This is a genomic window from Flavobacterium sp. KS-LB2 (assembly GCF_036895565.1).
Classification (GTDB): domain Bacteria; phylum Bacteroidota; class Bacteroidia; order Flavobacteriales; family Flavobacteriaceae; genus Flavobacterium.
Genome location: NZ_CP145904.1, coordinates 1903156 through 2133841, shown reverse-complemented (window position 1 = coordinate 2133841; position 230686 = coordinate 1903156). Strand labels below are relative to the sequence as shown.

Sequence of the window (230686 nt, the reverse complement as noted above, 5' to 3'; positions counted from 1 at the left end):
GAATCCAAAAATAATAGATGACAAAGAAAAGGTCTTACGATACCTTCAAATGATAAAGGACGAAAATAAACGCATGCACGCACAAGTGGAAAATGTGTTGCGAATTTCAAAATTAGAAAAGAAAGAATTAGATATAACTAAAGAGTCTAATAACATTCATGAGATTATTGATGACGCAATAGATCATGTGAATTTAATATTGGAGGATAGACAAGGAACAATTACCTGTCATTTTAAAGCGATTAGAACCACAGTTTTAATCAATGATGTTCATTTTACTAATGTCATTGTAAATATTTTAGAGAATGCCATAAAATACTCGCCTAATGTTCCGGAAATTGAAGTTTTTACAGAAAACATCAAAGATATGGTCATTATCAAAGTGAAAGATAGTGGTTTAGGGATGAGTAAAATAGCTCAGAAAAGGATTTTTGAAAAATTCTACCGAGAGCATACCGGTGACATTCATAATGTAAAAGGTCACGGTTTAGGTTTAGCTTACGTTAAAAGAATAGTTGAAGACCATAATGGTCAAGTATATGTAGAAAGTGAAAAGGGAAAAGGAAGTACCTTCATAATAAAATTACCATTAATAAATTAGAATATGGAAAATGTAAATAAAAAAATACTTTTAGTTGAAGACGATCTTAATTTTGGAGCAGTTTTAAAAGATTATTTGATGTTAAATGATTTTGACGTCACTTTGGCCAAAAATGGAATGGAAGGTTTCGAAAAATTCAAAAAGGATACTTACGATTTATGTATTCTGGATGTAATGATGCCTTACAAAGATGGATATACCTTGGCAAAAGAAATCAGAGAGAAAAATAATGAAGTGCCAATTATATTTTTGACAGCAAAATCTATGAAAGAAGATGTGTTGAAGGGATATAAAGCAGGTGCTGATGATTACTTGAATAAACCATTTGATTCAGAAGTATTGTTGATGAAAATCAAAGCAATAATTCAAAGAAAATCATCTGATACTAAAACGGAACAAGTGCAATTTGAATTTAATATTGGTAAATTTCATTTGAACTCAAAACTTCGTTTTTTAACATTTAAGAATGAAGAACCAATAAAATTATCTCCAAAAGAGAATGAATTATTGAAAATGTTGATACTTCATGAAAATGATTTAATGCCAAGAGAATTAGCATTGACAAAAATCTGGAGAGATGACAACTATTTTACGTCTAGAAGTATGGATGTGTACATCGCAAAGTTGAGAAAGTATTTGAAACTTGATGAAGATGTGGAAATTTTGAACATCCACGGAGAAGGATTCAGATTAGTTGTTAAGAATAAAGCAGCAGAATAAATTTATATAAGCCTCAAGAAATTGAGGCTTTTTTTAGAGCTATTTCCTGCTCCCGATGCTTCGGGAGGTTACAATCTTTTTCCTCGTTAAAGAAACGAGAAAAAAGGATTTTTACTGCTATTAGGGCTAGGATTTCGTAGAATAAAGAAATTTTATATAATACCAGAAAATTTAGACTAAAGTTTAATTGAGTTGGAGTTATCGCCAATTCAACTGTAAAGCAAAACTTGTTTTATCTTCTTTTGTAATACTAAAAACAGTTTCACTATCCGTAATACTTTCATGAATAATGACGGTATCGTTGAGTGATAATTCCTTTAAGAAATTCATTTCTAAACTGTCAATTTTTTGATTGAGAATTAATTTTGGATCTACTAAATCCAAACACCATTCCAGATATTTGACATTATTGACATGATTTACAATGTCTAAATCTGATAGAAATACCTTTTTTTCAAAAACAATTTCTTTCTCTTGATTGAAGTTAATTTTAGAAAAACCTTCAAGAGTAGCTCTTTTTTCAGGATACAATTCAAAATGTTCAAACGGTAAAGCCAATCCTTCTGGCCTACGTTTTTTAGTGTTGAATACCGCCCAAAAAGTCTCAGAACCCACAATTTTCTCTCCATTGACATGCATTTCAAGTGCTCGCACGGAACGGGAGTTTTCTAAGGAATTGATCCATGTTTTTACGGTTACAGTATCTCCCCATTTTGGTAATCTAGAGATTTCAACACGCATCCGACTCAAAACCCAAGCTTGGTCAAATTCCTGCATATCTGTAAAACTGATTCCACCAACTTCTGAATGTGCAGCAGCAGTTAATTGTAAAATATTGCACAAATCCGTGTACTTTAAATAGCCATTTGGTGCGCATTGTGTAAAATTGATTTCCCAGTCTTTGCTAAGAATAGAGGTGAAGTTATGTGAAATTGGCATATAGATAATTATGAATTATGAATTTTACTTTAGAAACTTATTGATTTACTTTTTTTGAATTGATGTAATTCACAATTGTTTCATACGGAGTTTCAAAATCAAACCATTTGGTGTTTTCATTTCTTTTGAACCAAGTGAGTTGGCGTTTAGAAAATCGTCTTGTGTTTTTCTTTATTTCTTCGATGGCGAAATCTAATGTAATCTCTCGGTCAAAATAATTGAATAACTCTCTGTAACCTACGGTTTGTAATGCATTCAGCTCTTTGTTTGGAAATAACGTTTTTGCCTCCGCTAGAAGTCCTTCATTCATCATAATATCAACGCGCTGATTGATGCGGTTATAAATGATTTTTCTGTCGGCTTCTAGACCTACTAAAATAGCAGTGAAGTCTCTGTTATTTTTTTTCTGGTTTAAAAACGAAGAATATGGTTTTCCAGCTCCTATGCAAACTTCTACAAATCGCATCATGCGTTGTGGATTTTGCAGCGTTTGTGGATTTTCGATAGATAGTGTTTTATAATAATCAGGATCTAAAACTTCGAGTTTTTGTTGCAAATATCCAATGCCTAATTTTTCATAATTAGCCATGACTTCCTCACGTATGGCGCAGTTTATGTCTGGAAATTCATCAAATCCCTTTAAAATTGCGTCTACATACAATCCGGATCCGCCTACTAAAATGGCGTAATCATTAGTCAAAAATAATTCTTCCAGTTTCTTAATCGCTTCTTTCTCGAAATCACCAACTGTATAATTCTCGAATATGGATTTGTTTTGGATGAAATGGTGGTTGGCCGCAGCTAATTCTGAAGAGCTAGGTACTGCCGTTCCGATAGTCATTTCTTTGAAAAATTGGCGACTATCGCAGGAAATAATATCACATTTGAAGTAATTAGCCAAGACAATGCTCAAGGCAGTTTTTCCAATAGCTGTAGGTCCGATGATAGTGATTAAGTATTTCATATTTTTTAGCCCAGATGGAAACGGAAACCCCGCAGTTATTGTAGTTAGTTTTTCTTGGTGTAAAAGAGCGACTGAAAAAAGCTCCTTTTATGCCTTAAAAAAACAACTGGAATAATGAGGAGTTGCAGTGTACAACTGGAATTGCTTCACATTAATAAATTATAGTTCTGCTCCACAATGGAAACAGTATTTGGCATTGTATTCGTGCCCTTCAGTTCCACAAACTGAGCACGGATTAATTCTCTCTTCTCTTGGTTTTTTACGATTGCTATTGGCAAATTCAGCCGAAACGATTCCTGTAGGAACAGCAATTATACCGTAACCCATAATCATTACTACCGAAGCGATGGCTTGTCCCAGCGGTGTTATGGGCGAAATATCCCCGTACCCAACCGTTGTTAATGTAACGATGGTCCAATAAATACTGATAGGAATACTAGTGAAGCCGCCTTCTTTTCCTTCGACAATGTACATGACTGATCCTATTATTATGCTGCTGATGAGCATGAAATAAATGAAAATCAGTATTTTTCCTTTGCTGGCTATTAATGCTTCTTTTAGGTGTGTGGATTGGCTGGAGAATTTAGGGTGTTTCAAAATTTTGAATAGTCGCAACAATCTCAGTGCTCTGACTACGGTTAAAACGCTGGTTCCAACAAAAAACAGCGAGAAATACATGGGTAATGTTGCAATTAAATCGATTATTCCATAAAAACTAAAGATGTATTTCAATGGTTTTTTGATGGAAATTATTCTAAGAATATATTCTAAAGTAAAGAAAATGGTGATAATCCATTCTAATACAATAAGTTCTTGGTGGTATTTTATATCGAAACCTTTGACAGTTTCGAGCATAACAATTACTACACTTACTAGAATCACACCTAAAAGTACAAGATCAAATAACCGACCAGAAGCCGTGTTGGTTCCGTAAATTACTATATTGGTCTTTTGCCTGAAAGCATCAAATTTGGACTTTATTCTTTGCATATTTATGTTAGGATTGACATGCGTTTAGAATTTTATGGTCTTTACCGTTTTGTTTTTTCGGATATGTCCTTGAATAATATTTTTGGTGTCACGGTTATTTTGCATTGGAATAATGATGTTTCTCAGGATTTCAATATTGTTGATTTGATAGTTCAAATCATAGAAAGCATAGCCTTTATAGATTCCGTTTTCTATTAAAACCGCAGATCGTTCACTGATTGTTCTTCCTTTGTCAATCAGTACCATATTCTGATTTTCGAAAGTGTTTTTATCTATAAAATTTTGTACTCTCGTATTGTATTCTTCTGGAGACACTTCGCCAATACAAGCGCCGTCGCATTCTTTTATAGCATATTGAAAACAGTTTGTTTTAGAGACGTATAATCCAGTAAGTTTTTGGCACAAATTATAATGAGAAGTTATTCGAAACAGGGCATTTTTACCTTCTTGTAGGGAAGTAAATGAGGTGATTTCTTTTTTTCGGCCATCTGCTTTTTGCAATTTTAGGTTGAGATAGCCTTTTTCATCTTTCTCGGCATACAAAGCCAATTGAAAAATACTTTTTCGTTGTGCTCTGTTATAGATAGGTTTGTTAATTTTTATTTCTTCACTTTCTTTCAATAAAGCGATTAATTCACTTCCGGTTTCATCATAGGTTACGGTGAAAACTTCGGCTTGGATTTTCTTACATTTAGCAGAAGTTCCCGTAAAATGCTGATTGATGCGTTTTTTTATGTTTCGGCTTTTGCCAATATAAATTAGATTTCCTTTTTCATTGTGAATGTAATAAATACCTGTTTTTGCTGGTAATCCAGCCACAATATCCAGTAATTTTGGAGCAATTCCTTTTTCGATTTCCAGTTTAATAAAATCTTTTACAATTTCTTTCTCTAAATCTTTTTCTAAAAGAATTTTAAATAATTTGACAGTTGCCAAGGCATCACCACTCGCCCTGTGGCGGTCTGCCATTGGTATTCCAAGTGCACGAACGAGCTTTCCTAAGCTATGAGATGGTTGCTCTGGTAATAATTTTTTTGATAATTCTACTGTACAAATGGTTCGGGCTTCAAAATCATACCCTAATCGTCTGAACTCTGTTCGAAGGATTCTATAGTCAAATGAGGCATTATGAGCTACGATAATACAGTCATTTGTCATTTCAATAATGCGTTTCGCCACTTCAAAAAACTTTGGAGCAGATTGCAACATAGCATTATTTATACCTGTAAGTTTCACTACAAAGGGCTGAATTGGAATTTCCGGATTTACCAAACTGATGAATTGATCCACCACTTCATGTCCATCAAATTTATAGATGGCGATTTCAGTAATTCCCTCTTCGTTGAATTGTCCTCCAGTGGTTTCTATGTCTAGTATTGCGTACAAATTTTTTGTTTAATGTTTAGTGTTTCAAGTTAAGAAACATCTGAAATACTTTGCCAGTTCGCTATCGCTCAGGTCAAAAAACGTTTATCAAAAATCGAAAATCAATTTCTTCCCCCAAAGATACTACTTCCAATTCGAACCATTGTGCTTCCGCATTCAATTGCAAGTTGATAATCACCTGACATTCCCATGGAAAGAGTTGCGAATTGTGGATTATGAATTGCAAACGAATCAAAAATTGATTTCAAATGCAGGAATTCTTTCTTAATTTGGTCTTTATTATCGGTAAAAGTTGCCATTCCCATTAATCCTACAATTCTAATATTTTTTAGTTCCTTAAATTCGTTTGACGATAGGAGTGAAGCAAGTTCTTCTTGGTCTAGACCAAATTTAGTTTCTTCCTCTGCAATATATATTTGTAATAAACAATCTATAATTCTATTGTTTTTTTGAGCTTGTTTGTTAATTTCTTGAAGCAATTTCAAACTATCCACACCATGTATCAGGCTCACAAATGGTGCCATAAATTTGACTTTATTCGTTTGAACATGACCTATCATGTGCCATTGAATGTCTTTGGGCATTTGCTCCCATTTTTCGGCCATTTCCTGAATTTTGTTCTCACCAAAAATGCGCTGGCCAGCTTCATACGCCTCCATTAGATCCGAAACAGGTTTTGTTTTTGAAACTGCAACTAATGTTACGTGTTCAGGTAAAGTAGTTTTTATGTGGGTAAGATTATTTTTTATAGACATTTTTTAATCTTTTAATTTTAAATTATAACTAAAACTCATAAATAACTAGTCCACTTCGGAACTTAGGTTCGATATAGGTGCTTTTTGGTGGCATTATCAAATTGGCATCAGCCAAAGCTTTTATTTCTCCAATATTGGATGGAAATAATATAAAACCAATTTCGAATTCTCCTTGATCAATTTTATTTTTTACTTCCAGTACAGATTGTTTTCCTGAAAGGTATTCTATTCGTTCATCATTGCGTAAATCTTCAATAGCTAGAATAGGTAGCAGTACTTTCTTGTATAAAATTTGCGTGTCCAAACTCTCCAAAGCTGTTTTAAAAACTTCATTTTCTTTTCGTAAAATTAAGCTATAAAACTCATGATCAAGGTACATCCCAAATTGATGCTTTTCAGCGGGTTGAAAAGGTTGTTGAAATTTATTCTCTATTATGAAATCTTTTTCTAGCTCTTTTATCAAGTCTTGTTTCGAATAGCCATTTAAATCTTTTACTAATCTGTTAAATTCGTAAATTTTGACATTGTTTTCAGAAATTAAATAACTCAGAATATGGTCTTTGGCTATATTTTCTGTGTCATCATTTTCCTCTGATAATAGTTTTAGAGCTTCAGTTCGATGATGACCATCAGCAATATATAGGTTATCTGTCTTCTCGAATAGGTTTTGTAGCCAATTAATTTCTAATGCATCTTCAATTTTCCAGAGGTAATGAATTTCTTTTTTAGTGGTTGAAAATTCAAAATCAGCTAATTTTTGAGTACAGTTAAAAATCCAGTTTTCAATTGTTTTATTATCTGGATAGGTCATCAAAACCGGCTCCGTGTTGAAAGCAGCATATTTCATGTAGTCTTTGAGTAATCGGACTCTGAAAGCAATAATATCTTCATGTTTTTTGATAATGTTGTTGCAATAGTCTGCTACGCTAGTACCTGCAATAATTCCTGTAAAAGAATGCGTTTTGGTAACAATTTTATGAATATAAATAGCAGGTTTTTTATCTTTTACTAAGATAATTTCATTTTTAAAATCCTGATATTTTTGATGTACTTGTCGGTATCTTTTTTCAAATGAAACGCTTTCTTGATTGGTATAAGCAGGTTTTAGAATATGCAAAAAAGACAATGGATTGAAATCTAATTGCGCTGCTAATTCAGCATTTACATATTCTTCATAGGAACGACAAGTGACCAGACAGACCTTATCTCGAGTAGGACGAACTGCTTTGAAAGGAACTATTTGTGCCATAATTATTTCAAAAGTTAAAAGCAAAAGTCGAGAGCTTAAAGTGATTAACTTTATACTCTCGACTTTTGAATAGTATGACTATATAAATTGTTTAGAAATTTTCTCTGCTTTTTTGCTTTCTGAATAATCGTAGAAACCTTCACCTGATTTCACACCCATTTTTCCGGCACGAACCATATTTACTAATAAAGGACAAGGTGCATATTTTGGATTTTTGAAACCGTCGTACATTACATTTAAAATAGCTAAACATACGTCAAGACCAATAAAATCAGCTAATTGTAAAGGTCCCATTGGGTGTCCCATTCCAAGTTTCATAACAGTGTCAATTTCATAAACACCAGCTACTTTGTTGTATAAAGTTTCGATAGCTTCATTGATCATTGGCATCAAAATTCTATTGGCAACAAAACCAGGATAATCGTTTACTTCAACTGGTGTTTTTCCTAATTTTTCAGAAAGATTCATGATAATTTTCGTCACTTCATCGCTAGTGTTGTATCCACGAATGATTTCTACCAATTTCATAATTGGCACCGGATTCATAAAGTGCATTCCGATAACACGCTCTGGATGCGCCACAACAGCTCCAATTTGAGTAATTGAAATCGAAGAAGTATTAGTTGCCAAAATTGTATTGTGAGAACAAGCTTCGTTTAATTGCTTGAAGATATTCAGTTTTAATTCAACATTTTCAGTTGCGGCTTCAACTACTAAATCAACTCCTACAACACCATCTTTAATATCTGTATAAGTGATAATATTGGTAATCGTTTTAACTTTGTCTTCTTGTGTGATGCTCCCTTTTGTAATCATTCGGTCTAAATTAGCGGCTATTGTTGCCATTCCTTTATCTAAAGATTTCTCTGAAACATCTATTAATTTTACGGTAAAACCACTTTGTGCAAAGGTATGAGCGATTCCGTTCCCCATTGTTCCTGCTCCGATTACGGCTATTGTTTTCATATATTTTAGGTTAAACTTTAAACACATTTTATTTATTTCTTAAAACAATCAATTATTTGATAAGCTACACGAAGTGCTTCAGTTGCTTGTTCCAATGTCACAACTGGAGTTGAATCAGTATTTATTGCAACTGCAAATGATTCTAATTCATCAAGGATTGCGTTATTTTGTTCTACATCTGGGTTTGAGAAATAGATTTGTTTTTTTACACCTTCAGCATTTTGTAAAATCATATCAAAGTCGCCGGGAACTTCTGGAGCATCTTTCATTTTTACCACTTCACATTTCTTTTCTAAGAAATCTACTGAGATGTAAGCGTCTTTTTGGAAAAAACGAGATTTACGCATGTTTTTCATCGAAATTCGGCTTGCCGTTAAATTGGCAACACAACCATTTTCGAATTCTATTCTCGCATTGGCAATATCTGGTGTGTCACTTATTACCGAAACGCCGCTTGCGCTAATATTTTTTACTTTAGATTTTACTACGCTTAAAATGGCGTCAATATCATGAATCATCAAATCCAAGACTACAGGCACATCGGTTCCACGAGGATTAAATTCAGCCAAGCGATGTGCTTCAATAAACATCGGATTCTCAATCATGTTTTTAGTAGCGATAAATGCTGGGTTAAAACGCTCTACATGACCAACTTGCCCTTTTACATTATATTCTTTAGCCAAAGCGATAATTTCTTCGGCTTCTTCAACCGTGTTTGAAATGGGTTTTTCAATAAAAACATGTTTTCCCGATTTTATGGCTACTTTGGCACATTTGTAATGGGAAAGTGTTGGCGTAACAATATCAATTACATCAACTGCATGAATAAGAGTTGCAATTGTGCTAAAATGTTTATAACCAAATTCTTTAGAAACCTTTTCGGCATTCTCTTGATTTGGGTCATAAAAACCAACTAATTCATATTTATCAGATTGTTGTAATAAACGCAAATGTATTTTTCCTAGATGACCAGCACCTAATACTCCAATTTTCAGCATAACGATGTAATTTTTACAAAAATAGCAATAAAATGATTAATCTATTATTGATATGAGACAATTATTCAGCTAATTTAAAATTTAAAATCCAACATTTGAATTCAGAAATTCTTTTCTATTTTTACCAAAATAAAATAGTAAATTTTGAAAGACACAGCCAAGCATCAAGGACTTCGGAATCAATTAGTAAGCGTTTTAGAACAAAAAGGAATTACTGATAAAAGTGTTTTGGAGGCGATAAAAAAGATTCCAAGACATTTATTTTTGAATTCCAGTTTTGAAGATTATGCCTATCAAGATAAAGCATTTCCCATTGGTGCAGGTCAAACGATATCACAACCATACACTGTAGCTTTTCAATCTCAATTATTAGAAGTAAAAAAAGAGCATAAAATTTTAGAAATAGGAACAGGTTCTGGATATCAAACAGCTGTTTTATGTTTGTTAGGAGCCAAAGTATTTAGCGTTGAAAGACAAAAAGAATTGTTTAAGCAAACTTCTATTTTATTTCCAAAACTGAATATTCGTCCCAAACATCTTTCTTTTGGAGATGGATATAAAGGATTGCCAGGTTATGCTCCTTTTGACAGTATTATTGTGACTGCAGGTGCTCCATTTATCCCACAGCCTTTGATGGCACAACTTAAAATAGGAGGAAGGCTAGTTATTCCTTTAGGCGAAGAGGTTCAAATAATGACTTTACTAATTCGAAAAAACGAAACACAATTTGAAAAACATGAGTTTGGAGAATTTAGATTCGTCCCTTTATTAGAAGATAAAAATTAAAATCCCATCCCCAACCCTTTCCAAGGGGAACGGAACTGAAGTAAATTTTTATTGACCAATAATAGTTAAATATCGCTCTAAGCTTTCTTTTTCTATTTGCGCAATGAATAATAAAAAATCTTCTTTATTGTTTTTAGTTTGTGCTGTTTCCAGCGATTGATAATAGCGCATTCTATTGTCATAATCTCCTTTGATATTCGCAATAATGTATCCATGCTGTAACAAAACTAGATTCATTACCAAACGAGAAGTTCTGCCGTTACCATCTATAAATGGATGAATTGTTACTAAACGTTCGTGCATTTCTGCAGCTAAAATTATTGGATGAAGGATTGATTTGTTGGTTTCGTACCAAATAAAAAAATCTTCCATTTCCTTAGCCACTAAAAAAGGTTGTGGAGGCATGTGACTGCTTCCTTGAATCATCACTTGAACTTTTCTATAGCGTCCGGCATCTTCGGGTTGAATTCCTCTCAAAATAAGATTGTGTATAGATAATACTTCGCGTTCATTTATGGCACTATTTCGTTGCATTAAATCTTTAATGTAGGCAATCGCTTCTTGATGATTAATCACTTCAAGATGTTCCCGCATGCTTTTTCCGGAAATCGTTAAACCTTCATTAATTACCAAATCAGTTTCACGTAAAGTCATTGTATTGCCTTCGATACGGTTACTTTCAAAAGTATATTCTAGTTCTAAAGCTTGTGCAATGCGATAGCTGTCAAACTGCCGAAATTCATCTAGTTTTATCTTGAGAAGGTCTATTTCATCTAAAATTTTTTGAAGCGTACTAGATAGTTTTTTCTTAGAAGGTTTACTGTGATATCTAATTTCTTGCTCCGCAACCAATAATGCTTTTAAAGCAAACTCATCTTGACCAATTTCATAAATAATTTTTTCTTTAAGCCAGGCTACCATGATAGTTTCTAAATCTATTTCTAGTAGAGAGGCTAATTTTATAATTTGGTCTCTGGTGGGTTTTCTTGTTCCACTTTCAAACTTACTGATTAAGGCTTGATCAATTCCTAAAAGTTGTGCCACTTCTCTAGTTTTGAGTCCCTTTAGTTCTCTTGCATTTTTGAGTAGCGTTTTCATTTTAAAATGTTTTAATTTGTCTTGACAAATTTAGTCATTTTCTAAATTAAAAAACTATTTTTTTAATTTTCTTTGAATTAAAATGATTTTTTGATTCTGTCTAGATCGCGTTTCGTGTCTTGTTCTTTTAGAGATTCTCGCTTATCGTAGGTTTTTTTACCTTTACAAAGACCTATTTGTAGTTTAGCCATTCCTTTTTCATTGGTAAACAATTTCAAAGGAATTATTGTAAGACCTTTAGCTTGTACGCTTCTCAATAAGCTTTTTAGCTCTCTTTTGTTTAAGAGTAATTTGCGTTCACTTCTAGCTTTATGGTTAAATTGATTACCAAAAGTATATTCTTCAATATAGGTGTTTATTGCAAAAAGTTCATTGTTGCTAAACTCACAAAAACTCTCCGTGATATTGGCTTTTCCTAAACGAATGGATTTGATTTCGGTTCCAGCCAAAACAATTCCAGCAGTGAAAGTTTCGATTATCTCATAGTCAAATCGAGCTCTTTTATTTAAAATATTTATCGTTTTTAGCATAGTACAAATGTAGCAAAAATTAAAGGTTTAGCAATAATTTATGGCAATTTCAGCAGTTGATGTGTGATAGTATTGCCAATTATTGTCACTATATAAAGATTACCAAAAGTAGTATCTTCAATATCTGCATATATCTTTTGGTTGATAATCTGATTTACGAAATTAGGTGTTGTGTTGCTATGCCCCACAATCAAAACTTTTTTCCCAAGTGTTTCTTTTTTAAACGAATCAATGGCTATCGTTTTAGGATTGTAAAGTTCAATACTAATTTTTTTAGCTGTTGAAGTGGGAGTTGCGGTTTGTTTTGTTCTATTGTAATCAGTCGAATAAATTAGATCGAAATCTATTTCGGAGAATATTTCATTCCAAAGTTTCGCTCGTTCAAGACCAATTGCTGATAAATCTGGATTTTGAGAATTATCAACTTTTTCAGCGTGGCGTATGAAATAATAAGTAGTTGTGATTTGTTGACCAAAACTAATTTGTATCACAAATAAAGCGATTAGTACTAGATACTTTTTCATTTTAATAAATTTAAAAATTAGTATTTACGATTTTAATATATTTGCAAAATGGAAAACTCAAAATCGAAAGACCCGCTTCACGGAATTACGCTTCAAAAAATCGTAGAACAATTAGTTGATTATTATGGTTTCGATACTCTTGGAGAATTAGTGAAAATTAAATGTTTTACAGATAATCCAAGTGTGAAATCCAGTTTGACTTTTTTAAGAAAAACAGAATGGGCAAGAAAGCAAGTAGAAGATTTGTACATAAAATCAATCGCTAAATTACCCAAATAGACCTAGTTTAACTTGTAGGAAACCATAATGCCACCTCTGTAAGGAAACCATTCACCACTTTTATTGTATTTAATAGCGCCATCTACTCGCTCGTTCGTGCTTATGAGATACCCTTTGTAAAAACCTTGATGCCAGCCGCCACCTAAGAAACAATCCAACATAAATTTATCATTGATTTTTATTTGATATCCAATAGTTGAACCTAGAAAATACCCCAAACCTTTCTCATAATTATCAGTATTTAAATAATTCCATTTTTGAAAGTTAAAAGAACTCCCACCTATGTGTACTCCGGCATAAAATCCGTTGTGTTTTTCTTTAAAATGATATCGATATTCTGATGTGAACGTGTAAAACTCTCTAGGTTTGCCATTTACAGATTCCCAAAAAGAAGCCAAAACATCAAATTGTAAGGTCGATTTTTCTCCAATACTAGTTTCAATACCTACGTTTGGAATCGTTAATAAAGTAGTAAAAGCATTTGCTTTGATGTAAGTTTGTCCTTGTAATAAGAACGAAAAGAATATAAAAGAAGCAATAAATAATTTTTTCATAAAGAATGGTTTCTACTTTTTTAAATCAATTGTTGACTAAAAACAGGCGCAAATATAGCCATTAATGTTTGATTGTCTTTTATGTTTAAAGTTTATATTGTCAGTTTAAACGTATTTTAGTAATGATCAAGAAAACGGAAATAATGACTATTTGTTCAAAATAGAATAGATTACCGTATCTAAAAACCGACCTTCATAAAACTCATTTTCTCTTAAATGTGCTTCTTTAACAAAACCATTTTTTTCTAAAACTTTTGCAGAACCATAATTATCAGGAGCAATAATTGCTTCAATTGAATGCAAATTCATAACATTGAATCCATATTTTACAGCTTCTTTCACCGCTTCTGAAATAATTCCTTTTCCTTGATATTCCGGAAGTAACATATAGCCAATTTCGGCGCGATAATGTTCTGGTTTTATTCTGTAGTGACCAATGATTCCAATCAGTTTAGGATTGTCTTTCAACGTAATCGCCCAATTAATACCTTCGTCACTATCAATTTTACTATCAATCATTGCGATATGTTCCAAGGCGTCTTCATCAGTTTTTACTAATGGTCTTGGGATATATTTCATCGTTTCTGGATTGGATCGCAATGCGAAAATCTCATTTATATCATTAGAATCTACTCTTCTCAAAAGCAAGCGTTCAGTTTCTAAATTGGGAAATGGACTGAAATTTATAGTTAACATGTTTACATTTTTTAATTAAAGGATTTCGATACTGAATCTTGAATGGAAAGTTGCATTGGATTCTAAAATTTGAATACCTTCTTTTTCGAATAGATTTCCAGAATTTTCATTGGTATCCGAATAACCAAACCAAGGCTCAATACAAAGAAAAGGCGCATTCATTTTGGTCCAAATTCCTAAACTTGGAAAATCCTCAAAATGGACTCTTAAAATAGGATTTTCATCCTCTAAAATAGTCAATGAATTGGATTTTAATGTTTTGAAAATTAAAGCGTCGTTTTTAAACAATTCATAAGTCAGCGGAATTTGTTTATTGTGAACTTCTAATTTTTTTGTTTTATTTGAAATTAAATCATTTTCCAATAGATAATATTCTAAGGATTCTTCTTTTTCGAAAGCAATAGCATAATTTTCGAATTGATTTGGTAAAGCAAAGGCGGGATGCGCTCCAATAGAAAACGGCATCGTAGATTTTCCTTTGTTAATTACTTTATATGCAATGAATAAATTGTTTTTGTCTAATGTATAAATCAGTTGTAATTCAAATTCAAAAGGATATACTTTTAAGGTCTCGTCAGAAGATTGTATGGAGAAAGTAGCACTATTTTCTTTTGCATCGATTAATTCAAACTCCATGTCTCTGGCAAATCCATGTCGAGACAAATGATATTCCATTTCATTATGATGAAAGGAATTGTTTTTTAATGTTCCAACAATTGGAAACAAAATAGGAGAGTGCTTGCCCCAAAATTCTGGATTTCCCTCCCAAATGTATTCTTTATTCAGATTTGTTTTTAAGGAAATTAATTCAGCGCCAAAATGTTTGATTTCAGCAGAAAGATTCTCGTTTTTTATCGTAGTTGTCAAAATTATCTTTTCGGATTAATTTAAAAATAGGTTCATCGCGTAAATATATTTTATAATTTTTAATTCTGATAAAGATCAAGCTTGATTTTATTCAAATTAAATGGAATCAATTCGACAACAATAGTTCAAAATTCTCTTTTTTTTCATTAATTTGTGATATAAACCATAAGAAAATGAAAAATATTCGATTCGGAGTCATCTTACATCTGACTTTATTATTGGGAGTTACATCCGTTTGGGCGCAACAAACCCCAACAAATGCATCTGCTAATGCAGTTTCAAAATACGATTATCACGATGCTTTTGCTCCACATTTTTATTCGAAAAATGGAACAAGTACGCGATCTGCAAGTGGTCAGCCAGGAGCTGAATATTGGCAAAACAGTGCCGATTATAAATTAACAGCCAAACTAGACGAAAAAAACAACGAGATTTCAGGTACAGGAATCATCACCTACACGAACAATAGCCCAGATAAATTGGCTTTTGTTTGGATGAACTTGGATCAGAATTTATTCAAAGCAGATTCCCGTGGAAATGCTGTTGTTCCTTTGACAGGAAGCCGAAATGGGGCTCAAGGCCAAATTTTTGATGGCGGTCATAAAATAAAATCAGTGAAACTAATTACTACTGTAAAAGGAGTTTCTACCGAAAAGGAAGCCAAATATGTAATTACAGATACGAGAATGCAGGTTTTTCTTCCACAGGGATTAAACGCTAAAGGTGGTTCTGTTAAAATCAAAATCGATTTCTCTTTTTTAGCACCATTTGAAGGATCAGACAGAATGGGAGTTTTAGAAACTAAAAACGGTAAGATTTTTACCATTGCGCAGTGGTATCCGCGTATGTGTGTGTACGATGATGTACGTGGTTGGAATACCAATCCGTATTTGGGAGCATCGGAATTTTACTTGGAATATGGTGAATTTGATGTGAGTATTACAGCGCCTTCTAATCACATTGTGGTTGCTTCCGGGGAATTACTGAATCCTACAGCGGTTTATTCTACTGTGGAGCAAAGTAGATTAGCACAAGCAAAACAAAGTGATAAAACTGTTTTTATCCGAACTGCTGCCGAAGTTGAAAATTCAGCTAAAACAGTTGCGGCAACTACTAAAACGTGGAATTATAAAATCAAAAATGCTCGTGATTTCTCTTGGTCATCTTCTGCAGCATTTATTTTAGATGCAGCAAAAATCAATTTACCTAGCGGAAAGAAATCATTGGCAATCTCTGTTTATCCAGTGGAAAGTGCAGGAGACGCAGCTTGGGGACGTTCGACAGAATACACTAAAGCTTCTATTGAAAATTATTCTAAAAGATGGTTAGAATATCCATATCCAGCGGCTACAAATGTTGCCGGTAACGAAGGTGGAATGGAATATCCTGGAATTGTTTTTTGCAGCTGGGAATCGAAAGGAGCTGATTTATGGGGCGTTACAGATCATGAATTTGGCCATATTTGGTTTCCTATGATTGTAGGTTCAAATGAAAGATTATTTGCTTGGATGGATGAAGGTTTTAATACTTTTATAAATTCATTGAGTTCCCTTGATTTTAATAATGGTGAGTATAAGGAACCAAAAGCGGATATGCATCAAAGAGCTGAAGTGTATACAAGTCCGAATCTTGAAACCATAATGAGTTCTCCGGACAACATGAAAGAAGCTAATATTGGTCTTTTAGCGTATTCAAAACCTAGTTCAGGATTAGTGATTTTGCGTGAACAAGTTCTTGGACCAGAACGTTTTGATTTAGCTTTAAAAACCTATATAGAACGTTGGGCTTACAAACATCCACAACCGGACGATTTTTTTAGAACAATTGAAAATGTTGCAGGAGAAGATTTAAGTTGGTTTTGGAGAGGTTGGTTTCAATACAACTGGCGTTTAGACCAAGGAATTAATTCGATAAAATACGTTAAAAACGACCCTAAACAAGGAGTAGTTATTTCTATTGAAAACTTAGAAAAAATGGCTATGCCGGTAAGTTTAGACATAAAAACGAAAAGCGGAAAAACAACACGTGTTACATTACCAGTTGAAGTTTGGCAAAGAAACAAAGCGTGGTCTTTCAAACACAATTCGACAGAAGAAATTGAAAGTATTACATTAGATCCGGATCATGTTTTACCAGATAGTAATACAACTAATAATACTTGGACAGCTGACAAAGGTTTGATTGAAAAAGATGTGATTTTAGATGGTTATTTAGGAACGTTTTCAACTAAAATGGCACCGTTAAAAATTACATTTTCAGAGAAAAATGGCGCGTTAAATGTCCTAATTACTGGCTATCCAAGTTTTTCTGCAGAACCAGTTGGTAAAAATAAATTTGAATCAAAACAAGCAGGACTTACCTTTGAGTTTAATGAAAGTTTAAGTGGCTTTGAAATGTTAGTACCTGAAGGACAAAAAATACCGTTTACCAGAGACAAATAGTATTTAGACATTAAATAAAAAAGACTTGTAGCAATTAATGTTACAAGTCTTTTTTTATGGAATCTATTTTTTTTTCAATCTATTCTGGAATTTGCTGGCTTAGGCAATGTAATGTTCCAAAACCCCAAATAAAATCAGTAGCGCTAATCCCAATGATTTCTCGATCCGGAAAACATTCTGCAAGGATGTTCAACGCTTTTCGGTCATTACTGTCGTTAAAAGTAGGAACCAAAACACAATTGTTCAAAATCAGGAAATTAGCATAACTCGCTGGCAATCGTAAGCCGTCAAATTCCAAACGTTTTGGCATCGGTAAAGCCACAATTACAGGTGATTTTCCATTTTCCAGTTTGGCGTTTTGCAAGCGTTTTAAATTGTCTTGCAATGGTTTGTAGTTGTTATCCGTTGGATCTGTTTCTACAATTGTCACAATCGTATCTTCGTTTACAAATCGGCATAAATCATCGATATGTCCGTGCGTATCATCACCTTCAATTCCGTCACCTAACCAAATCACATTCGTAATTCCAAGGTATTCCTTGAAAACCGCTTCGTAATCGGCTTTGGTGAAATTTGGATTCCGAACCTGAATATCAGGATGCATTAAACATTCTTCTGAAGTCAATAAAGTTCCTCTTCCGTTTGTGTCAATCGCGCCACCTTCTACAATTACCGGTTTTCCTTTGTACATAACTTGAGTTACAGGAATATTCAAAAATTTGCCCACTTTCGCAGGAACAAATTTGTCTAATTGAATGTTTTTATATTTGGCCCAACCATTAAAATTAAAGTTCAAAGCTTCTCTTTCGGTTCCGTTTTTAACGATAATCGGACCCGAATCACGCATCCAACTTCTATTGGTTTTATGAATAATGTAGGAAACATTTGTTAGCTCAACATGAGCTGTTTCCAACATCGTATTGACTTTTTCTTTTTGGTTTTCATCGGCAACGACTAAAAAGACTTGCTCGAAAGTCGCTACCTTTTTAATAAACTCTACAAAAGCCCATTGAACCGCCTCGTATTTTCCTGGCCAGTCTTTTCCGTTGTGTGGAAAACACAGTAAAATCCCTTGTTGCTTTTCCCATTCTGCAGGGAATCTTCTATTATTTGTAGTCATACAGCGTTTCTAATTTTAAAGACTGCAAATATAAACATTCAGTAGGATTTTAAAATAGTTAGCAACCATTCATTTTTGCCAACTCACGAATTTATAGGAATAGTTTTGGTAATGATTATATAATATTGAGTTAATTCTTGTCGGGCTTCAGCTAGTTATTTTTGAAAAAACTTAAAAATACAGTTATGAAAAAATATAGTGTTACACTATTAGCGGCAATTATGATATTGTCAAGTTGCGAAAATGATTCTAATAAGGAGGATTCTCCAGAGTTGGTTGTAAATGAAAATGCTGCCACTTTTAAAGAAATTGGTTCCATAACGATTGGTGGTGCCGGAGCTGCTGAAATTAGTGCTTATGATGAAGTTTCTAAAAAATTATTTACCGTAAACAACAGTAATACGAATAGGATTGATGTTATTGATTTGTCTAATCCTTCCAGTCCGATTTTTCTAACAAGTATTGATTTAACCCCATTTAATGGAGCTTCAAACAGTGTTGCTACTTATAATGGAAAGTTAGCAGTGGCATTAGAAGCAAAACCAAATAAGCAAGATGCAGGAAAAGTGGTTGTTTTTGATACCGCTAATTACAGTGTAATCAAAGAAATTACGGTTGGTGCTTTACCGGATATGATTACATTTTCTCCTGACGGGAATTATATTATGACTGCTAATGAAGGAGAACCAAATGATACGTATTCAATAGATCCGGACGGTTCTGTTTCTATTATTGCGGTCAACAATAATTATGCGGTGACGACTTTAAATTTTGGAAGTTTTAGCAGTCAATTGAGTACATTGAAAACTAAAGGATTCCGAATCGCAAGTCCAACAAATAATTTCGCTTCTGATATTGAACCGGAATATATCACGATTTCTGCAGATTCTAAGACGGCTTGGGTGACTTTACAGGAAAATAACGGAGTGGCTAAAATTGATTTGGCAACAAAAACCATCACCAATATTTTCCCTTTAGGATACAAAGATTACAATCTTGCCGAAAATGCTATTGACATCAGCGATAAAGATGGTGTTGTTTTAGCTAATACTTGGAAAGCGAAAGGAATGTTTCAACCGGATGCTATCACTAATTTTGAAATCAATAAAATCCCTTATATCGTTACTGCAAATGAGGGTGATGCCAGAGAATATTCTGCTTTTGTAGATGTAAAAAGAATCGGTAGTTCTTCGGTTGTTTTGGACCCAATTGTATTTCCTAATGCTGCAGCTTTAAAAGCAGAAACAAGTATGGGACGATTGAATATCAATACCAAAATGGGTGATACGGACGGCGATGGTGATTTTGATGAATTAGTTTCTTTTGGAGCCCGTTCTTTTTCCATTTGGAATGGAAACACAGGAGAAATGGTATTCGACAGTAAAAATGAATTAGATAAAAAAGCACAAGAATTGGGTATTTATGATGATGCCAGAAGTGATGATAAATCTGTAGAGCCAGAATCAGTTGTGGTGACTAAAATGGGCGATAAAACGATTCTTTTTGTTGGATTGGAACGAGTAGATGCCGTTATGGTGTATGATGTTACGAATCCTGCTGCTCCAAAATTTTTGCAGAGTTTTAAAACGGGTGATGCTCCAGAGGGATTGCTTTTTATTCCAGCTTCAAAAAGTCCAACTAAAAGAAGTTTAGTGGTAGTAAGTAGTGAAGGCGATGGTGTCGTTAAAATATTCCAACCGGATTTGAATTAGATTTAGAAGTTTACTTTAAATGAAAATCCCTGCTTAGAATTATTTCTCAGCAGGGATTTTTTAGTATCGAAAGACGATTTAGTCGATTGCTCTTTTTGTAATATCTCCAAAAGCGTCAATTCTTCTGTCTCTAAAAAATGGCCAGTTCTGACGCACATTTTCCTGTAAATCTAAATCTACTTCAGCAATCAGGATTTCTTCTTTGTCATGTGAGGCTTGCGCCAAAATTTCGCCTTGTGGTCCCGCTATAAACGAAGATCCCCAAAACTGAATTCCCGCCGTATCAGGCAAGTATTGTTCTAAACCAATTCTATTTGCTGCAGCAACATATACGCCATTTGCAACCGCGTGACCTTTCATAACACTCATCCAAGCACCATGTTGGTTTTCACCATATTGCTCTTTTTCTTGTGGATGCCATCCAATTGCTGTTGGGTAAAACAACACTTCAGCACCTTGTAAAGCAGTCAAACGAGCCGCTTCAGGATACCATTGATCCCAACAAATTAAGGTTCCCACTTTTCCTTTCTTGGTTGGAATTGTTTTGAAACCTAAATCACCTGGCGTAAAATAGAATTTTTCATAAAAATGAGGATCATCCGGAATGTGCATTTTACGATACAATCCTGCTTCTGAACCGTCCGTGTCAATGATATACGCACTATTGTGATAAATTCCTGCCATTCTTTTTTCGAAGAAAGGAACAATTATCACTACGCCTAATTCTTTTGCCAAAGCGCTAAAAGCAATAAACGAAGTACTGTATAATGGTTCTGCCAAAGCAAAATTATCTACATCTTCGCTCTGACAAAAATAATGACTGCTGTATAATTCCGGCAACGAAATCACTTCGGCACCAAGGTTGGCGGCATCACGAACCCAACTGATACATTTTTTCAAGTTGTTTTCGGCAATATCATTAAGATTCAATTGAATGACCGCTATTTTATATTTTTTGTTTGGCATGACTAAAATTTTAGATTGCAAAAATAGTGAATTTTATAAAGAGTAGAAAATAGGGGCAATGCGTTTTTTAGGTTTTAAATTATCTGTAGGTTCATTGTGTTGAATTTTTAGGAATTAAGCCAGAGAAAAAATTAATATAAAATTGGCATTAACAAAGTCAAGGAGGTTTTATTTTTGTATAGCGTATTATAGCTAATAAAACGGGTTAAGTTGTACTACAATACAAGTAATTTAGTATTCATTAAATTTTTACCATTATGACAGAAGAATTCAAAATCATCGATAAAGAAGACATCGCTCTTCTTAAATTTCCGATAACAGATGTTCTTGACGATGTTGACGAAATAAAAACCAGAATAAGCGAGATTAATAGGGCTTTATCATTAGGAAATTTAGAACATTCAAAAATTAAAATTTTCTTTGAAGATGACGAATCCAAAAAAATAGTAGATACTACCGTTTGGGGCGTTACAGACAAAAATGTGATGTTAAAACAAGGAGTGATGATTCCAATTCATAGAATATATAAGTTATTTTAATGTCCTAATTCCCTGTAAAGGAAAGTCATTTTTTTCCAGGTTATTTTTCCGCTGTTAGGTATAAATTTGCTATTTCTTCTATGAAATTTTCTGGACGAGAACCCACTAAATTTGTCAAAATCACTACTGAAACATTATCTTTTGGATAAATGTATAAAGCATTTCTATTGCCACCTAACGAGGCAATTACAGGGTTTTTGACTCTTGTAGAGGAATAAAAACCAATCGAACTTTGATTCAGAAAACCGTCTTCTTGATATAGTTCTCCATTATCTAATCGTATTGGAGTCGAAAGCGTATTTAGATTTTCAGCATTAATTAATTGATTACTTTGTAATGCGATTATCCATTGTGCCATTTCAGTTGCCGTTGAATAGATTCCGCCGGCTGGATACAAATTTGAAGGCATTGGCTGATACACATTAGTTAGAACATTATTTCTAAAATAAGAATACGGCTTTGCGGAGTGCTTAATTATGTTGTAAAAATCGCCTATCCCGGCTTTGATGGAATTCTTCATTCCCGCTTTTTTATACTGGTTTTCTGTAATGAATTTTTCAAATGACTGTCCACTTATTTTTTCAATAAGCATTCCAAGTAGCAGGTAATTGGCTTGGCTGTCTCTGAATTCTTTACCAGGTTTAAAAATGAGCGGTAATTCTTTTATTTTTTGGAATAAAGTTTCACTATTTTCAGATAACATATTTCCTTGTGAATCCCAAATTTCAGGAAGTCCTGACTGATGAGTTACTATTTGTTTTACCGTAATATTTTGCCAAGTTTTAGGCAGCTTATCCAAATATTTTGAAATAGGTTCGTCAAGATTTAATTTGCCATTTTCGACTAATTGCATAATAGCAACTCCTGTAAATGCTTTAGTAATAGAATTAATACTAAAAACAGTCTGGCTATCCACTGCTATCGAATCTTCGACTGATGCTAAGCCGTAATGACTTGTTTTAACAATAGCATTATCTTTAATTACGGCTAATTGCAAACCAACAATTTTATTTTTTTGCATCAGGTCTTTTATCGCAACATCAATTTTGTCAGCTTGAGAATAAGTAGAATTACTAACAGTAAAATAGGCAAGGAGTAGCATTATTTTTTTCATGTATTATTCTGTTTTTTTTGGTTGGTTTTAAATAGTATGTAGATATTTCTTATTTGTGTTTCTTCATGTTCACTCCTAAGTCAGTAAACTTTGGAGAGCTAACGTTTCCTTGCTAGAGCTCGTGGCGGCTTATGGAAAGCTTTTTTTCCATAACCGCCCGAGCGAAGTTATGAAAAGTAAGCGGGCAATCTACCGAAAAACTAGCTATGAGTTTTAGCAAGTGTTGTGGATTCGTTCTTTAAATTATAAAGTTACTTCCATGTTTTTATAGACAATTCCAAGATGTTTATTTTTAATATACTTAGCAAGCTCAGAGCCTCTGAGTTCTTTAGAGGATGATAAATTCCTAATATACAATTGTTCATCATCTTTACCTTCTTCATTTTTTAGTAAAAAAACCTCGTGGTTACTTGGTTCAATGTTTACAATTAAAATATCACCTTCTGGAAATTTCAAAAATTTCCTATTCATTAATGAGGAAAAACTATCGCCAATATAGTTTCTAACTGTCGTGTCAAAGTACTTACCAAACCCATCTCTATTTTGATCTTTTTTTGAAAATGTTTTAAATTCTTGCTCTAAACCTATAATTTTTTTATTGTCGTCAACTCCGATTAATAAGGTCCCACCTTTGTGGTTTGCAAATGCTACTAAAGTCTTTAAGGAACTATGAATGACAATTTTTCTAGCGAGTTCGCCGTTGATTTTATTTATTTCTAACTTATTTTGTTCAGTTGGTTTTTCAATTTTCTTAAGTATTTCAAGTCTTCTACTTTTTATTTTATCAGGAATTGGTGTAAAAAAAGAAGATTTAAATTCTAATGTTTCACTCTCATCTTCTTTAATTCTTTCAGACCAATAGAGTAAATCTTCTTTTAGCTGTCTTAAATTAACGTCTTCTATTGTTTCTTCTAATGATAATATCCCATTCGATAAATAATCAAAAATCATTCGTAGATTTCTTAAAGAAAAACCTGTATCTTCTTTACTTTCAGAAATTAACAAATTATTTGCTAAAGTTATTTTCGCAATAGTTTTTAGATCTTTGTGAGATACTTCGCTTGCATATTTCTTAATATATTCAAAAAGTAATTCTAATGTAGTTTCACTTTTTTCATTGAAAATGCTAATAATATCCAAGAAGAAAATAAGTTTATCAGAATCTGGAAATGTTTCCAAAGTTTTTTGACTCATTTTATTTTTTATTTCCTTAGCATTGTTTTTAATTTTTGTTATTTCATTCAATGACCCACTATCTAAAGTTAACTTGATGTTTAACAAAATTTCAAAATATGAAGTATAAATATTAATTAAAAAACTTCTGGCATTTTGAGCATTAGTATAAAATTGCTTTGCAATTTGAAAGTTTTGTATTTTTTTATCAAAGTCCGCTTGTAATACAGCATATTGTTCTATACAAAATGCCTTTTCATTTAAAGCAATTTCAAAAAAAGTTACTTGTTCTTTCTCTTGATTTACGTCAAATAATCCTGATAAATTTTTCGACAAAATTCTTTCGACATAATCATTATAATATAGTAAATTACTTTCTTTCAGCTTATAAAAGCTAAATTGTGCTTTTCCATCTTCTGTTTTATCATTAAGTATGACTTTTATTTTTTGCCCAACTTTAAAGTAATTGTATATGTTCCCAGTATTCCATCCAAAATCAAAAATATCATTTGTATGTAATAGACCTTCTCCGGCATTTGTAGATAAAAACAAACCATAACTAACAACGTTTTTTACAATTGCATCATATTCTTTTCCTATTATAAATGGAATGTTATTTTTGTAACTCTCATTCGAGTTTTCATTAAATAATTGTTCAATAATGAAAAAATTGAAAGGTCTACTAATCGTAATACATTTTGCTTCTATTGTATAATCGCATTCATCAAAAGGGTAATTTTTTAATGAATTTTCACAAATTAGATGATATGGTAGAAATCCTTTTAGATTTTTATATTTTACCTCAAAACCAGTTTTGCTTTTTTTAGTTAATTGAACAGAAAAAGAATCATTTTTCTTGTATATATTTTCTAAAATATCCCAAACATCATTGTCAATTTCTAAATCTAATAAATTTGAATTTAACAATGCAAAATTTATGTTTAATTCATTATCATAGAGAAAAGGAATATCAAGGTCTAGAATTTGATAATTTTCGAAATACTTGTAAGCATTGTAGAGTAGACATTCCTTTTTATTAATTTCAGATGTTGATTTTGTATATAACTTTAGTAGTTGTCCAATTAATATATTTGCATTTTCTTTTTTAGAAAGTATTAGAGAAATTAAGATTTCTCCATATGATAAATGAATGTATTTAATTTCGTTTGCGTTAAAAGCTAATTCATTTGGTTTTTGAGAAGATAAACTAAAATATTCTTTTTCTTCTTCACTAATATATCCTTTTTTAACAAAGGAAACGTAATTCAATATTTTGTTTAAATAGTATAAATCGGACTTAGACTCTAAATTTATTATTTTAAGTACTTCAATTAATCTATTTATAAATAAATTTGTTTCAATAACGTCAATGTTAGAAAAACTAATAATAAAATAAAATCTCGGAAGGAGATTTTTTTTGTCTTCAAAAAAGGCATTGTCAGATAGAAAGTAAAAAGGATTTGATATTAGAGTAGATATTACAGAATCCAAAATTTTTGATGACTCTAATTGACTTTTTGCTTTATAAATAGTACTTACTCTTATTTCTTCATCAGGAATAGAAGTTATAATTCCTTTTGTAATTATCCAATCTTCAAAGGCAATGATAAGCTTGTTAATTTCTTTAGATTTTTTATATTCTTGTTTTAAGATACTTTCTTTAAATAGTTTTGGTAATATCTTATTAGTGTATGTTAAGACCCAAAAAGCACTTTGGGAATTATATTGTTCTACTAATTGTATTTCATCTTTGGTTGAACTATCAATATTATTAAAAAGAGGTATAAAATATTTTTTTTCAAAATCTTTTTTATTTACTATTTTTTCAAATGAAGAATAAAATTTGTCTTTTACATTTCCTTGGGATAATCTAATGTGAGTCGTAATGTTTATTACCACGCAACTAATAATTTCTAATTTTGGTTTAATTGAATTTTGACCAGGTAAGATATTAACTTCATGAATGCAACCATCACTTCCTTCTAATTCATAAATATCATATTTTATATTTTTTATTTCTTTTGTTTTCTCTTCAACTACTTTAAAATCATATTCTTGACCAATTTTATATATTGGATGCCTATTTTCCTTATTAATTAACATTGGTAAACCATTTGCTGAAATACGTTCAACTTCACATTTAAGTGTATCAAATTTCCAGAGATCTTTCGTTTGCCATTTAAGTCCTAAAACTGTAATTATATTTTTGTCTACATCTTCAACACTAATTATTGAAATTGTATTACCTTTCTTATTTAAAGAAGCTTCTATACTAATAATTGTAAAATCATAGGTTTGACCACAGACATAATAATGATGATTGAAAATAGGTTTTGATTGATATAAGTATTCTAGAAAATATTTTTGAGAATTTTTATTTAATTTTTTTTCAAAAATATGAGATTCACCTACTTTTATGTTGTACTTTAAAAGTTGTTCTATAGGTATAATGTATTTCTGATTTTCTTCTATTGAGTTTATCAAAAAATATTCATTTTCACCTCTTTTAGTTATTTCAACAATTTCACATTTTAATTCTATCATATAAGAAGATTATTCTATTTAATACATTTAGGTTTTTGCAGAATGATGCACAACTAATATATAGGCGAAAGAAAACTTCGGATATACACCCAAATATGGGTAGATTGGCGAAGGTTTGTTGCGCAGTATTGAATTTCAAATATATTAAAATTTTCTTACAAATTATTAAAAGAGCTTTTTATTTGATAGATGCTTTTTGATACGTGTGTGAATCGGTATTGCACTATTTTTTAGATTTTTAAAGTGCTTTTTTTACTTTTAAGTTTAGGAAATCAAATAGTACTAAATTAGCCCCGATGGAAGTAAGTATCCCACGCTTTTGGGCGTGGATACTGCGGACAGCGGGACAACTCGTGTTGAAAAAACAAAGTCGTCTGCTCCTAAAAAAAGACATAAAAAAAACACCAGCCTTTCGACTGATGTTCTCCTTGTTTTTAAATTATGTATGCGGCTAAAGTGTATTCAAATGTTGCTTACTTTTTGCCAGTGATCTTTTTGAACAGCGTAACAATTCCCAAAACAATTCCACCAAATACAAGTCCTATTAAAAATTCAGTTAGAATGGAAGGTAATTGAGGTAATACGCCATGTAAAAAACCGATGTTGTGTACAAATATGCCACCTGCTACTAACAGTAAGGCGATGGTACCTATAAAGGATAAACTCTTAATGACTTTTGGCAAGGCTTGTACCAGAATATTTCCGATAGTCTTTGAGAAGCTACGCTCTCTGGTGCTCATGCTTATCAGTTTTAAACCTGCTTCATCCATACGTACAATTAGGGCTACAATCCCATAAACACCTACGGTTGCTATTATTGCAATGATGGAAACAACCATAATTTGAGATAAAATAGGTTTGCCAATAACGGTTCCCAATGCAATAATTACGATTTCTACTGATAAAATAAAATCGGTTACGATGGCTGATTTTATTTTTTCTTTTTCAAAGGCTAAAATTTGTTCTTCGGTCATCGGTTCCAACGAAATTTCGTGTTTTGCATGTTCGTGCGGAAAGAAGTATTCGTATATTTTTTCGGCACCTTCGTAGGCTAAATAAAGTCCTCCAAGTACTAAGATTATGATAACTGCTACCGGTAAAAATGCACTCAGCAAAAAAGCGATGGGTAAAATGATTACCTTATTGAGCAGAGAACCTTTTGCAATTGCCCATAATACCGGAAGCTCTCGCGATGAAACAAATCCGGAAGCTTTCTCAGCATTTACGGCTAAATCATCACCTAAAATACCAGCCGTTTTTTTGGCTGCAAATTTACTCATTACTGCAACATCATCCATGATTGCTGCGATATCATCTAATAGTGCGAAAAAACCTGATGCCATTTTGATTGTTTTAGAAACTGCATTGATTTTGGTATTACTTTACCAAAATGTAAGCTGCGCGTTTTGTTTGTTTATTCCTGCGAATCTAAAACTTTTTTTATTTACTCTATTTATAAAAGGGGTGAATTTTTAGTTAATATTCACCTAAAACCTTTCTGCATTAGTCGTACTGTTTTTAGTTACTTTTGAAATAAAAATAATTATGGGGTTCAAACATGTATTTAAAGCTAAATTAGATTGGCTTTTTTCTAAAAAGGAAGCGGCGACGTATACTAAAAGTCATACCATAACGATTGATGGTAAGGCTGTTCTACATGTTTCGGCTGCTAAAGCTTTCAAAGGAGATCCCGCTTTATACAATCCCGAAGACTTGTTGTTGAGCAGTGTGGTTTCCTGTCACATGATGTCTTACTTGTATGTTTGTAAACAAAATGGGATTGACGTTGTGTCTTATACAGACGAAGCAGAGGCAACTCTGGAAGTTTCGGAAGACAGTAGCGGACGTTTTATTGCCATTAATCTCAATCCTAAAGTTTGTATTACTAACAAAGAAAAAATAGAGGAGGCACTTAGCTTGCATAAAAAAGCAAACCAACTCTGTTTTATAGCCAATTCTTGTAATTTTCCAATTCTGCATTTTCCAACTTGTGAAATTGAAGCTATAGATTAAAGTGGTTTCGCATTATATTGATCCTAAAACAGCAATTAAATCAGAGCTGGTTTACTTCTAAAAACAGAATGATATAAAAAAAAACACCAGCCTTTCGACTAGTGTTTTCATAAGTTTAAATGTTCTAGATTCTTAAGAAACTAACTCGGTTTGATTTCTAAAAACCAGTTTTCCATCAAACGCATCGATCAAAACGATGCTGTCTGTAGTTATTTTTCCGGACAGAATTTATTTTAAAATAAGTTTTTTGCTACTAATAGTATTGTCGCTAAATAGCACTTTTACAATATATGTGCCTTTTGCTTGGTTGGAAAGTAAAATTTTAAAATTATTTTTTTGATTTGGATTATCTTGAGTCATTAATACTTTTCCAGTAATGTCAATTAATATAATACTTGCTACATTCTTAATTCCATTTGAAGTAATACTCACTTCATCATTTGTTGGATTTGGATACAGGGTAATTTTATTATTATCGATATCAAAATTATCAATATTTAGCGTGTTAGTTGTAAATTGATATTTACTGGAGTAAAGTTTGTTTCCGTTGTATGTAGCGATTAATCTATAGAAATAGGTTTGATTTGGTAATAGATTAGTTACTGTAGCTGTTATAGTGCTTGTCTCATATCCAAAAGCATAGTTAGGTAAACCGTTAATTGTTGAACCATAGCTGTCTGTGAGACCATATTCAAATTGAATATTTGTAAGATATTTTCCATAGCCATTAATGAGACCCACAAAACTAATAGCAGAAGTCGTCTCTATTGTTGGATTAGAAACCATAATTACATTGCCTGAAGTATTAAAAACGTTTCCTTTACTATAAATAATATCAGTTCCATTTAATGCTTTTATTCTATAATAATAGGTCAAATTTGGGTCTAGATTAGCAATTGTAGCACTTACAGTATTTGAAGTATTTAGAGGTACCTGATTGATAGCAGTCGAGATAGAATTTTCATAATTTATGGTTCCGTATTCAAAAACTATGTTAGTGATGTTTTTATTATAACTAGTTATATAAGCTGATAAAGTAACATTATTACCACTAATAGTAGGATTATATAAATTGATTGTATATTCTGCCCTTGTTTTAAATGATTTTACTGGACTATAAATATTTAGTCCTTTATGTACTGCTTTAATTCTCAAGTAATAAGTAGTTTCTGGAATCAAGTTTGACAAATTACTTGTGATGTTTTGATTTGTATTTCCTGCTATCAAAGTGTTTAGTGGTAAAATACTAAATTCTGAAAAATCAGCTTTTGTTCCGTACTGAAATTCAATATTGGAAATTTCATTTTCATTTGATTTTATATTTCCTGATACTTCTGCGGTATTTGAAGAATAGGTGTAAATATCATTCATGGATACTACAAAATCTGGAAGTGTAGTGAAACTCAAGATCTGACTTGAATAATCGATGTTGTTATAAGTTGCCACCACTTTATAAAAGTAAGTTGTATTTGGACTAAGATTAGTTAAATCACTAGAAATATCTAATGAAGAATCGAAAGTTACTGAATTAGGATTTGTGTTTTTAATGTTAGAGAGAGCATAATTTGTTCCGTATTCAAATCTAATATTTTGAATAAGTCCTTGATTCGAAGCTACATTTCCAGAAAGTGTTGCACCCTTGTTTGATAGATTTAGAACTGGATTAGCAAGAATTGAAACAGGATCAAATGAAATCTCGCTTTTTAAAATTTTACCATTACTACCACCTACGTAAATGTCTTTTTGAACAATATCGATATAATTTGATGGTGAACCATACGAGTTTATTGTTGTTATATTTTCCCATGTGACGCCACCGTTAGTTGTCTTGTATAGTCGTCCATAATCATCAAAAATGTATCCTACATTTTTAGAATAAAATTTTACAAATGTGTAATAAACATAAGGTACTGTCAATTTCTCCCAAGTAATTCCGCCATTTTTAGTTTTATACATTAAGCCATTGTCACCGGCAAAATAACCGTTATTTTCATCTAAAAAATGAAAAGAATTAATACTTTGGTCGACATCAATATTTATATTCCAAGTATTACCTCCATCTATAGTCTTGTACATTCTGCCACCTGTATAACCGATACGATTTGCATAACCTACTTGGTTATTGAGAAATTGTATTTGTCCAAATTCTTGATTCAATACTTGCTGCCATGTAATACCTCCATCAATAGTTTTCATTACTTTTTTTTGATTAAACCCTCCTGATATAAAACCAGTATTTTCATCCAAAAAACAAATAGAATCAATACCTTCGTCAATAATGTAATATCCATTGTTTAATATTGCCCAAGTAATTCCACCATCAACGGTTTTATATACTTGTCCTCCGTAAGTTCCTCCCGTTGTAGCGTAGCCTAAATTTTTATTTATAAATTGATATTTACTTGCGAAAACTGATTGTCCAAGATTCAAGGAACCAATATTTTGCCAATTTTGGCCACCGTCCACTGTTTTAAAGAATTTGTCTCCAACTTCAGCAAATCCCATATTGTTATCAATAAACTGCAGCTGCTTGATATCATTATAAGTAGGTGAGTTCTCAGTCCAAGTTTTACCAGCATCAATAGTTTTAATAATTCGTCCACGAGCACCAGTCGCATAACCTCTGTTTTGGTCTAAAAAATGTATGCCATATATTGTTGTGTTAGCATAACGTCCATTTTGGAAACCAGCCCATACCCATGTATTTCCTCCATCCATGGTTTTAAAAATAACTCCATCAGCACCAGTTGCATATCCCATATTTTCATTTAAAAAAGATATTGCATAAATGGCATCAGAAATTCCATTTACTTTGGACCATGTTTCTCCACCATCAATCGTTTTATACATATCGCTATGTTCTTTTGTGTAAAAACCAATATTTTGATTTATGAAATAAACCATTAATAAATCTGATGGAAATGAATTGGAGCTCTGGGTAACATACCAATTGACACCTCCATCAACAGTTTTTAGCATTGTACCATTATTACATGCTGCGTGACCAATTAGAGGAGTTACAAAAAACGTTTTATTAACTGTGCTATTAGGGATTGTTTTATTTGTCCAAGTTAAACCTCCATCTGAGGACTTAATAATACTATTTGAAGTTGAAATAATAATGTCAGTTTCATTTATAATGTTTACTGTGTTAAAATTATCGCTGAACCCTGTGGAAATTTGTGACCAAGAAGTTCCGCCATCATTGGATTTTAAAACATAACCATTATTACCGACAATAAAACCGATGGTACTATAGAAATTTAAGTCATTCCCACTGTTTATATTTTGTTTTTTTTGCCAAGAAACTCCAGCGTCTAAAGTCTCAAGTATTTCATTAGAATTTATAATATATCCATTGCTACTTGAAACAAAACGAATATCTAAACCATTATTACTGGATGGTTTTGGGTTCAATAATTCCCAATTGGTTTGAGAATGTATAGGTAATGAGAAACAAAAAAAAGCGGAAACGAATACTAGATTTTTGAAAGTTGTAGAAATATTCATAATTATTTTTGGTGTTTTTTTTAACTTCATTAATAAGTTTTAAAATCTTGTTTATTCTTACTACTGATTTTTTTAAAAAATTACTTTTCTAGTTTAATTTAAATTCCGAAAGTAAATAAAAATAGATGAATATTCGTGTTATTTTTTTTAAATTATTTTGTTTATTTCAGTGTTAATTTCAAATTGCTGTTTTTTCTTGTTGACAATTTTTTAAACAGTGAATAGAATATATTTATATATAGCAACAAAAAAACACCAGCCTTTCGACTGATGTTTTCATTATTTTTAAATTATTCCAATTAGGAAACTAACTCGGTTTGATTTCTAAAAACCAGTTTTCCATCAAACGCATCAATCAAAACAATGCTGTCTGTTGTTATTTTTCCGGATAAAATTTCTTTGGATAATTCATTGAGAACGTCTCGTTGAATCACTCTTTTCACGGGTCTAGCTCCAAATTGCGGATCGTATCCTTTCTCAGATAAATAGGCAATAGCTTCTGGAGTGGCGTCCATCGTGATGCCTTGTTGTGCCAGCATTTTGGTTACATTTTTCAGTTGTAACCCTACGATTTGAGCAATGTTTTCATTAGTTAATGGCGTGAACATCACAATTTCGTCAATACGATTGATGAATTCTGGGCGCACCGTTTGTTTCAATAATCCCAATACTTCGACTTTAGCCAATTCGGTTGCAGCTTCCACGCTTCCTTTTAGATTTTCGAATTTATCTTGAATAATCTGGCTTCCCATATTAGAAGTCATGATGATAATCGTATTTTTAAAATCGGCCAAACGTCCTTTGTTATCTGTCAAACGTCCTTCGTCCAAAACTTGTAGCAAGATATTAAACGTATCCGGATGCGCTTTTTCAATCTCATCCAATAAGATTACAGAATATGGTTTTCTGCGAACGGCTTCGGTCAATTGTCCGCCTTCATCATACCCTACATATCCCGGAGGCGCACCCACCAAACGGCTTACGCTGTGGCGTTCTTGGTATTCGCTCATGTCAATACGCGTCATTGCATTTTCATCGTCAAACAGATATTCCGCTAAGGCTTTCGCCAATTCTGTTTTTCCAACTCCTGTTGTTCCAAGGAAAAGAAACGTTCCTACTGGTTTTTTCATGTCCTGCAGTCCGGCACGGCTTCTACGTACGGCATCGCTCACGGCTTGAATCGCTTCTTCCTGTCCTACCACTCTGTGATGCAATTCATCTTCCAGTTTTAATAATTTTTCTCGTTCGCCCTGAAGCATTTTCATCACCGGAATTCCGGTCCATTTGGCCACAACTTCGGCTATATCTTCGCGGGTAACTTCCTCTTTTATCAACGAAGTTCCCGACTGGTTTTCTTGTAATTCTTTGAGTAAAACATCCAGGCGTTCCTGTGCTTCTTTGATTTTACCGTAACGAATTTCGGCTACTTTTCCATAATCGCCTTCACGTTCTGCACGTTCGGCTTCGTATTTGAAGTCTTCAATCTCCGTTTTAACGGCTTGAATATTATCGACTACATCTTTCTCTGATTTCCATTTGGCGTAGATTTCATTGCGGTCTTCTTTGAGGTTGGCCAAATCCATACCCAGAATTTTGAGTTTGCTTTCGTCTTTTTCACGTTTGATGGCTTCAATTTCAATTTCCAACTGCATGATTTTTCGATCCAAAACATCGAGTTCTTCGGGTTTCGAATTGATTTCCATACGCAGTTTTGAAGCGGCTTCATCCATTAAATCAATGGCTTTGTCCGGAAGAAAGCGGTTGGTAATGTAACGTTGCGATAATTCGACAGCCGCAATAATAGCGTCGTCTTTGATTTGGACTTTATGATGCGTTTCGTATTTTTCTTTGATTCCACGCAAAATTGAAATCGCACTTTCGGTATCCGGTTCTTCAACCATTATTTTTTGGAAACGTCTTTCGAGTGCTTTGTCTTTTTCAAAATATTTTTGATATTCGTCTAAAGTTGTAGCACCAATAGCGCGCAATTCTCCACGAGCCAAAGCGGGTTTCAAGATATTCGCTGCATCCATGGCACCTTCGCCACCGCCAGCTCCCACAAGCGTATGGATTTCGTCAATGAATAAGACAATATCACCTTCGGCAGAAGTCACTTCTTTTACCACAGATTTCAAGCGCTCTTCAAATTCCCCTTTGTATTTGGCACCGGCAATCAGCGCTCCCATATCAAGGGAATACACGATTTTATCTTTCAAATTGTCAGGAACGTCTCCATCTACAATTCGGTGCGCTAAACCTTCTGCAATGGCGGTTTTCCCTACGCCAGGTTCACCGACTAACATTGGGTTATTTTTAGTACGACGTGTCAGAATTTGCAGCACTCTGCGAATTTCCTCGTCGCGACCAATAACAGGATCTAGTTTTCCAGATCGAGCCAGTTCGTTGAGGTTTTTGGCATATTTATTTAATGAATTGTATGTTTCCTCCGCAGATGCCGAAGTTACTCGTTCTCCTTTTCGCAATTCTTCTATGGCTGCTTTCAGTCCTTTTCCCGTTACGCCCTGATCTTTTAATATTTGGGCAGCTTTGGTTTTAGAATCAAAAATTGCCAAAATTAAATGCTCTACTGAAACGAATTCGTCATTCATTTTTTTAGCGATAATTTCGGCCTCATTAAGTGTTGTGTTTGCGGTTCTGGAAAGCATGATTTCGCCACCGGAAACTTTCGGGAAACTCTGAATCGTGCTATCCAATATTTGGAGAAATAACGGCACATTTACGTTCAGTTTTTTCAGAATAAAAGGTGCCACATTTTCATCTACTTCAAAAATAGCCTTGAAAATATGTTCATTTTCTATTTGTTGCTGTCCTTGGCTTTGCGCCAATTGTTGCGAAAGCTGAATGGCTTCCTGGGATTTGATTGTAAATTTATTTATGTTCATGATAGTATATTGTTTTGTGGTTATTTGACTAACTTTGCGAATCAATATTCAATTTATATTCCAATACAATAGTACCGACAAATTGACAGAAATTTCATGATTTTTATCATGTTCTTAAGTCAAAATGTCTTAAAACAAGACAATTATGAGTTTTTTTAAAAATATGTTCAACAGTTCAGACGAAAAAGATTCAAACGAAAACAAAATCAACTGGAATGAACTAACCGATTTGGGGCAACTGAATGAAATTATTGCTATTTCGAATGAAAAACCAGTAGCAATTTTCAAGCATAGTACACGATGTAGCGTAAGTAGGATGGCGCTGAAACAGTTTGAAAATGAGTTTAATAGCTCAGATAAAGTTACACCTTATTTTTTAGATTTAATAGCGAATCGTGATATTTCTAATGAAATAGCGAATCGTTTTGGAGTGACGCATCAATCTCCACAATTGATATTAATTAAAGGAGGAAAAGCGATTTACAATGTTTCGCATAGTGATATTGATGCGGAAGAATTAGGGACGAAAGTCTAGTAAATAGTATTTTTTTTTTAAATAATTTACCGCAAATTCGCTAATTTAATGTAGTCATTAGTTAGCGAATTTGTGGTTTTTTTTTTGGAGAAATAGGTGAGATGATTAGTAAGCTCTCATCATTTTTTCTTTAATTTCATCCAAACAAAGGTTGTTTATACTTCCTTCATGTGTATGCTTGGTCTCTTTTGGAGATTGGAAAGTGCCATTTTCTAATTGTTCTGCTACGGCTTTATACGCATCTCTAAAAGGCAATCCGGCAACCACCATTTCATTTAAAGAATCTACCGTAAATAAATAATCGTATTTTTTATCGTCCAAGATGTGCTCTTTTACCTTAATGTCTTTGATTGCAAAAATCGCAATATCCAAACAGGCTTTTAAGTTTTGAATCGCTGGAAACAATCCTTCTTTCAACAATTGTAAATCCCTGTGATAGCCACTTGGAAGGTTGTTGGTGATTAAAGTGATTTCGTATGGCAACGCTTGGATTTTATTGCATTTTCCACGAATCAATTCAAAAACATCGGGATTTTTTTTGTGAGGCATGATGCTCGAACCTGTTGTAAGATGCGAAGGCAAAGTGATGAAATCAAAATTTTGGCTCATATATAAACAAACATCCATCGAGAATTTAGCCAAAGTTGCTGCCACGCTGCTCATAGCAAAAGCTACTGTTTTTTCTGATTTTCCACGGCTCATTTGTGCCGCTACCGAATTGAATTTTAAAGTTTCAAAACCTAATTCTTGTGTCGTGAACGTTCTGTTGATAGGAAATGAACTTCCGTAACCTGCGGCTGAACCTAATGGGTTTTGGTCCACAATTTTCAAAGCGGCATTCAACATTGTAATATCATCAATCAAGGTTTCAGCGTAAGCCGAAAACCACATTCCAAAAGAGGAAGGCATTGCAATTTGTAAATGTGTGTATCCTGGTAACAATACATTTTGGTGCTTTTCTGCTGATTCCATTAGCAAATCAAAAAGGCTTTTTACTTGCTCTTTCAGTTCTTTAACGACATCTTTCAGGTATAAATTAACGTCCACTAAAACTTGGTCGTTACGGGAACGGGCGGTATGAATTTTTTTTCCGGCGTCTCCCAATTTTACTGTAAGTAAATATTCGATTTTGGAATGCACGTCTTCAAAGCTGTCTTCGATTTCGAAATTACCGTTTTCAGCATCTTTTATTATTTCTTCCAAAGCCAAAACCAAAGAAACGGTTTCGGAGTCTGTTAAAAGACCGATTTGACCTAGCATTTTTGCATGTGCAATAGAACCTAATGCATCATATTTTGCCAGAACTAAATCCAGTTCTCTGTCGTTTCCAACGGTGAAATGTTCGATTTGCTTATCGGTTGGTATTCCTTTTTCCCAAAGTTTCATATATGGATTATTAGATTTTTAGACTTTTAGATTTTTAGCCCCGATAGAAGCGACATCCTTTTTCTGGTCTCGTTTTTTTTAACGAGACCAGGAAAAGATATAGCGGATAGCGGGATTAGCTCCTGAAAATAATCAGGATAAATCCAAATTATTTTATTGTTTGAAAAAATCAGTTAGTATTTTGATATACAATTGAATTCCTTCTTCTATTTCGTTTATAAATATAAATTCGTCTGCAGAGTGTGACCGCAGAGTTTCTCCAGGTCCTAATTTCAAGGATTGGCAGCTCAAAACTGATTGATCTGAAAGGGTAGGCGAGCCATACGTGGTTCTTCCCAATGCGATTCCGGCTTTTACCAATCCGTGTGCAACAGGAATTGATGATGCGTTTAAATGCATAGAACGCGGATTGACTTCAGCAGTCAAATGTTTTCTTACGGTATCTAAAATTTCTTGATTGTTATAGCAATCATTCACCCTGATATCGACAACCAAATGACATTCCGCAGGAACTACGTTGTGTTGTTTTCCGGCTGTGACTTGCGTAACTGTCATTTTTACTGGACCTAAAACCTCCGATATTTTTTCGAATTGATAGCTGTTAAACCACTCGATAACGGGAATCGCATTGTAAATAGGATTGTCCGGATTATTATGGGCGGCGTGACTGGCGGTACCTTTTACGATAACATCGAGTACCAATAAGCCTTTTTCGGCTACAGCCAATTGCATTAATGTTGGTTCACCAACAATGGCACATTCTAGTTCTGGTAAATGTTTCAAAACGCTGTTTAACCCGTTTTTTCCGCTGCTTTCCTCTTCGGCTGAAGCGACCATAACGATATTGTAAGGCAGGTTTTCATTCGAATAAAAATGTACAAAAGTGGCTAAAAGCGAAACCAGACAACCTCCCGCATCATTGCTTCCCAGTCCAAATAATTTACCGTCTTTGACGATGGCTTCAAAAGGATCATTGGTATAACCTTGGTTCGGTCTTACGGTATCGTGGTGCGAATTCAGTAAAAGCGTTGGCTTGGTGGCGTCAAAATGTTTGTTGAAAGCCCAAACATTATTATTCTCTCTTTCGAAAGGGATATTATTTTGTGTAAACCAATTTTCGATTAAAAGTGCTGTTTGGTCTTCTTCACTTGAAAAGGAAGGCGTTTCAATCAGCGATTTTAATAGCGCAATGGCTTCTTGTGTAAGGATTTCTATACTCTTCATAGTGTAATTGTAGTGTACAATGCGGTTTTGTCTTGCAACATTCGATGATGACCAATTTTTATTTTTTGAACTCCTTTAGATAAACTATTGAAACAGTTGTCTAATTTAGGAATCATACCAGAATGTATCGCTTTTTCGGCTTTTAATTTGGAATATAATTCTTGATTGATGTTCTCAATTACGGAAGAATCATCTTCGGCATCAAATAAAACGCCAGGTTTTTCGAAACAATAATTCAAAGTAACATCAAAAACTTCCGATAAAGCTATCGCTAATTCGCTGGCAATTGTATCTGCATTTGTGTTTAATAATTGTCCCTTTCCATCGTGTGTGATAGCACAAAATACAGGAACAATACCATTTGAAAGCAACGTTTCCAATAATGGTGTATTCACTTTTTTGACATCTCCTACAAAACCATAATTGATTGTTGGGTGGTTTCTTTTATCCGACTGAATTAAATTCCCATCAGCACCAGAAAACCCCATCGCATTGGTATTTTTAGCTTGCAATTGAGCAACAATACTTTTATTGATTTGACCTGCATAAATCATCACAACTACATCAAGCATAGCAGCATCGGTGATGCGTCTTCCATCAATCATTTGAGGGACTAAACCAATACTTTCGGCCATTTTGGTAGCTGATTTTCCTCCGCCGTGAACGAGTATCTTGTACCCTTCAATCTTAGAAAAATCAGATAAAAACTGTGATAATTCCGTTGGATTATCAATAATGTTTCCACCAATTTTTATTAGCGTTACCGGTTTTTTATTTTCCATTTTTCAATATTTTTTGCAACACTAATTGTGCGGCATAGGTTCTATTGTTGGCTTGTTCGATAACAATTGAATTTTCGCTGTCAATCACTTCATCAGTAACAATTACATTACGTCTTACCGGTAAGCAGTGCATGAATTTAGCATTGTTAGTCAGTTTCATTTTATCGGCAGTTACAGTCCAATTTGGGTCGGAATTCGTAATCTGGCCATATTCCTTGTAATTACTCCAATTTTTTGCATAGATAAAATCGGCATTTTCGAAAGCTTTATCCTGGTCGTATTCAATTTTTGAATCCTTAGTAATTTCAGGATTCAATTCGTAGCCTTCCGGATGCGTAATAACAAAATCTGCATCTTGTAACTGCATCATTTCCACAAAGGAATTTGGAACAGCCTGAGGCAATGCTCTGGGATGTGGCGCCCAAGTCAAAACTACTTTTGGTCTGTGCTTCGTTTTGTGTTCTGCCATAGTTATAGCATCTGCAAGCGATTGTAAAGGGTGTCCTGTAGCGCTTTCCATATTGACAACAGGTACAGTGGCGTATTTCAAGAAACCCATAAGAACGGTTTCCGCATTGTCTTTTTCTTTGTCAATTAATCCTGCGAAAGCCCTGATGGCAATGATATCGCAATATTGAGAAACAACTGCTGCAGCTTCTTTGATATGTTCCGAAGCACCGGAGTTCATGATAGCTCCATCTTCAAATTCAAGTGTCCAACCTTCACTGGTAAAATTCATTACCATGACGTTCATTCCTAAATTCAGAGCTGCTTTTTGTGTACTCAAACGCGTTCTCAAACTCGAATTAAAAAACAACATTCCTAAGGTTTTGTTTTTACCCAGTTTTTTATTTTTAAGTGGTTTTTTCTTGATTTTTAGCGCTTGTTTCACCCATTTATCGAGTGAATCTATGTTTTGTATGGAAATGTAGTTCATTGTCTTATTTGTTTAATCGGTTATTTGTTTAATCGATTAACCGAATTAACGATTAACCGCAGCAACATTTTATAAGATTTTAGTAAAAGGTATTTCGTTTTTTAAAGCGTTCAAAATAAATTTGTCCTCTAATCCATTGACAATCCAGGTTTCGATATTGGCTGCTTTGGCAATTGCCGAGGCTTCTATTTTAGATTGCATTCCGCCGGTTCCGTGCGAGGATTTAGAATCACCAATCTCTTTTTCCAATACTTTTAAATCGGTTACCAAAGAAATGGTTTCGGGAACGGCATCATTAATGGATGCTTTGGTGTAAATCCCGTTTGTATTGGTAGCGATGATCAGAATGTCAACATTTAATAAAACGGCCGTTAAAGCGGCTAATTTATCGTTATCACCAAACCGAATCTCATCCGTAGCCACCGTATCATTTTCATTGATAATCGGAATGTAATTATTTTTGACCAACACATTGATGGTGTTCACGATATTTACTTTGGATTGTTCTTTTTCAAAATCAGAATAAGAAAGCAAACACTGTGAAATCAGTAATCCTAAATCGCTGAAATTTTCATGATAAATCCGCATTAAATGAGGCTGACCAATAGAAGCTAATGCTTGTTTTACAAAAACATCTTTGTCTTGATTTTCCAGTTTTACAAATTGTTTGGCTGCGGCAATCGCGCCTGAACTTACAATAATGAACTCGTAATCGTCTTGTAAAGCGGCTATTTGCATCCCAATATCTTCAATCTTCCCTCTCGAAATGTGATTGGTTTCTTTGGTTAACGTATTACTTCCTAGCTTTAATAAAATTCTTTTTTTACCTGATTTGTCCATTTCCGTAAATATACCACTTATTAGTAACTAAATGTTGCAAACCAATTGGTCCACGTTGGTGTAATTTGTCCGTGCTTATTGCCAATTCGCCACCTAAGCCAAATTGTCCTCCATCAGTGAATCGGGTAGAGGCGTTTTGATAAACGGCTGCAGTATCCACGTTTTCCATGAATTCCTGGGCAATTGCATTGTTTTTTGTGATTATCGAAGCGGAATGTCCGCCACAATATTTATTTATTTTGTCAATTGCTTCTTGATCTGAATTGGTTGTTCCGATAACAATTTTGTAATCTAAAAACTCTTCGTACCAAATTAAATCGGATTCAATCTGAGGAACATTTGTTGCTCTGGAAATGCTTTCATCTCCCAAAACCGTAACGTTTTTTTGTTGTAATTCGGTAATTATTTTCTTTGCAAAAGCTTCCCAATTGTCAAGATTCGTGTCAATTAAAACTTTATCTAAAGCGTTACAAACAGATATGTTTGAGGTCTTTCCGTTAATAATAATGTCAAGTGCTTTTTTTAAATCCGCTTCCTTATTTACATACACAAAATTATTTCCTCGACCACTTATAATCACCGGGCAGTTTGCGTGTTTTTTTACGAAAGCGATTAATTTCTCACCACCACGAGGAACGATTAAATCTACTTTTTGTGTTGGTTTTTCTAAAAAAGCCTGCGTTTCTTCTCGATTGTAATTCAAATATTCTACCCATTCTGTAGCAACATTGTTTTCTTGTAAAGCCTGATGCCACAATTCCACAATTTTTAAATTGGATAGTACCGATTCTTTTCCGCCTTTTAATAAAATTTTATTTCCGGATTTAAAAGCGATTCCACCCGCTTCAACAGTAACATCGGGTCTAGATTCGTAAATAATCATTATGGTTCCAAAAGCCGCTGTTTTATTGATGATTTTCATTCCATTTTCGTGGTCGAAATTAAAACGCTCCACCCCAATAGGATCTTCTTGACTTGCTAATTGTTGCAGGGATAAAATCATCCCGTCAATTTTGGCATCATCAACCAATAAACGTTTTTCCATGGCCAAGTCATCGCCAGAATAATTATTGATATCCCGTTGATTCACTGTTTTAAGGTTGGCTCTTTCTTGTTCGAGAAGTTCGGCCATACGACTTAAAACTGCATTTCGCTTTTCTATTGGTAATAAATGGTGCATTGCTTTTGGTTTGCTATTTTAGAAAAAAATCATTTCAATTCTGCCAATGTTTCTTTTAAAGCAATGATGAAAGTATCAATTGCTTCTTTCTTGATTGTCAATGGTGGAAGTATTCTCAATAAATTTTTATTGTTTGCATTTCCTGTGAAAATATGTTTATCAATAATCATTTTTTTACGAAGCGCACTTACGTCAAAATCAAATTCTACACCTAGCATTAATCCTCTTCCTTTTACTTGGATAACTTGAGGAACTTGTTTGATTGCTTCTAAAAAATAGGCGTAAACGTCATTTACGTTATCCATTAATTTTTGACTTTCAATCACATCCAAAACTGCTATTCCGGCAGCACAAGCCAAATGGTTTCCACCAAAAGTAGTTCCTAATAATCCATAACTAGCAGTAAATTTTGGAGAAATCAAGATTCCGCCAATAGGAAATCCGTTACCCATCCCTTTCGCCAGACAAATAATATCTGCTTTGATGTTATGATGTTGGTGTGCAAAAAACTTTCCGCTTCTTCCGTATCCGGATTGTACTTCGTCCAAAATTAAAACAACGTCATAAGCGGCACACATTTTTTCTAATGCCTGAAAAAATTCAGTTGTACCTTGGTCTAAACCGCCAACTCCTTGAATTCCTTCGATTATAACTGAAGAAACATCTCCTTTTTTTAATTCGTTTTCCACCAAATCGATGTTGTTCAATGGTAAAAAAGTAACAATTTGTTGCGCATTTAATGGCGCTACAATTTTTTTATTATCTGTAACCGCAACAGCGGCCGAAGTTCTTCCGTGAAATGCATTATCAAAAGCAATTACACGTGATTTATTGTTGTGAAAAGAAGCCAGTTTCAACGCATTTTCATTGGCTTCAGCTCCAGAACTGCATAAGAATAAAGTATAGTCTTCCAATCCGGAAAGTTTTCCTAATTTTTCTGCTAATTCTACTTGCAATGGATTTTGAATTGCATTCGAATAAAAACCAATATTATCCAATTGATTTTTTAATTTGGCAACATAATCCGGTTGGGTGTGTCCAATGGAAATTACTCCATGACCACCATATAAATCTAAATATTCCACTCCTTTTTCATCTGTAATAGTACAATCTAGTGCTTTTACGGGAGTGATGTTGTATAATGGGTAAACGTCAAATAAGTTCATTTTCTTCTTTTTGTTTAAAGTTTAAAGTTTCAGGTTTAAAGTTGTAGAAGTAAATAATTGTATCGCTCTCTAACTTTAAACCTTAAACGTTAAACAAATTTTTTCTAAAATCCGCTTGGTTTCAAATGCAATCCTGTGGTTTCATCCAATCCAAACATTAAATTCATGTTTTGAATGGCTTGTCCTGAGGCTCCTTTTGTTAAATTATCAATTACTGAAGTAATCAATAACCGATTTCCTTTTTTCATTAAACTAATAATACATTTATTCGTTTGAACCACTTGTTTCATGTTGATTCCAGTGGTTGTAACGGTTACGAAAGGTTGGCCTTTGTAAAAAGCCTCGTATTTCGCCACTACATCTTCCAAAGTTTCTTCGATTGTTGTGTACAATGTTGCAAAAATTCCTCTTGAAAAATCACCTCTATTAGGTACAAAAATCAATTCGTTTGCATAATCCGCTTGCAATTGGTTGACACTTTGGTTTATTTCGCCCAAATGTTGGTGCTCAAAAGCTTTGTAATGCGACATATTATTTGATCTCCAACTGAAATGCGTCGTCTCCGAAGGTGAAACTCCAGCTCCTGTGCTTCCGGTCGTTGCATTGATATGAACATCAGTTGTAAGCATTTCGTTTTTGGCCAATGGCAATAACGCTAGTTGAATTGCAGTTGCAAAACAACCTGGATTAGCGATAAATTGAGCGTTTTTAATAACCGCTTTATTCAATTCAGGTAAACCGTAAACGAAAGTTTTGCTGTCAAAATCTTTGTCTTTTGTCAATCTGAAATCATTTCCTAAATCGATAATTTTGGTATGACTCGCAAATTGATTTTGTTCTAAAAACGATTTTGATTTTCCATGACCTAAACATAAGAAAACAACATTCACATTCGGATTTACAGTATCGGTAAAATTCATTTCGATATCGCCCATCAAATCATGATGCGCAACATGAAGTGGTTTTCCAGCATTTGTCGTGCTGTAAACAAAATCAAGTGTAGCATTGGGATGGAACATCAATATTCTGATAAGTTCTCCCGCTGTGTAACCTGAACCACCAATTATTCCAATATTAATCATGCGTCAGTTTATTTACAGATGAAAATATGTTTTGGGCATTTCCAAGAATTTTGATAAATCCTTTGGCATCGTCAGATGTCCAAGCGTTGTTCATTTCTCCATATTGTCCAAAACCGGTATTCATTAAATCATTTTCAGATTCAATTCCGTCTAATGTAAAGTGATATGGTTTTAACGAAACGATAACGGTTCCATTTACAGTCGTTTGAGTATCTTCCAGAAAAGCCTCGATGTTTCTCATTACAGGATCTAAAAATTGTCCTTCATGAAACAACATTCCGTACCAGTTTCCTAGTTGTTCTTTCCAGTATTGTTGCCATTTACCCAGCGTATGTTTCTCTAATAAATGGTGTGCTTTGATGATGATTAAAGGTGCAGCGGCTTCAAAACCAACTCTTCCTTTAATTCCGATTATAGTGTCACCAACATGGATATCTCTACCAATTGCATATGCGCTGGCTAATTTTTCTAATGCTACGATGTTTTTTGTTGGTGTGTCTAATGTCCCGTTGATACCTACTAATTGTCCTTTTTCAAATTGTAGTGTCACTTTCTCTTCACCCGTTTTTTGCAATTGAGAGGGGTATGCTTCACTTGGTAAAGTTTGATTTGAGGTCAATGTTTCTTTACCGCCTACGCTTGTTCCCCACAATCCTTTATTAATGGAATATTGTGCTTTTTCCCAAGAATAATGAACTCCATTTTTAGATAAATAATCAACTTCTTCTTGTCTTGATAATTTTAAATCTCTAATAGGAGTGATAATTTCAATTTCGGGAGCAATGGTTTGGAAAATTAAATCAAAACGAATTTGGTCATTTCCTGCACCAGTACTTCCGTGAGCAATGGCGCTGGCACCAACAGATTTTGCGTATTTTATTGCTTCTATAGCTTGAAAAACACGTTCTGCACTTACTGATAATGGATAGGTATTATTTTTTAATACATTTCCATAAATCAAATATTTAATAGCTTTATCGTAATATTTATCAACGATGGTAAGATTTGCATGTTGCGCACTTCCTAATTCGTAGGCTCTTTCTTCAATAGCGGCTAGTTCAACTTCATCAAATCCTCCTGTATTTATAAGAACGGTATGAACTTCATATCCTTTTTCATTTTTTAAATATTTTAGGCAATATGAGGTATCTAATCCTCCGCTATAAGCTAATACAACTTTTTTCATGATATTATTTTTTTAAGAACAAGGCTTCTTTAATTGATTTTAATCTGTTTAACACTCTGATATTAAATGGGTGTTTAGGCGGGTCTTTAGGCTTTTCTTTTGGGTCATAAAGCATTCCGGTACACAAGCACATTTTGTTGTCTTTAATTTTTAGAATTTCATAATTGGTACACGTTTGACATCCTTTCCAAAAACTTGGATCGCTGGTCAATTCTGAAAAAGGGACTGGTTTGTACCCCAAATCGGAGTTGATTTTCATAACCGCTAAGCCAGTTGTGATTCCAAAAACCTTAGCGTCTGGATATTTTTTCAAGGAATAGTCAAATACAAATGATTTGATTTTTTTTGCTAAACCTAGATTTCTATAATCAGGATGTACGATTAATCCCGAATGTGCCACAAATTTCCCGTGTTGCCAACTTTCGATATAGCAAAAACCAGCAAATTTACCATCGACTAATGCGAGGACTGCATCTTTGGTTTCCATTTTTTTCTGGATGTACTCAGGAGTTCTTTTAGCAATTCCCGTACCTCTCAATAGTGCGGACAATTCTATGGTATCGCATATTTCTTGCGAGTACTTATAATGTTCTTCCTGAGTTATAATGATAGAAATATTCATTTCAAAAGCTGAATTTTTGAGTTATAAAATGATTTGTGTGTTTGTTTTTGAAATACATTTTCACCAAATTCAAATATAATATTTAAACTGTTGATTGTTTTGCAATAAATTGAAAAACAATACAATAGGAATAAATAAGTATTAGTTTTTGGATGTATTAATCCAATGGAAAATAGTGATGATTTCAAAACGAAAAAAATGAAAAATGAATAAAGATACGAAACAGCTTTTGGGTACTATAGTGATAGTATCCGTACTTCGGGAGAAGTAGTAGGTCTGTTTGTCCGTGACAAAGAAGTTATATGTAAACTTGTTTTATTCATTGGTGCAAAAGTACACATATTTTTAAAACACAACACTGTTTTTGTTTTTTCTAACAAAATTTTAATGTATTGTTGATTTTTTAAATTTAAAAAAAACTCCTTGATAGCTTTAAATATCAAGGAGTTTTATGAAATGGGATGAATTTTATAGGATTAGTTTCTAAACCTATTTCTGGTAATAATGTCTTTAATTTTTGCTTTTAGATCTTCTCCTGTGTCATAAACCATCTGTTCGTTGCTAGGAAAAGCTACTGCTCTTTTGTCAAAATATGAGTAATAATTATCATCAGAAGCACGTCGATCTCCTTTGTATGTTGCATAAATATTTTCGAAAATAAACTCACTGGCTATTGGAAAAGATTGTAATAACTGATTACTTCTAAAATTGATGTAATCTACTTTAGCGGTAATTTGACACGATTTAAACTGTCTGAATTCATAAATGCGTACTGTTGCATTTCTCATATTATCCACCATCACGACTTTTCCTTTTTCGTCAAGCACTTCTTTTCCGTTGGCATCAATGAGTTTTTTTACACCGTCTTTTATCACACGTTCTTTTACAAACTCTTTTTCTTTTATTTGTTCTGGCGAAATGTAAATATGTCTAAAATTGATTACCATTCCGTAGTCATAATCAATTCCTTTTTGTTTATTACTGTGATAAACGGTCCATTTATCATTTAATCCATAAGTACTGAAGTCTAATAAGTCATTTTGAAGACGAACCGGAATGATCATGTTTGTTTCATTTTTGGTGTACACCGAAACATAATCCGATCCTTTAAATTTAGCTTCATCAATAAGTTGTATGACGTTTTTATAATTTTGAGTTATTTGATTTAAATAGTCCAGATCATCATACGCTTTGCGGTAATTCATTTTGTCTGAAGTTCCCATTAATTTTTTTGCATTTGCATACAAATAGGCTGATAAGGCATTTTTGCTGTCAATGATTTGGTCGTTATAATTATCAAATGGGAAAATTGCATTTCTCCCTTCTTTAAGTAGCTTTAATGGAAGTAATGGTTTTATTTTTTCCTGACGGGAATTCAATTGTATATAGGTGTTGTACATCTTTTCTAATTGAGCGGGATTAGCATCTTTTGCCAACATATTTATGGCATTCAAATCGCGTTCTTTTGCTTTGGCGAAAGCCTCTTCCAGCAAGTAAACATAATCTTGCTTGCTTTTTTTATCTTTATTGCTTCGCAAATTAGATACGGCATTGTCAATCGCTTGGTCGTAATTTCCAGAACTTAATAAATTTTGTGTTTGTTTCACACCACAAGAGGAAATGAGAAGAAACAAGGATAGTAAAAGAGTAATTTTTTTCATAAGCGTTTCTATTATAAATGATTTTTTAGGCTATTGTTGTTAAACAAATTAATTGGCTTTTATTTTAAAATCCAAAAATAATGCCATAAAAAAACCTAACAAAAATAGACTAAATGTTAGGTTTGAAAAGTTTGTTTTTAATTTTTTCATTTTCTCACAAAAGGAGGAAGTAATTTGCTAGAAACTTCTCCGAAACCAATTCTGACATGTCCGTTTTGACAAAATCCTTTCATGATAACAGTATCGTTGTCATTGATGAATTTACGTTCTGTCCCGTCGTTCATTTTTATTGGATTTTTTCCGCCCCAAGTTAATTCTAGCATCGAACCAAAACTATCTTCTGTTGGACCAGAAATTGTTCCTGAACCCATCATGTCTCCTGAATTAACGCGGCAGCCATTCGAGGTATGATGTGCTAATTGCTGGCTCATAGTCCAATACATATATTTAAAATTGGATTTAGAAACAACTGTTGCTTCTGCTTTTTCAGGCTGGATAGCTACTTCTAAATTAATGTCAAAAGAATGTTTCCCTTTTTGTTGTAAGTAGGGAAGTGGAGTAGGTTCTTGTTTTGGTCCTTTGGTTCTAAAAGGTTCCAAAGCATCCATGGTAACAATCCAAGGTGAAATGGACGACGCAAAGTTTTTTGCTAAGAATGGTCCTAGTGGTACATATTCCCATTTTTGAATGTCGCGTGCACTCCAGTCGTTTAACAAAACCATTCCGAAAATATAATCTTCAGCTTCAGTAACAGGAATGTTTTCACCCATTATATTTACATCAGTGGTAATAAAAGCAGTTTCTAGTTCAAAATCAACAGAACGTGAAGGTCCAAAAACGGGAGTTGTTTCTCCATTAGGTAAGGTCTGTCCCATTGGTCTGTGAACTGGGATTCCAGATGGAACTATTGTAGAGCTTCTGCCGTGGTAGCCTACAGGGATGTGAAGCCAGTTTGGCAACAATGCATTTTCAGGGTCACGGAACATCTTTCCTACATTAGTAGCGTGTTCTTTACTGGAATAAAAGTCAGTGTAATCACCAATAAGTACTGGCAATTGCATCTCAACATCTTCCATTCTGAATATTATAATGTCTCTATCTTTTGCATTATCTTGTAGTTTCGGATTTTTCACATCAAAAAGCTCTGAAATTCGGTTTCGAACCAAACGCCATGTTTTTTGGCCATCCGAAATAAAATCATTCAAAGTATCCTGCATGAACATATCGTCCGTAAGTTCAATACCTTCAAAATAATTTAATTGTTGCAAAGCTCCCAAGTCGATTGCAAAATCACCAATCCTTGTTCCTACGGTTACTATATTTTCTTTGGTAAGAAAAACTCCGAAAGGAATATTTTGAATAGGGAAATCACTATTGGCGGGAACTTCTAGCCATGATTTTCTATTGGTATCGTTAGCTGTTATTGGCATATTTTGTTAATTATTTTGTTAAAAAATTACTCATCAAATATATTATAATCTAACTATTAACCAAACGTTTTTTTGTATTTTTGCATCAAATTAACGAAAATCAAAAAAATGCAACGCGACGAACAAATTTTTGACCTTATTCTAGAAGAACAAGAAAGACAAATTCACGGATTAGAACTTATTGCATCGGAAAACTTCGTAAGTGACGAAGTAATGGAAGCAGCTGGTTCTGTTTTAACTAACAAATATGCGGAAGGATATCCTGGCAAAAGATACTACGGAGGTTGTGAAGTAGTTGATGTTGTGGAGCAAATTGCTATTGACAGAGCCAAAGAATTATTTGGAGCTGCTTACGCAAATGTACAGCCACACTCTGGTTCGCAAGCAAATACAGCGGTTTACCACGCGTGTATCAAACCAGGTGATAAAATTTTAGGCTTTGATTTGTCACATGGAGGACACTTAACGCATGGTTCACCAGTTAATTTTTCAGGACGATTATATACGCCTTCATTTTACGGTGTAGACAAGGAAACAGGAAGATTAGATTATGATAAAATTCAAGAAATAGCTACTAGAGAGCAACCAAAATTAATTATCACAGGAGCTTCGGCTTATTCTCGTGATATGGATTTTGAGCGTTTTAGGGTAATTGCGGATAGCGTTGGCGCCATCTTATTGGCTGATATTTCTCACCCAGCTGGGCTTATCGCCAAGGGGTTGATGAATGATCCATTGCCACATTGCCATATTGTAACAACTACAACACACAAAACATTACGTGGACCTCGAGGAGGTTTAATCTTGATGGGTAAAGATTTCGAAAACCCATTTGGTTTAACTACTCCAAAAGGAGAAATCAGAATGATGTCTTCTTTATTGGATTTGGCTGTTTTTCCTGGAAATCAAGGTGGTCCATTAATGCATATTATAGCAGCAAAAGCAGTAGCTTTTGGTGAAGCTTTGAAAGATGAATTTTTTACCTATGCGCTACAATTACAAAAAAATGCTAACGCTATGGCGGATGCTTTTGTAAAAAGAGGATATGAGATTATTTCTGGTGGAACAGACAATCACATGATGTTGATTGATTTAAGAAACAAGAATATTTCTGGAAAAGATGCTGAAAATGCATTAGTAAAAGCAGAAATTACCGTAAATAAAAACATGGTTCCATTTGATGATAAATCACCATTTGTAACTTCAGGAATTCGTGTAGGAACAGCAGCGATTACAACTCGTGGTCTTGTTGAAGAAGATATGGAAACTATTGTTGCCTTAATTGACAGAGTATTAGTAGATCATACTAACGAAGATGTTATCGAGGCAGTAGCCAATGAAGTGAACGAAATGATGAGCGAAAGAGCTATTTTCGTATATTAATTTTTTTAGTTTCAAGTTTAAGGTTTAAGGTTTAAAGTTTTGGAATCAACAGTTATTAAATACTACTAGGTATTTAAATAATGCATTGGTTTCTGAATTTTAATTTTAAACCTTTTTCTTTAAACCTTAAACTTTTTTCAAACTTTAAACAAATTTTGTAATGTCTGTACTAAGATTAAAATTACCAACTGATCCAAGATGGGTTAATATTGTAGAAAAAAACATTGAAGAAATCTTGACAGATCATGCTTGGTGTGAACAAAAAGCAGCTACAAATGCAATCACTATTATAACAAACAATTCAGAACATCAAGATTTAGTGAAGGATTTATTGGCTTTGGCCAAAGAAGAAATTGATCATTTTGAGCAAGTTCACAACATTATAATTAAACGTGGCTTGAAATTGGGACGAGAGCGCAAAGATGAATATGTAAATGAATTGTATTTATACATGAAAAAAAGCAGTGATGGAAGCAGAGTTTCTAGTTTAGTGGAACGGTTATTGTTTTCAGCGATGATAGAAGCTAGAAGTTGTGAACGTTTCAAAGTGCTTTCGGAAAACATTCAAGATGAAGAATTAGCTGTTTTTTATAGAGATTTGATGGAGAGTGAAGCGGGACATTACACCACTTTTATTACTTACGCAAGAAAATACGGCGTAGGAATTGACGTTGAAAAGCGTTGGAGAGAATGGCTTGAATTTGAAGAAAATATTATAAAAAATTACGGTAAAAACGAAACAATTCATGGATGATTTTTATTAGCACATATTTTTCGTTGTGATTTTTAATAAATAGGGTTTCATTTAAGAGACTTAGTAATCAGTTGTTTATATTGGATCCCTTAAAACAAGGCAGTGTTTTGTATTTAAAGTAAATGATTTGTTACCAGATTAATATTTTTTGATTTACATTTATCGTTTAATTTTAACTTTAACACTTGTTTATTGATATGAAACTCAATTTTAATTATGATGGAAATATTGCATGTAAGGCAATATTACAAGAACAATTAGAAAAATTTGATATTAAATATCAACTGTTGGATTTAGGACAAATTGAAATTGGAGATCCTATTTCTGAAGATGTTTTGGAAGAACTTCAAGTTGGTTTGACAAAGTATGGTATTCAGATTATTAATAATCCTAAAGGACAATTAATCCAAAAAATTAAAGACGCTATCGTTGAGATTGTCTATGAAAAAGAGAAATTTCCAAACATTACCATTTCTCAATATTTATCGGACAAACTGAATTTTAGATACGGTTATATTACCAATGTTTTTTCGGAATACACATTTACATCTATTGAGAATTTTATTATTATTCAAAAGATTGAAAGAGCCAAAAAACTTATAATTGAAGAGAAACTTACGTTAACCGAAATTTCTCATGAGTTAAACTATAGTAGTGTTGCGTATTTGTCCACTCAATTTAAAAAAGTGACTGGATTAACGCCTTCAATGTTTAAGAGAATAGTAGGTAAAAAAAGAGAGTTATCTAATAATGATTAATAAAATTATAAAAACACCCCATATTTTATGATTACACACCAAGATTCAATGCATATTCTTTTGGCTGACGATGATGAAGATGATCGCACTTTTTTTAGTGAAGCTATACAAGAGCTAAAAATGAATAATAAGTTGACTCTCTTTAAAGATGGTAATGATCTAATGGATTATTTAGTACAACCTGAGATTAAGTTGCCTCATGTTTTGTTTTTAGATTTAAATATGCCAGGAAAAACAGGAATAGACTGTTTGAAAGAAATCAGATCAAACACTCGTTTTAAAGATGTTTCGATTGCCATATATTCGACCTCTTCATCAGAAAAAGATATTGAAGATACTTTTATTGAAGGTGCAAATATCTACATTAAAAAACCCAATGATTTTTCTAAATTAAAAAAAGTAATCAAGGAAGTTGTAAATATGAATTGGCAATTTCATACCTCAGGATTAAATATTGAAACTTTTTTCTTTAGCATTTAATAAGGAATAAATGAAAATTCTTGGACTATATAAAAACTCACAAGTATTTAAAATAGCTTTAGCTATTGCCATTGTTGTAGTTTGTTATATAGCCTCGATGTTTTATTCCCAAATGAAAAAACTAGATTCAACGGTTGAATTAATTGCGAATTCAAATCAAACACAACTTGAATTAGAAAAACTGTTATCCGTAATCAGTAATTACGATACAAGCCTACGAAGCTACATCATCACAAAAGAAGATGCCTATATAGAAGATCGGTTTTTAAGTAGAGGTAAAATCGAAGAAAGTATTACAAAGCTTAAGCTTTTAACCGCAAATGATAGCATTAGAAACAATGATATAGGTAAGTTAAAAAAACTTATTGATCTTAGATTCAAATTATTCAGGCGAACTTTACTTCTTGCACAAAGTAATAATGCTACACCAGAAGCAATAAATGCAATGTTATTGGAGAGCAGTAAGGTTACCGAAAGTATGAAATCCTTTGTGACTAAAATAATATTTTCTGAAAGCACAAAAACAGAATTTCAAAATAATAATCATCAATTTGAATTACAAGATTCTATCATTACCGCTTTTTTATTAGTAATTCTTTCCCTATTGATATTATTGCTTTCGTTTCAAAAAATGAATGTTGATATTGATGAACTCAAAAAGGCAAATGACCAGTTAAAATTACTGAATGAGTCCTATAATACTGCTGAAATGACAGCAGGTTTTGGACATTGGATGGTCAATGTAGAGACTAGTATGTACACTTTTTCAGATAATCTTTATCGGTTAATGGGTGTTGAACCCAATGCATTTGAACCGAATATAGAAAATACAATTAAATACATTCATCCAGATGATTTAGCGTATGTTACTAAAATACATACTGATTCGTTAGTAAATCATCAATCTACCTCTATGGTCTTTCGATTTTTGACTCCAAGTGGAGATATTAAATATATTATGGGTGTTGGAAGTTTTACTACCAATGGCAGTGGTGAGTTAGTAAAAATAGGGGTGAACTATGACATTACAAGTCAATACAAGAAAACACTTGAATTAGAGGAAAACAATAAAGAACTTAAATATATCAATACAGAACTCGAGGCTTTTAATAATATTGTAAGTCACGATTTGCAGGAACCACTTCGTAAGATTCAAATGTTTATTTCTAGATTAGAAGAAAAAGAATTGAATTTGCTTTCCCAACAAGGAAAAGACTATTTTTCTAAAATTCGGCTAACGGCTAATAGAATGCAGACACTATTAATGGATTTAGTGAATTATTCCAGAACAATAAAAGGTGATAAAGTTTTTGTAGAAACGAATTTGAATAAAGTTATAGAAGAGATACTTCAAGATTTGTCTTCTAATATTGAAGATAAAAACGCCAGTATTGAAATAAGAAATTTGCCCACAATTAAAGCGATACCTTTTCAGGTTAAACAGCTTTTTATCAATTTAATTTCAAATTCTCTCAAATATAGTAAAGAAGATATTGCTCCTAAAATCAGTATTACTTCTAATAAAATAACGGATAAAGAAAAACAGAATTATAAAATTGCCAATAAAAAGGATTATTATAAGATTGTAATTTCAGATAATGGAATTGGTTTCAAACAAGAATATGCAGATAAAGTATTCCTATTGTTCAAGCGCTTAGAAACCAATCCTAAATATTCAGGGACAGGACTTGGTCTAGCTATTTGTAGTAGAATTGTAGAGAACCACAATGGATTTATGAAAGTTAAATCAAAACCAAACGCAGGGGCTAAATTTTATATTTTTATTCCAAAAGTAGAGTTACTTTAATAATTAGAACCAACAAATACCATGTTATTACTAGCTGAAGCCACTATACAAGACTTTAAAATAATTCAAGAGATTGCGTATAAATCCTGGCCCAATACGTATGGTTCTATCTTGTCAAAAGAGCAAATAAATTACATGCTCGATTTGTTTTACTCTGAGCAAACCCTACTTCAAAATTTAAACCAAAAAGGACATCGTTTTATATTGGTGCGTGAAGGTACAGTTTGCCTAGGTTTTGCTTCGTATGAACACAACTATCAAAACGATAAATGCACTCGCCTGCACAAAATCTATTTGCTACCGGAAGCACAAGGAAAAGGGGCAGGGAAATTGTTGATTAATGCCATTGAAAACCTTGCCAAGGAAAATCATTCAGTTGTCGTTTCATTAAATGTGAATAAATTCAATAAAGCCATCACATTTTACAAAAAAATAGGATTTGAAGTCATTTTCGAAGAAGATATTGAATTGGATCATGGCTATAAAATGGAAGACTACAGAATGGAAAAAAAGTTATAACCTACCACAATTTCTTTGTTTTCATACACTTTTAGCGAATAATTTTACTAAAATGAATCTAACTTCAACATGGATTTGTCGTATATTTATATAAAGAATTTGTACCAAACGATAAAGTAAAAAGAGAAGCGAAATGAGTTTTAAATTACAATCCCTATTTTATTTGTTAGTTCTTAATTTGCTTTCATGTTCCAAAAATGAAACAGAAGCAATCAAACCAACAGTTGGAGCAGTTACGGAGAGTGTTTATGCTTCTGGAGTTATAAAAGCAGATGGGCAGTACACGGTTTACGCCACCGTAAATGGTACATTACTGAAAGTAAATGTTACAGCTGGACAATCTATTACTAAAGGGCAACTATTATTTGAATTTGAAAGTGATAAAGCGGAGCTAAATACAGAGAATGCTCGATTAGCGTATCAACTAAGTTTGGAAAGTAGCCGTTACATTCAGGATAAAATTGCCGAAATGGAAATGAAAGCCCAAGCAAGCAGAGACAAATTGACTTTAGATGAATCTATTTACAATCGAAATAAAAACATTAAGAATCAGGGAGGAATTTCCGAAGTTGATTTTGAAAGAGTCGAATTAGCCTATAAAAGTTCTAAAATTAATTATGAATCGGCCAAAAAACAATTGTCACAACTCAAAGTACAATTAAAAAATGACCAAAGCAGAAATAGTGTCAACCTAAAAATCAATCAGAAATTCCAAAATGATTTTAGCATTAAAAGCGCCTTTTCTGGACAACTATTTGATGTGTTAGTTAAAGAAGGAACAGTAGTTACTTCTCAAACTCCTTTGGCAATTATTGGACAGAAAAACTCCTTTTTACTGGAACTTGAAGTAGACGAAAACGACATGGTTCGTGTGAGAACTGGTCAAAAAGTACTCGTGACAATGGATAGCTACAAAGGACAGGTTTTTGATGCAGTCATTGATAAAATTTACCCAATAATGGAGGAGCGCTCCCGTACTTTTAAAATCGAGGCACATTTTATAAAACCACCCCAAAAACTCTACCCAAATCTTACCGCTGAAGCAAATATTATCATTCAGATAAAGAATAATGCCATCACAATTCCGAAAACATATTTAGTAGAAGGCAAGTATGTTTTAGTAAATGAAGATGAAAAACGCGAAGTGAAAACCGGTTTAAGCGATTATCAAAAAGTGGAAATAGTATCGGGATTAACCGCCGAAGAAACGATTTATAAACCAAAATAATGAACTTTAAACTTATTTTAAACATTGCATTGCATTTGCTTCGGGCGCGATTGAAGCAAACGATTGTTGCTGCTATCGGAGTAACTTTTAGTATTGCTATGTTTATTGCTTTGGTTAGTTTTATGAATGGTTTAAATGACTTATTAGATGGTTTAATGCTCAACAGAACACCTCATGTACTGCTGTATAACGAAATTAAACCTTCCGAAAATCAACCCGTATTTTTGTCAGTTGCGCTCAAGAAGAGCAATAATTTTATTCGGTCGATTAAACCTAAAGATCGTGGAAAATCCATTTACAACAGCAAAACTATTTTAGCAGTTTTAAAACAAGATTCGCGCGTGATTGATGTTGCTCCAAAGGTTACTTCGCCAGTTTTTTTTAATTCGGGAACCATCGAAATTTCTGGAATAATTAATGGAATTGATGTTTTATCGGAAGATAAATTATTTAAAATAAGTGATTATATCATAGAAGGAAAAGTAGCTGATTTGCTTCAGAATAACAGTATTATCATTGGGAAAGGTTTGTCAGATAAAATGCTGCTTTCGAAAGGAGATATCATCAAGATTACCACTTCTAAAGGGAATTTGGCTTCGCTAAAAATTGTAGGTATTTCAGAAATAGGTATTGCTGAAATCGATAATGTGATGAGTTATACCTCTTTGGCGACAGCCCAAAAAATATTGGGAGAACCTACAAATTATATCACTGACATTCAGTTGAATTTATACGATAAAACTGCAGCACCTGCTGTTGCAAAAGAGTTTCAGGATACCTTTAATCTGGATACAATTGATTATCAAACCGCAAATTCACAGTTTGAAACCGGTAGTACGGTGCGAAGCATCATTTCCTATTCTGTTGGAGTAGTGTTGTTGATTGTTGCTGGTTTTGGAATTTATAATATTTTGAACATGATGATTTATGAGAAAATGGACAGTATTGCGATTTTGAAAGCTACCGGATTTTCCGGTAATGATGTGAAATGGATTTTTGTTTCGCTTTCTATAATCATAGGTCTTGCTGGTGGATTGTTTGGTTTGTTGTTTGGTTATATTTTTTCTTCTATTATAGATGTTATTCCGTTTGAAACGGCTTCGTTACCCACGGTGAAAACCTATCCTATTAATTACAATCCTATATTTTATGGTATCGGGATTACTTTTGCATTATTTACAACGACCATTGCTGGACTTTTTCCTGCTTTAAAAGCTAGTAAAGTAGATCCAGTAGAAATTATCAGAGGAAAATAACAATGGAAAATAATACTGTTTTAGAGACAATTGGCCTCAGTAAATATTTTTATGATCCTGTAAAATTTCAGGTTTTAAAGGAGATTAGCATGAGTGTTGATCATGGTGAGTTTGTTTCAATAGTTGGTAAATCAGGCTGTGGAAAATCGACGTTATTGTATTTGCTCTCTACAATGGATACGGACTATGACGGTAAAATATTGATTCATAACGAACTGCTTACAAGGAAGACTGACACTGAATTAGCATTAATTAGAAATGAAAAAATAGGTTTTGTATTTCAGTTTCATTACTTGTTAGCAGAATACAATGTACTGAGAAATGTAATGCTGCCGGGGATGAAATTAGCGAAATATTCGGATAAAGAATTAGAATATCGTGCCATGGAACATTTAAAAACACTCGATATGCAAGACCAGGCATTAAAAATGCCAAATCAGTTGAGTGGCGGACAAAAACAGCGTGTGGCAATTGCGCGTGCTTTAATAAACGATCCGTTAATTATTATGGGAGATGAGCCTACAGGGAATTTAGACAAAAAAAACAGTGACTTAGTTTTTGATATTTTTAATGAACTGACACAAGAACACAATCAGACTTTGTTGGTAGTTACCCACGACACTGATTTTGCCAAAAAAACAAATAGAATTATTACTATGGAAGATGGAAAAATAATTTCTTGAGTACTATCTAACTATAATTTCATGTTTATAGAGCAATCCTTTTAGTCCTTCCAAAGCAAATACAGCTTTCTTTAATTTAGTTGTTTTAGGGTCGATTGTATAATTGTAGCTTGTTGTAAAATCAGCTTTATTAGCAATTGCTTTTTCAAATTCAGAACGGTATAAGTCACAGTTTTCAAAAATGACTTCGGTCAAATCTGTACTCATAAAATCTACCGCAATAATACTGCAATTAGTGAATTTTGTTCCTTTAATTTTTAAAGTATAAAATTTACAGAAATCTAAAATACAATCATTAAAAGCGATTTCGAAGATTAATTTATCGCACATGGCAAAATTGACTTCTTTGATTTCACATCGATTGAAAGTTGCAGTCCTAAAGGCTACATAATTTATTTTGGCGTTAGAAAAGGTACAATCATTGAAAGTACAGTCAATAAAAGTTACTGCTAGAAATGTACATTGGGAGAAATTACAATTAGTAAACGTACAGCATTCAAATTCCTTAAAATTGACTTCCTCCTCGTGGTACGTAATGTCTTTGTACTCAATGTCTAAAAGATATTCTGCCATTTATAGGTTTTAAATTCAAGTTTTAGGCAATTATTTTGCAGAAACAAAGAAACAAAATTCTATAGCTATACAATTCAGAATTTGAAAAAAATGTTTTTAAAAGATTTTTGTTCAACGGTACATAGGTACTAGAGATAGTATTTGATGGTAGATATTTGATTAATTATACAAACAAACCCTAAATAATTAAATTTAAATTATTTAGGGTTTTGGTGTAGCTGATAAATAGGAGTGATTTTATTTTGTAATATTTCGATCTTCCTATTCTATTTTAATAATCAAAACGTTTAAAAGCTTCAATAGCTTCATATTCAGCCAAGCCTAAATCGTCATATAGTTTTGCGGTATTTTTGTTGCGATCTTCGGCTCTAACCCAAAATTCTCTGGAGTCGTTTCCTTGAAACATTACTCTATCTTTTTGGGATTGGTGGTACAAAATAGCATGTCTTTTTAATAAAACTTCGTCAGGACTTAAAGGAACAGCCATATCTATTTCGTGAATGTCCCATTCATGCCAAGCACCGCGATACAGCCATAACCAACAATCATTCATGTAAGGTTCTGGTTTTAATTGTTTCAAGGCAGCAAATATGGCATTCAAGCAAACTTCATGCGTACCGTGTGGATCCGCTAAATCACCTGCTGCAAAAACCTGATGCGGTTTTATTTTGGCAATAATGGCTGCAACTATGGCTATATCTTCATTACCCAATGGGCTTTTCTTTACGCGACCAGTTTCATAAAAAGGAAGGTCTAAAAAGTGTGTGTTTTCATCTTGTAATCCAATGTATCTTGTTGCAGCATAGGATTCACGACGTCTGATGAGACCTTTTAATTTTCGAACTTCAAGAGAATCAATTTGATTTTCTTTTTTGCTGTTTATGAAATTGATTACCGCAGGAAAATCAATATTACAATCGGTTTCTCCAATAAAATCATTGCAAACTTCGGCAAATTTCAGTGCTTCATCATCTGTAACGGCAATGTTTCCAGAAGTTTGATACACGACATGAACATCATGACCTTGTTTTATTAATTTCGAAAAAGTTCCTCCCATAGAAATCACGTCATCATCAGGATGTGGACTAAAAAGGATGATTCTTTTTTTGGCAGGATTAGCTCTTTCAGGTCTGTGGGAATCATCCGTATTGGGTTTTCCTCCCGGCCATCCCGTTATGGTATGTTGCAATTCATTGAACATATTAATATTCAAATCATAAGCAGATCCTTCTTGTGCCAAAAGATCCGACATTCCATTGTTGTTGTAATCTCTGTCAGTCAGTTTTAATATCGATTGTTTTGTTTCTTGGCAAAGCCAAACAATAGCTTTGTTTTTTAATTCTGGTGTCCAAATGCATTCTCCAACTAACCATGGTGTTTCAAATCGAGTTAATTCGGAAGCTGCCGATTGGTCTAAAACGAAAGTGGTATTCGCGTGATTTTGCAAAAAAGTTGCAGGAACTTCGGGACTTATTTCTCCTTGGATAGTTCTTTTTATAATGGATGCTTTATTTTGTCCCCAAGCCATTAATACAATTCTTTTGGATCTCAAAATAGTAGAAACGCCCATCGTAATCGCTCTTTTAGGAACGTTATCAATACCATTAAAATCAGAAGATGCGTCTACTCTTGTAATATGATCCAAAGTAATGATTCGAGTTCCTGAATTGATGTGAGATCCCGGTTCATTGAAACCTACGTGTCCCGTACGACCAATTCCCAATAATTGGAAATCAAGTCCTCCGGCATTTTTTATTTTCATTTCGTAATCAACGCAATATTGATTCAATTCATCAATCGCAACCGTTCCGTCTGGAATATTTATATTTTCGGGTTTAATATCAATATGATTAAAAAGATGCTGATGCATGAAATAATGATAGCTTTGGTTATTTTCTTTTGTCATTGGATAATACTCATCCAAATTGAAAGTTACTACATTACTAAAGCTAAGTCCCTCTTCTTTATGCATTCGAACTAACTCTTCATAGACTTTTATAGGAGATGAACCTGTAGCCAAACCAAGTATACAAGGTTTATTTTTGGTTTGTTTGGATCTAATTAATGTGGCTATTTCTTGAGCAACAATTTTTGAAGCTTCAACCGAATTTTTAAAAATCTCATTGTGAATTTTTTCAAATCTGGTTTCTTCAAATTTACCAGCACTTTTGTAACTGATGTCAGGTTTAATTTCTAAAACACTTTTCATTGTATTGTTATTTGAGTTAGTTGTGTAGTTATTTTTTTATGTAGATTATCTAAATCGGATTATAGTTTAACGTTTCTATTTTTGACAGATTATCATTGAATGTGACAAAACTTGCCGGGAATCCGGATTTTATTTTCCCCAATTGATGATCCATATTAATAGCACTTGCAACGCGACAAGTAGCCATTTTGATAGCTTCATCTGCTGAAACATTCAAATGATTGAAAGCATTTTGAACCGCTTCTTCCATCGAAATGCTGGCTCCGGCTAGATTGCCTTCTTCATTTCTGTAAAAACCATTTTCAAGATGAGCATCAAAATTTTCCCATTTAAAACTAGCAACTTTGCGCCCTAAAAACGCAGCATCACTGATTAAAAAGAATTTATCTTTTTTTAATTTATATGCGACTCTTGCTGCAGCATAATCACAATGTGCACCATCTAAAATAACAGGAGCAAAAACGTCTTGATTTTCGAATGTTGCACCAACTAAACCAGGTTCTCGATGACTAAATTGAGTCATGGCATTAAATAAATGGGTTACTAATTTAATCCCTTTAGAAAAATAATACTGCGCTTCTTTATAGGTCATCGTCGAATGGCCTGCCGAAATAACAATGCCGCTTTCTAACAGCATGTCCAACTGCTCGTCTGTAAAACATTCCGGTGCGATTGTGATTACTTTTATAACCTCTTTACCATATCTAATGATTTCTTCTAATTCAGAATTAGTAGGTTTACGAACCTGATTAAGACTATGCGCACCGCGTTTTAAAGGATTCAAAAAAGGCCCTTCAAGATGCATTCCCAAGACTCCGTTATTGTGTTTTGCTTTATAATTGCGAATAGCTTCAATCCCTTGAAGAATGGTTTCTCTGGAGGAAGATATCAAGCATGGAAGCACATGAGTAGTACCATATTTTAAACTGGTTTCATAAATATCTTGAATGGTTTTTTCTGCTGGAGTTTGGCTAAAATAAAGTCGTTCTCCACCATTTATTTGGATGTCTATGAAGCCAGCAGAAATATGTTTTCCTTGCAAATCAATTAGAGGAATAGTTTTTGGAACTTCTTTTTGAACAGAAATAATTATTCCATTTTCTATAATAATGACGTCATTATTTATTTCTTCGCCAGTATGCACAATTCCGTTAACAATAGCTTGTTTCATTTTTTATAATTTCAAATGTGTTTTATCTAATTTATCACTGATAACATTCTTGTTGTTTTCTAAATACTCATTGAGTATTTGCAAACAGTACCATTCCTGTCTTGGTAAATGAAACGGTCCTTTGAACATATTTCCTTTAGCTGTTTGGGCAATAGTTCCGTCTTTATGTAAATACCCAAACCATTCTCCGTTTGCTGCATCATGAAATTTGCTGTATGCATAATCATGTACCATTTTGTGCCATGTTGCATATTTTTCATCGCCTGTTATGGTATAGGCTAGTAACGTTGCAATAATTACTTCGTTATGAGGCCACCAAAACTTCATATCCTGCCAGTATTCCTGAACGGGTTTTTCATAGACATCACGGTAATATAATATTCCTCCATTTTCTTTATCCCATCCGCGTTCCCACATATAGTCGAGCATTTTACAACCTAATGCCATTAAATGTGGATCATTATTTCTATATTTTGCTTCGTGCAAGATGAACCAAGCTCCTTCAATAGCATGTCCAGGATTCAAGGTACGGCCATCAATGTGATCGATAATAGAACCATCTGGTGCTACTTGTTCCATCACACATTTGATATCATCTTTTACAAAATCACTTTCAATTTCTTTTATCCATGTGCTAATCCATTCATCACACCGCGGGTCGCCAATATTTTCCCTTAACTGTTGTGCCGTGTTTATCATAATCATAGGAGTTCCAATTCCTTTGGAAGGTCGGGTAGCAGTGAATTTAGGCTCTAATAAATTGGGATTTGTTGAGTATTCAATACATTTTCCAAATAGAAATCGGGCTTTTTCAGCAGCCGTTTCATCTCCACTAGCTTTTGCATAAGCAGACATTGCAATAACTGCAAAGGTTTCCGAAAAGTAATAACGGCGTTTGCGTATGGGTTGTCCGTCGCGTGTTACGTGAAAAAACATTCGTCCATCGGTATCAAAGCAGTAGTTGTTTAAAAAATCGATACCTGTCTTAGAACCTTCTAACCATTCTTGTTTTGGTTCGACTGTATTGTAAAGTGTAGCCAATAACCAAGCGGCGCGGCCTTGTATCCAAACGGCTTTGTCATCATCAATCAAACTTCCATCTTGATCACGCATTAATAAATAACCTCCAAACTCGGTATCAATAGAACGTGGAAACCAAAATGGTACGGTATCATTTAGTAATTGATTCTGATAAAAATCTTGTAAGCTGAGAAGATCTGTTTTTGAATAGCTCATTTTTTAATATATGTTTTGTAACTAGTATTTTTTATGTTGTACTAGATGTTATTTTTTTATCTCGTTTAGTCAATAAATAATGGATTTGACTTTTTTTAGTTTTCAGTGGCAGGACTCAATTCGAGTTTAAAAGTGGAACATGGAAGTCCTGCTTCATTCACTAAATTGGCTTTAGTGAAAGGTTTCCATGCATATAAAACTGTTTTTATTTTTTCATCTTTCGGGATAATAATTAATACTTGGTTTTTCACGATAGTTGCTTTGGTTTGGATGTGAATTCCCTTGTCGTTTACTATTTCAAAGCCAATTAGTTTTTTTTTGTCTGAAGTAGATAATTGTTTTGCAAAAGCAAATGAAACTATAATGTTTTCTCCTTGCTGTATGGCATTTAAAACAACAGGACCATTCGCTAGTATAGCTTTTCCATAGGTGTAACGCAAGGCCAAAAGTGCTAAACGATCGGCGACTTCTTTTTTCTTAATGGGATGCACATTTATAGAATCGCCATAATCCATACTAATTGCCATATGGCTATTTGGTATTTTGTTTTGCAATCTGTTTTGCATATCTCTGAATGCGGGCCAAGTTGGTCGATCTATACTTGATAATTGAACATAATAGAAGGGTAGGTTAGTGTCCCAAGCTTTGCGCCAACTTCCGACTAATTTTGGCATGAGATGTTCATATAAGTCAACATTATGGGCATTGCTTTCACCCTGGTACCAAATCACGCCTTTTATTGGAAATTTTGTAAAGGCTTCCACTCCAGCTTCAAAATTGTAACAAGGATCATAGGGATGACGTTGTTTAACATTTTCAGCATTTTTCAAATTTACATTGGCACGTTCTCTGACCCATGGCATGATGAAATCCGATTTACGCCAGTTGGTTAATACATCAACTACTTTATCGTCGTGTTCCAAGGTGTATCTGTCAATCCAAGATTCTATTGGTGATCCGCCAACGGCAACTTGAATTAAACCCACAGGTACATTTTCTTCATGGGCAATGTTTTTACCAAAGTAATAAGCAATGGCCGAGAAATCTTTGGTACTTGTTGAATCACATACTGACCAATTTCCAGAAAAGAACTGTAGCTGATTGGTTTTTAACAAAGTAGCAGCATCCCAAGCCGTTTCATCAGTTTCACGAATCGGTTTGGCATTAAATAATCGGATAGTAGTATTAGCGATTGTTTTTTTTACTTCTGCCGAACCATTTTCTGAATTTTGAAGCTGAAATGCCATATTGGATTGTCCGGAACAAAACCAAACATCCCCAACCAGAATATTTTTCAAAGCAATTTTTGCTTCCTTAGATTGAATAGTCATTTCATAAGGTCCGCCTTGTGTCATGGCAGGGAAAATAATTTTCCATTTTCCATATTCGTCGGCAATGACGTTCTTTTTTTGTTGTTTAAAAGTTACTTCTATGGTATCACCTCCATTAGCTGTTCCATAAACTGGAATAGTTTGATTGCGTTGCAAAACCATATTGTCGGTGAAAACAGCTGCTAATTTTAATCTTTCATAATTTTGAGTGATGTTTTCATAAACGGTTTTGGCCAGAATAGTTGCTCCTTCTTTCGTTGGATGTAAAGCATCAGGAAAAAGATCGGGACGATGGTATAACTTTTCATGCAAATCAATTAAACCAACTTGATTTGCTTTTGCAATGTTGGGGATATGAGATTGAATTTGCCAAAACCAATCTCTGGTTCCCGATTTAAACCGAGGATGCTCATTAAATATGGGAGTTAATCGACAGATGTAAATTTTGACTGCCGGATTTTGTTTTTTTAAGATGTCTATTAACCAAGTGTAATCTGCATCAAATTCGGCATTGTAATTCGGCCAATTTCGTGGATCTGTATCATTTAATCCCAAATGAATAATTGCAATATCAGGTCTGTATGCAATAGCATCAGCACATTCCTTGGTTTTGAAGTATGGGGTGCTTCCTTTTTTCAAAAGTGTTGCTCCACTATATCCAAAATTTTTCACTTCATATTGTCCGCCCATCAAGATTTGAAGTTGCGAAGGATAGGATTCATTTGTAGCATCAGACAAGAGATAACCCGCTGTAACGGAATCTCCAATACAAGCTACCTTGAGTTTTGTTTTTTGTGCAAATGACTCAAAATGAATGATTATTGAAATCAAAAAGACTACTAAAAATAGATTCCTTTTCATTGTGTTCATGTTTTTTTTTCAGAAATTATTAAAAATGGGCATAAATTATCCGCAAGGCGGAACACTAGCTTCCGCCTTAACAGATAAAAACCAAAAACCAACTTAAAACAAATTTTGAACTTAGTAAAAGATACTAGTGTATTTTAGGCATCGACAAAATCATTCACTTTTGGACGCAGAAAACTGATTTGAACTACTAATGCAATTATAACAACTCCTGCCATCAAAGCAAAACCCGAGCCTAAAGTCCCACTATCCGAGGATTTACCTAAAAGCGAAGTTACTAATGCACCACAACCAACTCCAGTCATATTTAGAACGCCATAGGCCGTTGCCCGGTGTTTTGAAGAAACAAACTGACATATAATAGGCATGTTATTCGCATCAAACATTCCGTATCCAATACCGAAGCAAAGTGCAGCACCTACCACATTGAATAAGGAATCTCCAAAACCAATTAGCAACAAAGCTGGAATCGTTAAACTCAGACCAATCGCGCTAGTATAAACCCTACCTTTTATATTTTTTTGAACCCACTTATCTGATAAAATACCACCGAAAATCACTCCTAATAAAGATGAAAAGGAGATGGCGATAGTTGCTATAGGACCTGCCTCTTCCATTGGAATTCCTAAGTTTTCTGAAAATAGGGTAGGCAACCAGTTTTTTGTAGCCCAGCCTGGTAAACTTATTATGGCAAAATAGAATAAGATAACCCAGAAAGAGATGTTAGTAAATAATAAAGCTAAGCCTTTAAAGAGCGATTTTTTTTCATTTGTTACTATCAAATCAGAATCAGTAGTTTTTATTTGACCAATTTTTTTCTCTCTTAAAAAGAAAGCCAAAGCAAAAGCATAAAAAACGCCAATTATTCCAAAATAATGAAAAGTAGTATGCCAAGAATAAGTAGCTGCGATGGTAGCTCCAAAACCTCCTAATGCAGAACCCACATAAAGTCCAGTCATATGAATACCAATGGCAAGAGATCTTGTTTTTTGCTGATGGTAATCGGCTATAAGTGATAAACCTGCTGGAATATACAGCGCTTCACTTACTCCCATCAAAGCTCTTAACCAATATACCTGATTGTAAGTTGTTGCATATCCCATTGCATACGTTACTGCTGACCACACAAATAAACTACCTACAATTAGCCATTTTCTGTTTAATTTGTCAGCTATAATACCAGATATAGGGCTCATTAAAGCATAAATCCAAAGAAATATTGCCATTAATCGTCCAAAGTTTTCACCAGATACTAATTCAGGAATATCTGTTTCCATTGAAGGACGCATTGTTGCCAGCATTTGTCTGTCCATATAGTTTAGCAATGCGACGATCCATAGTAAGCCTACAACAATCCAAGGATAATATTTTGATTCTTTCATGTTTAAATTTGCTTTATTTTCAAGTTTTATCTGCTATTTTGGGGAAGAAATAATAGATTAAACTATTTACTTTTATTTTTTAATTGTGCCCAACATTATTGCAGGGGTGCGAACTCCTGGTTTTATTTCTCCATTTGATAGGATTATTTTTTTATCCCAAATAAGAGCCGGAGTCGTAACCTGAGGCAGAAAAGGTAATTCACCCACTTTTGACCATTGGTCTGTTAGTGTGTTGTATAATAAAATTCCATTATAGAATCCGGGATGATTTATTACTAACTTATTTTTCTCAGCGATGAGGTTTTCTTTCTGTACAGGAGATTCTGCTTGGGTAATTTGGGATAAATAGGTTTCAATTTTATTAAAAATAATACCATTATCTCCACCAACAATTAAAATAGAGTGCGATCCAACAGCTACTCCAGCTCCAGCTGAAAAGTTTGTACTTTTTTTCCCATCCGAGATTGTTGCGGCACTCTCCCAACTTTGTTTCTTTATATTAAAAACAAAAGTGGTATTGTGTAAATCGCTTATTCCTGAAGGTGTTTTTGTTCTTCCTCCTAAAACATAAATGTTAGTTCCATTTTTTCCTTTTTGTGCAATTACTACTGCATTGGCTAAAGCCAAAGGTAATTTGGGTAATGTTTTCCACGCTGGTTTTGTATCATTTAAATCTAGACTTGTAAAAAAGTCAGAAGATTGTTTTGCCTCATCACCGCCAACTGCATAGACTACATTGCCAATGTGGGTCAGCGCTATATTTGCTATTGTTAAAGGGAAATCTGGTAACGATTTTATTTCAACTTCTTTCAGGTCTGCATTCCATTTTAAGAGATACGATTTATTAGAAAGCCCATTTTCATTTTCGCCACCTACATATACTACGCCTAAATCTGTGGATGTACTTCCACAGTAAGCGATAGCTTCTGGTAGTACACTTTTTACATCTTTAATCCAAGTAAATTGATCTTTGCATTTTTGTAATACGTGAATCACTTTTGAATAGCTTTTTTTTCCTCCTTCCCAAGGCATTTTATCAGGAAAATTTGCACCACCAGTTACAAGAAAAATATCATTACTTAGTCCGTTTATAGCTCCTGCGAAGCCTAGAGAAAGAGTTCCGTCTTCATTTTGTAATTGGGCTGCCGTTTTCCATTCGATGTGGCTTACATCTGTTTTTTGAGAAAATGCATCAGTTGTTGACATAATAAGGGATATAAAAATTAAGGAAAAAATAGATTTGTTCATAGTGCTTGTTTTGAAATTGGCGAACTAGCTATTTTGATTTGAAATCTTCAAAATTTAGACTTTCTACATCTTTTTTAAATAATTCAAATTGGTCAGCACTCATGTTTTTGACAGGTAATCTAAATTCACCTAAATCCAATCCTACCACTTTCATGTACGCTTTTCCTACAGAGATTCCGCCGTATTTCCCTAATAAGCGAATCATATTAATGGCCTTTTGCTGTAAAGCACGTGCTTTAACTAAATTATTGGCATTGAACGCATCAATTAAATCATAATACAATGGCGCAGCATAATTGAAAGTACTTCCTACAGCACCTTTGGCTCCTAAAACTAATGCGGATAACATATTTTCGTCACGTCCCCAAAGCATGTCGAATTTCCCATTTTCATAGCTCATACAACTTTGGAAATCCATGAAATCTTCATGTGTATATTTTACACCTGCAAAGTTTGGAAGTTTTCCGTCTAGGGCTTGAATTAAATCAAACATTGGAAAATTCACACCTGTTAATACTGGAATATGATAGTAATAAAAAGGCATGTTCGGTACTTCTTTTCCTACTTCAATACAAATTTGTGCTAACACATCAACATTTGCTGGTTTGAAATAAAAAGGTCCTGTTAAAGAAACAGCATATAAACCTATTTCATAAGCATGTTTAGCCAATTCGATACAATCTGCAAGACAGGTACCAGCTAAAAATGCCATTACTTTAAAATCGGCATCATGATTACTACAATCAGCCCAAGCTTGAGCAACCGCTTTCTTTTCTGCTACTGTTGTAGAAACTCCTTCTCCTGTTGAACCATTTATAAAAGCGCCTGTTACTCCATTTTGTTTTAGAAAAGAATAGTAATCAGGAATTAGACTAACATCTAATTTTCCATTGCTATCAAAGGGTGTAAAAGGCGCTGAAATAAGTCCTTGTAAGTGTTGAATTTTCATGAGGTATTTTTTTAAATTGTCTTTTATTTATGGTTTTTAAATAGACCGGGAACTTAAATATTCCCGGTTTACTATTTAAATTGTATTTCATAAATCCAATTTTTTTATGGATTCTGAGTAATTTTTGGATTGAAGTTAATCGTGTTTTGCGATATAGGGAATAATACTTTTTTTCCTGCCATTGAAGGAACTAAATTTGTTTTGTTAAAGCGTACTAAATCCCACCATGCTTTACCTTCAAATGCTAATTCTTTTAAACGTTCGTTTAAAATAATATCATTATTGGCTGCTTGGCTACCATTTGTAAATGATGCAGAAGCATCAGCTCTTTGCATTACCAGATTCATTTCAGCAGTTGGATCTTGGCCTAAAGCATTTTTAATTTCTGCTTTCATTAACAAAATATCCGCCCAACGATATATAATTACATCGCTCACAAATCTTCTGATTGCTCCATCTACAGTTCCATTGTATTTCACTAATCCAGTTACAACCGGTGTAGTTCCGTTCATCAATGTTAAATAAGTTGCTGCTTTTCTAGTATCAGTTGAAGCAAAATTAAATCGTGTAATATCAGGTTGTACTCTCGAAATACCAGCATTACCAGCACCTGTACCTAAAGTTCCAAAAGTTGCAGTAGCCGTTGCAGCACTTAGCGGTGCAAAATCAGCAGGTCCTACAAACATAAAAGAATTCCAGTTGTCTGATAGGGAAGAAGGTACGTCAGTAACAGAATAGCGGACTGCAAAAAGCACTTCATTATTTCCTTTATTTGTATAAGCAAAAACATCTTTAAAATTAGGCAATAAAGCGGGTCCTGCAGGAATAGCATTAATTGCTGCTAAGGCTGTATTTAAATCAGTATTTCCGCCACCTAGTTGTTTGGCTGTCCATAAATTTACATCCGCCTTTAATGCATTTACAGAAGCCAATGACAATTGTGTTTTATTATTGGTTGCATCTGGGAAATTAGCAAGAGCTGATTCGATATCTGCTTTTATAAAAGTAAATACTTCTTCTATAGTGTTACGAGGAATAATATATTCAGCTTGATTGGTATTTTCTGTAGGTGTTGTCACAATTGGTACTCCACCCCAAGAACGTGCCATAATGAAATAAGCTAAAGCACGCATTGAATAGGCTTGGGCAATGTATCTCTTTTGCTCATTTAGTGTTGTAGGACTAAATTGAATTCCAGGAACATATTTCAAAACTAAATTTGCCTGATGAATTACGGTATACAAACCAGCCCAATCCACATCAATATTTTGTGCAGTTAAGTTATTGTTATAGTAATTTGCTAAAGTTAGAGGAGATTGAACACCACTAGTAATTTCAGCACTTCTTGCTCCTCCCAACAAATAGTAATTCTGTTGGGTTTGAGTTCTAAAGTTAAAGTACATACCGTTTACGCCTGCTTTAGCATCATCTTCTGTTTTCCAAAAATTAGCAGCAGTGATTACACTTTCAGATTTTAGATCTAAATCATCCTGACACGAGTTCAGTACTATAAAACCTGTAAAAAGCATTGTATATAATAGAATTTTCTTTTTCATGATATTTATTGTTAAAATTTACAAACCAATATTTAAACCTAGTATAATGTTTCTAGGAACAGGATAAGTTCCTTTAGCTCCTGAATCAAGTAATCCAAGACTAGAACCTCCGTCAATACCTTGAACTTCTGGATTTAAACCACTGTATTTGGTGAAATAGTATAAGTTACTTCCTGTAAGATAGACACGTATGTTTGTCAATCTTATTTTTTCGATCATTGATTTTGGAAGAGTATAACTGATGGTAACTTCTCTTAAACATAGGTAATCTCCACTTTCGTAATAACGACTATTTCCTTGAAACATATTGTTGTTATAACTAGCGCCACTTGCTTCAGATCTAAATAAGTTGTTTTGGTTGGTTTGATCAGCCCAACGGTAACGAGGAACATTAGTTATGTCTCCTTCTTTTTGCCAAGATTGTAAGCTTTCAGCCAATAATCCGTAATTACCTTGAAATTGACCTACAAAACGTGCTCTCGCTTCATTATAAATTGTAGCTCCAAGTGAGTAATCAGTTCTAACGGCTAACGAAAATCCTTTGTACTCAGCATTTAAATTAAAACCACCTGTGAATTTTGGAAACATATTACCCATGAAGGTTCTATCTCTACTATCTATTACGCCATTATTATCTGTATCTTCAAACACAGCATCACCAGCGAATTTCTTTCCTGTTGGATTACCTCCAGTAAGACCTGTTTTTGTAACATAATTATCATGTACTAACAGGTTGTATGCATCTGCCTCTGCTTGAGTAGAAAGAATGTATAATTGTTTGTGGGCATAAAAATCACCAATTTTGTTGCCTTCTTGTAATCCTCCAACATATTTATAGCTTCCGCTAGATTTATCCCAGATCTCAGTTCCTCCAATTCGGTTATTTGTATTGCCATTAAATGGAAGTTTCTCGATAACGTTTGTATTGTGAGAGATATTAGCTCCAAAGTTAATTTTCAAATCGTTTTGATTGTAAACATTGGCATTCAATTCTAATTCAAATCCTTTACTTCTCAATCCTCCCAAGTTCGTTAGAACAGTAGAGAAACCACTATTAGAAGGAAGCGTTAAGTTTGTTAATAAATCAGAAGTTAATTTATTGTAAAAATCTCCAATTAATCTAATTCTATCTTGATTAAAACCTAAATCAAAACCAGCATTAAAAGTTTGAGATTGTTCCCATTTTAAACCTGGGTTTGCGATTTGAGAGTTGATAATTGCTGATTGACCATTATAACTATTAGCGAATCCGTTAGCAGATCCAGAATATAATCCACCTGCTTGGAAATCACCCAAAGTACCTAAGTTTCCGTTTACCCCATAACTTCCACGAAGTTTTAAAGAAGAAACGGCTTCAGGCATCACTGACCAAAATTTCTCTTCCTGTGCATTCCAACCCACAGATAATCCAGGGAAAAAGCCATACTTATTGTCCGGTCCTAAACTAGAAGCACCATCATATCTAAATGAAGCTGTTGCAAAATACTTGCTTTTATAATCGTAATTTACACGACCAAAAACACTATTCAATATTAATCTTGTGTTGTTACTATATACTGAAACCGGTATTGGTGAAGAATCTAAAGTCTGTGCTAGGTCAGAAGGACTTCCTTTTCCAGATGCATTAAAGGTTTTTATGCTTCTGTCAAATTTAGATGCACCAAGTTTTGCTTGAAAGTCTCCTATAGTTTCTAAATTTTTAACGTAAGTAAAAACTCCTTCGTATTGATATTGAGTAATTTGATTACTTAATCTAGTGGCTGTACGAGTATTGTCAACTAAACCATTATTACCACTTAAGAAAGCTTGTTGGAAAGTATTATCGTTTTCATTTTCATTATACAGCGATAAAGAGGGAGTAAACGTTAAATCAGTAGTAAGTTTTAGATCACCATCAACACTCATTTGTAATTTATTATTCTCATTAATTCCCTTCATTTTACCCATTTGGTATAATGGATTTCCATTAATGTTATTCTGCCCAGGAGCTAATGTGCCATCCTCTAAATAGAGTTTAGTTGTTGGAGAATTACCTAAGTATCTATTAAAAACAACACTGCTGGCTACTACTTGGTTATTGCTTGATTTAGAATATAACACTCTACCATTTAAGGTAAAGTTATCGGCTACTTGCAAGGAAGCGTTTAATTTACTTGTAAAACGTTGGTATCCAGTAAATATAGTGATACCATCTCCTTTTAAATAACCTAAACTTAAATCGAATACACCTTTATCACTACCTCCACTAAAACCTAAAGTATGATTTTGGGTAATTGCGTTTTTAAATAAAACATCATTCCAATTTGTGCTTTTATACATAATTGTATTGTTAGCATTTAATGGATCAACAATTTCTTGCCATCCTTTGGCTTGTAAGCCTTGAATTGTTGTAGCTGATAAATTTGATTTCAATAAAGTGGCAAATGGTGTATTTGATAATAAATTATTACCTGTACCAGCGGGCGTTGCCCCAGTTAATTGTCCTAATCTGGCAATACCAGTAGTTGTAGTAAGTCCTGCTATTTCGGCAGCATTATACAAACCTAAGCGTTGTAGTCTAATATAGTCCCCGCCATCTAAAAAGTCATATTTTTTTCCGATTTGACTATTTTGAGTAGAAACATTATAAGTGATTTTAGTCACGCCAGCTTTACCAGTCGATGTGGTAACAATAATAACCCCATTTGAAGCTCTGGCACCATAAATGGAGGTTGCCGCAGCATCTTTTAATACTTGTAAAGATGCAATATCAGAAGAGTTAATATCATCAATTTGTGTTCTAATAACTCCATCGACAATATACATTGGTGTTGCTCCTGCTGGATTATCAATAGAAGTTCCTCCACGAACTAAAATATTTGATGCTTTTCCAGGTTGTCCAGAAGAAGTACGTACTACTAAACCCGTAACGTTTCCTTGTAATGCTTGTGTTACGTTAGAATAAGGAACATTTTCTAATACTTTTTTATCTAGTTTAGAAACTGAAGTACTTAAGGTTCTTCTATTTTGGGAACCATAACCAACAACAATTACTTCATTCATTTGTTGTCCGACTTCTTTAAGTACAATGCTTAGCGGTGAGTTTCCAATAGTCACTTCTTGCTCTTGAAGACCTATATAGGATACCACTAGGGTTGTAACTGTATCCGGTACTTCAATAGTAAAATTACCATCAAAATCGGTTTGTGTTGAAATAGTAGTGCCTTTAGCAATAATATTTACTCCAGGTAAAGATTCTCCTTTTTCATCAGTTACCTTTCCTGTAATTTTCTTTTGGATTAGGCCTAATTTGTTTTCTTCTTTTGTAACGATACTTTGTTGTTCTAAAAAAACAACAGTCTTTGAAGCAACTGAAGCCGATGCTTGTGCAGTAAAAGCTACTAGAAATAAGGATGTTAATTTCATTGCTTTCCCTAGGGAAGGGCTGAGCCAATAATTTTTCGGCTTGCTTTTTGGTAATAAATACATACTTTTGTAATGGTTAGGTTAATAATTATTCTTCCTTCTTGGTTTATTTATTTGTTTTCCAACTACAATTCTTTTTATTAAGAACCAGCCAGCAATGTTTCCAGCATCTGCTGGCTTTTTTATGGAGACAAATGAATATTGTATAAAAAAGGGCATTCCCAATTTTGTAATTTTATAGGTTAGCAATCTTAAAATCTTGCTTTATTTTAGAAGATTAATCATCATTATCAAAAAGATTTCAATAGAGACAATAATACAGTCAAAATACATTTAGAGATAATAATCTTAAAAGACTTATCTCTTTTTGCAATAGTAATTTTCACGTTTTTTTATTGAATAAAAGTTTTTTCTTGCCCCCTTTTAGCAGAGAAAGTAGAAAAATTATTAAAAAAACAATTTTAAATCCGAATTGTTTTCCGCTTTATTTATTATCACGTTGTAAATATATAAATAAATTTAATAAATACAATGTAATTATTAAATAAATTTAATAATTGAAATTAAGAAGTATTTCTAGATGTTTATTAATGGAGATAACATCTTTTCTTTAATAACGCAACAAGCCCCAATAACTCCCGCACGACGGCCTAAAGTTGATTTTTTAAGTTTCATATCCCGGTTAACTAAACCTAAGGAATATTTTTTTAATGAAGACTGAATAGGTAAAAGAGCGTATTCTCCTAATTGTGCAAAATCACCGCCAATTACCAATAGATCGGGATTGAAGATATTAAGTAGAATAGACAAATAGCGTCCCATTTTCTCACTTTGCCTTGTTACTAAATCGACACACAAAGTATCTTCTAAGTTGATAGCACCAGAAATAATGGCATGGTGCTGCAAAGCTGAAGAACTTTGATCAAGAACTACTTTTGACTGTTTCCCCTCTTTTAAAGCGGCCTTGAACTGGTTTACTAAGGACCAACCAGAAATTTCAGTCTCTAGACATCCGAGTTTGCCGCACTGACACATAATTTCATTATTAAAGATCGTACTGTGGCCAAATTCACCCGAATAACCAGATTTTCCATAATAAAGTTTGCCATCAGTAATCATTCCTATTGCCACACCCCAACTGTAATTTACAAATATTATATTTTGTTCATCATCAACAACACCTTCGCAATATTCCCCAAAAGTCATTGCTCTTGTATCATTTTCTAAGTGAACTGGGAGTTCTAATTGATCCGAAATAATTTCTGTCAATGGTCTGTTTTCACTAAAGAAATAATTGTAGCTAAATCCTTCCATTGAATTAATACGACCTGAAAAGTTAATACAAACTCCCACAATCATTTTTTTTTCAACTGAACTGTCTTCTATAAACGAATTTATCAAATTACAGAATTCCAAAAGCGACTCTTGTGTGTTTTCTAAAACAAAAGCAGTTCCTAGTTCGATACTAACAAACTCATTTTTAATATTTTGTAACCCAATAGACATGCTGGCTATATTGACTTCTACCCCTAAAAAGTAAGCGCAAGTTGGATTGATGCTGTAGAGAGAAGGTCGTCTTCCGCCACTATTAGAGACTTTTCCAAGATCTACCACATAGCCTTCTGATAATAATTCGTTGACAGCTTTGGTTACCGTTGGAACACTAGATTGTAGTTCAGAACTTAATTCTGCTATTGTAGCATTGCCAGCAGATAGTAATCTTTTTACGATTGCTTGTCTTAGCATATGCCACTTTTGTCCAGAAAGACTTTTGTCTGTACTACTGTCTAATAAATCTTTTAAGCTCATCTTGTTATATTATATTGTAATTACTTAGGTGGTATTCTATTACAAACTTAGTGTTAATATTTAATAATTATTGCTATATAATAAATAAATTTAATTTATTTGTAATAAAATAACTCATTGGCTTTTAGGATTTTAGTGTTATTCTTTTTGTGTTTTAATTTTATGATATTTAAATATTATAAAGCTTTCAATCTAAGTTTTATTGACTAATAAGGTATATTCTATGGGTACCAATTCTTTGATTTTATTGTTGTGGTCTTGTAAGATAGGGATGAGGGTTCTTTGACGTTCTTCGATACCTAGTAATTTGTTTTTGAAAACTTCAAGTGTCAGCAATTCGTTTTTGTGAATTAATTCCATCTGAATGTCAAATATTTTTGATTTCATCAAATTAAGGTATTTATTTAATGAACGGGCTTCCTCTGAGGTTCCTTTCATTTTTGACAATTCGGTTGACCATTTTGCTGCATCAATGAATTCCTTTGAACTGAATTCCATTCGTTTTCCATCCATAGTCAATCTAATATAGATTGGTAATTGACCTGAAGTGTTGGCTTTGGTGCTTTTAGTATAAAAGTGTAATGTGATTTTTGTTTTCATGGTGGTGACCTTTTAATTATTTACTCAATTTAAATTTCTTAAGAATACCAAACAAGATGTTTAAATAGTGAACCAGTCGTTGAACTGGTTATAAAACATAATGTTTGCAGGCTTTAAGGAGATTTAGCGAGACCCTAATTGTTGCATTTGTTAGGGTCTAGATTTAGTCTCTTTAAGGATGAGATTAGATGAATAATTTGAATATGTAGTAAAAGCAAAAAACCCGTAAATCATAAGATTTACGGGGTTTTGATACCACTTGTTTTTCTACTGGCGGAGAAAGAGGGATTCTCTATTGTTGTTTATTAAAAAGCTAATTAGTTGATTGTTAATTTTTTGCAAGTATTTTAAAAATTGATTTTATAAGATTCTGTTCACTTTTTGTTCATTGCAAAATCGAATGGTTTTATTCAAATTTTATTTCTTAAATAGTACGTTGCTGTTAATATTATTCGATTTTTTTTAGAGTGATTCTCGGAAGAAGAGCTACTCTAAATCTTCTTTATCAGTTAGTTCTTCATATACGTTCAAGAGTTTCAGATGATGTTCTTTTAATCTTAACATTTCTTCATGATGATCACAGGATTGATTTATTTTTTTTGATACAAGAATTATTTTTTTTAACTCATTTATTTGTTCTTGTATTTCACTCGACGATTCAGTTTTGTTTTCTATCTCAATATTACATAGATCTTTATTGTTTATTGATGGACTAATGACTTGTGGAGTTGGAGTCCCAATTGAATCAAGATATGAGATTATTTCATTTAGTGTGCTTTCATGAGGGTTTTTTACAGTTCCATTTAAAATCCTTAAAATTCCTGCTTCAGTTAAATTAGTATTCCTAGATAAGTGGTAAGCAGATAAGTCTAATGCACTCACAAAATCTAGTATATAAATTAGCTTCTGTTTTTTATTGGATTTAATTAATTTCTTCATACTATATTTATTTTTTAATAAATGCTATACAAATATGTTTATTTTACTATATTTGTATAGTAATAATTAATATGCGAACATTTTTATGAATAATAACACCAAAAATATAGTAAATATTCCTAGTGGGAATATTTTAAATGAAAATATTTCCATTTTGAATATTTCAAACAGAGAAAAAGTTACAGTTCTTCGTTTTGAAGCCTATGCAAAATGTGCGACAGTGTTGAGAGAGTATTTTTATTTAGGATTTAAATCTTATGAAGCTTTTAGAACAATAGTAATTTTTTACTATCCAGATATAAATTCTCTAAAGCTTAAAAAATTTTGGAATTGTTTACTCCTGGATAAAGAAGTTGCTGTTTGCGTAGAAAGTGTTCTTGAAATTTTAAAAAAGAAATAGTGAAAGATTATGCAAAAAACTATAACCATTTCAATTGAAAAATATAATGTCTTGCGGGAGACGTTTGAGCAGGCTATTGTAATTATTGATAGTCTTGGTAATGTTAAGGGGGATGCTGTACCAGGCAAAGCCCTTAAATTACCTTCAAAGGAAACGAAGGCTGAAAAGATTAATAAATATAAAGAGATGATTTCAAGTGGCACTAGGGCAACTAAACCAAAGTATTTGAAGAAGTAGATAATGCTTTTTAAAAATTATCGCTTTTCATAATGAAGTCGTGCCTGTGGATACTAATAATACATGCTTTTAGTCGCAAGCTGATCAATACAAAAATAATTTTAATGGAGTATAGTTTTAATGTTGAAGATGCAAGTAATTATGGCGTTGATTGTGCTGTAATGATTAAGAATATTGATTTCTGGATTAGTAAAAATCAAGCTAACAACAAGCATTTTTACAATGGGAAATTTTGGACTTATAATTCAAACAAAGCATTTTTGACATTGTTTCCTTTTTGGACAGAAAATCGAGTAAGATATATCATTAAAAAATTAAGTGATATGAATGTAATTGAGATTGGGAACTTTAACAAAAATTCTTTCGATAGGACAAATTGGTATACTTTTTCAGACGAATATTTAAAGGAAAAGGGGGCTTCTAAAAGGAACGGCTCGATGTCTAAAAAACCACAAATGGAAGCTAAAAAATGCACAAATGGATTAGTAGAAATTCCTATATGTATAATAGGAACAGATAATAAACCAGATATAAACACAAATAGAGAAGATGCTATCACCTTTTTTATGAACGATTCTCCCTTGGAATGGGGAATGTTTCTAACGAGATTTAGGAACGAGTTTTCTAATCAGGAGTTTGAAAAATTCAAAGAAGTATTCAATTGTAAAGTTGATGAGGAGTCATTAGAATTTACTTTAAAAAAAATAAAAGCAAGATTGACAAGATTTACAATTAATTATCTCGACAATCTTAAAGGAGATAAAAATAGAAAGCCAACGACTGACGAATCTAAACCTGCTTATATGCAAAAACCTTTAAGTTAATGGAATCTCAAGCCAAAGAATTTAGAAAAAATGATTCAAATCGAGTAATCGAACTTGAAAAGGGGAAATTACTACCACACGCAATTGATATTGAGGAGGCAGTTCTTGGAGCAATGATGATTTCAATGAATGGTGCTCACGAGTGTCTGTTAATTTTAAAAAGCCCTGAAGTTTTTTACAAAATTGAAAATGTAAGTATTTTTAAATCCATTCAGAAATTATATCAAGAAGGAGCTCCTATTGATTTACTTTCTGTTTCTTCTAGCCTACGTACAATGGGCTTGCTAAATTCAATTGGGGGAGATATTTATTTGATTGAGCTTACACAAAAGATATCCTCGTCAGCTCATATTGAATTTCATTGTAGAATATTAATACAATATTACATAAGACGAAAAATGATTTTTGATAATGCTGAATTATCTGCATTAGCTTATGATGTGGAGAAGGATATATTTGAATTGATGGCTCATGCTGAAAGGAATATTGGTTCACTTAGAGAACAAACTTCGACCGGTGTTTCAGATTTATCAATGAAAGAAGGATTAACTAGAATTGGAAAACGAATTGAGGTTTTAACATTAAAAAAAAGTAATGAATTATCAGGTTGTTTTACTGGTTTCAAAAAACTAGATGCAATTACTAATGGTTGGCAAAATTCTGATTTAATTGTTATCGGCGCACGTCCTGGAATGGGTAAAACGAGCTTAGTTCTTAAAACAATGCTCGAAAATATAAAACAAAATATACCTGTAGGCTTTATATCATGTGAAATGAGTTCAGAGCAATTAATGACAAGATTGGTTGCTTGTAATAGTAATTTTGATTTGAATCAATTATTAAGAACAGGATTCAATGAAAGTATTTATTTTGAAGAGTTCATCATTTTAAAAGGCAAAATGGAGAAATATCCAGCATACTTTGATGACCAATCATCTGATGTTTATGATGTTATTGCAAAAATACGTTTCTGGCATAGGAAATTTGGGATTAGAATGGTAATTATCGATTATTTGCAACTAATGAGTTGTAAATTATTAAATAAAAATAGTATTAGAGAGCAAGAAATAGCTACGATTACTAGATCCTTGAAACGATTAGCAAAGGAATTAAATATTCCCATTATAGTGCTTTCTCAATTAGGTAGGGATGTTGAAAATAGATCTGATAGGAGACCTTTACTGAAAGATTTACGCGAATCTGGAGCAATTGAACAAGATGCCGATTTAGTTGCTTTTATTTATCGTCCTTCATATTATGGAATTGAACTTGATGATGCAATGTTGAGACAAGGAGCAAATACAGAGTTCATAATTGCAAAACATCGAAATGGATCTTTAGATAGAAAAGGATTATTTTTTGATGAAAGCAAAACAAAATTTACAGATCCTCAAGACAATAATGAAAGTTATTAGTTCCAAATCAAATACAATTTCTAATAAGTGTATCTCGTATTGACAAATGGAGTAGTGCTGCTGTGTTTAGAAAAGCAAGTAGGACAGGGGCGGAAAAACCCCTATCCTACTTGCTCTGCGAGGCCAAGCCTTGTAAACAAGGCAATTTGTACAAAATATATTTATACTCTTTTATAGCGAAAATATAAATAACAACTTAACTAATTGATTTACAATTATAAAAAATATAATTATGACCAAAAAAAGCATTTTGATTGAGGAAAAACCACATAAGGAGCTTGCGAAGTTATCTGAAAGTTTAAGGTTAAATTATGGTACTTTAGTTGAAGAAATGATCTACTATTTTAAAAAAACAGGCATTAATCCAAAAGATGCTGTGAACAAAGATCCTTCGGCAATGGTTTCTGCTTTGGATAAAAGAATTGTTTCTTTTTTAAAAGTTCAAGAGCGGGACATTTTGAAACCTTTAAGGCAAGATGTTTTTGATTATCAAAATTCGCAAAAAATAGAAATTGATAAATTAAAGGATTTAATTGTAAAACAAATAAATAAGAACTCAGAGAACATTGGTGCTACTGAAAAAAAATATTTAGAGTTCTTAAATAAAATAAACAATACTGATAGTGACAGAACCAAACTTGTTAATGCTGAATTACAAAAAACCCAAAAAGCTTTAGTAATTCTTTGCCGATTATTAGATGACAAAAATAAATCGGGAGCAATTGACAAAATTAAAACGCTGTTTTCATAATGCCGATTTCTAAACCGCACAGTTCACTTGGAGCAGACAATAAAGGTAGTTGTTCAAATCTGGCTTTGTATTTAGAAAAAGAAAATCAATACTTAGATATGAGTATAAGAAAGTCTACTTCTAGCGAAGAAGCTTTACAGTTGGAGAGCCGAAAACAAGGATTCTTTAATGCATTAAAGACAAACATTAGTACAATTGAGGTTATAAGTTCCATTGACGCAAATAAAAAGAAACTAGGAGCAAATGATTCTAAATATTTCGCACCTACCATTTCTTTTAGCAAGAACGAACTCCAACACATTGCTTTTTTAGCATCTGGAAAAAATAATGTAAAAAGTGTTTGGGATCTATCGTTGATGGAATTAGAAGAGTATAACAGGCTCATAACAGATTTTGGAAGAAAAGTAATGGACAATTACGCTTTAAACTTCAATCGACAAGACAAAGGAGTTCAAACCGGGGCTGATTTGGTTTATTTTGGAAAGATTGAGCATTTTAGAAAATTTAAAGGTACTGATAAGGAAGTAGCTGATAAGAGTGTAAAGTCAGGCACATTTAAACAAGGTCTTCAATCGCATATACACGTTATTGTATCACGGAAAGATAAGACACAAAAATTGAAATTAAGTCCTACTTGTAATGAAAAACTAACCAATAGAACTATTGGTGACAATGAATATCAAGTGGGATTTGATCGAGTAAAGTGGATTGATATGAATGAAAAAACATTTGATGAACATTTTAAATACCAGCGCAAAGAGCTTGAAAAATTTAAAAATCAAAATATCTTTAAAAATGGCAGTCCTCAAGAGAAATACGATTTAAATAAATTAATTAAATCCAATCAAACGAATTTCGAAGCAGCTATTGATAAGCATCAACTATGGAAAACCATAACAATGGTTCAAGATCCTGCGGGCTTAAAGGAAAAAACAACTCAAACATTAAATGATTTCCCAAATGATGAAATAGTGACCCAAGAAAGCACTTCTGAGTTTGAAAATTGCGCAATTGCTGACGCTGATAAAAAGAAGAAGAGAAAGAGTATCAGCACTAACAGAGAAACATAATCAAATTTTTAAAACCCATGCCAAAAATAATTTTAATCACGCACCAAAAAGGAGGTGTAGGCAAGAGCACTCTTGCCTTTAACCTCAGTCAGAATATAGCTAAAAGCTCAAAAGTTGCGGTAGTCGATTTCGACTTACAAGGAAGTTTGAGCCAATTAACAGAGATCATCACTAGTTTCAGTATTATTCCATTTGTCGAGGATATAAATACTATTTTAAACCTGGATTATGATTTTGTTTTTATCGATACTCCTCCTTACTTATCCAATCAATTACCAAAATTAATCAGCATAGCAGATCTGATACTTGTTCCAACTAAAGCCGGAATTCTGGATTTGTTGGCTATTAAAAGCACTTTAAAACTTATTGAACACGAACATAAAACTGATGCTACTCTTGTTGTATTCAATATGATTAAGCCCAACACTACATTAACCCTAGATATTTTAATAGGATTAGAAGAATATGAAGTACCCATTGCAAAAACGCAAATCAGTGATTTAGTTGCTTTTACGAGATCCGTTGTTTTACAAGGAGTTACAAATGACAGAAATGCCCAACGTCAGTTAGACCAGCTGACAAAAGAAATATTACTCTTGTTACTATAATTGTAGTAAGCTACAATTATAGTAACATATAAATCTATAAACATATAAATCTATAATTATGGAATCAGAAAGCATGAATGACTTGATAAATAAAGTAAAGTCTAACAATCAACAAAACAAAATTCAAAAAATTGTTCCTATTGTTACCAAAGAAATAGAAGAAGTCCAATTTTCTTTTTACATTGAGAAAGAGCTCTACAAAAAATTAAAATTAAAAGCTTTTCAAAATGAAATCAGTATGAAAGAAATCGTGAATAATGCATTAAGAAATTCACTTGATTAAGTTCAAAAAAATAGCTTATTTTACATTATTAAATCCAAGGATTTAATTTGAGACTTTTAACAAAAAAAAATGCCTATTCTGTATAGATAATTACTTAAAATATAATAACTCAAAGTGTTTAGCTTTTGAATTAGTACTATAAAATCGCCAAATTATAATAGCACCCTAATATCAAAACTAAGACGCCCATGCCTAGCGTGGGCTGTTCTTATTTGGTGTGCTGGTGTTTGGCGATACCTATAGTGCTAATAAGTAACAGTTCCACGCTTTTTTAATAACACTACATGGAAGATCAAAACACAAAAATCGCCAATCTTAAGGTGTACATTTCTGAAAACTGCTCAGAAACAGAGAAAGAAATTATCAAATATTATTGGAAGTTCAAGGAAAATGAAATTTTACATTATCCAAAACAAGTAGCATTAACTTTTGGCATTGGTTTAACTGAATTAAAAAAAATTATAGGAACCCATAGCGAATTATCCTTTGATTTCTTATGCGAGCATTGTAACAGGTATGAAATGCAAACAATTAATAGTATTACTAGATACATTGAAATTATAAAAGTAAAAAGACAAAGGAACTCCCATTCAGGTTTTAAATGTGCACATTGTAAACAACTTGAGGAAAAAAAATTGATTCAAGAAAAAAAAGAAGCGCAAAAAAAATTAAAGCAAAAATTTGAGCAAGCTATTGAAACCAAAAATTGGAATAACCTGACCAATTTTGAAAGAGAGGTATTAATTAGCTCCCTTGGAATGAATTTTACAGAACTAGGTAAAAAATATTGGGATCAGCTCGGCAAAGAATCCTATATCAGATTAATAAGAGCCTTAGAAAAAATTGCTAATGAAAATCTTATTCTACTTTTTAGAAATGCTCCTCACAATTATATCTATGCCTATGAACATTTAAGTTATTTGACAGAATTCAAAGATGAAATCAAACCACCGAAAAAAATTAGACCAAGTCATGTTCAAAATGATGTTGACACAAATGAATTAAAATTTAAGTTGACTATCAATGAAAATCAACACCATCCTGATAGTCCTTTGCACGCTGGAACAGTTACCTTCAAAGAACGTATCGTTATTGAACCTGGAGTGGAGTACATCTTTGGATTATGGAATCGAGCAAACGAAAATCTCTATCTAACAATGACACCATTAGAAAACTTAGAAAAAACTCCACAAACAAAAAGAATCAGCAGCCAACCTAAATCTATAAGACAAGTTATGATTGATTATTTAAATAATTTAGGCGCAGATTAATAAATACAGGTAACTCTTATTGCTAATTGATAGTTCAAAATACTATTATAGAGAACTATATTTCTATAAAATTTTTTAAATTTTTTCTTACATTTAAAATTAATAATTATTTTAATTTATTTGCTATGATTACAATTGACGACAAACTATACATAACCAAAGAAGTAAACAACATAGTGGTTAATTATTCAAAGAATGTAGTGCTCCGAAAATTATTAACTCACTTTAGTTTTACAATTTACGAGGAGAAACAAAATGTTTCAGACTTAATTGTTGCTGTAAATTTTTATTTAGGAGACTTACCCGATTACGAGCAACAACATGATATGATGCTTTTAATTATTGATTTTTTAAATGCTTGTACTAAAGAGGAACTCACTTCGCTATATTTCTGGTTATTGAATGAAAAATACATGGAATACTACGATAATTTTAAAGTTGATTTAAAAGATTCAGATGATTACATTGAGCGCCTTAATTATAAATTTGGTAGAGAATTAGCATACAAACTGTACAATCCAGAATCTACAGAACTAAGGGAAGAACTGCGTAAGGAATTACAAAATTTACTGATTGGATTTGCCTCAGAGTTTGATTTTTCATTGGTTAATGAATCTTCAATTCTTGAAATAGTAGAAATGATAGATAGATATTGTGATTAAATACATCTAATTAGTACTAGAAACTTTATTAATTTTGAAAGAGAAATATATAAATCTACATTTAGATAAAACTATAAATCGATTGTAGTTTGCACCACCAGAGCCGTCTTGCCTTGTTTTTATAATGATCAAAAAAGAAATCTTTTACTTGAAAATTAGGTACCAACCTTACCCTAATTACTATTTTATTGAAATTGTATAAAATTGTTAATAAAATGTTCAGTATATTGCACTTTATTGCGATGGCTTTACTATTTTTGTTCAGTACAATAAGAGATAATCTACGTAAAAGGATTAATTATGAAACCAATTGAAAAAGGACAGATCGTGAAATTTCATACACCATTACCAGAAGAAAACCCAAGTCAGTTGTATGTCGTTTTGGAGGTAATTACAGATGATGAAAGACCTAGAGCAGATATTCAAGCTTTGAATACGGGATTATCTTTTCCTCCAATTAACACAGTTCGTTTAGGTGATTTAGAAGTAGTAGAAGTCGATACGAATGATTTAATTGGTCACAAAGTAACCATCAATAAATCTGACTATTCTCAAGTGGAAGGAAGAGTGATCAAAGTGAGTGAACAAAAAGTAGAAGTTAATATTTCTAACGGAGTTCATGGTGTCGAAACGAATGTTTGGCTTACGGTGGTTGATTATGATGGTGTAGAGCACTTAGGAACCTTGTTTGTCAATCTAGAGTAAAGAATCATAAGAGAGCAAAATTAAAAAGATAGTATTATGAGTATAAACATTAGCGAAGAAGAAAAACTAAAACATCCATATTATAAACTAATGAAATTGAGAGGAGAAGCTTTGGAAACAGAATTAAATTCTTGGTCTAGGTTAGATTTAATAGAATGGTTGTGTTGGAATGACCGAAATGGTGTTTATAAAGATGAGGATTCGATGAGAGAGTTTGACAATATTCTTGGTAAAGTAGAAGCTATTGAAATTATTACACGACAAATAACAGAAGCATAAAAAATGATAAACAGTGACGCTCAAATAAATGAGAATTCAATGGAAGGTTACCTCCACGACTGTCGCTTAAAGATAGGGGAATCAATTCGGGAAATCCGAGAAAAAAAAGGATATAATCAAGAACAATTAGCCGGAATTATGAAAGTAAGTAGAACAACTATTTCTAAAATTGAAAGTGGAAAATTCAATTGTAGTATAGATTACCTATCAAAGTTTTCTTGGTTTTTAGGATTTGAATTTGAAATTTATGAACGAAAAAATATTAAATAATTAGATGAGTAAATTAACATTTATAGATTTATTCGCAGGTTGTGGTGGTTTTAGTGAAGGTTTTTATAAAGAAGATTTTAAATCTTTAGTTCATGTTGATTTTGATGAAGCAGCTTGTCTTACAATAAAAGAAAGAATGAAATATTATAATTATTCTCCTGACGAAATTGAGAATAGTGTAATATGTGGAGATTTAACAAAAGAAGAAATTAATGTACAGATAGAAAATGTAATTAAAAATTCAAAAGTTGATGTTTTAGTAGGTGGCCCTCCATGCCAAAGTTTTTCAACAGTTGGTAGAGCACAAGACCCAAACTCAATGAAAGATGATCCGAGAAATTATTTGTTTCAAAATTACATGAACATATTGGAAAAAAATATGCCAAAGGTTTTTGTTTTTGAAAATGTTTCAGGATTACTTTCTGCAAAGCCTAATGGTAAATTTATTTTTCCTGAAATAATTAAAGCAATGTCAAAGCATTATGATGTTTGCGATGAAAAAGAAACTATTCTTCTTAATTCTGTTCATTACGGTGTTCCTCAAGTTAGGAAAAGAGTAATTATTGTTGGTGTTAGAAAAGATTTGAATTTTAAGGCAAAAGATATTTATAAAAGCATCTTGAAAACACATTACAGTCCAGATATGGAAGTTAAAGCTGATACAATCGGATTGTCAAAATACATTACAGTAAAAGATGCCATATCAGATTTACCTAAATTACTTCCTGGAGAAGGACAGAATGAATTGGATTTTAAACCCTCTAAATTAAATTCCTATTTAAAAAAAATACGTGATTCAGAATTTGATAAATTGTACAATCACGAAGCTAGAAAACACAATCAGAATGATAGAGAAAGATATCATTTACTCAGTAAGAATGAGTGGCAATTGAAACATTTAGCAGAAGTTCGACCTGAATTAGTTCACCACGATCCTAAACATTTTGGTAATAGATATACTGTTCAGAAAAATAATTTACCAGGAACAACAGTGGTTGCTCATCTTTATAAAGATGGTAATTTATTTATTCATCCAGACCATACGCAAGAACGAACTTTTACAGTTCGTGAAGCAGCCAGAATTCAATCTTTTCCAGATGATTTTGTGTTTATGGGGTCTAGAACAAATCAATTTAAACAAGTAGGTAATGCTGTTCCTCCGTTAATGGCTCAACAAATAGCAAAAGCAATTAAAAAGTTTTTGTAGGTAATATGTTATAATTCAAGAATGAAGAAAGATACAATTAATTTCATAGATTTATTTTGTGGTGCAGGTGGTTTTGCAAAAGGTTTTGAAATGACAGGAAAATTTAAATGCATAGGAGGTATAGATAATAAACCATCAGCAATTGAGACACATAAGCATAATTTTAAAAATTCAGTTTCAATTTGTGAAGATATTCGTAAAGTTCCACCAGAAGATTTTGAAAAATTTTTAAATGGGCAAAAAGTTGATTTAATAATTGGAGGTCCTCCTTGTCCTACATTCAGTACGATTGGACATGCTAAAATTCAATCCGTTTATAAATCACATGACGACAAGGATATAACTAATGATCCAAGAAATGATTTGTTTTTAGATTTTTTTGGATATGTCGATTATTTCCGACCAAAAATGTTTGTTATGGAAAATGTGCCCCAATTTTTAACTAAATATAAAGGAGCTACTTTTAATGCTGTAAAAGAAATAATAAAAAGAGATTTACCAGAATATGATTTAGTTAGTGAAGTAAAAGTTCTAAATAGTGTTAATTATGGAGTTCCTCAAAATAGAAGAAGAATGATTCTTGTGGGATATTTGAAAGGAATGTACTTTAAATACCCAGATATAACTCATTGGTATAAGGATGGTAAATTTAATATCAATCCTAATGAAACTGTTATTGATATTGAAAAGTTAGAAAAACATGTTACAGTTAAAAGTGCTATTTCGGATTTACCTAAAATAACAGACAATTGGCGAGTTTCTGAAGTGGAATACAGCAAAAGCAAGGGTTTAGATCAATATCAAAAAATGATGCGTGCAGGCACGAAAAAAACTGTAAAAAATAATATTTGTAGATTAACAAATGAAAGAGCGAAAATTGTTTTTTCACATATGCATCAAGGGTGCATTTATATGGACTTACCACCTGATATTAGAAAAATATTACCTTTTAGAGAAGATATATTTAAAGATAGATTAAAAAGGCTAGTAGAAGCAAATCCATCTTGGACTGTTCTTGCTCACATAGGAATGGATGGTTATATGTATATACACCCAACAGAAGACAGAACATTATCTGTTAGGGAGGCCGCTAGAATTCAATCTTTCCCAGATGATTTTGAGTTTATTGGAAATCAACAAGAAACTTATATGCAAGTTGGTAATGCAGTGCCTGCAATAATGGCTATGAAAATAGCAGAATCAGTATATGAGTCTTTTGACAAACTTGAATTATAACTAAATTATTATGATATACATAAGAAACATTTTTACTCAAGATTTGAGAGATGGAAAACAGATTGCTTTCCCAACAGAACCATCAAATATATTATTCAAATTTAGTTTTAGCAATAAAGACGTTGATAGGTCAATAAGTTTTAAATTCAAGGAAAAAGACAATAATTCGCCTTTTCATACTCTCAACGGAGAAATAATCAAAACAAGACTTTATTCAGCTGGAAGTGAGGCACGTATTGATGGTGAACTTAAAAGCTTCTTAAAAGATAAATTAAATGCAGTAGTTGATGATGTAATTGTATTTAGACCAATTAATTTAGCATCATATGAATTTGAATTAATACCAAAAGGATCGGTGTTTTATAATGGCTATAAAGCTCTTTTAAATGGGAAAAATCATGAGGTTGTTATTGACCAAGTGCCAATTGAGAATGTAGAATTGATTAAGTCAAATAAAATTCGAGAATTCCTTTTTGATGTTTTTAAATTTCTTTACAAAGAATTTGGAGATGAATTCTTAATTGAGAAATCAGCAATTGCAAAAAGAAAATTAGCTGAAACAAAATACGAAGCATACCTCTTCCCTGAATACTTTAAAACGCATCCAATATTAGGTTCATTTGATGAAGCTCAATCAGAAGAGAGTTTAAAAACATCAAATACATTAAGGTATTTCCCAGAAAACATTAAAATACTTGACCAAAAATATATTTATTTTACAACTCAATGGGGGTTTCCTGAGTACGAAAATAGTCCGTTTTTTATTTCGTTTAATCAATTTACTATTGACTATTCTAATAAAAAGTATAAAATTGAATATGATGAGAATTCACAATATTACAAATTAGTTTTAAATCAAACTGAAAAGGAAATACCTCAAATAGACTTCAATTTAAATTCATTTCAGGATAAGGCAATTGAATCAGGCCTGATTTTTTCCTCTCAACTAGTCAATCGCTTTATAGCTTCACTTTGTGCTAAACCATTTGTTATTTGTAGTGGTCTATCCGGTTCAGGTAAAACAAAAATAGCACAATGCTTTGTGGAATGGATTAGTGAGAACGATTCACAATATAAAATAGTCCCGGTTGGAGCCGATTGGACAAATCGTGAACCGCTATTGGGTTATCCAAATGGTTTAAATCCAATGGAATATATTACTCCTGACAGTGGCGTACTACATTTGTTATTGGAAGCTTCAAAAAACCAAAATCAAAGAAAACCTTATTTTATCATTTTGGACGAAATGAATTTAAGTCATGTAGAACGTTATTTTGCTGACTTTTTAAGTATAATGGAATCTAAAGATACCGTAAAATTATATACAGGAAGTAATCGTTTATGTACAGATGGATTAGATATTACACAACAAATAGGTTGGCCAAAAAATGTATTTATTATCGGTACCGTTAACATTGATGAAACTACATACATGTTTAGTCCAAAAGTATTAGATAGAGCTAACGTAATTGAATTTAGAATAACTGAATTAGAAATTGCTGCCTTTTTAAATAACCCAGGCATTCCTGATTTATCAAAACTATCAAAACAAGGAGCAAACATGGCAGAGAATTTCTTAGCTATAGCAGCGATATCAAATACAGATAAAAATGAGGAACTAACAAATAAGTTAAGTCTATTTTTCTCTGAACTTAAAAAAGTGGGAGCTGAATTTGGTTACCGTACAGCAAGTGAAATAATGCAACTTGTAGCAAAATTAAAAACACTAGAACCTACAATCCAAAACAATGTATGTATAGATATAGCAATTATGCAAAAGCTATTGCCAAAACTGCATGGTTCTAGAAGTAAATTGGTAAAAGTGTTAATCGCTTTAGCAGCTCTTTGTATCGAGGATAATCAAAAAGAAGGATTTATTAAAAATTTTGAAAATCATCTCAAAAATGACTTTGATGGCATAGAGGTAAAATTTGATATTTCATTTGAAAAACTAATTAGAATGTATAAAAATGTACTAGCTAATGGTTTTACAAGTTATGCAGAAGCTTAGTATTTCATGGAAGTAAAAGAATTACATATTCCTATTCCTTATGATGTTTTTAATAAAAACGTTACGCTATTTGTATATCCTGAAAATTCATCAAAATTATATCTATTAGCAGAGGAAGAAGCAAAAGAAAATGGGGAAAGTCAGCATCAAATATTAGAAGGGAATAGCTATGATTATACTATTTCAGATAAAGATTTTAGATTAAATTGTTCGTATAATGGTATTATAACAAAACGAACAAGTGAACTTTCAGCGGGCAGGATTGTGCCAAATATCTATGTTGGAACACTTTCGTTATTAATTGCAGATAGTACACAACCTGATAAAGAATTTAAAATAACATTAGAAGTATTAGCAACAAAGTTTGATACCAAACTCGATAAAAGTTACCGTGAAAACTACCGTTTTATGTTGAAAGACATAACCGATAAATGTACCGAACTTTTAATGCAAATCAATTCTCCGGTAGAACAAAATTTTGAAACAGACTTTTCAAGAGATAACGAAACCATTTACCAACGATTCAGTTTTATAAATGCCATCATTCAAAACAAAGATTTTGAGGAAGCTATTCAAAAAATAATGGCAAATCCCAAGACGAATTGGAATGTTGAACAAGAGGTTACAGATGTTAGGAAGATAAAACGCTTTACTAATGCAGCTACAAAACAGTTATTATCAGGTTCGAATAGAATTCCTTTAGAAACAACACATCCGTTATATACTTTAGGCATACATTCTGTTCCATTAAAAATAAATAGTTTCAGAAAAATTGAACATATAGACACTCCTGAAAACCGTTTTATAAAACATGCTTTAGAGGTTTTTTTACGTTTTTCTGAAGATTGTCAACAATATTTTAAAGCAAAGAACTATACTCGGCCAGCAATTGAAGCTACTAGTTTAGTAACTCAATTAGACAGCTATTTAAGTATGTCATTTTTTCAAGATATTTCAAGACCTACGTCACTAAAATTAAACAGTCCGGTATTGCAAAGAAAAAGTGGATATCGTGAAATTTTAAGTGCTTGGTTACAATATGATCTAGCTGCAAAACTAGTTTGGAAAGGTGGCGATGATGTATATAAGGCAGGTAAAAGAGATATTGCTACGTTATATGAATATTGGCTATTTTTCACATTGCACGATTTGTTTAAAGAAAAGTTTAAGTTAAATAATGTAGAACACGAAGAAAAAGCATACGACCATTTGCTTGAACCAACAAAAGATGGTTTAAATGTAATGGTAAAACAAGGTATACATACGGCATTATATGGAGATTTTGACGCTGGAAGTAGAAAATTAAAAGTTAAATTTTCATACAATCGTTCGTTTAAAGGGGGAACAAAATATTCACAAGAAGTTGCGGGTAGTTACACAACAACACTTCGACCAGATTATACACTTTCAGTTTGGCCAGCACTTTTAAGAGAAAAGGATGCAGAAAGAGATGAATTAATTGTGCATATTCATTTTGATGCTAAGTACAAAGTAATTCAATTTGATTACAACACTAAAATTGATTCTGATATATTAGAGGAGGAAGAAAATAATGAGCGTAAAGGAAATTTTAAAAATGCTGATTTATTAAAAATGCATGCCTATAAAGATGCTATCAGAAGAACTGGAGGTGCTTATGTGTTATATCCTGGTACAGTAAAAAAAGAAATAAGAGGTTTTCACGAAATAATACCAGGTTTAGGAGCTTTTGCAATCAATCCAACAGAATTCAACAATGGAATAAATGAATTGTCAAATTTTATTGATTTAGTAATTAATCATCTGGTGGATAGAGCTTCACAACGGGAGAACATTTCAAATAAAGCACATTTAATCTATAAAGAACCTAAAGAAGATAACAACTATCTCCATGAACCATTACCAGAATATCTTAATGGTAAGAAACTGATTCCAAGCGATACTTTCGTATTAGTAGGATATTCAATAACTCCACAAAGATTCAAATGGTATGAAGAAAATGGAAAATACATTTTCCGCATGGATGAAGAAAAAGGTTCTTTAGAATTAAACAATGAAGTCGTAAATGCTAAGTATCTGTTGTTAAGAAGAAATGGTGAAGAATTTGCTTCCGATTTGTATGAGATCAAAAGTAAAGGTCCAAAAGTATTTTCTAATGTTCATTTAGATTCTTTAAATTATCCTTTATCTAGCAATCCAAAAGAGTATTATCTATCAATCGAAATTGAAAAAGTAATAACGCCTGAATTCAAAGATGTTAGCTTTAATTTTAAAGAATTGGATAGATATATTGAAATTCAAAAAACAGAAAAAAATATTTATTCAAAAGTGGGTTTACCTTTTACAGTAACACTTACTGAGTTAATGAATAAAAAAAATAAAAATTTATAGAATAGTGCTCTAATCTATTCTACTACAAAAAAAGATTATAAAAAATAATTTTATCGATTGAATATTTTGTTATTGTGCAATATTTATTCGACATAAGTTAATATATTTGCGTAAAACACAAATAAATTAGGTATTGTGGAAATCAACAGAATCAAAGTTGCTCTTGCTGAAACCAGAAAAAAAAATAAGTGGTTAGCAGAAAAAATAGGTAAAGATGAATCAACTATTTCGCAATGGTGTACTAATGCTCGTCAACCTTCTCTAGAAAATTTACTAAAAATTGCAGATGTTCTTAAATTAGATATTAGAGATTTACTTTATCCAACTAATAAATCAGATAGTTAACATGAGTGAAAAGAAAACATACATTGATCTTTTTGCGGGTTGTGGTGGCCTTTCACTAGGTCTATATAATACTGGTTTATGGAAAGGTTTATTTGCAATTGAAAAAAGCCCTGATGCTTTTGAAACATTTAATCATAATTTAATTGAAAACAGAAAACATTTCAATTGGCCAGATTGGTTGCCTAAAAATAATCACGACATAAATGAAATTATAAAAAATTATCCTAATGAGCTACTAGCTTTGAGAGGGAAAATTGATATGGTTGTTGGTGGACCACCTTGCCAAGGATTTTCAACAGCAGGCAAAAGAATTGAAAACGATTCTAGAAATAAGTTAATAAAATCATATATAAATTTTATCCGCTTAGTACAGCCAAAGGTTATATTTTTTGAAAATGTAAAGGGCTTTACTCAAAAATTTGACAAAAATAAAATTCAAGGTAAAGTGTATTCTGAGTATGTAAAAAGTGCACTACAATACACTCCAGCTGATGGTAAATATTTAGGATATAAAGTTGAAGGAAGATTAATTGATTTTTCAGAATTTGGTGTGCCTCAAAAAAGAACACGTTTTATATTAGTTGGAATTAGAAAAGATATTGCAAACAAAACTAATCCAATTGCATTTTTTGATTCTATCAGAAATGAAAGAGAAAAATTCCTAATCAATAAGGGTATTGGTTTAACAAATAGCTTAGAAGATGCAATTTCTGATTTATTAAGAATTAATGAAACAATGTCGCCAGATACAAGTTCATTTATGGCTGGTTTATACAATAAACCACAATCAAATTATCAAAAATTATTAAAAGGAGATTATTCAGAAACGATACCAGACAGTCATAGGTTTGCTAAACATAGTGCTTTAACAGTTGAGAAATTTGAATATATACTTGAAAACGCAGCTAAAAATAAAACTTTGTCAGATGATATTAAAGAAAGATTCAATCTTAAAAAAAGAACTATTATACCATTATCCGGAAGTACTCCAACTCCAACAATAACAACTTTGCCAGACGATTACATCCATTATTGTGAGCCAAGAATATTTACAGTACGTGAATATGCTCGTATTCAATCGTTTAACGATTGGTATGAATTTAAAGGCAAATACACTACAGGTGGTATGAGAAGAACACAAGAAGTACCTCGATATTCACAAATCGGAAATGCCATTCCACCACTATTTGGGGAACAAGCAGGACTTGTACTAAATACTATAATTTAATGGAGAATCCTAAAGAATTACATTTTAAAACCAATGTTCAACTCAAGAGTATCATTGGTAAAGACCTTATCAATGATGACAATATTGCTATTCTAGAACTAGTAAAAAATTCTTTTGATGCCGATGCAAAAACAGTTAATGTAAAGTACATAAACTTAAAGAATAATGATGACCAAATAGTGTCTTCTTTTTCAGAGAAAACATCTAGATTAATTATTCAAGATGATGGATTAGGGATGGATTTAGGAGATATTCAAGATAAGTGGTTGAATATAGCCTTTTCAGAAAAAAAGTCTAATAAAACTCAACATAACCGAAGAATGGCTGGTGCCAAGGGTGTTGGGCGATTTTCTTGCGACCGTCTTGGTGAATATCTAAATTTATATGCTAAAACAAAAAAAAATGAGCAATATATTAAACTTACAATAGATTGGAAATTATTTGAAATAGAGGATGATAAAAAAGAAATACAATCTATTCCACTAAAATTTGAATATTTATCAAAAAATGAAATTATAAATAGTGGTTTAGAAGCTTTTGAAAATGGTGTACTATTAGAAATAATTAAACTTAGAAGTTCTTGGGCTTATCCAATAAGGGATAAAAATGAAAATATAATAAAATGGGATACTGAAAAATTTGTTGATCTTAAAAAATATTTAGAAAAACTTATAAATCCAAATCAGGCATTTCAAAATGATGATTTTGGAATATACCTAGATACTCCTGAGTTTAAAATAGAAAATGATTTAAGAAATGGATATGAAAAATTTATAGGTAAAATTGAAAATAGAATTTTCGAAGAACTTGATTTTAAATCTACAAGTATAGAATCAGAAACACGAGAAAATGGTACAATAATTTATACTGAATTAAAAGATAAAGGAGATACTATTTTTTGGTTAAAAGAAAAAAATCCATTTTATCCATTCATCAAAGATGCTAAATTAAAGATTTACTATCTTAATCCTTATGCAAAGGCATTTTTCACAAGGCAAACTGGAATTCAATCTGTGAATTATGGTTCTGTATTCTTATTCATAAATGGTTTTAGAATACCTCCTTATGGTGATGGCGGTGATGATTGGCTAGCTTTAGACCAAAGGAAAGCTCAGGGTCATAGTAGATATTTAGGATCTAGAGATTTAATTGGTCACCTTGAATTAAACGATGAAAATAATGATTTTCAAATTATCTCTAGTAGAGAAGGAATTGTTAAAAATGAAAATTATTTAAAATTAACCTCAAAAGATAGAAATGAAAGTTTTTATTTTAAAAGCCATCGAAGATTAGAGAAATATGTTGTTGATGGACTTAATTGGGATAGTGCTATTTATGACGGGCAAAACAAAGAAGAAGCAAAGCTTCTTAAAGAATTAGAGCAAAAAATTGTAGAAGGAAATATTAAAGAATCTGAATTAATTTACAGAGAAGAGCTCAATGTTAAGCAAAGAAGAGTATATAATGCAATTCATTCAATAATCTCAGCAAAGATTGATGATGTTATTGAGTTATATATAAATGAAAATTTAATAACTCAGAAGATAGAAGAGGAGAGAGAAAAGTCCGAAAAAGAGTTTCAACAATTAATAGACGACTTCGAGAACAAAAAAATTGACTCCGAAATATTAAATAGAATTCTTCTACGAAAAGCTGAACAAAATGCTGAATTAGAAAAACAACTTAAGGAGTTTTCTAAATATTCAACAAATGAGGCAACAACAAAAGCAATATTAGAATTACAGAATTATAAAAAAACAGTTGAAGAGCAAACCCTTTTAATTAAAAAACTACAATACGAATTAGACAATTTAAAAAATCAAAAGCAAAGTGCTGAAAATACTGCAAAAGAATTTAAAGAGAAAGCGGTTAAAGCAGAAATTGATTTGTCGATTGAAAGAGAAAAGAATTTGTATCTTCTTGCTACTAGGAGAACATTAAGTCCTGATGCCGATGGATTAATACATACAATAAAAATTAATAACATTGAAATAAGAGATGGTATTGAAAATATTATAGATGATTTAACTGAAGATGATTATGATATATCTGATTTAATTAAAAAATTAGGTTTTTTAAAAATTAGCGCGGAAAGATCTTTAAAAATGGCAGAATTTGTAACAAGATCTGACTTGAAGGAAGATATTGAAAAAAAAGATGTTGATATTGTTAAATATATCAAGGAATATATTACTCTATATGGCGAAACATTTTCTGACAAAATATCTTTCAATTATCTTGTAAATAACTCCCATCTAAATAAAAATATTAGTGTTCTAAATTTATCGATAGTACTCGATAACTTAATAAGTAATTCCATCAAATGGGATGCTAAAAATATTCTGATTGAGTTTAACAACATTAATGATAAACAACTAGAATTGATTTTTTCAGATGATGGTGATGGTTTATCAAATAAATTTTTAAATAACCAAAATCGAATTTTTGAACTTTCTGTTAGAGATACCCCAACTACTGGAATGGGAGGTTCTGGAATTGGATTATTTTATACTAAAAATCTTTTAAATGATATGAATTGTGATATTGAATTTTTAGGTAATAATTTAAAATTAGCTGGGGCATCTTTCAAACTTATTTTTAATACAATATGAGTGTAACTAGACTACTATATATCGATGATAATAAAATTGATTCACAAATTGAAAATCTTCGAAAGAAACTAAAGGGAGTCGGTTTTGATCTTGATGAAACTTTTTTAAATTTAAATGACGAAAAGTTTAAAAAGCGAGATGAAAACCAAAAAGTAGTATTGGATATAAATAAAATCAAAGATTTCATCATTGAAAACTACTCTCAAGAAAATTTTGATATTGTCGCTTCGGACTATGATTACTCTGATGATAAATTAGACGGTTATCAACTACTTTCATGGATTAAAAACCAAAGTAACTCACAAAAATATAGGTTACGTTTTGCTCAGTTCTGTTTATATTCTGCTGAACAAGATAAGCTAGTAGTTGAACTTAATTCTCCAGATAAAATTAAGAAGTTAGTTAAATTGAAAATAGATGATTTTATTGATCGCAACAATTTAGCAAATGAACTTTTTTCACTTTTTATTAAACCAAAAGAGAAATATAACTATTCAAAGCATTTAATTGGTTATTTAGAAAAATATCCTGATTTAGTTTTTAATAATGTTTATCCTAAATTTAAAGGAAAACAATTATCAGACATTGCACATGAAATAGATAAAGATTTACCAAATGGGATAGATTTTCAAAGAAATTTGGTAGAACTTACTATAGCTCATTTAATTGAATTAAATAAATTCAAAGATTAATGGTCACAATTATAATTTCAATTGATCCGTCAACTAAATTTCTATTTGAAATTGTAGAAATTTTGAAATCTAACTCAATTAAGTTTAATTTGATTGAAGTTCATCCTTATACTGAATCATATACTAATTGTCTAAATTTTATTGCAGAATTGCCAGAAAATAGCACAATATTATTCTTTGGACATGGACAAGATAATCAAATATATGGCGGTGAATTACTTGGCAATTTTACAAAACAAGCATTAGTAAAGAAAAATGAAATGGGAATTTTTAAAACTCAAAATTTATTCTTGCTTGCTTGTGATTCTGCTAGCTTAATAAAAAGTTCTTTTCGCATTGCTAAAACAAATAAAGCAATAGGATTTGGTCCATTGCCAACAGAGATAGAAGAAATTGAAAATGATAAAAAACTTGCAAATGAAGGAATTACATTAGATACAATAGAACTCTTCAAAAATGCAATTAATGAAACTATTACTTTAGGCTTATTAGAATACTTTAAGGACGAATCTCAAGGTTTTATTTTCTTAAAAGATTATATAAACTTACTTTTGAATAAAAGAATTAACAAGGCAATAATTGAAGAGGATAATAGGAACTTAGCCGATTTATTATTTAATATGAAAAATGATATGGTTCTTTACTAAATACTATAATTTTTAGTATTTATATTTCTGTTACCGCTCCTTGACAATACTTTATAAAAATCAATTGTATCGTTTTTAGAAGAAGCACAAACGCTTAGCAACTCGTGCTAGTAATTTTTTGTCCCAAGCTATGTTAAATAATTGAAAATGAAAATTTAAAACATAATCATTATCTCATTCATCTGCACAAAATCCTCGTTTAGTCCAAGTATTCCTAAACTCACATATTTGTTTGCCTCATTTCGCTAATTTCGTTTTTCAAGTAACATATATTATCTTTAATTGTAATTTTTAAAGAGTTATTTTATATGGAAACAATTGAACTATCAAGAAAGCAATTGTATGATTTGGTTTGGTCTACACCAATTTCAAAATTGATACAGCAGTATGCGATTTCAAATGAAGGGTTAAAAAAAATCTGTAAAAAATTTGAAATTCCTATGCCGCAAAATGGTTTTTGGCTAAAACTCAAATACAATAAAAAAGTTAAAATAGAGAAACTAAGTCCTATTTTTGGAGGTATTGATAAAATTGTTATGACATTACGAGTAGAAGGAAACACTATCAATGTTGACCAAACTCCATTAACAATAAGAGCCAAAGAAATTGAAAATGATCCCAATTCACCTATAACAGTTCCGGAAACTATAACAAAGCCAGATATACTAACTATTCAAACAAAGGATTATTGGAAAGGTAAAATAAAATTCAATTCTTATCGTGAGGATAATAGAATTGTCTATCCTGTAAGAGTTGGAAATGATTGTAAAAAACGAGCATTACTTTTTATGGATGCTTTTACAAAATTATTGCGGTATAGAGGTCATACTTGGAGTAAAGAATATGGTAGTGAAGGGGTTTTAATTGATACTGTTTTCATTGAAATTGACTTAAGAGAAGCGTCAAGAAGAGTTCCTGCAAAAGCTCCGTATAGTGGAACAGAATTAGAACCAATTGGTGAGTTTATTTTTAAAATGGGCAAATATTCGCGTGTAAGAGAATGGCGTGATGGCAAAACCAAAGTTGAAGAAATGCTACCAAAAATATTGGCTAAACTTGAAATATATTCAGCTGAAGAAAAAATCCAGAAAGAAAGAAATCGTATTTGGCACTTAAACTATGAAGCAGAATTAAAAAAGAAGGAAGAAATAAAACAACGAAGAAATGAAGAGGTCGAGAAATTCAATAATCTCTTAAAATTATCGGAACAATACAATAAATCGCTTATAATTAGGAAATACATTGATGCAAAAAAAGAGAAAGCACAAAACGAAAATACTCTAGACCAAGAAACACAAGAATGGATAAATTGGGCAAATGACAAAGCAGATTGGTTAGATCCATTAATCAACAAACCTGATGATATACTAGACAATTAACTAAATGATTTAAGGTAGACATTTTAGTATACAATTGCCACTCCTTGCCAACGCTCCAAAAAAAATTACTGTCACAGTTTTTGAAACAAAAAAACACTTACGCTTCGCAACTTGCACCACTAATTTTTTTCCCCAAGCTGTGTTAAATAATTGAAAATGAAAATTTAAAATATAATCATTATCTCGTTGATTTGCATAAAATTCTCGTTTAGTCCACGTATTTTTATACTCAAATATTTGTTTGCTTTATTTCACTAATTTCATTGCCAATATTTGGAATGTATTTTTTCGTTCGGTGGTAAAAAAATCTTTTTAAATTTTATTTGCCACTCGTATAACAACGCTGTAAAAAGACTAGCACCATTAGTAAAGAACAATAGGCTTAGATGCTAATGCTAATCTTTTTTCAACTCGTTTGCAAGGGTAATTTGGTTGATGATCACCTTTCATTTTATCTTAATTGAATTCAAGTTTCAAATGAATTATTTGAAAAATAAATCAAACATTTAAAATTCAGGTGAATTTTCTAAAATATTTTTTCGATAAACTTCTTTTACCACTTTTGCATACTTTTCCGTCATCAATTTTGAAGTATGACCATATAATTCTCTTAAGCTGTCTAATTCTAAGCCAGCTAGTATCTTCATATTTGCTCCATGATGTTTAAGAGCATACATATTCATTTGTATCCCTAAACCTTTCTTTACAATTTTTTCCCAACGCTTAGTCGCAGTATCTCTATTTATGTGAGTAGGGCCGGGGATGAAGTCTTTATGTTTGCCAATGTTACCTTTGCCAGGTTCTCTAAAGCTTCCAAATAAATAATAATCTTTTGGTAAAAGTTCAAAATTCATTTTTTTGTAATATACCATTAAGAATTGATTGATCGGTACAATTCGTTTTCTTTTAGTTTTTGTGATTTCAGCAGGAAGAATGATTTCTGATTTTTTCAAATTAACCATTTCCAACTTGATTTTTAAAATTTCTTCGGGTCTTATTCCAGTATGAAAAATAGTTATTAAAAAAGAATAAAATTCAAGATGTTTTGTCTCAAGTTCTGTTTTAATTATTTCAATTTCTTGAATAGAGGCAGGGTTATTAGCATTACTTTCAGAGACCTCTAAATTATTAATTTTATGTGCTGGATTACTTTCTATAATATCCCATTGAATTAACTCGCTTAGAATTGCCTTTAAATGATTTAGATGCTTATTGAAGGCATTATTAGTCCAATTACGCTCTTCCTTTGCTTTTTCCATGATTAACTTGATATGAGCTCGTTTGGTTTCTACAATAGGTAGTTTGTTTAAGCCGACGAGTGCAGTCGATACTTTAATGAAGTTAATTGTGCCTTGGTAGCCCGAAATTGTCTTTTTTCCAATATTAGGAGTTTTCTTTTCTAAAGCAAAATCAAGTGCTTCAATAAAGGTTAGATTGCTTTGTTGTTGAATTGGATCAGGTATTTGTGGATTCCAACCCTCTCTTAGTTTTTGATACAAAGCATCTCGAAGCAAATTAGCTTCGATCTCTCTTTTTTTGTAGTTGTCAATGTAATTGATACCGTATTTATAACGGAAAAGTACCTTATTGTATCTGAAATAGACAAACCAAGGTTTTGATAGGTCATCATATTTGACAACCTTAGGAATCGTGTAAATTGATTTCATTTTAATTTGTTTTAAAATTAAAATGCTTGCGGGGACATTAAATCAATCTAAAGAACATTTCTGTTCACTTTTTGTTCACTTTTAAATAAAAAAAAACGGGAAGACCTTATTTTACTAATCTTCCCGAATTCTGCGGAGAAAGAGGGATTCGAACCCCCGGACCTGTTACAGTCAACAGTTTTCAAGACTGCCGCATTCGACCGCTCTGCCATTTCTCCAGTATGTCGCTTTCATTATCTGATTGCGAGTGCAAATATAAGAACCTTTTTTGGTTATGCAAATCTATTTTTAGAAAAAAAGCATCTATTTTTTAGACTCATTTTTAAAGGTTTCATTTTCTATGCTTTAGATTCAATTTATTTTCAAAAAAAATGAAAAATAAATTTAATACTTGACATATTCTGTTATTTCTAGTCCATATCCAATCATTCCGACACGTTTTGTACCTTCAGTATTAGACACTAATCTTATTTTTGAAATGTCAATATCGTGTAATATTTGTGCTCCGATACCAAAATCTTTACTATCTATAATTATTTTTGGTGCTTTCATTACGCCTTCGCTTTGCAATAACTTGAGTTCAGCGATGCGATTCAATAAATTTACCGATTGCATGTCCTGATTGATAAAAATAACAGCTCCTTTTCCAGCCTCATTTATTACGCGGAACATATCATCCAGTTGTTGGTCCGCATTGTTAGTCAATGTACCTAATAAATCGTTATTTACTTGTGAGGAATTAATTCTTGTCAGAATGGATTCCCCTAAATTCCAAGTTCCTTTTGTTAAAGCAATATGTATTTGTTTGTTGGTCGTTTGTTGGTAGGCTCTTAGTCTAAAAGTTCCAAAACGAGTCTCTATATCAAAATCTTCTTTTTTAACAATCAAACTATCGTGTTGCATTCTATATGCCACTAAAGCTTCGATGGAAACTAATTTTAAGTCGAATTTTTTAGCCACTTCCACCAATTGTGGTAATCGCGCCATAGAACCATCTTCGTTCATGATTTCTACAATTACACCTGCGGATTTAAATCCAGCTAATCTTGCAAAATCAATTGCAGCCTCGGTATGGCCTGTTCTTCTTAGTACGCCACCTTGTTTAGCAATAAGGGGAAAAATATGGCCTGGGCGTGCTAAATCATGTGGTTTAGTTTTTGCATCAACTAAAGATAAGATAGTCTTAGCCCTGTCCGCTGCTGAAATTCCTGTTGTTACTCCGTTGCCTCTTAAATCTACTGAAACCGTAAAAGCAGTTTCCATAGGATCAGTATTATTGCTTACCATGACATGCAATCCCAATTCTTTGCATCGGCTTTCTGTAAGTGGCGCGCAAATCAATCCTCTACCATGTGTAGCCATGAAATTGATCATTTCAGGTGTCACTTTTTCGGCTGCAGCCAAAAAATCTCCTTCATTCTCGCGATCTTCATCGTCAACAACTATGATTATTTTTCCTTGGCGAATGTCTTCAATCGCTTCTTCAATGGTATTGAGTTGTATGTTATTTGTAAGCATTTGTGTTGTTAGTTTTGTGATGGAAATAATTTTTTAATTACTTTTTGGAATGGTGCTAAAATGACGTCCATGTTTATCAATCCAATGTCGTTTGTAGCTCTATATGTTAATAAAATGGCTAATGGAGTCAGTATAAATGAAGACAGCCAAGATCCCATAAAAGGTGTCATTCCGTTTTCTTGTGCAATTCTTTTTCCAAAAGTATTAATAAAGTGAAATGTAATAAATATCAAAACGGCGAAAACAATTGGAAGACCCAAGCCACCTTTTCTAATTATCGCTCCTAATGGTGCACCAATAAAAAACATTAAAAAACAAGCAAATACAATTACAAATTTATCGTAAAATGCCAATAAATGTTTATTGATGTTTTTCTGTTTGTTATCTAATTCGGCCTTAGTGGTATCGATGGAGTAGGTAGTACTAGTAAGATTGCTAATTGCAATTTTTAAAATATCTGATTTTTCCTTTAGCGTGTATAATGACAGAATATCCTTAGGAAGTGGCTTTCTTTTTTTTGTGGCTTTTTCTAGCTTTTTATTTAAAGGAATACCCATTCTCATATTACTATTTTCAGAAAATGAAATAATGTCATTTTTCATGTTCTTGTTTAATGAATCTAAGGTGTATTTTAACTCACTAACATTTAGCATCGTATTTGTATTGGCAACACTTTCATCAGTTACATCCGTTTTATTCAATTCAGATAAATCGATGTTGATGATTTGCTTTTTAAAGGAACTTTTGGCAAAAGGCATTTTACTGCGATCTTCGTACTTTTTGGGAACAATATCTTCATAGTAATAGCCGTCGTTGAGCACTAGTTGTAAAATACTAGATTCCTCACTACTAATTAGCTCTCCATCCTTTGCTTTAATCACGGTTTTGCTCCCGTCACCAATCTTTGTTTTTTTATGAATGGTAACTCCAGTAAGGATATTTCCTTGTTCACCAGATTTTTTATTCACCTTAATGTTGTAAAAACCCACATCATTAAACTGACCTTCGGCTATAGCCAATGCCGGTTTTACTTGTGCAATGTTTTTTCTAAAATTGATGAATTTGTACTCTGCATACGGAATTACATTGTTCGAAAAGAAAAAGGCTACAATACTTAATAAAATAATAAAAATAGTCAAACTTCTCATGGCTCTTTGCAACGAAATCCCAGAAGATTTCATTGCTGCAAATTCATAATTCTCTGCTAAATTACCAAAAGTCATAATAGAGGCCAATAGTATTGAAAGTGGCAATACTAATGGTACAATTCGAGGCATAGAAAATGCTAAAAATTTAACAATCATCAGTAGATCTAAATCTTTACCAGCCAATTCTGATATGAATAACCAGACTGTTTGAAGTATAAAAATGAAAAATAGGATTACAAATACCGTAGTAAATGTAGTCAAGAATGTTTTTAATAAGTATTTGTCAAGAATTTTCACCTAATAAATTAATCTAATTTGTTGATGTAGTAATTTGGATATTTACTTTCCGCAAATGTAAATTGATTTTTTGACAAAGGTTGGTTGGTTTTGAAAGAATTAACCGTTAAAGTTGTTTTTGTACCTTTTTTGCCTACTTCTATTAAGTTATAGATGTGTTTTGTTTGGATATCAATTCCCAATAAAACTTCTTTTCTTTGGTCTTTAGCATTGGTAGGCACTAATTTTATATATTGTATTTTACGGCCTCTTACGTTTTGTAAAATATCCATATTGTATTTATAACCCGTATTGAAAAAAGTCAGCATTTTTGAAGGAGTAATGGCATTATCGTCTTTTTCGTTGACTTTAGAAATTGTAATTTCCTCATCCTCCGGAACGATTGTGTATGTTTTTTTGCCATCAAAAATTTTAGTCACTCCCATGAAATTCAAAACATATTGATTTCCTTTCATGGTTACATTTCCTTTACTGTCTTGATTAATATTTTCTTTGGCATTGTTCAAGGAATACTTGAAATCGATTACGATTGTATTGTAGCTTTTGACTTTAGCGGTAACTTGATCTAAAAGTTCTTTTGCTTTTTTGTCTTGTGCTTGTATGGAGAAACTTAAAAATAATAATGTTGCGATTAAAAGAAATTTTCTCCCCATACTTTCGATATTATTTTTTTTAGATTCTTGAATTTTTGATTTCATGGTATTAATTGTTTTGTTCATTGTTGAAAAATTGATCAAGAGAACTCATGTCCAGAATGTTTACGCTACGTGCTTTACTTCCTTCAAAAGGGCCAACAATTCCTGCAGCTTCGAGTTGATCAATCAATCGGCCTGCTCTGTTGTAGCCTAATTTTAGTTTTCTTTGTAGCAATGAAGCGGAGCCTTGTTGTGCATTCACAATGATTTCGGCTGCTTCTCTAAACAAAGTATCTCTATCGGAGATATCCATATCAAGATTAATGCCACTTTCCTCCCCAACGAACTCAGGAAGTAAATAAGCAGTTGCATACGCTTTTTGGGAACCAATAAAATCTGTAATTTTTTCTACTTCAGGAGTATCGATAAAGGCACATTGTACGCGCACTACATCATTTCCGTTTGTGTACAGCATATCACCTCGTCCTATCAGTTGATCTGCACCTTGAGTATCTAGAATCGTTCTAGAATCAATTTTTGAGGTTACTCTAAATGCAATTCTCGCTGGGAAATTGGCTTTTATTAAACCTGTAATTACATTTACCGATGGTCTTTGAGTCGCTATGATTAAGTGAATTCCAATGGCTCGAGCCAATTGTGCTAAACGCGCAATGGGAACTTCTACTTCTTTACCAGCAGTCATAATCAAATCGGCAAACTCATCCACTACAAGAACAATGTAAGGTAAAAACCGGTGTCCGTTCTCAGGATTTAATTTTCGAGCTTTAAATTTATCGTTGTATTCTTTGATGTTACGCACCATCGCATCTTTCAATAAAGAATAACGGTTGTCCATTTCCACACAAAGCGAATTCAAAGTATTCACCACTTTTGCATTGTCCGTAATAATAGCGTCATCCATATCAGGAAGTTTCGCTAAATAATGTCTTTCTATTTTATTAAAAAGTGTGAGTTCTACTTTTTTAGGATCGACCAAAACAAACTTAACTTCAGCAGGATGTTTTTTGTACAAAAGCGAAGTCAGAACAGCATTCAAACCAACAGATTTTCCTTGTCCGGTAGCTCCCGCCATCAATAAGTGAGGCATTTTGGCTAAATCCACGACAAATGTTTCGTTCGAAATTGTTTTTCCAAGAGCGATTGGTAATTCCATTTCGGCTTCCTGAAATTTGGCTGAGCCAATAACACTTTTCATCGAAACCATCGTTGGGTTTTTGTTAGGAACCTCGATTCCTATCGTTCCTTTTCCAGGAATAGGGGCGATGATACGAATTCCTAATGCCGAAAGTGATAACGCAATATCATCTTCTAAACTTTTGATTTTAGAAATACGAATTCCCGCTTCTGGCACAATTTCATATAACGTAACCGATGGTCCAACAGTTGCTTTTATTTGTGCAATTTCTATTTTGTAATTGCGAAGCGTATCTACAATTCGGTTTTTGTTTTCTTCTAATTCTTCCTGATTTATCGTAATTCCACCAGTTGAATATTCTTTTAATAAATCAATTGTTGGGAATTTATAATTGGACAAATCCAAAGTTGGATCAAATAATCCAAAATCAGCAACCAATCGAGACGCTAGATTTTCCTCTATAATATCTTCTTCCGGAGCCGATTCTATTACAAAAGATTCGTCAGCATTCGAAATAACTTCTGGAATTGCAACTGGTGTAACTTGCATAGCAAGTGGTTTTGCAACGGGATCTCTGTTGATATCCGATGAATTACTGATAGTTGGTTTCAAGGCCTCCTTGTTGATTTCGAATTGAGAACCATTTGTTTTTAAATGAATGTCGTCTAATTCGTCTTCTACAACAGCAAATTCTTCTAAATTATAACCACTTTTGTCATTATTTATTGGGTTTGTGATTGGACTTACTGCTATTTCTTTTTTGGTAGTATCAAAAAAGGATTGAATACTTTCAGGAGAAAGCTTGATTTTGAAAATGATATAAATGATTAATCCAAAGAGCAAAATTAGCAATGTTCCTGTTTTTCCAATGTAATCTTGCAAGAATAAATTCATTTCATATCCTATAGTTCCTCCTAATTCAGGTACTGAAGTAGCAAAAAAACCAAATAAAACAGCTAAGACAATAATCACGAATAAATCCCAAAACCAAATATTTTTTAGTTTGGCCAAAGCAATACCAAGAATCATATAGAGTCCAGTAAGGAAAAATAAACGTACAAATATAAAGGCAGCTATTCCAAAACCTTTGTAGATGAGTAAGTCAGCTAAAAAAGCGCCAAATTTACCGAGCCAATTATGAACTATTTCAGCTCTGTTTGATAATTCTTCAACAGCACTTTGATCTTGTTGCCCATAAATGAAAAAGGAAATAAATGCAAACAATAGCGCAATAGAAAATAATACCAAAAGAGATCCAAAAACAATTTTATGTTGTTTGGTTAGTTTTAATGGATTATTTCCCAAATCTTTAGTATCTTTTTTTGTATCTAAAGGAGTTGTTTTTTTTATTTTTGCCATTCTTGATTAAAATAATATCTAAAATAATATTGGGATATATATGATTAAACCGATTGCTATTGCTGTCAAAGCGGCAAAAAATACTGCGCCCGCAGCTATATCTTTGATAAAGCCTATTCTTTCATGGTAATTAGGGTGGATAAAATCGGCTATTTTCTCAATAGCAGTATTTAAACCTTCAATACTCATTACTAAACCGATGGCTAGAGTTTGAAATAGCCATTCAGTTTTAGAAATACCAAAATAAAACCCAGCAATGGTAATCAATATTCCTATTGAAAATTGTACCATTATGCTGTGTTCTGTAGTAATTAATTTTACGGCACCTTTAAAAGCGTAAGAAACGCTTTTTAATCTTCCCGTAAAGAAAGTATTATCTTTTTGAAATTCCATCAAGAGGATATTAAAGTACCGCTAATGCAGCTTCGTAGTTAGGCTCATCTGCAATTTCAGCAACTTGTTCTGTATGTGTAATTGTACCGTTTTCATCAACAACAATAATAACTCTTGAATGCAATCCAGCCAATGGTCCGTCAGTAATTTCTAAACCATTTGTTTTACCAAAACTTCCCTCTGTGAAATCAGATAAGTTAACAACATTATCAAGCCCTTCAGCACCACAAAAACGTTTTTGAGCAAATGGCAAATCTCTTGAAATACATAGAACTGTAGTATTTTCTAAAGCGCTTGCACTTTCGTTAAATTTTCTAACTGATGCAGCACAAGTTCCAGTATCGATACTAGGGAAAATATTCAACACTAATTTTTTTCCAGCAAAGTCTGCTAATGAAGCGTGTGAAAGATCTGTTTTAACTAATTTAAAATCACCTATTTTAGTTCCTACTATTGGTAATTCTCCTGAGGTTTGGATTGGATTTCCTCCTAATGTTATTGTAGCCATAGTTTTTGTTTTTTAATGAGGTTCAAAAGTATGAAAATTATTTAAGAATTTGTCCTCAAATGTCGGGATAAGTTTGGTATTTAAACTCAAGATTGTAACTGTATGTTTTCAATGTGTTTTTGTTTTACGGCATAAAAAAACGCACCCGTTGCGGAGTACGTTTTTGAAAAACAGAATTAAAAATTCTTTTTATTTGTCGATAGAACCCAAAACACGTTTCATAAAAGTGTTTAAAGCTTCTTTTTTATCCGTTCCGGTTTTTACCAACTTATTTACTTCCAGAGCGCCGTACATATTCGAAATTAATTCTCCTATGACATCTAATTCTTCATCTTTTAGGGATGAAATCTCAGTCATTGCTTCTAGAACTTCTATTGTTTCGATGATGTAATCTTCATCATTCTCTTCTATAAATTGTGTTAAATGCTTAATTACGGGTAATTTCATTTTTTTGTTTGTTTAAAGTTTAAGGTGTAAAAAGTTTAAGGTTTTGAACTGCTGTTGCATTAAACTATATGTATAATTTCAGGCAACTTTAAACTTTAAACTAAGAAATCATTAAACAATTTCGTTCACTAATTCAATCAACACTTCTTGCTTGTTAGTTTGTGTTTCGTTTACCAGTTTACCATTTACAAAAGTGGCAAAAGTTGGTAAATTACTCACATTGGCTAATTTTCTGGATTCTGGGAAATTTTCTGCATCAACAAGAACAAAAGTGATTGTTTCGTTTTCTGTAGCTAATTTTTTGAATTTTGGCTTCATAATTCTACAATTTCCGCACCATGATGCCGAAAATTGAACCACTACTTTTTCGTCTTTTGTAATTAAATCTTGTAACGTGTCTTCGGTTAATTCGATTAACATATTTTTTAAATTTCAAAAAATCAGAAGCAAAAATCAATAGTTAATAGGCAGTATTACAATTGATTTTTGCCACTGAAATTGTTATTGATTTAGTTTAAACTTAAGTATTCAGCAGTACTGATTCTGTCAGCGCTCATTGCCTCTTTTCCAGCTTCCCAGTTAGCAGGGCAAACTTCTCCTTTTTCCTGAATGTGTGTGTACGCATCAACCATACGTAAATACTCGTTTACGTTACGCCCTAATGGCATATCGTTTACACTTTCGTGGAAAATTTTCCCAGTTTCATCAATTAGGTAAGTAGCTCTGAAAGTTACATTAGAACCTTCAATGATAATAGAATCCGTTTCTTCAGAATATTCAGTTGAATCGATGTCAAGAATTCCTAAAATATTAGATAAGTTTCTGTTAGTATCAGCAAGAATTGGGTAAGTAACTCCTTCAATTCCACCGTTATTTTTTGGTGTATTTAACCAAGCAAAGTGTACTTCGTTAGTATCACAAGAAGCACCTATAACGATTGTATTTCTTTTTTCGAATTCTGGTAAAGCGGCTTGAAAAGCATGTAATTCAGTTGGACATACGAATGTAAAATCTTTTGGATACCAAAATAAAAGTACTTTTTTGTTGTTATTTACAGCTTCTTCGAAAATGTTGATTTTTAAATTATCACCCATTTCAGAGATAGCGTCTACTGCAATACTTGGAAATTTTTTACCTACTAATGACATTTTATTTACTTTTTAGTTATTTTTTTTAACGGTGCAAAAGTAGTTAGTCTAAAAATAAAATAAAATACCAAATGATTATAAAAATTTATTTCAAAATAGGGAATTGCTATACTGTAATTTTTGAGAAATTTAAACTATTAATTATATGATGTTAATTGTCACAGGCAGAGTTCCTTTGCTTTGTAAATTTTCTATAAGTTGCTTTGCGGCAGCTTCTTGAAATTCTGGAAAATCTTGATAAACTTGCATAATTCCTTGTGCTTGGTCAAGATTTGGGATGACTTGTAGTGCATACGGATTCCCAAAAACATACAAAACACATTTTTTGGTGGCAAACAAATTACCTAAAAACTGAAGTACTGTATCTTCAATTTCAAAATTATTTAAAGGTTTTGCCTTTGGAACAAATAAAGAAATAACCAGCGTGTCAAACCTATTTAAATTTGTTTCTAATTCCTTCAAAACGGATTCACCTCCAGTTTCATAACTAAATTCTGGGGAAGGCAAAGCGTTTTTCAAGCTTTTAAAAAACACAGTGTCGGTATTTTTATAAATGCTGACTTTGGCGAGATCTTCTCTGTTTTTAGCATCAAAAACAGTCAAAGTATTGTGATTGTCTTTTATTTTTGTAAGGGAGTTTTGAGCAATTTTCAGGTTTAATTTTGAAGTGGTTTCAAAATCAAAATCACTTTTAGAAAGGTTTGGCAAACTTAGTTTTCCATCCAAAATTCCTGCTTTTTGTTTGCATTTCCAAATGCGTTGAAAACTAGCTTCAATTCGCTCCGGAGTAGCATTTTTTAGGATTTCTTGAATGCCTTCGGGAACATTTTCGGCAAAGCATAACACATCATTTCCGGCATTGAAAGCTTCCCATTCGAGTTGCCCTTTTTTATCATACAATTTTGAAACACTGTGCATATTCAAAGCATCGGATATAACTAATCCATCATATCCCAACTGCTCGCGCAAAAGGGTTTCGATTACTGATTTTGATAAAGTAGCCGAAGTGTCTTTTCCTTCATTTAAAGCGGGAACGGCCAAATGACCAATCATAATTGAATCAACGTTATTAGCGATTCCTTTTATAAATGGATACAATTCGTTGGATAATAATTCTTCGAGAGTTTCTTGTAAAACGGGTAATCCTAAATGCGAATCTACGTTGGTATTACCGTGTCCGGGAAAATGTTTTAGACAGCCCAAAATCCCAACATCATTCATTCCTCTGAGATATTCCAGAGCAAAATCACTCACTTTTTCTTTGTTTTCACCAAAAGAGCGATAACCAATTACAGGATTATTAGGATTGTTATTCAGGTCCGCCAACGGGGCTAAATTATAATGGATTCCAACGGATTTTAAGTCTAAACCTATTTGTTTCCCCACTTCGTAAACCAGCTGTTTCTCACTGTGAGGCAAAGCGCCAAGTGTTATGGCATATGGATATTGAGGTGTTTTTTCGACGCGCATGGCTAATCCCCATTCGGCATCAATACTCATTAATAACGGAGTCGTAGCACAATTTTGATACCTGATGATGAGTTCCTTTAAACGTTGAAAACTATCGTCGTTTAAAATAATTCTTTTTTTTGTTTCATAGTTTGTTGCTGCACTTGCCCGACTATGAAAAAAAGTCAATCCACCTATATTGTAATCTCTAATCAATCGTTCTATAGCCTGAATATTTTCTTCGGTATCATTTATGAAAACTGCTGGAAAGAAAAATTGTCCTATTTTTTGTTCTAATGTCATTTTATTAGTTTACTAGTATCAAATAAAGCTTGGAATAATTTTTATCACAGATGCGCAGATTATAATTTTTTTAAAATAATTTGCGAATCGGCGGTTAAATTTTGCTTTATTCCTTATTAACGTTTTTAGGTTGTTTTCTTCCCAAAATCTTTTGGAAATAGTAAAAATCTCGACAATATCAAACCGGGGATGGTTGCTAAAAATACCCAAATAAAGAAATTTCCGTATCCCAAGTATTCTTGTATGTATCCGCTCAACATTCCGGGCAGCATCATTCCTAGTGCCATAAAACCTGTTGCAATAGAGTAGTGGGAGGTTTTTGATTCGCCATCGGCCACATAAATTAAGTACATCATGAAAGCCGCAAAACCAAATCCATAACCAAATTGTTCCGCGATTACAGTTGCATAAATATAGAAAACGGAACTAGGATGAAAATGTGACAGTAAAATGAATCCTATTATGGGTACGTGCATCGCTAAAATCATAGGTAGCATCCATTTTCCTAAACCATCTCTAGAAATTACAATACCACCTAAAATACCACCAATGGTAAGTGAAAGTACGCCGAATGTTCCGTAAATCACACCTACATCTTGTGTGGTTAAGCCCATTCCGCCAGCAGTTATGGGGTCTATTAAAAAAGGAGTTAACATTTTTAACAGTTGCGATTCTCCTAATCGAAATAATAGAATAAAAGCCAAAACCAAACCAATTTGTTTCTTTTGAAAGAAAGTGGCAAAAACGACTCCGAAGCTCTTATTGGAAGTTGATTCTGTTTTTGTTTCTACGATTTTTGCTTCCATTTTTGGAGTCGAAAAATAATTATAAATGGTAATTACCGTCATAATTAATCCTACAACTACCATCGTATACGACCAAGCTTTTTGTTTATCGCCATATTCTTGTTCCAAATAACCGGCAATAACCACTATTAATCCGTTTCCGGTAAGCATGGAAAGTCTGTAAAATGTACTTCTGATTCCAAGGAAAAAGGATTGCTGATCTTTTTCTAAAGCCAATAAATAGAATCCATCACTGGCAACATCATTGGAGGCTGATGCAAATGCGGCAACCCAAAAAACAGCTAAACTAATAACGAAAAAATTGCTCAAAGGAATCGTTAAACCTACAATCAAAAAAGCAACAGAAATCATCAATTGCATACTCAAAAACCATTTTCTTTTGGTTGAATACAAATCAATAAACGGACTCCATAACGGTTTAATTACCCAAGGTAAATACAGTAAACTGGTATAAATCCCAATATCCTCATTATTGATTCCGAGGTTTTTATACATAATCACCGATACCGAAATAATTATGGCATAAGGCAATCCGGAAGCAAAGTTTAAAACGGGAATCCAATACCAAGGTCTATTGTCTGTTTTCATTTGTAGCGTTTATATTCGGTTAATTTTTATAGCGTAAAGTTCACTAAAGTTGGGTCACTTTCATTACCATAAAAATCAATGAATGTAATGGCGCAGGTTGTATTTTTGTCTAATTTATACGTTGGAATGACTACTTCAACAGTATCAATATTTTCTTTGAAGGCTATTTTATCAAGAATTTGACTTGGATCGTTCACATCAATTTTTGAATTGGATTTGGCTCCATAAACCATCACATAACGCACTTTACTGTACAAAGGATACGTAACATTAAATCGTGACGAAATAGGATCTAGCACTATATTATTTGCGGTAGGTACTATAGCCATTTTTTTTACAGAACCAGGAACTACTGTAGGCAGAGCAGGGTATTTGTATTGGTTTTCTGTTAGTAATTTAGTCACACTTTGATTTTTGTTCAGAAATGATTTGGCACTAAAAAACGCATTTCCCTGAACGTTTTTGTACGATCTAGTAATGTCAATTTGATTCGGAATTTCATTAGGATTATTCCATCTTTTATCAGAATCGGTGTTGATTTTATAGGTTCCGTTTCCAATATAAATTGCGGTATTCGTTGAGTTTTCAGACCACCAACGCAATAATTTTGAATACGAAGCTTTAGGGTGATCCATGCTCCAATACAATTGCGGAACAAGGTAATCAATCCATTTGTTTTCCATCCAAGCCAACGGATCAGCGAATAAATCATCGTAATTTGTTTGTCCGGCCTCTGTTTCTGAACCTTTTGGATCTACTGATTTATTTCTCCAAACTCCAAAGGGGCTGATACCAAATTGTACCCATGGTTTGATGTTTTTAATAGAAACTGAAACATCTTTCACAAAAGTATTCACATTCGAACGTCTCCAATCTTCTATACTCATTCCGTTTCCATATTTTTTGAAAGAATCGGTATCGTTAAATACTTCTCCTTTTATTCTGTACGGATAAAAATAGTCGTCAAAATGTATGGCATCAATGTCATAATTTTGAACTACTTCTTCCACAACGGTCAATAAATGTTTTTGAACTTCCGGTAATGCGGGATTGTAATAATATTTTCCACCGTATTTTATCATCCAGTCCGGATGTTTGAAATAATCGTGTTCCGGACTTAATAGTGCGGTATTGTAATCCATTGTAGCGCGATATGGATTTAACCAGGCGTGAAATTCAAATCCACGAGCATGAGTTTCAGCAATCATCCAAGCCAATGTGTCAAAATAGGGTTTTGGAGCTTGTCCTTCTTTTCCAGTCAAAAAACGGGACCAAGGCGCTAATTTTGTTGGATAAAAAGCATCGCCGACACTTCGAATCTGAACGATTACGGCATTATAATTTAGTTTTTTATACGTGTCTAAAATCTCAATATAATCTGCTTTTTGTTTGGCTACATTATCCGTACTGGTTTTGGGCCAGTCAATATTTACCACGGTAGCAATCCAAACGGCTCTAAATTCATTTTTTGGATTTGTTGCCATTGCTTGTGCGTTACCATTCCAAAAAGAAAGTAAAAGGAACGAAATAAGCAAAAGGGTGTGGTTGTAATTTTTCATTAGAGTCTTGTTTATAAAGTATTCAAAAATAGTTTTTTTAGTGAAATTTACCAGTTAAAATGGTTTTAAAATTTGACTTATTTTAACAGCGCAATTTCTTTGCCAATTTTTCTAAATCCGTTTGAATGCACTTTCTGACAAACCATAAAAGGATTTGAATATTTTGAATTTTTCTTATTTGATTTTTTAACTTATAATAAGGTATATATTTATATTTGTGAAAATAATAGCAATTTACTCCACTAAATGTCAATCACGCCTCAATTACAGCAATTATCCGAATCATTAGAAGGAACACTTTTATATGATGATCTCCATAAAACATTGTATGCCACAGATGCTTCTGCGTATCGGATTATGCCAGTTGCGGTAGCGATTCCAAAATCAGAGGAAGATATTGTCAAAATTATTCGCTTTGCAGCAAAAAATAAAATTTCAATTACGCCCAGAACTGCCGGAACTTCCTTGGCAGGTCAAACAGTAGGTAATGGAATAATTGTAGATGTTTCGAAACATTTTACCAAGATTGTCGCTTTTGATTCTGCAAAAAAAACGGTTACCGTACAGCCAGGAGTGATTCGGGATGAACTGAATTTGTACTTAAAAGAACACAGATTGTTTTTTGGACCCAATACTTCAACCTCAAATCGATGTATGCTTGGAGGAATGGTAGGCAATAATTCATCGGGAACCACATCAATACGCTATGGTGTTACCCGAGATAAAATAGTAGAAATTAAAGCGGTTTTGAGTGATGGAACTTCGGTAGTATTTAAAGAAATGACTTCGGCTGAATTCATTGAAAAAACAAAAGGGAACACGCTAGAAAACTCCATTTATAAAACCATTTACGAGGAACTTTCAAATACAGAAAACCAAAAAGAGATTGTAAAGGAATTTCCAAAACCTGAAATCCATAGACGAAATACTGGTTACGCAATTGATTTATTATTGAAATCAGAACTTTTTGGAGGAACAGAAAACACCATAAATTTAGGGAAACTCCTTTGCGGAAGCGAAGGAACTTTAGCGTTTACTACAGAAGTTACATTGAAAGTGGACGATTTGCCACCAACAAATAATGTTATGGTAGTGGCTCATTTTCATACGATTCAGGAAAGTTTAGAAGCTGTGGTTACTGCTATGAAACATCATTTGTATACGTGTGAAATGATGGATGACACGATATTGGATTGTACCAAAACCAACAGAGAGCAAGCCAAAAACAGATTTTTTATTCAAGGCGAACCAAAAGCGGTTATCATGCTCGAAGTAGCTTCGCATATTAGTATGGAAGATGCTGAAAGACAAGCGAATGATTTGATTGCCGATTTGGAACGAAATAATTTTGGGTATGCTTTGCCAAAAATTTATGGAGCAGATATTGATAAAATAAATGAGTTAAGAAAAGCAGGTCTCGGACTTTTGGGAAGTATTGTAGGTGATGATAAAGCCGCTGATTCTATTGAGGATACCGCTGTTGAGTTGAGTGATTTACCCAATTATATTGCCGAATTCTCCGCCATGATGGAGCGTCATGGACAAAGTGCTATTTATTATGCACATGCCGGTGCTGGAGAATTGCATTTGCGTCCGGTTTTAAATTTGAAAACAAAAGAAGGGCTGCATCAATTTAGAAACATTGCAACTGAAGTCGCTATTTTAGTCAAAAAATACAGAGGATCATTGAGTGGAGAACACGGAGATGGAATTGTTCGTGGTGAGTTTTTGCCTTTTATGATTGGAGACCAAAATTATGAATTGTTGAAAAGAATCAAACATGCTTTTGACCCGAATACCATTTTGAATGTGGGAAAAATTGTGAACGCTTTCAAAATGGATGAAAATCTTAGAGTAGAAGCAGGCAGAGTGGAACCTGATATACAAACAATTCAGGATTTCTCTGATAGTATGGGTATTTTGCGTGCTGCGGAAAAATGCAATGGTTCCGGGGATTGCAGAAAATTACCTTCGGCAGGCGGGACTTTGTGTCCAAGTTACCGCGCCACTCGAAATGAAAAAGATACGACGCGTGCCAGAGCCAATGCGTTGAGAGAATATTTGACACATTCGGAGAAAGACAATAAGTTCAATCACGAAGAATTGTATAAGGTATTTGAATTGTGTGTGAGTTGTAAAGCCTGTGCCAGCGAATGTCCGAGTAATGTGGATGTGGCGGCTTTAAAATCGGAGTTTTTGTACCAATACCAAAAAGCAAATGGATTTTCATGGCGTAATAAAGTGTTTGCTTTTAATGCCAAACTGAATGGACTGGGAAGTATCACTCCAAGGTTCACTAATTTTATGGTGAATTTGCCTTTGGTGAAAAAAAGCATGGGAATTGCCCCAAAAAGAGAAGTGCCGCTTTTGGCTTCACAAACTTTTAGGAAATGGTATGAGAAAAATTGGAATCAGGCGCCAAGTGATTCTTTTGTAAACGGAAAAGTATGTTTGTTTTGCGATGAATTCACTAATTTCTATGATGTTTCGGTTGGAATCGATGCGTACGAGTTATTGACAACATTAGGATATGAAGTGATTCTGGTGGATCATGAAGAAAGCGGAAGAGCGTTTATTTCTAAAGGTTTTCTCGAAGAAGCAAAAGCAATTGCCAATATAAACGTAGGCATTTTGTCGAATTACATTACTGCCGATTGTCCGTTGATAGGAATTGAACCTTCGGCGATATTAACCTTTAGAGACGAATATATTCGATTGGCTGATGATAAAGATGGTGCCGAAAAATTAGCTAAAAATGTATTTACGATAGAAGAGTTTTTCAAGAATGAAATTTCAAAAGGTAAAATTCATGCAGATCAGTTTTCTGATGAATCGAAAAAAATAAAAATCCACGGTCATTGCCACCAAAAATCATTGAGTACTGTTGAAGCGACTTTTGCTATGTTAAATATCCCAAAAAACAGCTCGGTTACCATTTATAATTCGGGTTGTTGTGGTATGGCGGGGTCTTTTGGATATGAAAAAGAACATTACGAAATTAGTATGCAAATGGGTGAAGATACCTTATTCCCTAAAATTAGAGCTACTGAAGCTTCTACAGCCATTGCCGCAGCGGGAACCAGTTGCCGTCATCAAATTTTTGATGGAACGAGTAGAAAAGCATTGCATCCTGTGACGATTTTAAGGAGTTGTTTGAAATAATTAGCAAACTAGAATGCATTTTGACAGAAGCAGAAAATTATTTTTTAGTATAAATAAATTTTCTTTTTTAAGGTTAAAATTGTTTTATTTGACTTTTTTAATCGAGAAATAAATCATTTTACGCGTATTGAAAAATAATAAAAAAATATAAGCATAGAATCGGCATTAGTTCAATTTGTTTTATACTTTTGATTTTTGAAGATTATTTGAATAAAATATAACATAAAAACATATAATTTACAGTATATTAATTTTTAATGATAAAATTTACAATATGGCGTTAAACGGTTTATTCAGAAAAAAGACAGTACAGGATATTTTAAAACAAGTTGAGAAAAATAATACCGATGGGCATAATGCTTTAGGTAAACATTTGACTGCGCGTGATTTGACTGCTTTTGGAATCGCTGCCATTGTTGGAGCCGGTATTTTTAGTACTATCGGAAAAGCAAGTGCTGATGGAGGTCCTGCAGTTATCTTTCTTTTCTTGTTTACTGCCGTAGCATGTAGTTTTGCGGCCTTTGCTTATGCTGAATTTGCCTCTATGGTTCCCGTATCTGGAAGTGCTTATACCTATTCGTACGTAGCATTTGGTGAAATTATTGCTTGGATTATTGGTTGGGCTTTGATTATGGAATACTCAGTAGGTAATATAACGGTTGCTATATCGTGGAGTGATTATTTTACGGGTTTACTAGAAAGTGGAGGGCTTCATTTGCCACAATGGGTTCAGATGGATTTCTTGTCCGCTTCCAGAGGTTTTGATGACGCCACAGCACTAATGCAAGGCGGAAAAGAATATGCTAACTTAAGTCCAGCTTTGCAAGATGCTTATACGGCTTGGACAACTTCACCTGTTATTGGTTCGTTTCATTTCGTGGCCGATCTTCCGGCATTATTAATTATTGTTTTAATCACCGCATTAATTTACCGCGGGATGAAGGAGTCTCGAAATGCGAGTAATATCATGGTGGTTGTCAAATTATGCATCGTTCTTTTAGTAATTGCTGTTGGTGTATTTTATGTAGATACTGCTAACTGGGATCCTTTTGCACCTAATGGAGTAACGGGGGTTTTGAAAGGAGTTTCAGCGGTATTTTTTGCTTATATCGGTTTTGATGCTATTTCAACTACAGCGGAAGAATGTAAAGATCCACAACGTGATTTGCCAAGAGGAATGATGTGGGCTATTATTATATGTACTATTTTATACATTGCAATAGCGTTAGTGTTAACAGGAATGGTTAGTTATGACCAATTGAATGTAGGTGATCCATTAGCATTTGTATTTGAAAAATTAGACTTGAAATGGATGTCGGGAATTATTGCAGTTAGTGCCGTAGTGGCTATGGCAAGTGTTTTATTAGTTTTCCAAATGGGACAACCGCGTATTTGGATGAGTATGAGTCGTGATGGTTTGTTGCCAAAACGTTTCTCTAAAGTGCATCCAAAATATAAAACGCCTTCATACGCTACTATTGTAACAGGTTTTGTGGTAGCAGTACCCGCTTTATTTTTGAACTTAACATTAGTGACTGACTTGTGTAGTATTGGAACTTTATTTGCTTTTGTATTGGTTTGTGCTGGAGTTTTGGCTTTACAAAATAAGACTGATATTCCAAGAGGAAAGTTCAAAACTCCGTATGTGAATTCAAAATTTATTATGCCGGTTTTGCTTATTATCGGACTAGTTTTTGCTTTTGGATACAACAAGAAAGCGACTATGGATTTCATTACCAATGAAACTCAAATCAATAATTCGGCTGATATAATCACATCGTTAAACAAAGAAGAAACTCAAAAAGTATACGATTATTTAGTATCGATTGATGCTAAAAACAGTACAACTGATACACCGGATTTAGAAAATTTGTTAAGTCAATACCAACAAGATGATGCAAAATACGCTGCAGTAATTGCTGGCTTGCCAATTGCAGATGCTATAAAATACGAAAGTGGTTTTGGATTGTTCAAGCATAAAATTCCAATGTGGATTTTCTTAATAACGCTGATTGGTTTAGCAGTTTGGTCTTACAAAGAAAATTTATCTTTAATTCCATTATTAGGCTTGATTTGTTGTTTATACATGATGGCAGAATTGAGTGTTTGGAACTGGATTTATTTTGGAGTTTGGTTATTGATAGGTTTAGTAATCTATTTTAGCTTTAGCCGAAAAAACAGTAAGCTGAATAGTATAGAAATTTAAAAATAACCTCATTTATAATAGAAACCGTCTCGTTAAACGAGACGGTTTTTTTTGTGCTTTTTAGTTAAGTATTTAAGTGGTGTTACGTTCAAAATTAATTTATTAGACTTAGAAATGTATTGGTTTTACTGCTGTGAGAGCACAATTAAAACGATTGCTATTAAAGCTAAAAACAACCCTATAAAATTCATTTTGCTTAGTTTTTCTTTAAAAATTAGAACGCCCACCAGACTGCCAATGATGATTACACCCATATTCATGCCTGCAAATACAGTAGAAGGACTTTTCGAAAACTCCTGATGTGCTTTGAGATAGAACAGAATATTCCCAAAGTTGAAAATACCCACTAAAGCTCCAAAAATGATATTACTCGTTTTCAAGACGACTTTTTTCAGAACAACTGCAAAAGCAACAACTGCAATCATGATCGTCATGGCGATTCCAAATAGTACAAATAAAGAAGTAGTATAAGGCAAACTAGTATAATTGGCCATTTTTTTAAAGAGAATGTCTATAACTCCAAACCCAATCAATACTACAGCTGGATATCCCCATTTGTTTTTGGTGTTTTCGGTATTTTTAGTTAGAATAAGCAACAACGCTGGTACTGCCAATATGAGAGCTACTATTTTCAACATACTGAATTGTTCGTTAAAAAGTAGCCAAGCTGCTAGGATAGGGATAAACAAGGAGAGCCGTTGGGCGGCGTCAGTTTTTACAATTCCCATGTGCTTGATGGATGCAGCCAAAAAAAGAAATATAGATGGTAATAAAATCCCAATTGTGATATATAGCCACCAAGGCGCGCTTGCATCTATTTTACTGATATCTGGTGTGAAGGTGAAATAGCAAAGTAGTATTGCAAATACATAATTCCAAGCAACTATTTGGGTATGGTTGATGGTATATTTACGTGCAACTTTAAATAGTGCACCCACGGTTACACTGCAAATAATACTTAAGATTAGGAATAACATAGATGTTTATTTTTATGCAGTAAAATTAGTATTTATATGTTTGCATTGCCTATTCATTACTTGAAAAAGGTATCGTTTTTTATGTTGTTGTTTTTATTTAAATGGTTTCAATGAATGAATGGCTTCCAAGAATGCTGCAGTTTGGATAGTGTAGTAAAAATGAAAAGTGGATATGCTAATTTAGCTGACTAATAGAATTAAGAAATAAATTTTAATTTTGCCTACCGAAATAAGCTTGTAAGATTTTAATAAAGCTTTCTACGAGAAATACATATGACTGAATTATGAGAGAGCAAACCTATCAGAATTAATCAGATCGTTAGGAGTAGTAGTACAGATTTAGAGCTGTACATGTTAAAAAAAAGTAGTCTACATTTTACCTAATAGCGGTCAATGATTTGTGGAAACAAACTCTTTTCTAAAAAACAAATGAACTGGAACCTTTGCATGCATAGAATTTTGGCACAAGAGAAAAATAAGGTATTCCGCTTTGAAATTGGTAACTGTTGAAGAATTTAACAATTTGTTTAGTTACAATAATAGACATGAGCTTAATGTATAATTTTTTATAATTGATGGTAAATACCATCATTAATACTATTTTTAATAAATAAAGATGGTATTTACCAACAAAAAAGCACTAGCTATTAATTAATTATTAAATTTTACTTATATTTGTTGGTAAATACCAACAGTAATACTATTTTAAAGAGATAATAATGGGAAATACCAACATAGAATGGGTTGCAATGAGTGATACTGCTATCGTGAGTAAGATTGGCGCATTCATAAAACAAGAGCGATTAAAGAGTAATAAAACTCAAGCGCAATTGGCAGAAGCAGCTGGTATCAATCGTTCGACATTAAGCCAAATTGAAAATGGTGAGGCCATCACAATGCTGTCACTTATTCAAATTATGAGAGCTTTAAATATTTTACAGCTCTTAGAAGGGTTTACTATACAACACGAAGTGAGTCCACTAGAATTGGCTAAACAAGACAAACAAATTAGGCAGCGTGCGAGAAATAGTGATAGCGATAACACCAATAAATCCGACTGGTAATGATTACAACTGCTTTTGTAAAAATATGGGGAGAAACGGTAGGAGCTGTTGCGTGGAATGCGGAAACAGGTTTGGCAAGTTTTGAGTATGATCCAAAATTTATAAATACCAAAACCGATTTGGCACCTCTAAAAATGCCGATAGTCAATAGCATGAAACGTATTTTTTCGTTTCCAGAATTACGAGACGTAAAAACATTTAAAGGATTGCCCGGATTATTAGCGGATGTATTACCAGATGATTATGGAAATCAATTAATCAATACCTGGCTAGCACAAAATGGTCGTCCAGAAAATAGTATGAACCCTGTTGAACTCTTGTGTTTTATAGGAACACGTGGAATGGGCGCTTTAGAATTTGAACCTTCACAACTTAAAATCACCAAAAGAGCATTTGATATTGAAGTTGATAATTTGATTCACATTTCTCAAAAAATGCTATCCAAGAGGGATCGTTTTGAAACCAACCTGAGTGAAGATGAACAACAAGCCATGTTGGATATTCTTAAAATAGGAACTTCGGCTGGTGGTGCTCGACCAAAAGCTATTATTGCCTATAACGAAAAAACAGGTCAGGTCAAATCTGGACAGACTAGTGCTCCAAAAGGTTTTGAGCATTGGTTACTAAAGTTAGATACGGTTAGCGATGTGCAATTTGGCGAAAGCACAGGCTTTGGCAGAATTGAAATGGCATATTACCTAATGGCAAAAGCTTGTGAAATTGATATGATGGAGTGTAGATTACTGGAGGAAAAGGGCAGAGCACATTTCATGACGAAGCGCTTTGACCGTGAGGGTGGCGAACAAAAACACCACATACAAACGTTGTGTGCCATGCAGCATTATGATTTTAGCCAAATTACCAGTTTTAGCTACGAACAAATTTTTCAAACCATGCGTTTGTTACGATTACCCTATCCTGAGGCAGAGCAAATGTATAGAAGAATGGTGTTTAATGTAATCGCTAGAAATTGTGATGATCATACCAAAAACTTTGCTTTCAGACTAAAAAAAGAAGGGAATTGGGAATTAGCACCAGCTTATGATATTTGTTTTGCTTATCGCCCAGGAAGTGATTGGGTAAGTCAACACAACCTAAGCATCAACGGAAAAAGAAAAGACATTACTAAAGCGGATCTTTTAATCGTTGCAAAGAGCATGAATATTAAAAAAGCTGAAGCGATAATTCAAAAAATTAGTGATTCCGTTACAAACTGGCAGGAATATGCAGCATTAGCTAAAGTGGATGCTAAATTGAAAGAAAAAATAGGCAACGCTCATTTAATTTTATAAAAATAGTTGGGGCTAAAGTAATTTAAACACGAAAGTTTAGTGCTAAAACATAATTTTCGGCTTTGATGTTAATGGTTCAAAGAAAGAAGAATTAGGAATAGGAGTAGTATTAAGACAGAATTACTTTGAATTAAAAACGGACTAAATATTAAATAAAAAATCCCTAAAAAACTGATTTTCAGTATTTTTAGGGATTTAATTTGTGACCTTGACTGGATTCAAACCAGTAACCTCTTGAGCCGTAATCAAGTGCGCTATTCAGTTGCGCCACAAGGCCATTTGCAAACCGTTATAATAACTTCATTGCGGGTGCAAATATAGGGATAAATGTGTAATTTGCAACTGTAAAATCGTAAAAAAATAAAAAAAGATGTCATTAGAAAAGTATATCCGTGATATTCAGGGGTTTCCTAAAGAAGGAATTTTGTTCAAAGACATCACTCCTTTATTAATTAATCCAGAAGCAAGAAATAAATGCCTTGAAATACTGGTTTCAACACTTAAAGATAAAAAAATAGACAAGGTAATAGGTGTGGAGAGTCGCGGGTTTTTCTTCGGGATGCTAATCGCGCAGGAATTAAATGTTGGTTTTATTCCTGTTCGGAAAGCCAAAAAACTGCCCTATAAAACTATTTCAGCGACCTATGATTTAGAATACGGGACCGATATTTTAGAAATTCATATCGATGCGATTCAAAAAGGAGATCGAATTTTGATTCATGATGATGTTTTAGCAACCGGAGGAACGGCAAAAGCAGTTTGTGAATTAGTGGAACGATTGGGTGGCGTAATCGTGCAATGCAATTTCTTGATGGAATTAGCTTTCCTAAATGGAAGAGCAAAAATCAAAGGGAATGAAATTTTTGCCGCAATTATGTATTAATCCAGCGCACGTGTCGTTACGTAATACCTAAAACCAATTATTGCCATTTGCCATTTTTTGGCTTTAGCCAAATCTAAGCGTTGTTTAGTAAAACTAGGTAATATGATTTTGTTAATTTGTGCTAGGATTTTGTACATACGAATTGTTTTGTACAAAGATATAAAAAAAGACGGTCTTGATTGAGACCGTCTTTTTTAGGAATTATTTATTTTCTTTTTGTTTTGCTTCATATTCTTCCATTTGCTTCTCGTAGACTTTCATTTTCTTTTCAAAGATTTCCATTTTGGCATTAAAGGGTTCCATTTGTTTGTCAAATTCAGCCATTTTCTTCTCAAAATCGGCAATTTGAGGTGCCATTGCTTCCATTTTTGCATTAAATTCTTCCATTTTTTTGTCAAACGTTGCCCATGCTTTTTTATCACCATTTATCGGAGAACCTTTTGGCGCTATAGGCGCTTTGGGAAAATTAAGTGCTTTGGGTGTTTTAAAGTTAAAGGTAGGAGGTGTTGGCGGAGTAGGTGGCGTTGGTGGTTGTTGCTGGTTTCCTTTACTATTGATATAGCTTTTGGTTATGATACGAATCGAATTTTTATTTGACACACCGTCTTTTTGTACATCAACAGAGGTTATTTGATTTGGATTCATACTTTCAGCCTCCAAAGGGCTAACTTTTTTTCCATCAATATAATAGTCAGCATCGCTTGGTACACCATTTACCTCTTTGGTTACCTTTGTAACTGTATAGGTACTTTTAGCTTTTTGATGAATATTTAAACTATTAGGATCAACATTATCTGATCCTATATCCATTTTTTCTAAATCAGAATTAAAAATACTGGTACTTCCTGTAGTTTTACCTTTCGTAACAATTTTTATCATGGATTCATTATTGTTTTTAATAACATCCATTGTGGCTATATCATTAGGATTTGTGCTGTCTAATTCCTTTTGGGTTACTTTTTTTCCATCAATATAAATTTCAGTGTTTTCATCAATATCTTTATTTTTGATAGTATTTGTGAGGATTGTTTTCATTTTCTTGATACTATCTTTTTCAGTTCTAGTCGTATTCGTGATCGAAACTGGACTGTTGGCTTGAACCGATTTGGTTTCTTCTTTCACTTTTTCCTGAGCAATTACTTCAATTTGGAATAAAAGTACGAAAGCCACTAAGGCGGGAAGTATGGTAGCATATTTCCATGAATTTTTTTTGCTAGATTGATTTTTGTTTAACATAACGATTCGTTTTTTGATTAATGATTGGTAAAAATGATTGGTAATGGCAACACAATTTTTGTGTGTTGTTATTTTTAAAAGCGTGAGTTGATACGCTTTTTTATCTGATATTTTTTTTGTGGCTTCGCTGTCAGCAATGAATTCCAAGTTTTGTAGAATTGCTTTTTTGTAAAGCCAAATGAATGGGTTGAACCAAAAAATGACACAAAAAACTCTAGCAATCAACACATCTACGGTATGATTTTGTTCGCTATGCACCTTTTCGTGCTCCAAAATATTCTGTAATTCGGAACTGCTGTATAATGACGAGTTGTAAACGATTGTATTAAAATAGGAGAAAGGAGCAATATTTTCACTGATGTTTATAAATTTAAAATCAGCTTGACGTTCTATTGTTTTTCCTTTAAAAATCTTTCGCAGGCTATAAAAATCAAACCCGAATTTGATCAATAAACCTAGTGTGATTAAAGAATAAGTCAAAGCCAATCCTAAATAAATATACTCTTCAGTATGATTTTCCTCAGTCACGGTTCTTATGGGTAAGGAAGACCAGTCATAATTTACAGGCGTAGGTTCTACCCAAATTATTTGGGTGAAAACTACTAACGGCAAAACAGTAGCAGTAAGTAATCCTGCTAAAAGGAACCAACGATTTGCAGTAAAAAAAGTTTCTTTGCGCAGCAAAAAATGATACGCTATAAAAAACAAAAGCAGTAAACCACAGGATTTGATTAGGTAGATTGCTACTGATTCCATAAATAATTTTTTTTAGAAAATGGTACTTATAAACATACAACTATTTTGCTTCTTGACTTTCAATCATGGCTAAAATCTCTCGTAATTCAGCTGCAGAAATTTTCTCTTCTTTGGCAAAATGGGAGACCATATTTTTATACGAACTATTGAAATAATTATCGATTGCCGTATGCATAAAGCGTTTTCTATAGTCTTCTAAACTCACGATTGGATAGTATTGGTGTGTATTCCCAAAAGCATTGTGCGACACAAATCCTTTTTCTTCCAGATTACGCACAATAGTAGAAAGTGTATTGTAATGTGGTTGATCCTCGGTTATTTCAGCTAAGACTTCTTTTACAAATGCTTTTTTTAGCTTCCATAAAATGTGCATGATTTCCTCTTCTTTGTTGGTCAGTTTTTGCATGATTTTTTTATTTAAATCAAACGTACAACTATATTTTTAGTTTACAAACTATTTTTATAGTTATTTAACTAATTTTTTAGTTTTTAACAGGAAGTGGAACTTAATTGGATTCAGAAATCACGTTTTTGAAACGTATAGTAACTATAAAAAATGCATATGAATTTGTGTAAATACGCTAAAGAAAAAAAATTGTTGGATGATGAAAATACTCTATAAGGGCGAGTGTAATTTGTAAAAGGGTTATGCGTGAGGGATAGAAGCAAGCTACCAAAGTAGCGCTTATAGCCCGACGCAATTACAAAAAGGGGCAACTATCCTTTATGTTGTGAGTCCCTTTTTTAATAGGGTCACGCCCAAAAAATGATAATGGAATTAGTTTTTTTCTTTTTGAACGAGTTTTTGCAGCCAAATACAACCCGCAACCGAAAGCAATCCAAGTGTTCCCATCACAAACCAATTTGCCTGATAGCCAAATGCAGCAATGATTTCCAGCCCGGTTTTAGAACTTGCAATGTGTGCCAAGCTAAAACTCATAGTAAACAAAGCCATATAACGACCTTCGTGGCCTTTTGGTGCGCGACTTAAAGCAAAAGAATTAGAGAACGGGAAGATGAACATTTCGCCAAAAGTGATAAAAAGAATACTGATTATTAGTATTCCTGCCCACATGTTTAGTAGTAAAACATAGAAACTTAGCGACATGAGCAAGGAACCCCAAAGTATAATTTTGAGTTTTTCAATGTTTTTTCGTTGGCTGAAACTAACAATTGGCATTTCTAGAAAGAAAATCAACAGTCCATTTAGGGATAGTAAAAGTCCACTTTGAAACTCTGATAAACCAAATTTTTCATTGTGATACAAAGGCAAAGTAGTGAAAAGTTGAAAGAAAAGCATGGCCGTTATAAAACAGATAAAGAGAAAAATCCAGAATATCTTGTCTTTGAAAACTGAGGCAGGAACCTCGGTTTCGCTATTGGCGGAGTCTAAATCCGCTGGTTTTTTACGTTCTTTAACCAATAAGGTGAAAATTAAAATGGATGCTATGCAAGAACTTCCATCGATCCAAAATAATCCGCTGTAGCCTAAATTCATGATGATTAAACCGCCTAAAGCAGGTCCAGCAGTGAAACCTAAATTTACTGCCAGTCGAACTAGAGTCAATGCTCTAGTGCGATTTTCAGGTTTAGCATAAGTTGCTAAGGACACAAACATCGCGGGACGAAACATGTCAGCAACGGTCATTATAACGAACATTCCAATGCATAATCCCCAGAAAGTACGAATGTATTGCACTGCAAATAGTAGTATTCCGCTAGTGAATAAACTAAAAACCATGATTTTATAGAAACCTATTTTGTCTGATAATTTACCGCCAAGCCATGAGCCTAGCATGGATCCAAAACCAAATGCAACCATAATCCAGCCGACTTGTGCATAGGAAAAACTTAAATCTTCTTTTAAATACTTGGATAAAAACGGTAAAACCATCGTACCGGCGCGGTTAATAAAAGTAATCAAAGTAAGAATCCACACTTCTCTGGTAAATCCTTTGAAATTATTGATGTAGCGTTGAAAAGCAGTTTTGAGCATAAGGTTCATTTCTAAGCAACAAATTTACAATGTTTTTTGGGAGCTTTTTCCAGCTATTCGTTACAATCTTTTATTTTTTTAAGAAAAAAATAAAAGGATTTTCACTGCTATCTGGGCTAGGAATCCTTCTTATAAACTTATTTATTCCAATATATAAACGTTGCCGCTTTATAACTTTTAAACTATTTTTGCATAAAATCATACAAATGAAAACTCTGCTACTTTTTGCATTTTTAGTTCAATTAAATTTCAGCTTTGCCCAAAACAAATTCGATGTTTTGGCTGTGGAAAAATTCCAAACAGAATTGAATGCAGAATATGCCGATGCAAAGACAAGTCCCCTGACTGCGGAAGATTTGGCAGTTTTTAAAACCTTGGATTTTTATCCAGCAAATGAGGCATTTTATGTAACGGCTAACTTTGTCAGAACAGAGAATGAGAAGCCGTTTGAAATGAAAACCACAACAGATAGGAAACCCATTTATGTCAAATACGGCGAACTTTTTTTCACAATTGACGGTCGGGATTTTAAACTGAATGTCTATAAAAATATGGAACTTTCCAAAAAGAAGGAGTATAAGGACTATTTATTTCTGCCATTTTCTGATTTGACTTCAGGTCACGAAAGTTACATTGGTGGGAAATATATCGATTTAAGAATTCCAAAAGAAGATACTATTGTAATTGATTTTAACACGTCTTATAATCCGTATTGCGCGTATAATTCGAAATATTCTTGCCCAAAAGTTCCGTTAGAAAATGATTTGGATATTGAAATAAAAGCGGGCGTAAAAAAGTTTCATGACTAATGGAATACTTTAATCTTCATACACACAAATCCACCAATCAGTCCAACGTGCTGGAATTAGTAAATCAATATCCACAGGAATTTGACGGAACCATTCCGTATTATTCCATAGGAATTCATCCGTGGTTTATTGTGGAAGACCGAATAGAAGCTGATTTGGCAATAATCGAAAGTAAAATACAAGAGGCAAGTTGTCTCGCTGTGGGCGAATGTGGATTGGACAAACGAATCGAAATTCCTATGGAATTGCAAGAAATGGTTTTTGAAAAGCAATTGCTTTTGGCACAACAATACAATAAACCAGTTGTGATACATTGTGTTGCGGCATTTCAGGAATTGATAGCCATTAAGAAAAAATTGAATATTTCAGTTCCAATGTTGATTCATGGTTTTTCCAAAAATGCACAAATTGCCAAACAATTAGTGGACAATGGATTTTATATTTCGTTTGGAAAATATTTGTTACTCAATAAGGAACTAGAAGCTGTTTTTAAAAGCGTTCCGAATAATCGATTTTTTTTGGAAACAGATACAGTTGATGAAGGAATTGAAGCTGTTTATGAATTGGCAGCAAAATACAAAGGAGTTTCTGTTAATGAAATACAGGAACTTGTGAATAGTAATTATAATGAAGTTTTTGATTTCAGATTTTAGATTAACGATTTTTGATTTCTCAAGAACTTTAAACTTTAAACAAAAAAACAATGGCAGAGTGGACAGAAAGAGCCGAACTTTTATTCAAGAAAGAAGGTTTAGCTAATTTGCAAAATGCAAACGTATTGGTAGTAGGATTGGGCGGTGTTGGTTCGTTTGCCGCTGAATTTTTGGCAAGAGCAGGAGTGGGAACGATGACTATTGTTGATGGCGACGTAGTTGATATTACAAATATTAATAGACAATTACCCGCTTTGCATTCTACTGTGGGGCAACCTAAAGTGACTGTTGTTGGGGATCGATTGATGGATATCAATCCCGAATTAAAATTGACTCGTGTACAAGAATTTCTTTCGCCAGAGCGTGCTTTTGAGATTGTATCAGAAGAATTTGATTATGTTTTGGATTGTATTGATAGTGTGACTCCAAAGTTGAATTTGATTATTGCAGCCAAGCGAAAAAGAGTCAAAATCATAAGTAGCATGGGCGCTGGCGGGAAAATGGAAGCTTCTAAAGTGAAGGTGACTGATATCACGAATACCGTAAATTGCTTCTTTGCTAAAACTATTCGACGCCGATTGAAAGAAGTTAAAATTGATAAACTAAAAGTCGTTTTTTCTTCTGAAATTCAAGACGAATCAAGTTTAAAAATGACCGATGGTTCCAATTTTAAGAAATCATTTTACGGAACAAACAGTTACATGCCTGGGTTATTTGGCTTGTATGCTGCCGAAACTGTGATTCGCTATTTATTAAAAAAATAGTGTTGGCTTTTCAGTCTTTGTTTTAGAATTTATAATTCATAACTCATAATTTATAATTGCAGATGATACAAACCGTAATTTTTGACATGGATGGTGTAATTGTCGATACAGAACCCGTACACCGCTATGCTTATTTCAAACAATTTGAAGAATTAAATATTGCAGTTACTGAGGAAATGTACACTTCATTTACTGGTTTTTCGACTCGAAATACGTTTCAGAAATTGAAAGAGGTTTTTGTAATTGAGCACGAAGTAGAAGATTTAATTCAGCGCAAACGCACTATTTTTAACGATGCTTTTGACAGTAAAGCGGATTTGGAATTACTGGAAGGTGTAGAAAATCTTATCAAAGAATTACACCAAAACGGAATACAGTTGATTTTGGCTTCTTCGGCTTCGAAAGTGACAATAGAACGTGTTTTTAGCCGCTTTAAATTACATGACTATTTTACGCATGTGGTAAGCGGAGAAGATTTTCCAAAATCGAAACCACATCCCGCTATTTTTGAACATGCAGCAAGTTTATCAATTGCGCCAAAAGAAAGTTGTATTGTTATTGAAGACAGTACGAATGGGATAAAAGCGGCTAAGGCTGCGGGAATTTTATGCGTGGGGTATAATAGTGTACATTCAGAAGCACAAGATTTATCAGAAGCGGATGTCGTTATCAATCATTTCAACGAGTTGGGTTTTGAGGTAGTTCAGAATATTGATTCTAAATTAAGGAATAATTAACATTTGAAAGCCACTGAATTTGTAAATTTGGAAATCATAAAAATTTAAAACATGAAAAAAATAATCATTGTATTTGCCATTATTATAGCAAATTTCACTATTGAGGCACAAGTAAAAACGCCACAATCAAGTCCAAAATCTACTATCATGCAAGCAGTAGGTTTGACAGATGTAGAAATTAATTATTCAAGACCAAGCGCTAGAGGAAGAGCAGTTTTTGGTAATTTGATTCCTTTTGGAAAAGTATGGAGAACAGGAGCTAATGAAAATACAACTGTATCTTTTAGTGATGATGTCGTAATTGATGGTAAAACGTTGAAAAAAGGAACCTATTCCTTATATACAATTCCAAAAGTAGAAAGCTGGGAAATAATTTTCTACAAAACTACTGATAACTGGGGTAATCCAGAGGAGTGGAAAGAAGAAAATGTAGCACTTAGAGCTACTGTTAAACCAGAAACTTTAAATAAAAGTGTAGAGACTTTTACTATTGGTATTAATGGTTTAGATAATAATTTTGCCTTTTTAGAAATATATTGGGAGAACTCGTATGCTGCCGTAAAATTTGAAGTTCCTACGCAGCAAAAAGCAACGGCTAATATCGAGAAAGCATTAGCAGGACCAACTGGCGCTGATTATTTTTCTGCTGCTCAATTTTTATTCCAATCAAATGGTGATAATGCTAAAGCCTTAGTTTATGTAAACAAAGCTTTGGATATGACTAAAGACAAACCATTTTGGTATAACAGATTAAAATCATTAATTCAAGCAAAATCAGGGGACAAAAAGGGAGCAATCGAAACGGCAAAATTATCTCTTGCAGCGGCTGAAATTGCTAAAAACCAAGATTATGTAAAAATGAATAAAGATAGTATTGCAGAGTGGAGTAAAAGTTAATTTACCTTACTGTAATGTGAAATCCCGTCTTGGTAGTTATCGAGACGGGATTTTTTTTCTTCATATTTAGCTTTTTTAACCATCGATTTGCAGATTAAATGAGAAGTATTTGTACCTGTAAAGTGAGTAAAGCACAACCGCAGATTCCAAGATTATCTTTAAGATAGATGTAAGAAAGAAACAACTGAAGATTCGCAGATTTTTTGCTTTACGTTTGTGGTGTGATGAATCTAAAAAACAACCGCAGATTCGCAAATTTTAATAATCTGCGAATCTACGGTCAATAAATTATAACAGTTAAATTTTGCTTATTTATTTGAAAAATAAACGATTTTACCTTAGGCTACAACTACTTTTTGATTTCTAAAAATGGTCCACTGCAATAGCAATGAAATAACAATAGTTAGCATTGCTCCAATGAAATTAAGCCATAAATAGCCCAGTTTTTCTTCTCCGCTTGGAAAGATATAAATAGCATAATAGTAAATGATAAAAATAGTAAGCTGACTAATAACGGCGCTATAAAAAATAGCTTTGGACTGTACTTTGTGGATGTAAAAACCAACTAAAAATATGCCCAATACGGTTCCATAAAAAATGGATCCTATGATGTTTACCAATTGAATTAAATTTTCAAATAAGGTTCCGATACAAGCAAAAAGAATGGCGATAACTCCCCACAATAAAGTGAAAAATTTTGTCGCATACAAATAATGTCTTTCTGATTTTTCTTCTTTTACATTACGCTTGTAGATATCAATTGCAGTGGTTGATGCCAATGCATTTAACCCTGAAGCAGTTGATGACATGGCTGCTGAAATTATAACGGCCAGTAACAAACCGATGAGTCCTTTAGGTAAATAATTTAGGATAAAGTGAAAAAACACATAATCTTTGTCGTTGGTTTCACTGTTGCTATCCGCTTTTAGGATTATTTCTTTGGCGCGATCTCTTAAATCTTTTTCTTTATTGGACAACGCTATTAGTTCTTTTCGAAGAATTGGATTGTCATAATCTTGATTGAGCTGATCGATGTACAATAGATTAATTACCTTTTTGTCTTCGGATAGATCACTTAGTTTATTCTCTAAAGAATTATATTCACCTTTAAAAGCTGATTTTTCAATCATGGCTTTGTTGTTTGGATTAAAATTTAAAGGAACAGGATTGAATTGAAAAAAAACAAAAACCATAACTCCAGTCAATAAAATGAAGAACTGCATAGGAACTTTTAAAAGTCCATTCATAATAAGTCCCATTTGACTTTCACGAACTGATTTTCCAGATAAATACCGTCCTACCTGAGATTGATCGGTTCCAAAATAAGCCAGTGCCAAGAAAAAACCACCTGTTATTCCACTCCAAAACGTGTATTTTTCTTCTGGGTCAAAAGAAAAGTTAACGATATTCATTTTATCATTTGCACCAGCAATATGCAACGCACTTGTAAATGTCATATCGTTTGGTAAATAATGCAATATCAGGAAAAAGGTAATAAACATCCCCGACATGATGACAAACATCTGCTGTTTTTGAGTTACATTCACCGCTTTGGTTCCACCCGAAAAGGTATAAATAATTACTAAAACACCAATAATAATATTCATGTAAGTAAGATTCCAACCTAATATAGCCGACAAAATAATCGCGGGCGCATAAATCGTTAATCCAGTTCCTAAGCCTCTTTGGAACAAGAAAAGAATGGCTGCTAATGAGCGAGTTTTTAAATCAAATCTTTTTTCAAGGTATTCGTATGCCGTGTATACTTTGTATTTGTGATACAATGGAATAAAAGTTACACATATTACCACCATGGCAATCGGTAAACCAAAATAGAATTGAACAAATCCCATTCCGTCATGATACGCTTGCCCTGGCGTGGAAAGGAATGTAATGGCACTTGCTTGTGTGGCCATAACAGAAAGTCCAACAACATGCCAAGGAGTTTCGTTGCTACCTAGGATAAAATCTTCTACATTTTTACTGCCCTTTGTTTTCCAAGCTCCGTAAATTACAATAAACAGTAACGTTACTATAAGTATAATCCAGTCAAATAATTGCATAATCTAAGCGTATAATTTCATGATGAGACAAAAAATCAAGATGTAAATAGCATTTGCCACTAGTACCCAAGTATAGTTTTTTTTCCAGGTTTTTATTTTTTTTGCTTCCATTTCAGTTTGGGTTAAGGCTTAATTTTTTGTGCAGGAATAGTTTCTGATGATTGTAGCGAAATCATATTGGAGATTAATTTATAGGCTCCAGTAACACCTTCGGGTAATTCTCTAAAAAAGCTTAGTCCGGTATAAATATAGTGTCCTTTTCCGTAAGGAGCAATTAATAAAGCACCGTCTTTAGGAGTTTCTCCTTTATCATTTGAAGAGAGAATAGGAGTGAAGGCTTTGTCATATTGACTTGGGTAATACAATCCTTGTTCTTGTTTCCAACCTTTAAAATCTTCAGTAGTAATCTTGTTTGGGAAATTCAAAACGGGATGGTTTGGTGCCAAAAATCGGACTTCAGCATCTTCTTCAGTGACACGGTCGCGAGACAATTTTAATGGATATGGCGCGATATTTTCGGTAACCAGATCACCAGCTGTATTGTATTGAACGAGCATTGTTTTTCCGCCTTTTACAAAATCAAAAAGGATTGTTTGCTTATTTGCTAATGCAGCAACGGTATTATAAGCACGAACACCAGTCATTACTACGTCAAAATTTTCTAATTTTTCGGGTGTTATTTCTTCGGGTTTAAGTAATGTAACACGGTATCCCAGCTGAGTCAAGCTGCTTGGAACTTCATCTCCAGCACCCATTATGTATGCAATCCTCTCCTCATTTGTTTTTAAATCCGTTTTTATGAGTTTAGCTTCTGCTGATTTTAAAACTTGCTGTTTGGTAATATGGTCATAATTAATGATTATTTGTTCCTTATCAAATCGCTTATTACCGATAATCGCTACACTTTTGGCCACAGCTTCATCAGATTTATTAGGCGCATTTACCTCAAAATAAACAATCTGCTCCGTTCCCTTTTTTTCAATACTAAAAGGAATTGATTTTGGAGAAACTTTCCAATTTTCAGGAAGTTCAAGTTTTAAATCCCCTTTTACGACATCTTTCCCTGCTTTAATTTTTACGCCTACATATTTAATTTTTACATCTTTAAAAATCAATACTTTGTCTACAATTGAAGTGGTTACCTCAGGAACAATATCTAGATAATTATAGACTTCACCTTTTACATCATCGTTGTATTTATAGACTACTGTTCGTTCAAATGGGATTTCGATTCCGTTGATTTGAACGTTAAATAGCACTTTAGCTTCGCGAATAATATCAGGAATTCCTATGTTTTGCTGTTGATTTACGGCATACATTCCAACGGTTCCATTTTCTCTTAACCAATATGGTTGTGTATAGTTAATAGATTCAGGTAATTTTAAATTTAAATTGATGTTATTTAGAATATTATTTTTTAACTCGCGATTTTGAGGGGTGTTTATTTTTTCTGGTAAACTGGTCACGCTCATTAATTGTATTGGCGCTGAGCTTCTATTGATGGCCTCAAGTTTAATTTTAATAGTACTTCCAGGAGTTGCTTCTTGATTTTGGGCTACAGCTTCCAGATATAATCCGGAACAGGCCGCTATAATTTCTTTTATGGCTTCTGATTTCAGTGGTGCCCAATGATTTTCATCTAAAGCTTTCATCATTACGTAGGCTTTCGCCAAATTTGGAATACTTGCCGAAGGATTATTATGGTCGAATTCAGTAGCAATTGTAGTCAATAATTCACCAATGGGTTTCCCTCCTTTTACACGGTTCCAAGAAGTATCAATTCCTTCAAAAAGGGATTTTTTTTCTTGTAAAGCATCGCCATTAATAAACTCTAAATATTCTGTTTCTTCGCCACGTTCCCCCGTGCTTCCAAATCCTTGTGATTGATGGCGACTGCGACTTAATGCGGCTATTTCTTGATTTGATTTCCCTAAATCAGCATAATAAACCCCAGTTTGCATGGCTATTAAATTCGTTTTATCAGCAGCATTAAATTTTTGGATTGTTCCATAAAACCACCAGGAAGTATTAAAAAACTGGCGTTTGGTTTGCCAAGGCTTTACAAATTGTAATTGTTCCGGGAAAACTGTTGGGTCGCTAGCTAGTTTGAAACTTTCGACACTCAACATGGCTGATGATGTATGATGGCCGTGTGTAGTTCCAGGCGATCGATGATCAAATCGGTTTACAATTACATCGGGTTGAAATTTTCGAATAGCCCAAATAACATCAGCTAGTACTTTGTCTTTGTCCCAAATTGCTAGGGTTTCTGTCGGATTTTTAGAAAAACCAAAATCATTGGCACGGGAAAAAAACTGTTCTCCACCATCAATTTTTCTAGCTTCGATCAATTCTTGTGTTCTAATGACGCCTAATAATTCTCGCAATTGAGTACCTATTAAGTTTTGCCCACCATCACCACGTGTCAAAGATAAATATCCTGTTCTTGCCTTTTGTTCATTGGATAAATAAGAAATTAACCGCGTATTTTCATCATCTGGATGTGCTGCTATGTAAAGTACCGAACCTAAAAAATTAAGTTTTTGTATTTGATTGTAAATTGCAACAGAATTTGGTTTTTGGGGTTGTTGCGCAAGTATTAATTGGCAGCATAAAAGTAATGTTAGAATAGCGGATACGTATTTTTTTTGCATTTTTTAAAATTTAATTTGCACTAACTTCAAATGTAGGAATTAAATAAATTCTACTGAACTGTTTTGGGTTTTCTTTAATAATAAAAAAGAGAGAGAACCTAATTTAGGTTCTCTCTCTTTAAATAAACGGATAATTAATCTCTATCTCGTCCGTTTCCTCTTCCATTCCCGTGTCCGTTTCCGTGTCCGTTATTTCGGTTATCTTGTTTTCTATATTCTCTATGGTTATTATTATCATATCTTCTATGATTATCATTTCCTCTTTGATTTACATATACTCTACGGTTGTTGTTATATCCTATATTTCTTTGTTCTCTTCCATGATATCCTCTGTAATATTTTACTTTATGATTCTTAAAGTGGCTATAGGGTCTAGAACCATGATAATCGTTTAATACTACTTTGTATCCACCATATAAATCATAGTTTCTATATTGATTAGGTAAATATCTGGAACGAATCCATCTTCCTCCACCAAAATAAATGAACTGAGTGGCTCTTATATCGTAATATGCTTCAACATCTGGAAGATAATAATATTCAGCTTCAGCATACCCCACAGGTCCCCATGATGGAGCTGTACCTATGTTTAAACTTACTGAGACTTGTGCATGTATAGTACTTGATGCAAAAAGGATAATTCCTACGGCGATTAATTTTAATGTTCTCATTTTTTCAAATATTTAATTAGTAATAAATTTTTTATAATAGCTCGTTATTATGATACTTTTGAGTATTTTCAACAACTATGCCAAAACGAAAAAATTAACATTTAATTAAGTAATAGAAGGGTTAAAAAAAAGAGAGTCTCAAAAATGAGACTCTCTTTTTTTAGTACATAAAACCAGTATTAATGTTTTCCATTTCCATGGCCATTATTTCCTTTGCCTCCTTGATTTCCTTTACCATGATTTCCATTACTTTTGTATACTTTTTTATAATTACTACGGTGGGAACCTATTGATTTTTGAGGTTTACCTTTGTATCCTTTGTAATATTTTACCTTGTGAGAATTAAAGTTACTGTATGGTCTTGAGCCATGGTAATCGTTTAGGACTACTTTGTAACCATTGTATAAGTTATAGTTTCTGTACTGATTAGGCAGGTTTCTGGAGCGAATCCATTTTCCTCCACCAAAATAAATAAATTGAGTGGCTCTAATATCATAATACGCTTGGACATCTGGTAAATAATAATAATCTACATTAGAATATCCTGCTGGACCCCAAGCTGGTGGGCTACCAATATTTACATTTACTGAAACTTGTGCTTGCATCGTATTTGCTGATGCAAAAAGTATAATTCCTGCGATGATTAATTTTAACGTTTTCATTTTTTCAAAAATTTTAATTAATAATTATATACTATTTTTTACAGATAATATATTTTTTATCTTCTTTTTTTGGTTAAGCCAACAACTGTGCCAAAACAAAAAAATTAACATTTAATTGTGTTATTTTACTTCATAAAAAAAAGGAAACGAATGTTCGTTTCCTTTTTCTAGAGCTATTTATTTACTTATAATAAAAGTATCAATAAAAGAATAATTATTATAATTGCACCTACTGATAGATATACTCCATTTCCAGTAGATTTTAATTCTGCTTTAATGGCACGTACTTCTTTTCGTAGTTCTTTTTTTTCAGAAGAATTTAAAGAAGATTTATCCATTGCTTTTATTTCGTCAAGGCGATTAAGCAATACTTTAACCTCTGCAGGAACTTCTTTTGTAGTGTTTGTAACTGAAGTTGGATTTTTTTCAGCAGCTAACATTTGGGTTGGAACAACACTTAACGACAATACCATCATCATTAAATAAAAGGTAACTTTTTTCATTTCTTTTAGGGTTTTAGTTATTAATTTAATACATTATAAAAGTAAACAATAGTAGTAGATGAATCTTATATAATTGTGATATTAAATTATATAATTTACACTATTAGATTTGTATTTTTTTTGTAATGGTTTTAAAATTAGGATTTTAAAATTATTTTTCTGGTGTAGGTTCACTTTTTCTAACTTTATTATTTGTAAATCACCGTACGAGGCTTACCTAACTCAAAATCCTGAAAGCCAAAATCAGTGGTTTCAAAAGAGTTGGTTTTAAAAATATTTTCACCATTACCAGGTATTGATGGATAGTAGGAAAGTGAAATTTGGAAAGAACTAAATACCAAAAAATCATTGTTTATTATTAATCCAATTCCAATTTTAGAATATGCCTTATTTTCTACTAAACCTTTTTCAGGATTTCCGAGCATAGCAATTGAATAGTTGAAATAGGGATTTAGTCGAAATCCCCAAAGATTCCATGGTGCGTAGGCTTGAGTTTGCAAAGTCAATATTGCTTTCTCGGTTCCATAATTAGCGCTATTAAAACCTTGAATTCCATAATTTTCATTGATATTGAGTTGATCACCTATAATCGCAACGCGATTGGAACCAATAATGAGTTGTGGTTTGATAAACTGTCGTAATTTCCATTTGCCCAAACTGATTAAATTAGTGAAATAATTCGCTTGAAAAGAAAAAGCATTTTGCTTTGTGTTTGATTGTTCTAAAAATGTGCCTAACTCAAAATTAGCACTTAGAAATCCCCATTTATAAAAGTTTCCAAAAGCAGCTCGGGCTCCTAAATAGTAGCGTCCTTTATGGTTTTTATGTTGATAGCCGGAAGTTATTCCAAATATTTTTCCAATAGGTACATCTTCAATAATTCCATTTTGGAAAATATAACTGTCTTGAACGAACTTCCGTGAAGTGATCCCAATTCCAATAAGCGAAAATTTTTCATCAGAATAAAAATCATTTGGATCGTAATCAATTATTGGACTTTCCAGATACTTTATGTTCAAAAACCTTCCAGCAACGACTAGATTTGTAGTTCGATCACTCTCGGTATTACTTTTGAAAATTCTAAAAGCATGACCCAACCATACGTCTTGAGAATTGTATTTGAAATTTTGGTAAGCAAATGTTGCATTGGTATCTGGAAGTGTATCTTTTCTAAATTGTTTGTCAAAATAGATTCCGCCAGCCCATTTTGTAAAAGGCGAATAAAATAGGCGCTCTATAGAAGCACTTTTACCATAATAATTATCTAAATCAATGCGATAGTTTACCGAAGTTTTAATGAATGTGTTTTTGAAATTAGGAATAGTATATGCCAAGCCATACGCGTTTTTTCCATCACTGAATCTGTTTTTGAATTCAGTATTAAATTCATGTCCAGATCCTAGAATATTTCTATCATTCAGTTCAAAACTGCTACTAGAACTAGACACGGAACCCTTTGGGATAATACTCCATGTGTCTAAAACGCGGATGAAAACATCTACAGAATCAGGACTGTTTTTAATTAATTTCGGACTTACATCAACACGGCTGATGTAGCGTTGTGTTCGTATTAAACGTTCTGATTCTTTTACGAGTAATGAGTCTAAAGGCTTATTTTTTTTGATAAGTAATAAGTTCTTAATAGCAAGTTTACTTGTTTTGATGTGAATCCTATTTCCTGTTCGCTCAGCCCAGTTTCTTGCTTCTCTTGTTGAGTCAATTTCGGAATACCCAAAAGGATCTAAAGTGACAATATTGATGTTTCGGATGATTTTTCCTTCAAAGTTTTTAAATTTTTTGGGGACTACTTTTTTCTTTTTGCTTTTGACATTGACAGGTCTAAAAACTAATTTATGTAGCAGTTTTGTAAACTTATTTTTTTTAGAATAGGTCTGGATTTGTTGATACACTTCTGAAGAATCTTTTTCCTTTTTGTCTTCTTGAGAAAAAGAAATCTGATGCCAACAGAAAATTAAAATAATTAGAGCCAGTCTTTGTTTTTTAAACATGATAAAAAATAATTTTAAACATTGTTAACGAAACAAAAGAAAAAATCGGTTACGGATTAATTCGAATTAACAAAATTTAGCATTCGAATATACTATTTTAGAAACTATTCAATGGTTTTATTAGAATCATTTTCGGTTGTAGTTTCCGTAAATATGGGAACCACAATGTCTGTTTTGATTACTATTTTTTTTGGTGTTGATTCAGAATCAAATAGTGGTAATTTAATATTGCGCCAAGTATAGGTCTTGGGTAAATGATCTCCCATAAGATAACCCCATGGTTCTAAAGATTCAATTCTGTCAAAAATTACTTTGAGTACTGCAAGAATTGGAAGCGCTAAAAACATACCAGAAACTCCTGCAATTGCGCCTCCAATGATAATCCCAATAATAGATATAAACGCATTTATTTCTACTTTTGAACTTACAATCAATGGAACTAAAATGTTATTATCAATTAACTGAACAATTATAGTAATGACAATTACTCCAACAATTATTGATATATCTGGCGAACCTGTAAGTGATGCCACAATGCTTAGCATTCCTGCAAAAAGGATTCCTATATAAGGAATCAGATTTAAGATTCCAGTTACGATTCCCAGTAGAATAGCATATTTTACACCAATAAGCATAAATCCAATTGTTGTCATTGTTGAGACTAAAACCATTTCAATAATTAAACCCACTATGTAACTGTTGATAGCTACTCGTACATTTGTTAGTATATCTTTTAATTGCTCGTGGTTCTCTTTTTTAAATAATTTGGATAAAAACAACAGAAAATGAGTTCGGTATAAAAGAATTAAAAATGTATAGATAGGAATTAATGTTAAATTTACTAATGTATCCGTAAACGACATTAGAGTTGTACCAATCAATTCTTTTCCTTTTTCCATAGAATCTTCAGTAGCAGTATCAATATATTGCTTTTGTTCCCATGAACTTAAATGGAAATTGTCTCTTACAAATCCTTGGATATTTCGGAGGTGTATGTTGATGTTTTTCTCTATTTTATCAAAATCATCTGCGAAATCACTGATTTGAAAAGATAGAAAAACAAAAAGTCCAATGAAAAATAAAACGAATAAAGTTACCGCCAGCATTACTGCTAAAACATGAGGAAAATAGAGTTTTGATTTAAGAAACTGAACAATGGGGTACAATAAAATAGCAAATAAAAATGACATCATTATGGGCACTAAAATATCTTGACCAATATAAAAAATAAAAATTAGTGCTATTAAGCCCAATAAAACCAGGGTTAGTTTAGCATAAAATGGAAGTTTTAAAATATCATTCATATTCTTTATTTTTTAATAACGGATGTACCATTCAATCGTGAAAGGTATAATTTCTAGTTAGCAAATATGAAAAATAAAAGAAATTAAAGTATTATATATTTCTTATCATTAGTTGTATAATTATCACTTTTAATTAATTTATGATAGAATGTAGAAAAACATTTGTAAAGTTAGGAATTAATCGACGAATTCTTTATCGTCAAAATGATTTTTAAGTATTGAAATTCCTTTTTGTAAAAGCAGGTTATTAGGATAAATAATTTTCTCTCCATCAATAGTTTTTAGATAGACATGAAAAGCACCAATATCCTCAATTTCTGCTTCAATAGGGAAATCTTTATCATGTATTTTAATGACGTCACCAATTTTAAACGGAAAAGAAAAAAACAAAATAACACCTGATGTTATATTACTTAAAATGGACCATTGGGCAAACATAGCAACACCCACAACGGTTGTGATGGAAGAAAGTGCGATAAAAATATCCTTAGTTTGTACTCCCCAAATTAGTATTAAGGCAATAGTTACCAAAATATTAATAAATAAGTGAATGTATTTAATTACTAAATTAGTTCTATGCTCTAGTGTTTGGTTTGATTTGGAGTAGCGTCTGACTAGTTTTGTTGAAATTATTCGAAATAAAATCAGTAAAATTCCTAACACCCCGGTTGCAATTAATTCTCTGCTATATTCGTGTATCAATGATATTTCCATAATGTAACTAGACTAAATTAGTAAGATATTCATATACTTTATCAGTAGGCATTCCCATTACATTAGCATAAGAGCCTTCAATTTTTGAAACAGCAATAAAACCAATCCATTCCTGTATGCCATAAGCGCCTGCTTTATCATAAGGTTTGTAATTTTCTAAATAATAACGAATCGATTCGTCACTTAGTTCATTGAAAGTAACTTTAGTAACTTCATGCAACACAACTACTTTTTCATTGGTTTTAAAGCAAACAGAAGTGATGACTTCATGCGTTGCATTAGATAACGATTTCAGGATTTGAAAGGCATCTTGTTCGTTTTTTGGTTTGCCCAAAGCGGTATTGTTATGCCAAACGATAGTGTCGCTGGTGACTAAAATTTCATTTTGTTTTAATTCTCCCTCAAAAGCATTGGCTTTCAATGCCGCTAAATAATTAGTGATTTCGGCTGCTTTTAATTCTGGTGGATAAATTTCTTCAATTTCTTTCAATCGAATTTCAAAATCTAAGTCCAAATCCTTGAAGAATTGCTGACGTCTTGGTGAACCCGAAGCCAGAATTAAAGTGTATTTTTTTAATTTATTTTTAAGCATTGTATTTCATATTTAAACTAATAATAACAACAGACAGGATTCCAAATAACAGAATCCATTTTAACAGCATACTCAGCGTATGAAACTCTTTTTTAGATTTTGCAGTCCAAATTTTTATGGAAAAATAAAATAATGGGCCTACGACAAAAAGCAATAAATAGACAGTTACAAATACTAAATCAAGAAGGTATTTATTGATGTAATAGAGCATAAAAAGTATAGGGACAAAGCTTAGTCCAGCGACTATTTTTGCAGTTCTCGATTTGCCTATTGCAATAGGTAAAGTATTCATTCCTTGGTTATAATCACCATCAACATCTTCAATGTCTTTAACTATTTCCCTCATCAAATTAAGCAAAAAGGTAAACAGTGCATAATCTAAAAGAATAGAAAAAATAAGTCCTATCTGTTGTTGGTTTTCTACATTAATCGTTGGGAATAAATCAAAAATTCCTATGATAACAACACTAAACGAAAGCAACATTGCTACGATAATATTACCAATAATCATCATTTGTTTTAGGCTTGTTGCGTACAAATAAAGTGTGGCTGCAATCATAATAAAAATAGAGGCAAAACCAGGTTTTACAATAACATTTGACAAGTAAAAACCAATAGCCACACCAGCAACAGTCAGTGCAATGTAAATATTATAAGCACTGGTTTCAGAAATGGTTTTGCCAACAATTACTTGATTTGGTTTGTTAATTGTATCAGTATTTTGATCAAAAATATTATTAATCACATACCCACCAGCAGCGATTAAAACAGTCGATAAAACTAGTAATCCGTATTGCCAATCGGCTAGTGCCAATGGAATATTCTGAAATTTAAAAAAAACATACCTGAAAATAAGCTGCATGAAAGCAAGCATCAGTAGATTCGGGTATCGAATTAGTTTTAGAAAGTTCATTAAAAAGTTATGAGTTATGGGTTGGGAGTCGTGAGTTTTCTCAAAATCAGCAATCAAAAATCGTAAATCTAATCATGTTTCCCATCAAAATGTGCCATCCATTTTCCTTGTGCTTTCATCACTTGTTCTATCACATCACGTGCAGCGCCTTTTCCTCCGTTTTTGTGCGAAATATATCTGGAAATAGCCTTGATTTCTGGGCTTGCATCTTGTGGACAAGTGGGTAATCCTACTAATTTCATCACGTGATAATCAGGAATATCATCACCCATATACAAAACATGTTCTGGATTGATACTGTGCGCTTCAGTATATTCATCAAATGTTTCTACTTTGTTTGGGGTGCCTAAATGAATAGCTGTAATTCCCAGATTTCGTAATCTAATGCGAACACCTTCGTTACTTCCTCCCGAAATAATACAAACGTTATAACCGCTTTCTACTGCGGCTTTCATGGCATAACCATCGCGAATATTCATGGTGCGAAGAATTTCTCCTTCATTGGTTACAAAAACAGAACTGTCAGTAAGTACGCCATCTACGTCAAATACAAACGTAGTAATATCATTCATTATTTCTTTATAACTTTTTGCCATTATGCTGTATAGATTGTGTTAGTGTTTTATAAATTGTAAGTTGATTTTCATTGGATAAAAAAGCCTCATGCGTAGCAATAGTAGCCGTATCATTGCGTTTAGCCGGACCAGTTTGCGCTTCTGATGGCGAAAGTAACGTTATTTTTTGAGCTGTTTCTGTAATTAAAGGAATTAAAATTTCAAAAGGAACTTGATGTTCTTGACAAATTTCTTGACCTATTTGGTACAAATGATTCGTGAAATTATTGATAAAAACAGCTGCAACATGCAAGGCTTTTCGTTGTTCAGAGTTGATAGCGAATATTTTATCAGAAATTGATTTGGCTACTTTATCTAATAATTGATAATCCGTTACATTTTCGCTTTCTAAACAGATAGGAATAGTTCTAAAATCAATTGGCTTGTTTTTGGTAAAAGTCTGCAAGGGATAGAAAACGCCTTTTCGATTATTGTCATCCAAAGCATTCAAAGAAACACTTCCTGAAGTGTGAACCACCAAGCGATTTTTGAAAGGAAGTTGCGAAGATATACTTGAAATTGCATCGTCGGAAACAGCAATAATATACAAGTCCGCTTCAGCCAAAGTATCTAAATCATTTGTAATCTGACTTAAATCGAGTAGGTGAGAGACGCTTCCTATTTGTCTTGAAAAAACTTGAACCAATTCGATTTCACTTCCCATATTTTGGGAATTTTGGAATGCTGCAATCAAATGTTGTGCTACATTTCCTGAACCAATAATACTTACTTTAGTCATGTGACAAAATTAGCAAAAAAATACTAAGAGTTTTATTCAATTTTGGATTGGCTAATAAACTGTAACTCCAATTAAAATATACTTTTATTCCAAAAAATGAAGCTACTTAATTTTGGATTAAATTAACAAATGTGCCAATATAGAAGTCAACAATTTTAAGTACTTTTGTGGCACTTTTATAAAAACATAATCCCTTAAAAATGGATAAAAAAATATTTTCTTTTTTGTTTTCTACTCGATTAATGGCCTTTTTATTTATTGTATATGCAGCTTCGATGGCTACGGGAACCTTTATCGAAAGCAAGTATAATACTGATACAGCAAAAAATTTAATTTATAATGCATGGTGGTTTGAGGCTATTCATGTATTTTTTCTAATCAATTTCTTTGGAAATATCAAGCGTTATCAGTTATTAAAGAAAGAAAAATGGGCAACTTTATTGCTTCATTTGTCTTTTATTTTTATCATTTTGGGAGCTTTCGTAACCCGTTACATCAGTTATGAAGGAATGATGCCTATTCGTGAAGGCGCAGCTGAAAATCAAATTTTTTCTGATAAAACCTTTCTGACTGTTTTTGTAGATGGTGAATTCAAAGGTGAAATGAAACGTAGGGTTTTTGAGAAACAAGTGTTGTTGTCTCCGGCAACTAATAATGATTTTAGTATTTCAGGAAAGTTTGCTGATACTCCATTTGAGGTAGAATATGAAAATTTTATCATGGGAGCTAAAGAATACATTAAACCAGATCCTAAAGGGACCGTTTTCTTGAAAATTGTAGAAGCTGGAGATGGAGGACGTCACGAGCATTTCTTGAAAGAGGGCGAAGTTCAGAACATACATAATGTTTTATTTTCGTTAAATAAATATACTGATGGTGCCATAAACATCAATACAACAGGAACTGCTTACACTATTCAAACCCCTTTTGAAGGAAACTTTATGCGAATGGCAGATAAACTACAAGGGAAAGTAACCAAAGATAATGCGCAACCATTGATGATGCGTTCTTTATATAGTATTGGTGAAATGCGATTTGTATTTCCAGATCCTGCAGTAAAAGGTGTTGTTGATTATGAATCGGAAAATGATTTTAAAGCAAAGAACCATGAAGATGCATTAACCATAAAAATCTCTGCCGATGGTCAAGAAAAAACAGTAACAGTTTTAGGTTCTAAAGGTAAAATTGGTGAAGCAAAAACGGTAAAAATTGGAAATATCGATTACTCTTTTTTCTACGGAAGTAAAGCGTATGTCTTGCCTTTTAAAATAAAATTGAATGATTTTATTGCACAAAAATATCCAGGAACAGAGAAAAGTTATTCTTCTTTTGAAAGTAAAGTAACCGTTCAGGATAAAGAACCATTTGATGCCAGAATTTATATGAATAACGTATTGGATTATAAAGGATATCGCTTTTTTCAATCAGGATTTGATCCAGACGAAAAAGGAACAATTTTATCTGTCAACCATGATTTTTGGGGTACAGCGCTAACTTATGCTGGTTATTTTATGTTGTATTTTGCAATGATGGCGATTATGTTTACTAAATATTCTCGTTTTGCTGATATTAAACGCAAACTGGAAGTGGTTAAAACCAAAAAAGCTAAATTATTGACTATTTTAGTGTTGATGTTCAGTTTCAATAGTTTTGCTCAAGAACAAGAACATAACCACGCAGATCATGAAGGACATGCACACACAGAAGCTGCATCAGCGCCTACAACACACGCAAATCACACCAAAAAAGTATTCAGCCAGGATGAACTGAATGACTTGATAACTAAATATAAAGTACCTGCGGAACATGCAGCAAAATTTGGTAGACTTGTCATTCAAGATGGTGGCGGTAGAATGAAACCGATTAACACATTTTCATCCGAATTATTGCGAAAAGTAAGTCAAGATGATTCATATAATGATATGAATTCTGATCAGGTATTTTTGTCCATAACACAATATGCTAGTTATTGGATAGAGATTCCAATTATCCATTTACGAAGAGGTAACGACAGTATTCGAAAGATTATTGGAGTCGATAAGAAAGCTAAATTTGCACCTTTTGTAGCTTTCTTTGATGCTAAGGGAAATTATAAACTTTCCAAATATTTAGAAGAATCATTTAAAGCGGCTAACCCCAATCAATTTGAAAAGGATTTTATAGAAACCGATAAAAGAGTAAATTTGATGGAATCTGCATTAAGTGGTCGTATCCTTAAAATTTTTCCAATTCCAGAAGATAAAAATAATAAGTGGGTTTCTTATTTAGAGCTCAACGAAGCAGGTTTCAAAGGAATGGAAGCGACGTATACTAAAAATGTACTGCCTTTGTATTTTGGTTCTTTGGCAAATGCTTCAACTTCTAATGATTACAAAACTGCGGATGAATTACTGGAAAGTATCAATGGTTTCCAAAAACGTTTTGGCAGTAAAGTGAGACCAAGTGAAGAAAGAATTACATCAGAAGTCTTGTATAATAAATATGATGTTTTCAATAAACTTTTTTATTGGTATGCTTTTGCGGCGATTTTGATGTTGTTTTTTACAATAATGCAAATCTTCAAAGAGCGCAAAGTATTAGCTATAGCAGTAAATACAATGCATATTATTATAGGATTATTATTTGGATTGCATACTGTGGGCTTAATTGCGCGTTGGTATATTTCCGGTCACGCACCTTGGAGTAATGCCTATGAATCGATTATTTATATTGCGTGGGCTACTATGTTTTTTGGTTTGGCTTTCGACAGAAAATCAAAACTTACTGTGGCTTCATCAGCTTTTGTAACAGCAATGATTCTTTGGGCTGCAAATCTAAACTGGATTGATCCCGAAATTGCAAATCTGCAACCAGTACTGAATTCCTATTGGTTGATGATTCACGTTGCGGTAATTGTGGCTAGTTATGGTCCGTTTGCATTAGGATTTATTTTAGGTGCGGTTTCACTATTGCTGATTTCTTTTACCAATGAAAAAAACAAAGTCAAAATGGATTTGAATATTCAGGAAATCACTTATATCAACGAATTAGCATTAACGATAGGTTTGATAATGTTAACTATTGGAAACTTCCTTGGAGGACAATGGGCCAATGAAAGTTGGGGACGTTATTGGGGATGGGATCCAAAAGAAACTTGGGCCTTGATCAGTATTATGGTCTATGCATTTGTAATTCATGCTCGATTTGTTCCTTCTTTACGAGGAAAATGGATTTTCAATTTAATGAGCATGTTTGCTTTTATATCTATTTTGTTTACGTATTATGGAGTAAATTTTCACTTGGTAGGATTGCATTCTTACGCAAGTGGTGAAGCACATTCGTTGAGTTGGATTTGGTATTCTCTTGGAGCAATTACTTTGTTTGGTGCTATTTCCTATCCAAAATATAAAAAGTACTATAAGAAATAAGATTTGTTTATTTTAGATACTAAAAAGGTTCAACTTCATTGTTGAACCTTTTTTTATTCCTCAAATTCTCTTCTATTCATTTTATAATATTCTAATGGCGAAACACCTGCAATTTCTTTAAAGCTTGTAAAGAAAGGGTTGTATGAGGTAAATCCAACTTTTTTTGATAATGAATCGAGAGTATTATTTTTTAGATAGTTTAGTTCGATTTGTTTGATAGCATCGTGTATTCGGATAACCTTTTTATACTCAGAAAAGGAAATAGTTGAATGGTATTTAAATAAATACGAAATATGACTTTTGGGAATTTGCAGGCTGTTTGCTAAATCTGTAATTGTAAAATTTGCATTTCTAAACAATTCAAATTTTAATGATACAGACTCAATTTCTTTGATATAGTTCATAATATTTGGATCTATTTTTTCTTTAAGAATCAAATGTTGACTGTTATTTAATTCAATATCAGGAGTTATTTTCCAAATAAAATCCAATACCAAACTATTATTTTTATTCTCATTAATCTTTTGATGCAAAACATTATAGCCATAAAGGATTTCAGGAGAAATTAATATTTTGAATAAAATAGTTAACCAAATCACTGCGGATATCCACTGATAACTATGCCCTTTAATGGTTTCGTCAAAATATATTTCGATAAAGACTGATACGAAAAGCCTTGTTATAGTAAGTACAAGTGCAATAAATAAAAATAATGTCCAATTGTTAATTAATTTATTTTGTTTTTGGATTACCTTGATTTCGCCTTTTCTAGTCCAAATTTTAGTTCTTAAAAATTGAAAACATAAAACAACATATACGATTGCAAAAATAAAAAAAAGCCCGTATAAAATAATTTCGATGCTTTGATAATCAAAAGAGTAATGATTGCGATTAATTATAAATAGAAAAAAAGTGATGGGAAAGATAAAATGCAATAGATCCTTTAGATTAATTTTCTTTTTGTTCTCAGATAAATTTTTAAAATACAGATAGCAAATAGGGATTACGACCAATGATATATTCGAATATCTAAAATAAGTATTTCTAAAAGCGGGATCAAAAATAAAATAGGTTAAACCCGATAGAAAAAAACGTAATGAAATTATAAGGATTAATAGAATGATGTAGAGGTTCATTATTCTATTGGATTTATAATTTGTAAAAATTAAAAAAGCTGTTATTGAACCGATAATGCCAGTGATAATGAAAAGTAAATTTGAAAGCATTTTGTTTATTTTTTACAAGTTTAAAATTACAATTTTTATTTTAAAACTAGTTTGATACGTTACTAAAAACTGAAAAACAACACACTTCAGTAGTGAAATACTTTACTGTTGTATATTAGATATTGAAAAATAACATGCTTTTATTCCTTCTTTTGAAGCTTTTATTTTCACCTTTTAACATTTTTTTAGTTACTAATAACTGAAAAGTTCTTACTAATTACTTATATTATCGTTTAAATGCATTTTTTATCGGTGAAATACATTAATTTAGTTTAATATTGTTTAAAATAAATTTCATGAGGTACTTACTTATATTTTTTACCGTAACCTTTCACGGACAAGTTTTACACCATCAAATGCTATCTTCACAAGGTACATCTAAAAAACTACCTAATGGAATAGTGGTAATGCAAACTATTGGGCAACAAAGTCGCATTGGAACTTCAAATAATACTTTTGTTGTTATGCAGGGATTTCAACAAAGTTTTTGGGGGAAATATATTGCTTCAAATCCAATCGAAGTCATTCAAGCTAAAACTTATCCTAATCCATTTATTCAAACAGTAAACATTGAATTTTCTAAAGAGATTATCGATGAGATAACCATCAATGTTTTTGATTTAAGTGGACGATTGGTATTTGAACAAAAGAAAAAATCAGAGAATATGATTTTGACATTTTTACTTCCTTTATTGCCAAGTTCAGAATATTTAGTCCGCTTAAATACTTCAAGCTTCAGTTATTTTACTAAAATTATTAAATTATGATAAAAAAATACTTTCTATTTATTACACTTATTGCAACATGTCAACTCTTTTCTAGAGAAGTTTTCAATAGTATAGAAAAGAATTTTACTCTATATACTTGCAAAACCTCATTTGGAAAATCAAATGCTGGTCTTTTTCACTTTTCCAATAATTCATATTATTTAAATTTTATGGGCTCATCTAATTATCTTGGATGTGTTTCATATTTTTCTTGTTGTACTAACTCCTCGAAAAATCTTGATAATTTAATTTGGTCAGGATTTATAGGTTCTACTAGTTATTTGAGAAAAGGGAGAACGGCATAGGAATTCCTAATATGCTTTAAAGTATTGAGTTTGTTTTTTAAAATAAAATAACTCCTGTACTGACTAAAAAAAGTTGTCATTTAGTATTATTCGAACCAAATTTTGAATTCATATCATCATAAATTAACTTAAAATGAAAAAAATAATTTTACTTTTTATATTTTTTTTATGCGCTAAGAGTTTTGCGCAAAACAATGGAATAACCTATCAAGCTGTAATTTTAAATCCGAATAGAGTCAAAACATCAGATTTGAATAATTCAAATTTGCCACTTGTTAGTAAGGATATTTGTATGTTGTTTAAATTTGTGGACGAGTTTTCTAATGTGGAGTATCAAGAAATTATTAGAACTAAAACAGATCCATACGGAATGGTAAATCTAATTATAGGAACTGGAACCCAAACTTCAGGATATGCTACTTCATTTTCAAAAATTTCATGGGATTCAGTTGATAAGAGTCTAGTAGTTGGTATAAATGTTACTGGGGATTGTTCTTCATTTACGGAAATTAGTAATCAACCTTTCAATTACGTTCCTTTTGCTTATTCCGCAATAAATACGGTCAATGTTACAGGTGTTGTTGCTGTAGAAAATGGTGGAACAAATGCAATTACTGTTTTAGGTGCTAAAACAAATTTAGGATTAGAGAGCGTTGATAATACATCAGATTTAAATAAACCAATTAGTAATGCTACAAAAGTAGCACTTGATTTAAAAGAAGATGGATCAAACAAAAGTACTAGTATAATTACAGACGGGAATTCTGATATAAAATTTCCAAGTGTAAAATCTGTTAAAACGTATGTTGATTCTAATATTTCATCAAATGGAATTGCTTTAACTACAGAAATAAATAGAGCTACAACTGCTGAAAATACAATCGCAAGTAATTTGGTTTCAGAAACTACAAGGGCTACTATAGCGGAAGGAACTAATGCGACTGCAATTAGCACCGAAACAATTCGTGCAACATTAGCAGAAACAACTCTAACAGCGAATCTAGCAACTGAAGTAGCACGTGCAACAACCGCCGAAGCAACCAAAGAAGATGCAATAAATAAAAGCACAGATGGAAGTTTTACTTCGAATTCAGATGTGAAATTCCCAACAGAAAAAGCGACAAAAACTTATGTTGATGGAACAGCTGCAACAGCTTCTACTGCTTTAACAACAGAAATAAACAGAGCTACAACTGCTGAAAATACAATCGCAAGTAATTTGGTTTCAGAAACTACAAGAGCTACTATAGCGGAAGGAACTAATGCGACTGCAATTAGCACCGAAACAATTCGTGCAACATTAGCAGAAACAACTCTAACAGCGAATCTAGCAACTGAAGTAGCACGTGCAACAACCGCCGAAGCAACCAAAGAAGATGCAATAAATAAAAGCACAGATGGAAGTTTTACTTCGAATTCAGATGTGAAATTCCCAACAGAAAAAGCGACAAAAACCTATGTTGATGGAACAGCTGCAATAGCTTCTACTGCTTTAACTACAGAAATAAACAGAGCTACAACTGCTGAAAATACAATCGCAAGTAATTTGGTTTCAGAAACTGCAAGAGCTACTGTAGCGGAAGGAACTAATGCGACTGCAATTAGCACCGAAACAACTCGTGCAACATTAGCAGAAACAACTCTAACAGCGAATCTAGCAACTGAAGTAGCACGTGCAACAACCGCCGAAGCGACTAAAGAAGATGCAGCAAATAAAAGTACAGATGGAACTTTTGCTACTAATTCGGATGTGAAATTTCCAACCGAGAAAGCGACAAAAACTTATGTTGATGGAACAGCTGCAACAGCTTCTACTGCTTTAGCCACAGAAATAAATAGAGCTACAACTGCTGAAAATGCAATTGCTGCAAATTTGGTTTCAGAAATTACAAGAGCTACTGTTGCGGAAGGAACTAATGCGACTGCAATTAGCACCGAAACAACTCGTGCTACATTAGCAGAAGTAACTTTAACAGCGAATCTAGCAACTGAAGTAGCACGTGCAACAACCGCCGAAGCAACCAAAGAAGATGCGGTAAATAAAAGTACAGATGGCACTTTTGCTACTAATTCGGATGTGAAATTCCCAACAGAAAAAGCGACAAAAACTTATGTTGATGGAACAGCTGCAATAGCTTCTACTGCTTTAACTACAGAAATAAACAGAGCTACAACTGCTGAAAATACAATCGCAAGTAATTTGGTTTCAGAAACTGCAAGGGCTACTGTAGCGGAAGGAACTAATGCAACTGCAATTAGTGCCGAAACAACTCGTGCTACATTAGCAGAAGTAACTTTAACAGCGAATCTAGCAACTGAAGTAGCACGTGCAACAACCGCCGAAGCAACCAAAGAAGATGCGGTAAATAAAAGTACAGATGGAACTTTTGCTACTAATTCGGATGTGAAATTTCCAACCGAGAAAGCAACAAAAACCTATGTTGATGGAGCAGCTGCAACAGCTTCTACTGCTTTAACTACAGAAATAAACAGAGCTACAACTACTGAAAATACAATCGCAAGTAATTTGGTTTCAGAAACTACAAGAGCTACTATAGCGGAAGGAACTAATGCGACTGCAATTAGTACCGAAACAACTCGTGCTACATTAGCAGAAGTAACTTTAACAGCGAATCTAGCAACTGAAGTAGCACGTGCAACAACCGCCGAAGCAACCAAAGAAGATGCGGTAAATAAAAGTACAGATGGCACTTTTGCTACTAATTCGGATGTGAAATTTCCAACCGAGAAAGCGACAAAAACTTATGTTGATGCAAGTTTATCTTCAAATTCTTTGGCTTTGACTAATGAAATTTCAAGAGCAACAACAGCTGAAAATTCTATCGCAGCAAATTTGGTTACAGAATCCGAAAGAGCAACTTTGGCAGAAACGACTAATGCGAATGCAATTACTTCGGAAACAACTCGTGCGACTTTAGCGGAAACTGCTTTAGCAACGAATTTAAGTACTGAAGTTAACCGAGCAACTGCTGCTGAAGCGACTAAGGAAGATGCAGTAAATAAAAGTACAGACGGAAGTTTTACTTCAAATTCAGATGTGAAATTCCCAACCGAAAAAGCCACGAAAACCTATGTTGACGCATCTGCTTCATCCAGTTCTTTGGCTTTGACCAATGAAATTTCAAGAGCGACTTTAGCAGAAAATACTATCGCAGCAAATTTGGTTTCAGAAACTGAAAGAGCAACTTTAGCGGAAGCTACAAATGCAACGGCAATAACTGCTGAAACCAATCGTGCGACTGCTGCTGAAGCGACTAAAGAAGATACTGCAAATAAAAGTAAAGACGGAAGTTTTACTTCGAATTCAGATGTGAAATTCCCAACAGAAAAAGCGACAAAAACGTATGTGGATGCAATCGCTTCATCGAATTCTTTGGCTTTAACGAATGAGATTTCTAGAGCAACTTTAGCAGAAAATACAATCGCTACGAATTTGCTTTCAGAAACCGAAAGAGCCACTTTAGCGGAAGCGAATAATGCAACTGCAATTACTTCCGAAACTAATCGTGCAACTTTAGCGGAAACTACTTTAGCAACGAATTTGGACTTAAAAGCTAATTTGGCTTCACCAAGCTTTACAGGAACACCATCATTACCAACCGGAACAATTGCTGTAACACAATCTGCTGAAAATAATTCAACAGCTATAGCAACTACTGCTTTTGTTACAGCTGCTAACGCAACAAATGCAAATTTAACTGGTGATGTTACAAGTATTGGAAACTTAACCACTATTGCTACTAATGTTATAACAACTACTAAAATTGCTGATAGTAACATAACCAATGCTAAATTAGACAAAGCAAATATTCCTCTGAGTGGTTTTGGAGCAGCTACTAGTGCTGTTGCTTTAGGTAATAATAAATTAACAGAAGTAGCTGATCCAACTAATCCTCAAGATGCAGCTACTAAAAATTATGTGGACGCATTAACTTCCACAGGTGTTACAGGGAACGGGACAACTAATTTTATTCCAAAATTTTCTTCATCGAGTGCTTTAGCGAATAGTCTGATTTTTGATTCGGGAACTCAAATAGGGATTGGAACTAATGCGCCTACTTCTTTGTTTCAAATAGGAGGTAATGGTTCGGGAGATAATCCACTTAAATATGACTATGATGGCGGCGGTAACGGCGCTTTGAAATTTGGTTTTAGACAATACGAATACAGAATAAAATCAAATCAGAATAGTGGCGTTTTAGAAAATTTGACATTTTCATATTATAATCAAAGTACAGGAGTGGATAGTGATCGTTTTGTAATTGCAAATGATGGAATTTATATCCCAGGAAAATTAAATGTGACTGGCACCGTTAATGGAGGAGCAGCAACTTTATCCAGCTTAAACGTTAATAACAGTCAGCTTAATGTAAATAGTTCTACAAATACAGTTGGATTTTTTACCGATAGTCCCACTTCTAAATTCCAAATTGGTGGTGATGGTAATTTTGATAATCCACTTAAATATGATTATGGATATGGGTCTGGTGAAGGAGCTTTAAAATTTGGTTTTAGACAAAATGAGTTTAGAATTAAAACAAATCAAAACAGCGGAGTGTTAGAAAAACTGACTTTTTCATATTATAAAAATGCTGATGGTACTGATATTGAATCTATGCATATTGACAATAACGGATTGGTTTCTATTACTAAATTAGCGGTAACAGCAGGAAGTCCAGGAAATGGAAAAGTTCTTACTTCAGATGCCTTCGGTAATGCTAGTTGGGTTGCACCTGTTGTTGCTTCAAGCAATGAGTTTGTTGACTTAACTACCACACAAACTATAGCTGGGGCAAAAACATTTAGTAGTACAGTTACTGGAAATTCTTTTGTGAAATCAGGAGGAACTTCAGCACAATATTTAATGGCAGATGGAAGTGTTTCAACGGGTGCTGCTCCTGTACGTGAAGTTGCAGACGAAACATCTGCTGCAGCAAGTCAAGATAGTTTTACATTGACTCAAACTCCATCAATTAATAGTAAAGTAAAAATGTATGTTAATGGAATTAGAATCAGTAATGCTGCTTATAGTGTAAGTGGAACAACATTAACCTACATTCCAGCTAATAATGGTTCTTACACATTATCTGTTAATGATAGAGTTCAGTTTGATTATTTTTATTAATAGTGACTTCTAAAAAAGTTATATCATGAAGTTTTATAAAAAAATAGTTTTCTTTTTTTTGATTGTTGCTACTTTAGAAGGATATGCTCAAAATACATTAGATGTTTTAGGTATGGACAATACTACACCTGCAACAGTTGCTTATAGTTTACGAAAATTAAGTACTTCCTATAGTGGTGATGCGATACAAGTGCGTCGTAGTACCGATAATACCACTCAAGATATTGGTTTTGATGGTAATGGAGATTTAGATACGGCTGCTTTGTTGACTTTTGTCGGTGCAAATAATGGTTTCGTGACTATTTGGTACGATCAAAGTGGGAATGCAAGGAATTTGATTAAAACCGATAATAATATTCAACCACAAATAGTATTTAATGGATCGTTCAAATACATTGGAACTAAAGTGGCGATTGATTTTTCAGGAAATAAGGGGCTGGTTTATTCAGGTTCATTAAGTTTAGCAAGTATTACTAGTGTTATAAGATCAGAAAGTACTAATTGGCCAAGTTATCATACTATTCTTGAGGGAAGTCCAAGGATAGGAGGAATACTAGAATCTGGAGGAACTACATTTCATCCGAATGTATATCCACTTGAGATATGGAGAAATGGAATTTCGAAAACAGCCTCTGAATCTCTTGCGCCTGTTAATGAAGGTATGATTTTATCCATTAGTCCTCGAACTGATAACTTATATCAAATGTTCATCGGTAATTATGATGGAGGTGGTAGTGGAGGTTCCATTTTAGAAAGTGAAGCTATAGCATTTTCTACTTTAAACACATCCGATGTTCGCCAATCAATGGAATGTAATCAGGGAGTTTATTATGGAGTTAATATGACATTATGTTCTACAGCAATAAGTATTAATCCTTCATCATCAAATCATTTTGAATGTTTGGGAACTGTTGCCACACCATTAACTGTTTATGCGTTAGGGCCTAATCTTTCCTATCAATGGTATAGTAGTTCTACTTCAAGTACAAGTGGTGGAACTTTAATTGACGGTGCCACTGAAGCTACTTTTATACCACCAACTACAGCCATAGGAACGACTTATTATTATGTTGTTGTTTCGGGTTCTAAAGGCCCTGATGTTACCAGTACTATTTCTGGTGCAATAATAGTCGAAAGCCTATCAGCAGTTACTATAACTCCATCAATAGCTACTATAAATGCGGGTGATTCTATAACACTTACGGCTTCTGGAGCAAGCAGTTATTTTTGGGGATTTAACAATGCAACTCCTTTAGATAATGTTTCTAATTATAAATTAGCAGTAGGATTACGACTTTTAAGGTCTGCATATTCTGGTCCTTCGATTCGATTAAGAAGAGCTATTGATGATGTGGAAGCTGATTTTGGATTTTCAGGAACAGATTTAAACACGGTTGCTATAAATACATGGTTAAACGGATCTGGTGGGTATTGTGTGAAATTGTACGATCAATCAGGAAATGGAAATGATATGATTCCTTCATCGTTTGGCGCACAACCGCTTTATGTTTTTGATGGGTTAAATAATAAACCTATTTTAAGATTTAATACAAGTCAAAACATAAAAAACAATGTGAATTTTTCTCCTCCTTACACCGTGATTTATGGCGCAAAACAAACAGGATCTAATAGAGGTAGAGTTTTAAATGCGAATAATAACTGGTTATTAGGATGGTGGAATGGAAGCAAAAGTCAAGCACATTTTGATGGCTGGGTTTCCCAAGCAGGAGGAATAGTAGCAGATAATAATCCCTATGTGTATACTGGAACAGGAACCGGAATTGCATCGGCATTTTATGAAAATGGGATTTCTAAAACTAACAATCCAAATGGTGGTTTAACTGGTCCAAATGGGTTGAGAATTAACGAAAGTGAACCTTCCGATGTTGATGTTGCAGAGATTTTCGCTTTCGATTCTGTATTATCAACTAACGATAGATTGGCCGTCGAAAAAAGTACGGCCTCTTATTATGGGATTTATGGTGCAGCGCCATTAGGAAATTCGGCATCAATTATAGTGTCTCCAACTGAAACAACTTCATATTCAGTAACTGGTTACTCATCAAATGGAGGCTGTTATGATTCTGAAGATGTAGTGGTGACTGTACTAAAAAGTCCAGAATTAAGTAATTTTAGTTCACAAGTAAAAACTTATTTTGATGGGACTTTTACAATTTCACCCCCCAATACTGTAAGTACAGGTGCTATAACATACACTAGCAGTAATATGGCAGTAGCCACTATTAGTGGAACAACTGTAAGTATAGTTGGATCTGGTTCTACTACCATTACAGCTACACAACAGGGCACAGCAACACATTATGAAAGTTCTATAAATACAACTTTGACAGTAAATAGTGTTGCAGTTTTAACAAAAAATGGGCAATTTTCTACAACTGATTTCAATTATGTTAATAAAAATGGGGCTATAAGGGCTGATTTTGGGGTTAATAAAAATGGGCTCTCTATTCAAACAAAATCTTACGATTTATTAACTGGTTTAGTAATGAATTTAGATGCTGGTAATTCATCCAGCTATCCAGGAACTGGTGCTACTTGGACCGATGTAAGTGGTTCAGGAAATAATGGAATATTAGTAAATAATCCTGTTTATAATTCTTCGAATGGAGGTAGCTTGGTGTTTAATGGCTCCAATACGTATGTAAATGCACCACTTATAAAAACCGCTTCATGTACATTTTCAGTATGGACAAAAACAACTAATGCAACTAATATGTTGTTTAACGCTGGAAATGATGGTTCTGGTCCAGATTTATTTTTTTATGGTGGGGTTCTGAGTTGGAATACGTGGGACAGCTCCAATAATCCTTTTGGAAATATACCTGCTTCAGCAGCAGATGGTAATTGGCATAATTATGTGGTGGTTAATGATGCTGTGTCTAATACAGCACGATTGTATTATGACGGTGTTCTTTATGGGACTGCCGTTTATAAAGATGCCTCAACTAATACTAAATTATATATTGGAGGCTCTAATGGCGGGTGGCTATGGAACGGTTCGATCGGGAATTTCCAAGTTCATAATAGAGTTTTAAGTCCAGAAGAGATTATTCAAAACTTTAACAATCTTAAAACAAGGTACGGCTTGTAGGTATAATTTAAAAGTTACTTTATTAAAATTGTACAACTTCATAGTAGGTATCAAAAAAAGCACTATAACTGATATAAAAAAACCAGATCTTCAATGGAAGTCTGGTTTTAATACGAATTGATTTTTTAAAACAATTACACTTTTCCTAACGTATATAATTGTTCCATTGTAGGAGTCAAACTTCCTCCTTTAGGCTCAAGTGTGATTCCAAATGCTTCCGCTTCATTAGCATTATTTACAGCAAATAATTTTTGTTCATTTACATCAAAGTTTTCCAATAATCCAATGCTAGTTGGGGTTAAAGGGCTTAATTTTAATGCCCAAACCTGATATACCATTCCTTCAGGTGGTTCAGGCAAACCGGCTGCATCAATATAGACAACTTTAGTGTCTTGATTCCAATATACTTTTGCAAAAGATGCTGGTGCTACTGCTTGTCCACCAAGTGCTACGACAGTATTTTTAGTATCTCTTACAACTGCTAAACTGGTTTCGTTAGTTGTGTTTTTTAATTTTAAGACGTTAAACTCTTTCTCTAGTTTGGCTTTCTCAATTTCAGTATTGGCAACTTGTGTAGTGGTTTTATCCAATTCATTGTATTGATAACCAATTCCAACTAATAATAGTACAGCTGCTGCCCAACCTATGTATTGGGACCTATTACTAGTAGGCTCTAATTGTACCACAGCCGCATGCTTCAATTCAAGCTTCGCCTTAATTTTTTCATAGTTGGCAACTGAATGAAAAGGTGAAAAGCTTGCTGACAGAGCCACAATGGCTTTTTCAATAGCGATTATTTCCGCATTTATTTCCGGATTATTTTTTGCCATGTTGGTAACTTCCTCGTTTTCGGTTTCACTTAGTAAACCATAAACATAGAGCTCCAGTATTCCTGATTCAATATATTCTTTTGTTTCCATTATACTTTCAAATAATTTCGTAGATCGTTAATACAATTTCTATTTTGTGTTTTTACCGTTCCTAAAGGAATTGCCAATTCATCAGAAGCTTCTTGTTGGGTATACCCTTTAAAGAACAATAAATCAATTATTTGAATACATTTTGGTTTTAGTCTTTTTACAAACTCTTGCAAGCCAATAGTATCCATTTTGTCAACCAGTTTAGAACTGTCTTCAAAGTGATTTACGAAATTATCGGTTGAAAGGTTTTTTTGACTGTTATTAAAATTTTTAGAACGCAATTTATCAATTGAAGTATTTCTAGCAATATTGAGAATCCAGGTGTAGAAGCGTCCTTTGCTTTCGTGATAGGAATCAATGTTCTTCCAGATTTTTACAAACACTTCCTGAAGGACGTCTTCAGCTTCTTCTCTATTCTTTACAAGAACGTTGATGACTGAAAATAAACTTTTGGAATACATATCATAGAGATGTGTAAATGCCCTTTCATCCTTCTTATAAATTAATACTAATAATTCTTCTTGACTCATATCTTACTATTTTACAATTACAAACTTATACAATCTTATTTACAAATTATTGATTTTACGATTGTCATGATAATAAAAAAATAAAAATAAAATAATTGTGTTTTATTTAAGTTTTTAAATACCTGAATAACAGTTATTTAAAAAATAATTTAATTTTTTATTACCATTTTTAAAACCAAAAGAAATACAATTCCGTAAATGCTTTTATAACCTTTTAAATTAAAACAAAAATGAAAAAAACAAAAATGATTTTAGGTCTGTCGCTAGTGGCGATTTCGGGCTTAATATTAGTAGCTGCGGATCACATAGATGCTCCAGCAACAATGAGTGGCGATGCAGGCGATATTACTGATGTATACGCTTTTCAAGGTCAAAATACTAGCAATCTAGTATTTGCAGTAAACACACAAGGATTGTTAAGTCCTAATGCTACAGGTGCTGCTACATTTAAAGATAATGTATTGGTAGAAATTAACATTGATAACACAGGTGACAATGTTGAAGACTTAGTGATTCAAGCCATCAAGAGAGATGACAAGATGTATTTCTTTGGACCAGTAGCTCCGGGAACAACAGGAACAACAAGTACAATTAAAACTACTGCTGCTTCAGGAAATGTTACTATATCTCAATATGGTTCAACAGCTTTAACAGCGGAGCAAAACGGAATGAAATTTTTCGCAGGTCCAAGAGATGATCCTTTCTTTTTTGATTTAGGTCAATTTCAAGCAATCCTTGGAGGGACAGCAACAGGATTTAAAAATCCAGGTACAGACACATTTGCAGGAACTAATGTAATGTCAATTGTAGTAGAAGTTCCAAAAGCAATGTTAGGCTCTTCAAGTACAATAAATGTTTGGGCTGAAACTAAGAAAAAACAATAATTAATTTTATTTAAAAAAAGTAAAAACATGAAATCGAAATTCACGATTTCTTAAATTCAAACATCATGAGTAAAACAAATAAATTCAAAATTATAACAATCGCGCTAGTTGCTGCAGTTGTTTCAGTAAATTGTGATAATGACGATTCAAACGGTGATTCTACTGTAAATCAAGATTTTTCAGGAACTTTTGTTCAGCAAGATCAAATGGCAAGACCAGCAATCAATACGGTATTCGTTGCTTCGGGACAACCTAAAGATGCGTTTAATGCCGCAATTCCTTCAGCGATGGGAGCGACATATCAATCTATTTTTCAATCTAGATTATTGGCTTTGAATCCAGCATATACTACTAATGCTTTGGGGCAAACTGCTGCTCAACTTACAGGTCTTTTGGCAACTGATGTACTAGGAGTATCTAAAACTGCACCTACTACTTTCTTTGATGGAACTAATATTCTAACAGGAAGAGCTTTGGCAGATGATGTAATTGATGTCGAATTATTATTGATTTTTGGTGGATCTGCTGGAACTTCCAACCCAGGTCTTACTAAAGATAATGTGAATGCAAATGATAAAGCATTTGGAACAACTTTCCCTTACTTAGCTTCTGCTTGGTAATATTTTCAAAAAAAAACAGAGCGATTGCTATACTTTTCGCTCTGTTTTTTTTCAAAACAAACAAACAAACAAACAAACAAACAATTAGAGTATGAAAACTTTAAAAACACTATCATTTTTAGTTTTCACAATCCTATTCATATTCGGTTGCGATACTAAATCAGAACAGATTACAAAATCAGAAGACTACAATAAGTACTTGGCTTTAAAAGAAAATAAATCCTTGTCTTTTGCTCATAAAGAAATTGATTTTTGGCAAAAAAAATTCGATGCAGCCCCAAATCAATTCAGTTACTTAAGTCAGTTGGCATCAAATTATAGTATGCTTTTTGAACATACAGGAAATATTAATAATCTATACAAAACCGAAGAATTACTAACAAAAGCGAATGAAGCTAATAATTATTCGAGAGTTTCAACTATTCGATCATTAGCAAGAAATTACATTTCACAACACCGTTTTAAAGAAGCCTTGGAATTAGCTAATAAAGCATTAGCAATAGGCGAAGGAAAAAAAGAAACTCAAAAATTATTGTTTGATATTCAAATGGAATTGGGAAATTATCCCGAAGCAGTTAAAAATTTGAATGCCATTAGAGATATGAATAGTTTTGATTATTTGATTCGCTTAGCAAAATGGAACGATCACAAAGGGGATTTGAATACTGCTATAACTTTCATGGAAAAGGCAAGAGATATTGCTGAAAAAGACGACAATAAAACACTTAAAATTTGGTCGTATTCTAATTTAGGTGATTTTTATGGACATGCTGGAAGAATTCAAGAATCCTATGATAGTTTCCTAAAAACATTAGCATTAGACCCTAACTATTCTTATGCTTTAAAAGGAATAGCTTGGATTGTTTTCTCAAAAGAAAGAAATACAAAAGAGGCAAATAGAATAATTGATGCTATAGCCGTGACTCATAACACGCCCGATTTTTATCTATTGAAAGCTCAAATTGCTCAATTTGAGGGTAATAATAGTGAGGAAATAAAAAACAGAAATGCCTATTTTTCTATGATGGAGAAAAATAATTATGGTGCGATGTACAATAAATATAATGCTTTGATTTATGCTGATGATAAACAAACCGCTCAAAAAGCATTAGGAATTGCTAAAATTGAAGTAGACCACAGACCTACTGCTGATTCCTATGATTTATTGGCTTGGGCGTACTTAAATGTTGGTGATAATAAAAAAGCATTAGAAATTGCTCAGAATCATGTGGTTGGAAAATCCTTTGAACCTAAGGTACAATACCACTTGGCAATGATATACAAATCAAATAATTTAGCGCTTAAAGCGAAACCTATTAAGGAAGAATTACTATCCAGTTTGTATGAATTAGGACCTAATTTTGACAAAAAGGTAAATCAATTATAGCGTATGAAAAATATTATTTTAGTGATGATTACCCTTTTTGGGTTGTCTTCGTATGGTCAAATACAAAAAGGGAAAGTGTTGGATAGTGATGGTAATCCTGTTGAAAACGCTTATTTAGTAAATACAAATTCTGAAAGTCATGCGCATACCAATGAATTTGGGTTGTTTAGTTTAGATAAAACGGTTTTAGGAGACGTTATCAAAATAACAGCTTTAGGATATAAAAAGTCAAATTTCACCATTGTTTCTTCGGATGATATAATCATTCTGGAAGATGATATATTTAGATTGAATGAGATAGTAATCCAACCGAAACTGTCGGCTATGAATGTCATTTCTAAAATAGATTTGCAAACTACTCCGGTAAATTCTTCTCAGGAAATTTTGCGAAAAGTACCGGGATTATTCATCGGGCAACATGCAGGTGGAGGAAAAGCGGAACAAATATTTTTAAGAGGTTTTGATATCGACCACGGAACTGACATTGCTATTTCGGTAGATGGAATTCCAGTAAATATGGTTTCTCATGCTCATGGTCAAGGCTATGCCGATTTGCATTTTGTAATTCCGGAAACCGTTGAAAAAATAGATTTTGGAAAAGGAACGTATTATGCCAACAAAGGGGATTTTGCAACCGCAGGATACGTTGCTTTCCAAACTAAAGATAAAATTGAAAAAAGTAGTATTGGTGTCGAAGTCGGACAGTTTAACACGCTGAGAACGGTAGGACTTTTTAATCTTTTGGGAAACCAAAAAACCCAAAGCGCCTACATTGCCACAGAATATATTCTAACAGATGGTCCTTTTGATTCTCCCCAAAATTTTAACAGAATAAATTTGTTAGGGAAATATTCAGCTATTTTAAGTGACAATAGTAAGTTCTCAATCTTGGCTTCACGCTTTTCAAGCAAATGGGACGCTTCGGGACAAATACCGCAGCGATTGGTTGATAATGGAATGATTTCAAGATTTGGTGCTGTTGATGATACCGAAGGAGGGAATACATCGCGAACCAATTTTAATGCAAGTTTGAGCAAACCAATTGATGAAAATACATTTTTGAAAGCCAATGCTTTTTATTCGAATTATCAATTTGAATTGTATTCTAATTTTACGTTCTTTTTAGATGATCCAATAAATGGAGACCAAATTAAACAAAAAGAAGACCGCAATATCTATGGAATGAATGCGGAGTTGAATAAGAAGACGAAAATTAATGATACTAATGTATTGTTGCAATTTGGAGCTGGTTTTCGTGCCGATGCGACAACTGATACAGAACTTTCACACACTTTGAATAGAAGAACGGTTCTTGAGAATATAAAATTAGGAGATATTGATGAGTCTAATTTGTTTACGTATTTGAATTCCGAATTCAATTTTGGAAAACTGATGATTAATCCTGCCATTAGATTGGATTATTTCAAATTCAATTATCAAGATAAATTGATGGAGAATTACAAAACACAATCGGAATCAAAAGTGAAGTTTTCTCCAAAACTGAATTTCATTTATTCGCAGAATAATAATTTACAATTTTTTATAAAATCAGGGATGGGATTCCATTCGAATGATGCTCGTGTTGTCGTTCAAAATAGTGGAAAACAAATTTTACCAACCGCAATAGGAACTGATGTTGGTACCATTTGGAAACCATTTCCCAAGTTGATCGTGAATTCTGCATTGTGGTATTTATTTTTAGAACAGGAGTTTGTTTACGTGGGAGATGCTGGAATTATTGAACCAAGCGGAAAATCAAAACGTATGGGAGCAGAGCTTGGTTTACGTTACCAATTGAACGATTGGTTGTATTTTGATGCGGATGCCAATTATACCTACGCCAGAAGTATTGACGAATCAAAAGGTCAGGATTACATTCCTTTAGCACCAGATTTTACGACAACAGGTGGCTTAAGTTTTCAAAATTTGAATGGTTTTTCGGGTGGAATTCGCTACCGATATTTGAAAAATCGTCCAGCAAATGAAGATAATTCTATAGTTGCCAAAGGCTATTTTATATCCGATTTAAATGTTAATTATCAATATAAGAATATCAATTTCGGAATTGCAGTAGAGAATATTTTTAACACAGAATGGAATGAAACTCAATTTGCTACAGAATCTAGGTTGCAAAATGAGCCTGAAAGTGTTGAAGAAATTCATTTTACTCCGGGAACGCCTTTCTTCATGAAAGGAAAAATTACCTATACGTTTTAAATATTCTATTAAGATTTGTTGTTTATTTGTTTGGAAGTCTGGCATTTCATAGTGTCAGGCTTCTTTTTTTTTAACGTGTGTTTAACGAAAATAAATTTTATTAAAACAAATAATTGTCTATTTTTATAAAAAATTTCAAATATGAAAAATCTAGTATGTATTGCCACTTTTGCTCTACTCTTGTTTAGTTGTCAAAACCAAGCACAACCTAAAAAATCTGAAACCAATATGAATATGCCATCGATAGCTAAAGAAACGATTTATCAGTTCAAAGTAGAAGATTTATCAGGAAAAAGTTTTGATTTTGCTTCTTTGAAAGGAAAGAAAATCATAATTGTAAACACCGCTTCTAAATGTGGATTGACTCCACAATACAAAGATCTTGAAGCTACTTACAAAGAATACAAAGACAAAGGATTAGTAATTGTTGGTTTTCCAGCTAATAATTTTGCTTCACAAGAGCCAGGAACAAATGAGGAAATTGCTACTTTTTGCCAAATGAATTATGGTGTTACTTTCCCTATGATGGACAAAGTTTCTGTAAAAGGAGATGATATGGCAGCTATTTATCAGTTTTTAACTCAAAAAGCTAAAAATGGATTACAAGATTCAACTGTGGAATGGAATTTTCAAAAATATCTAATCAACGAAAAAGGAGAATTGGAAAAAGTGATTGCTCCAAGAATATTAGTAACAGATCCTGAGGTGGTAAATTGGATCAAAGCCTAATATGTTATAGCTAATCTTACAAAATAAAATATTTTAAAAGAGATTTTCAGTTAAATGAAAATCTCTTTTTTTGTTTAAGTAAGTATTGAAGATTTTCTTGAATTTAAGCCATTAAAATAATTAAGGGTTGATTTTTAATTACTTAATAGTTTTTTTCTAGAATTTTTCATTTTTAAAAATTTCCGCAACAGCAGCTTCATAATTCCGAATACTTTGCGCTTTTTTTATTTTCTTTAAAACCTTATGCGGATTTGAAAACGTAGCCGAAAAGTATTCCCATAAATGATACATTTTCAATAAAATATGTGTCGAACCAGAAAGGGATTCGCTATAAATAGCATACAAAGTATCGTGAAACGCACTGAATAATTCTATTTTGTTTGCAGGATATTCTGAAGTATTGTTTTTTATCATATTGGGTAAAAATGGATCCGAAATTAATCCTCGTCCAATCATCCAATGATCAATACTCGGAAAACGTTGTTGCATTTCTTGAAACTTAGCCACTGAGGTTATATCGCCATTATAATAGAGTTTATGTTTCGTGTTGTCAATACAAATTTGGAACGCATCTAAGTTTACACCACCTTTATAAAGTTGTTTTCCAATGCGCGCATGAATCGCAATGTTTTTGATAGGGTAGGTATCTAAAATAGGCAAAACATCAAGAATTTCTTCACTGTTTTCATATCCCAAACGCATTTTCATCGAAACTAGAATATCTGATTCAGTGTGCGCTCTATGAAGGATGTTATTGATCTTTTCTGGATTACTGATCAAACCAGAACCCATACCAGACTTGGTTACCATTGGATACGGACAACCTAAATTCCAGTTTAATTCTTTATAACCTAATTCTCGAACATACTTGGCCACAAATAAAAATTCATCGGCATCATTTGTTATCACTTGCGGTATAACCTCTAAATCCAAATTGTTTTCAAGAAGTAGGTCGCGTTCGTATGATGGTTTAATTACCATTTTTCCGTTTAACCGGATGTATGGCGAGTAAAAAGTGTCAATTCCGCCAAAAAGCTTGTTTTGGGCATTTCTAAAACGAAAGTCGGTAAATCCTTGTAAAGGCGATGAAAGAAGAGTAAAGCTCATAATAATTATAAAGTCGCAAAGATACACTTTAAATGTACTTGGCTTTAGCTAATAATATTCAATTGCAATTGCAAAAAAAAAAACAATTTGTAAAAATTTGTTGAGGAAATTATTTTTTATCCAAAATCAATTGCATAAAAACGGAGTGCAACCAGCGGTCAAATTTATAACCAGATTCTTTGATGATTCCCACAGTTTTGAAACCAAATTTTTCATGAAATTCAACGCTACTCTGATTTTCGGAATCAATCACAGCTATCATAGTATGCAATTTTTGTTTTTTGGCAAGTTCAATTAATTCTTGTAATAGCATTTTCCCTATGCCTTTTCCATGATGGCTTTCATTTACGTAAACAGAATGTTCAACAGTAAATTTATACGCCTCCCGAAAACGGAATTCGCTATACATTCCAAAACCCATAGCAATTCCATCTACAGCAGCTACAATTACAGGAAATTGTTTACTGATTTTTTCTTCTAAAATATTTTTTTGTTGTTCAAACGTTCTAATGTTATAGTCATAGAGCGCTGTGGAGTTCAAAATATTATAATTGATAATATCGAGTATAGCTTGTGTATCTTCGGATTTATAAGGTCTAATGGTGATTTCCATGAATAGTTTATTTGTTTCAAAATTAAGAAAAAAGAGGTAAAAATAAAGGAAAAAGCCTTGCAAGTTTGTAACTTTGTAGTTCAGAAAAATGATACAATGATTTACCCCAAAATACCTTTAGCACAAAGCATTATTGAAATTTGTTTGGCCAAAGGAATCACTACCATAATTATTTCTCCAGGCTCTAGAAATGCACCTTTAACTATCGGTTTTGCTAGCAATCCTACTTTTCAATGTTACAGCATTGCCGATGAGCGAACAGCTGCTTTTTTCGGTTTGGGTATTGCACAACAAACCAAGCAGCCAGTGGTTTTGGTATGTACTTCCGGTTCTGCTTTGTTGAATTATTATCCGGCTTTTGCAGAAGCATTTTACAGTCAGATTCCCTTAATTGTAATTTCTGCAGATCGCCCACAAAGCAAAATTGATATTGGTGACGGCCAAACCATCCGGCAAGAAAATGTTTTCGAAAATCATTCGTTATACAATGCTAATTTGCATGAGGATGTTTCAATCGAAAATGATTTAAAAATCAATGAAGCCATCAATACGGCTATAACTCAAAAAGGACCTGTTCACATCAATGCGCCTTTTGAAGAGCCTTTGTACGAAACCGTTTCGGAGCTTTCAGTAGAAGTAAAAACTATCGCTTCCGCAAATGTGACTCAGACGATTTCCATTAAAGACGTTTCGGAATTTGCAACGATTTGGAATAATGTTCCAAAAAAAATGATTTTGGTTGGTGTGAATGAACCAAATGGCATCAATACAAATATAATAGAGGCTTTCGCAAAAGACGAATCAGTTGTCGTGTTGACCGAAACCACATCTAATTTGCATCACGATACTTTTATTAGCAATATAGACACCATAATTACGCCTTTTACTGAAGTGGATTTTGAAAATTTTAGACCTGATATTTTAGTCACTTTTGGTGGAATGGTAGTTTCGAAACGAATCAAGGCTTTTTTAAGAAAATACAAACCAAAACACCATTGGCATGTTGATAATCGGAGAGCCTATGATACTTTTGGCGCTTTGACCAAACATTTTGAAGTGCATCCTAATGTGTTTTTTGAAACTTTCTTACCGCTTACAAACGCAATAGAAAGTAATTATTTCAAGCAATTAGACGCTGTAAAAGTGTTGCGAAAGCTAAAAAGCGATATTTATTTAGACAAAATTCCTTTTTCAGATTTTAAAGTGTTTGAGAAAGTGATAGAAGGTTTACCAAACAACAGTCAATTGCAAATAAGCAATAGTTCAGCCATTCGTTACGCACAATTGATTGACATTGATCCGTCTATTGAAGTGTATTGTAATCGCGGTACCAGTGGAATTGATGGAAGTACTTCAACGGCTATTGGTGCGGCTGTTGCCAATGAAAAACAAACTGTTTTCATAACGGGAGATATTGGATTTTTATATGACAGCAATGCGTTATGGAACAATTATATCCCAAAGAACTTCAAGATTATTCTAATCAATAATGGTGGTGGCGGAATTTTTAGGATTTTACCTGGACACGAAGAAAGCCCTGTTTTTAACACCTTCTTTGAGACTTCTCATTGTTTAACTGCGGAACATTTGGCTAAAATGTATGGTTTTGAATATAGTATTGCCAGCGATGAAGCGAGTTTAGCAACAAGTTTGACTGCTTTGTATGCTCAAAATGAAAAACCAAGTATTTTAGAAATTTTCACGCCAACTTTGAAAAACGACAGTATTTTACTGCAATATTTTAAAGAATTGGTTTAATTATTTTGTAATGTTCGTTGAAAGGCATGATTAATTGTTTAAATTTGAGATTGTAAAAATCTATTAACCAAATATTAAACTTTTATTTATGAGTGCAAGAGACGAATTAATTGTAAAGTATGTTGCCGATTTGAAAGACAAATGTGGTGTAAATCCAGACATGGATTTGTTGACAAAAGTAACCATTGGTTGCGGACCGTCAATTTATAATGATGATTCAGCAACTGTGGCTGGAAGTCAACAAGCCGAATTAGATACGGTAAAAAACAATTTCTTAATCAAGAAATTAGGACTTAGTGACGGACCGGAATTAGATGCTGCAATAGATGCCGTTATGGAAAAATACGGTCGCTCCAACAGAAATAAATATAGAGTGGTAATTTATTATTTACTGACAGTTCACTTCAAAAAAGAGAGTATTTATAATTAATATTTAAATTTAAAATTTTTTATGTATAAAAAAAGCGTTTGCCTTGGCAAACGCTTTTTTGTTTATTATTGTTTAACGAATTGGTATTGGGAAAACTGGTAAACTGGAATGTCCTAATGCATCTACAGCTTGAACAGCGAAGAAAAAATTGTCTTTAGAATATGGGATTTCAGCTTTAGTGTCTTTTACAAAAATTGTTTTTTCCCAATGTTGTGATGAAGTTTCTCTAATCAGAATGTTATATCCATAAACTGATTTCCCTTCAGGAGCGGTCCAAACTAAAGTAGAGAAATTAGTCAAGTCCTTCACTTCAATTCCTACGTTTGTTGGTGCTTTTGGGGACCAAGCCAAATTGCTGAATGTAGCCAAGTTAGAACATGTTACTTTCTTCATGTATTCAAAGTCCATAAATTCTGCTAAATCACCGTACTGGATGTTGTTTTCTTTTCGCACGTTTTGATGTTGGTGATCGTAGTTTTCGTTCATTTCACAAAAACGAATGGCTGTAAATCCATTTTGACTGAAAGGAGTGTGATCGCCACCACGTAAGAAACGGTCGTTGCGATACACTAAATTAATGTCTAATTGTTCTACATATTGATTGGTCACCGTTTTGATGTATCGAGCTAATTGTCTCGATGGACTGTCATTATCACGATTGGTTGACTTACGCATTTTTGACTCCGCTTCCGTTTCTAAAAATGGAATTGTCTCACTGAAAACGCGGACTTTAGTATTATCACGCAATAAAGTACCGCTGGATAAACTGTTTCCAATCATGTCATTATTGATCATCGCAATAACATTCCATTTTCCTTGTTTGGCAACATCGGCTAAATGTTTGGCTCCGTACAATCCTTGCTCTTCACCAACAACAGCTACAAAAATTAAGGTAAAAGGGAATTCTCTTTGGCTCATTATTCGGGCAAGTTCCATCATCGCTGCAACTCCGGAAGCATCATCATTAGCACCTGGTGCATCAGATTTAGCATCCATAACATCCGAAGCACGAGAATCTAAATGGCCGCTTATAATCATTACACGATCATCTGTAGGGTCAGTTCCTTTTAAGGTTGCCATTACATTACCCAATTGGCTGTCGGTGGCAATACGTCTTCCATCGGCTTTGATGGTGAAAAAATCAATCACAGAAGTCAGTCTTCCATTTGAAGCTAGTGCATATTTATCAAATTCTGATTTTACCCAGCGTTGTGCTGCGCCAATACCGCGGGTGTTGCTTTTTGTGTCACTTAATGTATGTCGGGTTCCAAAAGATACGAGTTTTCGAACTGTAGCTTCCATGTTTTCGGATTTTACTTCGGCAACCATTTTTTTTATTTCGGGATCATCGACTGTAGTTTGTGCGTAATTGGTATGAGAAATGAATAGTAGTAGGAACAAACAGAGAATTGAGGTTGGTTTCATTAATAGGTTTTTTTAGTTTTCTCAAAGTTAGTAAAAAAGAAAAACAAAGTATAAACGAAATTAAGTTTTAGGCATTGTTTAATTATTCTCGTTGTTAATGGTTTTCCAAAACTGTCTCAAATGAATAATTCTCGGATCATTTAGCCTAATTAAACCTTTTCCGGAATCCAATTTTTTAATTTCTGTTTCAAGTTTGTATTTGCTATTTGGTGTTCCTAAAAATGCCTCAATCATTTTGTAATCTTTGTTTTGAACATTAAGACAGATCGGGAGTTTTACTTGAGAAGCAAAATCAAAATCTTTTGTTCTATAATCTTCAACACCTTGAGATAACATTACAACAACCACGCCCTTAGATCTTAATAATCTCAGTAGTTCCTCCAACGCCTTTCTTGCATTTTTATTCTTTAAATATACATGAGCTTCGTCTATAACAATAACATATCTCAAAGGAATAATATTATCAACTGGCTCTACATCATTTGTAGAACTAAAATGTGTATTGAAATATCTTAGTAATAAAAACACTAATAATTGTCTTAATACATCGGATAGGTTTGGAGGTAAATTTAAATAAAGACTTTTCTTCAGAACATCTTCTTGCTTAACATTAAAAAGATTTTCTGTCAGATTTTGTATAGCTGAATATAATGAATCTGGCTTAATTTTATTTGTTTCATAATACTCTTCAAGATTCTGAAACAATTCATTTATTGTTGGATATGCTCCTTTTTTATCATCAAGAAGTTCCCTTAATATAGTTTTTAAATTATTTTTTTGAACAACGCCAATGCCTGGAACAAATGTTGCAATAGTATCAACAAATGCATTTATACTAAAAGGTCTTTCTCTTTCATCTAAACTAATAGAAGAAAAAGGATTAAATTTTATACCGCCATCTTTTACAATATCAATAAATTCACAATCTGTTGCATTTAAAAATGCTTTTAATTGTTCCGGATTGCCTTCTCCTTTATAATCGAAGAAAATAAACTTTAATTGGTTTTTAGAATTTTTTGAAATCTGATATAAAATATCCTTCATTAATTGAGTTTTACCTGATCCTGCCATACCTGCTATAGCAATATTCCTATTATCAAACTCTCTTAAATCATTAATTTTAATTTCAACATCAGTACCATCTTCGTAATTACCAATAATAAAAGATAAAGGATCTTTGAACTCAGGAACGTCCGAAATCTTATTTGTATTAGTGTTGATTTTTACAAGATTTTTTCTCAGTGTCAAACTGTTTTTTACAGTTTTCATTAAGAAATCTATATGACTACCATTAGAAATTGATTTTTCGTTTAACTCTTTATTCCAGATATTCAGACCTTCGTCTAGATGAAATTTCATTAATTTAATTATGTCATTTTCTGATAATATCCTTTGATAATGTTGATCTAAAATTGTTTTGTAAATTATATAATTATCGGTAGTGTCAATTATCTTACCGAAAAAATTACTCGTAGGTGTATATTCTCTTCCGTTTGATGGGATATTTTCAACACTTAGATCAAAATGAGATCCTTTATTTATGCTTAATGAAATGGCTATTCGTGCCGCTATTGTGTCTCTTTTAAAACTATAAACATTCGTTATTCTATCTAATAAATCAGTATTCTCATTATCTATTTTAAATCTTATCATAACTAAACGCTTTTAAAATAACCAGGTTTAACATTAGTTCTTATTCCATCATTTTCTAACAAATAAGTTTTAGATACATTTAGTTCAATGTCTTTAAAACGGCGTGGAGTTATCTCATTATTCGTTGAAAGAATCACAACTTGTTCGGATAAGTCTGGATAGTAATAAAGTAATATGTTTTTAATATGTTCATCATCTAAACGTCCTAGTGGAGTATCAATAAATATTGGTAAACTCTGTACAGACTCTTTTAATATAGCCTTAATTAAACAAGAAATATAAATTTGTTTTTCACCAGCGCCTAAAATTTCTTTTTTGACCTCATTATCATTTGAATCAAATAAAGTTATTTTCATTCCCCCATTATCGGGTAAAATACTAACCGACACATCTGATATGAATTTTGAGGATTCAACTTCTCCTTGTAATTTGTGCAATAATTTTTTCAATTCAGATAAAATGTTTTTTTCTAAACTTTCCTTTTTTGCTCTTTTCTGTGAATCAACAAATGATTGTAATACACTTATATATTCTCTTGTTTTTTGAAATTTTGTTTTGTTTAGCTGTGTGACTTCAACTTTTTGAAGCAAACTATGATATTCCTGATTTAATCGTGATATATCTTTCTTAAGTTTTTCTTTATTAGCAATATAACTACCGATATTTTGATCTTTCTCACTTAATGATCTTTCGGCCTTCTCTTTTTCAATCATTTTTTCAATGATATAATCATCAACTAAATCTGAATCAATTTTACTAAGAGTTTGGTTAACTTCTTTTAGCTCAATTTTAATAGTATTATAATTGTCCATTGTGTTTTCAAACAATTCTTTTGATTGAATATTAACGGCATTTATTGCATTATTAATTAAGCTTTTTTCAGAATTATTTAAATCATGTTCGAATTCAAGGTCAACTTGTTCTGATTTTTCTTCAAATAATTCAGAACTTAAATTTTGTGCTTTTTCATAGTAAAACATTTTGTCTCTTAGAGTCATTGAACTATTAACAGGCTCCGGAGCCTGGTTAAAAAGACGCTCGATGAAGGTATCAATTTTTCCAATAATTTCAGAAGACGAATTGATTAACATTTGATTTTGATCTTGTAATAAAAGATGCTCACTTACTTCTTCTAATTTTCCTGTTAATATTGCTAATGGAATAAGTTCGCTTAATTCATTAAAAGCATGCTCAAGATCGCTTTCTTTTTGCTGTAATAATTCTTTTCTTATTAAGTAACTTTCTCTATCGAATTGAACTGCATTCCCTTTACTGTTTTGATTAATAAAGCTATCATATTCTTTAATTCTAAATTTTATATTAGTAAGGTCTTTGATTAGTTCAGCAATATTTTCATCAATCTTATCAATATTAATTTGGTTAATTTTTATTGCATTTTCTCTATCATTGATCTGATCTTGAATATTTTTAGTTGCTCCCTCTTTTCTTAAATTGTTTGAATATAAATCTAAATCTCCAATTAGATCTTCATAAATATCTAATCCTAGTATCTTTCCTAAAGCATCATTCAAAACGCTTCCTTCTTCTTTGGTTGACAATTCAGCCATTGCAGCAATTTTTTCAGCATCAAAAAAGACAAATTTTGCTGCATCTAAGGGTATGATATAATCATTAATGAAATTAATTTTGTCTTCATTATCTTCAAAAAGCTCATCACCAGAAAGCTCATCTTTAATAGACAAATTTTCTTGCATTGTTTGAACATTAAAATCTCGTTTAATAACAATTCCTGTAATTGTTTTATTGAATAATTTTATTTCAGGAAGTTCTAGGTCAGTAATTTTTAATTGAATTGAAAAGGAACAATTATTTTCGTTTGTAGCTGTCCAATTCAAAGATTGTTTCATAAATTGAGAATAGTTCTTTTCTTTTTGAATTTCTTTCTTGAAATTTTCATCAACTTGAGATATTTTCTCACCATAAAGGCACCAAACTAATGATATCAAAAAGTTGGTTTTACCATAACCATTTCTACCACCGATTAAAACAATATTTTTGTTTTGCTCTGTACCCAAATCGATAAAGACATTACCGTAATATTGTCTGAAATTTTCTATGTTTATTGAGCTGAATTTCATTTTATTGCTTTTTCAATTTCATTAATAATTGTTTGTTGGATATAATGATTTCTTTTCTGTAACTTTTTTATTTTTTCAGAATCCAGTAATTTTTGAATTGAATCGAAACTAATTCCTTTGTTTTCACATTCTTCTTTTAGTTTTTGGATTTGATCCATTTTTATTTCTTTAGCATTCATATTTAAAAATTTTGAATTAATTTAGCGACCTCTAAAAAATTTAACTCATCTTCTATATCTAATTTAGAATCTTCGTATAGTTTTCTTTGCTTATAGAAAAAAGCATATAATTGGCTTTCTTGATTTTTATTTGCTGAAGGTAATCTTTTTTCTTTTTCAATAAATTCATTTAGTCTTCTATAACCATCAGTTCTAAATAAAGTTTTTTTATTATCTCTTAAGTTAAATTTAGAAGTTATTCCTATAATTAATTCAGTTTGTGAATTATCGAGTAACCCTCTATTAATTTTACTTTTTTGAGTATAAAGCCATCGACTTATTCTTACTTCTTCTAGGGGACAATTAATAGATGATGGTAATTTATTATTATTTGAAATAAAATTTAATAATTCTTGAAGATTTTCTTCCCAAGTTCGTGTAGTTATCTTTTCATTATCCTTCAATAGTAAATATTTATCAAGGTTGTATTTTTTTGATTTAAGTCCAATAAAGGCATTTTTAAAAAAAACAAATCTATTATTATCTTCCATTTTTAAATTATAAATAATGCTTTTTTCATTACTTTTTGGGCGATATTTTAATACAAATTTTGCGATATCCTTTATATTCATTGGTTCAGAATATTTAGAAAGAAATTCTTCAGCAATACTTCTAATTGTCCCCCCTTTTATATTTGCTTTTTCAGTATCCCATTTCTTTAGTCCAAAAATACTGGCTCTGCCAAATGGTACAAAACCAAATTCTCTTTTTAAAGTTGTGTTTTTTATAACATTTATGTAATCAGGCTTCAATATTTTTATTTGATTGTTAATTTCATCTATATGAGAAGGTTTCCCTAAAACTTCGAGTGCTTCAAAAGCGTATTCGGGTAATGTTTTAAATGTTTTTCTTTCGAAAACAATATTTTCTTCAATGTTTAAATAAATATTAAATTCCTCATTTAATAATTTTTCACAAACATCAGCGAGTATTTCTAATAAATTAAAATCATCTAATTTTAAGAAGTTAGAGAGGTAACTTTTGAAATTAAACTGATATGTTTCGTCGATAAATTCTAAATTCCTAATTTCTATGTCTTCAATAAATTTGACAAAGTCAAAATTTGTATTTAGTATTTTACTCACTAAATATAAATTTTTCCAATTATGTCTTGCTCTTGCTTTAAAATCTTTCGCTATAAAGACATCGTCTTGATTTCCTAATAATTCAAATTCGTTATTATAAAAAAAAGATGAAATTAAAGTTATGAAATGTTTTGAAAAATTAGTTTCATCTGATGAATTAATATTTAAAGCAATTTCATCAGTAATTATAATAAATGGGTCGTTAAAATCAATTTTATATCCAACGAATAAGTTTTGATCAAATTTAGTAAGAAATAAAAATTTCGACTCCAACTCGTCTAAAATCTTGACTCTTATTTGTCTGCATCTTTCCCTAGTTAGATGAATGTTTTCACTCAATTCATCTAAATTCTGAAGAACTGAATTATTATAAATATTGATTGCGTTTTCTAATATGTAACTTTCATTTTTACCAAAAACAAGATGTTTGCTGATAATAAATTGAATTAAACTGAAAATTGAACTTCTAGATATTAAATCACTTGGAATTTCTAAGTTATTAAATTCTTTTTGTAAAAATAATTTCAACTGTAATTCAGTCATTTTTTTTTCTTCTGTTAATTCAGAAATATCAATTACAAAAAGTTTAATTTCATTAGTGAAAAGCTCCAATTCTCCGATTGATGCTAAGCCTACATTTTCGATACTATTAAATTTAAAATGGGTTTTTGAAAAAATTCTGTCAAAAAGATTAATTATATTGATCTCCTTTTCTAAAAAAAATATTAAAGCGTTTCTACTTCTAACTGAAAGTTTAGATATTTGAATAGAAATATGATGATTCACAATTTGCCTTTGCAGGCGATTTAATTTTAAAATTTTGTCTTTTAGATCGTCTAATTTCTCCTCAGCAACTCCATTTTCTGTATTTTGAAAACAGTCAGAATAAATTTGACATATTTTGATCAACTCTAAATTTGACTTTTCGCCACACATTCTTAATTTTAAAAAAGAATTAAATTTTTCATAATATTTTATCAACTCTTCTATAGTGTCTATTTCTGAGGATCTACAACTGTGGTAAGATCTTACAGATATTTCACCTCTTAAAAAAATTGATTCAATAGTCATTGTATTCATTTGTATTTAAAATAATTAAATTTCTTTCGTTTCAAATATTATAAAAAAAATAGGACAAAAGCAATGAAAAACAAAATTGTTATTTGATTAATAGTTTTTTAATTAAATTGCTTTTACTAGTATTGTCTTTTTGTAAAATTCGTTTATGTTAATCTAGTATCCTTACGGTTTTCCGTAAACGAATTATTTTTTATAAAATTTATTGAGCTACTGCTAATATAACTCATTCTGAAAAACAAAACGTTCTAATCTAGCCCCGATGGAAGTAAGTATCCCTCGCTTTTGGGCGTGGATACTGCGGACAGCGGGACAACTCGTTTTGAAAAAAGTGGAAAGTTATGCTCCTAAAAAAGAATATATCCATCGAATTTGAGCTTTGTTTTTTTGTGGACAGTTTCTTAATTTACTATTTTCAAACTTCGTACCTTTGCGCTTTAGAAATTGAAAGAAAATGATTGAAATAGGAAAATACAATACGCTTACCATTTTACGCGATACCAAAGTGGGTTTGTTTCTGGGGAATCCAGAAAAAGATCCCGAAGGAATTCATGACATTCTATTGCCTAACAAATACGTTCCAAACGAATTTGAAATAGGTGAGGGGTTGATTGTTTTTGTGTACTTGGACCACGAAGAAAGACCCGTTGCCACAACATTAGAGCCTTATATATTATTGAATGAATTCGCACTTTTGCGTGTGAATTATACCAATCAGATTGGTGCTTTTATGGATTGGGGAATGGAAAAAGATATTTTGGTTCCGTTTAAAGAGCAGGCACGTCCAATGGAAAAAGGGAAACGCTACTTGGTGTATCTTTATATGGACGAAAAAACCAATCGCTTGGTGGCTTCCAGTAAATTGAATCAGTTTTTAAAAAATGATCACCTAACGGTTGAAAAAGGAGAAGAGGTAGATTTAATAGTTTCTCATATTACTGAATTAGGAATTAATGTTATCATCAACGAAAAGTACAAAGGTTTGTTGTACAAAGATGAAGTGTATGATGATGCTATTCGTACGGGAGACCGCATGAGAGGATACATCAAAACGATTCGTCCGGATAATAAGATTGATGTGGCATTGCAAGTTCAAGGCTATCAAAGTATCGAACCGAATGCAGAAAAAATTCTGGATGAATTAAGAGCCAGCAGAGGTTTCTTGAGGTTGACTGATAATTCACATCCCGAAGACATTAAAACGGTTTTGAAAATGAGCAAGAAAACCTTTAAGAAAGCTATAGGTGCTTTGTACCGAGAGAAGTTAATCGAAATCAAGGAAGATGGAATTTACTTGGTTAAAGAGTAAAAAAAAGCTAATCAATGTGATTAGCTTTTTTTTGTAGAAGTTGTTTTTAGAATAAATTAAGTATTATTTACATTTTCAGATTTTAGTACAATATCCTTAATAACATCATCGAGTTCGTTGCTCGAAGTAATTAGGTTGTCTAAAAAAAATATTTTTTCCTCCTCAGTTGTGCTTGTGTTTTTTAAATGATAAGCAATAGCTAGTAAACGGGATAATGGAGCTCTAACTACGTGGGACTGTATCCAGGTTATTTCTTTTAATAAGTCGTTTTGTTTTTCTATTTTCTTTACATAATGAATACTTTCTTTGAAATGGTCGTCTAGCCCTTTAAATAGTTTTGGAATCAAAGAACATATTAAAAGACTAAGAAAAATTAAGTTTGAAAAAACGGCAAAAAGTTCATTCGTTTTGAAGTGTTTGTCTTGAATTGTTATGAAATCTAAGTAATACAAAAGAATATAAACGATAGAAATGTATACATTTAAAAGAGCAGGTGTGTATTTGTATTTAAATGGATATACAAAAACTGATAAAAAACAGGAAGCGAGTAGATAAAGAGTACTGTTGATACCAACATAGTACAAAAGGAAGAAACTTAGTGTGTAAATATTGGCAATGAATAGTAATTTTCGGTATTTTATTTTTATCCCTTTTTTGAAGCCTACTATTACAATGATTAATACACTTAATAAATCAATGAAAGTCATTATGTAATATCCAGAGTCTAATGCCCATATAATAGATGGGATTAATGCAATAAGACTTAAGGGTATGATGAAAATGATAATATTAGAGAACATATCATCACGCCAATATTTCAAATCTTTATTTTGATGTAAAGATTTTAAGATAGTACTCTTTATAACCGAAGTATATTTTTTCCAAATTCCCATTCGTTTAGTGTACTAAGTTAATAACTAGAGGATAAGCAAGTGGTTCTCTATCGTAAATATAATAAATTTATAGTAAAAGTAAGATGAAAAAATTTAAAAGCTTTGGTAGAAATATTTATTTTGTGTTATTGTAGCTTTTTTTAAGTTTTGTTATTGAAAGGACTCAATGGCTAAATTAGTTTGTTGGTATAGTCTAGATTATTTTGTAGGTCATTAAACTATATTAAAACCCATAATACAATATTTTTTCAATTATGGTTTAACAAAAACAAAAATGGATTAGAAACATGGATTAGGTTACGTCCTAAAAAAAAAGAAAGACTAATCGTAGCGATTAGTCTTTCTCTTTTTAATGCTGTTTTAGAATATTTATTTCTAGCAGCATTTAAAAAAATAATTTTGAAGTTCAAAGTAGCTTTATCCACTTCTAAGCGTAATAGTATCCTCGATACTATTTTAATAAGATTAACTTAAGTGTAAGTACTTTAAAAGATAGTTTTGTCTTTAAATGTACATTCACTTGCTTTCTAGCTAAGAAATAATTTCACAATAAGGCCGTTGGTTTTCAATATATTCGAAGATAATTTTCTAAAACAATTTTATTAATGTTTCACTTTTGCAAGAACAAGAAAAATAGATCTTTAATGGAACCGTCGGTGTTACTTTTTATTTTTTACTGCTGTAGCAAATGGAAGTATCATTAGCTCTTTTATCGGGGCTTTGATATTTTTTTTATAAGTTATTACCGTAGAAAAAGGAGCGACAACATTTTTAATTGCATTCAATACATTCTTTTTTTAGGTTAATAAATCAGTGAAGAATCAATAATTAATCCAGATAAATAATTTGTGTATTCATCTGATTAGCTTGATTTAAAATTAAAAATAATTTGAATTGCTTACTGTTAAAATGCTTTTTTTTAATTGTTTTTTAACGTTTAAAAGGCTTTAATCAGAGAAGGATTACCATAGCTTCTTGAAATAGAATAGATAAAATGTAAAAAATGATTTATTTTTACACTAAAATAATTAAAATCAATTGTAATGGATTGGATCACTGCTAAAGAATACGAAGATATCACTTATAAGAAATGCAATGGCGTTGCCAGAATTGCTTTCAACAGACCGGATGTGCGCAATGCGTTTCGTCCTAAAACAACTGCCGAATTGTATAATGCCTTTTATGATGCACAAGAAGACACTTCTATTGGTGTTGTTTTGCTTTCTGCCGAAGGACCGTCGTCTAAAGATGGTGTGTATTCTTTTTGCAGTGGAGGCGATCAAAATGCTCGCGGACATCAAGGCTATGTGGGCGATGACGGACAGCATCGTTTGAATATCTTAGAAGTGCAACGTTTAATCCGATTCATGCCAAAAGTTGTTATTGCTGTAGTTCCGGGCTGGGCTGTAGGCGGTGGACACAGTTTGCATGTAGTATGCGATTTGACTTTGGCGAGTAAAGAACGTGCGATTTTCAAACAAACCGATGCTGATGTAACGAGTTTTGACGGCGGGTACGGTTCTGCTTATTTGGCTAAAATGGTGGGACAGAAAAAAGCACGCGAGATTTTCTTCTTGGGACGTAATTATTCGGCACAAGACGCAATGGATATGGGAATGGTGAACGCTGTGATTCCGCATGCTGAACTAGAAGATACGGCTTACGAATGGGCTCAGGAAATTTTGCAAAAATCTCCAATGGCGATTAAAATGCTAAAATTTGCGATGAATCTTACCGATGATGGAATGGTGGGACAGCAAGTTTTTGCTGGTGAAGCTACAAGACTTGCTTACATGACCGAAGAAGCTAAAGAAGGAAGAAATGCATTCCTCGAGAAAAGAAAGCCGAATTTTGAGAAAAAATGGTTGCCGTAATTCAGTAATCAGTGTTCAGTTTTTAGTGTTCAGTCACAAAACAAGGTAAAAAAGTTTCAAGTTTTAAGTTTCAAGTTTAGAACTTGAAACTTAAAACTTGAAACTTGAAACAAAATAAAAAATGGAAAATTTCACAAACGAAACGATTGATACGCGCCAACTTCCAAAATTTGAGGAAGTGACTTTTACGAATTTGCATCCTAAATACATTTGGGTGGTATTGATTAATTTGGCGTTATTTATTGGCATACTTATTCTTGTTCCAATATTGGTTTCCATGTTTAAACCCGAACTGTTTTCCGGAAGAGTCTGGTTGATCATAGGTGTCGTTATTCCTATATTATCAGTTTTGTTGGTAGTGTTTTCTATTATTGGATTTAAGAAAAAAGGATTTGCATTCAGAGAACACGATGTGCTTTTTAGGTACGGAATAATTGCTACAAATACAATCGTAATTCCTTATAATAGAGTGCAGCATGTGGCATTGCATGAAGGATTAATGTCACGTTTTTTTGGTCTGGCCAAAATTGAAATTTTTACAGCTGGCGGAAGTTCCAGTGATATTGAAATTCCGGGAATCGAAAAAGAACAAGCTGAAAATATCAAACAATTGTTGATGGGTAAAATACAAAAGCAATTATAATGAGTGCTGATTTTAGTCAACCACAAAGGCAATCTTCAATAGGGATTTTGGTGATGTTTTTTTACACGCTTCAGCAATACGCCAGAGCGTTGTGGCCTATGATTGTGATTTGGATTTTTAAGTTTGACGAGGTTAATAAATTGTATTTTTTCCTTGGAATGCTTACCATTTTTGTAAGTATTGGAGTTGTTTCTTATTTGAAATACCTGAATTTTACTTTCTTTTTGGATGCCGAAAACGAAGAATTTATCATTACAGATGGCGTTTTCAATAAAACCAAAACAGCGATTCAGCTTCGTAAAATTCAACAAGTAAATATCAATCAGTCCTTTATTCAAAAGTTAGTCAGTGTTTATGAATTGGATGTAGACACAGCCGGAAGCAATAAAAAGGAAGGCGCCATCAAAGCGATTTCGCATGAACTTGCTTTGGAGTTGAAATTCCGTTTATTGGAAAATGAGGCAATAAAGAGTGTAATTGGGAATGAAAAAACTTCATTGGAGGAAACTGAGCAAAAACTATTTGAAGCCGCGCATCCTTTTATTAAAATCAGTTTTTTGAGTTTGTTGAAAGTTGGAATTACGTCTAATTATGGAAGAAGTATAGCTTTATTAGTGATTTTCTTTAGTACGATTTACGAGAATTTTCAAAATTTTGGAGACGAAAGCAATGTTTATAAAGAAAAAGTAGGTTCGTACATCGATAAAAACTTAGTGCTGCAAACTATTTTAACATCGATAGTGTTGTTGTTTGTAGTGGTTTTGGTTGTGAATGTAATTCGTACTGTTTTCAGATATTATGATTACAAAATAACCCGACAAAAAGGGTCTTTGTTGTTGTCTTTTGGGTTGTTAAACACAAAAAGCACTATTATCAAGCCTGAAAAAGTTCAGATTACGACCGTTAAAAGGAATTATTTCCAAAAGAAAATGGGGATTTTAGAACTTAAAATCAAACAAGCGACAAGCGGAGAAAAAGAAGAACGCAAGTCGCTAATAGAAATTCCTGGCTGCAGTGAGACTGAGAGAGATTCGATATTGAGATTATTGTTTCATAAAATTCCTGAAAAAGGGTTGATGTTGCAACCTAATTTTCGTAAACTTATTTTTTCTGTTTTTCTTTCAATAGGATTACCTTTGTTTGGATTTTTAGGGATTGGATATTGGCTTGAGCCTATGATTTTTGAATATCCGTATGTAGTGCCCATTTATATTGCTTTTATTGGACTCGTACAGTATTTTAAATTTAAGAATAACCGATTATTCATTCACGAGAATTTTATAATAAAGCAAAGTGGCGCTTGGGACATCAGCAATGATATTATTGAGCCCAGTAAAATACAAGCAATTACAACTTCGCAGCTTTTCTGGCATAAAAAGTTGAATATTGGTTCCATAACATTGCATACTGCAGGAGGAAATATTGCTTTTCAGTTAGCGAATTATTCAATAGTAAAACAACAAGTCAACCTTTGGTTGTACGAAATAGAAACTTCTGATAGTAATTGGATGTAAAATAAAATGGTTTAAAGTGTAAGGTTTAAAGTTGTTTGCGCAATAAATCTTGAGTTTTAGACCTCAAACTTTTAAATAAAAAATATGAAACATTGGATTGAAGCCGCACGATTACGTACATTGCCCTTATCGGTTTCTGGAATAATAGTAGGTAGTATGTATGCGTTGAGACCTACAGAAAATATTGAAACTCCTACAGAAGTCTTTAGTTGGACCATTTTTGGATTTGCTATACTAACCACTTTAGGTTTGCAAATACTCTCTAATTTTGCTAATGATTACGGCGATGGCGTAAAAGGAACAGATAATGAGGATCGAGTAGGTCCAAAGCGTGCGATACAAAGCGGTGTGATAACACCACAAGCTATGAAACGTGCTATTATAATCACATCTACATTGACATTGTTTTCGGCTATGTTGCTGATTTATTATGCGTTTACGGATACAAATTTATGGTATTCCTTATTCTATTTAGTATTGGGAATTCTTTCTATAGTGTCGGCAATTCGATATACCGTTGGAAATACTGCTTATGGTTATCGTGGCTTTGGAGATGCATTCGTTTTTGTATTCTTTGGATTGGTCAGTACACTTGGAGTCAATTTTTTATATTCCAAGCAATTGGATTTTGATTTATTTTTACCGGCGGCTGCCATTGGTTTGTTGAGTACTGGGGTTTTAAACTTGAATAATATGCGAGATGAAGCGTCTGATAGAAAATCAAATAAAAATACAATCGTAGTTCAAATTGGTGGAGCCAAAGCTAAAAAATACCACTATTTTCTAATTGTTTCAGCAATGATTTTGATTTTGATTTTTGCAATTTTAAGCGAATATCGTTTGGATCAATACTTGTTTTTATTGGCTTACATTCCTTTAACTAAACATTTAATTACGGTCTATAAGAATCAAAATCCTAAGGAATTAGATCCTGAATTAAAGAAACTTGCCTTGAGTACTTTTGCACTTTCTATTCTATTGGCGTTGTGTATGGTTTCCTTGATTCAAGATATAATTGTGAATCTCTTTTTAGGCGGAAGATAAAATAAAAATCAAATACTTAATCATTCAATTTTTAAATTAATTAATATGAAAATAACATTTTACGGTCATGCATCATTAGGAATAGAAGTGGGTGGGAAGCATATTATTGTAGATCCTTATATTTCAGCTAATCCAAATGCAGCACACATAGACATTGATACTTTGCAAGCAGATTATATTTTAGTAACGCATGCGCATGGAGATCACATTCTCGACGTTGAGGCCATTGCTAAAAGAACGAATGCAGTAATTGTTTCCAATGCTGAAATTGCGGGTTTTTATGGTGCAAAAGGTTTTCAATCGCATCCCATGAATCACGGTGGAAGTTGGAATTTCGATTTTGGAAAACTGAAATACGTAAACGCCATTCATTCCAGTTCATTTCCTGATGGTAGCTACGGAGGAAATCCGGGTGGTTTTGTTATTGAGGGCGAACATAAAAATATCTATATTGCAGGTGACACCGCGCTTACTATGGACATGAAACTCATTCCGATGCGCACTAAATTGGATTTGGCGATTTTGCCAATTGGCGATAATTTCACCATGGATGTCGAGGATGCCATCATCGCTTCTGATTTCTTGGATTGCGATAAAATTCTGGGGTATCATTACGATACTTTCGGTTATATCGAAATTGATCATGAGGAATCTATCCGTAAATTTTTCAATAAAGGAAAAGATTTAATGTTGCTGGAAATAGGGAGTTCAATCGAATTGTAATTTTTTTTGGAGCTGTTTCCTGCTATCCGCTAGTATCTTTACTTGCTTAAAAAAAAAAGCAAGTAAAGGATACCGCTGCTATCAGGGCTAAAAAACTCGTTAATCAAAAACATGAATAGGATAAAAGGAATTTTTTTGCTGGTAACTGCACTCGCTTTTCAGACTAGTTTCTCTCAAAAAGACGGCTATTGGGATAAAACCCGTGCTACAACCGAAGAAATTACAGTTTCGGCGAGAGACCGAATCGTTATCAAAACCCAAGATTTCCCAGAAGGAACTACTGAAGTTGTTTTCAGGATAACACTTTTGGATAAAAATCAGCAAATGGCGGGCAGTTTAGTTTCGGTGTTAAAGGCGATTCCAGACCCAACGGGAATCAGTCAAGGGTCAGCAGGAGCAGTTTTTATTTTGTCTAAAATCTCAGGAGATGACAAATGTAAATATGTAGTTTTTTCCAGTGCTGACTTGGCTTCGAAATATAAAGAAAACGGAAAAACAGCTGATGCTTGTTTAGTTCAAGATACTCCAATTAGCAAAGATGCAAAACTGCTATCTGCAGATAAATCGGCTTGTATGAAATTGAATGCTGGGAATTTGTGGTTTGGTTTCGAGAGTAAAAACTGGATCATGAACCAAAAAATCATTCTAGAAGTAGTGCCTTGGGTTGATAACAAACTCAGTCGAGGTTGGACTGTTGAAAACAGAAAAGCAATCATAGATCAGTGTAAAACTTCTAACTTGGCTCAAAAAATGACCAATTCGGATGATTTTTGTGTCTGTATTTCGGATAAAATCCAATCGAAGTACACTTTTAAGGAATTTCAAAAATTATTAGCTGTAGAGCGCGCTAAGGCATTTAAAGATTTTGGTAACAGTTGTTTTGGCGAAAGCAGTCTCTCAAAAAGTGTGTATGACGATTTGCGCAAGCAAGCTACTGGATTAACCAAGCAAGGAAAGCACGGTGAAGCTATAGTAAAACTGACAACGATAATCAATGATGGTAAAGCAACTGCTTTGGATTACAATACTATTGGGAGTAGTTATCTTTTGACAAAGCAATATGGAAAAGCGATTAAATTCCTAAAAGAAGGCGAGAAGCTGGATAATGCGGAGTTATTGATTAAACTAAATTTGGCACACGCTTATTTATTAAATGATAACTTTTCGTCAGCAAAAGCTATTTATAAAAAATACCAATCGCAAAACGTAACAGATAGCTTGAGTTGGACTCAGAAAATAAAACAAGATTTTGAGGCTTTCAAAAAAATGGGAATTCAGAATAAGGATTTTGAACGCGTTTTGAAGTTAATAGACTAGGCAAACAAAGAACAAAGAGTAAGGAGTAAAAAGACAGGTGTTTCTGAATTCTACTATCTATTTTCTAAAATCTTAAATCCAAAATAAAATTGAAAGCAACCTACCACAAATACATTCTTAATTTTAAACGTCCATCAGGAACTTCCCGTGGCGTGATGACCGAAAAGGAAACTTGGTTTATTGTCTTAGAAAAAGATGGTAAAAAAGGGATTGGCGAGTGCGGCATACTGCGTGGATTGAGTATTGATGATCGGCCAGATTATGAAGAAAAATTGCAATGGACTTGCGCTAATATTCACTTAGGGAAAGAGCAACTTTGGGAAGCATTATTGGACTTTCCTTCGATACAATTTGGAGTGGAAATGGCGTTCCAATCTTTAGTGAGCGCGACTCCTTTTTTACTCTTTCCTTCGGACTTTACAAATGGTACAAAATCAATGGTGATTAACGGTTTGGTTTGGATGGGCGAGGAGGCTTTTATGAAGCAACAAATTGAGGAAAAACTAGCACAGGGTTTCACATGTATCAAACTCAAAATTGGAGCGATAGATTTCGATAAAGAACTGCAATTATTGCGTTTTATTCGGGAGCATTTTACTCCGGAACAAGTCGAAATTCGGGTAGATGCTAATGGCGCTTTTGATTCAGACTTGGCTTTAAATAGATTAATACAACTGTCTGAATTTAAATTACATAGCATAGAGCAGCCAATACAAAAAAATCATACTGACAGGATGGCAGAGTTATGTAAAGTCACTCCTTTTCCTATTGCTTTGGATGAAGAGTTGATTGGTGTGTTTACTTTGGCTGAAAAAGAGCAATTGTTAGAAAAAATCAAGCCGCAATACATCATTTTGAAGCCTAGTTTTGTGGGTGGTTTTCGAGGTACGCAAGAATGGATTTCATTAGCTGAAAAGCATAAAATCGGGTGGTGGATTACCTCAGCATTAGAGAGTAATATTGGACTCAATGCCATTGCACAATGGACGTTTTTACAACACAGTTTAATGCCACAAGGATTAGGAACTGGAGCACTTTATACCAATAATTTTGATTGTCCGCTGGAAGTTTCGCAAGGGCAATTGTGGTATAAAAAGGAGTTGGATTGGGCGTTTGATTTTGATCTTTTGGAATAGATTATTGTTCCGTTTACTTCTATTCACCATCATCTAACAAAAGCGATAATGTCTTTAGGCTTGGTGTGCGGTCTGCAATCAGTTTTATAATACTTGTAAATGGAATGAACAGTATCATGCCAGCGGCACCCCATAAAATCCCTCCCACGATTACTACAATAATAATGACTAGCGTATTTATTTTTAAGCGGCTTCCTACCGCAAATGGAAATATAATATAGGCTTCGAGTGCTTGAACAATAGAAAAAACTGCAATAACGGCCAATGGATACCAAATAGAATTGTATGTTATCCAAGAAACGGCAATAGGCAAGAGTGATGAGATCATGATTCCGACATAGGGAATAAAGGTGAGTATAGAAGCAATAAAACCAAATAAGAAGGGATTTGGTACCCCTATAATCCATAGCCCAATGCTGTTTAATAAGCCTACTATCAAATATACTAATAGCATTCCTTTGATAAAATTATAGTATTCATGAATGGTTCCGATAAGGATTTCATGAATGGTGTTTTTTTGTTCTGAAGGGAAAAGTTCATACAAAGCTTTTGATAGTAAGTTGCGGTGAAAAAGTATCAATGCTGAAAAAATAGGTATCATTATCAGAAAAAATACTCCTTCGGATAAGGAATATGCGGTATTTCGTACTATAGAAAAAGCTTGCGAACCGGAGTTGTTGAGTGTATTGTTGATAAAATCCCTTTGTTTTTCTAAACTAATATCAAATCGCTCTGAAACAAAAAGACTCAATTGCTGTGTTGTTTCAGTGATTTTGGTTCTTAAAGATTGCCATTCGTGTAAAAACTCTGAGAACTGTACAAATAATAGATAAAGTAAAGCACTTACCACAAGTGTAACGCCTAAGATTGAAATAATAATGGTCATTCCTTTATTAATTCCTTTTGTTTCCATCCATTTACAGATTGGATATAAAATAAAACTAATAAGCAATGAAAAACTTAGCGGAATAAATAGTGTTTTTCCAAAGTACAAAATCAAAGCTGATAATACGATAAACTGAAGGATTTCTAAAATAGAAAATTTCCTGTTAGATTGAAATGGAATGGGTATTTTAGAAGATTCTAACATATAAATATGTATTATAACCGTTATTTCAAATTCCTTTTATAAAAGTATGGATGCTATTTTTTTGAAACGAAAATGACATTTTTCTAGTTTAACAAATATAGCGGATTAAAATTAATTTATCTATTTGTTTGAATTTCAATATTTTTGTCCTAACCGCTTCTAGTCTACATAATTAAACGAACACCACCTAATTCTGAAACTCTATAGGAGAATCGGTTACCAGGAGAGCCAATAAACATGAAATTTTTAGGAATATTCCATTTTTTTGATAAATCATCAATGATTTCTGGACCAAAAGTACCTTCTAATTCAATGAACTCAATATCAATTTCTGGGTAAGCACGGTCTAGAACTTTAAGATCAATAATGAGTGACTCATTATTTTCGCCTTCCCGTTTTATATTGACAATTTTTAATTTTTTTGTCGTTTCATTATTTTCTACATATTGCATAACCTTGTTTAATATAGCTACATCGTCACCTTTCGTAAAGAAAACAAATTCCTGTGAATGAATTTTTTTATTCATTTTAATCAAATAGCGATTACTGAATATAACGAATCGCCGCAGAGGTTTGTAAAAATATTCTAAGGCATCCATAGATAGTTGTATTAAAAATGATCTATTTAACATGATACCAACAAATAACAATGAAGGAATAAGATATTTGATAAAAGTATAAAAGGAATCAACATTTAATTGGATATTACCTACAAAAGCAGCAATTACTAATGAGACGGCAATAATTACAGAAATTCCACGAGCTTTTTCAGGTCTGGGCAGTTTTTTTCGTTTAAATTTCAGTAATAAATTTCCAATGCCAAATAATCCCATTACTGCCAGAAAAGAGAATGTATAAACACCGGCAAGTGCCACTAGATTTCCACCGGTAACAAATAATACAGAAATGCATAATATTAGAAAAGTAATAATTATTCTATAGTTAGATCCTTTCTTATTTTGTTTTAAAAAGTAATTGGGTAGGATTCTGTCTAAAGTCATACGATTCAGCAATCCGGAAACCCCCACAAATGATGTTAGTACGGCTCCACATAATACCAAAACAGCATCGATGGAAATAAGGTAAGCAAGCCACGTTCCACCAGTTGTTTGTCCCAAAAAGGCAAGTAAAGATTCTCTATGTTCACCAACTTCTGCCAGGGGGATGATGCAAATTAATAACAAAGCTAGCAAAGGGTTGAAGAAACTCACTACAGCCCACATATTACGGAGTGTTTTTGGAAAGACACCTTGTTCTTGTTCTTCAACAAAATTTGAAGAACTTTCAAAACCTGAAATCCCTAACATTGCAGCAGAAAAACCTAAGAAAAGTGCCCTAACAATCCCGCTTGAAGTAAAAGGAAGATTCCAATTGATATGAAAAGTTTGTAAACCATGATTAAAAAGAAACCATACAGAGGCGAATACTAATAAGCTAAGTGTGATTATATGAGTCAGAAAAATAAAGACAGCGACAAAAGATGATTCTCCAATTCCTAAAATTGCCAAACCGGTAAAAGCGACTAAAACAAGTATTGTAGTTATTGTGATATCAATTCCAGGGACTATCCCATGGAGATAATGCATGCCTTCTGAAGCGGAGATTACCGCCGTAGCCATATATGACAAAACTGTTAATGTAGCTGCAAGCGATGCCATTCTTTTGGAAGAAGTGTTTAATAATACGTTATAAGCGCCACCGTTCAGTGGAATGGCACCTACTACTTCACCATAAATTTTTCTGAATAAAAAAAGGACAACTGCTACAAAAAGTAATGAAATCCACGCATATTGTCCCGCATACATAATGGTAAGAGCCGAAACATAAAGACAGGACGAACTAATATCATTTCCACAAATAGCGGTTGCTTGCAATTCATTTAATTTTTTATGTACTATTGTTTTCATTATAGATTTTTTAATTTATCTCGTTATTTGTGTCTCAATTGCTAGTTAAGTATTTACAAAAAAAAACTAATTTTTAAGTACATACGATAGAGATAAACGATTTCTCAATTATTTTTTAATGAAAGTTACATATTAATTTTGAAGATAGTCTTTAAATTGGATTTTAAGATTCCAATAATCGCCTGTGGTAATTGATTTGCCCCAAATGATAAGCTAGGTGTGTGGTCAAATGGATAAGCATAAACTCGGTTGAAGTTTTTTCTTTAAAAACTAAAAGTGGAAATTCCATTTTCAAATCTTCTTCGGAGATGTTTGTTAACGAATTATCAACAATCATAATAGTTGCTTCAATTTTTGATAGTAATTCTGTTTTTGGAATATTTTTCAGCGAAAATTCTAATGGACGGTTTCTTATATATCCAGTATTTCCAAATTGGGCACCAATATATGTATTTAGATTTCCCACTAAATGCAAGCAAAGATTTCCGGCTGAATTAGAGATACCTTTTTGGATTGTCCAAATATCACTTTCATTTTGATACAACTCTATTTCGGTTTTTAGCTGATTTAAATCTCTGTTAAATAGTATTTTTAAACTTTCAATTGGCATTTTTAGCCTCTTTATATTTCTTCAACGATAGTAATGCTTGTTGTTGTATTCTTTTCTGAAAATAACCAGTCCAACCTAATAAATATCCTGTAATTCCAAAAGCTTGTTTGGACCATTTCCAGATATCAAAATCATCCGTATGTTTTATGATTAGTCCATCTTTAAACTGAAACTGTGCACGAATAACATTTACCACTTTTCTATTTGTTTTACTAAAGTTATAGGTAGCAATCCATTGTGCGGAACCAATGTATTCATCGGCTTTTATAGCTGAGAATTCAATTTTTATATTTCCTTTACTTTTTTCAATGAGCATGTTCCACATTTGGCAAACATCTTTTCCTTTTAATAAACCAAAGGCAGGATCGCGAAACTCAATTTTAGAATTATAGCATTCACACATAGTTGAAGCATCGGCATTGGCAAAAGCGGTATAGAACTTAATGAGGGTTTTTTCGTTTTGGGTCATATCTGCATAAAGTAAATAGTAAAAATAATAATTATTTTGTTAAAATTCAGGTTTTGAAAAAGGAATGTATAAAAAATTGAAGCTAAATTATAACTTTTTTAAAATACTAAGATTAATTTTCATCAGATTATATTCGGGGAAAGATTCTCAATTTTATATAAAAAAAGAGGATAGAAACTTAATAGTCTATCCTCTTTTATAATTTATTAATTGGCATTCTTTTACTCTGGCTTATTTAATAGCAGGAATAATATCTATTATTACAGTACGATTGTAAAAACGTTCTTCTGGAGTTTTGTTCTCAAAAGGAGATTTATTTTCATTTTCACCATAACCTGATACATCGAATTTTACATCTTTTCTACCTGCTTTATTTAAAGCGTTTTCAATGATAGTTTTTGTATCGTTTGCACGAGCTAATGACAAATCTTTATTGTAAACTTCTTCACCAATAATATCGGTATGACCTTTAATAATTACAGTTGCTCCAACAGGAATTTTAGGTGTAACTACTTCATTAAGATATTTTTCATACAATGAAATCGCTTTAGAGTTATTGAATTCATAGATGATACTATATCTAATGCCTTCCTCCATTTTTGCAGGAGTCCAAAGTACTATGTGAACAGGAGTTTCCTTTTCTATAATTTTACCACTTTTAGTCTGGCCAATCATTTTTACTTTGTAATCTCCTTCTGGACGGGTACCTAAAATTGTTTTTCCTGGAATACTTACCTCATCTTGCGTGTAAGGTCCAAAAGACTGAATTTTTCCCTGCTCGTCAGTTATTTGTATTGACCAAGACGATAATGCTTCCCCAGCTCCTTTATTATTGAAAGTAACATAACTTTCCAAAGGTGCTTCTTTTGGAGCTATAATTTGAACTGGTTTCAATGGCGCATCTGAACCACTTTGAAACTCCATCAACAAATCAGCAGAATTACTTTCGATAGAAACTCTACGATCTCCTTCACGTAGTAAAACTAATTCTAGTGTTGCTCCTGGCTGTTCTGATGGGATATTTGGTTTACTTTGACCTTTAGTTGTAATTCTACCTGGATTTATTATAAACACATTTACCAAATAGGTTTTTACAGATTCTGCCATAGTAAGACCATCTGTATTTCCATTATTAGATGATCCTACCAAAGTAATTGTCGATGAAGGATTTTTTTGCATGCGGTCTCCAAGAATATTCAGAACGTTATAATAAACAGTCATTTGGCGTTTAGAACGATCTGATAAATTTTTTGGCGCAAATGTCTCTAATTGGTCTTCTTTAAAGTCTTTTACTTGATTTTTTGTCAGTAAAACATAACGATTTGGAATCTCTGTTGATCCTTCATTAAAGAAAACATAGTTTCTAAGCGGGAAAATTTCAGTCATTTGTCTTTCTGCAGGAACATTACTAGGAGAATTTACGGAGAACTGCACTTCACGGTCTTTAACCATATCCGTTGCTTCTTGAATGTTTTTTCCTTGTCCAAATTTAAGTGCAACTCCAGCTCTGATAGTAGTTATGTTCCAAGTTTCTGTGGCGCGAGGATTTTGACCAAAATAAGGTTGGAAAGAAACAAAAGGAGACAATACAAATTGTGTTTTATTGCGATCTGAAGAAAGCGGAATATCATATCCAGCGCCAATTTGCATGGATAAAATAGTTTTTTCAATTTCACTAAATTCACCTGTTACTTCAGGAGAAACTACTTGATTAGGAAATGCCGGATTTACACCTAATTGATACGAAAATGATTTGTCCATATTGAAAGCCAAACGAGGACCACCATACAGATAAAAATTAGATTTAAAAGGAGCAAAACGTACACTTGGTTCTACTGTTATGTAACTAAGATTAGTAGATAAATCAGCAGGACAATCACATGCTGTAACTACTTGGTCAAAAGAACCTTTGCGGCTATCATAACCTGCTTGTAACATAACTCCCCATTTGGAATCAGCTGGACGATATTCTAAAAGTGGTGCTATAAAAAGCCCGGTGCCATTTCCATCATGAAATGTTGCAGGCGGAGTAAAACCAGCATTTAACTGATTTGTTGAACCACGATAAAAATTAAAATTAGCTCCTCCAGCAAGTCCAAAATACCAAGAAGGTTTTGCAAATTTAACCTCTTGAACTTCTTGTGCTTGTATTGATGTTTGAACGCCTAACCATGCTAAAGTAAGTATTGCAATACTTTTGAAAGTTAGTTTATTAGTGGACCATGCAATACATGATCCATCTTTAAGATTTGTTTTAGTTTTCATTTTTAAGGCTTTGTGATTATGTTAGTATGAGTCATTACAACAGCTCCATTTCTTGCAAGCATTCTACCTTGTGCAGTAGAATACGATCCCATTGTAATAGATTGTAGGGCCAATATATTGCCTACAAAAGAAGTGTAATCTCCAATAGTTGCTGAACTCCCCGTTTGCCAAAAGACATTTTTAGCAAGTGCTCCACCTGTAAGCTTTATATTTCCACCAGCTCCACCAACAGTTGTGAATGCAGAGGCTATTTGGAAAATCCAAACGTCAGTTGCACTACCGCTAAGAGTTAAATCACCATTTTGAACTAAAAGTGTAGATGTTGATTTGTAAATACCTGCAACAAGTGTTTTTCCACCCTGATCTCCAGAAACCGTTATAGGCGCGCTATATGAAGCTCCTTCGGCAAAAAGATACGCGTTAGTAAGGTCTAGTTTAGCTTGTGTTAACATAGCAGCAATTCCTACAGGGGCAATATCATCAGAAGCATAAATAGCACCATTAACTATAACTGCAGGAGGAAATCCTGTGATAGAAGAACGAACTCCGGGGCTTATACCAACGTCCATATTATTGATTATACTGAAACCAGCATTATTACTTACTCCAACTCCTGCTAAAATCCCAAATCTTTCAGCAGACCCAAGATTTACTGTATTTCCAACTACTGCTGTATTAGTACTGAATTCCCAAACGTAATCGTTTGCTAATGGAACACTTGATAAGTTTCTAGCACCAGTATTAATTGTAGCTGTATAAGTAGTTCCAGGTAGTAAATCACTATTGGGGTTAAATGTAGCAGTTGTTCCTAAATAGGATACTGTTCCAGTAACTATTGCCGAACCGTTTTTTAGTGTAAATGTAGTAGTGTTAATAGTCAAAGGGTCCATTACCATACTAAAATTAGCTATAATGTTTTTATTAAGTGGAACACCAGAAGCATTGTTGGCAGGATCAGTAGTAGTTACGTTAGGAGCTGTAATAGATCCCGTAGTAAATGTCCAGGTATAGTTGCTGGTTGTTGTTGTTCCTTGAACATTTTTTGCTCCGGTTGTTATCGTAGCTGTATAAATAGTATTAGACACTAGAAGAGCGTTCGGAGTAAAATTAGCAGTTGTTCCGTTATACGAAACTGCTCCTGCTACTGATGTAGACCCTTGTTTTAATGTAAAAGTTGTGGTGTTTAGAGTTGCCTGATTCATAGGCATATTAAAATTTGCACTAACAATTTTATTAAGGAATACATTCGTTGCATTATTAGCTGGATCTGTAGAAATTACCATTGGTGTTACAGTTGAACCTGTACTAAATGTCCATACATAATCTTCCTGTAGAGCATTACCCATGATATCCTTAACTGATGTTTTAATTACGCCAGTGTAAGTTGTATTTGGTGCAAGTGGGCTCGTAGGGTCAAACGAAGCAGTTTTTCCGCTAAATGTAACTGTTCCTGCAACTGCCGTAGTACCTTGTAAAGTAAAAGATGATTGATTAAAGGAGGCAACATTCATCTCTTCATTAAAGATTACTGTAATCGTTTGGTCTAATGGAACATTAATAGCTCCATTTATTGGGCTTGTCGATTCTACAACTGGACATACGCCAATTGTCTCCTGGAAATCATCGTTTGCACATCCAGAAATTAATGCAATACATAATATTGCAAAGGAGATTAGTGAATTTTTAATTTTCATTTTTTTTAATTTTGGGGTTTATTTATTTTGTACTGCAAAGATTGTTTTGTTGTCCCCGATACCTATTATATAATTAAAAATAGAAGTTGTTAAATTCACTTATTTTAAATTTATTGATGATTGTCAATAGATTAATTTTTAAAAAAAAAATAAGCAAGAATTACCTTATTTGATTTTTTTTACCGATTAAATTTAGAGGTGCTAAAAAAATAATTTAAAGAAAAAACCAGTAGTAAATACTGCTAAAGACAAAAAAACAGGGTTTAACTTTAATGAAAAAGTTAAACCCTGTTTTTTTTAAATTTTATTACCCTAAATGTTTACTTAGACACAATTTTTCCTTTTTCTCCCAAAGTAAAAATGAATTGGGTGAGCTCTTTTGTAAAAGCATCAAGCTTCAAAGCAGATTGTTTGATGTAATCTAGAGATTCTCTTAATTCATCTGGGGAATTTACAGATTGATGATGAAGTAAATAGGATAATCCTAAAATATTAGCAATGGGCTGTCTAACTTTATGAGAAGTCATAAACATAATTTGCTCTAGTCCGTTTATATATTCTATTTGATATTCTTCGGCTTTTTTTAGTTCTTGATTGGCAATAATCAATTCAGCAGATTGTTTTTCTCTTTCTTGATTTTGAAGTAGAAGTGCTCTGTTAGCAATAATTAATTCAGCAGCACGTTTTTCTTTTTCTAAGTTTTGAAATGCTAGTTCTTTATTCGCAATTATTAATTCAGCGGCCCGTTTTTCTTTTTCTAAGTTTTGAAATGCTAGTTCTTTATTTGCAATTATTAATTCAGCGGCACGTTTTTCCTTTTCTAAGTTTTGAAAAGCAAGTTCATTATAAGCTATAATCAGTTCTTTAGCTTGTTTTTCTTTTTTTAAGTTTTGAAAAGCAAGTTCTTTATTTAAAATTAATAACGCTTCTTTTTTTAATCTTTTTTCCATGCTTAAATTGGTTGTAAAAGATAGAATCTTAAATAAAATAAAGTATCAATTAAAATCTTAGTTTTTGAGTTTATTTAAAAAAAAACAAGAATAAATAAAGAGTTACAAGTAAATTCGTAGTTCATTATTAGATTCGGATAAATAAATTTAAAACTAAAATATAGGTATTATGATTTTGACCTATCGGAATGTTTTGTAACTACATTAGTAATTACAAATTGTAGTAATGTACCCAATATTCTTTTGATAGGATTGTGTGATGATCCCAATAAAACTTTTTTTGTCAAATAACCAGTTGAAATACCAATAACATTACTAAGTATATTTCCTTTAAAATCTGATGAGGTTGCCATTTGGCCCAAAGCATTTTTGATTATATTCAAAGGTTTTAAACTTTCATACGTATGATAATACTGGTCTTTAAGAAGTACTAATTCGTTAGCTTGTTTTATTTTAAGCAATTGTATTGTTTCCTTAAGAATGTCTGTCTCGCTAATGGTTTTCATATTAACTTTTTTTAAGCATTTTGACAATGATAAAATTACTGATTGGCATTTTTAGCCATTGATCTTTATACTTATATAGTACTAATGAAATTAAGAAATAACCAATAGACACCATAAAAAAACCAAAATATACTTTTCCTAATAATTCGCCTATCCATAAAGAAAGACCAATATTAGCTAAAAAGGCAAACATAACAAAAACAATAGAAACAGTTAATCGAGAAAGGAGTGAGGACATGACATCAGCAGTTTTATCTACTGCATTTAACTTCACTAATTCTACAGTTGTTCTAGTATAATCCTCTGCTTTCTCAAAAAGCATTTCTATTGTTGTTGCGTTGTTTTCCATGGTGTAAATTGTAAATGTGTTTACTTGTGAAATTTTAATATTCAAGTGTCTTTCTAGATACTCGTGTTTTTAATTTCATGTTTCACATCATCAAATTTTGATTTTCCTTCGGCGATTAAATTTTCACTTTCATTCCAAATTTTCTCATACTTTTTATTTATTGTCCCCAATAAAGTATCTAATTTGTCTTTTAATTCATCAGCATAATCGTTGCTTTTGTCCATAATTTTTTTTCTTGTTTTGTCCCCTTTTTCAGGTGCAAACAATACTCCTAATAATGCTCCAACGGCTACGCCTCCTAAAACTCCTAATATTATTTTATCTGCTTTCATAAATATGTATTTTATTATTTAACGATTTGATTTAGAGACTTCTGCCTTGTATAAGTCTAAATAGTATTGCAATAACAGCAATGACTAGAAGAACGTGTATAATTGAACCTACGCTGAATGCAAAGAATCCAATTGCCCAAAAAATGACTAAAATAACTGCGATTGTGTAAAGAAGATTGCTCATGATTTCTAGTTTTTAATGAATTTATTTTTACTTGATTCGTTTTGTAGGTTAATTATAAGGGCATATCATATTAGATTCTTTTGCCTTGAATGATTCTCAATATAACTGCAATAACTGCAATAACAAGAAGAATGTGAATAATTGATCCTACGCTGTATGCAAAGAATCCAATTGCCCAAAAAAGGACTAATATTACTGCGATTGTGTATAGTAAATTGCTCATGATTATGATTTTTTTTTGAATTATTATTTTTTAGTTTAGTTTAAGACCTATATAAGCGCTTAAAACACTGTTTTTTGCATCTGAGGAAATAAAGCTATCTTCTTTTCCAATTCTAGTTAATCCATAATTGTATCGCACTCCAAAGTTCACTACATCTAAATCAATCCCAACACCACCAGCAAGACCAGCGTCAAACTTATTGAAGTCATTAGTATCTAATTCAGCTTGAGATGATCCAAAATTAGAATCATTAGTTGTTTTTCCACTAACCATATAGGCTGCGTATGGACCTACATGCACATTAAAATTATCTGTAATATTCATTACTAATAAAACGGGTACTTCGATGTAGTTGATATTGAATTTAGCAGTTCCTTGCGCAAAAGTATTATTGTAAACTAATTCAGCACCTTTGGTAGTATAGCTTATTTCAGGTTGAATTGCGATAGAATTAGTAATAGGAAATTTAGCGTATAATCCTGCATTGAATCCGGTCAACACATTATTATCATCTACATTATCAGTGTATAGATTGGAGAAGTTTAAGCCTCCCTTAAAACCATAAGAAGCAGTTTTATCTTGAGCTTGAACACTTGTAAAAGACATAAAGCCTGCCACTAAAGAAGCGAAAACCAGTTTATTTGAATTTTTCATATTAATTGTTTTTTGTTATTGAATTATTACATTACAAAGATCATCAACTTACGCACTTTCTTTGTTACAATACTTTTGGTTAAGTTTACATTATTCACACCTTAAATGATTGATCAGTAAATATTTTGGAGCTATTTTTAATCAAAAAGGATTTAGATGTAAAAAAACGAGCAAAAAAACTTGTCCTTCTTTTTGACTATTGCTTATTGTAGTTTCTTATATTATGTTTAATGTCAAATGTTTTACTTTCTAGCTGCTTAAATAGCTTTGGATGTCATTTTATAATTCAAACTAGAATATTTTTATATTGCTAGTCTGAATTATACAACGGTTTAGATTTAGGAATCTATTACTAGTGTTAAACAAGTTCTTATACAATAAATGTACTAGATAAATGGAATAATCTTAAGAATTTCTTCCTTGGATTTACCCAATTTAATTTGGAGTTTTTCCATCATTTCCTCTTTTTTACCTTCTGTAAACAGTAAATCATTATCGGTTAAAGCGGCAAATTTTTGTTTTAATTTTCCTTTTTGCTCTTCCCAATTTCCTTTTAGCTTTATTGAGTTCATTTTTTTAGATGTATTGTATGTGAAATAATATTCACTTTACAAAGTTGAGGTGTTTACCGATAAAATCAGTTGCATAACTTTTATAATTAGTTGTTTTATTCACTGATTTTATATAAAAAATGAAAAATAAATTGGTTTGTATGAAATGATTTAATTGTTCTTTAGTGGTAATGAGAATAAATAATTTTATTAATTTGAATTATCGATATGATTTGGAATGTATTTTTCCAATATGTTTTCTAAAGATTCGTAATAATTAGTTAGTGCTTTATTATTTATTTCAGGATTTGAAATATTTGGTATAGTCACAGGAATCTCTGATAAGTACTTAGATAATTCAGGATAATCATTTTGTATTTTCAATGTTATTTTTAGAATAGCGTCATTGAGTTCTTTTTCAGTTTTCATGTGAGTTATTTTTTAGGTTTATTTTAGAACGGTACTTTTATTGGAGTTTAAAAAATAAAATCATTAAAAACATCGCAAGGTAAAATGATGTTTTTAATGATTTTTATGGAACTGAATGTTTTGTAAAAGCTTTTTTGAATTAAAAAAAAAAGCATATTATGATCTTTATAGTATGATAAATGCTCCTATATCAGTAGTGATACCGGCTGTAACTTCTATATCCGTTTTTGTTATAGGTAATAACGGTAACGCAGGAGTTATAGTAATAGTGTAGATTCCAGGAGGAAGTCCCATAACTAAGAAATCACCGTTTTCATTAACATTACTTGTATAACTTACAGCTGTTGATGAAGTAGCTTCAACCACTGCCATTGTTCCTATTGGAGTGATTTTACCTTTTATGGAACCGCTAATTGGTTTTTCTATAGTTCGAATAACGGGTTTCAATTGATATCCTCCATTTCCTAATTTAACTACCGATTTGTTAGCATCAAAATCCAAAAGAACAGTATATAAAATTCCTGCTTGAAGCGTTTGATTAACTTGAAGTTTTAAACCGCTTTGTTCAGCACTAGGAGTGCTCAAAGGATAACTTACACCATCAAGTACTACCGTGTTAGCTGCACCAAGAATAAGCCTTATTTGTTTCACGGAAGAAATTTCTAGTGAATCAGTCGCAATTAATGCATCTACACCATTAGATAATTCTAGTAAATTATAAATGCCTTTTTCTACATTTAATGCTATAGTTTTACCATCATCTCCTATTACTTCTACACCTTGGAGGTCTATATTCACTTCGTCGTAAGGGCCGGGTGCATCAGTCAATCTTACAGCATAAGGATAACTAGCATTGGTATCATCATTGTTACAGGAATAAATTAATAATCCAAGCATGATGAAAGACAAGATAAATTTCATTTTTTTCATTTTCATTTAAATTTAGGGATTCAAAATAATTGTATAGTTTTGTAAAGGTACTATGTACTCCAAAATCAAATGTTATACTACTTTACTATTAAGTTGTAGAATTTTCACTTTCAGTCACTTATAAACAAGTATTTTCTTAATATAGCCAGTTTTTTAAAATCTGTTTCAAGTTCTTGATAGCTATAGTTATTTGTAAAAAATTATTTTATAGTATCAAATTTTACACCCATATTTAGTTCTTTCTTCATTTCTAGTTCTTCCTGATCTTCTAAATCATCTAGTTTTTTATCTTCTGCTCTTTTCTTTTTATTAAAATAGCCTCTTAAAAGGAAATTATGTTTTGCAGCTTCAATAACTTCATTGAGCCCTTCTGTTCCTTTTTTTACATTAGTTAAGGTAGAATCAATCATTCTTCCCATCTTCTCGTCAGTTACAAATTTTGAAAGTGCCCCTTTTCCATTATTCATTTTTACTGTAAACTTTTCAAATTCGTTGGAGCTATTTTCCAGGTTAGTAACCATATTTTTTATACTATTTCCAAATTCCTCATCCGAGACTAGTTTAGATAAAGCGCCATTTCCGTTATTCATGCTATAGCTAAACTGAGCAAGTTGAGCTGTAATAACACCTGCATTATCTACACTTTTTTTAACGCTAACCATTAAATCATCCATTTCTATAGCTTGCTTTGAAGCGATATTATCATTGTCTTCTACAATAACATTAGAGTCTCTACCAGAAGATATTGTGAGCACTTTATCGCCCATTAAACCGTCTGAGCTTATACTTGCAATAGCATCTTTTTTGATGTATTTACGAACTTCTTCTTTTATAACTAATTTAATAACTACTGAAGTATCTGTAAGAAATTCAATCTCCTCCACTGTACCAATATTAATTCCAGAAAAGCGAACATTATTACCTACTTCAAGTCCGTTTACCGAATTAAATTTTGAATTCAATTCAAATGTAGCACCAAATAAATTTTTCTGTTTTCCAACAAAATATATTGTTGTCACAAAAAGTACTAAACCGATAATGACAAACATTCCTAATTTCCATTGGTATCCTGATTCTTTATTCATTTTTTATTCTTTTATTGGTTATATAAAGAAAGAACGAACCCATTCGTCTTCACTTTTTTCTAATTCTGGGTATGTTCCCTCAGTATGTATGACGCCATCTTTTAGAATCACCAATCGATCAGCAGTGTATTTTGCACAAGCCATGTCATGAGTGATAATAATGGATGATGTTTTATTTTTTTTCTGAATTTCTAGTATTAATTCGCTGATTTCTCTAGAAGTTATAGTATCTAATCCAGTTGTAGGTTCGTCATATAATATTATTTCTGGTTTCAAAATTAGAGTTCTAGCAAGACCAATTCTTTTTCGCATTCCCCCAGATAATTCCGAAGGCATTTTATCAATTGCTTCACTCAAACCTACACTTTCTAAAACGTCTTTTATTTCACTTTCTAATTCTCCAGCAGATAAATCTTTAGCATGGCGTTTCAATGTAAATCCTAGATTTTCTCGAACACTCATGGAATCATATAGCGCAGCATTTTGAAAAAGAAAACCAATGCGAACTCTAATTTCATTAAGTTCATTGTTTTCTAATTTTGTTATATCTGTGCCAAATACATGGATTTCACCTTCATCAGCAATCAATAAACCAACTAAACATTTTATGGTTATTGACTTACCCGAACCTGATTTACCCAAAACCACTAAATTTTCCCCTTTATTAACACTGAAAGTAACACCTTTTAGCACTTCATTGCTCCCAAAGGATTTATGAAGTTCTTTTATTTCTATTACTGAATTATTCGTTTTAGAAATAGGGGTAGGAGCTTTTATTGTTGTTGTTTCTTGTCTCATTTTAGAAAAATAAATCAGTTAGTTGTACAGCAAGCATATCAATAATAAATATGGTAAGAGACGCGGTAACTACTGCAGAGTTTGCTGCTTTACCAACACTTTCAGTTCCATTAGCAGCATTAAACCCTTTATAACAGCCAATCATTCCAATAAAAAAGCCAAAGAAAAAAGTTTTCATAGTCGCTGGAAAAATATCTAAAAATGTAATGGCTTCTAAAACTTGAGAGATGTAGCGATATAAATTAACATCACTATGAATATTTATACCTACATATCCTCCAATAATACCAATGCCATCTGCAAAAATTACTAATAACGGAATCATAAGCGTCGTGGCTAAAATTCTTGTAACGACTAAATATTTGTAGGGATTTATTGCGGAAACTTCCATTGCATCTATTTGCTCGGTTACTTTCATAGATCCTAACTCAGCGCCAATACCAGATGAAACTTTTCCTGCGCAAATCAATGCAGTAATCACAGGTGCTATTTCTCTAATTAGTGATAATGCAACCATACTCGGCAACCAGGATTCGGCGCCAAACTTGGCTAATGTAGGTCTTGATTGTAACGTAAGCACTAAGCCCATTATAAAGCCAGTGATGGTAACTAAGGGCAAAGATTTATACCCAATAACGTAACATTGTTTTATGAATTCCTTGATTTCATAAGGAGGTTTTATCACTTCTTTAAAAAAACGAATTGTAAATAATGTAATGCTGCCTACATCATTGAACGTTTCTTTCAAGTACGTTGTAAGACTTTCTTTTTTGGCTATTATACTATTCATTATTCATTGTTTTTATGGATGCAAATTGAAATGGACTAAAATAAACTAGAAGAGTTTTCTTGATTTAAGATAGTATCAAATCCCCTAATTTTTTAACTTTGGCATGATGCGCAGTTAATAAAATTTGTTGGGATTTGACGATGATGAGAAGTTCAGTGGTTAGATAATCAAAATTATTTTCCAATGTTTCTTTGTAGCTTTTTATGGTTACAAATTCTTTGTATTCAATAGTATTTAAAATATCTTCTCTGTCTTTGTCAATAAGTTTTGCTTTAAAAATCATCCAAAGCCTTATAAAAAAGCTGTTTTTTTTTAATTTTATCAACAGGACTTCCACCCATTTTTTGAACTTCTTCTAGTAGTTCTGATTTAAAAATTTCACTTGTTTTTTGGCATTCAGAAAATAAATTTTTTAAATCACTTTCTTCAGTTGCTACTGTTGCAGTTTCATAAACCAGAATCCTATCATTATTGATTTCAATAAGATTATTTAAAACAACAATTGATTTCTCTTTATTCATAGTATTCTATTTTAAATTGACTACTATACAAAGGTCGTCATGAATGTAAGTGAAGGTGTTATATAACTATTGATTAATGTTGCATTATTCACACATTCAGTGAATTAAAAAAAAAACTAACGTCAGAATTAAGCTTCTCTTTTATTGCTTGCTACAATTAAAACAACACCTCCAACAGCAAGTATAATTCCTATAATTGGAGACCATTTTACAGGATGATTTACCTCCTTATTGATTTGAAGTGGTCCAATATCAACTACGTTTTCAGTTGTTACATAATTAAAACTGGTGTACAATAGCATAACTATTCCTAAAATAATCATGGCTAATCCTATGGTTTTTGTTTTCATTTTTGTTTTTTTTAAGGTTATGGATAAATCAATTAAAGATTTTTATTATTCTCTTGAAAAGTATTCTTTGACAAAATTATGTTGCTGATTTTCATCCATTTTATCAGTTTCTTTAATCTCGAATTTTATTTTTAAAAAACGGATGTCTTCACTTAAAAGATCAAAGAGTTCTATTTTGCATCAGTTGGCCCAAATAGAATTACGCGTTTGTAATTTTTTATGGCTTCTCCGATTCTCTTGTAGTAATCAAAAAGTTGTTTTTTCTCTTTGATGAAATTTGAATTATCTGATTTTACTATACTTTCAATTTTTTCTTGATCATTAAGTTTTGATTCAATAGTTTCTATTTCAAAATGCTTAGAAGTAAATTCCATTAAATGAGCCATGTTATGATCCATCCAAACGCCTAATTTTTTTGTTGTTTTCATACTTATTTTTTTAGTATTATGTATTGAAACTGTTTTTATAATTAATGAATTACAATTATTTAAATTTCAGCTATTTAATCTAAAAAAATATTATATTAATTTGCAAAAATATTATATAATTTACATGTTTCTAAATAGGAATGTCAACTGAATTAATTGGGGTAAAAAAAGAAAAAGAATCTTTCATTAAAACATAAATCTCACTACCAAAAAGGGCTATTGTAGAAACAATAGCCCTTAACCAAACCCAAAAAAAACTAACCTAATTTTACTATTTTTATAAAGCTTTATTTGTTGTAGATTGCTCTTCTTCTATTTTTTTAGATGTTATTTTACCAACCCTACAATGACTTTTTGAAGCTGAATACACTTCGTTTTCCTGATTTTCCATTTGTTTGTATTTTTTTATTATTCTAAATATCGTCTTAATGTCCAAGCCATTGTTTCATGTGCAGCCAACAAACCAGTAAGGAAATCAGCGGTTGCAGCATCCTTATTTTCTTCAGAACTGGTATCAACATCTTTTCGGAGTTGTACGATAACTATTTCATGATCTTCTAATAATTCTTTAACCATTTCTTTTTGAGATGGGTAATGATTAGGTGACTCTTTGATTATGGTCAAATCTGAAAACTCTTTCATTGTTCCAATAGTTTTTCCACCTAATTTGCTGATGCGTTCTGCAACTTCATCTATAGAAGCTTCTAGTTCTATATATTGACCCTCAAATAATTTGTGAAATTCCATAAAGCTTTCACCTGAAACATTCCAATGAAATTTTCTTAATTTAACATATAATGTCATTTCATTCGCTAAAATTGAAGATAGGATTGAAATACTATTTTTTAAATGTTCTTGTGTAATTCCAATTTGTAGTTTCATATTTTCTATATTTTATGATTGAATCGATATTCTAATAAGACTTTATTATTAGTTTTTTTTGACAGGATTTAAACGATGTCCAATCATTAATAAAGAATAAGCACAATACAAAGGTGATTTTATTCCTTTTTAAAAGTATTACAAGATTTTAAAAATAAGTTATATGATTCACACCTTGGCGGAAAACTACATTTTAATGCGCTTTAAATGAGTGTCATGTGTGTTTTAAAGTGATTGAATTGATTTAGTTTACTCTTCATTTATGGAATTTTTATATAACGCAAATAACCGCTCTCGACTATAAGAAAGAAGAGAGCGGTTATTGGTATTGTAAGCTATATCGATTTTATTTTATGATTCGTCTTTTGTAGTACGAACCAAACTGATTCCAGAAAAGAAGAAAATAACACCCAGAATACCGTAAATAATTAATGACTTGACATCTGTCATGTCGCCAGATGTTTCAGCAAATAATACTGCAGTATAAATAAGACCACCTATTCCAAGTGCTGTAAGTAATGCTCCAAAGATTCTTTTAAGATTCATTTTTTTGTTTTTTTAAGGATTGATATTGTGATTGATTTTCATATTTAACTTTCAAAGCCTACTTAATAAAAAAAGAAATACCTTTGATTTAATTAACTTCAAATATTTGTATTTGAGTTGATTACAAAGCAAAGGTAATTCGGTTAAACTCTAAAAGAGTTACATAATTGTAAACAAAAGTTATATCATTCACACACTAAAAAAACTACATTCTATCCATGTACCAATTTAGTTCCTTTTCCATTTTTTGAAATTTAAAAACAGAAGTAATTATTTTTTGCAAGCGAACAAAAGCAGTTTCGCTTTTCACAACATAGTCTACAGCTTTATGGTGCATGCAGTTTATGGCAACTTCAATTTTGTCTTGAGACGATAACATAATTACTGGAATTTCAGGATTGAAAGCCTTTATTTTATCCAATGTTTCAATTCCGTTCATGGCATTTTCAACAATGCCATCTAGTTGATAATCTAAAATTACAACATCTGGATTATTATTTATATTTGCGATGCAAAGCTCTCCGGTAGAAAAAGTCTCTACTATAAAATCAGCATTTTCTAAAAATTCAATTTCTAAAGATTTTAAAAATAAGGCATCATCATCTACTAGGAAAATCTTTATTTTAGTATCATTTTTCATTATATGGTCTTTTTGATTATATTAAATTCTTCTTGTAATTCTTGGCATGCTTGTAAACAAATTTCTTCAAGTTGTAGCACTAGGTCATCTATTCCTTCCAGTTTTTCTTGTGCAATTGCAAATTCCTGAATTTTTTTGGCCATATTTTCAAAGTTGGAATTCATTCCCATTATGGCAAAAGATGGTATCATTTTATGTGCTGCGGCACCTAATAATTGCCAGTTTTTATCCTGTAAACTTTGTTTTAGAGTATTGATTAGCGACGGAGTTTGTGATAAATACAGGGAAATCATTTCCATCATTAGGGTAGGATTTGATTTTGTCCGTTGATTTAAATAAATCAAATCAATACATTTTATTTTTTTCTCTTTAGAGTTAGTATCCTCTATGGTCTCATTTAGTTTAGCACTAAGTTTTTCAAGTTTTGGCTTTTTTAATATTCCAACAATTTTGCTATACAATAGTCTTTCGTCAACTGGTTTTGCTAGATAATCATTCATTCCTACCGCTTTGCATTTGGCTAAATCCACAGTTGTAACATCAGCCGTTAATGCAATTATAGGAATTTTAGAATTCATTGTTGTACGAATGTATTCTGTAGCTTCAAATCCATTCATTTCAGGCATTTGTAAGTCCATAAGAATGATGTCGTAATCATTTTCTTTTAATTTATCAATGGCTATTTTTCCATTTTCGGCAATATCTCTGGAAAATCCAAAATCATCCAATAATGTCTTCATTAGCAATTGATTAAGAGGTATGTCCTCAACTACTAATACTTTAATATTTTTTATTTCAGTATCTAATTCTAATAGTTCATTTTCTAATTCAGCATCGGCATTTGTTTTTTGAAAACTTAAAGTAAAACTAAATGTAGATCCTTCATTAACGGTACTTCTTACTCTAATATTTCCACCTTGCGGTTCTACTAATTGTTTTACTATGGCTAGGCCTAATCCTGTTCCTCCATATATTCTTGATGTACCGCTGGAGGCTTGTTGAAAATTTTCAAATATCTTCCCAATTTTTTCCTCTGGAATACCTATTCCTGTGTCAATTACAGCAAATTCTATAACCACTTTATCATCATCCTCATGCAATAAATGTACACTTACTGTAATTTTTCCAGTTGTAGTAAATTTTACAGCATTACTTACTAAGTTTAAAACAATTTGGTGTAAACGAACAGGGTCGCCTACTAGAACCTCAGGAATTTTACTGTCGTATTCCGTAATTAATTTTAAATTTTTTTCTTGAATTTTTGTTTCAAATAAATGAAGCATTGCAGAAACAGAAGATTTCATTTTGAAAGGTGTTTTTTCAAAAGTCATCTTACCGGCATCCACTTTTGCTAAATCAAGAATATCATTTATAAGAACGATTAAAGCATCACCACTTATTTTAATTGCGTTTAAATATTCTTTTTGTTTTTCTGTCAAATCTGTTTTTAAAACCACTTTAGTAAAACCGATAATCGCGTTCATCGGCGTACGTATTTCATGGCTCATATTAGACAAAAATTGTTGCTTTGCTTTTACTGCATTTTCAGCTATTATAGTCGCATTTTCAGCATTTATTTTAGCTTCTTCGGCAATTTCAGTGGCTAATTCAGCAAATACTCTAGCTTCTATTAACTCTGAGGCAATTCTATTTTGTTCTGTTACATCGCGAGCTACAATTACTACTCCCAGTACATTTCCTTTATCATCTTTATAAACGGAACCATTGAATAACACATCCGTTAGTTTACCTTCTTTATGACGAAGTGTTAGCGGAGAATCAGCTACTGAACCTTTTTCAAAAACTTCTTGATATACTTCGTGTGCTTTTTGTTTTTCAGTAAAATAACTGAAAAAATCAGAGTTAATTAAATGACCTCGATCTAATCCCGTAATATTTACTGTGGCTTGATTTACATCGGTAATTTTCCCTTCAGTATTTATTGTAATTAATGGGTCTAAACTAGCCTCAATGAGACTTCTAGCGTATTGTGATTCTTGATTTTTTATAATTTCTATTTTTTTATAAAATTGATTCGAATTTCTTTTTTATTTTAAATTGCCAATTTCTTCAATAGGGCTTCGCCTTTTATCTTTTAATTGTTTAAAATGAGAAGGAGAGAGGCCAGTAACTTTTTTAAACTGGCTGGATAAATGTGCTACACTACTGTAGTTCATTTTCCATGCGATTTCAGTGATGTTTAATTCACCATAAATAATCAATTCTTTTATTCGCTCTGTTTTATGGGAAATTATAAACTGCTCAATAGTAGTTCCTTGTACTTCTGAAAACAAGTTGGAGAGATAGGTATAGTCATGATTTAGTTGTTGACTCAGATAATCAGAAAAATTAATTTTTATATTTTCTGTTGAATGATGCACCATTTGAATAATCACATTCTTAATCTTTTCGATCAGCATGGATTTTTTATCATCCATTAATTCTAGACCAGAGTCTAAAAGTGCAATTTTTAATTGTTGTCTCTGGTCCATCGAAATGTTTTCCATGATTTCGACTTCGCCTAGATCAACAACCATGAAGTGCAATTGGAGTTTTTTTAACTCTTCTTTAACCGCCATTTTGCAGCGATTACTTACCATGTATTTTATGTATAGTTTCAAAGATATTTCGTTTACGTTTTAGAAAAATTATTTTTTTTTCACGTTAAAGTTACATTATATATTCTAATGAACACTGAATTAGAAATATATCCATGTAAGATACGGCTAAATGGTAATTATTGTTAGTAGTAAGTTGTAGGACATAGTGCATTATTTTTTTGAAAAAAATGGCTTAATAATGCTATTATAGAAGTATTATTAATTTTCATAGCCGCTCTTTATAGTTGTTGAAATCATTTTAAATTGTACACTTGCATTAAATGAATGTGTGGAGTGAGCGGGAATTATTATTCCTTCACCTAATTTTAGTAAATGTTTTGTTTCATTTATAAAAATCTCAGCAGTTCCATCAATTATTTGGATGTAGTTGTCAAAAGGAGATGTTCTTTCTGATAATTCTTCACCTGCATCAAATGATAAAGCCGTAATGTTTCCGGTAGTTTTTTTTATTATAGTTCTACTTAAAACTGCATTTGGTATGTATTGTATGATTTCAACTATGATGTGTGATTCAGCTTTTGTTAAGTCAGAATTATCTATGGGGGTATTTTTATGTTGCATATTGGCTATTTAATTGCTTAGCTATAAATTTAAATTTTGTGAAGGTACTCGCTTTAATGTCAATTTTGTTATATAATGTTTAAAAGAGTTTGTTTTTTGTATAAATATTCAATAACCAAGCCAATAATTTGTTGGAAAAAGCAAAGATGTTTATAAACGAAATATTTTATTTCAATATTAAAACCTATAGGTGATAAATTACAAAAGCCTCTTTAGTCCAAAAATGGATTAAAGAGGCTTTCCCTTGGGGATAAAAGGGAGCGTAAATAGGAATCGTTTTTATTTAAAATTATTTCATCGAGAAAGGATTTGCCCAATCTAATGATTTAATAGCCGAAACTTTATTCTCTTGATTCATTGAAACACGAAGTTCCTTATTGGCTACTTTTTTTGAATACAATGCTTTGTAGCGAAAAATTGTTGTTCCGTCAAAATTGTTTTTATAGATTTCAACTAATTGAAGATCAATAAAAGTACCATAATATTGGCGAAATCTGGTACAGGTTTTAGTTAGTCTTTCTTCAGTAGTATTATTAATTACTGATGCTGTAGCCTCACTTTGGTTGAAGGGTTTGAATTTAGAGGTATTACAAGTCATTAAGACTCTTTTTCCTAATTCATACGCTTTACTCTTTTGACTTTCGTTCACTTCTGACAGACCAAGTTTTTCAATTTTAACCTTTTCCGGTTCAGGAGCAACAACAACCTTTTTTGATTTACATCCAATAAGCAGTAGAATACTAAAGACAATAATTATTTTTTTCATATTCATATAATTTTTAATAAGATATTCGGATCTGGACAGTTCTTTAAATACTGTTTTAAGTCCTTTTCACTACAAACCCCAGGATAATCGCCAAAGGTATTTGAAATTTCTTCTATAATCTGAAAGTGCAAATGAGGTGCGTAATCTCCATTTACGGATGCATCTCCTAAAGTTGCTATTTGTTGCCCTTTTTCGAAAATAGTACCAATTTCAATATCGTTAATACTTTCTAACGAAAGATGTCCGTATAAAGTATAAAATTTTTGATTTTCTATTTTATGTTCTAAGATAATTGTTGGGCCATAATCGCCTATACCAGTATTGTAATTAAAACTATGCACAAATCCATTAAGTGCTGCTAATACTGGAGTTCCAGCTTTAATCCATAAATCTAAGCCAATATGGATATTTCTTTCTTCCGTTTTAGAATCGTTAAAAATATCACTTCGTTTGTACAAATTTCTAATTTCATTATAACCACCAAAAGCTACTTTCCCATTATTTTCACTTAAATAATTTTCGATGTAATTTTCAAAATCAATTGAATTTTCAATAGTATGTTTTGTAAAATTTTCATTTTTAATAGATAAATCCAAAGGAATGTATTGGTCGTAATCTATTGATTTGTCTATTACTTTTACATTTTGGATGTCTTTTAATATAGTTTCCAGTACTGTCATAATTGGTGTTAATTTTTTATAAATCCTAAATTTAAAATAAAAAAGGGAAACATAAAAGACTTAAGCGGGCATTATAACTTTTAATTGTGAAAAAACAGCTTCTATAGCTAGCTGAATATTATGAATTATCAAAATTTAAATATTTCTAAAATAATAAAATAAAAAATGCCAATAGAATCTGTCCTATTGGCATTCAAACTCATTAGTAAATAGAGTGTGAGATTATTTCTTGATTTCAACTTTAGCCTCACCACCGGAAAGTTCTACACTAGTTTTAGTCTTTCCATCTTTAGTAGTCACATTTATACCATCTGTCCCTACTTTTATAGATGTGCTATCTTTTGCCTCAGTAGTAACAGTTGTAGTTGCCTCACTCGAAGTCTCAGTTTGTGTTGCGGGAACTGGTGTTTCTTCTTTTTTCTTGCAGGAAACGATCGCAAGTAGTGATAGTATTCCTAAAAACAATGATACTTTTTTCATTTTATTTTTTTTATAATGGATTGATGTACAAGATACTGTTTTATTTGATTGATGTGAGTCAGAATTTGACATAATATAAAAATCCCAATCAGTTACGATTGGGATACTACTTTATAAATCACTTAATTTTAATATAAACTTGGATATTTTGAAGGATTTACTTCATTCATCATAGCATAGACTTTTTCAAAAATATCTTCTGCAGAAGGTTTTGAGAAGTAGTCTCCGTCTGTTCCATAAGCTGGTCTGTGTTCTTTTGCAGTTAAAGTTTGTGGTTTACTATCTAAATAAGCATAAGCATCTTGTTGCTCAATAATTTGTTGTAAAATATAAGCCGAAGCTCCACCAGGAAGATCTTCGTCAATAACTAATAGACGATTTGTTTTAGCAATACTTTTCACTACATCTTGATTGACATCAAATGGAAGTAATGATTGTAAATCGATAATCTCGCAATCAATACCAACTTCTAGTAACTCGTTTGCAGCTTGTTGCACCAAACGCAATGTTGATCCATATGAAACAAGTGTAATATCAGCTCCTTCTTTCAAAGTTTCCACAACCCCAATAGGAGTTTTGAATGCTCCATAGTTCAAAGGCATTTTTTCTTTTAATCGGTACCCATTCAAGCATTCGATTACTAAAGCGGGCTCGTCACATTCTAACAAACTGTTATAAAATCCGGCTGCTTGTGTCATATTTCTTGGAACCAATACATGGATTCCTCGTATCGCGTTTATGATCATTCCCATTGGAGAACCAGAATGCCAAATTCCTTCTAAACGATGGCCACGTGTTCGTATGATTAATGGCGCTTTTTGTTTTCCAACAGTACGGTATCTTAATGTAGCTAAATCATCACTCATGATTTGAATTGCGTACAATAAATAATCTAAATATTGAATTTCTGCAATAGGACGTAAGCCTCTTAGTGCCATTCCAATTCCTTGACCTAGTATGGTTGCTTCACGAATTCCCACATCGGCAACACGTAATTCTCCATATTTTTCCTGCATTCCTTCTAAACCTTGATTTACATCACCAATAGCTCCTGCGTCTTCACCAAAAATTAAGGTTTCAGGATATTTGGTAAAAATTGCATCAAAATTGTCACGAAGAATCATGCGTCCATCTGTGTCTTCTTTTGCGTTTTCTGAGTATGATGGTAGTACTTTTTCTACTGAGTAGACATTTAAGTCTGTTTCAGAAAATAAGTTACTACTGAATTTTTCTTGTGTTTTTTGTGCGTAAGAACTAATCCATTGAGACAATTCTTCTTTTCCGTTTTCATTTAAAATTAAACGCAAAACTTTACGTGCCGCCACTAAAATTTCCTTTTTCAAAGGTGATTTTATACCACTTAAGTCAGCTGTATAGTTTAAAATTCTATCTTTATTTTTACTGGTCTCCGCTATTTTTTCTAATAATGCAATGAGTTGTTTTTGTTCTTCAACTATTGGTTCAATAAAAGCATTCCAAGCAGCTTTTTTACCTTCTAATACATCTTTTTTTGCTTGAGCATCAATAGCATCGATTTCTTCTGGTGAAGCAATATTGATAGCAATCATCCACAATTTCATTTGACGAATACAATCAAAATCTCTTTCCCAAGCTAATCGGTCTGCGTTTTTATATCTTTCGTGGGAACCAGAACTAGAATGTCCTTGAGGTTGCGTCAATTCATTTACGTGAATCAAAACTGGAATGTGGTTTTCACGTGCAATATCAGCAGCTTTCTCGTAAGTAGCAACTAAGTCAGCATAATCCCAACCTTTTACTTTTAGGATTTCATAACCATTACTTCCTTTTTCTCTTTGGTATCCTTTTAAAATCTCCGAAATGTTTTCTTTTGTAGTTTGGTGTTTTGCATGTACTGAAATTCCATACTCATCGTCCCAAACACTCATAACCATAGGAACTTGTAAGACACCTGCAGCATTTATGGTTTCAAAAAACAATCCTTCAGATGTACTTGCATTTCCTATTGTTCCCCATGCAATTTCATTTCCTTCAATAGAAAAGTTAGTTGCATTTGGTATTCCTGAAACTTGTCTGTATATTTTTGACGCTTGCGCAAGTCCTAATAAACGAGGCATTTGTCCTGCTGTTGGCGATATATCAGCACTTGAGTTTTTTTGTTTTGTTAAGTTTTTCCAACTTCCATCTTCATTTAAGCTATGAGTGGCAAAGTGACCGCCCATTTGTCTACCTGCTGACATTGGTTCTTGTTCAATATCGGTATGACCATATAGACCGGCAAAAAATTGTTGTACCGTTAATTCTCCAATAGCCATCATAAAAGTTTGATCACGATAATATCCAGAACGGAAGTCACCATTTTTGAATGCTTTCGCCATGGCTAGTTGCGGTACTTCTTTTCCATCACCAAAAATGCCAAATTTAGCTTTTCCAGTCAATACTTCTTTACGTCCTAAAAGACTGCATTCTCTGCTAACTATGGCTAATTTATAGTCATTCAGCACTTCGATTTTGAAATCTTCAAATGTCAATGTAGTATTGGTTTTTTCTTTTATCATAATTGAAAAGTATAACTTTGTGTGGCAAATTTACTTAAAAACTAGCTATTTTCATAATACATTGAAAGAAATAGAATTTAATTTTTTCAATTTATTCTAGTTAAAAGAACTTTATTTTTTTACTATGTGTAATTTTAAATGCTAATTACTAAGAATAATTCAATAAATAATGAAAATAATATTGGATTAGAACCATTTTCGATTAAAAAGATTGATTAATGTTTTAGGTGAAAAAGTAACTATAAAGCGTACTTTTTCGTTATAATTGTTTTGTGCAATTTCCCATCCATTATTTGAATATACCGGAAAATACAACTCAAAGTAATCGGTAACCAGATTGAGACGAATGCCGCTGTCATATAAAAATTTTTCATTTTGGTTTTTATTTTTTATAAAACCGATGTCTCCATAAACTTCTATCCAATTCCAAATACTAACACTTGCATTTAAACTTGTGATCCATCTATTTGCATAGGGAGTATACATTTTTGATTTAAAACCTCCTTCTGCCAATATGAATTGTTGGCTGTAAAAACCAGTGCTTTCTGAACGCCCAAAATAGTTGTAATCAAACAAATAATCCGTAGGTCTGTCTGAGGCGAAACTAAAAAAATCAGATTCTGTTTTATTGTATAAAAAACTTCCCGCATAGAATCGCAAATTAATTTGTCGATTGTTTTCAAAAAGCTTTCTGTATTCTATTTCGCCGTTTATTTTTCCAAATTTCTCTGAGATTTGAAGATCTGAACTGAAATTAAAATGATTGGTTACTTCTGTTTTTGTATTTATATAACGTGCATCAAAAATGGAATATCTAGATGGAGCATTGTCCATTGTAAAATCGCTTTCTTCTCTATTTACAATAACTTGTCTTAAAAGGATCAGTTGTTTTCTGTTGTCTCTAAAATTGGGTTCCCTAATTCTCATTTGCACCATAGGATTTAATCTAAGGTAAGAAGCATCTTGTGCATAATGAAAGTAAGAGCCACTAAAAGAATATTTTACATTATAAAGTGTACTGTTTCGATAATTTTGATTGACTACAAATGAAGCTATTCCGGATAAATTATTTGATCTAGTAGAGTAGGACGGATTGATATCAAATGTAAAAGGCTTGTCTAAAATTGTTTTATTATGCAATCGTAATCCGGGAGTTATTCCGTCATATAAATTGTAATATATAGAGGGAACATATAAAACTTGGTTGTAATAGGGATCTTCTAAATCTTTAAAAAAAACAAACTTAACGGGACGATTATTTGGAAAAAAGCCGTCTAGTTTTTTCCAATTGTTTCGCAAATTATATTCAGGAACTTCATTCTTTAAATTTAAAATAATTTTATCGGCTCCATTTCTTTGAATCGTAAAAGTACTGTCACATTCTTCAATATCCAGCCATTGTTTAAAAACAACTGCGCCTTTTTTTGTACCATAAACTGGAATTGGAATAGGAGTTCCAGTTCTGTTTATTACTGAAAAAGTGATACTGTCATTGGTTTTCTTAACACTAGAAAATTTATAATCAATAATAGATCTGGAATTAATTATGGTATTAAAAAACCAGTTAATGTCTTTATCGGTATTTGATTTAAGTATGGTTTCAAAATCAGTTCTGGAAACTTGTTTGAGCTGATTTTGATTGTAAAATTGTTTGATACTTTTAGGGACAGCACCATTTTGTAAATAATCATCCAAAAATCGAATACTTAATCCGGAACGATATTTACTGGCTATTTGTTCATTGAATTTTATCAAAGTGTTTTTTGGATCTCCAAGCGTTTGATCTAGATTTTTCCGAGCCATTAGCATATAAAAATAACTGTACTGATCATTAAAACCAATATTAGCAATATTAAAACTCTTCAAGAGTCGGATGTTCGATACGCTTCCCATCATTTTTGTGTTTGGGTGATTTTCATCCATGTATTTCATCATGGCATAAACCTGCAAACCATCATATATCCAGTTGTCTTTTCTGGGGTCTAATTGCAAACTTGTTTTTAGATATTCATTTAAATAGGTTTTTAGAAATTTAATTTCAAAAAGAAATTCGTCCGAAAATGGACTAATAAATGCTGGAAGTTGGTTTAAACCATAAAAAGGATTCCTCTCGTAGTCTGCTTGCGAAACAATAATTTTTTCATGTGGATATTTTCCAATTAAATCGTTTGTGAAATTCACCACACGATCTATTACAATCGCTTTTTGAATTGCATCTAATTTGTTGTTTTTTAAATTAGTGAGTACTTCAACGGTACTATTTTTAAAACTTTCAAAATAGCTTTTTGGCTCTATAATTAGACCGAAATTTGTCCTGCTGTTCCCTGATAATTTATATGTTGTAAAAGCTTCGTTAGTTGTTATTTTACTACTCTTTAAATCAGTAATAGCTTCTAAATTTTTAGGTATTTTTAAATCAATTTCAAAACCCGAATAAGCATTGGCGATATCATCTAAATTAGTATTGCTGTATCGTATGAAATCATGGTCTTCATAACGTGTAGGTGTAAGAAACCAGTTTTTTAAATTGATATTTCCATTAGTATTGTATCCGTATTTTGTGAATTTATCACTTGGTATTTTAGTGAGATAAGTCAGATGTAAAATAATTTTCTGATTCGGAAGTAAATTTTCGGCTAGTCTAACTTCAATTAAATCAGGGTTTTTATCTGGTCTTTTCCATGATAAAACTTCTTTATTTTCATCTAAAATAGAGACATTTTTCGTGCTTCCACGTTCTTCTTCTTTTGCTAAATGAAAACCTCTATAAAATTCATCCGAAAAGCGTTTGGCTAATGGTGTGTTTTTATCAGAAAATGCATTGTTCCAATCATTTAAAACTATCGTTGATAATGTATCATTAGACTGATTGAAAAAAGTAATTTCTTGTTCAATTGCCACAGTTTTGTTATTTGAATTCAACTCAACACTCATTTTAGAATGATGTTGTGCATGCTGTTTTATCGAAACTAATAAAACAAACGCATAAATTGCAATTTTAAAATAGGAGTTCAAATTCTGATATTGATTTTATTAAAAAATAAATATACTTTTTTTTAGAACAAAACACTATAAAATCTACCTTATTAACATAAAAAAAGCTGTCTATTAGACAGCTTTTTTGTTAAAAATTCGGAGTTAAATCATATTTTTTATAGAATTTATCTAATACATCGACCACTTCATCTTCAGTGTCTACAATTTTGAATAAATTCAAATCTTCGGCACTTACAGTATGCTCTTTTTCTATTAAAACTGTTTTAATCCAATCAATTAATCCGGACCAAAAACTCGTTCCAACAAGAATAATTGGGAACTTAGCAATTTTTTTAGTCTGAATCAAAGTCATCGCTTCAAACAATTCATCCATCGTTCCAAAACCTCCTGGCATCACCACAAATCCTTGTGAATATTTAACAAACATTACTTTTCGAACAAAGAAATAATCAAAATTTAAGTTTTTATCATTGTCAATATACGGATTAAAATGTTGCTCAAAAGGCAATTCAATATTCAATCCCACCGATGTACCGCCGCCAAGGTGTGCGCCTTTATTACCTGCTTCCATAATTCCAGGACCACCGCCAGTAATGACACCATAACCCGCTTTACTGATTTTATAAGCAATTTTTTCGGCAAGTAAATAATATTTATCTTCTGGTTTTGTTCGTGCAGAACCAAAAATACTCACACATGGACCTATGCGTCCCATACTTTCATAACCGTTTACAAATTCGGCCATGATTTTAAAAATCGCCCAACTGTCATTTGTTCTTATTTCGTTCCAGGTCTTTCTTTTTAGTCTGTCTTGGATAACTTTATCCTCGTCATTGTCAAAATCTTCTAATCTCATTTTCTTTATTTTAAATCTTATTTTTTTTGGAGCAACCTCTAGCTATTCGTTTCAATCTTATGCGCCGAACCCCGGCTCATAATGATTTTCACTGCTATCTGGGCTATGGCTCAATATTACGAAAGTAATTCTTTTTTCAAGAACTGCGCAGTATAGCTTTTTTTATTTTTAGCCACCTCTTCTGGTGTTCCTTTGGCAATAAGTTGTCCACCGCCTTTTCCACCTTCAGGACCAATGTCGATTATGTAGTCTGCCAATTTGATAACATCCATATTGTGTTCGATAATTAATATTGTATTTCCTTTATCAACCAGTTTGTTAATTACTTCCATCAATACTCTGATGTCTTCAAAGTGCAATCCGGTTGTAGGTTCGTCTAAAATATAAAACGTATTTCCTGTATCTTTTTTAGACAATTCTCCGGCCAGTTTAATACGTTGTGCTTCACCACCGGAAAGTGTCGTGCTTTGTTGGCCAAGTGTAATATAGCCCAAACCAACATCCTGAATGGTTTTTACTTTTCTGTAAATTTTCGGAATCATTTCAAAAAACGGTACCGCTTCATCTACCGTCATATTCAGCACATCCGAAATGGATTTTCCTTTATATCGAATTTCCAATGTTTCTCTGTTAAAACGCTTCCCTTGACAGGTTTCACATTCTACATAAACATCAGGTAAAAAGTTCATTTCAATGGTTCGTACACCAGAACCTTCGCAGGTTTCACAGCGTCCGCCTTTGACATTAAAACTAAAACGACCCGCTTTATATCCCCGAATCATACTTTCGGAAGTCATTGTAAACAGATTTCTGATTTCGGTGAAAACCTCTGTGTATGTTGCCGGATTACTTCGTGGTGTTCTCCCAATAGGGCTTTGGTCAATATCAATCACTTTATCGATATGTTCCAATCCTTCTATTTTTTTATAGGGTTGTGGTTTTTTGACACCGTTGAAATAATACGCGTTCAAAATAGGGTAGAGCGTTTCATTAATCAAAGTCGATTTTCCACTTCCCGAAACTCCGGTTACGCAAATCATTTTACCTAAAGGCAATTCTATCGAAACATTTTTCAAGTTATTTCCTGTTGCACCAGTCAGTTTTAAAAACTTCCCATTTCCCTCACGGCGCTTTGCAGGAACCTCGATTTTCATTTCGCCGTTCATATACATCGCTGTAATAGTATGATGTTTCAAGATTTCTGCAGGTGTTCCTTTGCTGATGATTTCGCCTCCGTATTTTCCTGCTTTTGGTCCAATATCAATCACATAATCGGCACGTTCAATCATGTCCTTGTCGTGTTCTACCACAATTACAGAGTTTCCTATATCGCGCAATTGCTCTAGGGAATGAATTAGTTTTTCATTGTCTCTTTGGTGTAAACCAATACTCGGTTCATCTAAAATATACAAAACTCCAACCAACTGCGAACCAATTTGCGTGGCTAATCGAATGCGTTGTGCTTCACCTCCGGAAAGTGATTTGGAGCTTCGGCTTAAAGCTAAATAATTCAAACCTACATTCATCAAAAAGTTCAATCGATCCTTAATTTCTTTGATTACTTCCGTAGCGATACGCTTTTGTTTATCAGATAAATGGTTGTCTAAATCAAGAAACCAAGCGGTCAAATCCGAAATATCCATATCGCACAATTCGGTAATGTTTTTTTTATTAATCTTAAAGAACTGTGCTTCTTTTTTCAAACGAGAACCTTCACAAACTGGACATTTTATTTCGTCCATGAATTCCTTGGCCCAACGTTTTATGCTTGTGGAACCGCTCTCATCATGTTGGTTTTTGATAAAATGCGAAATCCCTTCAAAATCAATTTTGTATTCTCGGGCAACACCTAAATCTTTGGAGTTGATGGTGAATTTTTCTTTTCCTCCATTCAAGATCATTTCCATGGCTTCCTCCGGAATGGTTGATACAGCATCCGTCAATTTGAAACCATATTTTTCACCTATGATCTCCAATTGCTTAAAAATCCATGAAGATTTATATTCGCCCAAAGGAGCAAAACCTCCTGCTTTTATAGATAGTTTTGGATTTGGAATAATTTTCTTAGTATTAATTTCGTTAACGGTTCCTAAACCGTTGCAATGGTCACAAGCACCTTTTGGCGAATTGAAAGAAAATAAATTGGGCTCTGGATTTTGATACGAAATTCCAGTCGTAGGGCACATCAAATTCCGACTAAAAAACCGAACCTCGTTTGAATCCTGATCCAAAACCATCAACACATTTTCTCCGTGATGCATGGCCGTATTGATACTTTCTGTTAAACGTTTTTCATTGTCAGCAGTATCTTCAATAACCATTCTGTCCACAACAATTTCGATATCATGTGTTTTGTAACGGTCTAATTTCATTCCTAAAGTAATATCCAGCACTTCTCCGTTTACGCGAACTTTAAGGAAACCTTGCTTCGCAATTTGTTGGAAAAGTTCTGCATAATGTCCTTTACGAGCTCGGATAACTGGTGCCAAAATATTGATTCTTTTCCCTGCGAAATCTTGAATTATTAAATCCTTAATTTGCTCATCAGAGTAGGAAACCATTTTTTCACCGGTGTTGTAGCTATAGGCATCAGCACCACGCGCATAAAGCAAACGCAGGAAATCGTAAATTTCAGTTATGGTTCCCACAGTCGACCGTGGGCTTTTGCTAGTCGTTTTTTGTTCAATAGCAATTACGGGAGAAAGTCCGTCAATTTTATCAACATCAGGACGCTCTAAACCACCCAAAAATTGGCGCGCATAAGCAGAAAAAGTTTCTACATAACGGCGCTGCCCTTCGGCATAAATGGTATCAAAAGCCAAGGAAGATTTCCCAGAACCAGAAAGACCAGTAATTACTACCAGTTTTTCACGAGGAATCGAAATGTCTATATTTTTTAAGTTGTGTACGCGAGCACCTTGAACTTCAATGGTATTGTCTTTGTCTAGCATAATTTTTTGCAAAATGCAAAGTTACCATTTTGATTTATTCTTTCGATACAACAGTTTAGAAGTTTGTGTTAAAAGAAAGATTAAAATTTATTCAATCGTCATTGATTTTAATTTGGTTCTATAGGCTTCCAGCGCAATAGATTTAGAAATAAAACCATAATATTTGCCTTCTTTGAGAACAGGTAAGAACGCTTTTCTTGATTTTTCAAACTTATTCATCACCATTTCCATGCTGTCATCTGGAGAAATTATTTCTGCGGGGGCAATCATTATTTCCTTTACCAAAGTATATTTTACTCGGTATGAATTGAATATTATTTCTCGAATATCATTAAAATGAACTACACCCAATAAGTTTTTTTCAGTATCAACGACTGCAAAAATAACTTGATTGGAATGAGAAATTAAATCTACCAGTCTCTCTAGATTCTCATTAGGAGTTACCGTTAGAAAATCTGTTTGAATTATAGAACTCGTTTCTAATGTTGAAAGTACATTAGTATCTTTATTACTAGTGAACGCGTGTCCTTTTTGTGCTAGATTTTTTACATCCATAGAATGTTTTTCAAATCGTTTAGAAATTGCTAAACTAATTGAAGCTACAATCATAAGTGGAATCATCAAGTTATATCCACCTGTAATTTCTGCAATCAAGAATATAGCAGTCAAAGGAGCATGAAACAAACCACTTAATATTCCTGCCATTCCCACCAATGTGAAATTGCTAACAGGCAATTTAGTAAGTCCCGTCAGATTTAAAAATTTAGAGAAAAAGAAACCAACATAAGAGCCCAGAAATAGGGAAGGAGCAAAATTTCCTCCATTACCACCACTGCCTAAAGTAATTCCAGTTGCAAAAACTTTCAGCATCATGGTCAAACCAACAAATGCTAATAAAGCCCAACTATTGTCTCTAAAACCACTAAATAATGTGTTTTCTAATAATTTCCCAGGATCATTCTCTGATAAAGTTTTAATACTTTCGTATCCTTCTCCAAAAAGTGTCGGAAATATAAAAATAAGTATCGCTAAAATGGAAGCCCCAAATAATGCTTTTTTATAAGGAGATAATTTGAGTCTTGCAAAAAAATGTTCCACTCTCTGGAAATTACGAGAGTAGTAAACCGAAATAAATCCGGTAAATAAACCTAAAAGAATGTAGAAAGCAATATTATGATAATCAAAACTTTGTTGCCGTTTGAAGGATAATAAGATTTCCTCATTCAATGCTATTACAGAAACTAAGGCTCCAGTTGCTGCTGCTATCATGATGGGTGTAAATGCTGCAATACTAACATCTACCAAGAGTACTTCAACAGCAAATAATACTCCTGCAATTGGAGCGTTAAAAGCTGCTGCGATTCCTGCAGCAACACCACAACCTATAAGAAGTGTCCTATCTTTATAACTCAATTTATATTTTTGGGCATAATTAGATCCGAAAGCAGCTCCCGTAATTACAATTGGGCTTTCTAAACCTGCGGAACCTCCTAAACCAACTGTCAGGGAACTAGTTACGATTTGAGCATACATTTGCTTTTTGGGAATTATACTTGCTTTTTTGGCTACAGCATATAAAATTTGTGAAGTTCCTTTTTGGATGGTTCCTCCCAAAACTTTCTTAATAACTAAAACTGTTAGTAAAATACCAATTATGGGCAGAATACTATTGATAAAGCCCAATTTCAAAATTCCACTGACATACGTAGCAAATGAGAATACCCAATGCGCAAAAGTTTTTAGAACAATTACTGCAAACGCTGATGATATACCAACTAAAACTGCTGATAAAAATATGAACTGCTTTGGCGTCAACATGGATTGCGCAAAAGCTATTATGGTTTCTAATTTCGAAATATATTTTTTGAACATGATACTTTTTAAAGGGGATGCAAAATTACTATTATTTTAATCTTAAGACATATTTTTCAACGCTTCTTTTGTACTTAATGGCTTTAAATTACTCCTTTTTACAAATGCTGTTACAGTTTCAGGATTTGATTTCGCATATTCCCGTAACGCCCAACCAATTGCCTTTTGAATAAAAAATTCCTTTGAATGCGCTTGTTTTATACATTCAGAGAATAAAAAATCAGCATTCGTTTTTTGTTTATAACCTAACTGAAATAAAATAGCACTTCGGTTTAGCCACATATTTTCTGATTCTGAAAATCGTTCTATCACATTTTTAGTTTCCAATGGAAATTCCAACAGATATTCACCTAAAATGTATTTTGCTGTTGTATCCACGCTGTCCCACCAAGAATTGTGATTAATCAGTTTTTCAATCAGTTGAATGTCTTCTTTTTTATAATTTCTCTTGAGTTCTTTAATTAAAATTTCAATGGCACAATAATGAAATTCTCGCTCTGGTTTGGAATATAAAGCTAATGCAATTTCCTTTGCGTTTGCTGAAACTTCTTCTTTGTTTTCTTTCCAAATTCCCTTGAAAATATGCCTTCTCTGTTCGGTTTTTATTCCAAAAAAAGGAAAGTTGTTTTTCAGGTATTTTGCCATCGCAAAAGCATTTTCTGGATTCCTATTTTGCTTAAAAGCGGTTTCTAAGGCAAGTATAAAGTTCATAAGTACATTATCAATGGCAAAATTCAAATTTGAAAAAGTAAATATAAAATCTACTTCCTAATTTTTTTATCTGTTTAAAGTCTGATAGATTTTTTTAGAATCCTACGGCTTTATCGTCTCCTCTAAAATCAGCACCACCCTCGATTTTTTTATTTGGTAAGACCAAAATTGCATCCACTTTTCCTATTACGGGAGTCGTTTTTTCATTGATAAGATATCCTTTTGATTTCAAGGTTTCGAAGGTTTTAGTGTCGAAAGTATTAGGCTCAAAAGTGATTAAATCCGGCAACCATTGGTGGTGAAAACGGGGAGCGTTAACCGCTTCCTGCATACTCAAACTATACTCGTAAACATTTAATATCGTTTGCAACACCGATGTGATAATCGTAGAACCCCCAGGAGAACCCACTACCATAAATAATTTTCCGTTTTTCTCTAAAATAGTTGGTGTCATGGAACTCAACATTCGTTTTTTTGGTGCAATGCTATTGGCTTCATTTCCTACTAATCCAAACATATTGGGTTCACCTGGTTTGGCACTGAAATCATCCATTTCGTTGTTGAGAAAAAAGCCTAATTCATCACAATAATATTTAGAACCATAACCGTCGTTTAAGGTAGTAGTAGACGAAACTGCATTTCCAAACTGATCTACAATTGAATAATGGGTAGTTTCTGTACTTTCATTATACGTTACTTTTCCTTCTTTTATTTCCGATGATAAAGTCGCTTTTTTAAAACTAAAATTTGACATTCGTTGTTTCAAATAATCATCTGCCATTAAAGCTTTCAAAGGGATTTTTACAAAATCAGGATCGCCCAGATAATAACTTCTGTCGGCATACGCTCTTCTTTCGGCTTCTACGATAACTTGAATGGCTTCTGTTGAATTATGTCCCATTTTAGCCAAGTCAAAAGGCGCTATCATTTTGAATATTTCAGCCAGACATATTCCGCCACTGCTGGGTGGAGGCATAGAAATTATCTTTAAATCTTTATAATCAAAAGTGAGTGGCGTTCTCCATTTAGCTTCGTATTTTGCCAAATCTTCTAAGGTGATTATCGCTCCTTTTTCCTGAAGGTATTTGACTAATATTTTAGCAGTTTCGCCTTTGTAAAATTCATCTCTGCCATTTTTTGAAATCCTTTTTAAAGTACCTGCCAGCGCAGGATATTTGATTACATCATTTTCTTTGAAAGCAGTTGCAAATAATGTTTTGTTGCCATTTACTTTTATAATTTTGTCTCGATATGCAGCCAATCGGTCTTCTTGTTTTTTGGTAACAATAACACCTCTTTCTGCTAACTCAATTACAGGTTTCAGAATTTCTTCAATGGGTAATGAACCCAATTTTTCATGAACTGCAAAAACACCTGCAATCGTTCCGGGAACTCCAATAGCTAGTGGAGATTCAGTACTTTTTCCTTTAATGACATTTCCTTTATCGTCCAGAAACATATCTTTTGTAGCTGCTAATGGCGCTTTTTCTCGGTAATCCAAAGAACCAATTTCGCCATTTGCTTTTCGGTACACCATAAAACCGCCACCGCCAAGATTTCCTGCAAAAGGGTAGGCTACAGCCAAAGCCAATTCGGTTGCCACCATTGCATCAAAAGCATTACCGCCTTTTTTCATTATTTCAACTCCAATTTTGGAAGCTTCTTCGCGTGCCGAAACGACCATTGCTTCATTAGCAACAAGTCCTGTGGGTTGAACCACTGCATTTTGGGTTTTGCAACCAATAGAAAGAACACTCAATAGAATAACAATTTTTTTCATTCGAATACAATAAATTTAAAAACCAACGGCTTTATTATCACCCCTTTTATCTGCGCCACCTTCCAATTTCCCATTCGGAAGAATCAAAATAGCATCAACTTCGCCAATGATTTCTTTGTTTTTTTCATTGATGATATATCCTTTTTTCTTTAAGCTATTCAATAATTCTTTATCGAATGAATTCGGTTCAAAAGTAATTTCATCAGGCAACCATTGATGGTGGAAACGGGGTGCATTCACGGCTTCTTGCATACTCATGTCAAATTCAAACACATTCAATATCGTTTGCAACACCGATGTTATAATGGTGGAACCTCCCGGCGTTCCTACAGCCATGAAAAGTTTATCGTCTTTTTCGACAATCGTAGGTGTCATAGAACTCAACATTCTTTTTCCCGGAGCAATGCTGTTGGCCTCGCTTCCAGTGAGTCCGTATAAGTTAGGAACTCCTGGTTTGGCACTGAAATCGTCCATTTGATTATTCAAAAAGAAACCCAATTCATCACAATATATTTTAGAACCATAATTATCATTTAAAGTAGTCGTTGCTGAAACTGCATTTCCGGCTGCATCTACAATAGAATAATGTGTGGTTTGGTTGCTTTCATATCCTTTGATTACTCCATGGGCAATATCCGAAGATTTAGAAGCCTTATCGAATGAAAAATCATTCATTCTTTTTTCTAAATAGGATGGACTTAGTAATTCTTTTATCGGAAGTTTTACAAAATCAGGATCACCTAAGAAATAGTTCCTGTCAGCATACGCTCTTCGTTCTGCTTCTGTAATTACTTGAATTGTTTTTGCGCTGTTGTGTCCCATTTGTGAAAGATTGAAAGGCTCAATCATTTTCATGATTTGATTCAGACAAATTCCACCGCTGCTTGGCGGAGACATCGAAGTAATTTTTAAATTTTTATATTGAAAAGTAATTGGAGTTCGCCACTTGGCATTATAACTATTTAAATCTTCTAATGTGGCATTTCCACCTTTTTTAGCCAGAAAAGCAATCAACTTTTGAGCTGTTTCTCCTTTGTAAAACTCATCCCGACCGTTTTGGGCAATTCGTTTTAATGTTGCTGCTAGTGCTGTATATTTTATAGTATCATTTTCTTTATATGCTTTAGAAAACAAACTGTTCTTACCATTGCTTTTTATAAAGGAAGCTCTGTAATAAGCCAAACTTTCGGCTTGAAATTTAGTAACAACAACGCCTCTTTCGGCTAAGGCAATTACAGGTTTCAGAATTTCACTTATGGGTAAAGAACCATATTTTTTGTGTACTTCAAATATTCCTGCAATGGTACCCGGAATTCCAGATGCCAAAGCCGTTTCTCTACTTTTACCTTCGATTACATTTCCTTTTTCGTCCAGAAACATATCTTTAGACGCTGCCAAAGGTGCTTTTTCTCTATAATCGATAGCTCCCGTTTCGCCATTGGCTTTTCTGAAAACCATGAAACCGCCACCACCAATATTTCCAGCTTGTGGATGAGCAACTGCCAAAGCCAGTTCTGTGGCAACCATCGCGTCAAATGCATTTCCACCTTTTTTTAGGATTTCAACTCCAATTTGCGAAGCTTCTTCACGCGCTGAAACTACCATAGCTTTTGAAGTAACTAAACCAGTGGGTTCTACCGTTTTTTCATTCGATTTACAACCTAAAACGGCAAAAGCAAGCAGAAAAAGTATTTTTTTCATAAAGTGATTATTTTAGTATTCGAAAATAGGATTAATTCTTGAAAGAAATTGGTGAATTCCTCTTCAAATTGGGTATAAAATTCAGAAAGTTCATTAGTGGCAAATCGCATTTTAGATTGATTTTTGGTTCGCTGATCCATTTGGGTCAAAATCCGATTGATTCCTTCCACGGTTTGATAACTCACTAACCAGTTTTGTTCAATCATATAGGGCATCATTCCTTTGGTTCTTTCAGAAAGATTGATATGGTTATCGTGCAAAGACTGATAAAATCGTGCTACAAATTGATCCAATTTTTCATTAGAATAACTGTTCCAGTTTTTAGCCAAAAAATGATCGTAAAAAACATCAACGATTACACCTGCGTAATGATGGTATTTTTCATGAAGGCGTTTGGTGCTTTTTCTAAAAATGGGATGAGCGTCGGTATAAGTATCAATGGCACGATGTAAAATGATTCCTTTTTGAATTTCTAAAGGATAACTTTCAAAATGTTTTCCACGAATTCCATCGGCCATGAAATTGCCAATTTTGATTAAATCATTATCACCGGAAAGATAGATGTGTGCTAGAAAATTCATTCGCCTAATTTAGGAATTTAAATGATGAATTTTGAATTCTAAATGACTTTTATAAACCGTCAATTATTATATTTGTGAGCAATTTAAAATTTATACTTCAAAAATTAAAATAATAATCAATGACTTTAATAAAATCAATATCGGGAATTCGTGGAACAATAGGAGGTAAAGTTGGGGATAACCTGACACCTGTTGATGCAGTTAAATTTGCTTCGGCGTATGGAACTTGGTTGAAAAAATATATTGGAAAAGATAAAATCACTGTTGTTGTAGGTCGTGACGCTCGTATTTCGGGACCAATGATTCACAATTTGGTGGTAAATACTTTAATTGGTTTAGGAATTGACGTGATTGATTTAGGACTTTCAACAACGCCAACGGTTGAAGTTGCTGTTCCGTTAGAAAAAGCCGAAGGTGGAATTATCCTTACTGCTTCCCACAATCCAAAACAATGGAATGCCTTGAAATTATTGAATGAAAAAGGGGAATTCTTAAACGGAGAAGAAGGACTGAAAATTCTTGAAATTGCAGAGGCAGAAGCCTTTGATTTCTCGGATGTGGATGATTTGGGAGCCATTATGATTAACGATGCATACATGGATATTCATATTGATGAAGTATTGAATTTGCCTTTGGTAGACGTTGATGCTGTAAAAGAAGCTAAATTCAAAGTGGTTGTTGATGGTGTGAATTCTTCAGGTGGAATTATTATTCCAAGATTATTAGAATTAATGGGCGTTGAAGTAGTCGAATTATACTGCGAACCAAACGGTCATTTTCCTCATAATCCGGAACCTTTGAAAGAACATTTGACTGATATTTCGGAGTTGGTTGTAAAAGAAAAAGCAGATTTAGGAATTGTCGTGGATCCTGATGTGGATCGTTTGGCTTTCATTTGTGAAGATGGTGAAATGTTTGGTGAAGAATACACTTTGGTGGCTTGCGCCGATTATGTATTGAGTAAAACACCAGGGAATACGGTTTCTAATATGTCTTCTTCTCGTGCATTGCGTGATGTCACTAATTTGCATAACGGAAGCTACGAAGCAAGTGCCGTGGGCGAGGTTAACGTGGTAGAATTAATGAAAAAAAATAACGCAGTAATAGGTGGCGAAGGAAACGGCGGAATCATTTATCCGGAATTGCATTACGGTCGTGATAGTTTGGTAGGCGTAGCTTTGTTTTTAACGCATTTGGCCAACAAAAAAATGCCTGTTTCTGCTTTGCGTGCTTCGTATCCAGAATATTACATGAGCAAAAACAAAATTGAATTGACACCACAAATTGATGTCGATGCGATTCTTGTAGCCATGACGGAGAAATACAAAAATGAAGATATTACCACTATTGACGGTGTGAAAATTGACTTTGCTGAAAATTGGGTTCACCTTAGAAAATCGAATACAGAACCAATTATTCGAATTTATACGGAAGCAGCTTCTCAAGAAAAAGCAGATGCTTTGGCATTACGAATCATTGATGAAATAAAAGCGGTAGCTGGAATATAATTCCGCATTTTTATATAAAAAAGAACCCTTTCAAAAGCTATTTTGAAAGGGTTTTGTCTTTTTTGCAATTCAACATTCGAGTTGGATAAATTTATTTAGAACAATAATTTTAATCCAAAAGGCGTTAGTTTTCGTAAATGTTTTAAAGCACATATCTGTGTTCGATTATGATACTATCAATACTACTAATTTATAAAAACTTTGAAAAAAATATTTACATTACTCGTGCTAGTTTTGTTTCTCTCAGTAACCTCCTGTTCAAATGAAGA

Annotated in this window: 202 protein-coding genes and 2 tRNA genes (2 of these 204 running past the window's edge); 72 read left to right on the top strand and 132 right to left on the bottom strand. The window is 32.7% G+C overall.

Features of this window, described 5'->3' with window-relative positions; translation table 11 throughout:
* On the top strand, window positions 1-601 hold the end of the coding sequence (locus V5J73_RS09075) for a sensor histidine kinase (RefSeq protein ID WP_338645189.1). 983 nt of this gene lie to the left of the window's left edge; only the last 601 of its 1584 coding nucleotides appear in the window; its start codon lies off the left edge, out of view; the stop codon is at window positions 599-601.
* Window positions 602-604: 3 nt separating this feature from the next.
* Complete coding sequence (locus V5J73_RS09070) at window positions 605-1321, top strand: response regulator transcription factor (RefSeq protein WP_338645187.1); 717 nt, start codon at window positions 605-607, stop codon at window positions 1319-1321.
* Window positions 1322-1519: 198 nt separating this feature from the next.
* Here V5J73_RS09070 and V5J73_RS09065 read toward each other — a convergent pair whose 3' ends face one another.
* The 8 genes from V5J73_RS09065 to V5J73_RS09030 form a co-directional block, all read right to left on the bottom strand.
* A complete protein-coding gene (locus V5J73_RS09065) occupies window positions 1520-2260 on the bottom strand; it encodes an acyl-[acyl-carrier-protein] thioesterase (RefSeq protein WP_338645185.1) in 741 nt (246 codons plus the stop codon).
* Between the two features lie 37 nt (window positions 2261-2297).
* The gene (gene miaA, locus V5J73_RS09060) at window positions 2298-3224 is read right to left on the bottom strand and encodes a tRNA (adenosine(37)-N6)-dimethylallyltransferase MiaA (RefSeq protein ID WP_338645183.1); all 927 of its coding nucleotides are present in this window, start codon (window positions 3222-3224) and stop codon (window positions 2298-2300) included.
* Between the two features lie 159 nt (window positions 3225-3383).
* Complete coding sequence (locus tag V5J73_RS09055; RefSeq protein ID WP_338645181.1) at window positions 3384-4214, bottom strand: ion transporter; 831 nt, start codon at window positions 4212-4214, stop codon at window positions 3384-3386.
* A gap of 24 nt (window positions 4215-4238) precedes the next feature.
* Window positions 4239-5600, bottom strand: coding sequence for an exonuclease domain-containing protein (locus tag V5J73_RS09050; protein ID WP_338645179.1), 1362 nt, complete (start codon window positions 5598-5600; stop codon window positions 4239-4241).
* Between the two features lie 101 nt (window positions 5601-5701).
* Entirely contained in the window at window positions 5702-6355 is a 654-nt protein-coding gene (locus V5J73_RS09045; RefSeq protein ID WP_338645177.1) for a YggS family pyridoxal phosphate-dependent enzyme, read from the bottom strand.
* Between the two features lie 28 nt (window positions 6356-6383).
* Window positions 6384-7604, bottom strand: a complete 1221-nt coding sequence (locus V5J73_RS09040) for a DUF1015 domain-containing protein (RefSeq protein WP_338645175.1) — start codon at window positions 7602-7604, stop codon at window positions 6384-6386.
* A 78-nt stretch (window positions 7605-7682) separates the two neighbouring features.
* Entirely contained in the window at window positions 7683-8570 is an 888-nt protein-coding gene (locus V5J73_RS09035) for a 3-hydroxyacyl-CoA dehydrogenase family protein (RefSeq protein ID WP_338645173.1), read from the bottom strand.
* Window positions 8571-8602: 32 nt separating this feature from the next.
* A complete protein-coding gene (locus tag V5J73_RS09030) occupies window positions 8603-9568 on the bottom strand; it encodes a Gfo/Idh/MocA family protein (RefSeq protein ID WP_338645171.1) in 966 nt (321 codons plus the stop codon).
* A 144-nt stretch (window positions 9569-9712) separates the two neighbouring features.
* Between V5J73_RS09030 and V5J73_RS09025 the strand changes: the two genes are divergently transcribed.
* Complete coding sequence (locus tag V5J73_RS09025; RefSeq protein WP_338645169.1) at window positions 9713-10354, top strand: protein-L-isoaspartate(D-aspartate) O-methyltransferase; 642 nt, start codon at window positions 9713-9715, stop codon at window positions 10352-10354.
* Between the two features lie 48 nt (window positions 10355-10402).
* Here the strand turns inward: V5J73_RS09025 and V5J73_RS09020 are convergent, their stop codons facing one another.
* The 3 genes from V5J73_RS09020 to V5J73_RS09010 form a co-directional block, all read right to left on the bottom strand.
* Window positions 10403-11452: a Fic family protein gene (locus V5J73_RS09020; RefSeq protein WP_338645167.1), complete on the bottom strand. Its 1050-nt coding sequence runs from the start codon at window positions 11450-11452 to the stop codon at window positions 10403-10405.
* Between the two features lie 77 nt (window positions 11453-11529).
* Window positions 11530-11982 (bottom strand): SsrA-binding protein SmpB, encoded by a 453-nt coding sequence (gene smpB, locus V5J73_RS09015; RefSeq protein WP_338645165.1) that lies wholly within the window; start codon window positions 11980-11982, stop codon window positions 11530-11532.
* Window positions 11983-12020: 38 nt separating this feature from the next.
* On the bottom strand, window positions 12021-12506 hold the full coding sequence (locus V5J73_RS09010) for a SixA phosphatase family protein (protein WP_338645163.1): 486 nt from the start codon (window positions 12504-12506) through the stop codon (window positions 12021-12023).
* Between the two features lie 48 nt (window positions 12507-12554).
* On the opposite strand from V5J73_RS09010, the gene V5J73_RS09005 reads away from it, so the two are divergent.
* Entirely contained in the window at window positions 12555-12785 is a 231-nt protein-coding gene (locus tag V5J73_RS09005; protein ID WP_338645162.1) for a VF530 family protein, read from the top strand.
* A gap of 2 nt (window positions 12786-12787) precedes the next feature.
* Here V5J73_RS09005 and V5J73_RS09000 read toward each other — a convergent pair whose 3' ends face one another.
* From V5J73_RS09000 to V5J73_RS08990, 3 genes are all read right to left on the bottom strand, one after another.
* Entirely contained in the window at window positions 12788-13339 is a 552-nt protein-coding gene (locus V5J73_RS09000; RefSeq protein WP_338645160.1) for a DUF3575 domain-containing protein, read from the bottom strand.
* Between the two features lie 147 nt (window positions 13340-13486).
* Window positions 13487-14035 (bottom strand): GNAT family N-acetyltransferase, encoded by a 549-nt coding sequence (locus tag V5J73_RS08995; protein WP_338645158.1) that lies wholly within the window; start codon window positions 14033-14035, stop codon window positions 13487-13489.
* Between the two features lie 15 nt (window positions 14036-14050).
* Window positions 14051-14902 (bottom strand): aldose 1-epimerase family protein, encoded by an 852-nt coding sequence (locus V5J73_RS08990; protein ID WP_338645154.1) that lies wholly within the window; start codon window positions 14900-14902, stop codon window positions 14051-14053.
* A gap of 173 nt (window positions 14903-15075) precedes the next feature.
* Between V5J73_RS08990 and V5J73_RS08985 the strand changes: the two genes are divergently transcribed.
* Window positions 15076-17343 (top strand): M1 family metallopeptidase, encoded by a 2268-nt coding sequence (locus V5J73_RS08985; protein WP_338645152.1) that lies wholly within the window; start codon window positions 15076-15078, stop codon window positions 17341-17343.
* A gap of 79 nt (window positions 17344-17422) precedes the next feature.
* Here V5J73_RS08985 and V5J73_RS08980 read toward each other — a convergent pair whose 3' ends face one another.
* Complete coding sequence (locus V5J73_RS08980; RefSeq protein WP_338645150.1) at window positions 17423-18463, bottom strand: agmatine deiminase family protein; 1041 nt, start codon at window positions 18461-18463, stop codon at window positions 17423-17425.
* A 185-nt stretch (window positions 18464-18648) separates the two neighbouring features.
* On the opposite strand from V5J73_RS08980, the gene V5J73_RS08975 reads away from it, so the two are divergent.
* The gene (locus V5J73_RS08975) at window positions 18649-20175 is read left to right on the top strand and encodes a choice-of-anchor I family protein (RefSeq protein ID WP_338645148.1); all 1527 of its coding nucleotides are present in this window, start codon (window positions 18649-18651) and stop codon (window positions 20173-20175) included.
* 78 nt (window positions 20176-20253) lie between these two features.
* Here the strand turns inward: V5J73_RS08975 and V5J73_RS08970 are convergent, their stop codons facing one another.
* Complete coding sequence (locus tag V5J73_RS08970) at window positions 20254-21141, bottom strand: carbon-nitrogen hydrolase (RefSeq protein WP_039110633.1); 888 nt, start codon at window positions 21139-21141, stop codon at window positions 20254-20256.
* Window positions 21142-21398: 257 nt separating this feature from the next.
* Here V5J73_RS08970 and V5J73_RS08965 point away from each other — a divergent pair, with 257 nt between their 5' ends.
* On the top strand, window positions 21399-21680 hold the full coding sequence (locus V5J73_RS08965; protein ID WP_338645146.1) for a hypothetical protein: 282 nt from the start codon (window positions 21399-21401) through the stop codon (window positions 21678-21680).
* A gap of 40 nt (window positions 21681-21720) precedes the next feature.
* On the opposite strand, the gene V5J73_RS08960 is transcribed toward V5J73_RS08965, so the two are convergent.
* The 3 genes from V5J73_RS08960 to V5J73_RS08950 all read right to left on the bottom strand — a co-directional run bounded on the left by V5J73_RS08960 (window position 21721) and on the right by V5J73_RS08950 (window position 27854).
* Window positions 21721-22794 carry a serine hydrolase domain-containing protein gene (locus tag V5J73_RS08960; protein WP_338645144.1) on the bottom strand — a complete coding sequence of 358 codons (1074 nt, stop codon included), beginning with the start codon at window positions 22792-22794 and terminating at the stop codon, window positions 21721-21723.
* 243 nt (window positions 22795-23037) lie between these two features.
* Window positions 23038-26511: an RNA-binding domain-containing protein gene (locus V5J73_RS08955; protein WP_338645143.1), complete on the bottom strand. Its 3474-nt coding sequence runs from the start codon at window positions 26509-26511 to the stop codon at window positions 23038-23040.
* Window positions 26512-26984: 473 nt separating this feature from the next.
* On the bottom strand, window positions 26985-27854 hold the full coding sequence (locus tag V5J73_RS08950) for a DUF808 domain-containing protein (protein WP_338645142.1): 870 nt from the start codon (window positions 27852-27854) through the stop codon (window positions 26985-26987).
* 202 nt (window positions 27855-28056) lie between these two features.
* On the opposite strand from V5J73_RS08950, the gene V5J73_RS08945 reads away from it, so the two are divergent.
* On the top strand, window positions 28057-28524 hold the full coding sequence (locus V5J73_RS08945) for an OsmC family protein (protein WP_338645140.1): 468 nt from the start codon (window positions 28057-28059) through the stop codon (window positions 28522-28524).
* 228 nt (window positions 28525-28752) lie between these two features.
* Here V5J73_RS08945 and V5J73_RS08940 read toward each other — a convergent pair whose 3' ends face one another.
* On the bottom strand, window positions 28753-32064 hold the full coding sequence (locus V5J73_RS08940; RefSeq protein WP_338645139.1) for a YCF48-related protein: 3312 nt from the start codon (window positions 32062-32064) through the stop codon (window positions 28753-28755).
* Window positions 32065-32333: 269 nt separating this feature from the next.
* Window positions 32334-34937, bottom strand: a complete 2604-nt coding sequence (clpB, locus tag V5J73_RS08935; protein WP_338645136.1) for an ATP-dependent chaperone ClpB — start codon at window positions 34935-34937, stop codon at window positions 32334-32336.
* 145 nt (window positions 34938-35082) lie between these two features.
* Between clpB and ytxJ the strand changes: the two genes are divergently transcribed.
* On the top strand, window positions 35083-35472 hold the full coding sequence (gene ytxJ / locus V5J73_RS08930; protein WP_338645134.1) for a bacillithiol system redox-active protein YtxJ: 390 nt from the start codon (window positions 35083-35085) through the stop codon (window positions 35470-35472).
* A gap of 105 nt (window positions 35473-35577) precedes the next feature.
* Here ytxJ and argH read toward each other — a convergent pair whose 3' ends face one another.
* The 12 genes from argH to fahA all read right to left on the bottom strand — a co-directional run bounded on the left by argH (window position 35578) and on the right by fahA (window position 48968).
* Entirely contained in the window at window positions 35578-36858 is a 1281-nt protein-coding gene (gene argH, locus V5J73_RS08925) for an argininosuccinate lyase (protein ID WP_338645132.1), read from the bottom strand.
* A gap of 153 nt (window positions 36859-37011) precedes the next feature.
* Window positions 37012-38082, bottom strand: a complete 1071-nt coding sequence (locus V5J73_RS08920) for a M20 family metallo-hydrolase (RefSeq protein WP_338645130.1) — start codon at window positions 38080-38082, stop codon at window positions 37012-37014.
* On the bottom strand, window positions 38079-38864 hold the full coding sequence (argB, locus tag V5J73_RS08915) for an acetylglutamate kinase (protein WP_338645129.1): 786 nt from the start codon (window positions 38862-38864) through the stop codon (window positions 38079-38081). Before argB ends, V5J73_RS08920 begins: the two co-directional genes overlap by 4 nt.
* Window positions 38854-39801 carry an N-acetylornithine carbamoyltransferase gene (locus V5J73_RS08910; RefSeq protein ID WP_338645128.1) on the bottom strand — a complete coding sequence of 316 codons (948 nt, stop codon included), beginning with the start codon at window positions 39799-39801 and terminating at the stop codon, window positions 38854-38856. The genes argB and V5J73_RS08910 overlap by 11 nt, the downstream gene beginning before the upstream one ends.
* 69 nt (window positions 39802-39870) lie before the next feature.
* Window positions 39871-40641, bottom strand: coding sequence for a glutamate 5-kinase (gene proB, locus V5J73_RS08905; RefSeq protein WP_338645126.1), 771 nt, complete (start codon window positions 40639-40641; stop codon window positions 39871-39873).
* On the bottom strand, window positions 40625-41821 hold the full coding sequence (locus V5J73_RS08900) for a glutamate-5-semialdehyde dehydrogenase (RefSeq protein ID WP_338645124.1): 1197 nt from the start codon (window positions 41819-41821) through the stop codon (window positions 40625-40627). The genes proB and V5J73_RS08900 overlap by 17 nt, the downstream gene beginning before the upstream one ends.
* Window positions 41822-41850: 29 nt before the next feature.
* Window positions 41851-42987: an aspartate aminotransferase family protein gene (locus V5J73_RS08895; protein ID WP_338645123.1), complete on the bottom strand. Its 1137-nt coding sequence runs from the start codon at window positions 42985-42987 to the stop codon at window positions 41851-41853.
* Window positions 42988-43091: 104 nt separating this feature from the next.
* A complete protein-coding gene (gene argC, locus V5J73_RS08890) occupies window positions 43092-44069 on the bottom strand; it encodes an N-acetyl-gamma-glutamyl-phosphate reductase (RefSeq protein WP_338645121.1) in 978 nt (325 codons plus the stop codon).
* A complete protein-coding gene (locus V5J73_RS08885; RefSeq protein ID WP_338645119.1) occupies window positions 44062-45255 on the bottom strand; it encodes an argininosuccinate synthase in 1194 nt (397 codons plus the stop codon). Before V5J73_RS08885 ends, argC begins: the two co-directional genes overlap by 8 nt.
* A gap of 4 nt (window positions 45256-45259) precedes the next feature.
* Entirely contained in the window at window positions 45260-45877 is a 618-nt protein-coding gene (locus V5J73_RS08880) for a GNAT family N-acetyltransferase (protein WP_338645117.1), read from the bottom strand.
* 476 nt (window positions 45878-46353) lie between these two features.
* On the bottom strand, window positions 46354-47538 hold the full coding sequence (locus V5J73_RS08875) for a hypothetical protein (RefSeq protein WP_338645115.1): 1185 nt from the start codon (window positions 47536-47538) through the stop codon (window positions 46354-46356).
* A 146-nt stretch (window positions 47539-47684) separates the two neighbouring features.
* Window positions 47685-48968: a fumarylacetoacetase gene (fahA, locus tag V5J73_RS08870; protein ID WP_338645113.1), complete on the bottom strand. Its 1284-nt coding sequence runs from the start codon at window positions 48966-48968 to the stop codon at window positions 47685-47687.
* A 108-nt stretch (window positions 48969-49076) separates the two neighbouring features.
* Between fahA and glyA the strand changes: the two genes are divergently transcribed.
* The 9 genes from glyA (at window position 49077) to V5J73_RS08825 (ending at window position 57836) form a co-directional block, all read left to right on the top strand.
* Window positions 49077-50351 (top strand): serine hydroxymethyltransferase, encoded by a 1275-nt coding sequence (gene glyA / locus V5J73_RS08865; protein ID WP_338645112.1) that lies wholly within the window; start codon window positions 49077-49079, stop codon window positions 50349-50351.
* Window positions 50352-50511: 160 nt separating this feature from the next.
* A complete protein-coding gene (locus V5J73_RS08860; protein ID WP_338645111.1) occupies window positions 50512-51105 on the top strand; it encodes a tRNA-(ms[2]io[6]A)-hydroxylase in 594 nt (197 codons plus the stop codon).
* A 197-nt stretch (window positions 51106-51302) separates the two neighbouring features.
* Window positions 51303-51863, top strand: coding sequence for a helix-turn-helix domain-containing protein (locus V5J73_RS08855; protein ID WP_338645109.1), 561 nt, complete (start codon window positions 51303-51305; stop codon window positions 51861-51863).
* Between the two features lie 27 nt (window positions 51864-51890).
* Entirely contained in the window at window positions 51891-52343 is a 453-nt protein-coding gene (locus tag V5J73_RS08850) for a response regulator (protein ID WP_338645107.1), read from the top strand.
* Between the two features lie 10 nt (window positions 52344-52353).
* Window positions 52354-54150, top strand: coding sequence for an ATP-binding protein (locus tag V5J73_RS08845; RefSeq protein WP_338645105.1), 1797 nt, complete (start codon window positions 52354-52356; stop codon window positions 54148-54150).
* Window positions 54151-54171: 21 nt separating this feature from the next.
* Complete coding sequence (locus V5J73_RS08840; RefSeq protein WP_338645104.1) at window positions 54172-54669, top strand: GNAT family N-acetyltransferase; 498 nt, start codon at window positions 54172-54174, stop codon at window positions 54667-54669.
* A gap of 133 nt (window positions 54670-54802) precedes the next feature.
* On the top strand, window positions 54803-55897 hold the full coding sequence (locus V5J73_RS08835) for an efflux RND transporter periplasmic adaptor subunit (RefSeq protein ID WP_338645102.1): 1095 nt from the start codon (window positions 54803-54805) through the stop codon (window positions 55895-55897).
* A complete protein-coding gene (locus tag V5J73_RS08830; protein WP_338645100.1) occupies window positions 55897-57153 on the top strand; it encodes an ABC transporter permease in 1257 nt (418 codons plus the stop codon). Before V5J73_RS08835 ends, V5J73_RS08830 begins: the two co-directional genes overlap by 1 nt.
* A gap of 2 nt (window positions 57154-57155) precedes the next feature.
* Window positions 57156-57836, top strand: a complete 681-nt coding sequence (locus V5J73_RS08825; protein ID WP_338645098.1) for an ABC transporter ATP-binding protein — start codon at window positions 57156-57158, stop codon at window positions 57834-57836.
* A 3-nt stretch (window positions 57837-57839) separates the two neighbouring features.
* On the opposite strand, the gene V5J73_RS08820 is transcribed toward V5J73_RS08825, so the two are convergent.
* The 14 genes from V5J73_RS08820 to V5J73_RS08755 all read right to left on the bottom strand — a co-directional run bounded on the left by V5J73_RS08820 (window position 57840) and on the right by V5J73_RS08755 (window position 77111).
* Window positions 57840-58409 (bottom strand): pentapeptide repeat-containing protein, encoded by a 570-nt coding sequence (locus tag V5J73_RS08820; protein ID WP_338645096.1) that lies wholly within the window; start codon window positions 58407-58409, stop codon window positions 57840-57842.
* Between the two features lie 271 nt (window positions 58410-58680).
* Window positions 58681-60618, bottom strand: coding sequence for a glucosamine-6-phosphate deaminase (gene nagB, locus V5J73_RS08815; RefSeq protein ID WP_338645094.1), 1938 nt, complete (start codon window positions 60616-60618; stop codon window positions 58681-58683).
* A 49-nt stretch (window positions 60619-60667) separates the two neighbouring features.
* Window positions 60668-61789 (bottom strand): N-acetylglucosamine-6-phosphate deacetylase, encoded by a 1122-nt coding sequence (gene nagA / locus V5J73_RS08810; RefSeq protein WP_338645092.1) that lies wholly within the window; start codon window positions 61787-61789, stop codon window positions 60668-60670.
* A gap of 3 nt (window positions 61790-61792) precedes the next feature.
* The gene (locus V5J73_RS08805; protein WP_338645089.1) at window positions 61793-63025 is read right to left on the bottom strand and encodes an AGE family epimerase/isomerase; all 1233 of its coding nucleotides are present in this window, start codon (window positions 63023-63025) and stop codon (window positions 61793-61795) included.
* Window positions 63026-63120: 95 nt separating this feature from the next.
* Window positions 63121-65217 (bottom strand): GDSL-type esterase/lipase family protein, encoded by a 2097-nt coding sequence (locus tag V5J73_RS08800; RefSeq protein WP_338645087.1) that lies wholly within the window; start codon window positions 65215-65217, stop codon window positions 63121-63123.
* Between the two features lie 143 nt (window positions 65218-65360).
* Complete coding sequence (locus tag V5J73_RS08795; RefSeq protein WP_338645085.1) at window positions 65361-66605, bottom strand: MFS transporter; 1245 nt, start codon at window positions 66603-66605, stop codon at window positions 65361-65363.
* Window positions 66606-66677: 72 nt separating this feature from the next.
* Window positions 66678-67853: a galactose oxidase gene (locus V5J73_RS08790; protein ID WP_338645083.1), complete on the bottom strand. Its 1176-nt coding sequence runs from the start codon at window positions 67851-67853 to the stop codon at window positions 66678-66680.
* Between the two features lie 28 nt (window positions 67854-67881).
* On the bottom strand, window positions 67882-68802 hold the full coding sequence (locus V5J73_RS08785) for a dihydrodipicolinate synthase family protein (RefSeq protein ID WP_338645081.1): 921 nt from the start codon (window positions 68800-68802) through the stop codon (window positions 67882-67884).
* A 104-nt stretch (window positions 68803-68906) separates the two neighbouring features.
* Window positions 68907-70358, bottom strand: coding sequence for a RagB/SusD family nutrient uptake outer membrane protein (locus V5J73_RS08780; RefSeq protein ID WP_338645080.1), 1452 nt, complete (start codon window positions 70356-70358; stop codon window positions 68907-68909).
* 18 nt (window positions 70359-70376) lie between these two features.
* Window positions 70377-73763, bottom strand: coding sequence for a SusC/RagA family TonB-linked outer membrane protein (locus V5J73_RS08775; RefSeq protein ID WP_338645078.1), 3387 nt, complete (start codon window positions 73761-73763; stop codon window positions 70377-70379).
* An 81-nt stretch (window positions 73764-73844) separates the two neighbouring features.
* Entirely contained in the window at window positions 73845-73982 is a 138-nt protein-coding gene (locus tag V5J73_RS08770; protein WP_338645077.1) for a hypothetical protein, read from the bottom strand.
* A 357-nt stretch (window positions 73983-74339) separates the two neighbouring features.
* Window positions 74340-75572 carry an ROK family transcriptional regulator gene (locus V5J73_RS08765; protein ID WP_338645075.1) on the bottom strand — a complete coding sequence of 411 codons (1233 nt, stop codon included), beginning with the start codon at window positions 75570-75572 and terminating at the stop codon, window positions 74340-74342.
* Window positions 75573-75764: 192 nt separating this feature from the next.
* Window positions 75765-76172 carry an Arm DNA-binding domain-containing protein gene (locus V5J73_RS08760; RefSeq protein WP_338645073.1) on the bottom strand — a complete coding sequence of 136 codons (408 nt, stop codon included), beginning with the start codon at window positions 76170-76172 and terminating at the stop codon, window positions 75765-75767.
* Window positions 76173-76658: 486 nt separating this feature from the next.
* Entirely contained in the window at window positions 76659-77111 is a 453-nt protein-coding gene (locus V5J73_RS08755; RefSeq protein ID WP_338645071.1) for a hypothetical protein, read from the bottom strand.
* Window positions 77112-77196: 85 nt separating this feature from the next.
* On the opposite strand from V5J73_RS08755, the gene V5J73_RS08750 reads away from it, so the two are divergent.
* The 23 genes from V5J73_RS08750 to V5J73_RS08640 all read left to right on the top strand — a co-directional run bounded on the left by V5J73_RS08750 (window position 77197) and on the right by V5J73_RS08640 (window position 99613).
* Entirely contained in the window at window positions 77197-77511 is a 315-nt protein-coding gene (locus tag V5J73_RS08750) for a hypothetical protein (protein WP_338645069.1), read from the top strand.
* A gap of 9 nt (window positions 77512-77520) precedes the next feature.
* Window positions 77521-77748 (top strand): hypothetical protein, encoded by a 228-nt coding sequence (locus tag V5J73_RS08745; protein WP_338645067.1) that lies wholly within the window; start codon window positions 77521-77523, stop codon window positions 77746-77748.
* A 104-nt stretch (window positions 77749-77852) separates the two neighbouring features.
* Complete coding sequence (locus V5J73_RS08740) at window positions 77853-78572, top strand: hypothetical protein (protein WP_338645065.1); 720 nt, start codon at window positions 77853-77855, stop codon at window positions 78570-78572.
* Window positions 78572-79987 (top strand): replicative DNA helicase, encoded by a 1416-nt coding sequence (gene dnaB / locus V5J73_RS08735; RefSeq protein WP_338645063.1) that lies wholly within the window; start codon window positions 78572-78574, stop codon window positions 79985-79987. The genes V5J73_RS08740 and dnaB overlap by 1 nt, the downstream gene beginning before the upstream one ends.
* Before the next feature lie 232 nt (window positions 79988-80219).
* Window positions 80220-80738 carry a BfmA/BtgA family mobilization protein gene (locus tag V5J73_RS08730; RefSeq protein WP_338645061.1) on the top strand — a complete coding sequence of 173 codons (519 nt, stop codon included), beginning with the start codon at window positions 80220-80222 and terminating at the stop codon, window positions 80736-80738.
* Window positions 80738-81808, top strand: a complete 1071-nt coding sequence (locus V5J73_RS08725; RefSeq protein WP_338645059.1) for a DUF5712 family protein — start codon at window positions 80738-80740, stop codon at window positions 81806-81808. The genes V5J73_RS08730 and V5J73_RS08725 overlap by 1 nt, the downstream gene beginning before the upstream one ends.
* A 17-nt stretch (window positions 81809-81825) precedes the next feature.
* Window positions 81826-82416: a ParA family protein gene (locus tag V5J73_RS08720; protein WP_338645058.1), complete on the top strand. Its 591-nt coding sequence runs from the start codon at window positions 81826-81828 to the stop codon at window positions 82414-82416.
* 58 nt (window positions 82417-82474) lie between these two features.
* The gene (locus V5J73_RS08715; protein WP_338645055.1) at window positions 82475-82699 is read left to right on the top strand and encodes a hypothetical protein; all 225 of its coding nucleotides are present in this window, start codon (window positions 82475-82477) and stop codon (window positions 82697-82699) included.
* Between the two features lie 284 nt (window positions 82700-82983).
* Window positions 82984-83970 (top strand): hypothetical protein, encoded by a 987-nt coding sequence (locus tag V5J73_RS08710; protein WP_338645053.1) that lies wholly within the window; start codon window positions 82984-82986, stop codon window positions 83968-83970.
* 125 nt (window positions 83971-84095) lie between these two features.
* Window positions 84096-84632: a hypothetical protein gene (locus V5J73_RS08705; protein ID WP_338645051.1), complete on the top strand. Its 537-nt coding sequence runs from the start codon at window positions 84096-84098 to the stop codon at window positions 84630-84632.
* Between the two features lie 300 nt (window positions 84633-84932).
* Window positions 84933-85337: a hypothetical protein gene (locus V5J73_RS08700; protein WP_338645049.1), complete on the top strand. Its 405-nt coding sequence runs from the start codon at window positions 84933-84935 to the stop codon at window positions 85335-85337.
* 36 nt (window positions 85338-85373) lie between these two features.
* Entirely contained in the window at window positions 85374-85616 is a 243-nt protein-coding gene (locus V5J73_RS08695; protein ID WP_338645047.1) for a hypothetical protein, read from the top strand.
* A 3-nt stretch (window positions 85617-85619) separates the two neighbouring features.
* Complete coding sequence (locus V5J73_RS08690) at window positions 85620-85886, top strand: helix-turn-helix transcriptional regulator (protein ID WP_338645046.1); 267 nt, start codon at window positions 85620-85622, stop codon at window positions 85884-85886.
* Window positions 85887-85890: 4 nt separating this feature from the next.
* A complete protein-coding gene (locus V5J73_RS08685) occupies window positions 85891-87093 on the top strand; it encodes a DNA cytosine methyltransferase (protein WP_338645045.1) in 1203 nt (400 codons plus the stop codon).
* Window positions 87094-87114: 21 nt separating this feature from the next.
* Entirely contained in the window at window positions 87115-88329 is a 1215-nt protein-coding gene (locus tag V5J73_RS08680) for a DNA cytosine methyltransferase (protein ID WP_338645043.1), read from the top strand.
* Between the two features lie 10 nt (window positions 88330-88339).
* Window positions 88340-90340: an McrB family protein gene (locus tag V5J73_RS08675; protein ID WP_338645041.1), complete on the top strand. Its 2001-nt coding sequence runs from the start codon at window positions 88340-88342 to the stop codon at window positions 90338-90340.
* 6 nt (window positions 90341-90346) lie between these two features.
* Complete coding sequence (locus V5J73_RS08670; RefSeq protein ID WP_338645039.1) at window positions 90347-92710, top strand: DUF2357 domain-containing protein; 2364 nt, start codon at window positions 90347-90349, stop codon at window positions 92708-92710.
* Between the two features lie 135 nt (window positions 92711-92845).
* A complete protein-coding gene (locus tag V5J73_RS08665) occupies window positions 92846-93055 on the top strand; it encodes a helix-turn-helix transcriptional regulator (protein WP_338645037.1) in 210 nt (69 codons plus the stop codon).
* 1 nt (window position 93056) lies between these two features.
* Window positions 93057-94283, top strand: coding sequence for a DNA cytosine methyltransferase (locus V5J73_RS08660; protein ID WP_338645035.1), 1227 nt, complete (start codon window positions 93057-93059; stop codon window positions 94281-94283).
* On the top strand, window positions 94283-96895 hold the full coding sequence (locus V5J73_RS08655; protein ID WP_338645033.1) for a sensor histidine kinase: 2613 nt from the start codon (window positions 94283-94285) through the stop codon (window positions 96893-96895). The genes V5J73_RS08660 and V5J73_RS08655 overlap by 1 nt, the downstream gene beginning before the upstream one ends.
* Complete coding sequence (locus V5J73_RS08650) at window positions 96892-97587, top strand: hypothetical protein (RefSeq protein ID WP_338645031.1); 696 nt, start codon at window positions 96892-96894, stop codon at window positions 97585-97587. Before V5J73_RS08655 ends, V5J73_RS08650 begins: the two co-directional genes overlap by 4 nt.
* Window positions 97587-98234 (top strand): hypothetical protein, encoded by a 648-nt coding sequence (locus V5J73_RS08645; RefSeq protein WP_338645029.1) that lies wholly within the window; start codon window positions 97587-97589, stop codon window positions 98232-98234. Before V5J73_RS08650 ends, V5J73_RS08645 begins: the two co-directional genes overlap by 1 nt.
* Window positions 98235-98542: 308 nt before the next feature.
* The gene (locus tag V5J73_RS08640) at window positions 98543-99613 is read left to right on the top strand and encodes a hypothetical protein (RefSeq protein WP_338645027.1); all 1071 of its coding nucleotides are present in this window, start codon (window positions 98543-98545) and stop codon (window positions 99611-99613) included.
* A gap of 506 nt (window positions 99614-100119) precedes the next feature.
* Here V5J73_RS08640 and V5J73_RS08635 read toward each other — a convergent pair.
* The 14 genes from V5J73_RS08635 to V5J73_RS08570 form a co-directional block, all read right to left on the bottom strand.
* On the bottom strand, window positions 100120-101280 hold the full coding sequence (locus tag V5J73_RS08635) for a tyrosine-type recombinase/integrase (protein ID WP_338645025.1): 1161 nt from the start codon (window positions 101278-101280) through the stop codon (window positions 100120-100122).
* 133 nt (window positions 101281-101413) lie between these two features.
* Window positions 101414-101498 (bottom strand) — tRNA-Ser (locus V5J73_RS08630).
* A gap of 166 nt (window positions 101499-101664) precedes the next feature.
* Entirely contained in the window at window positions 101665-102798 is a 1134-nt protein-coding gene (gene ribB / locus V5J73_RS08625) for a 3,4-dihydroxy-2-butanone-4-phosphate synthase (protein ID WP_338645024.1), read from the bottom strand.
* An 8-nt stretch (window positions 102799-102806) separates the two neighbouring features.
* Complete coding sequence (locus V5J73_RS08620; protein WP_338645022.1) at window positions 102807-104243, bottom strand: LptF/LptG family permease; 1437 nt, start codon at window positions 104241-104243, stop codon at window positions 102807-102809.
* An 8-nt stretch (window positions 104244-104251) separates the two neighbouring features.
* Window positions 104252-104941, bottom strand: a complete 690-nt coding sequence (locus tag V5J73_RS08615) for a LolA family protein (protein ID WP_338645020.1) — start codon at window positions 104939-104941, stop codon at window positions 104252-104254.
* Between the two features lie 4 nt (window positions 104942-104945).
* On the bottom strand, window positions 104946-107393 hold the full coding sequence (locus V5J73_RS08610) for a DNA translocase FtsK (protein ID WP_338645018.1): 2448 nt from the start codon (window positions 107391-107393) through the stop codon (window positions 104946-104948).
* An 18-nt stretch (window positions 107394-107411) separates the two neighbouring features.
* Complete coding sequence (locus tag V5J73_RS08605) at window positions 107412-107786, bottom strand: diacylglycerol kinase family protein (RefSeq protein WP_338645016.1); 375 nt, start codon at window positions 107784-107786, stop codon at window positions 107412-107414.
* A 10-nt stretch (window positions 107787-107796) separates the two neighbouring features.
* On the bottom strand, window positions 107797-108294 hold the full coding sequence (gene tpx / locus V5J73_RS08600; RefSeq protein ID WP_338645014.1) for a thiol peroxidase: 498 nt from the start codon (window positions 108292-108294) through the stop codon (window positions 107797-107799).
* A 189-nt stretch (window positions 108295-108483) separates the two neighbouring features.
* Window positions 108484-108741, bottom strand: a complete 258-nt coding sequence (locus tag V5J73_RS08595; protein WP_091172168.1) for a DUF6952 family protein — start codon at window positions 108739-108741, stop codon at window positions 108484-108486.
* Between the two features lie 111 nt (window positions 108742-108852).
* Window positions 108853-109161 carry a thioredoxin family protein gene (locus tag V5J73_RS08590; protein WP_338645012.1) on the bottom strand — a complete coding sequence of 103 codons (309 nt, stop codon included), beginning with the start codon at window positions 109159-109161 and terminating at the stop codon, window positions 108853-108855.
* A gap of 89 nt (window positions 109162-109250) precedes the next feature.
* On the bottom strand, window positions 109251-109889 hold the full coding sequence (locus V5J73_RS08585; protein WP_338645011.1) for a peroxiredoxin: 639 nt from the start codon (window positions 109887-109889) through the stop codon (window positions 109251-109253).
* Between the two features lie 141 nt (window positions 109890-110030).
* Window positions 110031-111641 carry a glycoside hydrolase family 3 protein gene (locus V5J73_RS08580; protein WP_338645009.1) on the bottom strand — a complete coding sequence of 537 codons (1611 nt, stop codon included), beginning with the start codon at window positions 111639-111641 and terminating at the stop codon, window positions 110031-110033.
* Window positions 111642-111766: 125 nt separating this feature from the next.
* On the bottom strand, window positions 111767-113035 hold the full coding sequence (locus V5J73_RS08575; protein ID WP_338645007.1) for an MFS transporter: 1269 nt from the start codon (window positions 113033-113035) through the stop codon (window positions 111767-111769).
* Between the two features lie 26 nt (window positions 113036-113061).
* Entirely contained in the window at window positions 113062-114594 is a 1533-nt protein-coding gene (locus V5J73_RS08570; protein WP_338645005.1) for a glycoside hydrolase family 10 protein, read from the bottom strand.
* Window positions 114595-114840: 246 nt separating this feature from the next.
* Here V5J73_RS08570 and V5J73_RS08565 point away from each other — a divergent pair, with 246 nt between their 5' ends.
* Window positions 114841-117756, top strand: a complete 2916-nt coding sequence (locus V5J73_RS08565) for an FAD-binding and (Fe-S)-binding domain-containing protein (RefSeq protein WP_338645003.1) — start codon at window positions 114841-114843, stop codon at window positions 117754-117756.
* 274 nt (window positions 117757-118030) lie between these two features.
* Entirely contained in the window at window positions 118031-119962 is a 1932-nt protein-coding gene (locus V5J73_RS08560) for an amino acid permease (protein WP_338645001.1), read from the top strand.
* Window positions 119963-120087: 125 nt separating this feature from the next.
* Here V5J73_RS08560 and V5J73_RS08555 read toward each other — a convergent pair whose 3' ends face one another.
* A complete protein-coding gene (locus V5J73_RS08555; RefSeq protein WP_338644999.1) occupies window positions 120088-120939 on the bottom strand; it encodes a DMT family transporter in 852 nt (283 codons plus the stop codon).
* Window positions 120940-121658: 719 nt separating this feature from the next.
* On the opposite strand from V5J73_RS08555, the gene V5J73_RS08550 reads away from it, so the two are divergent.
* Complete coding sequence (locus tag V5J73_RS08550; protein WP_338644997.1) at window positions 121659-122003, top strand: helix-turn-helix domain-containing protein; 345 nt, start codon at window positions 121659-121661, stop codon at window positions 122001-122003.
* Window positions 122003-123295, top strand: a complete 1293-nt coding sequence (locus tag V5J73_RS08545) for a type II toxin-antitoxin system HipA family toxin (RefSeq protein ID WP_338644996.1) — start codon at window positions 122003-122005, stop codon at window positions 123293-123295. The genes V5J73_RS08550 and V5J73_RS08545 overlap by 1 nt, the downstream gene beginning before the upstream one ends.
* A 203-nt stretch (window positions 123296-123498) precedes the next feature.
* Here the strand turns inward: V5J73_RS08545 and V5J73_RS08540 are convergent.
* A tRNA-Arg gene (locus tag V5J73_RS08540) sits at window positions 123499-123572 on the bottom strand.
* Between the two features lie 93 nt (window positions 123573-123665).
* On the opposite strand from V5J73_RS08540, the gene V5J73_RS08535 reads away from it, so the two are divergent.
* A complete protein-coding gene (locus V5J73_RS08535; protein WP_338644995.1) occupies window positions 123666-124178 on the top strand; it encodes an adenine phosphoribosyltransferase in 513 nt (170 codons plus the stop codon).
* On the opposite strand, the gene V5J73_RS08530 is transcribed toward V5J73_RS08535, so the two are convergent.
* The 4 genes from V5J73_RS08530 to V5J73_RS08515 form a co-directional block, all read right to left on the bottom strand.
* Window positions 124175-124315 carry an SsrA-binding protein gene (locus V5J73_RS08530; RefSeq protein WP_091256335.1) on the bottom strand — a complete coding sequence of 47 codons (141 nt, stop codon included), beginning with the start codon at window positions 124313-124315 and terminating at the stop codon, window positions 124175-124177. The two genes, V5J73_RS08535 and V5J73_RS08530, sit on opposite strands and share 4 nt — an antisense overlap.
* A 64-nt stretch (window positions 124316-124379) precedes the next feature.
* Window positions 124380-126170, bottom strand: coding sequence for a M56 family metallopeptidase (locus V5J73_RS08525; protein ID WP_338644993.1), 1791 nt, complete (start codon window positions 126168-126170; stop codon window positions 124380-124382).
* 40 nt (window positions 126171-126210) lie between these two features.
* Window positions 126211-126576: a BlaI/MecI/CopY family transcriptional regulator gene (locus V5J73_RS08520; protein WP_338644992.1), complete on the bottom strand. Its 366-nt coding sequence runs from the start codon at window positions 126574-126576 to the stop codon at window positions 126211-126213.
* 372 nt (window positions 126577-126948) lie between these two features.
* Window positions 126949-128166 carry an MDR family MFS transporter gene (locus V5J73_RS08515; protein WP_338644990.1) on the bottom strand — a complete coding sequence of 406 codons (1218 nt, stop codon included), beginning with the start codon at window positions 128164-128166 and terminating at the stop codon, window positions 126949-126951.
* 206 nt (window positions 128167-128372) lie between these two features.
* On the opposite strand from V5J73_RS08515, the gene V5J73_RS08510 reads away from it, so the two are divergent.
* The 5 genes from V5J73_RS08510 (at window position 128373) to V5J73_RS08490 (ending at window position 132026) form a co-directional block, all read left to right on the top strand.
* A complete protein-coding gene (locus V5J73_RS08510) occupies window positions 128373-128975 on the top strand; it encodes a DUF1684 domain-containing protein (RefSeq protein ID WP_338644989.1) in 603 nt (200 codons plus the stop codon).
* Window positions 128975-129628 (top strand): TatD family hydrolase, encoded by a 654-nt coding sequence (locus tag V5J73_RS08505; RefSeq protein ID WP_338644987.1) that lies wholly within the window; start codon window positions 128975-128977, stop codon window positions 129626-129628. Before V5J73_RS08510 ends, V5J73_RS08505 begins: the two co-directional genes overlap by 1 nt.
* A gap of 50 nt (window positions 129629-129678) precedes the next feature.
* Entirely contained in the window at window positions 129679-130392 is a 714-nt protein-coding gene (locus V5J73_RS08500; protein WP_338644985.1) for a tRNA threonylcarbamoyladenosine dehydratase, read from the top strand.
* A gap of 62 nt (window positions 130393-130454) precedes the next feature.
* On the top strand, window positions 130455-131129 hold the full coding sequence (locus V5J73_RS08495; RefSeq protein ID WP_338644983.1) for an HAD family hydrolase: 675 nt from the start codon (window positions 130455-130457) through the stop codon (window positions 131127-131129).
* Window positions 131130-131180: 51 nt separating this feature from the next.
* Window positions 131181-132026: a DUF2911 domain-containing protein gene (locus V5J73_RS08490; protein WP_338644981.1), complete on the top strand. Its 846-nt coding sequence runs from the start codon at window positions 131181-131183 to the stop codon at window positions 132024-132026.
* Between the two features lie 338 nt (window positions 132027-132364).
* Here V5J73_RS08490 and V5J73_RS08485 read toward each other — a convergent pair whose 3' ends face one another.
* The 12 genes from V5J73_RS08485 to V5J73_RS08430 all read right to left on the bottom strand — a co-directional run bounded on the left by V5J73_RS08485 (window position 132365) and on the right by V5J73_RS08430 (window position 145464).
* Window positions 132365-134089: a sodium:solute symporter gene (locus V5J73_RS08485; protein WP_338644979.1), complete on the bottom strand. Its 1725-nt coding sequence runs from the start codon at window positions 134087-134089 to the stop codon at window positions 132365-132367.
* 122 nt (window positions 134090-134211) lie between these two features.
* A complete protein-coding gene (locus V5J73_RS08480) occupies window positions 134212-136743 on the bottom strand; it encodes a PIG-L family deacetylase (RefSeq protein ID WP_338644977.1) in 2532 nt (843 codons plus the stop codon).
* A 134-nt stretch (window positions 136744-136877) separates the two neighbouring features.
* A complete protein-coding gene (locus V5J73_RS08475; RefSeq protein ID WP_338644975.1) occupies window positions 136878-137414 on the bottom strand; it encodes a hypothetical protein in 537 nt (178 codons plus the stop codon).
* A 179-nt stretch (window positions 137415-137593) separates the two neighbouring features.
* Window positions 137594-138076: a hypothetical protein gene (locus V5J73_RS08470; protein ID WP_338644972.1), complete on the bottom strand. Its 483-nt coding sequence runs from the start codon at window positions 138074-138076 to the stop codon at window positions 137594-137596.
* Window positions 138077-138261: 185 nt separating this feature from the next.
* A complete protein-coding gene (locus tag V5J73_RS08465) occupies window positions 138262-138579 on the bottom strand; it encodes a hypothetical protein (protein WP_338644970.1) in 318 nt (105 codons plus the stop codon).
* 188 nt (window positions 138580-138767) lie between these two features.
* Window positions 138768-140588 carry a hypothetical protein gene (locus V5J73_RS08460; protein WP_338644968.1) on the bottom strand — a complete coding sequence of 607 codons (1821 nt, stop codon included), beginning with the start codon at window positions 140586-140588 and terminating at the stop codon, window positions 138768-138770.
* A gap of 104 nt (window positions 140589-140692) precedes the next feature.
* Window positions 140693-141892 (bottom strand): AI-2E family transporter, encoded by a 1200-nt coding sequence (locus V5J73_RS08455; protein ID WP_338644966.1) that lies wholly within the window; start codon window positions 141890-141892, stop codon window positions 140693-140695.
* A 177-nt stretch (window positions 141893-142069) separates the two neighbouring features.
* A complete protein-coding gene (locus tag V5J73_RS08450; RefSeq protein ID WP_445236398.1) occupies window positions 142070-142606 on the bottom strand; it encodes a mechanosensitive ion channel domain-containing protein in 537 nt (178 codons plus the stop codon).
* A 7-nt stretch (window positions 142607-142613) separates the two neighbouring features.
* Window positions 142614-143198, bottom strand: a complete 585-nt coding sequence (locus tag V5J73_RS08445) for a Maf-like protein (RefSeq protein WP_338644964.1) — start codon at window positions 143196-143198, stop codon at window positions 142614-142616.
* Window positions 143191-144111 (bottom strand): geranylgeranylglycerol-phosphate geranylgeranyltransferase, encoded by a 921-nt coding sequence (locus V5J73_RS08440; RefSeq protein WP_338644962.1) that lies wholly within the window; start codon window positions 144109-144111, stop codon window positions 143191-143193. Before V5J73_RS08440 ends, V5J73_RS08445 begins: the two co-directional genes overlap by 8 nt.
* A 68-nt stretch (window positions 144112-144179) precedes the next feature.
* Entirely contained in the window at window positions 144180-144707 is a 528-nt protein-coding gene (locus V5J73_RS08435) for a KdsC family phosphatase (protein ID WP_338644960.1), read from the bottom strand.
* The gene (locus V5J73_RS08430; RefSeq protein WP_338644959.1) at window positions 144691-145464 is read right to left on the bottom strand and encodes a Rossmann-like and DUF2520 domain-containing protein; all 774 of its coding nucleotides are present in this window, start codon (window positions 145462-145464) and stop codon (window positions 144691-144693) included. Before V5J73_RS08430 ends, V5J73_RS08435 begins: the two co-directional genes overlap by 17 nt.
* Window positions 145465-145664: 200 nt before the next feature.
* Here V5J73_RS08430 and ccsA point away from each other — a divergent pair, with 200 nt between their 5' ends.
* The gene (ccsA, locus tag V5J73_RS08425) at window positions 145665-148871 is read left to right on the top strand and encodes a cytochrome c biogenesis protein (RefSeq protein WP_338644958.1); all 3207 of its coding nucleotides are present in this window, start codon (window positions 145665-145667) and stop codon (window positions 148869-148871) included.
* Between the two features lie 53 nt (window positions 148872-148924).
* On the opposite strand, the gene V5J73_RS08420 is transcribed toward ccsA, so the two are convergent.
* Window positions 148925-150097, bottom strand: coding sequence for a helix-turn-helix domain-containing protein (locus V5J73_RS08420; RefSeq protein ID WP_338644957.1), 1173 nt, complete (start codon window positions 150095-150097; stop codon window positions 148925-148927).
* A 296-nt stretch (window positions 150098-150393) separates the two neighbouring features.
* Here V5J73_RS08420 and V5J73_RS08415 point away from each other — a divergent pair, with 296 nt between their 5' ends.
* The 3 genes from V5J73_RS08415 to V5J73_RS08405 all read left to right on the top strand — a co-directional run bounded on the left by V5J73_RS08415 (window position 150394) and on the right by V5J73_RS08405 (window position 159427).
* Entirely contained in the window at window positions 150394-150864 is a 471-nt protein-coding gene (locus V5J73_RS08415; RefSeq protein ID WP_338644955.1) for a T9SS type A sorting domain-containing protein, read from the top strand.
* Window positions 150865-151302: 438 nt separating this feature from the next.
* Complete coding sequence (locus V5J73_RS08410; RefSeq protein WP_338644953.1) at window positions 151303-156315, top strand: beta strand repeat-containing protein; 5013 nt, start codon at window positions 151303-151305, stop codon at window positions 156313-156315.
* Between the two features lie 25 nt (window positions 156316-156340).
* Window positions 156341-159427 (top strand): LamG-like jellyroll fold domain-containing protein, encoded by a 3087-nt coding sequence (locus V5J73_RS08405; protein WP_338644951.1) that lies wholly within the window; start codon window positions 156341-156343, stop codon window positions 159425-159427.
* 134 nt (window positions 159428-159561) lie between these two features.
* Here V5J73_RS08405 and V5J73_RS08400 read toward each other — a convergent pair whose 3' ends face one another.
* Together V5J73_RS08400 and V5J73_RS08395 are read right to left on the bottom strand one after the other, a co-directional pair.
* Entirely contained in the window at window positions 159562-160347 is a 786-nt protein-coding gene (locus tag V5J73_RS08400) for an anti-sigma factor (protein WP_338644950.1), read from the bottom strand.
* Window positions 160347-160877, bottom strand: a complete 531-nt coding sequence (locus V5J73_RS08395; protein WP_099715280.1) for an RNA polymerase sigma factor — start codon at window positions 160875-160877, stop codon at window positions 160347-160349. Before V5J73_RS08395 ends, V5J73_RS08400 begins: the two co-directional genes overlap by 1 nt.
* Before the next feature lie 230 nt (window positions 160878-161107).
* On the opposite strand from V5J73_RS08395, the gene V5J73_RS08390 reads away from it, so the two are divergent.
* From V5J73_RS08390 to V5J73_RS08370, 5 genes are all read left to right on the top strand, one after another.
* Window positions 161108-161761 carry a DUF4331 family protein gene (locus V5J73_RS08390; protein WP_338644948.1) on the top strand — a complete coding sequence of 218 codons (654 nt, stop codon included), beginning with the start codon at window positions 161108-161110 and terminating at the stop codon, window positions 161759-161761.
* Window positions 161762-161826: 65 nt separating this feature from the next.
* Window positions 161827-162381 carry a DUF4331 family protein gene (locus V5J73_RS08385; RefSeq protein WP_338644945.1) on the top strand — a complete coding sequence of 185 codons (555 nt, stop codon included), beginning with the start codon at window positions 161827-161829 and terminating at the stop codon, window positions 162379-162381.
* Window positions 162382-162472: 91 nt separating this feature from the next.
* Window positions 162473-163768 (top strand): tetratricopeptide repeat protein, encoded by a 1296-nt coding sequence (locus V5J73_RS08380; RefSeq protein WP_338644943.1) that lies wholly within the window; start codon window positions 162473-162475, stop codon window positions 163766-163768.
* 3 nt (window positions 163769-163771) lie between these two features.
* The gene (locus V5J73_RS08375; RefSeq protein ID WP_338644942.1) at window positions 163772-165985 is read left to right on the top strand and encodes a TonB-dependent receptor; all 2214 of its coding nucleotides are present in this window, start codon (window positions 163772-163774) and stop codon (window positions 165983-165985) included.
* Window positions 165986-166213: 228 nt separating this feature from the next.
* Complete coding sequence (locus V5J73_RS08370; protein WP_445236422.1) at window positions 166214-166714, top strand: glutathione peroxidase; 501 nt, start codon at window positions 166214-166216, stop codon at window positions 166712-166714.
* Between the two features lie 156 nt (window positions 166715-166870).
* Here the strand turns inward: V5J73_RS08370 and V5J73_RS08365 are convergent, their stop codons facing one another.
* Together V5J73_RS08365 and V5J73_RS08360 are read right to left on the bottom strand one after the other, a co-directional pair.
* The gene (locus V5J73_RS08365) at window positions 166871-167821 is read right to left on the bottom strand and encodes a tRNA dihydrouridine synthase (protein ID WP_338644937.1); all 951 of its coding nucleotides are present in this window, start codon (window positions 167819-167821) and stop codon (window positions 166871-166873) included.
* 109 nt (window positions 167822-167930) lie between these two features.
* On the bottom strand, window positions 167931-168434 hold the full coding sequence (locus V5J73_RS08360; RefSeq protein ID WP_338644935.1) for a GNAT family N-acetyltransferase: 504 nt from the start codon (window positions 168432-168434) through the stop codon (window positions 167931-167933).
* 96 nt (window positions 168435-168530) lie between these two features.
* Here V5J73_RS08360 and menD point away from each other — a divergent pair, with 96 nt between their 5' ends.
* Together menD and V5J73_RS08350 are read left to right on the top strand one after the other, a co-directional pair.
* Window positions 168531-170192: a 2-succinyl-5-enolpyruvyl-6-hydroxy-3-cyclohexene-1-carboxylic-acid synthase gene (gene menD, locus V5J73_RS08355; protein WP_338644933.1), complete on the top strand. Its 1662-nt coding sequence runs from the start codon at window positions 168531-168533 to the stop codon at window positions 170190-170192.
* A gap of 88 nt (window positions 170193-170280) precedes the next feature.
* Window positions 170281-170622 (top strand): DUF2853 family protein, encoded by a 342-nt coding sequence (locus tag V5J73_RS08350; protein WP_338644931.1) that lies wholly within the window; start codon window positions 170281-170283, stop codon window positions 170620-170622.
* 72 nt (window positions 170623-170694) lie between these two features.
* On the opposite strand, the gene V5J73_RS08345 is transcribed toward V5J73_RS08350, so the two are convergent.
* From V5J73_RS08345 to V5J73_RS08325, 5 genes are all read right to left on the bottom strand, one after another.
* On the bottom strand, window positions 170695-172047 hold the full coding sequence (locus V5J73_RS08345) for a M28 family metallopeptidase (protein WP_338644929.1): 1353 nt from the start codon (window positions 172045-172047) through the stop codon (window positions 170695-170697).
* A 78-nt stretch (window positions 172048-172125) separates the two neighbouring features.
* The gene (locus tag V5J73_RS08340; protein WP_338644927.1) at window positions 172126-173700 is read right to left on the bottom strand and encodes a DndE family protein; all 1575 of its coding nucleotides are present in this window, start codon (window positions 173698-173700) and stop codon (window positions 172126-172128) included.
* Between the two features lie 2 nt (window positions 173701-173702).
* The gene (gene dndD, locus V5J73_RS08335) at window positions 173703-175799 is read right to left on the bottom strand and encodes a DNA sulfur modification protein DndD (protein ID WP_338644925.1); all 2097 of its coding nucleotides are present in this window, start codon (window positions 175797-175799) and stop codon (window positions 173703-173705) included.
* Window positions 175796-175978, bottom strand: coding sequence for a DNA modification system-associated small protein (locus V5J73_RS08330; protein ID WP_338644923.1), 183 nt, complete (start codon window positions 175976-175978; stop codon window positions 175796-175798). The genes dndD and V5J73_RS08330 overlap by 4 nt, the downstream gene beginning before the upstream one ends.
* 2 nt (window positions 175979-175980) lie before the next feature.
* Entirely contained in the window at window positions 175981-178173 is a 2193-nt protein-coding gene (locus V5J73_RS08325) for a hypothetical protein (protein ID WP_338644921.1), read from the bottom strand.
* Between the two features lie 460 nt (window positions 178174-178633).
* On the opposite strand from V5J73_RS08325, the gene V5J73_RS08320 reads away from it, so the two are divergent.
* Window positions 178634-179488: a CvfB family protein gene (locus V5J73_RS08320; RefSeq protein ID WP_338644919.1), complete on the top strand. Its 855-nt coding sequence runs from the start codon at window positions 178634-178636 to the stop codon at window positions 179486-179488.
* Window positions 179489-179544: 56 nt separating this feature from the next.
* On the opposite strand, the gene V5J73_RS08315 is transcribed toward V5J73_RS08320, so the two are convergent.
* Window positions 179545-180381 (bottom strand): hypothetical protein, encoded by an 837-nt coding sequence (locus V5J73_RS08315; RefSeq protein ID WP_338644917.1) that lies wholly within the window; start codon window positions 180379-180381, stop codon window positions 179545-179547.
* A gap of 659 nt (window positions 180382-181040) precedes the next feature.
* A complete protein-coding gene (locus V5J73_RS08310) occupies window positions 181041-181166 on the bottom strand; it encodes a hypothetical protein (RefSeq protein ID WP_338644915.1) in 126 nt (41 codons plus the stop codon).
* Window positions 181167-181424: 258 nt separating this feature from the next.
* On the opposite strand from V5J73_RS08310, the gene V5J73_RS08305 reads away from it, so the two are divergent.
* From V5J73_RS08305 to V5J73_RS08275, 7 genes are all read left to right on the top strand, one after another.
* Window positions 181425-182255, top strand: a complete 831-nt coding sequence (locus V5J73_RS08305) for a 1,4-dihydroxy-2-naphthoyl-CoA synthase (RefSeq protein WP_338644913.1) — start codon at window positions 181425-181427, stop codon at window positions 182253-182255.
* Between the two features lie 121 nt (window positions 182256-182376).
* Window positions 182377-182898, top strand: a complete 522-nt coding sequence (locus V5J73_RS08300; protein ID WP_338644911.1) for a PH domain-containing protein — start codon at window positions 182377-182379, stop codon at window positions 182896-182898.
* On the top strand, window positions 182898-184412 hold the full coding sequence (locus V5J73_RS08295) for a PH domain-containing protein (RefSeq protein WP_338644910.1): 1515 nt from the start codon (window positions 182898-182900) through the stop codon (window positions 184410-184412). Before V5J73_RS08300 ends, V5J73_RS08295 begins: the two co-directional genes overlap by 1 nt.
* Window positions 184413-184496: 84 nt before the next feature.
* Entirely contained in the window at window positions 184497-185456 is a 960-nt protein-coding gene (gene menA / locus V5J73_RS08290; protein WP_338644908.1) for a 1,4-dihydroxy-2-naphthoate octaprenyltransferase, read from the top strand.
* Window positions 185457-185501: 45 nt separating this feature from the next.
* Window positions 185502-186179, top strand: a complete 678-nt coding sequence (locus V5J73_RS08285; protein ID WP_338644906.1) for a metal-dependent hydrolase — start codon at window positions 185502-185504, stop codon at window positions 186177-186179.
* Window positions 186180-186290: 111 nt separating this feature from the next.
* Window positions 186291-187496: a tetratricopeptide repeat protein gene (locus V5J73_RS08280; RefSeq protein ID WP_338644905.1), complete on the top strand. Its 1206-nt coding sequence runs from the start codon at window positions 186291-186293 to the stop codon at window positions 187494-187496.
* Between the two features lie 89 nt (window positions 187497-187585).
* A complete protein-coding gene (locus V5J73_RS08275) occupies window positions 187586-188632 on the top strand; it encodes an o-succinylbenzoate synthase (RefSeq protein WP_338644903.1) in 1047 nt (348 codons plus the stop codon).
* Between the two features lie 19 nt (window positions 188633-188651).
* On the opposite strand, the gene V5J73_RS08270 is transcribed toward V5J73_RS08275, so the two are convergent.
* The 41 genes from V5J73_RS08270 to V5J73_RS08070 form a co-directional block, all read right to left on the bottom strand.
* A complete protein-coding gene (locus V5J73_RS08270; RefSeq protein WP_338644901.1) occupies window positions 188652-189722 on the bottom strand; it encodes an AI-2E family transporter in 1071 nt (356 codons plus the stop codon).
* Between the two features lie 164 nt (window positions 189723-189886).
* Window positions 189887-191629, bottom strand: a complete 1743-nt coding sequence (locus V5J73_RS08265) for an APC family permease (protein WP_338644899.1) — start codon at window positions 191627-191629, stop codon at window positions 189887-189889.
* 163 nt (window positions 191630-191792) lie between these two features.
* Window positions 191793-192239, bottom strand: a complete 447-nt coding sequence (locus V5J73_RS08260) for a DUF1572 family protein (protein ID WP_338644897.1) — start codon at window positions 192237-192239, stop codon at window positions 191793-191795.
* Window positions 192229-192708, bottom strand: coding sequence for a nuclear transport factor 2 family protein (locus V5J73_RS08255; RefSeq protein ID WP_338644895.1), 480 nt, complete (start codon window positions 192706-192708; stop codon window positions 192229-192231). The genes V5J73_RS08260 and V5J73_RS08255 overlap by 11 nt, the downstream gene beginning before the upstream one ends.
* A 231-nt stretch (window positions 192709-192939) precedes the next feature.
* Entirely contained in the window at window positions 192940-194973 is a 2034-nt protein-coding gene (locus V5J73_RS08250; RefSeq protein WP_338644893.1) for an OmpA family protein, read from the bottom strand.
* A gap of 2 nt (window positions 194974-194975) precedes the next feature.
* Window positions 194976-196667 (bottom strand): Ig-like domain-containing protein, encoded by a 1692-nt coding sequence (locus V5J73_RS08245; RefSeq protein WP_338644891.1) that lies wholly within the window; start codon window positions 196665-196667, stop codon window positions 194976-194978.
* 320 nt (window positions 196668-196987) lie between these two features.
* A complete protein-coding gene (locus V5J73_RS08240) occupies window positions 196988-197617 on the bottom strand; it encodes a diguanylate cyclase (RefSeq protein WP_338644889.1) in 630 nt (209 codons plus the stop codon).
* Window positions 197618-197784: 167 nt separating this feature from the next.
* Window positions 197785-198123: a hypothetical protein gene (locus V5J73_RS08235; protein ID WP_338644887.1), complete on the bottom strand. Its 339-nt coding sequence runs from the start codon at window positions 198121-198123 to the stop codon at window positions 197785-197787.
* 1 nt (window position 198124) lies between these two features.
* Complete coding sequence (locus tag V5J73_RS08230) at window positions 198125-198472, bottom strand: hypothetical protein (RefSeq protein ID WP_338644885.1); 348 nt, start codon at window positions 198470-198472, stop codon at window positions 198125-198127.
* Between the two features lie 53 nt (window positions 198473-198525).
* Window positions 198526-198804, bottom strand: coding sequence for a YtxH domain-containing protein (locus tag V5J73_RS08225; RefSeq protein ID WP_338644883.1), 279 nt, complete (start codon window positions 198802-198804; stop codon window positions 198526-198528).
* Window positions 198805-198835: 31 nt separating this feature from the next.
* Window positions 198836-198988 (bottom strand): lmo0937 family membrane protein, encoded by a 153-nt coding sequence (locus tag V5J73_RS08220; protein ID WP_338644881.1) that lies wholly within the window; start codon window positions 198986-198988, stop codon window positions 198836-198838.
* Window positions 198989-199058: 70 nt separating this feature from the next.
* Window positions 199059-199211, bottom strand: coding sequence for a lmo0937 family membrane protein (locus V5J73_RS08215; protein ID WP_338644879.1), 153 nt, complete (start codon window positions 199209-199211; stop codon window positions 199059-199061).
* A gap of 30 nt (window positions 199212-199241) precedes the next feature.
* Window positions 199242-199865, bottom strand: a complete 624-nt coding sequence (locus tag V5J73_RS08210) for a porin family protein (RefSeq protein ID WP_338644877.1) — start codon at window positions 199863-199865, stop codon at window positions 199242-199244.
* Window positions 199866-200251: 386 nt separating this feature from the next.
* Entirely contained in the window at window positions 200252-200437 is a 186-nt protein-coding gene (locus V5J73_RS08205; protein WP_338644875.1) for a CsbD family protein, read from the bottom strand.
* Window positions 200438-200626: 189 nt separating this feature from the next.
* Window positions 200627-200845, bottom strand: coding sequence for a hypothetical protein (locus V5J73_RS08200; RefSeq protein ID WP_338644873.1), 219 nt, complete (start codon window positions 200843-200845; stop codon window positions 200627-200629).
* A 165-nt stretch (window positions 200846-201010) separates the two neighbouring features.
* Window positions 201011-201775 carry a DUF4382 domain-containing protein gene (locus V5J73_RS08195; protein ID WP_338644871.1) on the bottom strand — a complete coding sequence of 255 codons (765 nt, stop codon included), beginning with the start codon at window positions 201773-201775 and terminating at the stop codon, window positions 201011-201013.
* A 200-nt stretch (window positions 201776-201975) separates the two neighbouring features.
* On the bottom strand, window positions 201976-202860 hold the full coding sequence (locus V5J73_RS08190; protein ID WP_338644869.1) for an MlaD family protein: 885 nt from the start codon (window positions 202858-202860) through the stop codon (window positions 201976-201978).
* 18 nt (window positions 202861-202878) lie between these two features.
* Window positions 202879-203658 (bottom strand): ABC transporter ATP-binding protein, encoded by a 780-nt coding sequence (locus V5J73_RS08185; protein ID WP_338644867.1) that lies wholly within the window; start codon window positions 203656-203658, stop codon window positions 202879-202881.
* A 1-nt stretch (window position 203659) separates the two neighbouring features.
* Complete coding sequence (locus tag V5J73_RS08180; protein ID WP_338644865.1) at window positions 203660-204448, bottom strand: MlaE family ABC transporter permease; 789 nt, start codon at window positions 204446-204448, stop codon at window positions 203660-203662.
* Window positions 204449-204512: 64 nt separating this feature from the next.
* The gene (locus V5J73_RS08175; RefSeq protein WP_338644863.1) at window positions 204513-204731 is read right to left on the bottom strand and encodes a hypothetical protein; all 219 of its coding nucleotides are present in this window, start codon (window positions 204729-204731) and stop codon (window positions 204513-204515) included.
* Window positions 204721-204969 carry a DUF2383 domain-containing protein gene (locus V5J73_RS08170; RefSeq protein WP_338644861.1) on the bottom strand — a complete coding sequence of 83 codons (249 nt, stop codon included), beginning with the start codon at window positions 204967-204969 and terminating at the stop codon, window positions 204721-204723. The genes V5J73_RS08175 and V5J73_RS08170 overlap by 11 nt, the downstream gene beginning before the upstream one ends.
* A gap of 128 nt (window positions 204970-205097) precedes the next feature.
* Window positions 205098-205319 (bottom strand): hypothetical protein, encoded by a 222-nt coding sequence (locus tag V5J73_RS08165; protein WP_338644859.1) that lies wholly within the window; start codon window positions 205317-205319, stop codon window positions 205098-205100.
* 170 nt (window positions 205320-205489) lie between these two features.
* On the bottom strand, window positions 205490-205747 hold the full coding sequence (locus tag V5J73_RS08160; protein WP_338644858.1) for a hypothetical protein: 258 nt from the start codon (window positions 205745-205747) through the stop codon (window positions 205490-205492).
* Window positions 205748-206155: 408 nt separating this feature from the next.
* Window positions 206156-206629, bottom strand: coding sequence for a Dps family protein (locus V5J73_RS08155; RefSeq protein WP_338644856.1), 474 nt, complete (start codon window positions 206627-206629; stop codon window positions 206156-206158).
* A 351-nt stretch (window positions 206630-206980) separates the two neighbouring features.
* Window positions 206981-207175, bottom strand: coding sequence for a hypothetical protein (locus V5J73_RS08150; RefSeq protein WP_338644854.1), 195 nt, complete (start codon window positions 207173-207175; stop codon window positions 206981-206983).
* A gap of 205 nt (window positions 207176-207380) precedes the next feature.
* Window positions 207381-207815, bottom strand: coding sequence for a response regulator (locus V5J73_RS08145; protein ID WP_338644852.1), 435 nt, complete (start codon window positions 207813-207815; stop codon window positions 207381-207383).
* On the bottom strand, window positions 207815-209758 hold the full coding sequence (locus V5J73_RS08140) for a PAS domain-containing hybrid sensor histidine kinase/response regulator (protein ID WP_338648607.1): 1944 nt from the start codon (window positions 209756-209758) through the stop codon (window positions 207815-207817). Before V5J73_RS08140 ends, V5J73_RS08145 begins: the two co-directional genes overlap by 1 nt.
* A 105-nt stretch (window positions 209759-209863) precedes the next feature.
* The gene (locus tag V5J73_RS08135; protein ID WP_338648606.1) at window positions 209864-210415 is read right to left on the bottom strand and encodes a helix-turn-helix domain-containing protein; all 552 of its coding nucleotides are present in this window, start codon (window positions 210413-210415) and stop codon (window positions 209864-209866) included.
* A gap of 219 nt (window positions 210416-210634) precedes the next feature.
* Entirely contained in the window at window positions 210635-210997 is a 363-nt protein-coding gene (locus V5J73_RS08130) for a cupin domain-containing protein (RefSeq protein ID WP_338644850.1), read from the bottom strand.
* 289 nt (window positions 210998-211286) lie between these two features.
* Window positions 211287-211763: a hypothetical protein gene (locus tag V5J73_RS08125; RefSeq protein WP_338644848.1), complete on the bottom strand. Its 477-nt coding sequence runs from the start codon at window positions 211761-211763 to the stop codon at window positions 211287-211289.
* Between the two features lie 2 nt (window positions 211764-211765).
* The gene (locus V5J73_RS08120) at window positions 211766-212443 is read right to left on the bottom strand and encodes a peptidoglycan DD-metalloendopeptidase family protein (RefSeq protein WP_338644846.1); all 678 of its coding nucleotides are present in this window, start codon (window positions 212441-212443) and stop codon (window positions 211766-211768) included.
* A gap of 222 nt (window positions 212444-212665) precedes the next feature.
* A complete protein-coding gene (locus tag V5J73_RS08115) occupies window positions 212666-212923 on the bottom strand; it encodes a hypothetical protein (protein WP_338644844.1) in 258 nt (85 codons plus the stop codon).
* Window positions 212924-213051: 128 nt separating this feature from the next.
* Entirely contained in the window at window positions 213052-215460 is a 2409-nt protein-coding gene (locus V5J73_RS08110) for an alpha-ketoacid dehydrogenase subunit alpha/beta (RefSeq protein WP_338644842.1), read from the bottom strand.
* Between the two features lie 186 nt (window positions 215461-215646).
* The gene (locus V5J73_RS08105) at window positions 215647-218394 is read right to left on the bottom strand and encodes an aminopeptidase (protein WP_338648605.1); all 2748 of its coding nucleotides are present in this window, start codon (window positions 218392-218394) and stop codon (window positions 215647-215649) included.
* A 190-nt stretch (window positions 218395-218584) separates the two neighbouring features.
* Window positions 218585-219313 (bottom strand): LOG family protein, encoded by a 729-nt coding sequence (locus tag V5J73_RS08100; protein WP_338644840.1) that lies wholly within the window; start codon window positions 219311-219313, stop codon window positions 218585-218587.
* Window positions 219314-219429: 116 nt separating this feature from the next.
* Entirely contained in the window at window positions 219430-222264 is a 2835-nt protein-coding gene (uvrA, locus tag V5J73_RS08095; protein ID WP_338644838.1) for an excinuclease ABC subunit UvrA, read from the bottom strand.
* Between the two features lie 87 nt (window positions 222265-222351).
* Complete coding sequence (locus V5J73_RS08090; RefSeq protein WP_338644836.1) at window positions 222352-224136, bottom strand: chloride channel protein; 1785 nt, start codon at window positions 224134-224136, stop codon at window positions 222352-222354.
* 42 nt (window positions 224137-224178) lie between these two features.
* Complete coding sequence (locus tag V5J73_RS08085; RefSeq protein ID WP_338644834.1) at window positions 224179-224847, bottom strand: DNA alkylation repair protein; 669 nt, start codon at window positions 224845-224847, stop codon at window positions 224179-224181.
* A gap of 94 nt (window positions 224848-224941) precedes the next feature.
* Entirely contained in the window at window positions 224942-226627 is a 1686-nt protein-coding gene (gene ggt / locus V5J73_RS08080; RefSeq protein WP_338644832.1) for a gamma-glutamyltransferase, read from the bottom strand.
* 15 nt (window positions 226628-226642) lie between these two features.
* Window positions 226643-228328 (bottom strand): gamma-glutamyltransferase, encoded by a 1686-nt coding sequence (gene ggt, locus V5J73_RS08075; protein ID WP_338644830.1) that lies wholly within the window; start codon window positions 228326-228328, stop codon window positions 226643-226645.
* On the bottom strand, window positions 228325-228909 hold the full coding sequence (locus V5J73_RS08070; protein WP_338644828.1) for an acyl carrier protein phosphodiesterase: 585 nt from the start codon (window positions 228907-228909) through the stop codon (window positions 228325-228327). Before V5J73_RS08070 ends, ggt (V5J73_RS08075) begins: the two co-directional genes overlap by 4 nt.
* Window positions 228910-229028: 119 nt before the next feature.
* Between V5J73_RS08070 and glmM the strand changes: the two genes are divergently transcribed.
* Both glmM and V5J73_RS08060 read left to right on the top strand, forming a co-directional pair.
* On the top strand, window positions 229029-230417 hold the full coding sequence (gene glmM, locus V5J73_RS08065; RefSeq protein WP_338644825.1) for a phosphoglucosamine mutase: 1389 nt from the start codon (window positions 229029-229031) through the stop codon (window positions 230415-230417).
* Between the two features lie 201 nt (window positions 230418-230618).
* Window positions 230619-230686, top strand: partial view of a membrane metalloprotease gene (locus V5J73_RS08060; RefSeq protein WP_338644823.1) — the beginning only. It continues 709 nt past the right edge of the window; only the first 68 of its 777 coding nucleotides appear in the window; it begins with the start codon at window positions 230619-230621; its stop codon lies off the right edge, out of view.

What these genes read in the sequence shown, in the direction of transcription:
- V5J73_RS08895 (WP_338645123.1), bottom strand. Translation starts at nt 42,987, where the DNA reads ATGAACTTATTTGACGTTTACCCATTATACAACATCACTCCCGTAAAA.
- V5J73_RS08460 (WP_338644968.1), bottom strand. Translation starts at nt 140,588, where the DNA reads ATGTTTAAAAAACAAAGACTGGCTCTAATTATTTTAATTTTCTGTTGG.
- V5J73_RS08345 (WP_338644929.1), bottom strand. Translation starts at nt 172,047, where the DNA reads ATGAAACCAACCTCAATTCTCTGTTTGTTCCTACTACTATTCATTTCT.
- V5J73_RS08530 (WP_091256335.1), bottom strand. Translation starts at nt 124,315, where the DNA reads ATGTACAAAATCCTAGCACAAATTAACAAAATCATATTACCTAGTTTT.
- V5J73_RS08390 (WP_338644948.1), top strand. Translation starts at nt 161,108, where the DNA reads ATGAAAAAAACAAAAATGATTTTAGGTCTGTCGCTAGTGGCGATTTCG.
- V5J73_RS08405 (WP_338644951.1), top strand. Translation starts at nt 156,341, where the DNA reads ATGAAGTTTTATAAAAAAATAGTTTTCTTTTTTTTGATTGTTGCTACT.
- V5J73_RS08700 (WP_338645049.1), top strand. Translation starts at nt 84,933, where the DNA reads ATGAAACCAATTGAAAAAGGACAGATCGTGAAATTTCATACACCATTA.
- V5J73_RS08525 (WP_338644993.1), bottom strand. Translation starts at nt 126,170, where the DNA reads ATGGAATCAGTAGCAATCTACCTAATCAAATCCTGTGGTTTACTGCTT.
- V5J73_RS08145 (WP_338644852.1), bottom strand. Translation starts at nt 207,815, where the DNA reads ATGAAAAATGATACTAAAATAAAGATTTTCCTAGTAGATGATGATGCC.
- V5J73_RS08760 (WP_338645073.1), bottom strand. Translation starts at nt 76,172, where the DNA reads ATGAAAACAAAAATCACATTACACTTTTATACTAAAAGCACCAAAGCC.
- V5J73_RS08480 (WP_338644977.1), bottom strand. Translation starts at nt 136,743, where the DNA reads ATGCAAAAAAAATACGTATCCGCTATTCTAACATTACTTTTATGCTGC.
- V5J73_RS08230 (WP_338644885.1), bottom strand. Translation starts at nt 198,472, where the DNA reads ATGGAAAACAACGCAACAACAATAGAAATGCTTTTTGAGAAAGCAGAG.
- V5J73_RS09030 (WP_338645171.1), bottom strand. Translation starts at nt 9,568, where the DNA reads ATGCTGAAAATTGGAGTATTAGGTGCTGGTCATCTAGGAAAAATACAT.
- V5J73_RS08800 (WP_338645087.1), bottom strand. Translation starts at nt 65,217, where the DNA reads ATGAAAAGGAATCTATTTTTAGTAGTCTTTTTGATTTCAATAATCATT.
- V5J73_RS08465 (WP_338644970.1), bottom strand. Translation starts at nt 138,579, where the DNA reads ATGAAAAAAGTTACCTTTTATTTAATGATGATGGTATTGTCGTTAAGT.
- V5J73_RS08795 (WP_338645085.1), bottom strand. Translation starts at nt 66,605, where the DNA reads ATGAAAGAATCAAAATATTATCCTTGGATTGTTGTAGGCTTACTATGG.
- V5J73_RS08445 (WP_338644964.1), bottom strand. Translation starts at nt 143,198, where the DNA reads ATGCTTAAAAATAAATTAAAAAAATACACTTTAATTCTGGCTTCGGGT.
- V5J73_RS08215 (WP_338644879.1), bottom strand. Translation starts at nt 199,211, where the DNA reads ATGAGCAATTTACTATACACAATCGCAGTAATATTAGTCCTTTTTTGG.
- V5J73_RS08685 (WP_338645045.1), top strand. Translation starts at nt 85,891, where the DNA reads ATGAGTAAATTAACATTTATAGATTTATTCGCAGGTTGTGGTGGTTTT.
- V5J73_RS08785 (WP_338645081.1), bottom strand. Translation starts at nt 68,802, where the DNA reads ATGAAAATTCAACACTTACAAGGACTTATTTCAGCGCCTTTTACACCC.
- V5J73_RS09045 (WP_338645177.1), bottom strand. Translation starts at nt 6,355, where the DNA reads ATGTCTATAAAAAATAATCTTACCCACATAAAAACTACTTTACCTGAA.
- V5J73_RS08115 (WP_338644844.1), bottom strand. Translation starts at nt 212,923, where the DNA reads ATGAAAAAAGTATCATTGTTTTTAGGAATACTATCACTACTTGCGATC.
- miaA (WP_338645183.1), bottom strand. Translation starts at nt 3,224, where the DNA reads ATGAAATACTTAATCACTATCATCGGACCTACAGCTATTGGAAAAACT.
- V5J73_RS08835 (WP_338645102.1), top strand. Translation starts at nt 54,803, where the DNA reads ATGAGTTTTAAATTACAATCCCTATTTTATTTGTTAGTTCTTAATTTG.
- V5J73_RS09055 (WP_338645181.1), bottom strand. Translation starts at nt 4,214, where the DNA reads ATGCAAAGAATAAAGTCCAAATTTGATGCTTTCAGGCAAAAGACCAAT.
- ribB (WP_338645024.1), bottom strand. Translation starts at nt 102,798, where the DNA reads ATGCTTACAAATAACATACAACTCAATACCATTGAAGAAGCGATTGAA.
- V5J73_RS08675 (WP_338645041.1), top strand. Translation starts at nt 88,340, where the DNA reads ATGATATACATAAGAAACATTTTTACTCAAGATTTGAGAGATGGAAAA.
- V5J73_RS08495 (WP_338644983.1), top strand. Translation starts at nt 130,455, where the DNA reads ATGATACAAACCGTAATTTTTGACATGGATGGTGTAATTGTCGATACA.
- clpB (WP_338645136.1), bottom strand. Translation starts at nt 34,937, where the DNA reads ATGAACATAAATAAATTTACAATCAAATCCCAGGAAGCCATTCAGCTT.
- V5J73_RS08265 (WP_338644899.1), bottom strand. Translation starts at nt 191,629, where the DNA reads ATGAAAACAATAGTACATAAAAAATTAAATGAATTGCAAGCAACCGCT.
- V5J73_RS08375 (WP_338644942.1), top strand. Translation starts at nt 163,772, where the DNA reads ATGAAAAATATTATTTTAGTGATGATTACCCTTTTTGGGTTGTCTTCG.
- V5J73_RS08850 (WP_338645107.1), top strand. Translation starts at nt 51,891, where the DNA reads ATGATTACACACCAAGATTCAATGCATATTCTTTTGGCTGACGATGAT.
- V5J73_RS08320 (WP_338644919.1), top strand. Translation starts at nt 178,634, where the DNA reads ATGATTGAAATAGGAAAATACAATACGCTTACCATTTTACGCGATACC.
- V5J73_RS08845 (WP_338645105.1), top strand. Translation starts at nt 52,354, where the DNA reads ATGAAAATTCTTGGACTATATAAAAACTCACAAGTATTTAAAATAGCT.
- ytxJ (WP_338645134.1), top strand. Translation starts at nt 35,083, where the DNA reads ATGAGTTTTTTTAAAAATATGTTCAACAGTTCAGACGAAAAAGATTCA.
- V5J73_RS08110 (WP_338644842.1), bottom strand. Translation starts at nt 215,460, where the DNA reads ATGATAAAAGAAAAAACCAATACTACATTGACATTTGAAGATTTCAAA.
- smpB (WP_338645165.1), bottom strand. Translation starts at nt 11,982, where the DNA reads ATGCTAAAAACGATAAATATTTTAAATAAAAGAGCTCGATTTGACTAT.
- V5J73_RS08680 (WP_338645043.1), top strand. Translation starts at nt 87,115, where the DNA reads ATGAAGAAAGATACAATTAATTTCATAGATTTATTTTGTGGTGCAGGT.
- V5J73_RS08515 (WP_338644990.1), bottom strand. Translation starts at nt 128,166, where the DNA reads ATGCTCAAAACTGCTTTTCAACGCTACATCAATAATTTCAAAGGATTT.
- V5J73_RS09070 (WP_338645187.1), top strand. Translation starts at nt 605, where the DNA reads ATGGAAAATGTAAATAAAAAAATACTTTTAGTTGAAGACGATCTTAAT.
- V5J73_RS08180 (WP_338644865.1), bottom strand. Translation starts at nt 204,448, where the DNA reads ATGAATAGTATAATAGCCAAAAAAGAAAGTCTTACAACGTACTTGAAA.
- V5J73_RS08855 (WP_338645109.1), top strand. Translation starts at nt 51,303, where the DNA reads ATGAAACTCAATTTTAATTATGATGGAAATATTGCATGTAAGGCAATA.
- V5J73_RS08595 (WP_091172168.1), bottom strand. Translation starts at nt 108,741, where the DNA reads ATGAAATTACCCGTAATTAAGCATTTAACACAATTTATAGAAGAGAAT.
- V5J73_RS08240 (WP_338644889.1), bottom strand. Translation starts at nt 197,617, where the DNA reads ATGGAAAAAAGATTAAAAAAAGAAGCGTTATTAATTTTAAATAAAGAA.
- V5J73_RS08660 (WP_338645035.1), top strand. Translation starts at nt 93,057, where the DNA reads ATGAGTGAAAAGAAAACATACATTGATCTTTTTGCGGGTTGTGGTGGC.
- V5J73_RS08570 (WP_338645005.1), bottom strand. Translation starts at nt 114,594, where the DNA reads ATGAAAAATTACAACCACACCCTTTTGCTTATTTCGTTCCTTTTACTT.
- nagB (WP_338645094.1), bottom strand. Translation starts at nt 60,618, where the DNA reads ATGAAAAGTGTTTTAGAAATTAAACCTGACATCAGTTACAAAAGTGCT.
- V5J73_RS08160 (WP_338644858.1), bottom strand. Translation starts at nt 205,747, where the DNA reads ATGAAAACAACAAAAAAATTAGGCGTTTGGATGGATCATAACATGGCT.
- dndD (WP_338644925.1), bottom strand. Translation starts at nt 175,799, where the DNA reads ATGAAATTCAGCTCAATAAACATAGAAAATTTCAGACAATATTACGGT.
- V5J73_RS08420 (WP_338644957.1), bottom strand. Translation starts at nt 150,097, where the DNA reads ATGCTTTCAAATTTACTTTTCATTATCACTGGCATTATCGGTTCAATA.
- glmM (WP_338644825.1), top strand. Translation starts at nt 229,029, where the DNA reads ATGACTTTAATAAAATCAATATCGGGAATTCGTGGAACAATAGGAGGT.
- V5J73_RS08580 (WP_338645009.1), bottom strand. Translation starts at nt 111,641, where the DNA reads ATGACATTAGAACAAAAAATAGGACAATTTTTCTTTCCAGCAGTTTTC.
- V5J73_RS08505 (WP_338644987.1), top strand. Translation starts at nt 128,975, where the DNA reads ATGGAATACTTTAATCTTCATACACACAAATCCACCAATCAGTCCAAC.
- V5J73_RS08945 (WP_338645140.1), top strand. Translation starts at nt 28,057, where the DNA reads ATGGGGTTCAAACATGTATTTAAAGCTAAATTAGATTGGCTTTTTTCT.
- V5J73_RS08585 (WP_338645011.1), bottom strand. Translation starts at nt 109,889, where the DNA reads ATGTCATTAGTAGGTAAAAAATTTCCAAGTATTGCAGTAGACGCTATC.
- V5J73_RS08555 (WP_338644999.1), bottom strand. Translation starts at nt 120,939, where the DNA reads ATGTTATTCCTAATCTTAAGTATTATTTGCAGTGTAACCGTGGGTGCA.
- V5J73_RS08670 (WP_338645039.1), top strand. Translation starts at nt 90,347, where the DNA reads ATGGAAGTAAAAGAATTACATATTCCTATTCCTTATGATGTTTTTAAT.
- V5J73_RS08875 (WP_338645115.1), bottom strand. Translation starts at nt 47,538, where the DNA reads ATGAAAAAAATTACTCTTTTACTATCCTTGTTTCTTCTCATTTCCTCT.
- V5J73_RS08470 (WP_338644972.1), bottom strand. Translation starts at nt 138,076, where the DNA reads ATGAAAACGTTAAAATTAATCATCGCAGGAATTATACTTTTTGCATCA.
- V5J73_RS08920 (WP_338645130.1), bottom strand. Translation starts at nt 38,082, where the DNA reads ATGAAGAGTATAGAAATCCTTACACAAGAAGCCATTGCGCTATTAAAA.
- V5J73_RS08690 (WP_338645046.1), top strand. Translation starts at nt 85,620, where the DNA reads ATGATAAACAGTGACGCTCAAATAAATGAGAATTCAATGGAAGGTTAC.
- V5J73_RS08155 (WP_338644856.1), bottom strand. Translation starts at nt 206,629, where the DNA reads ATGAAACTACAAATTGGAATTACACAAGAACATTTAAAAAATAGTATT.
- V5J73_RS08840 (WP_338645104.1), top strand. Translation starts at nt 54,172, where the DNA reads ATGTTATTACTAGCTGAAGCCACTATACAAGACTTTAAAATAATTCAA.
- tpx (WP_338645014.1), bottom strand. Translation starts at nt 108,294, where the DNA reads ATGGCTACAATAACATTAGGAGGAAATCCAATCCAAACCTCAGGAGAA.
- V5J73_RS08885 (WP_338645119.1), bottom strand. Translation starts at nt 45,255, where the DNA reads ATGAAAAAAGTTGTATTAGCTTATAGCGGAGGATTAGATACCTCATAT.
- V5J73_RS08440 (WP_338644962.1), bottom strand. Translation starts at nt 144,111, where the DNA reads ATGAACTTTCTAAAACTAATTCGATACCCGAATCTACTGATGCTTGCT.
- V5J73_RS08520 (WP_338644992.1), bottom strand. Translation starts at nt 126,576, where the DNA reads ATGCAAAAACTGACCAACAAAGAAGAGGAAATCATGCACATTTTATGG.
- V5J73_RS08435 (WP_338644960.1), bottom strand. Translation starts at nt 144,707, where the DNA reads ATGGCAAAAAGTTATAAAGAAATAATGAATGATATTACTACGTTTGTA.
- argH (WP_338645132.1), bottom strand. Translation starts at nt 36,858, where the DNA reads ATGAAACTTTGGGAAAAAGGAATACCAACCGATAAGCAAATCGAACAT.
- ccsA (WP_338644958.1), top strand. Translation starts at nt 145,665, where the DNA reads ATGGATAAAAAAATATTTTCTTTTTTGTTTTCTACTCGATTAATGGCC.
- V5J73_RS08295 (WP_338644910.1), top strand. Translation starts at nt 182,898, where the DNA reads ATGAGTGCTGATTTTAGTCAACCACAAAGGCAATCTTCAATAGGGATT.
- V5J73_RS08475 (WP_338644975.1), bottom strand. Translation starts at nt 137,414, where the DNA reads ATGAGAACATTAAAATTAATCGCCGTAGGAATTATCCTTTTTGCATCA.
- V5J73_RS08210 (WP_338644877.1), bottom strand. Translation starts at nt 199,865, where the DNA reads ATGAAAAATTCAAATAAACTGGTTTTCGCTTCTTTAGTGGCAGGCTTT.
- uvrA (WP_338644838.1), bottom strand. Translation starts at nt 222,264, where the DNA reads ATGCTAGACAAAGACAATACCATTGAAGTTCAAGGTGCTCGCGTACAC.
- V5J73_RS08960 (WP_338645144.1), bottom strand. Translation starts at nt 22,794, where the DNA reads ATGAAAAAAATAATGCTACTCCTTGCCTATTTTACTGTTAGTAATTCT.
- V5J73_RS08565 (WP_338645003.1), top strand. Translation starts at nt 114,841, where the DNA reads ATGTCAATCACGCCTCAATTACAGCAATTATCCGAATCATTAGAAGGA.
- V5J73_RS08590 (WP_338645012.1), bottom strand. Translation starts at nt 109,161, where the DNA reads ATGTTAATCGAATTAACCGAAGACACGTTACAAGATTTAATTACAAAA.
- V5J73_RS08805 (WP_338645089.1), bottom strand. Translation starts at nt 63,025, where the DNA reads ATGAGCTATTCAAAAACAGATCTTCTCAGCTTACAAGATTTTTATCAG.
- V5J73_RS08225 (WP_338644883.1), bottom strand. Translation starts at nt 198,804, where the DNA reads ATGAAAGCAGATAAAATAATATTAGGAGTTTTAGGAGGCGTAGCCGTT.
- V5J73_RS08830 (WP_338645100.1), top strand. Translation starts at nt 55,897, where the DNA reads ATGAACTTTAAACTTATTTTAAACATTGCATTGCATTTGCTTCGGGCG.
- V5J73_RS09005 (WP_338645162.1), top strand. Translation starts at nt 12,555, where the DNA reads ATGGAAAACTCAAAATCGAAAGACCCGCTTCACGGAATTACGCTTCAA.
- V5J73_RS08285 (WP_338644906.1), top strand. Translation starts at nt 185,502, where the DNA reads ATGAAAATAACATTTTACGGTCATGCATCATTAGGAATAGAAGTGGGT.
- V5J73_RS08370 (WP_445236422.1), top strand. Translation starts at nt 166,214, where the DNA reads ATGAATATGCCATCGATAGCTAAAGAAACGATTTATCAGTTCAAAGTA.
- nagA (WP_338645092.1), bottom strand. Translation starts at nt 61,789, where the DNA reads ATGAAACAAGCTATTGTTAACGGAATTGTGCATACTGGCGAAGAAATA.
- V5J73_RS08270 (WP_338644901.1), bottom strand. Translation starts at nt 189,722, where the DNA reads ATGTTAGAATCTTCTAAAATACCCATTCCATTTCAATCTAACAGGAAA.
- V5J73_RS08205 (WP_338644875.1), bottom strand. Translation starts at nt 200,437, where the DNA reads ATGAACTCAATAAAGCTAAAAGGAAATTGGGAAGAGCAAAAAGGAAAA.
- V5J73_RS08340 (WP_338644927.1), bottom strand. Translation starts at nt 173,700, where the DNA reads ATGATAAGATTTAAAATAGATAATGAGAATACTGATTTATTAGATAGA.
- V5J73_RS09020 (WP_338645167.1), bottom strand. Translation starts at nt 11,452, where the DNA reads ATGAAAACGCTACTCAAAAATGCAAGAGAACTAAAGGGACTCAAAACT.
- V5J73_RS08150 (WP_338644854.1), bottom strand. Translation starts at nt 207,175, where the DNA reads ATGAATCTTAAAAGAATCTTTGGAGCATTACTTACAGCACTTGGAATA.
- V5J73_RS08955 (WP_338645143.1), bottom strand. Translation starts at nt 26,511, where the DNA reads ATGATAGAATTAAAATGTGAAATTGTTGAAATAACTAAAAGAGGTGAA.
- argC (WP_338645121.1), bottom strand. Translation starts at nt 44,069, where the DNA reads ATGATTAATATTGGAATAATTGGTGGTTCAGGTTACACAGCGGGAGAA.
- V5J73_RS08705 (WP_338645051.1), top strand. Translation starts at nt 84,096, where the DNA reads ATGATTACAATTGACGACAAACTATACATAACCAAAGAAGTAAACAAC.
- V5J73_RS08535 (WP_338644995.1), top strand. Translation starts at nt 123,666, where the DNA reads ATGTCATTAGAAAAGTATATCCGTGATATTCAGGGGTTTCCTAAAGAA.
- V5J73_RS08770 (WP_338645077.1), bottom strand. Translation starts at nt 73,982, where the DNA reads ATGCCCTTTTTTATACAATATTCATTTGTCTCCATAAAAAAGCCAGCA.
- V5J73_RS08900 (WP_338645124.1), bottom strand. Translation starts at nt 41,821, where the DNA reads ATGCACCATTTATTACCAATAGAAAAGCGAAATGCAGTTTTAAGTCGT.
- V5J73_RS08415 (WP_338644955.1), top strand. Translation starts at nt 150,394, where the DNA reads ATGAGGTACTTACTTATATTTTTTACCGTAACCTTTCACGGACAAGTT.
- V5J73_RS08315 (WP_338644917.1), bottom strand. Translation starts at nt 180,381, where the DNA reads ATGGGAATTTGGAAAAAATATACTTCGGTTATAAAGAGTACTATCTTA.
- V5J73_RS08645 (WP_338645029.1), top strand. Translation starts at nt 97,587, where the DNA reads ATGGTCACAATTATAATTTCAATTGATCCGTCAACTAAATTTCTATTT.
- V5J73_RS08125 (WP_338644848.1), bottom strand. Translation starts at nt 211,763, where the DNA reads ATGAAAAAAATAATTATTGTCTTTAGTATTCTACTGCTTATTGGATGT.
- argB (WP_338645129.1), bottom strand. Translation starts at nt 38,864, where the DNA reads ATGGAAAATAAAAAACCGGTAACGCTAATAAAAATTGGTGGAAACATT.
- V5J73_RS08165 (WP_338644859.1), bottom strand. Translation starts at nt 205,319, where the DNA reads ATGAAAACAAAAACCATAGGATTAGCCATGATTATTTTAGGAATAGTT.
- V5J73_RS08130 (WP_338644850.1), bottom strand. Translation starts at nt 210,997, where the DNA reads ATGCAACATAAAAATACCCCCATAGATAATTCTGACTTAACAAAAGCT.
- menA (WP_338644908.1), top strand. Translation starts at nt 184,497, where the DNA reads ATGAAACATTGGATTGAAGCCGCACGATTACGTACATTGCCCTTATCG.
- V5J73_RS08560 (WP_338645001.1), top strand. Translation starts at nt 118,031, where the DNA reads ATGGCGTTAAACGGTTTATTCAGAAAAAAGACAGTACAGGATATTTTA.
- V5J73_RS08605 (WP_338645016.1), bottom strand. Translation starts at nt 107,786, where the DNA reads ATGGAATTTCAAAAAGATAATACTTTCTTTACGGGAAGATTAAAAAGC.
- V5J73_RS09065 (WP_338645185.1), bottom strand. Translation starts at nt 2,260, where the DNA reads ATGCCAATTTCACATAACTTCACCTCTATTCTTAGCAAAGACTGGGAA.
- V5J73_RS08085 (WP_338644834.1), bottom strand. Translation starts at nt 224,847, where the DNA reads ATGAACTTTATACTTGCCTTAGAAACCGCTTTTAAGCAAAATAGGAAT.
- V5J73_RS08650 (WP_338645031.1), top strand. Translation starts at nt 96,892, where the DNA reads ATGAGTGTAACTAGACTACTATATATCGATGATAATAAAATTGATTCA.
- V5J73_RS08750 (WP_338645069.1), top strand. Translation starts at nt 77,197, where the DNA reads ATGAATAATAACACCAAAAATATAGTAAATATTCCTAGTGGGAATATT.
- V5J73_RS08500 (WP_338644985.1), top strand. Translation starts at nt 129,679, where the DNA reads ATGGCAGAGTGGACAGAAAGAGCCGAACTTTTATTCAAGAAAGAAGGT.
- V5J73_RS08655 (WP_338645033.1), top strand. Translation starts at nt 94,283, where the DNA reads ATGGAGAATCCTAAAGAATTACATTTTAAAACCAATGTTCAACTCAAG.
- V5J73_RS08400 (WP_338644950.1), bottom strand. Translation starts at nt 160,347, where the DNA reads ATGGAAACAAAAGAATATATTGAATCAGGAATACTGGAGCTCTATGTT.
- V5J73_RS08365 (WP_338644937.1), bottom strand. Translation starts at nt 167,821, where the DNA reads ATGAGCTTTACTCTTCTTTCATCGCCTTTACAAGGATTTACCGACTTT.
- V5J73_RS08450 (WP_445236398.1), bottom strand. Translation starts at nt 142,606, where the DNA reads ATGGAAATATCATTGATACACGAATATAGCAGAGAATTAATTGCAACC.
- V5J73_RS08820 (WP_338645096.1), bottom strand. Translation starts at nt 58,409, where the DNA reads ATGGCAGAATATCTTTTAGACATTGAGTACAAAGACATTACGTACCAC.
- V5J73_RS08765 (WP_338645075.1), bottom strand. Translation starts at nt 75,572, where the DNA reads ATGAGCTTAAAAGATTTATTAGACAGTAGTACAGACAAAAGTCTTTCT.
- V5J73_RS08100 (WP_338644840.1), bottom strand. Translation starts at nt 219,313, where the DNA reads ATGAGATTAGAAGATTTTGACAATGACGAGGATAAAGTTATCCAAGAC.
- V5J73_RS08175 (WP_338644863.1), bottom strand. Translation starts at nt 204,731, where the DNA reads ATGATTTTTAAAGCAAAACTTATTGACAAAGACAGAGAAGATATTTTA.
- V5J73_RS08510 (WP_338644989.1), top strand. Translation starts at nt 128,373, where the DNA reads ATGAAAACTCTGCTACTTTTTGCATTTTTAGTTCAATTAAATTTCAGC.
- V5J73_RS08350 (WP_338644931.1), top strand. Translation starts at nt 170,281, where the DNA reads ATGAGTGCAAGAGACGAATTAATTGTAAAGTATGTTGCCGATTTGAAA.
- V5J73_RS08970 (WP_039110633.1), bottom strand. Translation starts at nt 21,141, where the DNA reads ATGCCAAACAAAAAATATAAAATAGCGGTCATTCAATTGAATCTTAAT.
- V5J73_RS08980 (WP_338645150.1), bottom strand. Translation starts at nt 18,463, where the DNA reads ATGACTACAAATAATAGAAGATTCCCTGCAGAATGGGAAAAGCAACAA.
- V5J73_RS09010 (WP_338645163.1), bottom strand. Translation starts at nt 12,506, where the DNA reads ATGAAAAAGTATCTAGTACTAATCGCTTTATTTGTGATACAAATTAGT.
- V5J73_RS08725 (WP_338645059.1), top strand. Translation starts at nt 80,738, where the DNA reads ATGCCGATTTCTAAACCGCACAGTTCACTTGGAGCAGACAATAAAGGT.
- V5J73_RS08715 (WP_338645055.1), top strand. Translation starts at nt 82,475, where the DNA reads ATGGAATCAGAAAGCATGAATGACTTGATAAATAAAGTAAAGTCTAAC.
- V5J73_RS08260 (WP_338644897.1), bottom strand. Translation starts at nt 192,239, where the DNA reads ATGCCAATTGAAAGTTTAAAAATACTATTTAACAGAGATTTAAATCAG.
- V5J73_RS08300 (WP_338644911.1), top strand. Translation starts at nt 182,377, where the DNA reads ATGGAAAATTTCACAAACGAAACGATTGATACGCGCCAACTTCCAAAA.
- V5J73_RS08235 (WP_338644887.1), bottom strand. Translation starts at nt 198,123, where the DNA reads ATGAAAACCATTAGCGAGACAGACATTCTTAAGGAAACAATACAATTG.
- V5J73_RS08280 (WP_338644905.1), top strand. Translation starts at nt 186,291, where the DNA reads ATGAATAGGATAAAAGGAATTTTTTTGCTGGTAACTGCACTCGCTTTT.
- proB (WP_338645126.1), bottom strand. Translation starts at nt 40,641, where the DNA reads ATGGACAAATCAGGTAAAAAAAGAATTTTATTAAAGCTAGGAAGTAAT.
- glyA (WP_338645112.1), top strand. Translation starts at nt 49,077, where the DNA reads ATGCAACGCGACGAACAAATTTTTGACCTTATTCTAGAAGAACAAGAA.
- V5J73_RS08430 (WP_338644959.1), bottom strand. Translation starts at nt 145,464, where the DNA reads ATGACTAAAGTAAGTATTATTGGTTCAGGAAATGTAGCACAACATTTG.
- V5J73_RS08550 (WP_338644997.1), top strand. Translation starts at nt 121,659, where the DNA reads ATGGGAAATACCAACATAGAATGGGTTGCAATGAGTGATACTGCTATC.
- V5J73_RS08940 (WP_338645139.1), bottom strand. Translation starts at nt 32,064, where the DNA reads ATGAAGTTAAAAAAAACACCAAAAATAATTATGAATATTTCTACAACT.
- V5J73_RS08170 (WP_338644861.1), bottom strand. Translation starts at nt 204,969, where the DNA reads ATGAATAAAGAGAAATCAATTGTTGTTTTAAATAATCTTATTGAAATC.
- dnaB (WP_338645063.1), top strand. Translation starts at nt 78,572, where the DNA reads ATGGAATCTCAAGCCAAAGAATTTAGAAAAAATGATTCAAATCGAGTA.
- V5J73_RS08610 (WP_338645018.1), bottom strand. Translation starts at nt 107,393, where the DNA reads ATGGCAAAAATAAAAAAAACAACTCCTTTAGATACAAAAAAAGATACT.
- V5J73_RS08780 (WP_338645080.1), bottom strand. Translation starts at nt 70,358, where the DNA reads ATGAAAAAGAAAATTCTATTATATACAATGCTTTTTACAGGTTTTATA.
- V5J73_RS09035 (WP_338645173.1), bottom strand. Translation starts at nt 8,570, where the DNA reads ATGAAAACAATAGCCGTAATCGGAGCAGGAACAATGGGGAACGGAATC.
- V5J73_RS08485 (WP_338644979.1), bottom strand. Translation starts at nt 134,089, where the DNA reads ATGCAATTATTTGACTGGATTATACTTATAGTAACGTTACTGTTTATT.
- V5J73_RS08995 (WP_338645158.1), bottom strand. Translation starts at nt 14,035, where the DNA reads ATGTTAACTATAAATTTCAGTCCATTTCCCAATTTAGAAACTGAACGC.
- V5J73_RS08380 (WP_338644943.1), top strand. Translation starts at nt 162,473, where the DNA reads ATGAAAACTTTAAAAACACTATCATTTTTAGTTTTCACAATCCTATTC.
- V5J73_RS08105 (WP_338648605.1), bottom strand. Translation starts at nt 218,394, where the DNA reads ATGAGTGTTGAGTTGAATTCAAATAACAAAACTGTGGCAATTGAACAA.
- V5J73_RS08860 (WP_338645111.1), top strand. Translation starts at nt 50,512, where the DNA reads ATGTCTGTACTAAGATTAAAATTACCAACTGATCCAAGATGGGTTAAT.
- V5J73_RS08120 (WP_338644846.1), bottom strand. Translation starts at nt 212,443, where the DNA reads ATGACAGTACTGGAAACTATATTAAAAGACATCCAAAATGTAAAAGTA.
- V5J73_RS08730 (WP_338645061.1), top strand. Translation starts at nt 80,220, where the DNA reads ATGACCAAAAAAAGCATTTTGATTGAGGAAAAACCACATAAGGAGCTT.
- V5J73_RS08200 (WP_338644873.1), bottom strand. Translation starts at nt 200,845, where the DNA reads ATGAAAACTGAAAAAGAACTCAATGACGCTATTCTAAAAATAACATTG.
- V5J73_RS08695 (WP_338645047.1), top strand. Translation starts at nt 85,374, where the DNA reads ATGAGTATAAACATTAGCGAAGAAGAAAAACTAAAACATCCATATTAT.
- V5J73_RS08330 (WP_338644923.1), bottom strand. Translation starts at nt 175,978, where the DNA reads ATGAATGCTAAAGAAATAAAAATGGATCAAATCCAAAAACTAAAAGAA.
- V5J73_RS08245 (WP_338644891.1), bottom strand. Translation starts at nt 196,667, where the DNA reads ATGAAAATTAAAAATTCACTAATCTCCTTTGCAATATTATGTATTGCA.
- V5J73_RS08745 (WP_338645067.1), top strand. Translation starts at nt 77,521, where the DNA reads ATGCAAAAAACTATAACCATTTCAATTGAAAAATATAATGTCTTGCGG.
- V5J73_RS08385 (WP_338644945.1), top strand. Translation starts at nt 161,827, where the DNA reads ATGAGTAAAACAAATAAATTCAAAATTATAACAATCGCGCTAGTTGCT.
- V5J73_RS08720 (WP_338645058.1), top strand. Translation starts at nt 81,826, where the DNA reads ATGCCAAAAATAATTTTAATCACGCACCAAAAAGGAGGTGTAGGCAAG.
- V5J73_RS08360 (WP_338644935.1), bottom strand. Translation starts at nt 168,434, where the DNA reads ATGGAAATCACCATTAGACCTTATAAATCCGAAGATACACAAGCTATA.
- fahA (WP_338645113.1), bottom strand. Translation starts at nt 48,968, where the DNA reads ATGCCAATAACAGCTAACGATACCAATAGAAAATCATGGCTAGAAGTT.
- V5J73_RS08640 (WP_338645027.1), top strand. Translation starts at nt 98,543, where the DNA reads ATGGAAACAATTGAACTATCAAGAAAGCAATTGTATGATTTGGTTTGG.
- V5J73_RS08755 (WP_338645071.1), bottom strand. Translation starts at nt 77,111, where the DNA reads ATGAAGAAATTAATTAAATCCAATAAAAAACAGAAGCTAATTTATATA.
- V5J73_RS08220 (WP_338644881.1), bottom strand. Translation starts at nt 198,988, where the DNA reads ATGAGCAATCTTCTTTACACAATCGCAGTTATTTTAGTCATTTTTTGG.
- V5J73_RS08185 (WP_338644867.1), bottom strand. Translation starts at nt 203,658, where the DNA reads ATGAGACAAGAAACAACAACAATAAAAGCTCCTACCCCTATTTCTAAA.
- V5J73_RS08395 (WP_099715280.1), bottom strand. Translation starts at nt 160,877, where the DNA reads ATGAGTCAAGAAGAATTATTAGTATTAATTTATAAGAAGGATGAAAGG.
- V5J73_RS08195 (WP_338644871.1), bottom strand. Translation starts at nt 201,775, where the DNA reads ATGAAAAAAATGAAATTTATCTTGTCTTTCATCATGCTTGGATTATTA.
- V5J73_RS08965 (WP_338645146.1), top strand. Translation starts at nt 21,399, where the DNA reads ATGACAGAAGAATTCAAAATCATCGATAAAGAAGACATCGCTCTTCTT.
- ggt (WP_338644830.1), bottom strand. Translation starts at nt 228,328, where the DNA reads ATGAAAAAAATACTTTTTCTGCTTGCTTTTGCCGTTTTAGGTTGTAAA.
- V5J73_RS08455 (WP_338644966.1), bottom strand. Translation starts at nt 141,892, where the DNA reads ATGAATGATATTTTAAAACTTCCATTTTATGCTAAACTAACCCTGGTT.
- ggt (WP_338644832.1), bottom strand. Translation starts at nt 226,627, where the DNA reads ATGAAAAAAATTGTTATTCTATTGAGTGTTCTTTCTATTGGTTGCAAA.
- V5J73_RS08950 (WP_338645142.1), bottom strand. Translation starts at nt 27,854, where the DNA reads ATGGCATCAGGTTTTTTCGCACTATTAGATGATATCGCAGCAATCATG.
- V5J73_RS08545 (WP_338644996.1), top strand. Translation starts at nt 122,003, where the DNA reads ATGATTACAACTGCTTTTGTAAAAATATGGGGAGAAACGGTAGGAGCT.
- V5J73_RS08910 (WP_338645128.1), bottom strand. Translation starts at nt 39,801, where the DNA reads ATGAACTACATTTCCATACAAAACATAGATTCACTCGATAAATGGGTG.
- V5J73_RS08975 (WP_338645148.1), top strand. Translation starts at nt 18,649, where the DNA reads ATGAAAAAATATAGTGTTACACTATTAGCGGCAATTATGATATTGTCA.
- V5J73_RS08255 (WP_338644895.1), bottom strand. Translation starts at nt 192,708, where the DNA reads ATGACCCAAAACGAAAAAACCCTCATTAAGTTCTATACCGCTTTTGCC.
- menD (WP_338644933.1), top strand. Translation starts at nt 168,531, where the DNA reads ATGATTTACCCCAAAATACCTTTAGCACAAAGCATTATTGAAATTTGT.
- V5J73_RS08410 (WP_338644953.1), top strand. Translation starts at nt 151,303, where the DNA reads ATGAAAAAAATAATTTTACTTTTTATATTTTTTTTATGCGCTAAGAGT.
- V5J73_RS08775 (WP_338645078.1), bottom strand. Translation starts at nt 73,763, where the DNA reads ATGAAATTAACATCCTTATTTCTAGTAGCTTTTACTGCACAAGCATCG.
- V5J73_RS08090 (WP_338644836.1), bottom strand. Translation starts at nt 224,136, where the DNA reads ATGTTCAAAAAATATATTTCGAAATTAGAAACCATAATAGCTTTTGCG.
- V5J73_RS08635 (WP_338645025.1), bottom strand. Translation starts at nt 101,280, where the DNA reads ATGAAATCAATTTACACGATTCCTAAGGTTGTCAAATATGATGACCTA.
- V5J73_RS08305 (WP_338644913.1), top strand. Translation starts at nt 181,425, where the DNA reads ATGGATTGGATCACTGCTAAAGAATACGAAGATATCACTTATAAGAAA.
- V5J73_RS08250 (WP_338644893.1), bottom strand. Translation starts at nt 194,973, where the DNA reads ATGAAAACTAAAACAAATCTTAAAGATGGATCATGTATTGCATGGTCC.
- V5J73_RS08790 (WP_338645083.1), bottom strand. Translation starts at nt 67,853, where the DNA reads ATGAACAAATCTATTTTTTCCTTAATTTTTATATCCCTTATTATGTCA.
- V5J73_RS08325 (WP_338644921.1), bottom strand. Translation starts at nt 178,173, where the DNA reads ATGACTATTGAATCAATTTTTTTAAGAGGTGAAATATCTGTAAGATCT.
- V5J73_RS08985 (WP_338645152.1), top strand. Translation starts at nt 15,076, where the DNA reads ATGAAAAATATTCGATTCGGAGTCATCTTACATCTGACTTTATTATTG.
- V5J73_RS09000 (WP_338645160.1), bottom strand. Translation starts at nt 13,339, where the DNA reads ATGAAAAAATTATTTATTGCTTCTTTTATATTCTTTTCGTTCTTATTA.
- V5J73_RS08070 (WP_338644828.1), bottom strand. Translation starts at nt 228,909, where the DNA reads ATGAATTTTCTAGCACACATCTATCTTTCCGGTGATAATGATTTAATC.
- V5J73_RS08825 (WP_338645098.1), top strand. Translation starts at nt 57,156, where the DNA reads ATGGAAAATAATACTGTTTTAGAGACAATTGGCCTCAGTAAATATTTT.
- V5J73_RS08575 (WP_338645007.1), bottom strand. Translation starts at nt 113,035, where the DNA reads ATGAAAACAGACAATAGACCTTGGTATTGGATTCCCGTTTTAAACTTT.
- V5J73_RS08135 (WP_338648606.1), bottom strand. Translation starts at nt 210,415, where the DNA reads ATGGTAAGTAATCGCTGCAAAATGGCGGTTAAAGAAGAGTTAAAAAAA.
- V5J73_RS08740 (WP_338645065.1), top strand. Translation starts at nt 77,853, where the DNA reads ATGGAGTATAGTTTTAATGTTGAAGATGCAAGTAATTATGGCGTTGAT.
- V5J73_RS09040 (WP_338645175.1), bottom strand. Translation starts at nt 7,604, where the DNA reads ATGGCACAAATAGTTCCTTTCAAAGCAGTTCGTCCTACTCGAGATAAG.
- V5J73_RS08615 (WP_338645020.1), bottom strand. Translation starts at nt 104,941, where the DNA reads ATGAAATCAAAAATTCAAGAATCTAAAAAAAATAATATCGAAAGTATG.
- V5J73_RS08710 (WP_338645053.1), top strand. Translation starts at nt 82,984, where the DNA reads ATGGAAGATCAAAACACAAAAATCGCCAATCTTAAGGTGTACATTTCT.
- V5J73_RS08190 (WP_338644869.1), bottom strand. Translation starts at nt 202,860, where the DNA reads ATGAATAAAGAATCAGGATACCAATGGAAATTAGGAATGTTTGTCATT.
- V5J73_RS08490 (WP_338644981.1), top strand. Translation starts at nt 131,181, where the DNA reads ATGAAAAAAATAATCATTGTATTTGCCATTATTATAGCAAATTTCACT.
- V5J73_RS08880 (WP_338645117.1), bottom strand. Translation starts at nt 45,877, where the DNA reads ATGAATATTTCTATCATTATAACTCAGGAAGAACATTATAAGTACTCG.